Genomic DNA, 169190 nt, shown 5'->3' with positions numbered 1-169190 from the left:
GCACCGATCGATCCCGACAATCCTGATGCCAGCCTGCTTCTCGACACGGTCGATATCACGCGCCTCGGCTTTACCACGCTGTCATCGGTCACGGCCTCGACGGACCAGCTGGCGCGCCAGCGACAGGCGATTGCTGCAGAACTCATCGGCACGGCACAAGGACTGCTCGGCGAGGGCGAACGCTTCGATGCGGGCAGCGCGATCAGCCTCTTCGGATCGTCCAGCGCGGCGGCAGGCTTCAAGGGCCGCTGGGAAGCCGGAAGCGGCATCACCGTTCTCGGCGGCGCAGCGATCGTCAATCCCGACGACGACGACGTCTCGGTCGATACGCTGGCGTTGCTTGCGGGCGCGGTCCGTTACACGACGCCGCAGGCAACCTGGCGCGCCTTCGGCGAAGTCGGCCTCTGGGGCTCGCCGAACGTCACGACGGATCTGTCGCGCAGCTATCTCAACGTCGACAATATTGTTTCCGCTGGCGGTACGACCGATGGCTCGCTTTTCAGCTCCTACGGACGGATCGGTGCGGTATTCGCACCCGACCAAGCAAACGAGATCGTACTTTCGGCACGCTTCACCAAGGCATGGCTCGATCTCGACGGCTACAGCGAGACGGCAACGGACAGAAACCTCTTCGCGGCCACCGTCCACGGGGGAACGTCGAGCGAGAACATCGTCAGCGCCGAACTTGCCTGGAGCCACCAGACCGAAGGCCGGCTGGACTATACGCTCTCTGGTGCCGTCGGCCGCATCTTCGCCGACGACAAGGCCGTTCGTGCCTCCGTCGATTGGGTCGGCGATGTCTCGGGCCGCGCCCGCGACCAGACGTTCGCCTCCGCAGGCGGCCGCATCGGCGTTCGGCTGGACGACGTCTGGCGCCTGGACACCTCGGTCGCTGCCACCTTCCGCCAGTACGACGATCCCGAATGGAACGTCGGCGCGCAACTGAAGGCTGCGTTCTAGTCGGAACCTGCCCGGCGTTCATGGTCGCCGCGCGATCCGCCCGACAACGGTATGTGCCTGCTGCTTGCGGCCTTCAATTTTTGCGCGAAAGAGTTTGTCGCGGTTTCCGAGCGTTCAATTCCCGCCTTCAGGCACCAAAAGGGACGCTCTCTCGGGTTGAGCGCTTCCATTCGAAGAAAGCAACCAGTCGAACCCCTACTTCTTCTATCGTATTATTTACGCATTCTTATACTATTTTCGTCATTTAGAATACTCGATGCCAGCGGCAGGCTCAGTTCTCCCTTTGGCTGGTGTTGTTCTCCCGTGCGTTGCTCAGTCGTCTGTCTCACACCGTCCTCGGCAAGACATAAAATCAGCGAGCCCATGATGTCCTTCTTCAACAACCTCCAGATTCTTACAAAGATCGCCGCAACCCTCGGCATGCTGATCCTGATCAGCATGGGGGTCAGCTACTCCAGCTATGCGTCCCTCTCCAAGCTTGAGCAGACGGCGGCAATGACGGACCACACGTATAAGGTCATCAACGCCCTGAACGGCATCACCGCGAGCATGGTCGATCAGGAGACCGGCATACGCGGATATCTCGTGTCGGCCGATGAGGCATTCCTGGCGCCACAGAAGGCCGGTTGCTGCCTATGACGCGGCTCTAAAAAACGTCCGAACCTTGACATCGGACAACCCTGCGCAACGGAAGCGCCTGGACACGCTGGAAGCCTTCGTCGCAGACTGGCATGAGAAAGTCTCCAAGCCGGAACTTGCCCTCATGGCGAACGCCGCAACACGCGACCAGGCCCGGGCCATCGTCACGAGTGGCGTTGGCAAAGCCGCGATGGATGGCATCCGTGCAACCGTTAGCGAGATGATCAAGGTCGAAACCGGTCTGCTGGAGGTTCGCGCCGAGGCGGCCGCGGCTGCAGCCGCGTCCGGCCGCTTCAACAATATCGCCGGCGGTGCTGGCACGCTGCTGGTCTCCGTTCTCGCTTTGATCGTTCTGAACGTCGGTCTCGTTCGACCCGTGCGCGGCATGAACGATGCCATGCGCTATCTTGCGGCGGGACGAACCGACATCACGATTCCGGGCAGCGGACGCGCCGACGAAGTCGGCGAGATGTCCGGCGCCGTCGAGGTTTTCCGTCAGGCGGCCATCGTCAACCGTCAGCTGGAGCAGGACGCCGAAGCCGTCCGACGGCAGGCCGAAGCCGACCGCATTCGCCTGACGGCAGAAGCCGAGGCCGCTGCCCAGCAGCGTCTGAACGGCCACGTCGGGCCTCGCCAGCGGCCTGAAGCGCTTGGCTGCAGGCGACCTCACCTTCCAACTGAACGAGCCGTTTTCGCCCGATTTCGAGGCCCTGCGCCACGACCTTAACAATGCCGTGAGCCAGCTGGGTGAGACGCTTCGTTCCGTGGCGCAGGCTGCCGGTTCGATCGATGGCGGCTCGCAGGAGATCAGCCGCGGTGCCGACGACCTGTCCAAGCGCACGGAACAACAGGCCGCGTCGCTCGAAGAGACCGCAGCCGCCCTCGACCAGATCACGGCCAACGTCTCAAATTCCTCCAAGCGGGCCGACGAAGCACGCGCGGTCGCCGTGCAGGCCAATTCCAGCGCCAGCCAATCGGGCAAGGTGGTCGCCCAGGCGGTCGAAGCCATGGGCAAGATCGAAGCGTCCTCGAACGAAGTCTCCAACATCATCGGCGTCATCGATGAGATTGCCTTCCAGACCAACCTGTTGGCGCTCAACGCCGGTGTCGAGGCGGCGCGTGCCGGCGATGCGGGCAAGGGCTTTGCCGTTGTTGCCCAGGAGGTGCGGGAATTGGCGCAGCGCTCCGCCAAAGCGGCAAAGGAAATCAAGGAGCTCATTCGCAATTCATCCGTCGAAGTCCAGAACGGCGTTCAGCTGGTCAGCGAAACCGGCCTGGCCCTGCAGACGATCGAAGGCTACATCATCACGATCAATCAGCACATGGACTCGATCGCCACGTCCGCCCGGGAGCAGTCCGTCGGACTGAGCGAAGTCAACATCGCCGTCAACCAGATGGACCAGGTGACGCAGCAGAACGCTGCCATGGTCGAGGAAACCAGTGCCGCCGGCGTCACCCTGGCAAGTGAAAGCAGCAATCTCCGCCACCTCATCGGGCAGTTTGTTCTCGGTAACACCGGCGCACAATCGTCGGCACTGCGTCACGCGGCGGCGACCATGAAGGCGGCAAACACGCCGCGCTACGCCAACGCACAGCCGGCTGCGCGTCCCCGCAAGGCTGCCGGGGCATCGGCCGGAAACACAGCAGTCAACGATGGATGGAGGGAATTCTGATGCTACATGCGGCGAACTCGGCAATGCTGGAAATCATAGCCTTCCGGCTCCACGATCAGGAGTTCTGCGTCCGGACCGTCACCATCCGCGAGATTCGCGGATGGGCACCCGTGACGCCCATTCCCCAGGCTCCCTCGGAAGTCCTGGGTGTCATGAACCTTCGTGGCACGGTCATTCCCGTGATCAACCTCGCGCTCAAGCTCGGTATGTCCGGTGCCGAACCGACCGAGCGCAGTGCCATCGTCGTTACGGAAGTGCACGGCATGGTGATGGGGCTTCTCGTGGACCAGGTCTCGGATATCCTCATGGTCTCCGCGGACCTGCTTCAGCCGGTTCCCGACATCACGTCGTCCGGTGCGACGGCCTTCTCCGATGGCATCATCGTCCAGCCAAGCGGCATGATCTGCTTCCTGAACCTCGATCGTATGTTCAACAGAAGTGAAGCGGAATTGTTGCTCGCAGCGTAAGCGGCTTCACCAAAATATCGACCGACCATCTCACGGCCGGTCGATATCTTTTGGTTTCAGCCAACACAGTTCGATGATGGCCAGGCACCCGGCTGAAACACGGCTCCAACTGTCGAAAGTCTGCAACACCCGCAGCGTAAAGCCGAACTTCCGGAACGCTGTTGCCCGGTGGCCTAGCTGTGCCTTTTTTTTTAGTGTTATCAGCATCTTGGTATAGTCGGCCATTCTAAAGTCCGTCTCGGCTATTCGAAAACTGACTACCATCGCGTAAATCACTGAATTCATTGCAGCCTCGGAATCCCTCGCTTGCCATTCCAGATCGCCTCGAAAACGCCGGCAGCTGAAAGTTCCGTTATCGATGCCCGCAATCTCGTCAAGCGGTTCGACGGGATGACGGCGGTCGACAGGATGTCGCTGCGGCTGGCGCGCGGCGAGATGGTTGGGCTGATCGGGCCGAACGGGGCTGGCAAGACGACACTCTTCAACCTCATTGCGGGCACGCTGAAACCGACATCGGGCGAGATCCGGATCGGCGGGCGCGACGCATCGCAGGATCGGCCGGAACAGCGGATCGGCCTCGGTATCGGGCGGACGTTCCAGATCCCGAGACCTTTCCTCGAAATGACCGTGCTCGAAAACGTGCTCGCGGGCGCGCAGCGCCAGGACGGGGAGCGGCTGCTCGCCAATTTTCTGCGCGTCGCCCATGTGCGACGACAGGAGAAGGCGGCGGTCGAGAAGGCACGCGCGCTTCTCGCCTTCGTCACCCTGTCGGATCTCGAACACCAGCCGGCACGGGTTCTCTCCGGCGGACAGCGCAAGCTCTTGGAACTGGCGCGCATCCTGATGGCGGATCCGACCGCTATCCTGCTCGACGAGCCCGCGGCCGGCGTCAACCCGGCCCTGCTGGAGACCATCATCGAGCGCGTGCGGCGGCTGAACGCGGAGGGCACGTCCATCCTCCTGATCGAGCACAATATGGACATGGTCTCCCGTCTCTGCTCGCGGGTCGTCGCCATGGCGCTGGGCAGGCCGCTTGCCGAGGGTAGCCCGGCAGAGGTCGCGCGCGATCCCGCTGTCATCGAGGCCTATCTCGGAGCCATGGCATGAGCGCCGTCTCGGCTCCGCCGATGGGTCCGGCACTCGATATTCACGCGCTCGTCGCTGGATACGCGCCGCATCCTTGCAGATCGTCGCAATCGGCGTCGGCCTTTGCGCCATCCTTCTTCTTCGGCCCCGCGGCATTCTGGGCGAGCGCAGCGCGCTCGGCCGCCGCGAAAAACGCGGGCGCAGGCCCGGGAGACGTCCTGATGACCGAGCGCCCTGACCGCATTCGCCTCACACCCGATCTGGAGATCAGCCGCCTCGTCTGCGGCCTCTGGCAGGTCGCCGACATCGAAAAGAACGGCACGACGATCGATCCGGACATGGGTGCAGACGCCTTGCAGGCCTATGCTCGAAACGGTTTCGACACGTTCGATATGGCCGATCACTATGGTTCGGCCGAGGTGATCACCGGCCGTCTCCTGTCGCGTTACCCGAATGCACCGCGACCGGTCGCCTTCACGAAGTGGTGTCCCGAGCCCGGCCCGATGACGCGCGATATCGTGCGGCGCGGCGTCGAGGAACGTCTGACCCGGCTCGGGGTCGAGCGGATCGACCTTTTGCAGTTTCATTGGTGGACCTTCCAGCACCCCGCCTGGCTGGATGCCCTCAACGAGATGCAGCGGCTGAAGCAAGAAGGCCTCATCGGCGCGCTGGGCCTGACGAATTTCGACGCGGGGCATCTGGCGCTGGCGCTGTCCGACGGCATCGAGATCACGACCAATCAGGTCTCGTTCTCGCTGGTCGACCGCCGTGCCGCAGGCGCCTTGTCGGATCTCTGCCAGAAGCGCGGCGTCAAGCTGTTGGCCTATGGCTCGCTCTGCGGGGGCTTTCTCTCCGAAAAATGGCTGGGTGCGCCGGAACCGGAAACGATACCCGACTGGAGCCGCTCGAAATACAAGCGCTTCATCGACACGGCCGGCGGCTGGGCCGCGTTTCAGGGCATCCTCGAAGCCGCATCGCGGATCGCCCGGCGACATCATGTCTCTCTGTCGAACGTCGCCAGCCGCTGGGTTCTAGAACATCCAGCCGTTGCCGCCACGATCATCGGCGCGCGGCTTGGAGAAAACGAGCATCGCGGCGACAATCTGAACGTTTTCGGCTTCTCGCTCGACGCGCAGGACCATGCGGATCTTAACGAGGCTTTCGCCGCCACCCAGCCCATCCCCGGCGATTGCGGCGATGAATATCGCAAGCCGCCGTTCCTTACCGCCTCCGGCGATCTCAGCCATCATCTGAGTGCCATTCCCTCGATCTACACCGCCGAGCCGGTTCCGGGCCGGCCGGGACGCAGCCGTGTCTCCTCCGGCAGCATCTGGGAGCCGATCGCCGGCTACAGCCGCGCCGTCCGCGTGGGCAACCGCATCCACGTCTCCGGCACGACGGCCACGCATGCAGCCGACCGCTGCGTCGCGCCGGGGGATGCGGGAGCGCAGGCAACCTACATCCTCGACAAGATCGCCGCATCGATCGCCGCGCTCGGCGGATCGATGGAAGATGTGGTGCGGACCCGCGTCTATCTGCGCGACGCCAGCCAATGGGAGCCGGTTTCCCGCGCCCACGGCCGCGTCTTCGGCACCGTCCTGCCCGCCAACACGATGATGGAGGCGGGCAATCTGATCGGCGATTACGCGGTCGAGATTGAGGCGGAAGCCATCTGCGACGGAGCCGCAGGCGGTAGCATCAGTCTGTAGCCTCAGGCGCGCTTTCGACCGGGCAGCTTCGGCAGCAGGACAGTGAGCAGGCCAAGCAGCGGCAGGTAGGAGCAGAGCCGGTAGACGAACTCGATGCCGTAGCGATCGGCAAACAGGCCGAGGACGGCTGCGCCGATGCCTCCGAACCCGAAGGCGAAGCCGAAGAACATGCCGGCGATCAGCCCTACACGGCCCGGCACCAGTTCTTGCGCGAAGACCACGATGGCGGAAAACGCGGAGGAGAAGATGAAGCCGATGACGATGACAAGCGCCGAGGTCCAGAAGAGATTGGCGTAAGGCAGCATCAGCGCGAAGGGGATGACGCCGAGGATCGAGAACCAGATGACGACGCGGGCGCCAAACCGGTCGCCGATCGGTCCGCCGAAGAACACGCCGGCCGCGGACGCTCCGAGAAACAGGAACAACATGACCTGCGCATCCTGCACGCCGACGCCGAACTTCTCGATGGCAAAGAATGTGAAGTAGCTTGAAAGACTGGCGAGATAGGCGTTCTTCGTTGCCGTCAGCACGGTGAGGACGGCCAGGGTCCACAGCACCTGATTGCGCGGCAGCGGCAGGGCGCGGTCGAGCGTTGGACGGCCAGCCGTCGCGCGGCGATGGCGTAGATACCATGTGCTGACGAAGGATAGCACGATGAAGCCGACGACGGCGATGATCGAGAACCAGCCAAGCGTCTCCTGCCCGCGCGGGATGACGACGAACGCCGCGAGCAGCGGCCCAATGGCCGTGCCGGCATTGCCGCCGACCTGAAAGAAAGATTGCGCAAGACCGTGCCGCCCACCCGAGGCGAGGCGAGCCACGCGCGAGGCTTCCGGGTGGAAGACGGCGGAACCAACGCCGATGAGGCAGGCACCGATGACCAGCACCTCGAAACTATGGGCGAAGGCCAGCGTAAACAGCCCAGCGCAGGTGGCAAGCATCGCCGCCGGCAGGGAGAACGGCATCGGCCAACGGTCCGTCACCACGCCCACCAACGGCTGCAACAGCGATGCCGTCACCTGAAACGCGAAGGTCAGAAGGCCGATCTGGACGAAATCGAGCGCATAGTTCGCCTTGATCAGCGGGTAGAGGGAGGTCAGCAGCGACTGCATGATATCGTTGAGCATGTGGCAGAAGCTGGCTGCCGCTATGATCGAAAAGGCCATGGTGTCTGCCCGGACCCCACTTGGTGTGGTTACGCTCGCCATGATGGGTCTCCTCCCGGTTTGGGCCGTCCGTTTCGGCGCATAACGCGCCGTTCGCTTTTCCTACAGACCTTGACGCTGGCCTACCTTTGCGCTCTGGTCCACTTCTTTCGTGAGTGGGCCAAATGCGGTTTGTGGATTTTCCGACGATCGGTGAGAGCGGCGGTGCAAAATTAGACCACGGTAGCGGCGGGATTGTCCCGCTTCGGGCGGCGTAAAAGTCGGCCACCTATTTCTCTTCTGCAATGAGCGCAGGAGGGCCTGGGGATCTATACCGTGGAATTATATCTGAAGGTTCGACTGGCTTGCTCGGAAGGCATGAGCCGGCGTCAGGCTGCAAAGCATTTCAACATATCGCGCGACAGCGTTTCCAAGATGCTGTCCTATTCGACGCCACCTGGCTATCAGCGACAATCACCGATCCGGCGGCCCAAGCTGGATGCGTTTGTCTCGACGATCGATCACTGGCTGGACGAAGACAGACAAGTGCCGCGCAAGCAGCGCCATACGGCCAAGCGGGTGTTTGACCGGCTTCGAGACGAATGCGGGTTCACTGGCGGCTATACGATCATCAAGGATTACATGCGCGAGCGGGATCAGCGCCGCCAGGAAGTGTTCGTGCCGCTGTCGCATCCGCCCGGCCATGCGCAGGCCGATTTCGGTGAGGCGATGGTGGTCATCGGCGGTGTCGAGCAGAAGGCGCATTTCTTCGTGCTCGACCTTCCGCACAGCGACGGCTGCTACGTGCGGGCCTATCCGGCGGCAGTGGCCGAGGCCTGGGTCGATGGCCATGTCCATGCGTTCGCTTTCTTCGGCGCCGTGCCGCAATCGATCGTCTACGACAACGACCGTTGCCTGGTGGCGAAGATTTTGCCTGACGGCACCCGCAAGCGCGCGACGTTGTTCAGCGGCTTCCTGTCCCACTACCTTATCCGGGATCGCTATGGCCGTCCCGGCAAGGGCAACGACAAGGGGAACGTCGAGGGTCTCGTCGGCTATGCCCGGCGCAACTTCATGGTACCGATCCCGCAGTTTGCGACATGGGAGGCGTTCAACACCTTTCTGGAGGAGCAGTGCCGGAAGCGCCAGCGCGACAGGCTGCGCGGCGAGAGCGAGACGATCGGCGAGCGCTTGCGGCGCGATCTGGCTGCCATGCGCGCCTTGCCAGCCTCGCCATTTGATGCCTGCGACCAGGCAAGTGCCAAGGTGACGGCGCAGTCGCTGGTGCGCTACAAGACCAACGACTATTCCGTCCCGGTCGCCTATGGCCATCAGGATGTGTGGGTGCGCGGCTATGTCAACGAAGTGGTCATTGGTGGCCGTGGCGAGATCATCGCCCGCCATCCTCGGTGCTGGGAACGGGAAGACGTCGTCTTCGATCCTGTCCATTACCTGCCGCTGATCGAGCAGAAGATCAATTCGCTGGATCAGGCAGCGCCCCTCCAGGGCTGGGACTTGCCGCAAGAGTTCGCTACGCTGCGCCGGTTGATGGAAGGCCGCATGGCCAAACACGGCCGGCGTGAGTACGTGCAGGTCCTCCGCCTGCTGGAGAGCTTCGAACTCGCCGATCTGCATGCGGCGGTGAAGCAGGCGATCCAGCTTGGCGCCATTGGCTTTGACGCCGTCAAGCATCTGATCCTGTGCCGGGTGGAACGCCGGCCGCCCAGACTGGACCTGTCCATCTACCCGTATTTGCCGAGGGCGACGGTCGAGACGACATCGGCGAAGGCGTATATGCGTCTCCTGTCGTCGGATGCGGGAGAAGTCGCATGAACACCCAAGCACCCGAGATCCTTCTCACCCATTATCTCAAAACCCTGAAGCTGCCGAGTTTCCAGCGCGAGTACCAGAAGCTGGCCCGGCTGTGCGCCACCGAAGGCGTCGATCATGTCGGATACCTCACCCGGCTTGCCGAGCGGGAGATGATCGAACGGGACCGTCGCAAGGTCGAGCGTCGCATCAAGGCGGCCAGGTTCCCGGTCGTCAAAAGCCTCGACAGTTTCGACTTCGCCGCCATCCCAAAGCTGAACAGGATGCAGGTGCTGGAACTGGCGCGCTGCGAATGGATCGAGCGCAGGGAGAACGTTATCGCTCTCGGCCCCAGCGGCACGGGCAAGACCCATGTGGCGCTCGGCCTCGGCCTGGCCGCCTGCCAGAAGGGCCTGTCCGTTGGGTTCACGACAGCGGCCGCACTGGTCAGCGAGATGATGGAGGCGCGCGACGAGCGGCGTCTCATCCGGTTCCAGAAGCAGATGGCCGCCTACCAGCTGTTGATCATCGATGAACTGGGCTTCGTGCCGCTGTCAAAGACCGGCGCGGAATTGCTGTTCGAGCTGATCTCGCAACGATACGAGCGAGGCGCGACCCTGATCACCAGCAACCTTCCTTTTGACGAATGGACGGAAACCTTGGGGTCCGAGCGCCTGACCGGCGCTTTGCTCGACCGCATCACCCATCACGTCAGCATCCTCGAGATGAACGGCGACAGCTATCGTCTCGCCCAAAGCCGCGCCCGAAAGGCCGGCTGACGCCCTTCGAAAATCGCAACGCGCGCATGAGACCCCCGCTCGGGCCTAAGCCCTCCCGGCGGTCTCATGCGCGCGCCACAAGTGGCCGACTTTTGCGCCGCCGCGTGGCAGGATTTTACTCCGCCGTTGACAGCGGTGCCTTCAACGGCATTTCCAGCGTCGTCGGCGGTGTTGGCCGTACGGCTGCCACAGCTGCAACAACTGCGGCACCGGCTCTTTCCGACGTCACCAATCCGATGGCCGGCATCGAGCAGCAGATCCGCAATACGACGGGCAATGACCCGCAGGCTCTGCAGAACGCGGCTGTCTCCGCCATTCAGGCTGTCGTCACCGGCGACGAAGCCAGCGCCGAAGAGGCCCGCACCCGTGCTGCCGAAGCTCTGGCCCGCGCTCAGAACATCCCGGTCGATCAGGCTCGCACTCAGGTTCAGCAGTATGAGCAGACCTATCGCCAGAATATGGAAGCTGCCAAGCAGCAGGCCATTGACGCCGCTCAGACTGCTACGGCTGCTGTATCGACAGGCGCCATCCTCGGCTTCATTGCTCTGGTCCTCGGCGCCGTTGCAGCCTGGTTCGGCGGCGTTGCCGGCACGAAGCGCGATCTGGACGATGTCCGCGCCGTCTAAATCCGGCTAACGATATCCGAACCTCGACGCCGCCAGTCGCAAGACTGGCGGCTTTTTCGTATTCGCTAAGCGCCAAGTTCGACGGGAAAGCGCGAGACGAGCGTGCAAACGAGACCGACTGGGACATAGTCGAGCGTGACCTGGCCCTTGAAATCCGCAGCGAGAACCCGGGTTATCAGCCGGGAGCCAAATCCCGACCGCGTCGGCGGCACGACAGGTGGACCGTTCTTCTCTTCCCACCGCAACGCAAAGGCCTGAGCTTCGGAACCATTCGCATTTTGATCCCAGCTGATCACAATCTTCCCGCTCGGCAACGAGAGCGCGCCGTATTTCGCGGCATTTGTGGCCAGTTCATGTATGGCGAGGGCGAGCGAGAGCGTCTGTTTCGGGGACAGCGGAAGGTCGGGACCGGAAATATCGAACTGCGCGGCACCGGTCCGATGCGGCGCCAGTGCCGTTTCGATGACCTCACGGATGCTGCCCTTCTCCTGCGCTTCCCCCATCAGCAGGTCGTGCGCGTGAGCCAGTGTGTGCAGGCGGGCGTTGAACGTGTCGCGCTGCTCCAGAACCGCTTCGCCCTCCAGCGTCTGCGACGCGATGGCGCTGACCATGGCCAGGGTGTTCTTGATCCGGTGCTGAAGTTCGCCATTCAACAGGGCATATTGGCTTTCGGCATCCTTGATGGCCGTGATATCGCGGACGGTGCCGACGAGCCGCTTTGCATCCTTGCCGTCTACAAACCGTGCTCTGGCGTGAATCCAGCGCTCCGGCCTGTTCTCGCCGGACAGCACCCGGTATTCGACATCGAGATGCCCTTCCCCGAGAGGATTCATAGCCTGCTCGACGGATCGGCTCAGTGCTTGTCGGTCGTCGGGATGTACACGGCTGACAAAAGTCTCGAAGGATGGCTGCTGGTCGGCCGGCCGGCCCAGCAGAAACGACGCCCTCGCATCCTCTGTCGTCGAAACGATACGTCCGTTGACGAGAACGGCCTCCCAAACACCCATTTCCGCTGAATCGAGCGCCAGTTGCAGCTGGAGTTCTCTTCGTCGCAGCGCAATCTCAGCACGCTTCAGGTCGGTGACATCATGCCCTTCGATGAAAAGGCCGGTTACCTGGCCTTGAAGATCGCGAATGGGCTGAATGACGAAGTTGAGGAAGATATCCTCCTCACCTCCCCCCTCAACGCGCATCAAACGGATCAACTCGCCCCGACCCGTCATGGCCTCACCTGTGGCGTAGACACGATCGAGAAGCGTGATGACCTCTTGGCTCTCCAGTTCGGGCAGAACAGACTGAAAGGGACGACCAACCATCGCGCGCGGACCAATGAGGCGCGAAAACGCGCCGTTGACGATCTTGACGACGTGATGCGGCCCTTCCAGCGTACAAAGGAAACTCGGAGCACTCTCGAAAAGGCGGCGCATGCTGTCAGCCTCTCGTAAGGCCGCATTCTGAAGATTGACGGTGAGCTGTCTTGCCTCTTCCCGGGCGAGCTTCGTTTCCGTGATATCTCTGGAGATCGACAAAAGGTGGGTGGGTTTCCCCCCGGCGCCGGGAACCGGCAGGACCTGCACATCCCAATAGCGTGGATTGCCTTTGACGGTGACCGCCGATCCCGAAAACCGCGCGGCAACACCCTCCCTTGCTGACGCTATGGCGGCCTTCGCAATATCATTCCCCTCCCCGGTCCAGAAATCCGGCCAAGGGCAGCCCTTGATCCCGCTGAAATCGTCCACCTCCATGATCTGTTTCCCGCCATCGCTCATAAACTGGAGATTTCCGTCCAGATCGAAGATCTTGATGCAGTCTCCGGAGCCTGAGAACACAGCGGCAAGGAGATCTGCATTCCCAACGAGTACCGGGTCCGCGGCCGCGAGTTCACCATTCATGCGGAAGACGGCAGAAGATACAGTCGCAGGGCTCATCGATATCATGTCCATTATGTGGGAAGCTCGGAGAGCGAGGCGTTCAGGTCAACGCCATGTCGTTCTATGTTAGCTATTGCGAAATGGATACAGGGTAACGGCAGGATTCTCGCTTCTAAGAATCGAGTAGAACGGGACGTCGATTCTCACGTCGAAACATGAGGCAAAGAGGTTATGGGCAACGCAACCGTGCGCTCACCGCGCAATAGCGGCAGCACGAGAGCAGCGCCTGGACAGAGCATAGCACGAGACGTCAATCCGATCGTGCCCCTGCACGTGGCATAGCTTCAGCAGTCGCCGTGTCTCCCGGACAGAGCCGGGAATGGGTCAGCTTACCGTTGGCAGGCTGATGAGTGAATCATCAGCTCATTTTTCCGATTGTTCCAGTGTTATGTAGCGGGACCGCTGGACGGCCCACTCATCATTCTGTTCGAGGAGCAGCGCACCGACGAGACGAACGATGGCGCCGTCGTTTGGAAAGATGCCGACCACCTCGGTGCGCCGCTTGATCTCGCCGTTGAGGCGTTTGATTGGGTTGGTTGAATGAAGCTTTGTCCAGTGTGCCTTGGGAGGGTCATGTAGGCGAGCACGTCCTGCTCGACGCTGCTCATGACGGTGGCGAGCTTCGGCACCTTCGGCCTGATTTGGTCGGCAACATTACGCCATTGGGTGCTTGCCGCCTCTGGCGTGTCTTGACCGAGGGCCGCGGTGATGAAGGCGGAGACGACACGCCGTCCGCTCTTTCCGGCAATCAGGCATGGGATCTAGCTATTGAGCCGCTTCAGTCTCGATCGCCAAGCTTGCTCCGCTTCCGGATTCTTGCAGATCAACGGTACTTCGCCACGAAGGATGCAGCGAATGTTTTCTATCAGGGCAGGCGCTATTGCGGCGACCCCTTCGCCCGTGTGGCCGACGCTGTGCGGCGTCAGGATCACGTTGTCCAGCTTCCGTAGCGGGCTATCGATTGGCAGCGGCTCGGTCGAAAAGGCGTCGAGCGCCGCCCCTGCTATGCGCCTGTGTCGTAAGGCTACGAGCAGTGCTTCCTCGTCGATGATCGCGCCTCGAGCCGTGTTCACGAGGACTGCGTCGCGTTTCATTAGAGCAAATTCAGCGGCGCCGATCATATGGCGCGTCTCTTCTGTGAGACTGGCGAGCACGCTCACCACGTCGCTTTCGCGTAGGAGCGTCGGTAAGTCCGTCTTGGTGACTCCGGGAGGAAGGCTGCCTTGGGATGTTCTTGGGGAACTGGTGACGATGCGCGCGCCAAAGGGTTGGAGTCGTGCGGTGACCTCCTGAGCAATACGCCCAAAACTGAACCGCCCCGGCTTTGCCGGAGACCCCAACTCGTGAGAAGTAGGGTCTATGACAAGCAAAACGACGAACAAATTTTCTCCTGAAGTCCGCGCCCGCGCCGTTCGGATGGTAACGGAACATGAAGCTGAATACTCATCGCGCTGGGCGGCGGTATCATCGATAGCGGCCAAGATCGGCTGCTTGGCGCATACCCTCCATGAATGGGTGAAGAAGGCCGAGGTCGACAGCGGCAAGCGTGCAGGTTTGCCGAGTGACGTGGCGGAGAAGATGAAGGCACTGGAGCGGGAGAACCGCGAGCTTCGTCATGCGAACGAGATTTTACGCAAAGCCTCGGCGTATTTTGCCCAGGCCCCTTTCAGCGAATGCAAGCATTCGCTTGTCGGGCAAGGGGAGCTCGACCGCCCACTGAAGCGATGATTTCCTTCATCGACGAACACCGCTCGGTGCTCGGGGTCGAGCCGATCTGCAGGCTGCTGCCGATTGCCCCGTCCACCTATTATGAAGTCGTCGCCAAGCGCACGGACGTGGGTCGCCTATCAGCCCGCGAACGGAATGATATTGCCATGAAAGTCGAGATACGCCGGGTGTTCAACGAGAACTTCCAAGTCTATGGCGTGCGCAAAGTCTGGCGGCAGTTGCAGCGAGAAGGTTACGACATCGCCTGCTGCACCGTCGCTCGGCTTATGAGAATGATGGGGCTTCAAGGCGTCATTCGCGGCAAGCCAGTCAAAACCACCGTGTCGGACAAGTCCGCTCCATGCCCGCTCGACCGGGTGAACCGACAGTTCTTCGCTCCAGCGCCGAACATGCTGTGGTTATCAGATTTCACCTATGGTGCGCCTCGCCCCAATCGGGGAGGCATATGACTGGAATGCAAAGAGAAAGGAGGATGTGAAGACTTGCCTGCTCCCTGCTGCGAGGGGGCATGAGCCCAAGCGGCGGTGACCTGCCGTCAACTGGCAGGGTGACGTAGCCCGCAGGTAAAGGGGATTGAGGCGAAGCCGTTACGCCAAGATGGTTCCCGAGGCTGAAGTATTGGAAGGTTGAGGAACACGAACCGGTTAACCCGCATCTGAGGGCTGAAAGGTCGCCTTCGCCTACACGGCTTAACAGGCGAAATGCTGATGAAGCTGCCGGACACGTAAGTCGGCGGCATCCGAATACGGTCGTAGATGTATGTCGCCCGTATGGGGTCATGGGGAGAATGCAGCCAGACCATGACATCGGCATCGACTTGCGGAACGCAAGGGAAAAGACTGCGACCGGCAACCTCACCAATACGCTGACGTCCATCATATGAACGAGGGAAGGCATGATGGAATGACAACGAAGTATTGCGTCGCAAGGGAGTTGACCCTGATGTCCATCATGTTGGCGGAGTTCCCGTAGTAGTCCGGGATGGGGAAAGCCCATCACATGGCGAAGGGGAACAGTTCAAACTGCTTGAAGTGCAAACTATCTGACCAAGCGAGGTGAAGACCTTTGATAATCAGCGAAATGCAGCACAAGCTCGCAACATGGGCCGAGAGCGAGCCAAACCGACGGTTTGATCGTCTTCTTCGGTTGATTGCCAATCGGGAATGGCTTGCCGAGGCCGCTCGGATGGTTCTGGCGTCAAGCGGCGCACGAACGCCGGGTATCGACGGAATGGACAAGCAAAAACTGCAGGTCAAACTGGATCAGCATCTGGACGACCTGCGGGCAAGCCTGCTGGAGGAGACTTATTGCCCCCAGCCGGTCAAGCGCATCTATATCCCGAAACCCAACGGCAAGCTAAGACCACTGGGTATTCCGACCCTGACGGATCGCATTGTCCAACGCGCCATGCTGATGGCCATGGAGCCAATCTGGGAGAGCGATTTCCATCGTTTATCCTATGGCTTCCGGCCGGAACGGAGCGTGCATCATGCCGTCCGCACCGTGAGGATACAGCTTCAGGATGGTGCCGACACGACGAGGGGCCGCTGGATCATCGAAGGTGATCTGGCCAGCTACTTCGACACGGTCCATCACCGGCTGCTTCTGAAATGCGTGCGGCGAAGGGTGCTGGACGGACGGTTCGTTGATCTTCTCTATCGGTTCCTAAAGGCAGGCCACATCGACCGTGGCCTGTTTACGGCCTCAAGCGAGGGTGTCCCGCAAGGCGGCGTTCTGTCACCGCTCCTGTCCAACATCATGCTCCACGAGTTTGATGCCTGGTTGGAGGCGAAATATTTGAGCGACAAGGCTCGCAAGGACCGATGGGCATGGAACTTCGGCATCAAGCAGGGCCGCCCCATCACGGTTCGCGAGAACCGGCAATGGAAACCGGCCGTTGCCTATTGCCGATACGCTGACGACTTCGTCGTGATCGTAAAAGGAACCAGGGCTCAGGCAGAGGAAATCCGCGAGGAATGCCGGGCGTTTCTGGAAGGTGAGTTGAAGTTGGCGCTGAACATGGAAAAGACCCATGTGACACACGTCAATGACGGCTTCGTCTTCCTGGGACACCGGATCATTCGCAAGCGAGGGGCACACGGACGGATGTCCGTCGTCACGACGATACCCAAGGAAAAGGCCAAGGGGTTTGTTCGCAGACTTACCGAAACCCTTTCCGGCAATCATAGTGTCAGCACGGTCGACATGATCTCCAGCCTGAACCGCCAATTGGTGGGATGGGCGGCGTTCTACAAGTTCACCGACTTCACGGCGTACGTCTTCCGGCGCATCGACCATGTTGTGTTCTGGAAAATGGCGCATTGGCTGGGACACAAGTACCGATCCCGCATCAAACCCTTGATGCGGAAATGGGTCAGGGTCCCGGAACCGGGCAAGGCGAAAACCTGGCTCATGTTTGGTCGAAATGAACGCGGTAAACCCGTCGGAAAAGCGCTACACCGGCTTATCTCAAGCCCCAAGGCGCAATTCCGGTGGCGCAATCCGGAGGAAAACCCATACATCTTCCGGATCGAGAACCGCAGTACCGTCACGTCTCACTACCATGACGTTGCTATGGCCATGGGCCAAGCTTGAACGGAGAGCCGTATGCGCTGAAAGGTGCACGTACGGTTCGGGGAGGAGAAGCGCATCTGCGCCTCTTACTCCACTCGCGACCTGGCAAGGCTTCGTTTACGTGGCCTTTGTCATTGATGCCTTCGCCCGCCGTATCGTCGGTTGGCGGGCAAGCCGAACGGCCCATGCGGGCTTTGTGCTCGATGCCCTCGACCAGGCGCTTCATGATCGGCGGCCTGTCAAACGCGGCGGGCTGGTTCATCATTCCGACCGCGGCTCGCAATATGTGTCTATTCGCTATTCCGAACGGCTGGCGGAGGCGGGCATCGAGCCGTCTGTCAGAAGCGTTGGCGACAGTTACGACAATGCTCTCGCCGAAACGATCAACGGTCTTTACAAGGCCGAGGTCATCCATCGCCGGGGACCGTGGCGAAGCTTTGAAGCCGTGGAGTTCGCCACGCTCGAATGGGTCGACTGGTTCAACAACCGCCGCCTTCTGGAGCCCATCGGAAACATTCCGCCTGCCGAGGCTGAAGAACGATACTATGCCATGCTGGACGCACCAGCCATGGCCGCGTAACTTAAACCAAACGGTCTCCGGTCTAGCCGGGGCGGTTCAGACTGGCACACCGAAACCCTTCACGACACCGTTTGGCGAGGCAGCAAGCGCACCAAACATCAAGCCGAGGTGCTCAATCTTCTGGGAGGCCGCTTCTTCACCCCAGACGCCGTTCCGTTGGAACCCAATCGCTGTCAGCGTCGAAGTCTTGAAGCGGATGAGATCAGCCATTTCCATGGCAAGTCTCGGCGGTGCGTCGACAATGCCGGAGAGCAGATCAGGTTCATCAAGTTCTGCGGCAACGTTTTGATTGGTGCCGGCCGCCGATGGCAATGACCGAGAGGAAAGAAAACTGCTGCCATAGGTGACGCCGGGAAATCGGATGGCATATCGCTGCTTGCTGGCCGCCGCCTGATGGCGGCGATATTCCGTAGAGCCGGAAATGATCACCCGGCGCACCCAATCGAGGATCTCCTCGCGCTTGGTAAAGGGCAGGCTGTTGAAGTCTTCGGGCAGGTGCAGTGAAATCCGTCGACGCTCAGCTGGGCTGATGTCACCGAGATCGTGACCATACAGCGAGCGTGCCTGATGCGGCAGTTTCTCTTTGAAATATCCCTCTGAAAGTCGATAGCGTCGCTCGATGCGGCGGAGGATGTTGAAACTGGCAACAGATCGGCGCACGCGCTCTCCGTGGATCCAGGATAGCAACGTCTTGTTGTCGAAGGTCTCATTCAGATGAACAACGGCGCGGTAGAGCTGGCAATAGGTGTCGCCGAACCGACGCATATGGTAGACCAATGCGTCCTGAAAGCTCGCCGGATCTTCTGTCGCTTCAAATAGTGCTTCTGGGAAAGGGCTTATCGGTTTTGGTGCTGGGCCGGGCGATGTTGACGCAGACCGGACAAAGGTGCCAGCGATCGCCGCGCGTTGTGGCTATCGGGCGGAGCGTGCGGAAGCTGCCTTCTTGGCGGGCGTCATTTTACCCGTGCTAACTGTCGGCTTTGGTGGTCGTCGTTCTTCGGTAGCTGGTGATGCGCCGAGCCAGCGGATGATTGCATCCAAGCCTGGCCGGACCTGCTTTTTGAGTTCTGCCGTTAACTCGGCTTCGATCCCACAGGCCTGACCGATCATCTTCCAGTCGATATGGCCATTCAGAAGCGGGGGCGATTTGCGGTAGATGATCAAACTGGCAAGATAGGGCCGTATATTTTCGAACACTCGCCTGGATGCGACTGGAGCGATACGAAGCTCGCAGAATTGCGAAATTTTTCGCTGAAAATGTCGTGATGAAAGGTCGTGTTTGGTCATGCTTATTCGTTTTCGCTCGGCACCAGTGCCGAGGGCGAGCGGAAATAGGGGGCGCCCATTAACAAAATATGTTTAGGGCAAGAGGTTAGCTGTCGATCGCTGCTTCTTGAATGGAGAGATGCAGATTGTGGTGCTGAGCGATAGATGGGTTTGCAATAGCTCATTTCCAGCAATAGTTATGAGCTATAGAGAGGGATTCTATAACTCATGAAATGGAACTGGCAAAACACTGACTGGCCAAACTTCAGATACGACACCGCAAGCCTGATATCGTTGGAGCAGAAATTCTTGCAGTCCGCCGGCGAGGTTATCGGTGCTGTTCGACATTTCAACGATGACGACAGCAACCAACTTCGCATTGAGTTGCTGAGCGACGAAGCGGTCAAGACCTCAGAGATTGAGGGGGAATTTCTGGACCGCGTGAGTGTCCAGTCATCACTCCGCCGGCAGTTCGGGCTAAACACTGATGATAGACAGATCCGCCCCCAAGAGCGGGGGATCGCCGAGATGATGGCGGATGTTTATCGAAGTTGGCATAGGCCGCTGTGTCATGAGGGACTGTTCCACTGGCATTCAATGCTGATGGCCGGAAACCGATATATTGAAACGGTTGGTGCTTACCGCACGCATGAAGACGCCATGCAGATTGTATCGGGTCGATTGGACAAACCCACTATCCACTTCGAGGCTCCCCCATCTCGCCAGGTTGCCGCTGAGATGGAGACCTTCAGCACATGGTTCAATCAATCCGGGCCAGATGGTCAAACGTCGCTTCAAGCTTTGACGCGCGCCGCAGTAGGACACCTTTATTTTGAAAGCATACATCCATTTGAGGATGGCAACGGCCGAATTGGACGCGCGCTCGCCGAGAAATCCCTAGCGCAAAACATAGGGCAGCCAAGCCTCATTTCACTCGCCTTGACAATCGAGAAGCGCCGGAAGGCTTATTATTCAGAGCTTGAGCGGCACCAGCGCACGCTTGATATCACCGACTGGGTCATTTTCTTTTCAGAAACTATCCTGGATGCTCAACAGGCGACGCTTGAGCGCGTAGATTTCTTCATCCAGAAAGCAAAGTTCTATGATCGTTTTCGGGACAAACTGAACGAGCGGCAAGAAAAGGTAGTCGCGCGCATCTTCAAGGAAGGCACGGCTGGCTTCAAGGGAGGTCTAAGTGCCGAAAACTATATCTCGATCACAGATACATCCCGCGCTACAGCAACACGCGACCTTCAGCAACTCGTGGAGATCGGTGCACTGACGCGTACGGGTGAACGTCGACATACTCGGTACTCACTGTCATTGCAGAAATAATTCGCTACCACTCCAATGAACACCACCAAAGTCATTATCTAGGCGAACGGCTGTTCGAGTCCTTTCAGATATAGCGCGTCAATCAGGATGAGATGCTTGCGACAATCTGGATGAGATTCTTAGGTCGCGGTCGGGATGAAGTTATCATGCTGATTGCCGCTGGCAAGATCTTCGTCGTTTTCTGATTGCCGCTCCGCGACAGGCAAGGCTGAGGTCCTGATTGGCGCGAACGAGGCTGGTCGGCCGCGTTGCCGTTTCTCCTCAAGCGCCGCTCTGCGCCGGTAACTTTCGACATTCATCTCGAAGATCGTGGCGTGATGTACGAGCCGGTCGACCGCTGCGAGTGTCATCGCGGGATCGGGAAAGACCCGGTTCCATTCTCCAAAAGGTTGGTTTGCCGTGATCAGGATCGATCTATGCTCGTATCGTGCCGAGATCAGTTCGAAGAGCACGCTTGTTTCCGCCTGGTCCTTGGTGACGTAGGCGAGATCATCGAGGATGAGCAAGTCGTACTTGTTGAGTTTGTCGATGGCGGATTCGAGCTGCAGTTCCCGGCGGGCGACCTGGAGCTTCTGCACAAGATCGGTTGTCCGGGTGAACAGGACCCGCCATCCGTTCTCGATCAGCGCAAAGCCGATAGCGGCGGCGAGATGGCTTTTTCCTCCGCCGGGGGGACCGAACATGAGGATGTTAGCTCCTTTGGCGAGCCAAGTGTCGCCGGCGGTCATTGCCATAACCTGCGCCTTCGAGATCATGGGTACAGCGTCAAAGGCGAAGCTGTCCAAGGTCTTTCCGGGCGGCAGGTGCGCCTCGGCGAGATGCCTTTCAATTCGGCGATTGGCACGCTCTGCCAGCTCGTGCTCGGCAATCGCCGACAGGAAACGAGCGGCTGGCCATCCCTCCCGGTCCGCCTGCTCGGCAAATTGCGGCCACAGCGTTTTGATGGTCGGTAGCCGAAGTTCGTTGAGCATGATGGCGAGCCGTGCTTCATCAATGACGTGGGCGTTCTTCATGCGGCTTCTCCCGTCCCGATCAGGGCCTCATAACCGTTGAGCGATGCGAGCTGCACATGAACGGTCGGTAGCTTCGCTGGGTCCGGACCAAAGAGTGTTCGCATGGCGACCAGATCCGGTAGGTCACCGGCGTCGAGTGTCCTGGCCAATTCTTCGGCAAGTTCGCGCTCGCAACCGCGGTCATGGGCCAGCGCCAGGAGTTCGACGGTGATCTTGCAAGCCTGCTTGTCGGGAAGATGCTCGATGAGGGCTTCGAAGGCCTTGCGATATTCCTGACGCGGGAAGAGCTTGTCGCGATAAACGAGGCCGCGGAGCGCCATCGGCTTCTTGCGCAGGGAATGGATGACGTGGTGGTAGTTGACGACCTGATCGTGTCGCCCGTCGGGGTGGCCGCGTCCTCGGCGCAATGTCATCAGATGCGTACCGCCGACAAAGACATCCAGCCGATCGTCGAACAGGCGAACTCGTAACCTGTGGCCGATCAGGCGGGATGGCACGGTGTAGAAGACCTTGCGCAAGGTGAAGCCGCCCGTCCGGGACACCGTGACGACAATCTCCTCGAAGTCGGTGGTCCGGCGCTCGGGCAGCGCCTGCAGATGGGATCGTTCTGCATCGATGCGCTTGCCATGGGCAGCATTGCGACGGCTGACGATCTCGTCGACAAAGGCGCGGTAAGAACTGAGATCGTCGAATTCCTTGGTCCCCCGCATCAGCAGGGCATCATGAACGGCGTTCTTGAGATGCCCGTGGGAGCTTTCAATCGAACCATTCTCATGCGCGACGCCCCTGTTATTGCGCGTCGGGGTCATACGATAATGGGAGCAAAGCTGGTCGTAACGGTGCGTGAGATCAACCTTGGCATCGGCGTCGAGGTTGCGGAAGGCCGCCGATAGGCTGTCGCTTCGATGATAGAGCGGCGTGCCACCCACGGACCACAGGGCATTTTGAAGTCCTTCGGCCAAAGCCACAAAGCTCTCCCCGCCGAGAATGACATGGGCATGTTCGAAGCCGGACCAGACAAGCCGGAAGTGATAGAAAAGGTGATCAAGCGGCTGGCCGGCGATCGTCACATCAAGGCCGCTGGCGTCGGTAAAATCCGACAGGCCCAGCCGGCCTGGCTCGTGCGTCTGGCGGAAGATGACCTCCTGCGCTTCGCCATGAACAGCACGCCACGACCGGATGCGTCGCTCAAGCGTGCGGCGGATACCTTCAGAAAGGTCTGGATGTCGGCGCAGCATCTCGTTGTAGACAGCGACGGCACGGATGCCGGGCGCGGCCTTCAGGAGTGGGACGACTTCTGCCTCGAATATCGGCTCCAAAGGATCAGGGCGCCGGCGTTTACGCGGCGCTTTGCCCTGAGATGGAAGTTGCGTCTCTTTGTCGAGGCGGTATGCCGTGGCCCGGCTGATCGACGCTTTTGACGCGGCGACCTCTACGGAATGCGTTTGTCGGTACTTCATGAAGAGTCTCATCTGATGATCGGTTACATGGCGACCCGGCACAAACTGGTTCTCCAATCCAGAAAACCGCAAATGTACCGGACCGACCGCGATCATGAGACGCCCAAAATTTACGCCACGCCGGGGTATGACTACGATCGGGCTACGCCCTCCCTCCGTCACACCCCGGCGCGAGTCTCATCCTGATTGACGCTGAATCTCACCTAGATTGTCGCTATGCATTCAGAGTCGGTCCGGAAACTTTTTCAGTTTGCACATAGCCTTCGCAGCATCAGGCGGATGGATGCGAGTTTGAGGAAGGCGAGCGCATTTGTCGATAGGTTCTCGAGGTCTTTGGCCAGTCTCCGGCATCGCCCAAGCCACGCAAAGGTTCGCTCCACGACCCAACGGCGTGGCAATATCTCGAAGCCTTTTGCAGCATCGGATCGCTTGACGATTTCAGTGTTCAGACCTGGTCTGGCCTTCTTCTGTGCCTTGGCAAAGATCGGTCCCTGATAGCCGCCGTCGGCGAATAGCTTTGTCAAAAACGGATAGCGCCCGAATAATGTCCGCAGAACCAGAGCCCCGCCATCGCGGTCTTGAATGTCTGCCGGGTGGACCAGGGCGTTTAGCAGCAGACCTACCGTGTCGACAAGAATATGGCGCTTCTTGCCTTTGATCTTTTTCCCCGCATCATACCCGCACGGGTCGATGCAAGCCCCCCTTTTTCGGCGCCTTTGACGCTCTGGCTATCGATCACCGCAGCCGTAGGACTTGCTTCGCGGCCCATTGCTTCCCGGCATTTCACATAGAGCTCAGCATGGAGGCGGCCGAGCGTTCCGTCCCAGTTCCACAGGTCGAAATAGCCAAACAGCGTACTTCGGGGCGGCAAGTCTTTTGGTACCGCCCGCCACTGGCAACCTGTCGACAGGACATACATGAGGCCGTTCACCACCTCGCGCAAAACCACCGTGCGCTTGCCGCCGCCCCGCTTACCAGCCGGGATCAACGGCTCGACAAGAGCCCATTCTTCATCCGTCAGATCACTCGGATATCGTAATTTGCTGCGATCATATCGTCCGCGGTTTTCGATCGTCCACATCGAAGCCTCCTCTCGCGTTTCGAAAGGCCAAGGGAATCACAACGACGCCTGTGACGCAAACCCGCAAATGCAAATTTCGATAAATAATTCTAACGTTTCATAAAGTGCTCGGACCGACACTCAAGGCGAGGTTTCACGCTACGCATCTGAGGTCCCGTATGAACGGTAACCGATTCCATCATCGCGTACTGGTTTCCGACCGCGCCGTCGATGCCGAGAATTGTTTGATGCAGGTCTGAGTGCCCTATGATGCGCCAAGGCTTCGGATCGTTGACAAATGTTTGTCCTCCTGCCCAGCGGACGACGGCCAGCGGTTCGATCTAATTTGAAGATGTGCTGAACCGCAACTCTAAAACGACCATAATTTAGGAAAATTGTTCTAAACAAAATCTATAGACAATAGCCAGTTTCTCGCATTGACCGTTCCTGATGATATTTTGTAGGCCAACACCTACGTGCATCCGGAGCGGATCGATGATCAGGCAGATACGGTTTAACGCCTTTGACATGAATTGCGTAGGGCACCAGTCGCCGGGTCTCTGGAAACATCCACGGGATCGGTCCTGGAAGTACAAGGACCTCGATTACTGGCAGGATCTTGCGAGAACCCTGGAACGCGGCATCTTCGACGGGATCTTCATCGCGGATGTCATCGGCTATTACGATGTCTACAAGGGCTCGAACTACCATGCGATCGAGCAGGCGGCGCAGATCCCCGTCAACGATCCGATCCAGCTTGCCGCTCCGATCGCCCTTGCGACCGAGCATCTCGGCATCGGCATCACCGCTTCGACCTCCTTCGAGCATCCCTACACATTCGCACGTCGGCTGGCGACGGCCGACCACCATACGAAGGGACGGATCGGTTGGAACATCGTGACGTCCTATCTCGAAAGCGGCGCGAAGAATGTCGGCCAAGGCGGCCTGCGCAGCCATGAAAACCGCTACGAGGTCGCCGCCGAATATGTCGAGGTGCTCTACAAGCTGTTCGAGGGGAGCTGGGAGGAGGGCTCCGTGCAGCGCGATCCCGTCCGCGGGATCTTTACCGATCCGACCAAGGTTCACGAGATCGGCCACAAGGGCACGTTCTTCGACGTGCCGGGCTACCATCTGTCCGAGCCCTCGCCACAGCGCACGCCGGTTCTCTATCAGGCCGGGGCCTCCGGTCCGGGTAAGGCTTTTGCCGCAGCACATGCCGAATGCGTCTTCGTCGGCGCCCCCAGCAAGGCGCTGCTGAAGGCCTATGTCTCCGAAATCCGGCAAAAGGCGGCGGCCAGCGGCCGCGATCCGAAGAAGGTGCTGATCTACAATCTGACGACGCTCATCATCGACGAGACGGACGAAAAGGCCCAGAAGCGGTTCGAGGAATATCAGAGCTATACATCCTATGACGGCTCCCTCGTCTTAATGTCGGGATGGAGCGGCATCGATTTCGGGCAGTACGCATCGACGGACGCACTCAAGAAGGTCGAGACCAACGCCATCGTCTCGATGGTCGAGCACTTTGCCGGCAAGGATAAGACCTGGACGGTGGAAGAGCTTGCCAAATGGGGCGGTATCGGCGGCGTCGGTCCGGTTTTCGTCGGCTCGCCCGGCACGATCGCCGATATCCTTCAGGATTGGGCGGAGGAAACGGATGTCGACGGGTTCAATCTTGCCTATGCCGTGACACCGGAAAGCTTCGAGGCGGCGGTCGATCTGCTCGTGCCGGAACTGCAGAAGCGCGGCGTCTATCCCACGGCCTACAAGCCCGGCACCCTGCGAGAGAAACTTTTCGGCGACGGACCCTACCTACCGAAGAACCACCCTGCCGATGCCTATCGCGACATCGAAGCCGTCAAGCGCCGGGATGCCGAACGCGCATCGGCCTCTGCGCTGCGGTCGGTCGTCGCCTGATGAGCGATCTCCTCCAGCTTCGCGACGTTTCGCTGTCCTTCAAGGGCGTGAAGGCGGTGAATGCCTTGAGCTTCAGCGTCGCCACCGGCGAGATCTGCGCCCTGATCGGCCCCAACGGGGCGGGCAAGAGCTCGCTCCTGAACGTCATCAACGGCGTCTACCGAGCCGATACCGGCGATATCGTTTTTAACGGCGCACGCTTCGGGGCGATCCAACCGCAGAAGGCGGCCTTGCTGGGTATCGGGCGAACCTTCCAGCACAATGCGCTCTTCCACCGCCTGAACGTGTGGGAAAACGTGCTGGCCGGCCTCTCGCGGCAGGGCGCCGCGACGTTTCTTGAAAACATCTTCCGCTTCGGCCGGGATGGGGCGGAGCGACGCCGGTTCACTGACCGGGCAGACGAAATCATCGCCTTTCTGCATCTCGACCGACACGCCAACACGGTCGTCTCGACGCTCTCCTATGGCACGCAGAAGCGCGTCGACCTCGCCCGCGCGCTGGTGGCTGCCCCGAAACTCCTGCTGCTGGACGAGCCAATGGCCGGCATGAACCAGGAGGAAAAGCAGGAAATGAGCCGCGTCATCGCCCAGGTCAACCGGTCCTTCGGAACGACCATCGTGCTCATCGAACACGACGTCGGCATCGTGCTGAACCTCGCCTCGCATGTCGTCGTCCTCGATTACGGCCGCAAGGTCGCGGACGGTACACCGGACGAGGTGCGCAACAATCCCGATGTCATCGCCGCCTATCTCGGCACCGTTCATTAGAGATTTCCCATGTCCTTTTTTCTGGAAACCCTGATCACCGGCCTCTTCGCCGGGCTGATGTATGCGCTCGTCGCCATTGGGTTCGTGCTGATCTACAAGGCGTCGGGCGTCTTCAACTTTGCCCAGGGCGCAATGGTCTTTCTGGCGGCGCTCGCCTTCGTCACCCTCGTGGAGCACGGATTTCCGTTCTGGATCGCGTTCCTCGCGACGGCGGCGCTGATGGTCGTGGTGGCGATCCTGGTCGAGGCTCTCGTGCTCCGACCCCTGCGCAACCGGGATTCGCTAACCCTCTTCATGGCCACGCTGGGTCTCAGTTTCGTCATCGACGGCACAGCACAGTTCTTTCTCGGCACCGACGTGCACATGCTCGATCTCGGCATCGACGATATCGCCGAGGACTATGCCGGCATCCTGATCAGCCATTTCGACATTGTTGCCTCCCTGATCGTCGTCACCCTGGTCGCGGTCCTTGCCATTGTCTTCAGCAAGACCCGGATGGGCGTCTCGCTCAGGGCCGTGGCGGACGACACGCTCGCTGCCCAATCCATCGGCATCCGTCTCCCGGTGATCTGGCGCATCGTCTGGAGCGTCGCGGGCCTCGTCGCTCTGGTCGCCGGCCTTCTCTGGGGCGCGCGCCAGGGTGTGCAGTTTTCGCTCTCGCTGATCACGCTCAAGGCTCTCCCGGTGTTGATCATCGGCGGCTTCTCCTCGATCCCCGGTGCGATTGCCGGCGGGCTGATCGTCGGCGCAAGCGAGGCGCTCGCCGATATCTATCTCGGGCCGTTGGTCAACGGCAGCGTCTCCACCTGGTTTGCATACATCCTCGCCGTCGCCTTCCTCCTCATTCGGCCCGCCGGCCTGTTCGGCGACCGTGACATCGAAAGGGTCTGACCGTGACCGTGCTTCAGGATCGAACGTTGCCGTCCGGCCTCCGCTCGCGCCTCGACGCGCCCCTGCTGCCGATCGTCGCCGGGCTGCTCGTCACGTTCGCCGTCATCCCGGCCGTCGCGGAAGACTATTGGCTCAGCTCCATCATCATTCCGACACTGGTCATGGGGCTTGCCGGCATCGGGCTCAACCTGCTGCAGGGCTATGCCGGTCTCGTGTCCCTGGGCTCGGCGGCCTTCATGCTGATCGGCGCGTTCTCGGCCTATAATCTTATTTTGCGCGTACCCGGGCTGCCGCTACCCCTCGTGCTTTTGATCTCCGGGCTGATCGCGGCGTCGGCCGGCGTCGTCTTCGGGCTGCCGTCGCTGCGGATCAGGGGCTTCTACCTCGGCGCCTCGACGCTCGGCGCGCAGTTCTTCTTCGAGTGGCTGTTCAGCAATTTCACCTGGTTTTCCAACGACAGCCAGTCGCTGACCATCTCCGCGCCGCGGCTGGAAATCCTCGGCTACAGCCTGCAGTCGCCGCTTGGCCGGTACTTTCTCGCCGCCAGCGTCACGGTCCTGCTCATCGGCCTTGCCTTCCTCATCGTCCGCAGCCGGCTCGGGCGTGAATGGATGGCCATCCGGGATATGGAAACGGCAGCTTCCGTTCTCGGCATCCGGGTCGCCCGCCGCAAGCTGCAGGCTTACGCGATCAGTTCGTTCTTCCTCGGTATCACGGGTGTTCTCTGGGCCTTTGCCTATCTCGGCACGTCGGATGCGCACACCTTCAACCTCGACAAGTCCTTCCAGGTTCTCTTCATCGTGCTCATCGGCGGCGTGGCGACGATCTTCGGCAATTTCCTCGGAGCCGCGTTCATCGTGCTGACACCGATCCTGCTCGACCGCGTCGTGCTGGCGGTCGATCTCTCCTTCCTCGGCGATCAGGGCGCGCTGACCAACCTTCAGCGCATCATCTTTGGCGCCATCATCATCCTGCTCCTGATCAAGGAGCCGGATGGCCTCTCCGAGCTGCTGCGGCGTGCGCGACAGGCCATCCGGAACAGATACGCCGGATAACGACCCGAGCAGCGACGAGGCCTGCTCCATCCTCCCGAATTTCTCCCAACGCTTCATCAACGAACCCAAAGGACCGCCATGTCTCTTCTATCGAAAACTCTTGCACTCGCCACCAGTGCCCTCATCGCCGCTTCCACGCTCACGAGCGTCGCAAAGGCGGACGATGCGACGGGCCAGCAGCTCTTCCCGCTCTTCTCCTATCGCACCGGCCCCTACGCGCCTTCGGGCATTCCGCAATGGGCTGGGTATCGCGATTATTTCAACTACATCAACGAAAAGGGCGGCGTGAACGGCGTCAAGATCTTCGTCCAAGAGTGCGAGACGGCCTATACGCTCGAGCGCGCCTTCGAATGCTACGAGCGCTACAAGAACGGTTATGCCGGAGCACCGGTCGCCGTTCTTTTCACCACGTCCAGCGGCTTCGACGCCGCCATTTCCGACAAGGCGCGGCTCGACAAGCTGCCGATCATCTCGGTTGCCGGCGGACGGGGCGATGCGGTGGACGGGAGCGTCTTTCCCTACCAGTTTCCGCTTCTCTTCGATTACTGGACGGAAGCCTCCATCGTCGTCGAGCATATCGCCAATCAGGTCGGTGGCTATGACAAGCTCAAAGGTCTGAAGATCGCCACGCTCTATCACGACTCCGGCTATGGTCGCGAAACGATCCAGCCGATGGCCATCCTCTCGAAAAAATACGGGTCCGAGAATATCCAGATAGCGGTTCCGCATCCCGGCGAGCAGCAGCAGGCGCAGTGGCAGCAGATCAAGCGGGCCGGCGTGGACTGGGTGTTCTTCCGCGCCTGGGGCGTGATGTCGCCGGTTGGACTGAAGACCGCGGCGCGTGTCGGCTTCCCAGCGGATCGCATCATCGGTGACATCTGGACGGGATCCGAAGAGGATGCGCGGCCTGCAGGTGCCGCCGCCAAGAACTATCTCGCCGTGTCGGTTTTCCCGTCGGGCACGGATTTCGAGATCACCAAGGAACTGAAAAAGAACGTCATCGATGCCGGCAAGGGCGAACTGAAGGACGTCTCGAAATTCGGCTCGGTTTACTACAATGCCGGTCTCGTCCAGGCGATCATCTACACCGAGATCCTGCGCACCGGCCAGAAGAAGTTCGGAAACCGTCCCCTGACCAAGGAAGAGGGCCAGTGGGCCGCCGAGCATCTCGACATCACCGCTGAACGCATTGCCGAGCTTGGCGCGACAGGCCTGCTCAGCCCCCTAAAGATCACGCCGCAGGACCATGAAGGCGATCCGGCCGCCAAGATCGTGCAGTGGGACGGGCAGAAGTGGAACGCGGTGACCGACTGGCTGAAGGGCGATCGCCCCTTGTTCCGTGACGCGATCTACGCGCGCGCAGCCGCCTACGCCAAGGAAAAGGGCATCGAGCCGCGTCAGGCGCAGAACTGATCCCATACACGGACGGGCCAACATACGGAAACGATCATATGACCCTTCAGGACACCGGCTTTCTCGAGATCAGGAACATCGAGGCCCTCTACGGTTCTGCAATCCTCGCCGTTCGTGACGTCTCCCTGACCGTCGGGGAGGGCAAGATCGTCGCCCTCCTCGGCGCAAACGGCGCGGGGAAAACCACGACATTGAAAGCCGTCTCCAACTTGCTCGGGCCGGAACGCGGCCATGTCAGCAAGGGCACGATCCTCTGGCGCGGCACCCCGGTCGGCGCGCTCTCGGCCTCCAGGCTGGTGGCGCAGGGGGTCGTGCAGGTTCTCGAGGGCCGGCATTGCTTTGCACAGCTGACCGTCGAGGAGAACATTCTCTCCGGCGGCTACGTCCGCAAGCCCGGTCGGGCCGAACTCGCACGCAGCCTCGAGCAGGTCTATGCGTGGTTTCCGCGGCTGAAGGAGAAGCGCAAGGTCAAAGCCGGACTGACGTCCGGCGGCGAGCAGCAGATGGTGGCGATCGGCCGGGCTCTGATGACTAGGCCGCGCCTCGTCCTTCTCGATGAACCCTCCATGGGGCTGGCCCCGATCATCGTGCAAGAAATCTTCGAGATCATCCGGACGCTCAACACGGAGGCTGGCGTCAGCTTTCTCCTCGCCGAACAGAGCGCCAACCTGGCGCTTCGCTACGCCGACCACGCCTATATTCTGGAAAACGGTCGTGTGGCCCTGTCGGGAACGGCCGAAGAGCTGCGCCGCCGCGAGGACGTTCACGACTTCTATCTCGGAGGCGCCCCGGCCTCCAGAACGAACTGACCCTTTCAAGGAATACATCGATGTCACAGATTGATCTGGCCTGGGGTGCAGGCCCGAGCCCGCGTTACGAAGAGATTGCCGCCCGGTTCCGCCCGCTGTTTTCCGAGATCGCCAAGGGCGCGATCGCACGGGAGCTTTCGCGCACCCTGCCGGTCGATGAGATCCGGATGCTGAAGCAAGCGGGCTTCGGCGCGCTCCGCCTGCCGGAGGCCGAAGGCGGCTTCGGCGCCTCGATACCGGAACTCGCCAACCTCCTGATCGAGCTTTCGGAAGCGGACTCCAACATTACGCAGGCCCTGCGCGGTCATTTCGGCTTTGTCGAGGATGTCGTCGGCAAGCCACAGGGCGACAGCCGCAAGCGCTGGGTACAGCGCATCGCGGCCGGCGAGATCGCCGGTAATGCCTGGACGGAGATCGGCGACGCCAAGCAGGATGCCTTCTCGACGCGCGTGTCGAGGAAGGACGACGGACTGGTCATCAACGGCACGAAATACTACACCACCGGCTCGCTGTTTGCCGACTGGATCGACGTCGGCGCCACCGGCGTGGAGGGGGAGGGCGTCGTGCTTCAGGTGCGCCGGGACGACCCCGGAGTCAATGTCGTCGATGACTGGGACGGTTTTGGGCAGACACTGACCGCCAGCGGCACGACGACCTTTACGGATGTTGCCGTGGATCCCAAGGACATTGTGGCCGATCAGGAGAAATTCCGATACGGCGCCGCGTTCTACCAGATCGTGCACCTGGCGACGCTTGCCGGTATCGGCCGGGCCATCGCAAGCGAGACGGCGGCGGCCGTTGGCGCACGCAAGCGTCATTACTCGAACGCGGCCGGCCCGAGTTCCCGCGAGGACCCGCAGGTGCTGCAAGTGGTCGGCCGTACCCGCAGCCACGCCTATTGCACCAGCGCCATCGTGCTGCAGGTCGCGGCCGCGATCGAACGTGCATACCAGGCCCACTTCGCCGGTGATGCAGACGCCGAGGAACGCGCCAACGCCATTGCGGAACTGGAAACGTCGCAGGCCCTCAACGTCGTCACCAATCTCGTTCTCGAGGCATCGACGCTCCTCTTCGACACGCTCGGTGCCTCCGCGATCAAGAAGCCGGCCGGTCTCGACCGCCACTGGCGCAACGCCCGCACCCTGTCCTCGCACAACCCCCGCATCTACAAGGACCGCATTATCGGCGACTATGCCGTCAACGGCACGCCGCCGCCTTACCAGTGGCGGATTGGGAAGGCGCCCAGCTAAAGACTAAACAGACGTCGGTTCAAATCCTTTCAAGGCGGGGAAGCTTGAGAAGCTTGTGAACCGCCCCGGCTAGACCGGAGACCGTTTGGTTTAAGTTACGCGGCCATGGCTGGTGCGTCCAGCATGGCATAGTATCGTTCTTCAGCCTCGGCAGGCGGAATGTTTCCGATGGGCTCCAGAAGGCGGCGGTTGTTGAACCAGTCGACCCATTCGAGCGTGGCGAACTCCACGGCTTCAAAGCTTCGCCACGGTCCCCGGCGATGGATGACCTCGGCCTTGTAAAGACCGTTGATCGTTTCGGCGAGAGCATTGTCGTAACTGTCGCCAACGCTTCTGACAGACGGCTCGATGCCCGCCTCCGCCAGCCGTTCGGAATAGCGAATAGACACATATTGCGAGCCGCGGTCGGAATGATGAACCAGCCCGCCGCGTTTGACAGGCCGCCGATCATGAAGCGCCTGGTCGAGGGCATCGAGCACAAAGCCCGCATGGGCCGTTCGGCTTGCCCGCCAACCGACGATACGGCGGGCGAAGGCATCAATGACAAAGGCCACGTAAACGAAGCCTTGCCAGGTCGCGACATAGGTGAAATCTGATAACCACAGCATGTTCGGCGCTGGAGCGAAGAACTGTCGGTTCACCCGGTCGAGCGGGCATGGAGCGGACTTGTCCGACACGGTGGTTTTGACTGGCTTGCCGCGAATGACGCCTTGAAGCCCCATCATTCTCATAAGCCGAGCGACGGTGCAGCAGGCGATGTCGTAACCTTCTCGCTGCAACTGCCGCCAGACTTTGCGCACGCCATAGACTTGGAAGTTCTCGTTGAACACCCGGCGTATCTCGACTTTCATGGCAATATCATTCCGTTCGCGGGCTGATAGGCGACCCACGTCCGTGCGCTTGGCGACGACTTCATAATAGGTGGACGGGGCAATCGGCAGCAGCCTGCAGATCGGCTCGACCCCGAGCACCGAGCGGTGTTCGTCGATGAAGGAAATCATCGCTTCAGTGGGCGGTCGAGCTCCCCTTGCCCGACAAGCGAATGCTTGCATTCGCTGAAAGGGGCCTGGGCAAAATACGCCGAGGCTTTGCGTAAAATCTCGTTCGCATGACGAAGCTCGCGGTTCTCCCGCTCCAGTGCCTTCATCTTCTCCGCCACGTCACTCGGCAAACCTGCACGCTTGCCGCTGTCGACCTCGGCCTTCTTCACCCATTCATGGAGGGTATGCGCCAAGCAGCCGATCTTGGCCGCTATCGATGATACCGCCGCCCAGCGCGATGAGTATTCAGCTTCATGTTCCGTTACCATCCGAACGGCGCGGGCGCGGACTTCAGGAGAAAATTTGTTCGTCGTTTTGCTTGTCATAGACCCTACTTCTCACGAGTTGGGGTCTCCGGCAAAGCCGGGGCGGTTCACAGGGCCGCCAATCGGGCGTCATGTGGCTACCGACCGTCTTTGTCACACTTGCGATGGGCCCTGTTAGCTGCGCGCGAATTCCAGAAGCGGAGCGACGTCATGATTGTCCGCCGCTCGTAGTGCGGCGACGTAGCGTCCTCGCAATTCGCCAACATTGGCCAGACTGCCGCCGCCCCAGGTAAAAGGATCACCGCCAAGCCGCTCGATCAGCAGGTCGGCTGCGAGACGTGCCTGCCGTCCATTTCCGTTCGGAAACGGGTGGATGGCGACGAGGCGATGATGGAATCTGATTGCTATCTCATCCGGTGGAAAGGTCTTGTGTTCAATCCAGTAACGGATGTCGCTCAATAAGCTCGCGAGCTCCATTCCAATACGATAAGCCTGAACGCCGATGTTGCGCTCCGTCGCCCGGAACGTGCCGGCCCATTGCCAGACGTCACCGAAACTTCGCTTATGTAGTGTCCGCATGAAGTCTTCGCTGAGCATCCGTTCGAGTGGCAAGCGCCGCCGGCCCCGCGCCCAAACCGCACCCTCGACGATGTTTTCCTCTTCCGCTTCGTTGAGGTCGCGGCGGTGAGTGATCCAGGTCTGGAGCAAACCCTCTCGTTCCTGCGGCTCAAGAGACGTCGCGTCTTCAGGTTCCTGGAAAAGATCTGTCATACTTCATTCCAGAGATCGCGCTCAGAGAGCCTGTCGCGGATGTATGCCTGGATGCGAGATTCGAAATTCGCATTTTCAGTGCCCTGGGCTTCCAAACGCATAGTGTGCGCGACGCGCTGGAGTTCGCGTGTTGCGATCTTGCGCGCCCGCGCCTCGACAACGGCTTCAAGCGAGCTGTTTGGAACGAGGGCATAGACGAGCGTGCAATCCAATGCCTCGGCGGCGCGACGCAGGGTATTGAGTTGGATTGTCCCGGCTGCTTCCGACTTTTCGATTGATTCAACTGTTTGCGGCCGGACTCCAATGCGCGCGCCCAGCTGCGTACCCGTCATGCCGAGGGCATCGCGTAGCGCTCGTACCCATCCCTTCGGCGGAGCCCTAAACCGATCAATTGGTTGGAGCGCCTGAAGTCTTTCGTCAAGCCGTCCCCGTGCTCTTTTGCGAGTGTCACTTTTCATATCTCAGCCTACAAACTGATATTTTGTTTATTTTATCAGCTTAGGGGCTGATAATCAAGCGCGTTATATCAGACTGTAAGCTGCATACGGTTCTTGTGATAGCAGCCTGTAGTCTGATTTCTATCCATTGGTATCAGTCCTTAGCCTGATCCGTGATCTGGAGAAAGCCGGGTGTGGGGCGCTCCACGACTTTAGCTCCAGCGCGCATTTCGTTTTGTTCCGGCTGAACAGCCGAGGGCGTGTGGCGGAAAGAAGCAGGGCGGAGCTGCAGCTGTGGCTCTCGGCATCATGGAGGCCGGAGCGCTGAAATCGGACCTTGTCGAAGCTTGTGAAAATCTCCGCATGGGCACCGCGCTGTTCGCCAAAGTCTGGCGGATTGTCATGAATTGGTATGGCGACCCGACGGCGAAGGAGGTGCTGCCACAGGTATTCAATGATGCGATCATCGCCTGGCAGACAGGATACTTCGAGGGAACGGCGGTGTTTCGGATCGAGGATCCGGGGAAGGCGAAAACCGCTCAGCCGGAACAGGTCTATCGCGAGGAAGTAGACACTGGTCAAGACCCTTCTGAGAAGCAGCTCTATCGTGACGCGCAGGCAGTTTCTGAGGCATCGGATGCCAACAAAGCCGGAATCTGTGTTCCGGCGTGCAAAATTGACCCCATTAGCGGGGTAATCGGCGTCCAATTTTGACCCCCTTCGGATTTATCTGACCATCCGTCTTTTGACGGCGGATGGAGAGGGAGTTGAAGCGAGTGGATACGATTGCGCGCGTCCGGCGGGCCTTTCATGTTCAAGGTTGGTCGATGAAGAAGATCGCCCGTGAACTGCATGTTTCCCGCAACACGGTCCGCAAGATATTGCGCAGCGACGAGACCGACTTCTCCTACGAGCGCGAGCGGCAGCCTTTGCCGAAGACGGGCGTTTGGAAGGCGGAGATCGAGCGGTTTCTTTGTAAGCAGAGGTGGCTCGGGAAATCTGCACAGCGTGGATAAGTGGAATTTCTGCCTGACTTCGGCTTAGATGCCGGGAACAGGAGATACCATGACGAGACGATCGCGCCGGAACCACAGCCCGGCTTTCAAGGCGAAGGTGGCGCTCGCCGCCATCCGAGGCGAGCAGACGCTGGTGGAATTATCCCAGCAGTTCGACGTGCATGCCAACCAGATCAAACAGTGGAAAGACCAGCTCCTTGAGGGAGCGACAGGCGTTTTCGGCGATGAATCGAAGACGGAACCGGCGGGTCCAACCGTCGATGTCAAAACACTGCACGCCAAAATCGGGGAGTTGACGCTGGAGAACGATTTTTTAGCCGGAGCGCTCGGCAAGGCGGGATTGCTGGGCGGAAAAAAATGATCGACCGCCAGCATGAGCTACCCGTCGTGCGCCAGGCGAAGCTTCTCGGCTTCAGCCGGGGCAGTGTCTATTATTCGCCGCGTCCGGTGTCTGACGGCGATCTGGCTCTGATGCGCCGGCGGACGAATGCTGCGCATTCGCTCGGGGATTGACGAGTTGCATCTCGACTACCCATTTGCCGGAAGTCGGATGTTGCAAGGGCTCTTGAAGGGAGAAGGGCTGGAGACTGGGCGGCTGCACGTCGCCACGCTGATGAAGAAGATGGGCATCGAGGCGATCTATCGCCGCCCAAACACCTCAAAACCAGCGCCTGGGCACAAAATCTATCCCTACCTCCTGCGCAAGCTGGCGGTCACCCGGCCTAACCAGGTCTGGGCGATGGACCTGACCTACAGTGCGCCTCGCCCCAATCGGGGAGGCATATGACTGGAATGCAAAGAGAAAGGAGGATGTGAAGACTTGCCTGCTCCCTGCTGCGAGGGGGCATGAGCCCAAGCGGCGGTGACCTGCCGTCAACTGGCAGGGTGACGTAGCCCGCAGGTAAAGGGGATTGAGGCGAAGCCGTTACGCCAAGATGGTTCCCGAGGCTGAAGTATTGGAAGGTTGAGGAACACGAACCGGTTAACCCGCATCTGAGGGCTGAAAGGTCGCCTTCGCCTACACGGCTTAACAGGCGAAATGCTGATGAAGCTGCCGGACACGTAAGTCGGCGGCATCCGAATACGGTCGTAGATGTATGTCGCCCGTATGGGGTCATGGGGAGAATGCAGCCAGACCATGACATCGGCATCGACTTGCGGAACGCAAGGGAAAAGACTGCGACCGGCAACCTCACCAATACGCTGACGTCCATCATATGAACGAGGGAAGGCATGATGGAATGACAACGAAGTATTGCGTCGCAAGGGAGTTGACCCTGATGTCCATCATGTTGGCGGAGTTCCCGTAGTAGTCCGGGATGGGGAAAGCCCATCACATGGCGAAGGGGAACAGTTCAAACTGCTTGAAGTGCAAACTATCTGACCAAGCGAGGTGAAGACCTTTGATAATCAGCGAAATGCAGCACAAGCTCGCAACATGGGCCGAGAGCGAGCCAAACCGACGGTTTGATCGTCTTCTTCGGTTGATTGCCAATCGGGAATGGCTTGCCGAGGCCGCTCGGATGGTTCTGGCGTCAAGCGGCGCACGAACGCCGGGTATCGACGGAATGGACAAGCAAAAACTGCAGGTCAAACTGGATCAGCATCTGGACGACCTGCGGGCAAGCCTGCTGGAGGAGACTTATTGCCCCCAGCCGGTCAAGCGCATCTATATCCCGAAACCCAACGGCAAGCTAAGACCACTGGGTATTCCGACCCTGACGGATCGCATTGTCCAACGCGCCATGCTGATGGCCATGGAGCCAATCTGGGAGAGCGATTTCCATCGTTTATCCTATGGCTTCCGGCCGGAACGGAGCGTGCATCATGCCGTCCGCACCGTGAGGATACAGCTTCAGGATGGTGCCGACACGACGAGGGGCCGCTGGATCATCGAAGGTGATCTGGCCAGCTACTTCGACACGGTCCATCACCGGCTGCTTCTGAAATGCGTGCGGCGAAGGGTGCTGGACGGACGGTTCGTTGATCTTCTCTATCGGTTCCTAAAGGCAGGCCACATCGACCGTGGCCTGTTTACGGCCTCAAGCGAGGGTGTCCCGCAAGGCGGCGTTCTGTCACCGCTCCTGTCCAACATCATGCTCCACGAGTTTGATGCCTGGTTGGAGGCGAAATATTTGAGCGACAAGGCTCGCAAGGACCGATGGGCATGGAACTTCGGCATCAAGCAGGGCCGCCCCATCACGGTTCGCGAGAACCGGCAATGGAAACCGGCCGTTGCCTATTGCCGATACGCTGACGACTTCGTCGTGATCGTAAAAGGAACCAGGGCTCAGGCAGAGGAAATCCGCGAGGAATGCCGGGCGTTTCTGGAAGGTGAGTTGAAGTTGGCGCTGAACATGGAAAAGACCCATGTGACACACGTCAATGACGGCTTCGTCTTTCTGGGACACCGGATCATTCGCAAGCGAGGGGCACACGGACGGATGTCCGTCGTCACGACGATACCCAAGGAAAAGGCCAAGGGGTTTGTTCGCAGACTTACCGAAACCCTTTCCGGCAATCATAGTGTCAGCACGGTCGACATGATCTCCAGCCTGAACCGCCAATTGGTGGGATGGGCGGCGTTCTACAAGTTCACCGACTTCACGGCGTACGTCTTCCGGCGCATCGACCATGTTGTGTTCTGGAAAATGGCGCATTGGCTGGGACACAAGTACCGATCCCGCATCAAACCCTTGATGCGGAAATGGGTCAGGGTCCCGGAACCGGGCAAGGCGAAAACCTGGCTCATGTTTGGTCGAAATGAACGCGGTAAACCCGTCGGAAAAGCGCTACACCGGCTTATCTCAAGCCCCAAGGCGCAATTCCGGTGGCGCAATCCGGAGGAAAACCCATACATCTTCCGGATCGAGAACCGCAGTACCGTCACGTCTCACTACCATGACGTTGCTATGGCCATGGGCCAAGCTTGAACGGAGAGCCGTATGCGCTGAAAGGTGCACGTACGGTTCGGGGAGGAGAAGCGCATCTGCGCTTCTTACTCCACTCTGGACCGCAGAAGGCTGGCTGTATGTCGCCGCTGTTATTGACCTGTTCTCACGCCGTGTCGTCGGCTGGTCGATGAATGCCAACATGACGGCCCAGCTCGTCACAGATGCGCTGATCATGGCGATCTGGCGTCGACGAAAACCAGATGCGCTCCTGCATCATTCCGATCAGGGAAGCCAATATACAAGCGAGCAGTTCCAGCGCCTCATGGGCGATCATGGCATCACCTGCTCGATGAGCCGCTCTGGAAATGTCTGGGACAACGCAGCGATGGAGAGCTTCTTCTCGTCACTGAAAACGGAGAGAACAGCTCGCAAGGTCTACAGGAGCAGGAACGACGCCAGAGCAGATGTGTTCGATTACATCGAGCGCTTCTACAATCCGAAGCGCCGCCACTCGACACTGGGCTATCTCAGCCCAAATGATTTGGAAACCAAGGTCGGATTAGCTTAACCTCGTGTCCGAAAAATCGGCCGCAGGCCAGATCGGCATTCCGGATCGGGTTTGATCCTCGTCTCAGTCATCCTTCTCGCTTGCATCTGAAAGGTGACGCTCCTGAAGGGATCAGACCCCGATCATCGATATCTGCTGCCAAACCTGGAACGTCTTTGCAAACGACCCGCGGCCGTCAAATCGATAACCACTCGAACCTGCCCTAGGCCCAAAGCTCCGGTCCGTTGGTATCACACCACCGCACACACCGTTTTTGTCTCGAGATAATTCTCCAGCCCCGGCGCGCCGTTCTCATAGCCCCAGCCGGATTGCTTGTGGCCGCCCTTGGGCAGTTCTGGGGAGAAATAGGAGTGGCAGTTGATCCAGACCGTGCCGGCGCGAATGGCGGCCGACAGGCGGTGGGCGGTACTGAGGTCGGCGGTCCAGACGCTGGCGGCAAGGCCATAGGGGGTGTCGTTGGCGAAGGCGAGCGCCTCACCTGCCTCATCGAACGGTGTAACGGCGACAACGGGACCAAAAATTTCCTCGCGCATCAGGGCCATATCCGGACGCACGCCGGTGACGACGGTCGGCGCATAGAAGGTCTGCTGCTCGCCGTCCTGCACCCCGCCTGCGACGATCTCCGCTCCGTCGGACACACCGCCGCGAACATAGCGCGCGACCCGGTCGGCCTGCTTCCGGTTGACCAGCGGCCCGAGGTCGGTCTCGGGGTCGAGGCCGTGGCCAAGACGCAGCCTGCCTGCCTCCCGCGCCAGCCCTTGGACCAACCGGTCGTAGACCGCGCGGTGGGCATAGACGCGCGAGCCGGCGACACAGACCTGCCCGGCATTGGCGAAGATGCCGCGGGCGATGCCGGGAACGGCGAGGTCCATGTCGGCGTCAGCCAAGACGATGGCCGGCGATTTGCCGCCCAGTTCCAGCGTGAGCTTTTTCAGATTGCCGCGCGCGGCCCCCACGATCAGCTTGCCGACTTCGGTCGAGCCGGTGAAGGCCACCTTGTCGACGTCCGGATGGGCGGCGAGCGCTGCGCCCGCGACCTCCCCGGAACCGGTGACAATGTTGACGACGCCGGACGGCAGTCCGGCCTCGATCATCAGTTCGCCGAGGCGAAGAGCCGTGAGCGAGGTTTCCTCAGCCGGCTTCAGAACCACGGTGCAACCGGCGGCAAGGGCTGGCGCGAGCTTCATCGCCGCCATCAGCAGCGGCGAATTCCACGGCGTGATGGCGGCTATCACGCCGATCGGCTCGCGTGTCGTATAGGCGAAGATCTTCTTGCCCGGCGGCTGGTAGGCAACCGAGGTGGGAATGGTGGTGCCGAGGATTTTCGTGGCAAAGCCCGCGAAATAGCGGAACTGTTCGGCCGAGGCCGGGATTTCACCGAAACGGCCGGTCTTCAGCGATTTGCCTTGGTCGAGCGTTTCAAGCTCCGACAGCGCATCCGCATTCGCCTCGATCAGATCGGCGATGCGCCAGAGCAGTTTTGCGCGTGCCGACGGCGTCATGCCGCGCCAGGCGTCGCTTTCGAAGGCGGCTCTCGCGGCCGAGACGGCCGCGTCCACATCCGATGCATTCGCTTCGCTCAGTTCCGCCAGAGGCTCGCCGGTTGCAGGATCATAGGTCGGAAACGTCGCGCCGCTGGAGGCCTCAACCCAGGTACCGCCGATCAGCAGGCGTTTGCGGGGTGTCGACAGAAAGGCCTTGGCGCCCTCGCTTTCGGGTTTGAACGGGCGAAGAATAAGGGTCATGGGGGATCTCCGGTCTCGCTTGCTGCGCCGGGACGCAGGCGGTTGGCGGCGGAAAGCGCGCCGCGCAGGATGGAATGATAGCCGGTGCAGCGACAGAGATTGCCCTCCAGCGCCGACAGAATCTCCGGCTCTCCCGCCTGTCGGTGGCTGAGGAACAGCGCAGTCAGCGCCATCAGGAAACCGGGCGCGCAATAGCCGCACTGGAAAGCGTTCTCCTCGATGAGCGCCGCCTTGACGATCCGGGCGGTCTCGAAGGCGTCGAGCCCTTCCGGCGAGACGATGTCGGCCCCCTCTAGCTGCCAGGCCATGACGAGACAGGCATTGACGGCCTGACCGTTCATCATCACCGTGCAGGCGCCGCAGCGCCCGATGCCGCAGGCGACCTTGGTGGCCGTCTGAAGGTACTGATCGCGCAGGATCTCCGAGAGCCGCGTCTCGGCCGGCGTGGCGATGGACCGCATCTCGCCGTTGAGGCGGAAGGCGAAGGTGCTCATACGCGTGCTCCGATCGCGTCCAGAAGGCCTTCCGGACAGAAGGGGACCGTCAGCGGCGTCTTGCCGGCGGTCTTGCCCGCGACCTGGCCGATGGCCTTTCCGACGGCGTTTGCGATGGCCGGGGTGATCGCACCGATCCCGAGTTCGCCGGCACCGCGCGGGCCGAGGCCGTCGCCGTCATCCAGGCCTTCCAGCGCGAAGACCGACATGCTGCGCGCCGTATCGCGGATGCCGGGCAGCATATAACTGTCGAGATTGGCGGTCACGTGAGAGCCGTCCAGCATCCGCGCGTCCTCGACCAGGGTGAAGCCCAGCCCCTGGATCGCCCCGCCCTCCATCTGCCCGAGATAGGCTGCGACGTCGAGAACCGGGCCTGCGGCCGTGTGCTGGTGGATATCGAGGACGCGGACCGCGCCCGTGATCCGGCTCACCGCCACGCGCACGATGCAGGCGCCGAAGGCGAAGATGTAACGGGCGTTGCCGGCCGTGTACTCCGTCTTTGGAAAGTCGAAGGCGACCGTGACGGACGGCCGTGCGTCGGGGACGAGCGCCTCGGCCAGGTCGCGGAAGCGCATCAGCAGCCGGCCACTGTTGCTGTGCCGGTCGGCGATGCCACCGGGTGCCAGTTTCAGGCCATCGGCGCGCCGGTCGAGCAGGCGGGCGGCGGCATCCGTCAGCCGGGTGGAAAACGCCGGACCCGCCAACCGCGCCGCCCGCCAGACGACATAGCCGCCGCGCGAGGCGCTGGTCGAGCCGGAATCGGGGGCAAGCGCCGTGTCGCCGGTGACGGGCAGGATATCGTCGCGGCTGCAGCCGAGCTCGGCGGACACGGCCGCCTGAACGGAGGTAAGCAGCCCCTGCCCCATCTCGTCCAGCCCGTAGGCCGCCTCGATCAGCCCGTCGGCGCGCAAGCGCAGGCGCCCGCCGGCCGGATCGGGCACCAGCGAGCCGAGCCCATTGCCCTGATAGTTCAGCGCCATGCCCGTGCCGATTACCTCCTCGCCATCTCCGGGTCCGGGATCGTCCCAAAGCGGGCTGGCGGCGGCGGCCTCCAGCATATCTGCGAGGCGCTCCGACGGGGCAACCGTCTGGCCGAGAAAACCGGGTGAGCCTTGGGCGCGCAGGTTCCGCCGGCGGATCTCTACTGGCGTCAGGCTGCAGAGCTCCGCCAGCGCATCCATCTGGCATTCGATCGCATAGGTCATCTGGTTGGCGCCGAAGCCGCGAAAGGCGCCGCAGACACCGTTATTGGTATAGGCAAGCCGCCCGCGTGTCGAAACATGCGGGATCACATAGGGACCGGCCACATGCTCAAGCGCGGTTTCCAGCACGCCGGGACCGAGCGAGGCGTAGGCGCCGGCATCGGCCAGCAGATCCACCTCCTGCGCGATCAGGCGCCCGGAGGCGTCGCAGGCGGTGCGCATGCGGATGATCATCGGATGACGCTTGATGCCGGATATTACCGACTCGGCCCGCGAAAGCTGGAGGCGCACCGGCTTGCCGGATTTGATCGCCAGCAAGGCCAGCGCCGGCTGCACCGTCAGCTCGTCCTTACCGCCGAAAGCGCCGCCGGTCGGGCTGGTGACGACGCGGATCGTTTCCTCCGGACGCCCGAGAATGCGCGCTAGCTGCAGCCGGTCGCGCGCGCCGTGCTGGCCGCCAACGAAGACGGCGAGCGATCCGTCCGGCTCGACACGCGCAAAGCCGCCTTCCGTTTCCATGAAACCATGCATCTGGCGCGAGGTCTCGTAGCGCCGCTCGACGACATGCGCCGCCGCCCCGAACCCGGCCACGACGTCGCCGCGCGAAAAATGCAGGATCCGCTGCAGGTTGCCGCCCGCATGGATCGCCGGGGCTGCGTCCGACAGCGCCTCTTCGGGGTCGGTCACGATGGGCAAGTCTTCGTAGTCCACCCGGATCAGCGCGAGCGCCGCCTCCGCCGTCGCCGCATCGACGGCCGCGACGGCGGCCACGGGATCGCCGACATAGCGCACCCTGTCGAAGCAGAAGGCAGGCTGGTCCTGTACCACGATGCCGAACGCATTCTCGCCGCGAATGTCGTGGTGCGTGACGACCGCCGCGACGCCGGGCAGCGCCTCGGCCGCGCTGGTATCGATCGACAGGATGCGCGCATGCGGGCGACCGGCCCTGAGAATCCGCCCGACCAGCATGCCTGGCTCCCGCCGGTCCGTGAGGTATGACAGGGTCCCAGACACCTTGGGTTCCATATCGGGCCGGACGTGCCAGCGGTGCGCCTGATCCTTTCGGGTCAGGCGGATTTCCGTTGACGTGCGCGGCGTCCCCAGTCCTGCCAATCTCTCGGGCACCAGACCCTCGTCCGGGCGGGACCGTCCGGCATCCCGCAAGCCCTGCACCAGCGCATTGGCCGCAACCATCCGCCTGTACCGCCCCGACCGGAACGCATCGTCCGGCGCATCGATCGCGGCGATCAGCGCGGAGCGCAGCGCCGGCCAGTCGATCCCGGCGGCATCCTGTCCTGTGAGCCGCCGCTCGATCTCATACAGCCTGCGCGGCACGACGATGCCGCCGCCGACCGCGAGGCGCGCCGCGACGACGGTGCCGTCATGGCAATCGAAACGTCCCGCGATACCGATGACGCTGGGCGTGAAGGCAGCGCGCAGGCCGATCTTGCGCTGCGTCCAGTGGCTCTGTGGATCCGGCACCGGCAGATGTACTGCCTCCAGCACCTCGGCCGGATCGGCCGGGCGGCGAAGCCAGCCGGACAGGGGCTCGCGCAAGCGCCCGTCTCTGCCCGTTACCTCAAGCGTCGCGTCCAGCGCCAGTAGCGCCGGCAGGAGGCAGCCGGTGCGGGCGACAATGTTGCCGCCGACCGTGGCAAGGTTGCGCACCGCAGGCCCGGCCACCGTGCGGGCGGCGGCTTGCAGCATCGGCAGGTGATGCGCCACGCGCTCGCTGGAGCAAAGAAGGCCGAGCGGCGACAACGCCCCGATCCGCAGGCCTGCCGCATCCCCCGTGATCCCCTTGAGGCCGGGAATGCGGCCGAGGTCGATCAGCCGTGCCGGTTTGGGCAGGCCGCGCGCCCACTCCAGTTGCAGCGCCGTGCCGCCGGCAACGAGACGCGCGTCGCCATGAAGCAGGTCGAGCGCGTCCTGAACGCTGGCCGGGTGCAGGACCTCGAGGGGACGGGAGTGCGGGCGATCGGCCATCGTCACCCTGCCCCGGCAACGGTGCCGAAGCGCAGGCCCTTTTCCTTCAGCCAGCGGCGATAAGCGATGGAGGAGGAATCGGCGCGGGTCGGAATTTCCCGCCGGGGCTCCATCGGCAGGAGCAGCGGGCGCTGGTTCTCTACGATGATGCGGTCCTGCAGGAAAATCACCTGCTCGAAATGCAGAAGCGAGGTCTGGGTGGAAGCGGTATCCACCAGATACATGACCGGCTGTGCCCGGCAGAGATCCTCCTCGATCGGCTGGATAAACAACGCGATGGCGTCGAGCCGGTCGGGGGCCGTGGGACAGACGCGGTAGAGCATGACCACGAAGGGCATCGGCACCCGGTAGGTTAGCTGCACGAAGCCACCCTCGCTCTCGGTGGCGGCGATGCGCGGCTGGAAGAAGGTGCAGTTGGTCGCCCACACCTCGTCCACGTCGCGGCGGATCTCGCTGAGGTAGCTCGGCACCTCCGTGTTCGGCTCGGCGCCCAGAATATCGGCATGGACGAAGGGGAAATGCGCCATGTCGAGAAAGTTCTCCACCACCCGCAAGCCGGAGGCACGCATTGTCACCCAGCCGCAGGGCACGAACCGGCGATCGGTCTCCAGCGCCTCCGAAATATCGAAAATGTCCCGACGCGGCGTGCCGAGCGTCGTCCACACGCAACCGTATTTCTCCCGCACCGGCAGCGGCGGGCCGGCAGGCGCCTCGCGGACGGTGACGCCATCGGCGCCGCGCGACACAATGATGTCCTGCCCGAGCAGACGGGTGAAAACGGGCGCGGTCCCCATGTCGGCCGCTGTTTCGACCGCATACCATTCATCGAGCGCTGCACTGTCGGTCGTCTTTGCCACCTGTCTCGCTCCATTGCCCTTTGCCGGTGTTCGGAATGCTCCGCAACCGGCGGCCGGTCCCGTCATTGCCCCGCTTTCGTCCACTGCGCCGTGCCTTCGCTGTTCTCCGCGAGCCAGGCTGCACGGCGGGCGAAATGGGGTGGAGCGAGGCGGTGGATGTCGGCGATGATGTGGTCGAGGTCGGCGGTTTTCAGCACACCGTCCTCAGCCAGGATCCTGCCGTCCACCATGGTCAGGCGGACATCGCCGCCGCGCACGGCGTGGACCAGATTGTGCTGCAGGTTGAAATAGGGACCGTCGGAAAAGACCGGCGTCATGCGCGGCGTGTCGGTGCGCACGGCGATCAGGTCGGCGCGCTTGCCGGCTTCCAGCGATCCGATCTCGTGGTCAAGCCCAATGGCCCGCGCGCCAGTGATCGTCGCCATGCGCAGCACGTCCCAGCTGTCCATCGCGGCGGCGTCGAGGTCTTTCAGCTTGCCGAGGAGGGAGGTCACCTTCATCTCCTCGAACATATCGAAATTGTTGTTCTCCTTCTCGCCGTCCGTGCCGATGCCGACCGGCACGCCCGCGGCGAGCATATCGGCCACCAGCGCGATGCCGCTTGCCAGCTTCATATTGCTCACCGGATTGTGGGCGACGGAGACGGCATGGTTCGAGATCAGGTCGATTTCGGACGCATCGAGCCAGACGCCGTGGGCGATCATGGTGCGCGGCGCCTCGAAGAAGCCGAGCTCCTTCAGGGCGAACATCGGGCGCTTGCCATAACGCCTGTCGAATTCCGCAAGCTCGATCTGTGCCTCGCTGCAATGGGTGTGGAAACCGGTATCGTAGCGTTTCGCAAGGTCGATGGCGCGCTGCTGGCCGGCTTCGTCCGCATAGAACAGATGCTCCAGCCCGACCCAGACATTGACGCGGCCGCCGGCCTTGCGGTGCCATGTCTGAAGCATAGCCTCATTCATATCGAGCGTGTCGAAATAGTCGTAATCCGGGTGTTCGCCGACATAGGGAACCGCCACCAGCCGGTTACCGACGATCTCCGCCGCACGCGCACTTCCCTCCATGAAGCGCCACATGTCGACCACTGTCGTCGTGCCGCCGAGCACGGATTCCGCGTAGCAGAGAAAGGAAGCCGCCTCGGCTTCCTCCGGGCGCAGCATGCGGTGCATGGGGTTGATGTGCAGGGTCAGCCAGTCCCAGACCGGCAGATGTTCGGCGGTCCCGCGGAGAAATCCGGAATGGGCGTGCGCATTGACGAGGCCGGGCATCAGCAGGCAGTTCGTCATCCTCTTGACCGGCACCTGGGCGTTGACGGCTGTCAACGTATCCACCGGCCCTACGGCCAGGATGCGGCCGTCCTCGATCAACACGGCGCCACCCGCAATCACTCTGTTTGCGGCGTCCATGGTCAGGAGCGTGTCGCCGGCGATGATCTGCTTGTCCGTTGCCATTCTCTGTCCCGTTCCGGTTGAGGGTCTGTCAGTCATGGGTCTCACGCCGCTCGCAGCAGAAAGTCGGCCGCGCGTTCGCCGATCATCGTGACCGGTGCATGGGTGTTGCAGGTGGGAATGATCGGGATCACCGAGGCATCCGCGATGGTCAGGCCCTCGACGCCCCGCACCCGCAGGCGGCCGTCCGTCACCGCCATCTCGCCCGCGCCCATGGCGCAGGTGCCGCAGACGTGGAAGAAGGTCGAGCAGGCATTGCGGATATAAGCGACGATCTCGCGGCGAGAGAGCCTTGGGATCGGCGCGAGATGGCCACCGAACCAGTCGGCATAGGCGCGGGTCTGCACGAGGTCCAACACGGTTTCCACCGAGATGACCAGCGCATCGAGATCGGCCTGTTCAGCCAGGTAATTCGGCTGGATCTCCATCCGAGCGCCGGGCTCGGCACCGAGCAACCGCAGATGACCGATGCTTTTGGAACGCATCAGGCCGCAGCCGATGGAGAAGACCTCGCCGGAGAGGTCGTGAAGCTCACGAATGCGCGCCTCCGCACCGTTGCCCTGGATCGGAAAGGCATGAAGGTCCGCCTGCGGCAGGGCGGCCGACGATTTCCAGTTGATCATGGTCCCGCCGCCATTGCCGACGACCGGCCCCAGCGGTTGCCTCGCCCGGAACACGCAGGACTGGACCAGCGGATGATCCTGCAAATTGCGCCCGACGCCGGGCAGCGCGGCGAGGACATCCACGCCGAGCCGGGAGAGCTCCGCCGGATCGCCGATGCCCGATTGCATGAGGAGGCGCGGCGTGTCGATGGCGCCGAGTGCGAGTACGACCTGCTTGGTGGCGCGCGTCTCGCACAGGCGCCCTTCGACCAGATGATGAACGCCGACGCAGCGGCCGTGCGCGAAGCCGAGACGGACCGCGAGCGACCCGGTCAGCACCGTCAGGCGCGGGTGCGCAAGGATCGGCCGGAGATAGCCCGTCGCCGAACTCCAGCGCTTGCCGCCCGAAATATTGAAATTGGCGATCGCCGCCCCTTCGTTATCAGGCCCGTTCGGATCGTCGATGACCGGAATGCCGAGCTCCGCCGCGCCGCCCAGCATAGCGCCGGCGACCGGATGAACGGGCGCGCCGCGCTCGATGCGCAGGGGGCCTCCAGCGCCTCGCAGCGCTGTCTCGCCGTCCTCCCAGTCCTCCGCGCGCTTGAAGAAGGGCAGCACCTCGGCAAAGGACCAACCCTCGCATCCGGCCTCTTCCCACGCGTCGTAGTCCATCGGATGGCCGCGATACCACATCATGGCATTGATCGCCGACGAGCCACCCAGCACCTTGCCGCGCGGAATGCCGATCGTCCGCCCGTTCACCCGGTCCGTCGGCGCGTAATCGTAACCCCAGTCGTAGGTGCCACGCCCCAGCGGCGCCCAGGCGGCGGGATCGTCCAGCGCCGCGACATCGAAACCGGCCTGCCCGGCCTCGATCAGGAGCACGGTCGCATCCGACCCCTCGACCAGCCGGCGCGCCACGGCACAGCCGCCCGAACCCGAGCCGACGACGATATAGTCGTAAGCGGGAGCAAGCGTGCGGACGAGCATGATGGTCGGGTGCGCCATGGTCTAGTTGTGCTCGCTCGGCCCCATGATGACCACGCTTTCGCTGGCCTCCACATGGCGCACGAAGATATACTTGTCCTCACGCCCGTCGCTATGCTTGCGCCGGATGTCCGGCTGCACGCTGCCGGCCACCTTGGCGACGACCAGATAGGGCACGTCGGAAGACAGGCCGGCCTGGCAATGGGCGTCGAATTCTTCCACCGTTCGGGCGGTAAACGCATTGTCCACGCCGCAGCCGCGCGCGATGGCGGCGATGTCGACGCGGCCGAAGGCCGTGTGAGTCGGAGGGCCGCCGATCGACTGGTAGCACTCGTTGTCCCAGACGACGACGAACAGGTTCTTCGGCTGCTCGTTGCCGAGGGTCGCCAGAATGCCGAGGTTGAACATCATGCCACCATCGGTATCGAGCGAGACCACCCGCCGGTGCGGCAGGCCGGCGGCGAGCCCGAAGGCCTGCGGCGTGACGCAGCCGAGCTGCTGCTGGAACAGGCTCGCCGTGCGCATGTGCGGGGCGGCATTGTACCACTCGTCGACGCTGCCGCCGAGCGACAGGATTACCAATTCGTCCTTCAGCCGGGCGGCAAGCGCCGTCATGCAGTCGAAACGCTTCATCGCACGATCTCCCCGCCAAGCGCGATCGCCGAATGGTAGTAACCGGCATAGGACCAATGATAGGCATCGACGATCGCCCGCTCGATGGCGTCTTCCTCGCGCACCACGCGGAAGGGAATGCGCAGCGCGTCAAGCACCGGCTCCATGGTGATGCCGTGGGGGATCGCCCACCAGTTGTTCTCGCCCAACTCGCCGCGATAGCTCATGAGCATGACGACCGGAATGCCGGCTCCCAGACCCATGCGGGCGAGCGGTTCGACGGCGGCGCGCAGGCCGGAATTTTCCATCACCAGCGCGGCGCGCTTGCCCGACAGGAATACGCCGCCGCAGATGGCCGCGCCCTCGCCCTCGTTGGTGACGCGGATGGTGCGGATGTCGGGGTCGGCGTCAAGCGCCGGGTAGAGTTCCTTGAACAGCGAGTCCGGCAGATAGCAGACGATGCTGACGCCCGCCTTCTTCAACCCACGGATCACCGCATCGACGGCCGATTGCTTCATGATGCATCCTTTCGAGAGGAGTAGGGTGGCAAGAACGCGGTGTTCCGAATAGTCCTTGATTTCGTTACGAAGCGGTGCGCTCAACGCAACATCTCACCCAGCTTCCCCGGTGGCGTCGCGCAGGCGGTCGAGATGTCCTCCGAGCACGCGGCCGAGCGCAGAGGAGGCCGGCGACATTTCCTTTTCGGTGCGCGAAAGCAGCATGAGCTTGCGCAGCGACAGCTTCGGATCGCGCAGCGGCACGAAGCCCAGGGTGCTCTCGGCAATATCCTGCTCGATGCCGACGCGGGTCTGGAGCACGAGCCCGAGATCGCGCTTGGCAAGGTCCGTCATCAGCGCAATGGAATTGGTGCGGGCGCGCTGGTTCAACTCGGCAAAGGTGCGCCCGAAGGCCTCCTCCACCCAGGCGCCGAGCGTCAGGCTCGCATCCGACAGGATCACACGCTCGCCGGCGAGGTCGGACATGCGCAGGTCGGCCTTTCCGGCCAGCCGGTGGTTGGGCCGGGTGACCACGCCGAGCGGCAGCGACACCATGCCGATACGGCGCACATTGCGCGGCACCCGGATATCGAAGACGAGGCCGAGATCGCATTCGCCTTCGGCCACGGCATTGGCCACCTGCTGAGAACTCATCACCCGCACATCGACGGCGATGCCGGGATGCGATCGCCAGAAGGCCTCGAGCGCCTCCGGCATCAGCCCGCGCGACACGCTTTCGATAATCGCCACCGACACCGTACCCCGATGCAGGCCATGCAGTTCGTTGATCTCGTTGCAGGCGCGGTCGAGCTCGGAAAAGCTCTGGCGGGCGTGGTAGAGCATCAACTCGCCGGCGCTCGTCAACTTCAGCCGCTGGCGCACCCGCTCGAACAGCGGCAGGCCGAGTTCCTCTTCCAGCTGCTTGATGATGCGGCTGACCGAGGAGGGCGCGACATTGAGCATCTGGGCGGCTTGCCGCATCGAGCCCAGCCGTGCCACCAGCTGGAAATAATGGATACGGATGGCGACGAGGCCGAGCCGGTAGGGGTCCATTAGACCGGCTCGAACAGAGGCTGCAGCGCCATCTGCGGCACCAGTACATTGCCCTTGTCGGTGATGCGGATTTCCGGAATGACCGACAAGGGAATGAGGTTGAAACCCATATAGGGAATGGTGCAGCCGGCCTTTTCCCATTCTATTTTCAGACGTTTCACCTCTTCCGCCACCGCATGGACACGCTTATCGGAGAGAAGCCCCGCGACCGGCAGTTCCACCATGGCGGTCACCACCCCGTCCATGACGACGCAGACCCCGCCCTGCACAGCCGCAATCGCGTCCAGCGCCACCTGCATGTCGGCCTCGCTGGCACCGGCGACGATGATGTTGTGGCTGTCATGGCCGACCGAGGAGGCGACCGCACCACGCTTGAGGCTGAAATTGCTGAGCAGGCCATGACCGACATTCCCGTCCGATTTGCCGTGCCGCTCCACCACGGTGACGAAGCAGAGGCCATGGCGGTCGAAATGGGACTGCCAGTCGTTGGCGGGTTCGAGTTCGACGGGGACATGGCCGAGCATGATGCCGGGCAGTTCCGTGCGGATCGTGTGGGCGATCACCGTCTCGGTCGGCAGATCGGGCGTGAGCTTCAGGCCCTTGGGCAGTTTCACGGTGCTATAGGCGGCGTCCGGATAGCGGTAGGGGCGCGACAGGGTCTCCTCCAGCACGGGGGTGATCGACCGCTGGTCGACCACCAGTTCGCCGCCATACCAGGTGCTGATCGGGGCGAGATCGTCGCTCAGAAGCACGAGGTCGGCGCGGCGCCCGCCGCCCATGCCGCCGATCTCGCCGTCCATGCCGAAGCGGGTGGCGCCATGCAGCGAGCCCATCGACCAGGCCTGTTCGGGCGTCATGCCGGCCTTCACCGCTTCGCGCACCACCCAGTCGAGCCCGAAGTACAGGAGGTCGTCGGCATCACGGTCGTCGGTGCAGACGGCGACGCGTTTGTGGGACGCGCCAAGCTCGGTGATAGCGCGGATCGCATGCGGCAGGGAGTGCCAGGCGGTGGTCGGCGGGCCGCCGCGCAGGAACAGCCATAACCCGGCCTCCAGCAAGTCGTCGGCGATCTCCCGGTCGATGGCTTCGTGGGTGTCGGTGACACCGGAGGCGGCATAGGCGGCGACGAATTCGCGGCCATAGACATGGCCGGAGACCGGCCGGCCGCGCGAGAGCGCCGCCGCCAGGATGGCATGGGCGCGCTCGTCGCCCATGGCGACGGGCACGAAATCCATCTTCTCGCCGAGGGCCACAGCTTCCGGCCATGCATCGAACAGCGCGGCGATCTTGCCCGGCGTCAGGTCGCCGCCGGCGGTTTCAAGCTCGGGCGAAGTGGCGGGAACCGTGCTCGGAACGGTGAGGAAGATCGACAAGGGCGCATGGCGCGCATCCTCCAGCATCGCCTCCACACCCGCCACGTCCATGACATTACCGATCTCGTGGCTGTCGCAGAAGATCGTCGTCGTGCCGTTGAGAAGCGCCGCCTCGGCATAGGCGCAGGCCGTGACCATGCTGGATTCGATATGGATATGCGGATCGACCAGCCCCGGCGCGAGAATGCCGCCCCGCGCATCGTAACGCCTCGCCGCGCCTTTGTGACTTCCCGCGGGTTTGATGGCGGCGATGCGTCCACCCGAGATCCAGATCTCCCGCTCGGGCAGGATCCGCTCGGAATACGTGGAGAGCACCCGCGCATCCCCGATGACGAGATCGGGATCGCGGCGCCCGGACGCGACATCGGCAAGTCTGCGCGTCATTGTGGAGAGTGGCTGGACAGAAAAGCGGGTGAGAGGCTGCATGGCGATCTCCGGGAACGGGTTGAGATGAGCGTGACGGGTTGGTCTGTCTGTCTTTTCTCCCGCAGAACCGGCCGATCCTCACGATCGTCCAGCCCTAATGATAATCCGGGATGCCCGGCATCGTGATGAAGCCGTCGAGCGCGCGGACGCGGCGTATCCAGCGGCGCAAGGCGGGGAACGCGTCATGATCGATGCCGTAGTCGCGGCTGAGGGCAAAAGAGGGAAAGAGGGCGATGTCGGCAAGGGTGGCCCCATCGCCACAGAACCAGTCCTGCCCGTCGAAATGCCGCATCGTCATGTGGTCGTCCATGGTACGGAATGCCGCGCGTGCACGTCGACGCAAGGCGTCCGCATCGCCGGGAGTTGCGAACATCGCGTTCAGCCGCGCCTGGAACGCCGGTGCGAGCGCGGTTTCGGAAAAGCCGAGCCAAGTAACGACGGCGCCGAATTCGGCCGGCGCCTCCGGCAGAAAGCGGCTCGCCGGGTCGTAGGCCTTGGCAAGATACATCAGGATCGCTGCCGTGCCGTGCAGAACAAGCCCGTCGTGTTTGAGAACCGGCAGCGTGCCCTGCGGATTGAGCGCCAGCATGGTCGGCTTCACATGCTCCTGCCCGGGAAACATATCGACTGCGACCGGATCGACGTCGCGCCGGAGCAACGACAGCAGCAGGCGGACGCGATAGCTCGCCTCGTCCAGTTCGTAATGGTAGAGCGTCGGCTGCGCCATCAGGCCACCTCGCTCGTGGTTTCCAGCCGGAAGCGCAACGCTTCCGCCCAGCGCGCATGATGCTTCTGCCGCGCGACCGGATGGGGCTCCGCGCCGAGGAGGACGACATGGGCGCATGTGCGTTCAGAAATGACCGCCTGCACAGCCACCAACAGCGTGTCTCCATCCACTGTGATTACCGCCGCGGGACCTTCGAGCCCCAATACCGCCAAGACAGCGGACGCTGCACAGTCGATCGAGATGCTACGCACCGGGGCGAAGCCTTTATCCGCCCCAAAATCCGGCAGAAGCGCATCCGCAGAGGCGGTCGCCCAGACGATGCCGTATGTTTCCGCGACCCGGTAGAGCGGTACCTTGATGGTCTGCGGCACGTCGAGCTTCGGATGGGCCGGGATATAGCGACACTGTCCGGCCGCGTCGTACTGCCAGCCGTGGTAAAGACAGGCGATGTGGTCGCCGCGCACGAAGCCGAACGACAGGCGCATGCCGCGATGCGGGCAGCGATCCTCCCAGACATGCGCCGTGCCGCCGGTGTCGCGCCAGACGACGATCTCGCTGCCGAAGACGACGGTGCCCGCCGAGGTTCCCGCCTCGATCGACGACGACAGGGCGACCGGCACCCACCCCTCTTCCAGTTTCATGTGCCGCTCCCGTTCATGCGCTCAACTCCGTTCGACATCGAGGACGATGCAATCTTCAGGCCCGAGGCTGCAGGCCATTTCGAAGGCATCGACGAGGTCGTCCTGACCCCGGACGCGGAAGGTGGCCGCATCCGCATCGCAGGCGCCGACATCGATCTCGATATCCAGCCGCCGGGCGCGGTGCAGCGCGAATTCGGTGAAACTTCCGCACACCATCCGCCCGCGAAACGTAAACCGCGCCGCAGTGCTCACCTCCGACATCGGCGTCCCATCCCTTGCAAAACCAATCCTCGAAGCCCCAAATTTCACCAGACTGCATAAAAAGATTGCACGTCTTTCTTTTGGGCATTCTAGGCATTTTTCGCCGCAGTATTCAAGTCGCCCGCACCGATCCGGTGTTGCCTTTTACACATCGGCCTTGCTGTGAAAAACTCGTTGATACCGAACAACCCTGCCTCTTGAGGCTGGGTTTCCCAACGCCGAAAGGCTTTGCGGCACGACAGGACTGGGGAAACTTGCGTCAGGTCCGTGCCTTCTCCTCGAATTTCCTATGTTGGCCGGCGCATTGCAGATGCGGGATCCGCAGGGAAGCGCCAACTGGCACGCGAGTTGCTTCAGAACAAGGCTGGGCGCGACGTCGCTCAAGAGAACGACCTGAAGGGGATGCCATGATCGACCTGCGTACACTTTCCCGCCGCGGCTTCTTGAATATGAGCGCGGTCGGAGCAGCCTCGCTGATGCTGCCGGCCGGCTTTGCCCGCCAGGCGTTAGCGGCGACCGCGCTTCCGGCTATTGCCGAAGAAGACGCCGTGATCGGCTTCGGTCATGTCGGTCCCATTTCCGACGAGGGCTGGACCTGGTCGCACCATCAGGGTCTGCTGGCCGTCAAGGAAGCCTATCCGAAGCTCAAGAAGATCCTCGAAGTCGAGAACATTCCCTATTCCGCCGATGCGACGCGCACCTATCGGCAGTTCGTCTCGGAAGGCGCCAACCTGATCTTCGACACGTCGTCGAACGGCGACTTCCTGCACGAGGTCGTCAAACGCGCCACGGACGTGGCGTTCCTGGAATGCAACGGCCACATCACCATGGACAATCTGGGCTGGTACTACCTTGCCCACTGGTATCCAACCTATGTGCTGGGCGTGGCCGCCGGCCACCTGTCGAAGACGGGCAAGCTCGGCTACGTCGCATCCTTCCCGGTGGCGTCCGTCTACGCCTCCACAAACGCCTTCCTGATGGGTGCGCGCACCGTCAATCCTCAGGCGACACTCCAGACCATCGTCATCAATTCCTGGTTCGATCCGCAGGCCGCGACCCAAGCCGGCACGGCGCTGATCGACAATGGTTGCGACTTCCTGTTCGGCATCATGGACGAGGCCGGCTACCTGCAGGTCGCCGAAAAGCGCGGCGTCTGGGCTGCGATGTGGAACACCGACATCCGCCGCTACGGCCCCAATTCCTACGTCTCCTCTGTCATCATCGACTTCAAGAAGTTCTATGTCGATCAGGTCGGCAAGCGCCTGGCCGGCACTTGGACGCCGAGCGAGACGCTGCTGGCCATGGGTGCCGGCGTCGACCGCGACACGTGGGGCGAGAAGGTGCCTACCGATGTCGGCAAGGCCGCCGACGCCGTGCGCGACAAGATCATCGGGGGCTGGTCGCCGTTCGAGGGCGAGATCAAGGATGCCACCGGCACGGTCCGCGTCGCTGCCGGGCAGAAGATGACCGAACTGGAACTGTACAATTGGGACTGGTCCGTCGAGGGCGTTTCGGGGCTGACCTCTTAAAGATCCGCACCATGTGAAGACGATCCCGCCCCATGCTTCTCGACAAGCGGTCCGGAAGGGGCGGGTCCTATAACCGGCCTCGCCCGCCTTGCCGAAGCCAAAGCGCTCCCGCGTCCACCATCACAGCCCACAAGGTTCCCGGCCCTGTCGACATCCCCTCACGCACCTCGTTTCCAACCCGCTCCCGGCACGCCGCCTCTCGTGCAGTTGAGGGGGATCGCCAAGTATTTTCCGGGCGTCGTCGCCAACGAGAATGTCCATCTGGAGGTCATGCCAGGCGAGATCCACGCACTGCTCGGCGAGAACGGCGCCGGCAAGTCGACGCTGATGAACATCCTCACCGGCATCTACCAGCCGGATGCCGGCGAGATCATCATCGACGGCTATGCGAAGCAGTTTTCGACGCCGATGCAGGCGATCGCGGCCGGCATCGGCATGGTCCACCAGCATTTCAAGCTGGTTCAGGCCTTCACGGTGGCCGAAAACATCCATCTCGGCTGGTCGGACACGCCGCGCCGGGCCTCCGCCCATGTCCTGGAAGCGCGCACGCAGGCGCTCGCTGCCCGGTTCAACCTGGCGACCCGCCCCGGCGCACGGGTAAGTGACCTTTCGACCGGCGAGCAGCAGCGCGTGGAAATCCTGCGGGTGCTGGCCCGCGATGCCCGTGTGCTGATCCTCGACGAACCGACGGCGGTACTGACGCCGGCCGAAGCACGCGAACTTTTCAAGGCGCTGCGGGTGTTCGCCGCGGCCGGCAATGCCGTGATCTTCATCAGCCACAAGCTGGACGAGGTTCTGGAGATCTCGGACCGCGTCTCGATCCTGCGCGGCGGCCGCAAGATCGCCACCGAAAACACGGCCGACTGCACGCCCCGCCTGCTGGCGCGGCGCATGGTCGGGCGCGATATCGTCCTTGCCGACATGCGCCAGCGGGCGCCGGGCGCCCGCCCGGTGTCGGCAACTCCGGTGGTGAGCCTCGAAAACGTGTCCGCCATCGGCGACGGCGGCCATCTGGCGCTGAGCGACATTTCGCTTGAGATCCGCGCCGGCGAGATCGTGGGCATCGCGGGTGTTGCCGGCAACGGGCAGCGCGAGCTGAGCCAGGTGCTGACCGGGATCCGTCCTGCCAGCGCCGGGCGCATCCTGATCGAGGGCCGCGAGGTTGCGGCGAGCGATCCCGCAGCCTTTGCCGAAGGCGGGATCGGCCACATTCCCGAAGACAGACTGCACAGCGGCCTTGCGCCCGCGCTCAGCATCACCGTCAACGCCGTGATGCGGGAATACAGGCGACCGCCGGTATCGCAGGGCGGCACCTATCGACCGGCCGCGGCCATGGTGCTCGCCCGCGAGATTGCGGCTGCCGCCGAGGTCGCCATTCCGGATTTCGGCATGCCCGTGCGAAACCTTTCAGGCGGAAACCAGCAGCGGCTCGTAGCGCGGCGCGAGATCCGCATCGCCAGCAAGGTGCTCGTCGCAGCCTATCCGAGCCGCGGCCTCGACGTCGGCGCGATCAACACCATGCTGCGTTACATCGTCGAGCTGCGCGATGCCGGCGCCGGCATCGTCCTCATTTCCGAAGAGTTGGAAGAGCTGCTCAACCTGTCGGACCGCATTGCCGTTCTCTACGAGGGAAAGATCATGGGCATCCTCGACAACGACAGGACCGATATCGACGAGATCGGCCTGATGATGGGCGGCCGCATGCGCATCCCCGGAGCTGCCTGACATGGCCACCTTCCGCTTCCAGCGCATCCCCTCCGCCTCGTCCGGCGTCGCCTTTGCGGCGCGTGCTGCCGCCATCCTGCTGGCCCTCGCCGTCGCAGGTCTCATCCTGGCGGCGACCGGGGCCGATCCGCTCGACCTCGGCTGGCAAGTGATCTCCGCGAGCTTCAGTTCTAGTTTCGGCCTGGAGGATCTGGCGCTGCTCGTCACGCCGCTGATCCTGACCGGCCTGTCGGTCGCCGTCGCCCAACAGATCGGCGCCTGGAATATCGGCGCCGAAGGCCAGTTCTATGCCGGCGCCTTCGGGGCGGCGGTGGTCGGCCTGTTCGTGCCCGGCCCGCCGGCTTTCACCCTTCCCGCCATGTTCGCGGCGGGGCTGCTGGGCGGCGCGCTGTGGATCCTGATCCCGACGCTGGCCCGCGCCTATGCCAATGTCAACGAACTGATCACCACGCTGCTCCTCAACTTCGTCGCCATCCTCCTCGTCTTCTACGTCTCCACCAGCGTCTGGCGCGACCGCACCGCCAATTCCGCGACGCCGCGCATGTCCGCTGAAATCCCCGAATTCTGGGGCTCGGTTCACTGGGGCCTGCCCATCGCGGTTCTGGTCGCCGTCGCGGTCGGCCTGTGTCTCGCCTTTTCGCGCTGGGGCTACGAGGTGCGCCTCGTCGGCTCCAACCCGTCGGCGGCAAAATATGCGGGGATCCCGGTGCGCCGACACTTGATCGTCGTCATGCTGCTGTCGGGCGCGATCGCCGGCCTTGCCGGCATGCTGGAGGTGGCGGGAACGGTTCACCGGTTGCAGGGCGGCATTTCCAACAATTACGGCTATCTCGGCATCATGGTCGCCGTGCTCGCACGCTCCTCCGCCATCGGCGTCGTCTTTTCCGCCGCGCTGATGGCCTTCATCCTCAACTCCGGCATCATCCTGCAGACCCAGGGGCTGACGACCTCGGCGGTGCTGGCGATCACCGGGCTCATCCTGTTTCTCACCGCCATCGGTGACGAACTCGCCCATTACCGCATCACGCGCGACACGGCGTGAAGGAGCAGACGATGGATCTTCTCACCGGCCTCTTCACCACGGCATTCCTCGCAGGCGGCGTTCTGGCGCTGGCAGCTCTCGGCGAGGTGCTGGCCGAGCGGGTCGGCGTCGTCAATCTGGGTGTCGAGGGTCTGATGGCGATGGGCGCGCTGACCGCGATCGCCACTGTCGCCGCCGTGCCTTCACCCAGCATCGGCTTTATGGCAGCGCTGGCCGTCGGCGCGCTGTTCGGCATGGTGTTTGCCTTTGCGACCGTTATCCTGCGCGCGAACCAGGTGCTATGCGGGCTCGCCCTGACGTTGATGGGCAGCGGTCTCGCCTCCACTATCGGCCGCGCCTATTCCGGCATGCCGGCCCGCGCCGTCTTTCCGGGCGTCGAGGTGCCGATCTTCAGCACCCTCCCCGTTCTCGGCAAGGCGTTCTTCTCGCAGAACATCCTCGTCTACCTGATCTACATCATCCTGCCGGTCGGGCTGTCCATCCTGATGTTCCGGACCCGCCACGGGCTGAACCTGCGCGCCGTCGGCGAGAACCCGGCAGCGGCCGATGCGGCGGGCATTCCCGTGACGCTGATCCGCTTTGCCTATGTCACCGCCGGCTCGGCGCTTGCGGCGGGCGCCGGAGCTTATCTGACCCTGACCTTCGTACCCTCCTGGTCGGACGGCGTGGTGGCCGGTCGCGGCTGGATCGCCGTGGCGCTGGTGATCTTTGCGGGTTACCGGCCGATCCCGGCCGTGCTGTCGGGCCTCCTGTTCGGCTTCATCACCGCGCTCGGCTTCGTCGGGCAGGCGCGGGGCTGGCCGGTGGCGCCTGCCTTCCTCTCCATGCTGCCCTATCTCGGCACCGTGGCCTTCATCATCGTGCCGGTGCTCGCCTTTCAGCGTATGCGCCGCATCATGGCCGCCCCCGCCGCCCTCGGCCTGCCCTATTATCGCGATGTCCGGTGACTGGAGACTGGAGACTGGAGACTGCCGATGTCCACGCCACCCGTGAAAGACATCGTCCATGTCGCGACCTTTAGCGGCGCTGTTCGCACGCCGGCCGTTCAGGCTATAGTGTCCGAGTATCGACAGACGAACGGCCGGGCATCAGACCGTGATGAACCGGATCCACGACCAATAGGAGGCGTCGCATGAACACCTGTTCGGACAAGGCCGCGCTCGATCAATGGTATCCGCTGGCGACCGAGGCGGACCTGCCCTGCGGCACGACCACGAGCCGGCTTCTCGGCACGGACCTCGCGGTCACGCGCACAGGCGATGGCACCATCACCGTCATGGCGGAGGGCCGCAACGATCCGCTGCCGACAATCCGCCGCTTCGGCCTGCTCTGGGCGACGCCCGGCACCCCGGCCGGCGGACTGTTCTCGCTGCCCGAGGCCGACGAGGCGGACCGGCGCGTGGTCAATTGCGGCACCGTGGCGGTGCACGCCTCCGGCTTGCGCATCGTGGAGAATTTCCTCGATATGGCGCATTTTCCCTTCGTCCACACGGATATTCTCGGCGCCGAACCGCACACGGAGGTGCTGCATTACAATGCCGAGATCCGGCGCGACGTGGACGAGGTCTGGGCGACCAACTGCCAGTTCTTTCAGCCGCAGGCAGCGCTGTCTGCCACATCCGGCATCATGACCGACTATATCTACCGGGTCATGACTCCGTTTGCGACGCTGCTTTACAAGACCTGCCCGAATGCCGCCAACCGCTGGGACGTGATCTGCCTGTTCGTCCAGCCGCTCGATCCCGATCGCTGCATCGCCCATCCGGTGATGTTCCTGATCGACGACGTCTCGACCACCGCGGAGCTTGTGCAGTTCCAGCAACTGATCTTCCTGCAGGACCGGATCATCCTCGAGAACCAGCGTCCTCTCCTTTTGCCGATGGAGCCCCGCGCGGAGATCCCGACGCGCGCCGACGCCTCGTCCATCGCCTATCGCCGCTGGCTGAAGGAGAAGGGCATCACCTACGGTACGACGACGATGGCGGCGTGACCGCGCCGCAGACCGGACAGCATCTGCGCCCAGTCACGCTGCTTGCCTCCGGACACCGTGAACATCGGACACCACGGGCAGCCACCGCTATCCGACGTCACGGCCGGTGACTTCGGTTCCGAGATCGCCCTGCTCGAGAGGGGTGTGCCGTGACGGAGATAATGTCATGGGATCTGGCTTGCGTATTGCGCGCTCTGTCGCGGCTGCAGACACTCGAAGCAGCATTTTCCCCATGGCTATCACGATTTCAGCTTGGCACCGGACCGGTGGTTTCTCCCAGGAGAAGCCCTTCTCACGAAAGACCGTCGAAATGCGCAAGAATGTCCGCTTCGGAGACGACGTCGGCGTATTTTGCGTTCATGTCGAAGAGGTTGGCCTCGTGGGGTGCGGGGTGGCGGTCGCCGCAGGCATCGCGGACCACGGTCGTGATGAACCCGTGCGACATGGCATCGACGCAGGATGCACGCACGCAGCCGCTGGTTGTCAGTCCCGTGAGCACCACGTTATCGACGCCCATGGACGTCAGAAGCGGCGCGAGCGAGGTGCCGAAGAAGGCGCTTGGATACTGCTTGGTGACGATGAATTCGTCGCTTTCGGGCATGAGCCCGTTCGGCCAGCGGCCGAGCGGGTTTCCGGCGGTGAAGCAGGCCAGCGGCTTGGCTTTCTGGAAAAACCGGCCGCCATCGGCACCGCTCGGATGAAGAACGACACCGGTCAGAATGACGGGAATGCCTTTCGACCGGGCGCGTTCGCGAATGCGTAGCGCGCTTGCCAATGCAGCATCGACCCCGGCATAGAGCGGGCTGTCCGGTTCGAAATAGGCCTGGACGAAATCGACCAGGACCAAGGCCGGCTTGCGTCCGAAGCCGATCCTGTTGTCATAGGCTTTCCGGTAGTTATCGAGCAGATCGTCGGCGGACATCTTGGTTGCTCCGTGCGTTACCATCCCTTCGTCAAAGGGCATTATACGAACACTTCCAGTCGAGGAGGCAACGCCCCGTGATGGTCGGTCGCCGCCTGAAAAGCGACGCCGGCGCGCAGGCAGAGACCGTCATCCAACGGCCGCCCGACGAGCTGGATACCCGTGGGAAGGCCGTGTTTCCCAACACCGGAGGGCAGCATCAGCGCCGGAAAGCCGGTGAGATCGAACAGCATCGTGTTGCGGGAGATAATCTCCTGAAAAGGAATGGGCCGGCCATCGACATCCACCGACATCGTGTCGAGCCGCCCCGCCTCGCCGCCCAGACCCGGCGTGATCATAAGGTCCACGCCGGCCATCGCCGCCAAAACCGTCTCCTGCGCTTCAAGCCGCATCTGCAGCGCGCGTCCGTAGTCCGAAGCGCGAATCTCCATACCCTGCCGCAGCCGGTGCACGAGGCCCGCATCGAACAGCGCGGTGTGATCGATCCGCTCCTCGTGGTAGGTCGCAAGCTCCGACAGCAGGATCGTCCACCCGGCTTTGTGCAAGGGCTCGACGTCGATCTGCGGCATCGGCACCAGTTGGCAGCCGAGCGTCTCGAAGACGGTCAGCGCCGCCCGCCAGTTGAAAAGAACATCGGACGACACCTGATCCGTGAACCAGCCACAGGGAACGCCGATCCGCAGGCCGGCGACATCGGCCGCGCCATGACGGAGGCCTTCGCACTCTGCGTTCAGACCGGCGTCGAACAGGGCGGTCATGACGGGAAAGCTCGCGGCGATGTCCGCAGCGCTTCTCGCCATGGGGCCGACATGATCGAGCGTCCAGGAGAGTGGCGCGACGCCTGCGCGCGACACGCGCTCGCGGCTCGGTTTCAGGCCCGTCGTGCCGCACCAGCAGGAGGGAACGCGGATCGAGCCACCCGTATCTGTGCCAAGTGCCAGCGGCAGGAGCCGCGCGGCAAGGGCGGCACCGGAGCCGGTCGAGGATCCGCCTGTCCAGCGGGTCGCGTCCCAGGGGTTGGCAACTGGGCCATAGCGCGGATTGAAAGGAGAGCCGGTGGCAAATTCGGTCGTTGCCGTCATGACGAAGGGGATGGCGCCGGCGGCGCGAAGTGCTGCGACCACCGGGGCATCGTCCCGGGCAATCCTGTCGCCGGTGAACATCGAGCCGGACGTAACAAGGGTCCCCGCGACGTCGATGATATCCTTGATGCCGAACGGGATGCCTTCGAGCAGTCGCGCGGTTCCCGTCTGCCAGCGCCGGGTGCTCACCGCTGCGGCCTCGTCCGCTCCCGGCACGCGGGCGAGGATCGCGTCCCGCCCGGATGCATCCTCGTTGATCGCGATCCGGAGGGCGGACAGGACGTCGGACGGGGTTATCGTGCCCGCGGCATAGGCGTGCAGGAGGTCCCCGACGCCTGCATGACGGACGGAAATCAAATCTCGCACGGCACAGCCTTCGAGAGACCGCTCGGTTTCGTCCGGCAGGATGGAGCGATCCTGTCCCGACAGCGGCGCGACAGCAGGCACTGTCCGAAAGGGCGCGTCGGCACGCGTCGGATCCCGCATACCTGCGGGATCGAGCGTCGCCGGCGGTGGTATCTGTTGGTGCGCGGCCATGCCGCTCATTCGGCAGCGATGGCCGCTGCGATGGCCGTGGCGCCCGCGCGGGTCTGCATCAGGGGCTGGATACGCTCGCCGAACTGGTCGAGACCGACGAGGAAATCGTCGAAGGTCAACATGATGCCCTTGGTGCCGGGCACATCGCCGGCTTCGTCGAGCATCTGCGCCACGCTGGCATAGGAGCCGACGAGGGTGCCCATGTTGAAGTTGACGGCGCCTTCGGGAAGATTGATGTGCTTTGCCGTCGAGTTCGGGTCCGCCGTCTGGTCGCGTCCGCCTTGGTCCGCCATCCAGGCAAGGGCGTCCACATCGGCACCGGCGCGATATTTCTCCCACTTCGCCTTGGCGAGCTCGTCCGTTTCATCGGCGATCACCATGAACAGCACGTAGGCGCCTACGTCGCGGCCGGTCTTTGCCGCCGCTTCGACCAGTGTCGTGTTGTTGGGCGCATAGGCTTTCGGCGTGTTGATCCCCGCACCCATGACGAAGTTGTAATCGGCATATTCAGCGGCAAATGCCATGCCGCGCGGGCTCTGGCCTGCCGCGACGATCTCGATCTTGCCCTGCGGCGACGGCTTCATCCGGCAGTCGTTCATGGTGAAATGCTTGCCGGAGAAGGTGCATTCGCCGGTCTCCCAGAGGTCCTTCATGATGTGGACGTATTCGCTGGCGTAGTCGTAGCGATAGCCGAAATAGGCATCGCCCGGCCACATGCCCATCTGGTCGTATTCGGCCATCTGCCAGCCGGAGACGATGTTGATGCCGAAGCGGCCCGGCGCGACGCTGTCGATGGTGCTCGCCATGCGGGCGACGAGCGCGGGCGGCAAGGTGAGAACGGCCGTCGAGGCGAAGAGCTTGATCTTGCTGGTGACCGCGGCAAGGCTGGCCATGAGCGTGAAGGATTCGAGGTTGTAGTCCCAGAACTCGGCCTTGCCGCCGAAGCCGCGCAGCTTGATCATCGACAGGGCGAAATCGAGCCCATAGGCCTCCGCCTTCTGCACCACCTGCTTGTTGAGCTCGAAGCTCGGCATGTATTGCGGCGATTCCGTCGAAATCAGCCAGCCATTGTTTCCAATTGGAATGAAGACGCCAATGTCCATGGAGATACTCCTTTGCAGGATCGAGAGAGGCAGAAGACGCACAGTATGTACGAACTAATGCAAAATTCATGAGACCTGTCCAGCGTAAAATTGCTGTATATTTATGCGTGAATATTATTTAGGCAATTGCATTCCACTTCTGCCGCGGCGCTGGTCAATACCGTCGCTTTCGCGCGCGGTGAGGCGGCCACTGGAGAGAATGGCGAAAGTTTACTCATGGAATGCAGGGTGCCGGACGCACCTGGGCAGCGGCAACCGTGCGTGCGCTGTGACCGATCAGCTTCCGGCGCGTAGCGTCGTCGAATAGGTAAACCGGTCGGCAGGCAGAATCTGGAAGGCGTACTCGATCAGGCGGCGGCCAGCACTGAAATAGCGGCGCGTCACCTGAAGGGCGAGATCGCCGGCCTTGCTGTCGATCTGCGCCGCGATCTCAGCCGTCAGGATAAGCGGCTTGATGTCCTGCTGTATTTCCTGGATCTTCTCGCCGGTATAATCTTCGATCAGATGGAAGATCGCGGACTTTGCGACGGCGAGGTCGCGCACGGCAGGCGCCAGACGCGCATCTATATAGACCTCGTTCCACGAATACGGCTTTTGCCGGGTCGCCGGGTAGCGTACCCCGCTCATATGCAGGAACTTGCGGCCGGGCCGGCAACCGAGCTCCACAGCCAGCCGTCCCTGCGCCGATATTTCTTCCTTATGGGTGATGACGAATTCCGTCTGGCTGGCGATCTCGAACAGTTCGGACCGCGAATGCGCGATGAAGCGCTTCCCGTCGAAGTTGGACCCCGCCTCGACGCGCGTACCGACACCCTTGCGGGCCGATAGCTGTCCGCTCGCGCGCAATGTGCCGATGGCCTGCCGGACGGTCTGGCGGCTTACGCCAAGGGCAGCAGCCAACTCATTTTCCGTCGGCAGGAGCGAGCCGACCGGAAATTCGCCCCGCCGGATGCGCGCTTCGAGATGGTGCGCAACCTGCATGTAGAGCGGCGCCGTGACGAGTTCGGGCCTCCAGTCTTCGGCATCGACCACAACCCCCGTCGGTTCGCCCTCACCCAGTGTCGCCATCGGCGCTTTGCCCATCCGTCTCGCTCGCCTCCCACTCAGCGTCTTCTTCACCCGTTTTCACCATGGGAGGCAAACGAAATCCAGCATAGCGAAAAAGGCAACGTCCGCGTTGCCGAGGCAGGGGAAATCAATTAGTACGCACATATACAAATTCCATGTGTCACCATTCTCGTTGAAAGTCCCTCCATGTCCGACATGCTGGCAGAAGCGGCCGCGCCGCAGCGCGCCTCGTCCCTCCTTCAAACGCTCACCGTCGCCACTCTCGTGCAGATCGTCGCCACGGCCAGCGTGCTTGCCTTGACCGCAATCGCGCCGGTCGTTGCGCTGGATCTCGGCATCGGCGCGCATTGGATCGGCTACCAGATCAGCCTCATCTACGCCTCCGGCATGATTTCGTCCGCCGTCGCCGGCACGCTGGTCCAGCGCTTCGGGCCGGTGCGGATCGAACAGGCAGCGCTTGGCTGCTTCATCTTCGGCTGCATCGGCATCGCCACCGCCATGATCGGGCTGATCGTGATCGGCTCGCTGTTGATCGGCATCGGCTACGGGCTCAACAATCCCGCAGCGTCCGAAATGCTGAGCCGCGTCACCCCGCCTGCACGCCGCAACATCGTCTTCTCGCTGAAGCAGAGCGGCGTCCCACTTGGCGGCATTCTGGCCAGCTTCCTCTTCCCCTATCTCTCGGCCAGGCTCGGCTGGCATGCAGCGCTCCTGGTCGGCGCAGCACTTCCGTTTCTCGTCTCCCTGCTGATGATGGCGACGCATGCGGCGGAACCCGTCGCATCCCGCAAGCCCACCTCGTTTCGCAGCGGTTTCCTGGACGAGCAGACGATCATCTGGAGAAACCCGAAATTGCGCGCGCTGAGCGCGCTTGGCTTTGCCTACTCCGCCATGCAGCTGTCGGTATCCGCCTTTGCCGTGGTCACGCTCGTTCACGATGCCGGATGGTCCGTGCTCGCCGCCGGCTCGGTGGCGGCCGCCATGCAGTTTGCCGGTGCGTTCGGCCGCATCTTCTGGGGCGTCGTAGCCGACCGGATCGGCGGCGGCTTTCTCACCCTGGCGCTGCTCGGGCTTCTGGGCGGGCTTGGATATGCCGGCCTTTTCTGGCTGCAGGACATGCCGACCATCGCCCAGATCGCGCTGTTCGTCGCCATGGGTGGCGTGACCATCGGGTGGAACGGCGTGCTTCTGGCCGAAGTCGCGCGCAACGCGCCGGATGCCCGGGTCGGCGCGATTACCGGCGGCGTCCTCGTCTATACCTTTATCGGCGTCATCGTAGGTCCATCAAGCTTTGCCATGCTCTACGCCCTCATCGGCCACTACGGCGCCAGCTTCCTTGCGTTTTCGCTGTTCGGCTTCGGAGGCATGCTGGTCGCCTGGCAGGCCCACCGCGCATGCAACTGATAAAATAGGCATGAAATGTACAGACAAACCGACCTTCGCTATGGTGCAAAGGCCCGTTTCCGGCGTTGCATGTCTATACCGTCCGACCCGCCTCCTGACCAAGGAAAGAGCGCCCTGCCTATCAATACATTATAATTGCACAGTTTATATGCAGGAAACTTTTTTAGGCAAATACGGTTGACGGTCGATCGAATAAGTACGTACATTATCCCCACGACTTTCGTTCAGGCAGACCATGGGGCTCGCGCTGAAGAGCCGGAAAAGGGGATATATGCAGAAGCTTCTCACCGGCGCCTTTCTGGCCGCTTGCACCTATGGAATGAGCGCTCCGGCCATGGCAGATCCGATGGCGGATGCAAAGGCAATCATCGCCGAGCATGAGAAGATGCCTGCCTTCGAAGCGCCGGGCGAAGCCTTCGATGCGAAGGCTTGCATGAAGGACAAGAGGGTCTTGTCGATCCCGATTTCGATGACCATTCCGTTCAATGTCGAACTGCAGAAAGCGATGGCCTCGGCGGCGGCCGAGGTCGGCTTCACCTACACGACCTGGGACAACCAGCTGAAGGTCGATCAGTGGATCCAGGGCGTTTCGCAGGCGATCAGCCAGAAATACGATGCGCTCGACATTGCCGGCGGCCTCAATCCCGAAGTGCTCGGCCCGCAACTCTCCGAAGCCCGCTCGTCCGGCCTCAAGATCAGCACCACGCATCTCTACGACGTCACGCAGGAGCAATTCGCCGGCGTGGACTATTCCGCCAAGGTCGATTTTTCCGGCGCCGGCAAGCTGCTGGCAGCTTGGGCCTATGTGAAGACTGTGGGCAAGCCGAACGTGCTGATCGTCGGCTCGTCCGATGTCCTGCCCTCCATTCCCTTCGTCAAGGCGATCCAGAGCGAGCTTAAGGCGCTCTGCCCGGACTGCACGCAGAAGCATCTCGATGTGCCTGTGTCCGAATGGGCGACGAAGATCCAGCCCGGCGTGCAATCGGCACTGATCTCCGATCCCGGCATCAATTTCGTCCTGCCGATCTACGACTCCATGTCACAGTTCGTCTTCCCCGCCCTGCGCATCACCGGGTCGGAGGGCGCTGTCAAGATCGCGAGCTTCAACGGCACGCCCTTCGTGCTCGACATGCTGCGCGAGGGCCAGGTGGACATGGACATCGGCGAAAGCCTCGGCTGGGCCGGCTACGCCGCCATCGACAACATCATGCGCATGATCTGCGGGCTGCCCACCGCCACCAAGCTCAACGTGCCCCTGCTCGTCTTCGACGAGAAAAACGTGAAGACCGCCGGCATCCCCGCCAATTTCAACGACGGCTATGGCGATGCCTATCTCGGCGGTTTCCGAAAGCTGTGGAAGCTGAACTGAGAAAGCCCGCCCGGACCGCAAACCTCAGGACGTCGCCCATGCCTGCACCCGACATGCCCGCACCTGACGCAACGACGGGTAAAGACGTCCTTCGCATGTCGGACATCCGCATGCGCTTCGGCAGCCATTACGCGCTCGACGGCGTGACGCTGTCGATCCGCCGCGGCGAGGTATTCGGCCTCCTCGGACAGAATGGCTCCGGCAAGTCGACGCTAATCAAGGTGCTTGCCGGTTTCCACCAGCCGGAGGCCGGCAGCGAAATCGTGTTGTGGGGCGAGACGATGCCGCTGCCGCTCGATCCGATGGCCATCAAGAAGCGCGGCGTCGCCTTCGTCCACCAGCATCTCAGCCTCGTGCCGTCGCTGACTGTGGTGGAGAATATGCGGGTGACGGCGCTTGGCCAGAAGACGCCCTGGCGCGTTTCCTGGACGAAGGAAGCCGCCCGCGTCGGCGCGCTCTTTGCCGAGTTCGGCCTTACCATCGATCCGTTCGCGACTGTCGCCAGCTTGCCGCCGGTGGAACGGGCTTTCGTCGCGATCGTGCGGGCCTTCGATGACCTTCGCGCCTCCGATGCCGGCTATGGCGGTGAAGGCATTCTCGTGCTCGATGAACCCACACCCTTCCTGCCGGCACAGGATGTCGAACGCCTCTTCGCCCTGATCCGCTCGATCGTGCGGACCGGGGCCTCCGTCGTCATCGTCACCCATGATATCGATGAGGTCCGGGATATCACCGATCGCGTCGCCATCCTGCGCGACGGCAAGCTGGTCGCCATCCTCGACACGCAGACGACCGGCCGGCAGGCCATCCTCGACACGATCGTCGGATTGCGGGTCGATGCCTTCGAGAAGACCCGAAAGACGAGCGTCGGTGCCCCGGCCGTCATCGTACGCGACCTGACAGACGGCCGTCGCCCCGGCTTCGATGTGGACATCCGCCCGGGCGAGACCTTGGGTATCACGGGCCTGATCGGCTCGGGCTTCGCCGCCGTTCCCTACATGCTCTATGGCGCCCGTCGTGGCGCGGGCCGAATCCGGATCGGCGGCCAGGAGATCGATCTCGCGCGCATGACGCCGCAACGCGCCCAGTCCCTCGGCATCGCCTTCCTGCCCGGCGACAGGCTGGGGGCCGCCGGCATCGGATCGCTGCCCATCACCGACAACATCACCCTGCCGGTGCTGGCCGATCACCTCTCGGCGCTCGGTCTCGACAGGGGCGGCATGCGCCGGCAGGCGGCCACGCTCTCGCGCGATTACGACGTGCGGCCGGCACGGCCCGATCTCAATCTCGGCTCGCTGTCGGGCGGCAACCAGCAGAAGGTTCTGCTGGCCAAATGGCTGCAGACGAAGCCGACGCTGCTGATGCTGGACGAACCCACGCAGGGCGTGGACTTCGGCGCCCGCCAGCAGATCTTCGAGGCGCTGCACCGCGCGAGCGAACAGGGCACGGCCGTTCTCTGCGCCTCCACCGACAACGAGCAGCTCGAGCAGATCTGCGACCGCATCATCGTCTTTGCCCGTGGGCGGCCGGTCGCAGAGCTTACCGGCGCAGACATCACCCGGAAATCCATCGCCGAAGCCTGCTTCCATGGCGAGACAACCGCAGCGGAGGCCGCGCAATGACGACCATCGACCTCTCCACGCCTGAGACGTCCACCAAAGCCGGCCCTGCGAAGCCGCCGCGCCGCCCGCTCGACTGGAAGACCGAGACCGAGCGTTTCGCGCTGCTCGGCGCCTGGATGCTGCTCATCGCCATCTTCGGCATTCTGATGCCGGATTCCTTTCTTAGCTGGCGCAATTTCTCCACGATGTTCGGCTCGCAGGCGGTCCTCGTCGTCCTCACGCTGGCGCTGCTGGTTCCGCTCACCTCCGGCGATTTCGATCTCTCCGGTTGTGTCAACGGCGGAGTAAAATCCTGCCACGCGGCGGCGCAAAAGTCGGCCACTTGTGGCGCGCGCATGAGACCGCCGGGAGGGCTTAGGCCCGAGCGGGGGTCTCATGCGCGCGTTGCGATTTTCGAAGGGCGTCAGCCGGCCTTTCGGGCGCGGCTTTGGGCGAGACGATAGCTGTCGCCGTTCATCTCGAGGATGCTGACGTGATGGGTGATGCGGTCGAGCAAAGCGCCGGTCAGGCGCTCGGACCCCAAGGTTTCCGTCCATTCGTCAAAAGGAAGGTTGCTGGTGATCAGGGTCGCGCCTCGCTCGTATCGTTGCGAGATCAGCTCGAACAGCAATTCCGCGCCGGTCTTTGACAGCGGCACGAAGCCCAGTTCATCGATGATCAACAGCTGGTAGGCGGCCATCTGCTTCTGGAACCGGATGAGACGCCGCTCGTCGCGCGCCTCCATCATCTCGCTGACCAGTGCGGCCGCTGTCGTGAACCCAACGGACAGGCCCTTCTGGCAGGCGGCCAGGCCGAGGCCGAGCGCCACATGGGTCTTGCCCGTGCCGCTGGGGCCGAGAGCGATAACGTTCTCCCTGCGCTCGATCCATTCGCAGCGCGCCAGTTCCAGCACCTGCATCCTGTTCAGCTTTGGGATGGCGGCGAAGTCGAAACTGTCGAGGCTTTTGACGACCGGGAACCTGGCCGCCTTGATGCGACGCTCGACCTTGCGACGGTCCCGTTCGATCATCTCCCGCTCGGCAAGCCGGGTGAGGTATCCGACATGATCGACGCCTTCGGTGGCGCACAGCCGGGCCAGCTTCTGGTACTCGCGCTGGAAACTCGGCAGCTTCAGGGTTTTGAGATAATGGGTGAGAAGGATCTCGGGTGCTTGGGTGTTCATGCGACTTCTCCCGCATCCGACGACAGGAGACGCATATACGCCTTCGCCGATGTCGTCTCGACCGTCGCCCTCGGCAAATACGGGTAGATGGACAGGTCCAGTCTGGGCGGCCGGCGTTCCACCCGGCACAGGATCAGATGCTTGACGGCGTCAAAGCCAATGGCGCCAAGCTGGATCGCCTGCTTCACCGCCGCATGCAGATCGGCGAGTTCGAAGCTCTCCAGCAGGCGGAGGACCTGCACGTACTCACGCCGGCCGTGTTTGGCCATGCGGCCTTCCATCAACCGGCGCAGCGTAGCGAACTCTTGCGGCAAGTCCCAGCCCTGGAGGGGCGCTGCCTGATCCAGCGAATTGATCTTCTGCTCGATCAGCGGCAGGTAATGGACAGGATCGAAGACGACGTCTTCCCGTTCCCAGCACCGAGGATGGCGGGCGATGATCTCGCCACGGCCACCAATGACCACTTCGTTGACATAGCCGCGCACCCACACATCCTGATGGCCATAGGCGACCGGGACGGAATAGTCGTTGGTCTTGTAGCGCACCAGCGACTGCGCCGTCACCTTGGCACTTGCCTGGTCGCAGGCATCAAATGGCGAGGCTGGCAAGGCGCGCATGGCAGCCAGATCGCGCCGCAAGCGCTCGCCGATCGTCTCGCTCTCGCCGCGCAGCCTGTCGCGCTGGCGCTTCCGGCACTGCTCCTCCAGAAAGGTGTTGAACGCCTCCCATGTCGCAAACTGCGGGATCGGTACCATGAAGTTGCGCCGGGCATAGCCGACGAGACCCTCGACGTTCCCCTTGTCGTTGCCCTTGCCGGGACGGCCATAGCGATCCCGGATAAGGTAGTGGGACAGGAAGCCGCTGAACAACGTCGCGCGCTTGCGGGTGCCGTCAGGCAAAATCTTCGCCACCAGGCAACGGTCGTTGTCGTAGACGATCGATTGCGGCACGGCGCCGAAGAAAGCGAACGCATGGACATGGCCATCGACCCAGGCCTCGGCCACTGCCGCCGGATAGGCCCGCACGTAGCAGCCGTCGCTGTGCGGAAGGTCGAGCACGAAGAAATGCGCCTTCTGCTCGACACCGCCGATGACCACCATCGCCTCACCGAAATCGGCCTGCGCATGGCCGGGCGGATGCGACAGCGGCACGAACACTTCCTGGCGGCGCTGATCCCGCTCGCGCATGTAATCCTTGATGATCGTATAGCCGCCAGTGAACCCGCATTCGTCTCGAAGCCGGTCAAACACCCGCTTGGCCGTATGGCGCTGCTTGCGCGGCACTTGTCTGTCTTCGTCCAGCCAGTGATCGATCGTCGAGACAAACGCATCCAGCTTGGGCCGCCGGATCGGTGATTGTCGCTGATAGCCAGGTGGCGTCGAATAGGACAGCATCTTGGAAACGCTGTCGCGCGATATGTTGAAATGCTTTGCAGCCTGACGCCGGCTCATGCCTTCCGAGCAAGCCAGTCGAACCTTCAGATATAATTCCACGGTATAGATCCCCAGGCCCTCCTGCGCTCATTGCAGAAGAGAAATAGGTGGCCGACTTTTACGCCGCCCGAAGCGGGACAATCCCGCCGCTACCGTGGTCTAATTTTGCACCGCCGCTCTCAGCAAGAATTCTCGAACCCGCTTCGATGAGGAGCACATGCAGATGTTCATGCGCGATCACGGTGACAAGGTTATCAGTGTCACCCAGTTCCCGAGCACAGGCGAGCCCTCCGAAACCTCCTCCCACGATCACAATCTTGGTGTCACAGCGATCCCTGCTGCATGTTTGCCGCAAGCTCCGAAACGCAACCGCTCCCGGGCTTTGCTGGCCCGGAAAGGGGCAATGCGCAGCGGCATTGCCCCTTTCCGTTGATCTTAGCCAATCTGTTCGCTCTGCGCGCCACTGTCCGGTCGCGCCGGCCCCAACACCGGCTCTTCGCCGAGCGGCCGATTCTGGAAAACAGTGAACTGGCCTTTTCCGTCGAGAGAGGGACCTTCGTTCCAGCGTGCCGGCGCTGGCGCCGACCCATCGGCTGCGGTGGCGAAGAAATCGTAATTATGCCGCTCGTCTTCCTTCTCCTGCGGAAAACTGTTCGGAATCGGCAAAACACCCTCGTGTCCGCCAAGCTCCTCGATGACGGCAAGCCACTGTTGCTGGTGCATCGTGTCCCGAGCAATCATGAAATGAAGCATGTCCTTCATGCCGTCATCATGGGCGGCATTGTACAGTCGGGTAGCAAGGACACGGCCGGTGCTTTCAGCAGCGACATTGCAGTACATGTCGGCAGCAAGGTTGCCGCTGGCATAGATATGCGACATGTCGAAAGGCACGCCGTCGGAATTGGCCGGATAGGCTGACAGGCCCGTCGACAAGATGTGACGATGCAGCATTCCTTCGACGACATGACGCGGGTTTTCTCCGCCCATCACGGCACCGACGATTCCGTCAGCGGCTCCGGCTTCTGCCAGACTTGCCGGCGCCGTTTCAAGATTGAGAGCAACCGCTGTCGCCAGCATCTCGATATGCCCGATCTCTTCCGTTGCCGTATGAAGAAGCATATCGCGATACTTCGTCGTGGGACCGCGCGCGCCCCAGGCCTGGAAGAAGTATTGCATGCACACCCTGATTTCCCCTTCAACGCCGCCGATTGCTTGCTGCAGCATGCGAGCGAAGATGGGATCGGGCGACGTGACCTTCACGGGATATTGCAGGCGCTTGTCAAAACTAAACATGGTTTCTCCTCTGTTCCTGGATTGAAACGTTGATACCGGTTGCACAAGGCCGCCGAACAGGATCGCGACGCGAAAGTTCCCGCCTGCTTCGCAGCGGTTGCCAGTTCGGAACCAATCGACCGCCAGCCGGTTAGCAGCCCGTCAAAAAAAGGAGAGCAGCATGGCAGAAAGCGAGACCCGCGAAATTTTCGTTACCGGTCTGAGAAACGCACATGCGATGGAAAATCAGGCACTGTCGATTTTGAAGCCGCAGCTGAAGCGGATCGAAAACTATCCCGACGTCGCTGCGAAGCTGGAGCAGCACATCCGGGAAACAGAAGGCCAGATCGTTCGTCTTGAGGAGGTTCTGACAGGCCTGAACGAGGATCACTCGACGCTCAAGGATATGGCGCTTTCTTTCACCGGCGCGATGGCGGCGATGGGCCATACGGTAGCGGGCGATGAAATCCTGAAGAACGCCTTCGCCAACTACGCTTTCGAAAACTTCGAGATCGCCGCCTATTCATCGCTGATCACAGTGGCCGAGGCTGGTGGTTTCAATGCCGCCCTGCGCGGACTGCAGGCAAATCTTGCCGAAGAACAAGCGATGGCGCAGTGGCTCGACGCCAACCTCGCAGCCGTCACGACACGGTTCCTAAGCCTGCGCGAAGCAGGCGCGACGGCAAAGGTCTAAAAGGGCAGGAACGCCGTTTATCGAAGAACCAGCAGGAGGATAAAGATGAAAACAACGTCACATGATACCGGCGCACCCGGCACAACCGATCAAGCTCCGCGATGGGAAGGCCCGGACGAAACACGGCCACGCGGCTATCTTCCGGCGAAAGACAATCCTCATCGCGACAGAGACGCTGTCGGAGAGAATAACGCGGATCCGTCGCAACAACGTGACCGACGCCGGCAAAACAAAAGGCAAATGAACTAGGGATTAAGCATACGGACAGACGCCTCAGCATTTCGGGACTGCGGGCCGCTTTGCTTGCCTACAAATAAAAATGGCGGCACTGACGCCGCAGCGAAAAGCTATTGACCGGTGCATTCAATCAAAGGCTCCACCATCGGTCGCATCGGCGTCCGCCCGGTCCCCCTTTTGTTGATTATGGGATGGCCCGCCCTTCCGAGAACATCGAGTATGATGTCTCTTTTGAAGAGAAAGGAGCCGAGCCATGCAGATTTCCATATTGGGTGTCGACATTGGGAAGAACAGCTTCAGTGTCGTTGGTGTTGACGGCCAGGGTGCCGTGATTTTGCGTCGAACAATGCGGCGACAGACATTGATTGATTTTGTCGAGAAGCTGCCACGCTGCGTCATCGCGATGGAAGCATGCTGCGGCGCACATCATCTTGGTCGGCTCTTTGCCGCTGCTGGTCATGAAGTGCGGCTTATGTCGCCGGAATATGTCAGGCCTTACGTAAAAGCACAGAAGAATGATGATCGAGATGCAGAGGGAATTGCCGAGGCGGCGTCTCGCCCGACGATGCGGTTCGTGGACCTGAAGAGCCAAGAGCAACTTGATATCCAGACGCTGCATCGGGTTCGATCACGCCTGGTTGCTGAGCGCACGACCTTGATCAATCAGCTCCGCGCAATTCTTCTGGAACGAGGTGTGGTGTTCCCTGCCGGGCGCGTGAAGTTCGAAAGTGCTCTTGATGACCTTATTGCCGGAGGCAACGACGTATTGTCGCCGCGCATCCGAAGCCTGATCCTGGAATTGCGAGACGAATGGCGAAGGCTCGACCAGAAGATTGAGACGTTGAACACGGAGTTCGTAGCGCTCGCCAAGCAGAACAGCGCAATGCGTCGTCTGACTTCAATACCTGGGATCGGTGTCTTGAATGCGACCGCGCTCGTTGCAGCGATCGGAGATGCCAGCAGCTTCCAGCACGCCCGAGATCTTGGAGCATGGTTGGGACTTGTGCCTCGTCAGTTCACGACCGGTGGCAAGGCGCGGCTGCTTGGCATAACCAAGCGCGGCAATACATATCTGCGAACCCTGCTCGTTCATGGTGCTCGAGCGGCGATGCACACGCTCAGTCAGAGCGACACGCCGATCGGCCAATGGCTCAGAGCGATGTTGTCCAGAGGCGTGGCGCGTAATGTGGTCATCGTGGCCTTGGCGAACAAACTGGCGCGTATCGCGTGGGCGGTGTTGCGCAAAGGTCTGCCATACGAGCGGTCCTATGGCGTCGCGGTAAATTAGGTAATTGGCTGCTCTGATGCGCAGCCTACGATGTTTGCGAGTGGAATGGAGATGGCCTGACAGTTGATCGGCGTTCAGATAGCCCAGCAGTGGAAATGGTTCTTGGAAACCGTGTTGATTATCGTGGCGCTGAACGTGCGGATATCCATCTTGGCCACGGTATGACCGTGAGACCGAATACGTTGAAGCAGACTGGTCAGGTATCAAAAAATCACTTGCAAGCAGGGCGGGCCATACGTTTCCACTGAGAGCTGACCGGCATTTTGAATAGCCGCTAGATTTGTAGACGCCTTCGCCCCTAAATTTGAGGCAGGAGGCCTATATGGGTAAAGGCAATGTCACAAAAGAGGTAAGCGCGAATTTCTCCGCACCTTCTGTAATTGAGTGAGCTTTGGCATGAGGTGTCCACTTAAAAAAGGTGGACACCAAGTATGGGTGAAGGTCAAAAACTTGCTGTGCGGCTGGTTGGTCGGAATGGAAGACGGCGCTTCGATCAAGGTTCGAAAGATCGCCTTGTTGCGGCCTGCCTTGAACCCGGCGCATCAGTATCGAAACTGGCGCGAGAACACGGGGTCAACGCGAACCTCGTTTGGAAATGGATCAGGAAACATACCCCGGCACATCCATTATCGCCGTCTTCGACATCTGCGTTTATTCCAGTTCAGATTGCCGCCCCGAGCAGCGAGTTCGACATTGAGATGCCTGCCACGGATCGCGAAGAGCGATTGCCGACGACGGAGAGGAGCGACCCGCTGACCTCTCCAGCGAAGGTGAGTGTATCATTGCCGAATGGTGTGAGATTGACGCTGGAGTGCCGCGATCTCAACGCATTGACGGCAATCATCGGAGCTCTGGGTCATGTTTAAGCTTGGCGCTGATCTTCAAGTCTATCTGCATCGCGAACCGATCGACTTCCGGGCCGGCATCAACAGCCTTGCGGTCCTGGTCCAGGAGACGATGGCGCTGGACCCGTTTGCTCCTGCAGTGTTTGCCTTCTGCAACCGCCGGCGTGACCGGGTGAAGCTGCTATTCTTCGATCGCTCGGGCTTCGTGCTCATCCTGAAGCGGTTGACCGAAGACAAGTTCCGATGGCCGCGCCGAGAGGTGACGGTGGTCACACTGACGACCGAGCAACTGCACTGGATCCTCGACGGGATCGATATCGATGCGATGATCCGCCATCCCGTGCGGCAGTATCAGATCGCCGGCTAAAGGTGGCGAATTGAGCTATTGACGCGGCAGCACGGCTCAGATTCAAAACTGGGATGACCCGAACCGGCGAACTGAGCGTTGCAGAGCTGATGGCGCATTTGGCGGCCAACGCCGCCGAAATTGCTGCGCTCAAAGCCGAGAAGGAGGCCCTCTCGCAGCGGGTCGTCAAGCTTGAAGAAGAACTGGCGCTTGCAAGGCTCCATCGTTTTGCCCCCCGCAGCGAAAAGCACATTGATCGCATCTTCAACGAGGCCGAAGAGGCCGCGGACGAGGATGATCCTGATTATGGCGACGCGGCCGCCGATCTCCCGGATACAGGCTTGCCGGTGGTCCAAAGCACAACGGGAAAGAAGCGTGGCAGAAGGCCTCTACCGGAAGATTTGCCACGCGAGCGTGTCGAATATGACCTTGCCGACGATCAGAAAGCTTGCCCTTGCTGCGACAGTCAAATGCATCGCATGGGCGAGGCCGTCACCGAGCAGCTCCATATCGAGGTCAAGGCAAAAGTCCTGCAGAACGTGCGGTTCAAGTATGCCTGCCGCCATTGCGACCGCACCGGGATCAATACGCCTGTCGTGATCGCTCCGATGCCGACGCAGCCCCTGCCGGGCAGCATCGCCACCGCCTCGACACTGGCTTTCGCGCTCGTCCACAAATACGTCGATGGCACGCCGCTCTACCGCGTGGCTCAGACATTCGAGCGTGCCGGCGTTCCGATCAGCCGAGGCGCTCTCGCTCACTGGGTGATCGGCTCGAGCGAGAAGCATCTTCACCGCATCTATGATGCGCTGAGATTGCGGCTCAGGTCGCAGCCTCTCATTCACGGTGATGAGACGACCGTTCAGGTCCTCAAGGAAAAGAATAAGGAAGCCACCAGCACATCGTATATGTGGGCTTATCGCAGCGGCGAGGACAGTGACGAGCCGATCGTGCTTCTCGACTACCAGCCCGGCCGCGGTCAGATTCACCCACAAACCTTCCTTGGCAAATACCGCGGCATACTCATGACGGATGGCTACACAGCCTGGCGCACCTTCGATGATGCCACCCATGTCGGATGCATGGCTCATTCCCGGCGGCGCTTTGTCGAGGCACTCAAAACCAGAAAGAATGGAGGCGGACCGCCGGAACAGGCACTCCGGTTCTTCGAGCAGCTCTACCGGATCGAAAAACAGGCGCGAGACAAAAAGCCCGACGCCGATGAAACGCAGGCCGATTGCATTCGCCGTTTCCGGCAACAGCACAGCTTGCCGGTCCTGAACGCTCTAAAGGCATGGCTTGACAACATCGCGCCGAAGATTATGCCTGATACAAAGCTCGGCGATGCAGTGTCCTACACCCTCAACCAATGGGATTATCTGACGCGCTATATCACCGACGGCAGGATGCCGATCGATAACAACATTCTGGAGCGTGACATCAGGGTCTTTGCGACAGGAAGAAAATCGTGGCTGTTCAGCGACACCGCTGACGGAGCCAAGGCCAGCGCAGTGGTCTACAGTTTGATGCTGACTTGCCGCGCATGTGGCGTCGACCCACTCACCTGGCTGCGCTATGTGCTCACTGAGTTGCCGCAGCGGGACGAAGCGGCCGAAATCGACGACCTGCTGCCGTTCAACTACGCCACGACCACTGCGGCGTAATAGAGCTGGATATCAAAATCGGTGTGACGGCGGTTCAGCGCTGCCGCAGCCGTCAAGGTGCATCGAAAATTGCGCTTACCAAAAGAGTTCAAACGTGACGCGGTGCGTCAGATCACTGAGCGGGGCTATCCGGTAGCGGAGGTCTCGCAGCGGCTGGGGGGTCAGCCCACATTCGCCCTACGAGTGGAAGAGGAAGTTCGGCACATCGAACGTCAATGCCAGCGATGAGGCCGAGGAGATCAGACGGCTGAAGAAGAAACTGGCTCGGGTCACCTTAAGCGTTTTGCATCTATCCGGCCTCATATCCTGCGGCCTTGAAGAAGTTCCGGCATTTCGCGATGGTAAAGAGATCGCAGATGTCGCCGAGGGCTTTGGCTATGGCATCGAAACTTCGGGCAGCCCGTTTGCGCAGCAGGGTTTTGAGTTTTGAGAAGGCCATTTCAATAGGGTTGAGGTCTGGGGAATAAGCCGGCAGGAACAGCAACCACGCGCGGCGAGCCTTGACCAGTCTTCCGCTCTCGAACTTTTGTGGAGGCGACATTGTCGAGGATCACCACGTCGCCGGGCGACAAGGTCGGGGCGAGCTGGGTTTCGATCCAGGCCTCAAAGATGCGACCGTTCATCGGGGCATCGACGATCCAGGGCGCTGTAAGGCCGTGATAGCACAGGCCGGCGATGAAGGTCTGGGTCTTCCACGAGCCGAACGGCGCATGAGTTCGATATCTTTGGCCCCTTGCAGACCATCCCGTTCGCTTTGTCAGCTTCGTGTTGGCCAAGTTTCGTCAATAGAAATGAGCCGGGCCAATGATGTGTTGAAGAACCGCTTGCGCCGGTTGATCCATAGGTCACGCGCTTGGGCGATCTCCGGGCGGAGTTGTTCGGCGGCCTTGAGACTTTTTTTTATGACTGAGCCCGAGCCGATGCAGCAGGCGGCAGATCGTTGAGCGATCGACCAAGACGCCGCGCCCAAGCAACTCAACGCCCAATTCATCCAGCGTCACATCGCCATTCTCGGCCACCCGCGCATGGATCCAGTCCGTATGACCCATAAGCTTGCCGCCGCCCAAATGTCCCTGCCGAGCCGGCTTCAGCGCGCCGGAGGCCCGCTTCAGGATCACCATGTTGTTCACACATCTCGGCGAAACTCGGAAATGTCGGGCGGCTTCCCGATGACTGTTGCCTTCCTCGACAAACGCAACAACACGCGCACGCAATACAATCGGATGCGGCTTGCCCATGGCAATTCTCCCTTCCACAGGCAAATGGAATCACACATCAGCCATTTGGGAAATCTGAATCAGGAAAGTCGCAACCTGCTTGTCTTATGACTTTTCGCTGAAACCAGTGATTCTGGTTTCATCACCGGCGGCTCGACCCCGCCGGTGATGAAAGGGGATGGATCGCGCACATGCAGACCGTTCGACGGGTCGAGCTAAAGTTTGATCGCCCCTTTCTTTTCCATGTGGCCTGAACGGATACCGGGGTTTCAAAGACCCGGATGACAAGCATAGGACAGGAGAAAATGAGCCAGACCGTAGCATGTTTCGCCGGTATCGACATCTCCAAAGAGACGCTCGATCTAGCCTTTTCGAATGACAAAAGTGTCGTTCATGTTGCAAACACCAAGACCGGATGCGCAAGCTGGCGGCGCTTCTGGTTGAGCAGGAACCGCAGCGAGCCGTCTTCGAGGCGACGGGGCCCTATCATCGGGAGTTGGAGACGGCTCTGGCTTCGGCCGGCCTCCTCTATGCCAAGGCCAATCCGCGCAAGGTGCGCCGCTTTGCCGATGTCGTCGGCATCCATGCCAAGACCGACAGGGTGGACGCAAAGCTGCTCGCCCGTTTCGCCGCCATGGTGGAGATCGCGCCGACGACGCAGAAAAGCGCATCGCTTCAGGCTCTTGGCGAACTGATGAACGCCCGCAAAAGCCTCGTTGCCGATCGCACCGCCATCAAGAACCGATCCCACGTTCAGACTGCAAAGCTGCTCATTCGCCAGAACGAGGCACGCCTGAAGCTGATCGAAAGCCAGATCAAGGCGATCGATCAGGAGGCCATGAAGCTGATTGGCGCGGATGCCGCCTTCACCGCACGCTTCAAAATCCTCGTTTCCATTCCGGGTATTTCCAGCCTCACCGCCTGCGTCATGCTGACCGAGATGCCGGAAATCGGCACGCTGGACCAAAGGCAGGTCGCCTTCCTTGCAGGGCTCGCTCCGCATGCAAGAGAATCGGGGAAATGGAAGGGCAAGCGCTTCATCTGCGGCGGACGCGGGACTCTGCGCCAGGCCCTCTACATGCCAGCGCTCGTTGCATCCCGGTTCAATGCCGACTTCAAGGAAAAATACCAAGCCCTTATTGCAGTCAGAAAACCACCAAAACTCGCCCTCACCGTCATCATGCGAAAACTCATCATCCTTGCAAACGCATTCATCAGGGATGCGAGGGTTTGGAACGAAAAATACGCTTGATCAAAACGGATACTTTAGGGATACAGGCTTTCCTTGCCGGGGGATGTCACCTGATTTTTCGGCGCTGCGTCAGAAGCGCCTGTGCAGCAGTCGCAACGATCGTCGCCTCCTTGGCGAGGCGTGCCTCACGGAGCCGCAGCGTTTTTGCTTCGCGTGTCTGCACGATGGAATCGAGCTCTTCGACGGCTTTTGAATGACCGAAGAACGGTGCCTGCGTCAGGCCAAACGCGATCTCCGCCTGCTGCCTCGATTTGGAGTATGTTTCCGACATGGATGATCCTGTAGTTGATAGGTCGGCCAAAGAAAAAGGCCAGGCTTTGTGCCCGGCCTTTCGGATAAATCGGTTTCGTCAGTGCCAGTACATCCGTGGTCAAGGACGGAACCGTTTATGATCAAGCGGCCTGGAGATTGCAGGCCGACATCTTGCCCGACTTGTTGTCGCGCTCGAGTTCGTAGCCGATCTTCTGGCCTTCAACGATTTCGCGCATTCCGGCGCGCTCGACAGCCGAGATGTGAACGAAGGCATCTTCGCCGCCGTTGTCAGGCTGAATGAAGCCGAAGCCCTTGGTGGAATTGAACCATTTAACTGTGCCTGTGGTCATGATGAACCCTTTCAAAGCAATGTTGATCGACCACGTCGCCCAGGCGACGCGGATAGTGACAGCGATGTTTTTGAAATGAAGGTTCGTTCGAAGCGCGGTGCCAATCGCGCGATAACCAAAGCTCAGCAAGCAAAATATCGATAAACCATTCATAGAGGCTTCCGAGATGGAAGTCAACTTCCGGTTTTCTCGTTCGAACGTATGATACTGTTTACCGTCCTTTTGGTCGCCGACGTTGGACTGATGTCATGGTCTTCCTGATCTTTTCCGTCGTCGATGAGATCCTAAGGGCTCTCTGGTTCGTCTTCGAGATATCCTCGGCCGCCGATCAGCCCTTGCGTCAACAATCGAAGCCGATCGGGTCGATGCGCGCTACTCAAGGAGCACGCGTCATCTTCACCCGTCTGATAAGACGACCCCTGTTATTGCGGCAGGTCCTTAAGAATGAGCAGCCGGTTCCCCGGCGCGAGAGCGATAATTTTCTCCTGTTCGAGAGCCAGCAAGACCGTCAGAATGTCTTCCTGGGAGTAGCCGGCGGCGTTTAAGGGCATCCCCATATCTATCAGGTTGATCGTCACCTCGGGCTTGGCCTTCAATGCGCGCAGTCGCTCCAGCGTCGCGGCTTCGATGTCTTCAAATCTGCTCATCGCACCACTATAACGGTTCTGCACTGTGTTTCGGCGTGAAATATTTCCCGCCGATGGAGAATTCAGCGCAATGGGTTTTACGCCGAACACGTTGGGACAACCCGCCGTCTCCATGCTTCGGGCGACGCATTGCGAATGGCACGCGGCATGGAGACGCTTGCTTCATTGATGATCCGGTTCCATCAGCGGGACGCGCAACGAGAGCAGCCCGCCTGCCGGTATCACCGCGGTCATATCTCGGTGACGTGAACGTCCGTCATCAGACGCCGGGTGGTTTCCAGATCCTGGCCGAGCGGCCGATCGTCTGCGTAGAGAGGGATGATGCGGCGCAGGTGGCGGTGGAGGCGGTCGGTACCGGGAGCGCGGCTGTGCGGCGTGATGTCCCCGCTCTCCAGCGTGGCTGCGATGAGGTCGTGGGCCTGAACGGCGGCGGCGTATTCGATGGCGAGGATCTGTTCGGCATTATCGAGGATGGCGAGGAGCTTGTTTGCGGCAGCGGTCGGGTGCGCCAGAAAGTCCTCCTGATTGCCGGAGGTGAGACCGCCGTCGAGGCTCGCGGGTGTGGCGAGGCGGCGGCTCTCAGTGGCAAGGGCTGCGGCCGTATATTGCGCGATCATGAAGCCGGAACCGGCGCCAGGGTCGGTGGCGAGGAAGGGCGGCAGGCTGCTGACGAGCGGGTTGACGAGGCGGTCGATCCGGCGCTCGGAGATGGCGGACAGCTGCGCCAGCGCAACCGCGAGGCTATCGAGCGCCTGTGAGAGCGCGGGCGCCACGGCGTGGGCCTGCGAGAACACGAGGGGCGCGTCCGGCGTGCCGGCAACGGCCGGGTTGTCCGTGACCGAAGCGAGTTCCCGATCGACGACGGCGGCGGTGACGTCGAACACATCACGGGCCGCACCATGGACATGAGGCACGGCGCGCAGGCTGAGCGCATCCTGTGTGCGCTTTCCCTTGGCAGCCTCGATCAACCCGCTTCCGGCCAGGAGCCGACGAAGGGTTTCACCCACGGCGACGAGACCCGGCGACGGGCGGAGTGCCAGCACCTTTTCGTCAAAGGCGGTCATCTGCGCGCCCAGTGCTTCCAGCGTCAGGGCGGCGATGGCATCGGCCCAGTCGAGAAGGCCTGCCGCGCGGGACAGCGTCAGGGCGCCGAGCCCTGTCGAGCAGGCCGTGCCGTTGACGAGGCTGAGCCCCTCCTTGGCTTCCAGCACCAAGGGTGCGAGGCCAAGTGCGGCCAGCGCTGCGACACCGCTCATGCAAATGCCGTTCACCTGCGCCCTGCCCTCGCCGATGAGGACGAGGGCGATATGGGCATTGTGCGTGAGATAGCCAGCCGAGCCGCGGGCGGGAATGTCGGGAATGCAGTTCTTTTCGAGAAACGTGCAGAGCGTTGCCACGACGTCCCTGCGGACGCCGGAATGCCCATGCGCCATGTTGGCGACCTGCGCCGCCATGATGGCGCGTACGGATTTCGCATCGAGCAGCGGGCCGACGCCGCAGGCATGGCTGAGAACGATATTGCGCGACAAACGGCTCTGCGATGGGCGATCGACCACCGTATCGGCCAGCGCGCCGACACCGGTGGTAATGCCATAGGCGCGCACACCGCTTTCCACCAGCGCGCCGACGATGCGATGCGCCGTCTCGATCCGTGCAATGGCATCTTTTGACAGGATCAGCGGCGCGCCGTCCGCGACACGCGCGACCGCTCGCCAGTCGAGCCGCGTTTCCAGCACCACGTCGTCCAGGCACACCGCGTCCATGGTCAGCCCCCGAAATTTCCGATGAACTGGCGGAAAGCCGGCGAGGCACCGTCGGCAAAAACGGTGTCGGGTGCGCCGTCGCAATCGATCTCGCCGGATTTCATGAAGATCACCCGGTTCGACACGGTGCGGGCAAAGCTCATCTCGTGCGTGACGACCAGCATGGTCATGCCTTCCTCGGCGAGTGCGCGCATGACACGCAAGACCTCACCGACCAGTTCCGGGTCGAGTGCGGAGGTCGGCTCGTCGAACAGCATCACCTTGGGCTTCATGGCCAGCGACCGGGCAATCGCCGCGCGCTGCTGCTGCCCGCCGGACAAGTGCGCCGGATAGGCGTGGCGCTTGCCGGCGATGCCGACCTTTTCGAGAAGCGCTTCGGCCTCGGCGACGCATTCGGCTCGGGGCCGTTTCAGCACGTGTACCGGTCCCTCGATGATGTTCTCCAGAATGGTCATATGGGACCAGAGATTGAACGACTGGAACACCATGCCGAGTTCGGAGCGCATGCGATCGACCTGCCGTCTGTCTGCCGGCACCGTGCGTCCACCACGCTGCGTCATGCCGATCGTTTCGCCATCGACCACGATCTCGCCGGAATCGGCGATCTCCAGCATGTTGATGCAGCGCAGGAAGGTGGACTTGCCCGATCCGCTGGCACCAAGCAGCGAAATCACGTCGCCGTCATGCGCGTCGAGCGACATGCCGCGCAGCACCTGGTGGGTGCCGAAGCTCTTGGTGATATTGCGGACGGAAAGGCGGGGGGCGCCGGATAAATGGGGAGCACTGGCCATGAGCGTTCCGATCGGGCTGGAAGGGTCTGTTGTCATTGCTGGGCAGCCGGAAAGAGAGGTGCTGCGCGACGGTGCGGGCTAAGGCGGTATTCGAGAAATGCCATGAGCTGCAGGATGAGGAAATTGAGAATGAGGTAGATGGCCGCCGCACAGAGGAAGACCTCCATGGTGCGGTAGGTCTGCGCGATCAGCCGCTGGGCGACGCCCGTCACCTCCCAAACCGTGACGAGGCTGGCAAGCGCCGTCGATTTCACCATCATCATGACCTCAGTCGAATAGGCGGGCAAGGCATTGCGAAAGGCGATCGGCGCGAGAATGCGGCGCGTCAGCAGAAAGCCGGACATGCCGACCGCGCGTGCCGCCTCGATTTCGCGCGCGGGGATCGAGCGCAGGCCGAACCGGAAGATCTCGGCCGTATAGCCCGCAGTGCAGAGCGACAGGGACAGGACGGCGCAGACGAACGGCTCGCGCAGGGCCGGCCAGAGAAAGCTGTAGCGGATGAAGCCGAACTGCCCGAGGCCGTAGAAGACGAGGAACATCTGGATGAGCAGCGGCGAGCCGCGAAAGATGAAGATGTAGCCCTTGGCAAAGCCGCGCGCGATCGGATTGCCGCCAACGCGCATCCACACGACGAGGAGCGCCAGCAGGCCGCCGAAGATGACCGAGAGCGAGAACAGTGCCAGCGTCATCGGCAGAGCCGCCACCAGCGTCAGCATCGTCGAGGCCATGAAGTCGAGGTCCATGCGTGTCTCCCTCAGGCCTGGCCGATGCCGGCGGGCATGCTACGATTGGCGCGGCGTTCCGCCCCGTTGAACACCCGGTCGGAGATGCTGGTGAGAACGAGGTAGAGGCAGCCGCCGACGATGAAGAACAGAAAGTGCTGTCGCGTAGAGCCGGCCGCGATCTGGCTGGTGCGCATGAGGTCGGCGAGCCCGGTCACGGAGACGAGCGCCGAATCCTTCAGGCTTAGCTGCCAGACATTGCCGATACCCGGAATGGCGAAGCGCAATACCTGGGGCGCGATGATGCGGCGGAAGCGCAAGGACCGGTGCATGCCGATTGCCTGCGCTGCTTCCAGCTCGCCCTTCGGGATGGCAAGGAAGGCGCCGCGATAAACCTCGGCCTGATAAGCGCCCGAGATGATGCCGACGGCCAGCGAACCCGCCACGAAGGAGGGCATACCGAGGAATCCTTGATAGCCGAAGGCAGAGCCGGCAGCGGTTACGAGACTGGAGCCGCCGAAATAGACGAGATAGATGATGAGCAGCTCCGGTACGCCGCGAAACACGGTGGTGTAGGCGCTGCCGAAGGCGCGCGCGATGCGGCTGCCGGAGAGTTTTGCCCAGGCGATCAACGTGCCGAAGACCATGCCGATGAACAGCGCCGCCGCCGTCACGCAGAGCGTCATCAGCGTGGCGACCAGGAGAAGCCCGCCCCAGCCCGTAGGGCCGAAGCCGATGGTTTGCAGGATTGTCATGCCCGGAATGCCCTCTTTCCCGCTGCCGGACGCGCCTGTCATAGCGCATCAAGGTGTCGCTGCATCATCCGTCCTACGCCGCAGGACCGGCCCTGAAGGCCGACCTGCGGCGCGAGATGTCGCGTCAGGGCGTGACGTCGGTCTTGAACCACTTCATCGACAGCGTCTTGATGGTGCCGTCGTCGAGCGCTGCCTGAATGGCCTTGTTGAACATGTCGCGCAGGTCCGTATCGGCCTGGCGCAGGCCGAGACCCTCGCCGCTGCCGAAGATAGTGCCGCCGATTTCCGGGCCGGTAAAGCCGAGCGTGCCATTGGCTTTCTCGAAGGCGGAGATCAGGTAGACCGCATCGTCGAAGACGAGGTCGATGCGGCCGCTTTCGAGGTCGAGATCACGTTCGGCGCCGGTTTTGTACTCACGCACCGTGGCGACGCTGCCGAAGTTGTCATAGATGAACTTGGAATAGACCGTTGCAGCCTGAATGCCGATGGTCTTGCCAGCAAACACTTCCTTCAGCGCATCGATCTCTTTGGCGTTGGCGCCGGGATCGAGCTTGATGACAGTGCCGGTGCCGGCGGCGTTCGCCAGCGGGCTGTCTTTCGCGGTCGCGAAGGCCGCATGGGTATGGGCGTAGGGAATGGTGAAATCGATGATCTTCTTGCGCTCTTCGGTGATCGACAGCGCATCCATGATGACGTCGTACTTGCCGGCCGTCAGCGCTGGGATCATGCCGTCCCAGTCGGACGCGACCAGCGTGCACTCGACCTTCATATGGTCGCAAAGATACTTGGCGAGTTCAGGCTCGAACCCACCGAGCGTGCCGTCGGGATTGGTCAGGTTCCACGGCGCATAGGCACCTTCGAGCGTGATGGTGACGGTCTTCCAGTCCTTGGCAGCGGCGACCGGTGCGGTCAGCGCGACGGTGGACAGGGCTGCGAGCGCAACGGCGCCCACACTCAGAATTTTGGCGATGTTCATGGTCCGGTTCCTCTCGGAGTTTCATGCATTCCCTGAGCCGATCTGCGCCGGCTTACCGCGTCCCGGAATAGACCGGAAAACCACGTTGTATATGGTACCATATGCCTTTTGATGTGCTATGCAAGACGGAACGCTTCATTCGAAGCAAATTTTTCTGTGCCCAGGAATTAAGCAGATGAAACGCAAGGACGGCAAGCCCTCGGCTATAAGCTGGGACGGAACGGAGAGCGACGGGGCGCCGCTGTATGCCGGGGTCAAGCAAATGATCCTCGGCCGCATCCAGAGCGGCGAGTGGCCGCCCCGCCACCGTGTGCCATCGGAAAACGAACTGGTCTCCGAGCTCGGCGTCAGCAAGATGACCGCTAACCGGGCGCTGCGGGAGCTGGCGAGCGAGGGCGAACTCGTGCGCATCCAGGGCGTCGGCTCGTTCGTCGCCGAGCGCAAGGGGTATTCCGAGCTCTTCGAAGTGCGCAACATTGCCGACGAGATCAAGTCTCGCGGGCATCTTCACGCCTCCGACGTCATCGTTCTTGCCCGCGAGCATGCCTCCCCGGACGTCGCCGACGGGCTCGACCTTCCGATCGGCTCGCCTGTCTTCCACTCGCTCATCGTCCACAGCGAGAACGGCGTGCCTGTGCAGATCGAGGATCGCTTCGTCAATCCCGACATGGCTCCGGACTATCTGGAACAGGATTTCACGCTGGAAACACCGAATTCCTACCTCACGGCGACAGCTCCGCTCAGCGGCTCCGAGCATGTGGTGGAAGCGGCCATGCCGCAGCCCTGGGAGTGCAAGCTCCTCGTCATTCTGCCATCGGAGCCCTGCCTCACCATCCGCCGCCGCACCTGGTCCTTCCAGAAGACCGTCTCGCTCGCCCGCCTCGTCTACCCCGCCAGTCGCTATCGACTGGAATCGCGCAGCGGGAAGATCGGGATGGATAGTAAAGATGTATAGGGAAGTGATGGGGTGATAGAATGTGGAACCATTGTGCTCGTATGCGGATTACGCGGATAGCGAACAGCCAGTAGCGAGAAACATCACGGCACCGATGTCGTGGAAGGAGGCGGCATTTCCGATACGGCCCGAAGAAGGATTCGCGTTATCGATCTGGAGACCGGCGGGAATGGGCCGGACGACGTCTGCGAGATCGGTTGGCAGGATGTGGTGCTCGGGGACGATGGGAACTGGAACGTCAACGAGGACCGCGGTGCACGGCTGGTCAATCCCGGACGTCCCATGTCGCCGGATGCGATCGCCGTTCATCATATCCTCGATGCCCATGTGGCGCACGCACCCTTCTGGAAGGCGGCAGCACCCGGCGTGCTCCGGCCGGAGGGCCGCATCGATGCCTTGGCGGCACATCGTGCGTCGTTCGAGCAGCGCTATTGTACGCCGAGGCTGACAGGCGGCCTCCCCTGGATCTGCACGTGGAAATGCGCGTTGCGGATCTGGCCAGACCTTTCGCGCTTTTCGAACCAGATGCTCCGCTATCAGCGGATGCCGGAGGGGCTGGTGCACGAGATCGGCCTGCCGGCGCACCGCGCCATGCCGGATGCCTATGTCACAGCGCATCATTTGCGCGATATGCTGAACATCGTCCCGATCGAGCACCTGCTCGCTTGGAGTGCCCTTCCCGGCCTGCTCCCGCGCGTCCCGGCAGGCCCGGAACGAGGACGGAGTTGGGATCGGTTGAACGATGAGGTGCTGGGCGAGTTTGCCCGCAGCCGCGATGTGGACATCCGCTTTACCGCAAAGACCGAACTCGAGAGGCGCCGGCAAGACCGGGGGGAGCCAGTACCCGAGCCGGCCAACGAACCGGCACAGAAGACCCTGATTTGAGCAGTCGACCATCGGACCACATCTGAAACTTTTTCCTTGAAGACACCTTCCTTACGCACGCTCCGATCGCGTTCCTTTTCCCTTGCGGCGGAACGCGCCTGGGGGTTGCCCAAGGACGGTCTTGCAGGCGCGCGAGAAGTGGCTCGCGCTGGAGAAGCCGGTGGCAAAGGCGACGGCGGAGATGGAAAGCGGGCTCTGCTCCAGCAGGCGCCGCGCATGATCCAAGCGGATCAGGCGATAGGTTTCAAGGAAGCCGCGGCCGAGTTCCTGTGCGAACAAGCGATCGAGGTGGCGTGGGCTGACGCCGCAGAGTCGCGCGAGCGTTGCCCGGTCGAGCGGCTGCTCGATAGCGGCCTCCATCTTTTCGAGCACGGTCAGGAGTGCTGCATGATGCGTACCGAACCGCTCGGCGGCGGAGCCGCGCTGCGCCGCCGTCGGTTCGGCGACGGCCGTGTGCAGGTACCAGTCGCTGACGCGGCGGGCGAAGTCGGCGCCCATCCGCTCCGAGATCATCCGGTGCATCATATCGAGCGGCGCAACGCCGCCGCCGCAAGTGATGCGGTCGCCCGTGATGACGTAGCGCGCCTGCCGCGGCTGGAGATGCGGAAAGGTCTCGCGGAAGATTGCCGCATGCTCCCAATGAAGCGTAAAATCCCGGTTTTCCAGAAGCCCGGCCGCGGCGAGGATATAGGCGCCGCTGGAGATGCCGCCGATCCGGATGCCTTGTCGGGCGAACCGGCGCAGCGCGGCGTGTAGCCCGCCGGGGTCGCCCCAGTCGGCGACATCCCCCCCGGCGCAGACGAAGATCGTGTGGCAGCCGGCGCCGCGCTCGGCAAGATCCGCGCAGTCCACCTGCACGCCCGAGGAACTGCGCGCCGGCCTGCCACCCGGCGACAACGTCACAGGCTCGTAAAGCGGCAAACCCGCCAGCATGTTCGCCGCCCGCAGGGGCTCGGTCGCGGACGCATAAGACATCAGCGCAAAATTCGGCATCAACACGAAGCCCATGCGCTGCAGCGCGCGCGTATCGGAAAGCAACATGGCCCGATTCTACATCAATCCGTCCTATTCATGCAATCGACGGATCGCGGATTCGTTTATCCTGATGTCACGATTTCCCGGCACGACGGCACACCCATGCGCTACTCCGCCCTCTCCCTTCTCATGAACGGTCTTCGCGGCAACAGAGACTGGACGCCGGCATGGCGGCAGCCGGAGCCGAAGGCGCGTTACGACGTGATCATCGTCGGCGGGGGCGGTCACGGGCTGGCGACGGCCTATTACCTTGCAAAGATCTTCGGCATCACCAATGTCGCGGTGCTCGAAAAAGGTTACGTCGGCTCCGGCAATGTCGGCCGCAACACGACGATCATCCGCTCCAACTATCTGCTGCCCGGCAACAATCCGTTCTACGAGCTGTCCATGAAGCTCTGGGAAGGGCTGGAGCAGGATTTCAACTTCAACGCCATGGTGTCGCAGCGCGGCGTGCTCAACCTCTTTCATTCCGATGCCCAGCGCGATGCCTATACGCGGCGCGGCAATGCCATGTTGCTGCATGGCGTCGATGCGCAGCTGCTCGACCGGGCGGCGGTGCGGCAGATGCTGCCCTTTCTCGATTACGACAATGCGCGGTTTCCCATTCAGGGCGGCCTCTTGCAGAAGCGCGGCGGCACAGTGCGCCACGATGCGGTCGCTTGGGGTTATGCGCGCGGTGCCGACCAGCGTGGCGTCGATATCATCCAGAATTGCGAGGTCACCGGCATCCGCCGCGAGAACGGTCTCGTCACCGGCGTCGAGACCAGCCGGGGCTTCATCGGCTGCGGCAAGCTCGGGCTGGCAGCCGCCGGCAATTCCTCACGCGTTGCCGAAATGGCGGGCCTCAAGCTGCCGATCGAGAGCCACGTGTTGCAGGCCTTCGTGTCCGAAGGCCTCAAACCCTTCATCGACGGCGTCGTGACCTTCGGGGCCGGGCATTTCTACGTGTCGCAGTCCGACAAGGGCGGCCTCGTCTTCGGCGGCGATATCGACGGCTACAATTCCTATGCGCAGCGCGGAAACCTTGCGACCGTCGAGCATGTCGCGGAAGCCGGCAAGGCGATGATCCCCGCGCTCTCGCGCGTCCGGGTGCTGCGCTCCTGGGGCGGCATCATGGACATGTCGATGGACGGATCGCCGATCATCGACCGCACGCATCTCGAAAATCTCTACCTCAATGCCGGCTGGTGCTATGGCGGGTTCAAGGCGACGCCAGCCTCCGGCTTCTGCTTTGCCCATCTTCTGGCAAAGGGCGTCTCGCACGAGACCACGCGGCAGATGCGGCTCGACCGGTTCGAGCGCGGATACATGATCGACGAAAAAGGGCAGGGCGCGCAGCCGAACTTGCACTGATACTCATGAGGAAGCACCTGATATGGCCAGTCTCGTCCCCTGCCCGCATTGCGGCGCCCGACCGAAAGAAGAGTTCACCATTCGCGGTGAGGCGCTTGCGCGACCGGATGCAGATGCCGATCCTGGGGCGTGGATGGATTACGTCTACCTGCGCGACAACCCGCATGGCCGCTACGACGAACACTGGCACCACACGGCGGGCTGCCGCCGCTGGCTGGTGGTGACGCGCGATACCGCGACCCACGAGATCGCCGCAAGCCGCGATGCCGCACTCGGTGCAGCCGGAGAGGCACGACCATGACGCCCTATCGCCTTCCGGCCGGCGGGCTCATCGACCGGCGCGCACCGATCTCCTTCACCTTCGACGGAACGCCGCTGACGGGCTTTGCCGGCGACAGCCTTGCCTCCGCCCTGCTCGCCAATGGTCGCCTGCTCGTCGGCCGCAGCTTCAAATACCACCGGCCGCGCGGAATTCTCACGGCCGGTGCCGCCGAGCCGAATGCACTGATGACCATCGGACAGGGCGGTCGAACCGAAGCCAATAGCCGTGCCACGATGCAGGAACTTTATGCAGGGCTGGAGGCGCGCAGCCAGAGCCGCTGGCCGTCGCTTGCCTTCGATATCGGCGCGCTGAACGGCCTCCTCTCGCCGTTTCTCGGCGCAGGTTTCTACTACAAGACCTTCATGTGGCCGGCCCCCTTCTGGGAAAAGCTCTATGAGCCCTTCATCCGCAAGGCGGCGGGCCTCGGCACGGCGAGCCGTGCGGCAGACCCGGATAGCTACGAGAAATGCTGGGCGCATTGCGATCTCCTCGTCATAGGCTCCGGCCCGGCAGGTCTCGCGGCCGCGCTGACGGCTGGGCGTGCAGGCGCGCGGGTCATTCTTGTCGAAGAGCATGCGGCGGCCGGCGGCACGCTCCTGTCCGAGACGGCGCGGATCGCCGGAACGCCTGCGCCGGATTTCGTCGCGCAGACGATGGCCGAGCTGGAATCGCTTGCGAATGTAACGATCCTTCTGCGCACCACCGCATTCGGCTGGTACGACGGCAATGTCTTCGGAGCCCTCGAGCGTGTGCAGAAGCATGTGCGTGCGCCCGTTGCCGCGCGGCCTGTGGAGCGGCTGTGGCGCATCGTGGCGAAAAAAGCGCTGCTGGCGGCCGGCGCAGAGGAACGGCCGCTCGTCTTCGGCGGCAACGATCTTCCCGGCGTCATGACGGCCGGCGCCATGCGCACCTATCTCAACCGCTACGGCATTGCGCCCGGCCGGCAGGTCGCGATCTTCACCACCAACGACAGCGGCTATGCGCTGGCGGCCGATCTCGAAGCGCACGGCATCGTACCCGGGATCGTCGTCGACAGCAGGGCGGACGCCGCGTTTCCCTATAGGGGCAAAGCGCGCATCGTCACGGGCGCCGTTGTCTCGGATGCCGCGGGTGGGAAGGCGATTTCCTCCATCACGGTGCGTCGAAACGGCCAGACGGAGACCGTGAGGGCGGATGCGTTGGCCATGGCCGGCGGCTTCAGCCCGATCATCCATCTCGCCTGCCATCGCGGGGCCAAGCCACTGTGGTCGGATGCGCAATCGGCCTTTCTCGCGCCCGGCGATCTCGTCGGTCTGGACCTTGCCGGTGCCGTCGCCACGACCGCCGGCATCGCCGCCTGCCTCGAGGATGGCGCGCGCAAGGCCGTGGCGCTTCTGAATGCGATGTCCTTCGATGCGACCCCGGCACGTTTCGGTGCCGTCGAGGGCGATATCGTCTCGCCGCCTGCCCGGCCGCTCTGGACCGTACCCGGCGTCAAGGGCAAGGCCTTCGTCGATTTCCAGAACGACGTGCACCGTGGGGATCTCGACCTCGCCGTGCGGGAAGGCTACGGCCATGTGGAACTGGCCAAGCGTTACACGACCAACGGCATGGCGACCGATCAGGGCAAGCTCTCCAACGTCAACGCCATCGGCCTTCTCGCCGAAGCGCGCGGCCTGTCCCCGGCCGATGTCGGCACCACGACCTTCCGGCCGTTCTACACGCCGGTCTCCTTCGGCGCGCTGGCCGGCCCCTATCACGGTCACGATTTCCAGCCGGTGCGCCGCTCGCCGCTGCACGACTGGGCGCGCCGGCTCGGCGCCACCTTCGTTGAGACCGGTCTCTGGTATCGTTCGTCCTTCTTCCCGCGCGCCGGCGAAGCCACATGGCGCGAGAGTGTGGATCGCGAAGTGCTGAACGTGCGCGCCCATGCCGGGCTCTGCGACGTGTCGATGCTCGGCAAGATCGAGATCTGCGGGCGCGATGCCGCGGAATTCCTCAACCGGGTCTATTCGAACGCCTTCCTGAAACTGCCGGTGGGCAAGGCGCGCTACGGCCTGATGCTGCGCGAGGACGGCATGATCTACGACGACGGCACGACGAGCCGCCTGTCGGAAAACCATTACGTCATGACCACCACGACGGCATACGCGGCCGGCGTGATGAACCATCTCGAATTCTGCGCGCAGGTCCTGTGGCCGGATCTCGATCTGCGGCTCGCCTCCTCCACCGACCAGTGGGCGCAGATGGCGATCGCGGGGCCGAAGGCGCGGCGCATCCTGCAGGCGATCGTGGACGAGGATCTGTCCAACGAGGCCTTCCCGTTCCTTGCCGCCCGCGAGGTCTCGCTTTTCGGCGGCGCGCTGCACGGACGCCTCTTCCGCATCTCGTTTTCCGGCGAACTGGCTTATGAACTGGCCGTGCCAGCCGGCTACGGCGAGAGCGTCGCGGAGGCGCTGATGGAGGCGGGCGTGCCGCACGGCATCCAGCCCTATGGCGTGGAGGCGCTCGGCGTGCTGCGCATCGAGAAGGGGCATGTCACCCACAATGAAATCAACGGCACGGCGACGGCCGCCGATCTCGGCTTCGGCAAGATGGTCTCTGCCGGCAAGCCCGATTTCATCGGCAAGGCCATGGTCGGGCGTCCGGGCCTCGTGGATCCCGAGCGCGCCCAGCTCGTGGGCGTCCTGCCGCTCGACCCGAAGACATCCTTTCGCACCGGATCGCATATTCTCGCCTTCAACGCCAAAGCCACGCTCGAAAACGACCAGGGCTATGTCACATCGAGCGCCTATTCACCCCATGTCGGATCGACCATCGGTCTTGCGCTCGTCAAGCGTGGCGCAACGCGCCACGGCGAGACGGTGACGATCTGGAACGGTATCCGCAATGAATTCACGCCCGGCCGCCTGTGCGATCCGGTCTTCATCGATCCGGGACACGAGAAGCTTCATGTCTGATTTTCACATCACGCCCTACATCACGACATCGGCGGCACTCAAAGGCTGCACGCGCCTCGTCAGCCGAGCGATCCGGCTGGAAGCGCTACCGGAGGGGCATGTGATCCAGGTGCTGGGCAAGCCCGGCGATACCCTTTCCATGGCGCGGCTCAAGGCCATCTCGGATGGCGCGCCGCACGCCGTGCGCGCCGCCGGCCTCGGACAATGGTTCATCGTCGGCGACCGCGCAAAGACGCATGCCGAGCTTGCCGATCTCTTTGCGAGCCTTCAGCCGGAGGCCTTCGGCGTGGACCAGAGCGCCGGCCGGGTCCGTATCCTTGCCGCCGGCCCGATGGTCGAGCGGATGCTGGCCAAGGGTACGGCCGTCGATCTCTCGCTGTCGAACGTCCCCGTGGGACACGCCACGACGGCGCTCATCGGCCATATCGCCGCTCACATCACCCGCACGGGGAACGACACGTTCGAGATCATGGTTCTGCGCGGCTTTGCCCAGAGCCTGTGGGACGATCTCGCCCGTATGAGCGCGGAGTTTCTCGACAGCTGAAAGGTCTTCGGGCGTCGTCGGCGTCAGCCCATGCGCTCGGATGCGTAGCCGCCGGGGCTGGCGGGAAAGACGACGGTGCGGTTGCCATTAAGGAAGACGCGGTGGTGGATGTGCGCGTGGATGGCGCGCGACAGCACCTGTGCCTCCACATCCCGGCCGATGGACACATAGTCGGCCGCGCTCTGCGCATGCGTGATGCGGGCGACGTCCTGCTCGATGATCGGGCCTTCGTCGAGTTCGGCCGTCACATAATGCGCGGTCGCGCCGATCAGCTTCACGCCGCGGCCATAGGCCTGCTTGTAGGGGTTGGCACCCTTGAAGCTCGGCAGGAAGGAGTGGTGGATATTGATGATCCGGCCCGACATGCGCGCGCACATGGCATCCGACAGAACCTGCATGTAACGGGCGAGCACGACGAGGTCGGCACCGGACTGCTCGATGAGCGCGAGGATGCGGGCTTCCGCTTCCGGCTTGTTGGCCTTGGTCACGGGGATGTGGTGGAACGGAATGTCGTGATTGACCACCACCTTCTGGTAGTCGAAATGGTTGGAGACCACGGCGACGATCTCGATCGGCAGAGCGCCGATCTTCCAGCGGTAGAGAATGTCGTTGAGGCAGTGGCCGAAGCGCGAGACCATCAGCACGACCTTCATCGGCGCTGCCGGATCGTGGAACGGGTAGTCCATGGCGAAAGGCTGCGCGACGGCGGCAAAATCCGCCTCGATCGCGGCCAGCGACAGGCCATCCTCCGAGTGAAACCCGATGCGCATGAAGAAGCGACCGGTCTCCAGATCGTCGAACTGGGCGCTGTCGACGATGTTGCAGTGCTTGTCGGCGAGATAGGTCGAGATGGCGGCGACGATGCCGCGCCGCGAGGCGCAGGTGACGGTGAGAACGAACGGGTTCAAGACGCGTCCTTTCGCTTGATGTGCGACGATGACGTGGGAACCGGACCTGCGGGCCGTCGGGAGAGCGTCCGATGCCTAGACATCGAGCGTCGTCTCCCGTTCCCAGGCCGTGAAATGGCTGCAATAGCGCGTCCACTCATCATGTTTCAGCTTGAGATAGGCCGCGGAAAAATCCCTGCCCATCGCCGCCTGAAGCGCGTCGTCCTTCTCGTAGTCGCGCAGGGCGTCGAGCAGGTTCAGCGGCAGCCGCGGCGCGTTCGTCACCGTGTAGCCCTCGCGATACATGTCGATATCGTGGTGCGGGCCGGGATCGGCCTTCGAACGCATGCCCGACATGCCGGCCGCAAGGATGATCGCCTGCAGCAGGTAGGGATTGACCGCGCCGTCCGGCAGGCGGAGTTCGAAGCGGCCGGGGCCGGGAACGCGCACCATGTGCGTGCGGTTGTTGCCGGTCCAGGTCACCGTGTTCGGCGCCCAGGTGGCGCCCGAAACGGTGCGCGGCGCGTTGATGCGCTTGTAGGAATTGACGGTCGGGTTGGTGATGGCCGCAAGCGCCGAGGCATGTTTCATAATGCCGCCGAGGAAGGTCTTGCCGGTCGCGGAAAGCCCGAACGGCATATCCTTGTCGGCAAAGACATTGGTCTTGCCCGCGAGATCCCAGACCGAGATATGCGCGTGGCAGCCATTGCCGGTCAACCCCTTGAACGGCTTCGGCATGAAGGTGGCGCGCAGCCCGTGCTTCTCGGCAATGGATTTGACCATGAACTTGAAGAACGAGTGCTTGTCGGCGGTGGCCAGCACATCGTCATATTCCCAGTTCATCTCGAACTGGCCGTTCGCATCCTCATGATCGTTCTGGTAGGGCTTCCAGCCGAGCGCCAGCATCGCATCGCAGATCTCCGCGATCACGTCGAACCGGCGCATCACCGCCTGCTGGTCGTAGCAGGGCTTTTCCGCCGTGTCGTAAGCGTCCGAGATGACCGAGCCGTCGGCGGAAGTGAGGAAGAACTCGGGCTCGACGCCGGTCTTGACCCTGAGCCCCATCTCGGCGGCTTCCGCCACCAGCCGCTTCAACAGCACACGCGGTGCCTGCTCCAGCGGCTTGTCGTCCATCCGACAATCAGCCGCCACCCAGGCCACGTCCTTCTTCCACGGTAGCTGGATCACCGAGGATGCATCCGGCAGGGCAAAGAGATCGGGATGGGCCGGCGACAGGTCGAGCCAGGTCGCAAAGCCCGCAAAGCCGGCGCCGTCCGCCTGCATGTCGGCAATGGCCTGCGCCGGCACCAGCTTGGCGCGCTGCGCACCGAAAAGATCGGTGTAACTGATCATGAAATAGCGGATGCCGTGCTCGGCGGCATAGGTCGAGAGGTCCAGTGTCACGTCGTTCCCCTTATGGATTATCAGACACCTCGTGGAGACAGGCCGCATCCTCCCAAAGACGGCCGGTCGCGAACAGGCAATGGTCAAACGCCTCCTGTGCTCAGAAGCCTCCCTTGCCCGGATACCAGCTGGTGCCGGCAAGCGGGATCTGCGCCATGGCGGCGGCCTCCATCGTCAGCGCGCAGAGGTCTTCGGGCTCCAGATTGTGCAGGTGGTTCTTGCCGCAGGCGCGCGCGATGGTCTGCGCCTCCAGCGTCATGACCTTGAGGTAGTTGGCAAGCCGGCGCCCGGCCGCGACCGGGTCGAGACGGGCGGCGAGTTCGGGGTCCTGCGTGGTGATGCCGGCGGGGTCGCGGCCCTCGTGCCAGTCGTCATAGGCGCCGGCCGTCGTGCCGAGCTTTTGGTACTCGTCTTCCCATTTCGGGTCGTTGTCGCCGAGCGCCACCAACGCGGCGGTGCCGATGGCCACCGCATCGGCGCCGAGCGCCAGCGCCTTGGCCACATCCGCGCCGGAGCGGATGCCGCCCGACACGACCAGCTGCACGCTGCGATGAAGCCCGAGATCCTGCAATGCCTGGACGGCAGGGCGGATGCAGGCGAGGATCGGCATGCCGACATTCTCGATGAAGACGTCCTGCGTTGCCGCCGTGCCGCCCTGCATGCCGTCGAGCACCACCACATCGGCGCCGGCTTTCACGGCGAGCGCGGTGTCGTAATACGGCCTGGAGCCGCCGACCTTGACGTAGATCGGCTTTTCCCAGTCGGTGATCTCGCGCAGTTCGAGGATCTTGATCTCCAGATCGTCCGGGCCGGTCCAGTCGGGGTGGCGGCAGGCCGAGCGTTGATCGATGCCCTTGGGCAGGTTGCGCATCTGGGCGACGCGGTCGGAGATCTTCTGGCCGAGCAGCATGCCGCCGCCGCCGGGCTTGGCACCCTGCCCGATGACGATCTCGATCGCGTCGGCGCGGCGCAGATCCTTCGGGTTCATGCCGTAGCGCGACGGGAGATACTGGTAGACCAGCATCTCGCTATGTCCGCGCTCCTCGTCGGTCATGCCGCCGTCACCGGTCGTGGTCGAGGTGCCGGCCAGCGTCGCGCCGCGTCCGAGCGCTTCCTTGGCATTGCCGGAAAGGGCGCCGAACGACATGCCGGCGATGGTGATCGGCGTCTTCAGCCGGATGGGCTTCTTTGCGAAACGCGTGCCGAGCACGACGGAGGTGTCGCACTTCTCCCGGTAGCCTTCCAGCGGATAGCGAGAGATCGAGGCGCCGAGAAACAGCAGATCATCGAAATGCGGAAGCTTGCGCTTCGTGCCCGCCCCGCGAATGTCGTAGATGCCGGTGGCGGCCGCGCGGCGGATCTCGGCCAGCGTCGCATCGTCGAAGGTCGCCGACTTGCGCGGCGGAGTGTAAGGGTTGTGATAGCTCATGGATGATCCCTCGGGCCTTCAATACGCGTCGGCATTGTCGATGTTGAACGTGTAGAGCGTCCGCGCCGAACCGTAGCGCCTGAACTCCTCCGGCTTCGCATCGGTGGCGCCGGCACGGTCGAGCAGCCCGCGCAACGTCTCCAGATGCTCAGGCCGCATCGGCTTCTCGATGCAGTCGGTGCCGAGGCTCTTCACGGTACCCCGCACGAAGAGCTTTGCCTCGTAGAGGCTGTCGCCCAGCGCGTCGCCCGCATCGCCCAGCACGACGAGATGGCCGGACTGGCCCATGAAGGCCGACATGTGACCGATGCTGCCATGGACGACGATGTCGATGCCCTTCATGGAAATGCCGCAGCGCGAGGCCGCATTGCCCTTGATGACGAGAAGGCCACCCTGCCCGGTCGCGCCGGCATACTGGCTGGCATCGCCCTCGATGATGACGGTGCCGGACATCATGTTTTCGGCCACGCCCGGTCCCGCCGAACCGTGGACGGTGACCGCTCCCCCGTCGTTCATGCCGGCGCAGTAATAGCCGACGGACCCGCGCACCTCGACGGTGACGGGCGCATCGATCCCAACGGCAACCGCATGCGCACCGCGCGGATTGACGACGTCGAACGCCGTATCGTTGGCACCTTTCGAAAGGGCATGTAGAGCGCTGTTAAGTTCGCGCAGCGGCGTAGTGGACAGGTCGAAAACGGGCATCGTGTTCCTCTATGGCGGGGACGCCGGGCGGAAAACCGGTTCCCACTTTTCCTGGCGTCCCGGGGGGTCTCAGGCAGCCTTGTCGTGATCCCAGAAATAGACGGTAGCCGGCTCCGGCTCCCACACGCGGGCGGTCTCGATGCCCGGCAGGTTGACCAGCGCCCGGTATTCCGAGCCGAAGGCGACGTACTGGTCGGTCTCGGCCATCACGGCCGGCTTGCAGGCGATGGGGTCGCGCACGACGCCGAAGCCGGATTTCGTGCCGACGACGAAGGTGAAGAAGCCGTCGAGATCATCGAGCGCGCCGGTCAGTGCTTCGCCCAGATCCTTGCCCTTGGCCATTTCGGCGGTGAGATAGGCCGCCGCAACCTCCGAGTCGTTCTGCGTCTCGAAGGCCATGCCCTCGCGGATGAGCGTGCGGCGCAGATTGTTGTGGTTGGACAGCGAGCCGTTATGGACGAGGCACTGGTCGGCGCCCGTGGAAAATGGATGCGCGCCGAGCGTCGTTACCGCGGACTCCGTTGCCATGCGCGTATGGCCGATGCCGTGCGTTCCGCCCATCGCGCGGACATCGAAACGATCGACCACATCCCGAGGCAGGCCCGTTTCCTTGTAGATCTCGACGCTTTCGCCGGTTCCCATGATACGGATCTGCGGACGAGCTTGGCCAAGGAATGCACGGACATCGGCAATGCCAGCCGTCGTCTCGACGACCGCATGCGTATCCTTGAGCGTGACGCGGGCGGGAATGTTTGCAGCCCCGAGCGCTTCGGAAAGGCCCGCGAAATCGACGTCCGGCTGGTCCGACTGCACCGTCAGCTTCCAGGTGCCCGCCGAGGGTGCGTTATAGATCGCGATGCCGGCAGAGTCCGGGCCTCGATCCGTCATCGTGATCAGCATATCCGATAACAGACGGCCGAGTTCCGGCCGCAGCGTCTCGTCTTTCAGAAACAATCCCACAATGCCGCACATCGCCACCATCCTGTTCTTTGATGGTCAATGGCTAACATGCGTATTGACAGATATCAATCTCTAGGAAACTTTTTTTCTTTTAAGGCAATCACTGCCCGTCGCCGCCGGTGCGCTTTGTCGGGTAGGAGATGATCGAGAGGTAGCGTGCGGGCAGCGTCGTCAACACGCTCGGACCATGCGGCGCGTCGGCGTCGAAGAACAGGCTGTCGCCCGCTTCCATGTCGAAGGTCCGGTCGCCATGGCGATAGGTCACCGCGCCCTCCAGCATATAGAGAAATTCCATTCCCTCGTGCTGGAAGGTGGGAAACACATCCGACTCGGTCGTCAGCGTGATCAGATAGGGCTCCACCGTCACGCCGCTCGAATTGTTGTCGATATGGCCGAGCAGGCTGTACTGATGCCCGGCCCGCGTGCCGCGCCGCTCCATGTTGACGCCCTCGCCAGCCTTGACGAAGATCGCGTTGCGCGGCTCCTCGAAACCGCGGAAAAACGCGGTCAAGGGTACGCCGAGCGCCTTCGACAGCGATTGAAGCGTGGTCAATGAGGGAGAGATGTTGCCGTTCTCGATCTTCGACAGCATGCCGACCGACAGACCCGTCGCGCCTGCAAGATCCGATACGGTAATCCCGAGGCGCTTGCGATAGGCGCGCACCTCATGGCCGATCGCCATTTCGAGATTGTTCTCCTTGGGCTCACGAACCGCATGCGGGTCTTGGGCGAGGATGACAGGTTTGGCTGGTTCCGACACATCGTCTCCCGTTAGTTGAAGAGGGGGCCGGCCCGCAAGGCCGGTGCTGGAACAGGCTCTGCTGCGACAGGGGCTGTGGCCCCGAAGAGGGAACGGCTCACCATTATGACGCGCAGGCTGGCCTGCGGCAATCTCTATTCGGCTTGGAAAGGGGGCCAGGATGCGCCCCTGATCTGGGACCGTGTTCTGGAGGAAGGTGCAGCCATGGGCATCATCCCGTGCCGCTTCACTACGCTCGATATGCTGCGGGTGGAAAGCTACCTGCTGTTCTACCCCTTCGACAATTCGCAGAATTATCCCTTTGCCGACGAAGGTCGGGCGACACGCTCTGGGAGCTCGGCCTCGACTTCACCGTCAGCCCCGGCAAGACGGGCTTTCGCGGCGCAGAGGAATATGCACGCCTCAGGGACGCGAGCGCTTCCGGATCTTCGGCCAGTTTTGGACGGAACGGTGCCGGCCGACGAGGGCGGTATGGTCTACCAGGACAGCCGGCAGGTGGTGTTGCCACCTGCGGCATGGTCTCGCCGCTCACCGGAACATCAATGGCGATCGCCCGGCTCGCGGTGGATTGCACCGTGCCCGGCACGAAGTTCGTGGTGATGAATGCGAGCGGCGCAATTGCCGCCGCTGCCCACGCTCTGCCCTTCGATGATCCGAAGAAGCTGAAGCGCACCGCCAAGGGCTGAGCCACATATCCGCCGGCGCCCGCAGGCTTGCGGGCTGCCGGTTTCATGTCGTCAGGGAGATCGAAAATGAAGAAACGTGTTGCCATCATCGGTGCCGGTCCAAGCGGACTGGCCGTTCTCAAAGCCTTCGAGACGGCCAGACGCGCGGGCGTCGATGTGCCGGAGGTCGTCTGCTTCGAAATGCAGAGCAATTGGGGCTGCCTCTGGAACTATACCTGGCGCACCGGGCTCGACGAATTCTGTGAACCCGTCCACGGCTCCATGTACCGCTATCTCTGGTCGAACGGCCCGAATGAGTGCCTGGAGTTTGCCGATTACTCCTTCAAGGAGCATTTCGGCCGGGTCATCCCCTCCTATCCGCCGCGCGCCGTGCTGCATCACTACATCGCCGGCAGGGTCGAGAAGAGCGGCGTTCGCGCCTATATCCGGTTCCTGACGCCGGTGCGCAATGTCGTCTGGTCCGAGGGGACGCAGACCTTCTCGGTGACCGTCAAGGATCTTCAGAAGGACGAGCACTATACCGAAAAGTTCGATGACATTGTCGTCGCCAGCGGCCATTTCTCGGTGCCGAACATGCCGTCCTTCCCCGGCATCGAGGGCTTTCTCGGCCGGGTGATGCATGCGCACGATTTCCGCGCGGCCGATGAATTCGCCGGCAAGAACGTCCTGCTCTTCGGCTCTTCCTATTCGGCCGAGGACATCGGCACCCAGTGCCACAAATACGGCGCGGCGTCCGTCACCTTCAGCTACCGTACGAAACCGATGGGATTCGACTGGCCGGATACGTTCGAGGAGAAGCCGCTGATTGCTCGCTTCGTCGGCAAGACCGCCTATTTCATCGACGGCACGAGCAAGACGGTCGACGCCGTCGTACTGTGCACCGGCTACCAGCATTCTTTCCCCTTCCTGCCGGACGATCTACGCCTGAAGACTAACAACTGGCTCTACCCGCTCGGCCTCTATAAGGGCATCGTCTGGGAACAAAACCCGCAGCTCTTCTACATCGGCATGCAGGACGAGTATTATACCTTCAACATGCTCGACGCGCAGGCCTGGTTTGCCCGCGACGTTATCACCGGCCGGATCGCGCTGCGGGACGCAGTAACGCGGGATGCGCTCGACGACTCGCTCGAAGCCTTTCTCGGCGTGAAGGAAGCCGCGGAATAACGGACACCGGAGCCGGCAAAGACCGGGGCCATGGAGGACCATGACACGGATCTGGACAAGCGACGCGGCGCAATCCGGCACGCCCGTGCCGGCGCTCCGGCCGACATCCGCCATCGTGCGCGGCGGCGAGGCGCGCCTCTTCGCCCTGCGTCCGGGTGACGCTGCGCAACATCGAAGGCGCGCAGCCGATCGAGGTCCACGGATTCGGGCCGCCGGGAAGCCTGCAGGGCCTTGCCGCCAGCGCGTCGTCCAAGCCTTTCATGTCCTCGTCCTCCTACAGGATCCCGCCCCGCTGTCGCGCAGATCCTGGAGACGGAAAAGAAGGATCCGCAGTATCGGCGACACTCTTCGACGCGGAGACGCCCGCAGCCGCTGCCGTGACGCTGAAGCCCGAGCTGATAGTCTCTGCCTCGTGGCAGTGCCCGGCCAACCCATGGCGCCCGACGCGCAGGACACGCCGACCGACATTCTGGTCGATATCCTGCCGCTCGTGGAGCACAACGGCGAAGTTCCCCCGCCGCTGGCTCCCGAGGTCGTGACGGACCTGCGCATCCATGCAGCGACGGCCTCGGCTTTTCGGGTTAAGGCAGGGCAATATATCCAGATCATCGATGTCGACGGGCGCCAGTCCGTGGATTTCCTGGCCTTCGATGCGGCGATCTGGCGGAAGGCGCGGTATCGACCCCACCATCACGCGCACCCTCATGAGCTCCAGCTTCTCAGGCCCCGGCCTGACTTCCAAATATTTCGACGCGCGCATGCGGCCTCTGGTCGAGGTGGTGCAGGATACGGTCGGCCGGCACGATACGTTCCTGCTGGCCTGCACGGACAAAGACTATGAAGACATGGGCTACCCCGGCCATTCCAACTACATGGAAAACTTCAACCCGGTTCTCGCCCCCTATAGCATCGCCGAGCGTAAGGGCTGACCGGCGATCAACTTCTTCTACAATACCTTCGTCGATGCGCATGACCGGATCTCAATGGACGAGCCCAAGTCGCGGCCGGGCGATTACGTCCTCTTGCGGGCGCTGACCGATCTCGTCTGCGCCACGTCCTCCTGTGCCGACGATATCGACCCGGCAAATGGCTGGATGCCCACCGATATCCATGTCCGCGTCTATGACGCCGACTGCCCCCTCGCCCTGCCGAGAGCCTGTCACACAGCCGAGAACGGGCGCTGAAGTGCGTCCTCTTCAAACAGGCGCCCGCCGCCCGGTTGCAGCTGCTCGTACCCTTTCGATCTCCGGGCGACATGCTCCGCAGTAAGGTGGTGCCGGATGGCGCCGGAAAGCGCAATGAAACTCGTCTGCCAAGACCGAACAGGACGCTCGTGGACGATGCCCTCGTAGACGACCTCGCGCCGGTTCAGCCGATACTGCACATCCGGGTATAGATCGGAAAGGCGGCCGTCGACCAGATTCTGGCGCGGAAGGCCGATGGAGGCGGCGCCTTGCCGGTCGGCGAGCGTGGCAAGCCGCGTCAGACTTTCCCCAAGCTCCGGCGAAATGTCCTCGTCGGCGTCCAGCTGAAACATCCACGGGGCTCCGCAGAGGGCTTGCAGCGCATTTCGCTGGTTGGCGAAATGGCCGTCCAGCGGGTGTGAGAAGACGCTGACGAAGCCGTCGTCGCCTTCCTGTCGGGGCACGGATGGTTCTCCGGCGCGATCGATCAGAACGATGACCGCATCCGCCCAGGACCGGTAGAGCGCTGCCATCGCCAGCACGGCACTCGCCTCCCGCTCGCTGCACATGATACCGACTGAGACCGGTGTCGGCAGGAGCGTCGGCAAGGGTTTGAGATGGGCCTCCGCCGAGAACGTGCCATGCGGATAACAAAGTTCATGAGCCTGCATCGTATTTGCCGGCATGGCGGCGAGGGCGAACCGGGTTGCAATCGTGCGCATCGTATAGATGTCGCAACCGAATGGATCACCGGGATGACTCATCGTCGGCTTCCGGGCGCAGAGATCGCGAAAGAGCGTGTCGGATTGCGTGGGATCGAGCATGATGGCGGGTTCATCCAGCAATAGGCCGCAGTGGGAACAGACATATGAAAATGCACGGACGACATTGCCGCTCTGCAAGGTGCGCGACGTCGGCGCGATGCCACGCGCTCGGCAGAGCGGACAGCGGGCGGTTAAGACGTCTGGCATGCGGTGTTTCCTGTCTGATCCTGCGTCAGCGTTTCGCCAAGGGGTGCAGGACGAGCCTGCCGGCATTATGAGCGGCCTCGAACCACGAGCGTTCCGCGCTCCAGGCATGCCCGACCCAACCATCGAAGCCGAAACCGAAGATGTCGAACGATGAGGAGGCGAGGTCCGCGGCCTCCAGTGTCCTGAAACTATAGAGAAAGCCGGAACTGAGAGCAGAGGTGGACAGGCCGCCATGTGCCAGCAGCGCCGCGCGCGCCCTGCTCTCCGTCGCCGCATCGATCCACCCGATGTCCTTGCCGAGCGGGTCGAGACGCACGCAAAGGCCCTCGGCATGGCACCCGTCTTCCGGCTTTTCCGACGGTGGAAAGACGAGCGTGACGCGCTCGGCATCCCGCACGGCCTTTCGCTGCGCAAATGCAGGATCGGCAAGCCATTCCGCCGGCTGTCCGCCCCGGCTGACCAGCACGAGTTCGGAAGTCTTTGTGCCGCTCATAGACCCGAGCCCGGCCGTATTGTTAAACCTCACGACGCGATCATAGCCGTCGATATCCAGACTTCGACCATCGAACTCCGGCGCGTTGCCGATGATTGCCGTTCGCCTCATGACGCCTTCGCCGATCCGATGCCACGATCGCCGGCGATAGCCTGCTTGTAAATCTCAAGCGTCTGGCGGCCGAGCGTGGCACGCGTGAAGGTTCCCGCTGCCTCAAGCGCTTTCTCACGGAGGCGCATGCGAAGAGCGGCAGACGCCAGTATCTCGCGCAGGCATTCCGCAATGGCTCCGCCCTCCGTCGCCGAGGCAAGAACGCCAGAGCCGGTCTGACCGACAAATTCGCGCGCGCTCGGGTCTTCGGTTGATGCGAGAATGGGGCGGCCGAAGGCGATCGCCTCCTGATAGACGAGGCCGAAACTTTCGTATCGCGATGGCGCTGAAACGATATGGGCGGCTTCGTAAAGATCGAACAGCACCGCGTCGGGCTGTCGCCCGAGCGCATGGATGCGCCGGTGTGCGCTGGCTGGCAATGTCTCCGGCAGGTCGCTCTCGGGTACACCCATCAGGTCCACCTGAAAATCTGGCACTAGGCCCGCATCGGCGTCTCCGGCGACGCGGGCAATGGCATCCATGAATTCGTGAAAACCCTTCCGTGCTTCGGCCCTGCCGACGAAGAGAATGCGGAGCGGTTCCTCATGAGGCGGATACTCCGCCTCGCCTGCCCGCGTCAGCAGCGTTTGTGACAAGGACAGGCCGATGGTCGCGTGCGGGCGGCGTGCGTCCAGACGGTAAAGTTTGGCGATCCGCCGCCCGTGATCGGATGTGTTTGATATCAGCGCCGCACTGCCGTTCGCCTGCCGGCGCTCCAGCATATCCGCGACCCAGGCATCCAATTGGTCTCGGGGAGTAAGCCGGCTTTCCCGCGACCAGGAGGCAGGCGTCGAGTTGCGCGTAACCAGCGGGAGATCCCGGCGCCCGGCCAGCAGCACGGCCGGCGCATACCAGTTGGTCGCCTCTACCACGTCGAACGGCGTCGTGGCATGCGCGGTAAGCACCGCTTCGCGAAACCGCCAAGGTGCCGCGAGATGGCCGATGCCGGCATAGGTGCGTAGACGCCCAAGCTTCGAACGCTCCGGGACAGCGCAGCCGATGATCCGCACGCCGTCGCTCATGCTTGCATCGCTCCTGTCGCCGGAAAACACTGTGACGTCAGAGCCTTGCGCCAGAAGGCTCTCCGCGATCTCGCGGGCGGCGGTGGACAGTCCGCTTGGGGATGGTGGGTAATCCCAGGCGATCAGGGCCGTGCGCATCATCGCTGGAGCAGCCTTCGATAGATCCCCAGATAGTCCTGCGCCATGCGCCGGGCGGTGAAACGCTCTTCGAAGCGTTCACGGATCGCGCGCCGATCAAGCCGATCGATCTGCCCGATAGCCGCCACCGCCTCTTCTTCGCTCTCCACGATGAAGCCGGTCACGCCATGCTCCACGACCTCGGGAACGGAGCCCCGGTTCCAGGCGATGACAGGCGTGCCACACGCCATCGCCTCGATCATCACGAGCCCGAACGGCTCCGGCCAGTCGATGGGAAAGAGCAGCGCGCTTGCGCCACGCAGAAGGACATTCTTTGCCGTATCATCGACCGGGCCGATATACTCGGCCGTCGGTGAAAGGATGGGTCTGACATAGGTATCGAAGTAGAGCGGGTTGCCGACATCGACGGTTCCGGCCAGACGGATGGGCCGGCCTGCCGCCTGTGCCACCCGGATCGCGACATCCGGACGCTTCTGATCGGTCATGCGCCCGATGAAGGCGAGATATGGCTCTGGCGTGTCGTTCGGTCTAAAGCGCGCGGGATCGACGCCATGCAGCACGATGCCCGCGCGGTTCGATATCGGCAGCGCCTGTTCCTGCGCGCGTGAGATTGCCGCAACGGGCAGGTCCGGAAAGGCGGAGAAGAACAACTCACGGTCGAGTTCATCAACGCGCCAATGGATGGTGGTCAGGGACGTCTTGCGTTTTTCGCCCAGCGTGACGGCATGGAAGAACTCGCCGTGGAAATGCACGATATCGAAGGTGGACAGCGCGTGGCGCACCTCTTCCATCCGAACCGTTTCCAGCACGGACGGAATCGATGGCGGCATGGAACCATGTTTCTTTTCAAGGAATTGCAGGCTCGGCAGAGCGCCGATCCGAGGCACTGGGCAGGTGCTGTCGGAGGGTGCAAACAGCGTCACGGCGCAGCCGAGCGCTTGCAACTCGACAGAGAGGTCGTGGATCACCCGCTCCGTCCCGCCATGGTTGAGGGGCGGCACGGGAAAAATACCCGGTGCAACCTGTGCAACTTTTATAGGCTCACTCAGTTCACGGTCGCGGTTTGGCATTTATAGTCCTGACTGCACGGGAGATCATGTATGTTCGTTCTTCACGTCGCACTTCAAGGGTGCCTTCGCGGAAACAATGTCGAATATGGACTGACGACGGATACAGGCGGGCACATCCGCTACTTGCTGGATCTGGTCGAAGCCTGCAGAAGCACCGGCCAAGCCGAGCGCATCGTCATCGCCACGCGGGCCTTCGAAGGGTTCGGAGAAGATTACATCAAGCCGGTCGAGATCGTCGATGATACGACCAGTATCATCCGCTTTCCCACGGCCCATCCGGTTTACCTCGCAAAAGAAGATTTGCACACGGAACTCAAGACCTTTGCCGATGGCCTGATCGCGCACATCGTAGCGGGCGACACCCGGCCGGACATCCTTCACGCTCATTACGCTGATGCCGCGGTGGTGGCGACCCGAGTCGAGGAAGCGCTCGGCATTCCCTTCGTCTTCACGGGCCACTCGCTCGGTAAGGTCAAGCAGAAGGCCCTGCCCTCCTGCCTGTCTGACCGTGGGTTTGCCGAGCGGATCGCGGCGGAAGAACTGGCGCTGGCCAGAGCCTCCCTCGTCATCGCATCCTCCCGCGACGAGGCGGAGCTGCAATACAAGGCATACGATACCTATGATCCCGGCAAGATCCGCGTGCTGCCGCCGGGCAGCGACCTCAAGGCCTTTCGCGGCGCGGCATCCTCGGCCGTTGTCGAACGGGAGATGGCGCGGTTTCTGGTGGAGCCGGAAAAGCCGGTTATCCTCGCCATCGCGCGACCGGTCGCCAAAAAGAACCTTGCGGGCCTGATCGAGGCCTATGGCAAGTCGGAAGCCTTGCAGGCCGCGGCCAATCTCGTGATCGTCGCGGGCTCGCGCGATGATATCGATGCGCTTGAGGCGGATATGGCGGCAAACCTCCGCGAGCTCCTGCGCCTCATCGACCGCTACGATCTCTACGGCAAGGTCGCCTATCCCAAGAGCCATCGCGGCGAGGATATTCCGGCCTATTATGCCTACGCCCGGGATCGGCGCGGCGTCTTCGTCAACCCGGCCTTCAACGAGCCTTTCGGCTTGACGCTCCTGGAGGCCGCCGCCGTCGGCCTGCCGCTGGTCGCGACCGACAGCGGTGGCCCGAACGACATCATCGAGACCTGCAGCAATGGCCTGCTGGTCGATCCGCGCGACGCCAATGGCATTGCCGATGCCCTGTTGCAGATCTTTCGCAGTGCCGAGATGTGGGACCGTTTCTCCGCCTCCGGCGACAGGGCCGTGAAGACCTATGACTGGGAACGGCACGTCACCCGCTATCACGGGCTCGTGCGCGATCTCGTCCGACCGCCAAAAATGCACGTCCAGCGATCCATTCAGCTCCTGATCAGCGACATCGACAACACGCTTGTCGGCTCCGTTCCGCATCTTCACGCCTTTGGCAACTGGCGTCGCATGCAGGAGAACCTCGCCTTCGGCGTTGCGACAGGCCGCTCCTTTCACAGCGCCATGGCCGTTCTCGAACAGCAGGACGTGCCCCGTCCTGAGGTGATGATCACCTCCGTCGGGTCGGAGATCTATACCCTGTCGGAAAATGGCGTTTCCTATGAGCAGGACGAGGGCTGGCTGAAGGCGATTGCCGGCAACTGGCAGCGCTCGGCTGTCGAGCGGGTTCTGCGCGGCGTGTCCGGTTTGACGCCGCAGGCCCCGCTCGAGCAACGGGACTTCAAGCTCAGCTATTTCAGCGACGGCACCCATGCGACCGTCGAGCGCGTTCGATCAGCGCTTCAAAATGCAGGCTTGCTCGCCTCCGTCATCCACAGCCACAAGCGCTATCTGGATATCCTGCCGATCAAGGCGTCCAAGGGCACGGCGGTCGATCATGTTCGCCGCCGCTACGGCCTGGTGGAAAATGCCGTTTTCGTCGCGGGCGACAGCGGCAACGATATCGAAATGTTGCAGGCCATTCCGCAATCGATCATCGTCGCCAACTACTCCGACAATCTCGGCAAGCTTCCGGCGCTGAAGCATTCCTACATCGCTTCAAACACCCACGCCGCCGGCATTATCGAAGGGGTTCTCCACTTCCGCAACAAGGCCAAAGCTGCAGGTCGGCCGGCATGAGGGCAGAGGTCCCTACAAGCGTTCTGACGATCGTCCGCGGTCGGGCGAACCATCTGAGGGCGCTGATAACGGGCCTTTCGCAACAAAGTACGCCGCCGTGCGAACTCGTGATCGCGTGGATGCAAGCCGAAGCGGCCGACGCGTTACCGGCTCTGCCCTGCCCTGTGCGTCATGTTTTCGTCGGTGGTGACGACATTCCGCTGGCTGCTGCCCGCAACCGTGCGGCCGAAGCTGCGTCGGGCGGGCACCTCATCTTTCTCGATGTGGATTGCATCCCTTCGCCAACGACGGTCGCGTCCTACGCCCAGGCGCTCGCGCAGCGCGATGGCGTCATGCTCGGTGAAGTCCATTACTTGCCGGGCGGTCTGCCTGTCTTCACGGGGGATTTCGCGGCGCTCGAAGAACACGGCGTCGCCCACCCCTCCAAGCCGGCATTTCCCGATCTCGGTGTTATCGAAGAGCCGGATTCCGGACAGCTCTGGGGCTTATCTTTTGCATTGCGCAAGGCGACGTGGCTTTCCATCGGCGGTATGGACGAGCGCTTTTATGGCTATGGCGGCGAGGAGACGGACCTTGCACGCCGGGCCTCGCAGGCCGGCATACCGACCTACCGCGTCGGCGGTGCGCGCGCCTACCACCAGCATCACGCCGTCCATATTCCACCGCTCCAGCACTTCGACCATATCCTGCGCAACGCCCGCCTTTACCACGCCAAGCACGGCGTCTGGTGCATGGACTACTGGCTTGGGCAGTTTGCGGAGCGCGGGCTGATCGCGTGGACGAGAGAGGCGGATGACATTCGCCTGCTTCGCCGCCCGGACGTCCGCGAAACCGAGGCCGCACGACAGCCTGACCACGTTCTCTTTTCCTGACGGGACCAAAATCCATGAAAAAACCGATCGCTTTCTTCGTCCATCATCAGGGCCGTGGCCATGCCAATCGCACGATGGCGATGGCCGAGCATTTCAGCAAGGATCGCCCTGTTTCCGTGCTCACCGCAGGACCCCAGCATCTCGCCAAGGCAGATCCGCGCATTGAGGTCATCACCTTGCCGAACATGATCGGCGAAACCGTGCCGACGCCGCGTCTTTTCGCCGAGCCCACGCCGTCCGTCATGCATTGCGTACCGCTCGGTCTGCCCTCCATGCGCCGCACGATGCGCACCATCGTCGATCATCTCGATGATCGCGACGTCGGGCTGTTCGTGGTCGATGTCTCAGCCGAGATCGGCATGCTCGGCCGCATCGTCAGCACCCCGACGGTGCAGATCCGCATGCACGGCGACCGCAGCGATATCGGCCATATCGGCTCCTACGAGGCCTGCGTCGGTATGATCGCACCGTTCGATGCGCGCCTGGAGCAGAACGATTATCCGCAGGCTCTCCGTGCCAAAACCATCTACACCGGCGGGCTCTGCACGACGCGGGACGCGGTTATGACACGGCAGGCAGCGCGAGCAAAGCTCGGCCTTGCCGAGGACCGCAAGGTCATTCTGGTGCTGACAGGGGGCGGCGGTAGCGGAACGCCGCTCGCCCCTCTGACCATTGCCGCGCGCGCCGTGCCGGATGCTCTCTGGCTGGTCGCCGGACCCGTCCACCGCGAAGGCCATGAGACCGATTTCGCCAATCTCCAGGAACTTGGCTGGGTCGAGAACGTCACCGACCATATCGCCGCTGCCGACGTCGTCGTCGCCTCGGCCGGCGACAACACCGTTCACGAGATCGCCCGTGCAGGTTCCAAGTTCGTCGTTATGCCGGAGTGGCGCTATTTCGCCGAACAGCATCGCAAGGCCGAAGCGCTCGTCGCCCTCGGCGCCGCCGTCACCGCGCCCGCCTGGCCGGGCGATTATCGTGGCTGGCAGCAGCTTCTGGATGCGGCCGACGCGATCGACCCGGCCATCCTGCGCTCCCTGCATGATCCGGATGCCGCACGAAAGGCTGCAAACTGGCTGGAAACGTTGTGCGACGACCTTTGGCAGGGTGCCGTCGTCAATGAAGCACCGCAGTTGAAGGTGGTGTAACCCGTATGGTCACGCTCACGACCGTTCTGAAAAGCGGCAGGCGCTACGACACGTCCTGGGTCGAGCGTCTGAACGGCGGCGCGCGCCGGTCGATTCCCGGTCTCGACCGCGTGGTCTGCCTCTCGGATCTCGATCTCGACGTCGCGGGCGTCGATGTCGTGCCTCTACTTCACGGCTGGCCGGCATGGTGGTCGAAATTCGAGGCGTTCCGCACCGATCTCGCCGACGATCTTACGATCCTCTGCGATCTCGATACGGTCTTCACCGGAGATGCCGGGGCTCTCATTAACGACAGCACGGCCGCGATGGAGGACTATTTCCTGAAAGGTCGCCTATCTACCGCGCTTATGCGCTGGCAAGGTCGCGAATTCGATCATCTCTACGAGACGTTCAAGGGCGAACCGGAACGCTGGATGCAGCCCGGCTCCTGCGGCACGGTGCCCAATTCCGTCCACGGCGATCAGGTGGTGGTCGATCATTTGCTGCGCCGCGCCGGTCGCCTGCCGGCCTTCATCCAGAACCTTCACCCCGATCTGCTCAACTTCTACGATCCGACCCATGCGAACCAGGGTCCCATCATCGTCTTCATCGGCGAGTCCAAGCCGGATACCGCCATTCAGGCCGTTCAGGATGCGTGGTATGGGACGCGACAGATGCAGATCACCTGAGTTGACTGGCCCTTGTCGCAACAAGAAGGCCGCCAACCCGAGGGTGACAGCCTGTGTCATCATCCCGTGAGGCGATAAGCAATCAATGCGACGATGGGGTATCCCAGCAATCTCGCCGCATCCTAGTGGGAATACACTGCGGCTTTAGCGTCCCACGATTGCTCACTCGGCCGCGCAGCTTGCCGACATCAGGCAGCGCGCTTCAATCCCAGGAGAGCGATGCTCTCCCCGACATCATCAGCCCTTGTAGCCGTGCGTGTTGAGGATCCGGCGCGTCTCGTGCGAGCGCGTGAGGACGATAGCGTCCCAGATCTTCTGGCCGAATGCGATACGGTTGCGGGGGGCTTCAGTCTTCATGGTCTTTGTCCTGATAAATCCTGACCGCAATCTACGGCACCAAGCAGCCAACCGGTAGACGGGATTTCGCATGGCTGCCGTGCAGCTGTGCATGGCTGTCGAACCGAGGAGCGAACTGTTCCGCTGGCGCGCCCGATAGTCTAGGTTCGAACGTCAAACCCGGATCCCGCGATGCAGCTTCCCATCAAAGCTATATTGGTCTTCCACGCCGCCGCGCGTGCCGGCAGCATCGCGCGGGCGGCCGAAGAGCTGAGCGTGACGCCCTCGGCCGTCAGCCAACAGATTCAGGTGCTCGAAGTCCAGCTCGGCGTGGCCCTCCTGACGAAGGCCGGCCGCGGTATTGCACTGACGGAGGCCGGCGAGCGCTATTTTTCGATGATATCGGGGCAGATGGAGAGCATAGAGCAGGCAACCGCAACTCTTCGCGGCTTCCGCTCGGTGACCACGCTGACGGTCCGCGCGACGCCGACGCTCTCCAACAAATGGCTCCTGCCGCGGCTGGGGCATTTTCTCGAACGTCATCCGGATCTCGAACTCCGCCTCGACGGCACGAACGAGCCGACGGACTTCAATCAGGAGCTGGTCGATATCGAGCTGCGTCATGGCGACGGGCGATGGCCGGGCCTTTATGTGGAGAGCATTGCCGAGGAGCAGTTCTATCCTGTGTGCTCGCCGGACTACGCCGCCGCAAACAGCCTCCGGCCGGAGGAGGTTCTGGGGCATCGATTGATCCACTCGGTGAAGTCGCAGGCGCAATGGAACAGCTGGTTTCCGCTGGCGGGCGTCACGCCGGAGGATCGCTGGCGGCGCGTTCTCTTCGACCGCAGTCATATGGCGATCGATGCCGCGGTTCGTGGCATGGGTATCGCGCTCGAAAGCACCCTGATGATGGATGAGGAACTGCAACGCGGCCGCCTCATCTGCCCCGTCATCGCACCGCCGGAAGTCCGCATCTGCACTCAGTGGATCGTCTGCCCGCGCGACCACCTCCGGCAGAAGAAGGTTCGCCTGTTCCTCGAATGGCTGCGCACCGAACGCGACCTCTGGCAGACTACCTACCCCTCAGGCGCGATGCCGCGCTGAGAGGGCCTTGTCCAACAACCAGACACGAGCCTTGTCCGTCAGGGCCTCCGGCGACAGGGCGATACTCAGTCGCAGGGCATCCTCGTCCGCCTGTGGCGTCTCCAGTGTTTCCAGCTGGCTTGCCAGCAGCGAAGCGGTTGCGAAGTGATCGCGACGGGCCTGCAAGCGCTGAAGAATCAGTGCGGCCGTTCCCTCCAAAGATATGAAGCGAGCGCTTCCGAGACGTGCGCGCAGAAGGTCGCGATAGGTCCGTTTCAGCGCCGAACAGGCGATGATCACGGGAAGGTCGTCGGGCGTTAGCGCCCGGTCGCAGACGGCGTCAAGCCAGGGCATCCGCTGTTCGTCGGTAAGCGGTATGCCCTGGCGCATCTGCGCGACGGCTTCGGGCACATGCAGCTCGTCGGCCTCGACGAAGCGGCAGCCGAGCCAAGCGGCGATCCGCCTGCCGATCTCGGACTTGCCCGTGCCCGCCGTCCCCATGACGATAACGAAGCCGGCGGGAGAGGACGATGCCGTCATCTCAGTACATGCCCAGCAGTCGGATGGGGCCGAGCGTGAGGATGGGGAAGAGGACGAGCGCGAAGATGGCGAGCGTCAGCACCGCCATCGGCGCCAGAGATCCTCTGATCACATCCTCGACCTTCATGTTGGCGACCTGCGCGGCGGCAAAGAGGCAGACGCCGACCGGGGGCGTGACGAGGCCGAGCGTGAGCGTCATCACGGTGACGATGAGAAAGTGGATCGGGTCGATGCCGATCGCCTGCACCGGTGGCATCAGCACGGGAATAAGGATGAACATGGCCGGAATGGCTTCCATGAAGATGCCGATGATCAGGAGGAAGACGAAGATGACCAGCATGCCGGACAGCGGACCCAGGTTCATGGCCTGTAAGAGCTCGGCAACCTTGTCCGGCAAACCGTCATAGGTGAAGACCCAGGCGGCGATCTGCGAGGTCGCGGCGATAAACAGGATGGTGCCGGAAATGCGTGCCGTGGAGATGAGAATTTCCGGGAGTTCGCGAACCGGCAGCGTGCGGTAGACGAGAACCCCGAGCACCCCGACATAGACGACGGCGATGGCTGCCGCTTCGGTCGGCGTAAAAAGGCCGCTGGCGATGCCGATGATGAGAATGAGCGGCGTCAACATGGGAAGGATGGCGCTGATGCCCGTGACCATGACCATGCGGAGATTGAACGGTGATGGCGGATTGTAGCCGTAATAGACCGAGTAGAAATGGTTGAACACCATGAAGGCCAGCGCGATGAACAGGCCGGGAACCAGTCCCGCGACCAGCAGCGTGCCGATCGAGACATTGGCAATCGAGCCGGCGATGACGACGAGGATCGAGGGCGGGATGATGGAGGACAGCGTCGCAGTGCAAAGCGTCATGCCGACTGCATAGCCCTTGGGAAAGCCGTGCCGTTCCATCGCCTTGATCTCGATGGCGCCCACCGAGGCGATATCGGCGACCGAGGAGCCGGAGACACCGGAAAAGATGACAGACGAGATGACGTTGACATGGCCAAGACCGCCCGGCAGCCAGCCAACCATGGCTTCGGCGAAGTCGAAGATGCGCTCGGCCACCCGGCCGCGCTCCATCACGGTTCCTACCAGAATGAACAGCGGTACGGCCACCAGCAGGAACGAGTTCATCGAGGAGAACATCGTCTGCGACAGAAGATCGAGCGGCATGGAGGTAAAAAGCGTGAGTGTCGCGACGCTGGCGAGCGCGAGCGCCACCGCGAGCGGAATGCCGAGCATGCTCAGGCCGAAGAAGGCGACAAGAAGAAAGACCGACATGGCATCAATATCCTGACGTGATGGACACGTCGGCATGGGCGATTTCGCCGGCCGGAAGTCCGAGTTCGGGAAGGGCGATGAGGTCGCGCCGATTTCGCAGCGAGTCAATAATGGCGAGGATGGCGATGACCGCTGACACCGGCATCACCATACCGATCAGCCACATGGGGATCGGCACCGTCGCGGCGGTCTCGTTCATCATGATCTGCTGGCGCATCAGCGTGAAGCCCGTCCAGCCCATGAGGCCGAAGAAGAAGACCGACGATCCGACATAGATCGGAACGGCCAGCTTCTGGAAGAAGCGCCGGCCCATCACGAGAAAGACGACGACGCGAGCGCTTTCCACCGTGCGGAAACCAGCCGCGAGCCCGAGGAACACCATCCAGATGAACAGGAAGCGCGTCGCCTCCTCCGTCCAGGGGAGCGGATGGCCCGCAAGGCGGCCGATGACCTGCAGCAGGACGACGATGAGAATGCCGGCACAGGCGATACCGGCCGCGACATCGGCCACAAGGCGAACGAATGTACCCAACAACGAACTAAGGGGAGCGCGCATGCGAAAGCCCTTCCGAATGGAGTGCGGTGCGACGAAAAAGGACCGGCACCATGCCATTGCGGCATGGTGCCGTCATGACCTCAGTTCGTGGTGACGAAGGCGCGCGTGCGGTCGAAGAAAGCTTTGTCCTTGACGAGCGCTGCGAACTTTTCCTCGAGGCCGGCGGCGACATCGACGAAGGCCTTGCGCTGCGTTTCCGTCAGTTCACTGACCTCCATCCCGTTGGCCTTGAGCGTCGCGATGGATTTCTCGATGTCGGCCGCATCGTTCGACGCCTTCCAGGTTTCGGTCTCCTTGGCGGCTTCGGACAGCGCCGTCTTGAAGGCATCGCTTAGGCCCTCGTAGCGGGCGGGATTCATGCCCAGTACCCAGGCATCAGCGATGTGATTGCTGATCGTCGCATAGGTCTGCACTTCGTAGAGCTTAGCGCTCACCGGCACGTTGATCGGGTTTTCCTGCCCGTCGACCACCTTCAGCTGCAGCGCGTTGTAGACCTCGGCGAAAGCCATCGGCGTCGGGGCTGCCCCCATCGCGCCGAAGAATTCGACCCAGAGCGGATTGTTCGGCACGCGCAGCTTCAGGCCCTTGAGGTCGGCCGGAGAGGTGATGGGAAGCTTCGAATTGGTGATCTGGCGCAGCGGCCGCGACCAAAGATCGACGCCCTTGATGCCGATCTTGCTGAGGTCGGCCTCCAGTTCCTGACCGTTCTCGCTGTCGAGATAGGCCCGCAGCTGGTCGATGTCGCGGAACTGGTAGGGAATGGCGATCGCCGTGAACTTCGGATTGAAGGTCGCGTAAAGCGAGGTCGAGTTCAACAGCATGTCGAGCGAGCCACCGGCCAGCTGCTTGACGCCCGCTGCGGGATCGCCGCCATAGAGCGTGCCGTTCGGGAAGACCTTGATCGTCAGCTCGCCATTGGTTTTGGTCGACACGATCTCGGCAAATTTTTTGGCGGCGAGCGTGATCTCGGACGTATCCGGATCGGGCGTCGACAAGGTTAAGGTCTCCGCATGCGCGATGGACGCGGTGAGCATTGTTGCGGCGGCCAGCAGGCTGCGGATCGTAAAGTGTCTCATTTCATTCCTCCCAGAAGTGACGTTGGATTTTGTCAGGCGGTACTTTCCCCGCCCGAATTCATGCGTTGCAGTTCGAGAATGACGGCGCTGTGATCGAGATCACCGTCGCCATGATCCACCATGGCCTGGAACAGACGATCAACCTCCTCGCTGATCGGCAGTCTGAGGCCGCGATGTCGGGCAAAGCCGAGCGCCGTCGATGTATCCTTCACCTGATACTTCGCCGGCCCGCCGGGCTCGAAATTGCGCTCCACCATGCGCAAACCGTGCTGTCGGAAGACGGTGGAATCCGCAAAGCCTCCGAGGAGAGCCTCGCGTACCTTTGCTGGATCGGCACCGCCGCGCTCGGCAAGGGTCAGCGCCTCCGCTACGGCACAGATGGTCGATGCGACGATCAGCTGATTGGCGAGTTTCGTCAGCGCGCCGCTGCCGGCAGGGCCCACATGGGTCACGCGACCGAGAGGGGCAAAAACCGGTGCGAGACGTTCGACCACCTCGGCCCGTCCGCCCGCCATGATCGCAAGCGTGCCGTCCTTGGCGCCCTTTTCGCCACCCGATACCGGGGCGTCGAGGCAGTCGATCTCGCGTTTTGCCGCAACCTCGCCCAGCGCGACCGCCGTCTCGACCGGAATGGAACTCATGACGAGGAGGACCGAACCCGGACGCATGGCGGCGATCACGCCGCCCTCACCACCAAGCACCGCTTCGCAGACCGGGCCGGAGCTCAGCATGCAGAGAACCACATCTGCGTGCCGGGCGGCATCCTGCGCGTTGGTGGCAATTTCGACGCCTTGTCCTATCAGGCCCTGCGCCTTGTCGGGCGTCCGGTTCCAGGCGGTGACCGCATAGCCTGCTTCCGCCAACCGCCCCGCCATGGGGCCGCCCATGATGCCGGTTCCGATGACGGCGATGTTGCTGATAGCGGCGTCCGTCGTTGTCATGTTCCTGTCCTTCCCCGTTCAGGGATCTTGCGGCGTCTGGGAACGGACCGGCCGCTCCCAGACGATAGGTGGTGGAAAGGCCTTGCGGAAGCGTTACAGATGCGTGTCGGGAGCGTTCGCGGACATTTCCAGCCCTCACTCGGCAGCGAGCTTTGAGGGACGGAAGCTCTGTTCCATCTCCTGGCGCAGGCGCACGACATCGAGGTCGTTGACGATCTCGACATCGTCGAAGGACACGATCTGGTCCTTCTTGATCGGGCGCTTCAGCTTGACGTTATGGGCAAGACCGATGGGAAGGGCCTTGAGGTCGAGGCTGCGGGCGGCGGGGATCGCATTGGCCCAGACGGCATAGCCGCCTTCGCCGTCCAGCATCTCGCCCGGCTGCATGTCCTTCTTCGCCGTCGCCACCGCGTCGCCACGGAATTCCTTGGAGCACCCCGTCGGCTCGTTGCGCAAGACGGCGGAGAGAACGCTGACCGACGTTTCCAGACCGATGATGTGGAAGGGGCGCCACATCGAGGCGTACCAGCCGGAAGGATCGGTCAGGAGGCCGTATTGCTTGAAGCAGGCACGCGCATATTCGTTGTGCGCCTTGAAGGTGACGAACACGCCGTAGCGGATGTTGTTGAAGACCTCGCGGCCGTCCGGTTCCTGGCTGGCGGCGATATCCACGAGGCCCGAGCGCGCCATGCGGCCACCATCGGATGTGGGGCGGAAGACGCGTGCCAGATCATGGAGGCCGGCCGGCGGGAAAGCGAGGCCGTCATCCGGGCAATCGAGACCGGTGCCGTTGGCGACCGCTGCCATTTCGATAGCCGCCTTGGTGCCGTCGGTGAAGGAATTGTAAAGCTTGGGATTGAGGTTGTCGGCCGCGACCTGTTCCTCGGTCCAGCCGAAGAGGCCCCAGACCGTGTCCGGCGTCGAGTAGCGATAGCGCGGCTCGAAGTTCATGCCCTTGCCGGCGGACGTGATCTCGAAGCCACTGGCGCGCGCCCAGTCGACCAGTTCGCAGATCAGCGCCGGCTGGTCGCCATAGGCCATGGAATAGATCAGCCCCTTGGCCCGCGCCTTCTCGGCAAGGATCGGCCCGACCATGACATCGGCTTCAACATTGACCATGACGACATGCTTGTTGTGTTCGATGGCGCCGAGCGCGTGGCGCGTTCCGGCGATCGGATGGCCGGTCGCCTCGATGATGCATTCGATCTCGCCGCATTCGTAGAGCGCCTTGACGTCGTCGGTGACGAAGGTCGTGCCGGCCTCGATCGCATCGCCGCAGCTGGTGGCCGCATAGCGCTCCTTGGCCCAGCCGACGCGCGCCATGGATTCCTTCGCCTTGCCGACATCCAGATCGACGACGCCGACGAGGTGCAGGCCCTGAATGCGCTGCGCCTGGGCCATGACCATCGACCCGAACTTGCCGGCGCCGATCAGCCCGACGCGCACCGGACGGCCCTTGTCGGCACGAAGTTGAAGCAGTGAGTAGAGATTCATGTCAATATCCTCGGCTGGTGACAACGCGGTTGAAGAGAGACCGGCCGGAGACAGGGTCGGCAACGGACATTCCGCTGCCGTTCGGGCATGGCTGCCCGCCCGTCAAAACGGCGTCGATTGCGTGTTCGTCTCCTCCCGAAGAGCGCGGTCCTCTGTCCGCACCCCTCTCAGCCGCCTCCCACAGCGGCTTCCGACACGACATTACGAGGGAAGAGAAATTAGCTCCATTTAGAATAATCGGAGGAATGATTAGAATATCTACATTGTCAGGGGCCGTAGATCGCCCTCGAGATCAGCACGCCCCCATTTTCGCACAACACAAAATGCATGAGCGCGGGGCTTCCACCCCGCGCTCATGCAAATAGCCAAATCTGTTCGTGATCGCCTGAAACTCAAGGGACGCGTTTGCGCGCGTGCCCTTCACGGCTGCCTTCAGGCGGCGAACTGGTTCATCGTGTTGTGCGAGCCGCCGGCCTTTAGGGCAGCGTCGCCTGCGAAATATTCCTTGTGGTCGTCGCCGAGGTCGGAGCCGGCCATGTTCTGGTGCTTGACGCAGGCGATGCCTTCGCGGATCTCCTTCCTCTGGACGCCCTTGACGTAGCCGAGCATGCCGGCGTCGCCGAAGTACTCCTTCGCCAGATTGTCCGTCGACAGGGCCGCCGTGTGGTAGGTCGGCAGCGTGATCAGGTGGTGGAAGATGCCGGCGCGCTTGGCAGCATCGCGCTGGAACGTCCGGATCCACGCATCCGCCTCCTCGCCGAGCGGCGTCGCGTCGTAATCGACGCTCATCAGACGGGCGCGGTCATAGGCCGATACGTCCTTGCCCTCCTTCGTCCAGGCGTCGAAGACCTGCTGGCGGAAGTTCAGCGTCCAGTTGAACGACGGCGAGTTGTTGTAGACCAGCTTGGCATTCGGAATGACCTCGCGAACGCGATCAACCATGCCGGCGATCTGCTCGATATGCGGCTTTTCCGTTTCGATCCACAACAGGTCTGCGCCGTTCTGGAGCGAGGTGATGCAATCGAGAACGCAACGGTCCGCGCCGGTGCCTTCCCGGAACTGGTAGAGGTTGGACGGCAGGCGCTTCGGGCGCATCAACTTGCCGCCACGGTTGATGATGACATCGCCATTGAGAGAGCTGATATCGGCAACTTCCTCGCAATCGAGGTAGGAATTGTAAAGGTCGCCGATATCGCCGGCTTCCGTGCTGACGGCGATCTGCTTGGTCAGGCCGGCGCCGAGCGAGTCGGTGCGGGCGACGATGATGCCGTTGTCGATGCCCAGTTCGAGGAACGCATAGCGGCAGGCGCGGATCTTCGCGATGAAGTCCTCGTGGGGAACCGTGACCTTGCCGTCCTGGTGGCCGCACTGCTTCTCGTCGGAAACCTGGTTCTCGATCTGAAGGGCGCAGGCGCCGGCCTCGATCATCTTCTTCGCCAGAAGATAGGTCGCCTCGGCATTGCCGAAACCGGCATCGATATCGGCGATGACGGGAACGACATGCGTCTGGTAGTTCTCGATGGCCTGCTGCAACTGGCGCTCCCGGGCGATGTCACCGGCCTCACGCGCCGCGTCGATATCGCGGAACAGCACGCCGAGCTCGCGGGCATCGGCCTGACGCAGGAAGGTGTAGAGTTCCTCGATCAGCGCGGGAACGCTGGTCTTCTCGTGCATGGACTGGTCGGGCAGCGGGCCGAACTCGGAGCGCAAAGCCGCGACCATCCAGCCGGACAGGTAGAGATAACGGCCCTTCGTCGTGCCGAAATGCTTCTTAATCGAGATCATCTTCTGCTGGGCGATAAAGCCGTGCCAGCAGCCGAGCGACTGGGTATAGTCGGCCGGATCGGCGTCATAGGCCGTCATGTCGCGGCGTATGATGTCGGCGGTGTAGCGCGCGATGTCGAGACCCGTCCTGAAGCGGTTCTGCAACCGCATGCGGCTGACGGCCTCGGGGGTGACGCCGCTCCAGCTCGTATTGGCCGCGATCAGGTCTTCGATCTTCCGGTAGTCTGTCTTGTAAGCCATCAGAACACTCCTCAGTTTTGATGAACCCTTGATAGGCCGGGTTTTGCAGGCGCGTCAGAGGCTTCGGTGTGCACTTGTCAAACCTTACAAATTTTGCTTGTAATGTTGTAAGGATGGAGAAGTGTCATGTCGGACAAGCAGGGTGTCTATGTCGGCGCGCGCCTCAGACGGCTGCGGCGCAATCTTGGCCTGACCCAGTCGGACATGGCCGCGGACCTTGAGATCTCGGCGTCCTACATCGCCCTGATGGAGCGCAATCACCGCCCGGTGACGGCGGAAGTCCTGCTGCGGCTGGCGCGGTCCTACAAGATCGATATGGCGGATCTCGCCGGTGACGGCGGGGCCGATCACGCGGCACGGCTGCAGACCGTGATGAAAGACCCGATCTTCGCCGATATCGACCTTTCCACCACCGAGATCTCGGAGGTGGCAAACGGCTTTCCGGGCTTCAGCGAAGCCTTGTTGCGGCTTTACACCGCCTATCGCGAGGAGCAGCTCGCCCTTGCCGAGCGCCTGCCCGATCAGGGCACGCAAAGGCTGGGGACGGTCGATCCGGTGGCCGCCACGCGCCGCTTCCTCGCCGCCCGGCGAAACAGCTTTCCCACGCTTGACACCGTGGCCGAGAGACTGGCCGCGACCGTCAGGGACAAGGGCGGCATCGCCCAGTACCTGCTGGAACGGCATGGCCTGCGCATCCGCCGCCTTCCTTCCTCCATCATGTCGGACTCGCTGCGTCGGCACGACCTGCATCACAAGCAAATCCTGCTAGATGAATCCCTGGACATGGCGAGCCAGCAGTTTCAACTCGCCCAGCAGCTCGCCTATCTCGAATTCGGCAAGGAGATTGCGGACGCCGTTCAGGAGGGGAATTTCCAGACGGAAACGAGCGCCCGGCTCGCACGCCGGTCGCTTGCCAGCTATGGCGCGGCCGCGCTGCTGATGCCCTACAGCGCCTTTGCCAAGGCTGTAGAAACGCGGCGATATGATCTGGCGGCGCTGTCGCGACAATTCACCACCAGTTTCGAGCAGACGGCGCACCGCCTGACGACGCTGCAAAAGCCGGGGCAGGAACGCGTGCCCTTCTTCTTCATCCGCCTGGACGCCGCGGGCAACGTTTCCAAGCGGCTCGACGGCGCGCATTTTCCCTTTTCAGCGTCGGGCGGCGGCTGTCCGCTCTGGAACGTCCATCAGGTCTTCCGCATGCCGGGCGAGATCGTCACGCAATGGCTGGAGTTTCCCGACGGGCAGCGTTTCTTCTCCATCGCCCGCACGGTCAGCGCCGGCGGCGGCGCCTATGGCGTCACGCGGGTCGATCGCGCCGTCGCGCTCGTCTGCGATGCGCAGCACGCCGACCGCCTGATCTATGTCCGCCCCGACAGCGACCGCACCCCGACCCTCGTCGGCATCGCTTGCCGTCTCTGCCAGCGCGCCACCTGCACCTCGCGCGCCGAACCCCCGATCGGCCGGCAGATCCTCATCGACGATTTCCGTCGGACGGCGGCACCGTTTGGTTTCGCGGATACGTGAGGAGAGGGCTGGAGCTTCCGTCCGGGTGCGCTGCTCTTTGCACCGGCCCTCGTAGAAAGCTTGCCCGACGGAATAGCACCCGTCACCGAACGGGCGGCTTAGCGATCCACATGAAATAGCAGACCGACATGGGAATGCTTCAGCGCCAGGAGGGGGTCATTGACGACACTTCTGAATGGCAGCCAGGTCGGCTTCACTCCGAGCTTCGCTTCGATCGTGTCTATCATCGTCATCGAAAGAACTTCAGCGAAGTTAGCGAAACCCAGATGGTTGTAACTCTTGATCTCAACGCCATTCACTGCGGACCTATAGAGATTGAAAACGAAGTTGTCGAAAGTGTGCCATGTCAGGCTCAGGAGAAAGCCTTCAAAATCCCCATGAACCTCAGCCATGTAATCAAAAAATGCAGTTACATCGGAAACGGGATAAAATGGCGGACTCGAAAACCACGTATAAACCTCGGACGTCCCGTCATTTTTCAATTTCCCCTGATCTTCCACAGCGAGCAAGCCGAGAGAGGCATAGCTGATTTTTCTGTAGATACTCTCTTCAGGTCCCAGTGTCGTTCCGATGACGATATTGGATCTATACGCCGATGCCGTATGGTCGAAAATATCCGAGAAACTCGCCGTATGACTGAACATCACATCGACATCGATCAGGATAGTCTCATCAATGTGGTTACGCGCCGCCCAATGGAGCGACACGAACTTCTTGAGGTTCACGATAGCGCCATTCGCGTTTTGACGCATTGCTTGAGCAGCTCTCTCGCTGCCGATTGCAAGTCTGCAATATTCGTCCACATCAATCAGCTCGACCCACTTTGCACGAACGACGCTCAGGAGGTTGGCCGATATGAGGCGAAGCTCGTTTGCGTCGGAGCAGGCGAGAACGATTCTCGGCTGATCTTCGCCAGACGCAAACGTATCGGAGGCGAGATAGCTGTTTATGAGAGATACGATCCAGTTCATTTTCGGAGAATGGACTGGAATGATAATGGCTCTACGCATGTCGTCTCCGCTTCGTCGCACGTGCTGTCTCAGATGGTTAACGGAAGGCTTGTGAATTGGCGAGCGGGGATTTGCCGATGACCTGAACCCACAAGGCTCTTGCGAGGATGGCACGTTTGCGAAAGCGGCGGCTCCTGACGCCGACTGTCATCGATCTTTCGTCAAACGGTTGTCCGCCTGTCATCTCGAGGCCGCATACGCGCCTCGGAACAGGAGCGCATCATGTCGTCGCACGCCATCGATCTTCGCAACATCAGAAAACGGTTCGGGCCGGACGAGGTCCTCAAGGGCATCGATCTTTCCATCCGACCCGGCGAATTTCTGTCGCTGGTCGGCATGTCGGGTTGCGGCAAGTCCACTCTGCTGAGAATCATTGCGGGCCTTGAAAGTCCGGATCAGGGGGCGGTCGCCATCGGCGGCGGCGAGGTGACGAATGTCGATCCAAGCGATCGCAACCTGGCCATGGTGTTCCAGTCCTACGCGCTCTATCCGCATATGAGCGTGCGGGAAAATATAGCCACGCCGCTGCGCATGCGCCGCCTACCCCTGTCGGCGCGGCTGCCAGTGGTCGGCGGCCTGTTCGGCACGTCGAAGATCCGGAACGCCATCACGGAGGATGTCGAACGTGCAGCGGGCATGCTGCAGATCGGCCACCTCATCGATCGCAAACCGTCGCAGCTTTCGGGCGGTCAGCGGCAGCGCGTGGCGCTCGCCCGCGCCCTCGTGCGCTCGCCCGCAGCCTTCCTCATGGACGAACCGCTGTCGAACCTCGATGCCAAGCTGCGCGCCCATATGCGCCAGGAACTCGTCTCGCTGCATCGCCGCCTCGGCGCCACCTTCGTCTACGTCACCCACGACCAGATCGAGGCGCTGACCATGTCGGATCGTATCGCGCTGATGTCGGAAGGACGCATCGAGCAGCTGGGAACGCCGGACGACCTCTATCGCCAGCCGGCGACACTGACCGTCGCGCGCTTCATCGGCTCGCCGTCGATCAACCTGCTGCCGGTCGATGTCGATACGGCCGGTGAGATTTCCGCCTTCGGGCAGGCGCTCGGCCTGCGCACCGCGGGCGAGACCGGCCCGGCCACGCTCGGCCTGCGGTCGGAAGACCTCTTTCTTGCCGGCGAAGGCCGTTCCTTGAACGAAGGCCGTTCTTCGAATGACGGTCTAACCGTCACGGTTCTGCGGAGCGAGACCCATGGCGCCGATCGCTACCTGACCTGCCAGCTTCTTGCCGATCCCACGGTGCTTCTCACCGTGCGCCAGAGCGCAACGGCAAAGCCGGGAGTCGTATCGGAGGGCAACGTCCATCTCGGCTTCCATGCAGAGCGTGCGCATCTCTTCGGCGCGGACGACCTGCGCCGGCCGCTCACCGTGCGCGAGCGGGTGCTGGCATGACGGCGGTTCCGACCGATATGTCGCTGCCGGTCCAACCCGGCGTCGCCTCGTCCAGCAGCGGCGAACGGCGCATGATGCGCAACGGCCTGATGTTTTCGGCCCCGGCCGTGTTCCTGCTTCTGGCGATCTATATCCTGCCCATGCTGCTGCTCGCCATCTTCTCCGTCACGGACTATCAGCTCGGCGCCCTGTCGATCCGTTTCGTCGGGGTGGAGAACTTCACCAAGGCGTTCCGCGATACGGTCTTCCTGCGCGCGCTGTCCAACACGGTGCTTTATGCTGCTCTCGTCATTCCCTTCGGCGTGTTCCTCGCGCTGGGCGTCGCGCTCCTCGTCCACGGCACGAAGCGCAGCCGGGCCTTCTGGGAGGTCGCCTATTTCCTGCCGGTCACGGCGACGCTGGTCGCCATGGCCACCGTCTGGCAGTTCCTGCTTCACCCGTCGCTCGGGCCTGTCAACGCCGCCATCACCTGGCTCGGCTTCGAGCCGGTCAGCTTTCTGTCGAACCCGTCGCTGCTCATCCCGACCATGGCGCTCATCGGCATCTGGCAGGTGCTCGGCTTCAACATGGTGCTCTTCCTGGCCGGCCTCACCGCCATTTCGAAGGACCTTTACGAAGCGGCACGGCTCGATGGTGCCAAGAGTTCGCTCGACCGTTTCCTCACCGTGACATGGCCGATGCTCGGGCCGACGACGATGTTCGTCATCGTGACCACCTCGATATCCGCCTTCAAGGTGTTCGAGACGGTGGCCGTGCTGACAAAGGGCCGGTCCGGTTCCGAGACGCTGCTGTTCGATCTCTATCTCGAAGGCTTCGAATATTCGAACACCGGCTATGCCGCGGCCCTCACCCTGATCTTTCTTGCCATCGTGCTCGTGCTGTCCATCGGGCAGACCCTGCATCTCGACCGGAAGGTGCATTATTGATGACCGCTCTGCGCAGGCTCGCCCCGCATGCCGTTCTGGCGCTCGGCGCCGGGTTCATGCTGCTGCCGTTCTACTGGATGGTGCTGACCTCCATCCGCTCGCCGGCCGAGATCTTCGACGTCTCTCTCTGGCCGATCCCCAGGACGTTCGACGCCGTCGAGAATTATGCCCGCGCCGCCGGTCAGGTGCCGATGGCCCGGTTCATGCTGAACGGCGTCATCGTCTGCCTCGGCATTCTCGTCGTGCAGGTGCTGACGGCCGTGCCGGCAGCCTATGCGCTGGCCAAGCTGCGCTTTCCCGGCCGCCGCCTGCTGATGTCGCTGGTCATCGCGGCCCTCTGCGTGCCTATCCAGGCGCTGGCGCTGCCGCTCTTCGTGGGGTTGGCCAAGGCCGAGTTGCTCAACAGCTATTTCGCGATGATGGCGCCGTTCTTCCTGTCGGTCTTCGCCATCTTCCTCTTCCACCAGTCCTTCCGCAGCTATCCGAACGAGATCATCGAGGCCGCACGGCTCGACGGCTTTTCGGAACTGGAGATCTGCTGGCGGCTCGTCCTGCGCGGCTCGCTGCCGTCGCTCGCCGCCTTCACGGTCTTCTCCCTCGTCGCGCACTGGAACGATCTCTACTGGCCGATGATCGTCGTGTCCGACACCAACCTCGCGCCGCCGCCGCTCGGCATGCTGTTCTTCTCCGATGTGGAGACCGGCGCCAACTACGGCGCGCTGATGGCTGGCGCCACGCTCATCACCGCCCCCATGCTGGTCTGCTTCCTCCTCGTCCGGCGGCATTTCATCGCGGGCATCACCATGACCGGCGTCAAGTGACGCCGCCCGAGCCACCCCTCCCGACCCAACCCAACCTCCCAAACCTCCCGCTACCGCACGTCCTATGGAGACTTCGATGACCCTGACCCGACGCACCGCCCTCCGCGGCCTCGTCTTCGGCCTTGCCATGGCCGGCCTCAGCCCGGCCGCTTCCGCCAGCGACGAGATCACGCTGAACGTCCTCTACAACCTGCCCGGCTTCACGAAATTCCATCAGCCGCTGGCCGATGCGTTCATGAAGAACAACCCGACGATCAAGATCAATTTCCTCGCGCCCGCCGCAGGCTACAATGAAGGCCAGCAGCAGGTGCTGCGCGCGGCCGTCACCGGCAATCTTCCCGACGTTTATTTCTCCGGCTACAATCTGACGGGCGAGCTGGTGCACACGCTGGCGCCGCGCAACCAGATCACGGATCTCGGTCCCTTCATCGAGGCCGAAGGCGGCGCGGCCTTCCTCGAGAAGAACTACAGCCCGAAGATGTCGGCGCTCGGCCAGGTCGACGGCAAGCAGTACGGCCTGCCGGTCAACGCCTCCTCGCCGATCATGTATGTGAATGCCGAGCTGGTGCGCAAAGCCGGTGGCGACCCGGACAACATGCCGAAGACCTTCGAGGAGGTCATTGCGCTGGCTGCCAAGATCCACGCGCTCGACCCGAAGATCGCCGGCATGGGCTACGACATCAATGGCTGGCCGGACGACTGGCTCTGGCAGTCGCTGATCTTCCAGCAGGGCGGACACTTGGTCGATCCCGCCACCAAGACCGTTGCCTTCGACAACGAGACCGGTCTCAATGCGCTGAAGCTCGCACGCCGCTTCGTCACCGACGGCGGCCAGACGCTGCTCGACTGGGACCAGTCGCGCCAGCAGTTCGGCGCGGGCCTCACCGGCTTCATCTTCTCGACGCCCGCCCATGTGCAGACGATCGAGGGGCTGGTCGGCGACCGCTTCGAGCTGAAGACCGCGACCTTCCCGCTCGACAATGCGGAAAAGGGCGGCGTGCCGACGGGCGGCAACTCCGCCGTCATCCTGACGCAGGACAAGGCCCGGCAGGATGCCGCCTGGAAGTACCTGAAGTGGATCACCGGCCCCGAGGCGCAGAACCTCATCGTGCGCATCACCGGCTATCTGCCGACCAACAAGCTCGCGACCGGCCCGGACTATCTCGCCCCCTATTATGCCGAGCATCCGAACGTCAAGACGGCCTCGCTGCAGGCCGAACGCTCGCTGCCCTGGGCCGGTTATCCGGGCGGGGACTCGGTGCGGATCTGGCGCACCCAGCGTGATGTCATCGGCACCGTCATGCGCGGCGAGATCACGCCGGAAGAGGGCCTGAAACAGATCGTCGCCCAGACCAACGGCCTGATGAACTGATCCGGCACGCTGCCATTCCGACACGCCGACGGCTGCGGAGCCTCGTCTCCGCAGCCGTTCTTCTTCCCGACAAGGCGCTTTTCCGATGAGAATCATCCAGTTGACCGACACGCATCTGCTGCCCCCGGGCGGGTCCATCCATGGCGTCGATCCCGAAGCCCATCTGCGCGCGGCCGTCGCCGATATTCTGGACAGACAGGCGGATGCCGATCTTCTCGTCGTCACCGGCGATCTCTGCAACGACGGCGATCCCGAGGCCTATGCGCTGCTGCGCGACATCCTTGAGCCCGTCGCCTGCGACATCCGCCTGCTGCTCGGCAATCACGATGCGCGCCCGGCCTTCGCCGCCGCCTTTCCGGAGCAACCGCGCGACGGGAACGGTTTCATCCAGTCGTTCATCGACACGCCGTTCGGCCGCCTGCTCTTTCTCGACAGTCACGGGGCCGGCATCATCGGCGGCATCTACGACGAAGCCCGGCTCGCCTGGCTGGATGACGCGCTTGCCAACGCCGGCGAAAAGCCGGTCACCGTCTTCGTCCATCATCCGCCGGTCCATTCAGGGATCGCGCATTTCGAGAACATCGAGATGCATGACGACGGCCGTCTGCTGCAACGGCTCGCGGCCCACCCCGCCGGCATCCGCCACATCGTCTTCGGGCATATCCACGTGCCGCTGTCCGGTACGAGCGCAACCGGCATCGCCTATAGTTCGGGCCAGGCGTGCTCCCACAAGTTCATCACCGATATCGACGCGCCCGATCCGTTCTGGACCGCCGGCAATCCCTGCTACCGCATCATTCATATCGACGATAACGGCTTCCGCGCCTATGCGGCCGAGGTCGGCGAAACGCGGACGGCACGCGCCGGTGCCTGCGAAGGGCCGTGACGTCGGTGCTTTCCTGAAGGGCGAGACCGGCAACAGACCGAACCCGGCTCGATATCTTCATCAAACTGTCATTCTACGCAAACCAAACGTTCAGTCTCCCCTGCGATGGTCGCGAAAGTTGTCGATCTGGAGACCGCCGGTGAGTGCCCTTCTCGAAACGTTTTCGCCCCTTCATCTTGGACGTGACCAGATCGTCACCCTTTCCAAGCTTGTCATCGAGACTGCCTTGCAGCCGATCGTCGAGGCGACGACGGGGACATGCTTCGGCTACGAGTCCCTGATGCGGGGTTTCGATCGTCTCGGTTTTACCTCGCCGCTGGCGCTTCTCGACCGCGCCCATGAGAATGGAGAGCTTCTGGCGCTGGAGCACATGGTCATCAGCCGGGCGCTCGCCGCCTTCGCCGCCCTGCCGGGCTTCCAGCAGCGCACCCTCTTCATCAATTTCGATACGCGGCTGATCGGCGCGCATGACGAGGCGATCCTCAACCGGCTCGATGGACATCTCAAGCGCGTCGGCATTCCGCCCTCCAGCGTCTGCTTCGAGCTGTCCGAGCGGCACGACAACGAGACGATCGCCGAGTTCGACACTTTGCTCGACCGGTTGCGGCAGCGCGGCTTCAAGCTGGCGATCGACGATTTCGGCGCCGGTTTTAGCGGCCTGAAGCTCCTGTCCCGCGCGGCCGTCGATTACGTCAAGATCGACCGGCATTTCGTGTCGCAGATCGAAAGCCTGCCACGAAACCGGCAGCTGGTGCGGCATATCGTGACGGTGGCGCATAAGCTCGGCGCGCGCGTCATCGCCGAGGGTGTGGAGACGGAAGCGGAGTTCCATGTTTGCCGCGATCTTGGCTGCGATCTGCTGCAGGGCTATTTCGTGGCGATGCCGACCGTCTGCCATGCGGATCTGAAAGCGAGCTATCCGCACCTTGCCCAGGCCGACGACACCAAGCGACGAACGGCGTCGGCCGACAGCGTGCTCATCCGTCGGCAGGTGGAACACCTGCCGACCGTGCAGGAAAGCGCAAATCTCGACACGATCTTCGAGTTGTTCCGGACCTCACCGCAGCAGGCCTTCTTTCCCGTCCTGAACGCGAACGACGAGCCGCGCGGCGTCATCCACGAATATCATCTCAAGGAGATGATCTACCACCCCTTCGGGCGCGACCTGCTGCAAAACAAAGTCTACCAGCGACGCATCGCCAGTTTTGTCACACCGGCACCAGTTGCCGACGTCAACATGCCGGCCCATGAAATGCTCGACATCTTCGCCGGGGCGAATGGCAGTGATTGCCTGATCCTGACGGAGAACATGCGCTATGCCGGCGTCCTGTCCTCCGCCTCCCTTCTGCGCATCATCAGCGAGAAGCAGCTGAAATTCGCACGCGACCAGAACCCCTTAAGCGGCCTGCCCGGCAACCGTGCCATCCGCGATCATGTGCACGAGGCCATGCTCGACGGCGACCGGACGCGCTTCTTCTGCTACTGCGATTTCGACAACTTCAAGCCGTTCAACGACAGTTACGGCTTTCACCGTGGCGACGCCGCCATAACCCTGTTCTCCGCACTTCTGCGCCGCCACTTTATCGGCGACGGCGATTTCGTCGGGCATGTCGGCGGTGATGATTTCTTCGTCGGCCTATCGGACCTGCCGCGGGCCGCGGTGGAGGACATGCTGACGCGGATGCTCTGCGCCTTCAAGACCGGGGTGGAGGAGCTTTATTCGGAGGACGATCGCAATCGGGGCTTCATCCGGGGCTACGGTCGCTCGGGCGTCGAGCAGGCCTATCCGCTCATGCGCTGCAGCGTCGGGGTGCTCACGCTGGAGAAGGGCACGATCCTGACCGACGTCAACGCCGTCACGACCCGTGTCGCAGAGTTGAAGAGCTGCGCCAAGGCGAGCCGCACGGGGCTGGTGATGGACGGCCTGGTCTCGAGTGCGGACCCTAAACCTCAGCCACGCACCGCGGCGAAAACCGTGCTTGCATCGCTGACGATCGAGACGTGATCATAGGCTGCCTTTCCGGCAGCGGTGGCGTCGGCGCGCAGGATGGCGGTGACGATCCGGTCGTGTTCCTCATAGGATTTCGAAAGCCGGCCTGAAAGGCGGAACTGCGCGTGGCGGAACGGGGCGAGCCTTGCGCGCGTCTGCGTCGCCAGTTCCAAGAGGTGATCGTTATGGGCGCCGCGATAGAGCCGGTTGTGGAATTCGGTGTTGTAGGTGGCATAGTCCTCAGGGACACCGGCGCTGACGAGCTGCATCGAAGCGCGGTGCTCGCGTTCGAGCGAATGGCGCTCATCCGCGTCCATCCGTGTTGCAGAAAGCCGGGCGCAGATACCTTCGAGTTCGGCCATCGCCTCGAACATCGCGTGAAGATGGGCCTCCTCGACATTCTTGACGATCGCACTGCGATTCGGCTCCCGGCCGACCAGCCCCATGGCGCCGAGTTCGCGCAGGGCCTCGCGCACCGGTGTCCGTGACACCTCGAAGCGGGCCGCCAGCGACAATTCGTCCAGCCGCTCGCCGGGCACCATGATGCCGCTGACGATCATGTCGGCGATCGCGCGCACCATCTGCTCGACGGTCGTTCCGGTGCGGGTGACGGTCTTCCGTTTTGCGTGAGTCACATTCGTCTCAATGTCAGTCTCATCACTGCATACAGATTACGGGCATCTCAGAGCATGTCAATCATCTGTTTAAGATGATGAAAAGATGGGGTTTAATAGATACTCTGTCAACGACATCGGCAGCTTTGGTGCATCTGGCAGCGCTTAAAACGAAGCAATGATGGAAAAACAGGCAATTTTAATTCAAATTGCATGCACTTTTATCATTCCAGTCTGAAATACATCATGGCACCCAGTCTTTCCAATACCTTAGGAAGTGGCACGGTCATTGCATACACTTTGATGTCCAACAGCCATTGGCCCAGCGCCGCACGGGGAACATGATGATGACCAACCGCCTTTCCATGAACCGCCGACAGTTTCTCCAAACCTCCGCCGTCGGCCTTGCGGCAAGCGCCGTGCCGGGCCTGATGGGGTCAACCGCTTTTGCGCAGGAGGCGCTGACCGTCGGCTTCATCTATGTCGGCCCCAAGGATGATTACGGCTACAATCAGGCGCATGCCGAAGGTGCCGCCGTTATCAAGGCCATGCCGGGCATCACGCTTGTCGAAGAGGAGAACGTACCCGAGACCGTCGATGTCCAGAAGACGATGGAATCGATGATCAATCTCGACGGCGCCTCGCTCATCTTCCCGACGTCCTTCGGCTATTTCGACCCCCATATGCTGGCCATGGCCGCCAAATATCCCGACACGCAGTTCCGCCACTGCGGCGGCCTGTGGCAGGAGGGTAAGCATCCAGCCAATACCGGGTCGTACTTCGGCTACATCCATCAGGGCCAGTATTTGAACGGCATCGCGGCCGGACACGCGTCGAAAAGCAAGAAGATCGGCTTCGTGGCGGCCAAGCCGATCCCGCAGGTGCTGCAAAACGTCAACGCCTTCCTGCTCGGCGCCCGCTCGGTCGATCCCGCGATCACCTGCCAGGTCATCTTCACCGGCGAATGGTCGCTCGCCATCAAGGAAGCGGAAGCCACCAATGCGCTGGTCGATCAGGGCGTCGATGTCATTACCTGCCATGTCGACAGCCCGAAGGTGGTGGTCGAGACGGCGGCCGGTCGCGGCGCCTTCGTTTGCGGCTACCATGCCAACCAGAGCCCGCTTGCGCCCGAGAAGTACCTGACCGGCGCCGAATGGGCGTGGGGCAAGGTCTACACCGATTTCATCACCAAGGCCCAGGCCGGCGAGAAGCTCGGAAACTTCGTGCGCGGCGGCCTGAAGGACGGTTTCGTCAAGATGAGCCCGCTCGGCCCCGGCGTGCCGGAGGCAGGCCGCAAGGCCTTCGAGGCGGCGCATGCCGAAGCGCTGACCGGCAAGCTCTCCGTGTTCAAGGGGCCGCTGAAGGACAACAAGGGCAATGCTGTCATCCCCGCCGACAAGGCCTATGCCGAGGACGCGATCGATCTGGAAAGCATGGCCTATCTCGTCGAGGGCGTGGTCGGCTCCACCTCCTGAGATCCGCGGTACTCGGCTAACCGTTGCATGAGGGGAGACGCGTCATGTCCGTCGAAGTGAACAATCCCGCGCTGTCGCTGGAACCCGGCGGGGCTGCATCTCTCCGCCCGGCTCTCGAGTGGCTGGCGCGGCGGGCGGAGCCCGTCGTCATCGGCCTTGCGGCGATCATCACCGGTCTGGCGCTATTCTCGATCTTCATCCTCGCGATCGGCAAGTCGCCGGTCGCCCTTTTCCAGATCATGTATACCGGTGGCTTCGGCAGCTGGTTCTCCATCCAGAACAGCTTGTCGCGGGCGGCTCCCCTCCTCCTCACGGCCCTTTGTGTGGCGCTGCCGGCACGCCTCGGCCTCGTCATCATCGGCGGCGAGGGCGCGCTGGTGCTCGGCGGCGTTGCCGCGGCGGCGATCGCCACGCCGCTGACCGGCCTTCTCCCGCCCTATCCCACCCTCATCGGGATGGCGCTCGCCGCAATGGTCGTCGGGGCTTCATGGATCGGTGCCGTCGGCTTCCTCCGCCATTATCGCGGGGTCAACGAGACGATCTCGTCGCTGCTGCTCTCCTATATCGCCATTGCGCTGATGAACCAGCTGGTGGAAGGGCCGCTGCGCGATCCCGCCAGCCTCAACAAGCCGTCCACCATGACCCTGCCGGCAGACTATCGGATCGGCGCGATCCCCGGCATGGATGTCCATTGGGGCCTCGTCATCGCCATCCTCGCCTGCATCCTCTCCTATGTCCTGATCGAGGCGACGCGCTTCGGCTTTGCCGCGCGCATGGCGGGGGGAAATGTCCGCGCGGCGCAGATCCAGGGCCTGCCGGTCGGCCGGCTCATCGTCGGCTTCACCGCCATCGCCGGCAGCTTTGCGGGGCTCGCCGGCATGCTGGAGGTCGCCGCCGTGCAGGGCAGCGCAAACGCGTCGCTCGCCGCCGGCTACGGCTATACCGGCATTCTCGTTGCTTTCCTTGCCCGCCACAATCCGCTGGCCATCGTCCCCATCGCCATTCTGCTCGGCGGGCTGGAGGCCTCCGGCGGGCTGATCCAGCGGCGGATGGGGCTGCCGGACGCCACCGTCGTCGCGCTGCAAGGCACGCTCTTCATCGTCATCCTCTTCTGCGAGACCTTCTACGGCCGCTTCAAGGTCTTCAATCCTGATCTTTGGAAAGGAAGCCGCACATGAGCGAGACGGATATCGGGCTCTGGGGCGTCCCCCTCGCCATCATCGCCGGTGCCATCCGCGTCTCCACCCCCTTCATCTTCGTGTCGCTCGGCGAGGCCATCACCGAGCGGTCGGGCCGCATCAATCTCGGGCTCGAAGGCACGCTCGTCTTCGGCGCGATGACCGCCTATGCCGTCGCGGTGCTGACAGGCTCACCCTGGCTCGGCGTGCTCGCCGCCATGGCCGCGGGTTCCGTCTTTGGGCTCATCCACGGCTTCATCTGCCGCTTTCCCCGGGTCAACGACATCGCCATCGGCATCGCCATGATGCAGTTCGGGCTGGGCTTTGCCTTCTTCCTCGGCAAGCCCTTCATCCAGCCCTCGGCGCCGAAGCTGCCGTCCATTCCGCTCGGCAACTGGTCATCCTACCCGCAGGTGCAGGCGGCACTGAATATCAACGTGCTGTTCTTCATCGGCTTTCTCCTCGCGCTCTTTCTCTATTGGGCCTTCCGCAACACGCGCCCCGGCCTCATCCTGCGCGTCGTCGGCGACTCGACCGATGCCGCCCGCGCAATGGGCATCGACCCGGATCGCGTCCGCCTCCTCGCAACGGCGCTCGGGGGGGCGCTTGCGGCCGTCGGCGGCGCCTATCTCTCGCTCTACTATCCCGGCTCGTGGAACGAGGGCATCTCCTCGGGCCAGGGTCTCATGGCGGTCGCGCTCGTCATTTTCGCCCGCTGGAACCCGATCAACTGCTTCCTCGCCGCCCTCCTCTTCGGCGGCACCGGCGCGCTCGGGCCGGCGCTCCAGTCGGTGGGCGTCACGCAAGGCTACTACCTCTTCTATGCGGCGCCCTATGTGCTGACGCTCGCCATCCTCATTGCCACATCCTCGCCCAACCGCGCGCTATCCGGCGCACCGGGCGAGCTCTCCCTGACGAAATAAAGGAATTCGCGCATGAACGGTCTGGGCGGTCTCAACATATCGCAACACGGCGTCGGCATCGGTCTCGTGCAGCTGCAACTGCCGCTGACAGTTACGAAAGCGGACCTTGCGCGACAGACGCAGGTGATCGTCGATCTCGTCGCCAAGGCGCGGCGCAACCAGCCCGGCATGGATCTCGTCGTCTTCCCGGAATATGCCCTGCACGGCCTGTCCATGGACATCAACCCCGAGATCATGTGCGACCTCGACGGACCCGAGGTCGCAGCCTTCAAGGCGGCCTGCAAGGAAAACGCGATCTGGGGCTGCTTCTCGATCATGGAGCGGAACTCGGGTGGTATGCCGTATAATTCCGGCATCGTGATCGACGATCAGGGCGACCTGAAGCTCTATTACCGCAAGATGCACCCCTGGGTTCCCGTCGAGCCGTGGGAGCCGGGCGATCTCGGCATCCCCGTCATCGACGGGCCGAAGGGGGCGAAGCTCGCGCTCATCATCTGCCATGACGGCATGTTCCCGGAGATGGCGCGCGAATGCGCCTACAAGGGCGCCGAGATCATGATCCGCACCGCCGGCTATACCGCGCCGATCCGGGAGTCCTGGCGCTTTACCAACCAGTCGAACGCCTTCTGCAATCTCATGGTCACGGCCAGCGTCTGCATGTGCGGCACAGACGGCACATTCGACAGCATGGGCGAAGGCATGATCTGCAATTTCGACGGCACGATCATCGCGCACGGCACATCGGGCCGGGTCAACGAGATCATCACGGCGGAGGTGCGGCCGGATCTGGTGCGCGAGGCGCGGCTTGGCTGGGGCGTGGAAAACAACATCTACCAGCTCGGCCATCGCGGCTATGTCGCGGTTGCGGGCGGGGCGGGCGATGCGCCCTACAGCTACATGCACGACCTGATCGCCGGCACCTACCGGCTGCCCTGGGAAGACGCGGTCAAGGTGACCGACGGCACCCCTTGCGGCTTCGACAAGCCCACCCGGAAATACGGCGAAAGCACCAGACAAGCTGCGGAATAGGAGAGAAGATCATGGATGCGATGACCGAAACCGCTGGACACTACATCACCGCCGATCCCTATCCCTGGCCCTATAACGGCAAGCTGCGGCCCGACAACACCGCGCTTGTCATCATCGACATGCAGACGGATTTCTGCGGCAAGGGCGGCTATGTCGATCATATGGGCTACGATCTCGCGCTGGTTCAGGCGCCGATTGCGCCCATAGGCGCGGTGCTCACAGCGATGCGCGCCAAGGGCTACCACATCATCCACACCCGCGAGGGCCATCGCCCGGATCTTGCCGACCTGCCGGCCAACAAGCGCTGGCGGTCGCAGCGCATCGGGGCCGGTATCGGCGATGCCGGTCCCTGCGGCCGCATCCTCACGCGGGGCGAGCCCGGCTGGGATATCATTCCCGAGCTCTACCCGATCGCCGGCGAGACGATCATCGACAAGCCGGGCAAGGGCTCGTTCTGCGCCACGGATCTGGAGCTGATCCTCAACCAGAAGCGCATCGAGAACCTCATTCTTACAGGCATCACCACCGATGTCTGCGTCTCCACCACCATGCGCGAGGCGAACGATCGCGGCTTCGAATGCGTCATGCTGGAAGACTGCTGCGGCGCGACCGACTATGGCAACCACCTCGCCGCGATCAAGATGGTGAAGATGCAGGGCGGCGTCTTCGGCGCGGTCTCGAATTCGCAAGCGCTGATCGAGGCCCTGCCCTGATGGCCTCCCCGAACCGTGGCGTGCCGCGCGCGCATGTCTGGCGGGTTCCGGCAAGCGGCCCGGCCGATGTGTCGGGCGTGGAAGCGCTGTTCGCGGCGGGGCTGAAGCCGGAAACGGTCGTTGCCATTCTCGGCAAGACGGAGGGCAATGGCTGCGTCAACGATTTTACCCGCGGCTACGCCACCGCAAGCTTCGATGCACTGTTTGCGAAGCTCAACGTCGAGGCTCCCTGCCTCGTCATGTCGGGCGGCACGGAGGGCGCGCTGTCGCCGCACTGGACAGTTTTCGCCCGCGAAACAAAGACGGATACCACCGATACCTCGGGCGAGGCCGCACTCGCCATCGGCGCAGCGCGTACGCCGCATCTCCCCTTCCACCATCTCGGCCGGCGGGAACAGGTGCTTCTCGTCGCGCAAGGCGTGATGGCCGCAATGGCGGATGCCGGGATCGAAGACCCTAAGGATGTGCATTTCGTCCAGATCAAATGCCCGCTGCTGACGCTTGCCCGCGTCCGTGAGGCGGATGCTGCGGGTGAGACGGTGGCCACCCGAGACACGCTGAAATCCATGGGGCTTTCGCGCGGCGCATCCGCCCTCGGCGTCGCTGTGGCGCTCGGCGAAATCGACGCGAGCGACATCACCGACGATGTCGTCGGCGCCCGCATCGACCTCTTCTCCCGCTGCGCCTCCACGTCGGCAGGCGTCGAGCTGACCGATCACGAGATCATCGTGCTCGGCATGAGCAACACCTGGTGCGGTCCGTTCGCCATCGATCACGCCGTCATGGCGAGCGCCATCGACACGGCCCCGGTACGGGCGGCAAGAGCCCGCCTGCCGGAAACGGCACGGCTCACGGCCGTTCTCGCCAAGGCGGAACCTGACCCCTCCGGCACGGTCGGCGGACGACGGCACACCATGCTGGACGATTCCGACATTGCCGGCACCCGCCACGCCCGCGCCTTCGTCGGCGGCGTGCTGGCCGGCGTCTTCGGCATGACCGACCTCTACGTCTCCGGCGGCGCGGAACATCAGGGGCCGTCGGGCGGCGGGCCGGTTGCGATCATCGTGGAACGCGAGACCATCGGGAAAAAGGAGAGCTAGTATGCCTGTCATTCGCGATACCCCCGTTCTGCCGACCAGCACGGCCGCTGGCATCGAGACCATCGGCATGACGATGCGCTTCGGCAGCTTTACGGCGCTGGACGACGTGTCGATCCGGGTTCCCGCCGGCTCCTTCCATGCGCTGCTCGGCGAAAACGGCGCCGGCAAGTCGACGCTGGTGAAATGCATCATGGGCTTCTACCACGCGACCTCGGGTTCGCTGGTGGTCGATGGCCGCGAGGTCTCGATCGCCTCGCCCCGCGATGCCGCCGCCTTCGGGCTCGGCATGGTCTACCAGCATTTCACCCTCGTCCCCTCGCTGACCGGCGCCGAAAACCTCGTCATCAGCCGCTCGGACGTGCCGGCCGTGATCAACTGGGGACAGGAGCGCAAGGACCTTGCGCGCTTCATGGAACGCATGCCGTTCCGGATCCCGCTCGACCGGCCGGTGCGCGAGCTGGCCGCCGGCGAGAAGCAGAAGCTCGAGATCGTCAAGCAGCTCTATCTCGGCCGCTCCTTCCTGATCCTCGACGAACCGACGTCCGTGCTGACGCCGGCGGAGGCCGACGAGATGCTGGGTCTCGTGCGTGGGCTCACGGACAGCGGCGGGCTGACCGTGCTGATGATCTCCCACAAGTTCCACGAGATCACCAAGTTTGCCGATGCCGTCTCCATCCTGCGCCGCGGCAAGCTGGTCGGTGCCGGCGCGATCGGCGATCTCTCCACCGCCGACATGGCAGCCCTGATGATCGGCGATGTGAAGCTCGCCGAACTCGACAGCCGCGCGCCCGTCGATGACACGGCGGATACGGTGCTGAAGCTCTCCGGGGTGAAGGCGTCGGATCGCTCCGGGCTGAAGACCATCGAGATCGACGACCTCACGGTGCGCGCCGGCGAGATCGTCGGCATCGCCGGCATTTCCGGCAACGGGCAGAAGGAGGTGACCGAGATCCTGGCCGGCCAGCGCCCGACCTCTACCGGCACCATCGAGGTCAATGGCGCGGCCTATGGCGCGACCCGTGCGGAAACGCGCAAAAACAACGTCCGCTTCATCCCGGAAGAACCGTTGCAGAACGCCTGCGCGCCGCGGATGACGGTGAGCGAGAACCTGTCCTTCCGGACCTTCGACCTGAAGCCGGACGGTGGGCGAGCGATCTGGCTCTCCAAGGCGGGCATGAAGGTACGCGCGACAACGCTCATCTCCGACTTCAAGGTGAAGACGGCGTCCGCCTCGTCTCCCATCGCCGCGCTGTCCGGCGGCAATGTGCAGCGCGCCGTGCTGGCGCGGGAACTCACGGGCGATGTCGATCTGCTGATCGTCTCCAACCCCTGTTTCGGGCTCGATTTCTCGGCGGTCGCCGAAATCCGGGCACGCATCATGAAGGCGCGCAATGCCGGCACGGCGGTGCTGCTATTGTCGGAAGATCTGGACGAGCTTCTCGAACTCTCCGACCGCATCGTCGTCATCTCCGAAGGGAAGCTGGTCTACGAGACGGCGGCGCGCGGCGCCGATATCAGGGTGATCGGGGCGCATATGGCGGGGCATCACTGATGGCGGATATCACGGCAGAACCCTTCGCCTTCCCGGCGCGCTTTGGCGAGATGGCGCTCGTCGTCATCGACATGCAGCGCGATTTCGCCGAGCCCGGCGGCTTCGGCGCCAGCCTCGGCAACGACGTCTCCCGCATCGGCCGGATCGTGCCGGACGTGAAGCGGCTGATCGAGGGCTTTCGCGCGGCCTGCCTGCCCGTCATTCACACGATGGAGTGCCACCGGCCCGACCTGTCCGACCTGCCGCCCGCCAAGCGGGACCGTGGAAACCCGGCCCTCCGGATCGGCGACGCAGGTCCGATGGGGCGCGTTCTCATCGCTGGAGAGCCCGGCACCGCCATCCTGCCCGAACTTGCGCCTGCCGACGGCGAGATCGTGATCGAGAAGCCGGGCAAAGGCGCCTTCTACGCGACCCCGCTCGGCGAGATCCTTAAAGAAAAGGGCATCACCCAGCTGGTTTTTGCCGGTGTCACCACGGAGGTCTGCGTGCAGACGACCATGCGGGAGGCCAATGATCGCGGCTATGAATGCCTGCTCTGCGAGGAGGCGACCGAGAGCTATTTCCCCGAATTCAAGGCCGCCGCCCTCGCCATGATCCGCGCCCAGGACGCCATCGTCGGCTGGACGGCGCATATCGACGATATTCTGAAAGGACTGCCCCATGCCTGAAACCACACGCGACTTCTTGATGTCGGGCGGTTGGAAAGACCTGCCGTTCGAGGCCTTCCGGAAAGGTGTGACGATCCACTGGATCAAGCGTTTCGAAGGCGATCAGCCGGGCGTGGCGCTCCTCAAATACGAGCCCGGCGCATCCGTGCCGCGCCACCGGCATGAGGGGCTCGAAACCATCCTCGTTCTCGATGGCGTGCAGTCGGACGAGACGGGCGACTACGCGGACGGCAGCTATATTGTGAACGCCATGGGAACCGAGCACTCCGTCTGGAGCAAGCCCGGATGCGTGGTGCTGATCCAGTGGGACCGGCCCGTGACGATCCTCGAGGATGACATGGCATGACCGGACGTCCCTCCTCCGATCTTCTGGCCTCCCCCGATCTCCCGGCCTTCGACATCGCCTCCCTGTCGGGTTTCTATCGCAATGGCGGCAGCGTCAGCACCATCGTGGAGCGGGTCTTCGCCCGCATCGCGGAGGTGGATGACCCCGGCATCTTCCTGCACCTTGCGGACCGGCAGGATGTGCTGGCAGAGGCGGAGCGCCTCGGCGCCCACGATCCCGCAAAGCCGCTGTTCGGCATTCCCTTCTCGGTGAAAGACAATATCGACGTCGCGGGCATGCCGACCACAGCCGCGTGCCCGGATTATGCGTACATGCCGGAGAAAGACGCGGAGGTCGTGCGCCTCTTGCGGGAAGCCGGCGCGCTCGTCATCGGCAAGACCAATCTTGACCAGTTCGCCACCGGCCTCGTCGGCGTGCGCTCGCCCTATCCGATCCCGAAAAACGCCATCGATCCGGCGCTGGTGCCCGGTGGGTCTTCCTCGGGTTCGGCGGTGGCAACCGCGCAAGGCATCGTCGCCTTCGCGCTCGGCACGGACACGGCGGGCTCCGGCCGCATTCCCGCCGGGCTCAACAATATCGTCGGGCTGAAGCCAAGTCTCGGCGCACTCTCAACCACGGGCGTCATTCCCGCCTGCCGCACGCTCGATTGCGTCTCCATCTTCGCGCTGACGGTCGAAGATGCCTGGACCGTGTTCTCCGTCGCGGCCCGGCCGGACCCTGCGGACGCCTATTCCCGTGCTTTGCCGAAGGGATCTCGTGTCGCCCCGCCCGTGCTGACCATCGGCGTTCCCGCCGGCGCCGACCTCCAATTCTTCGGCGATGCAGCGATGGAGGCGGCCTATGCGCAAGCGCTGGCAACGCTGCGAGAGCTCGGCCACCGCCTGGTCGAAATTCCCTTCGGCCCCTTTTACGACGTGGCCAACCTGCTCTACGAAGGCGCCTGGGTCGCCGAACGCTATGCCGCGGTGAAGAACTTCTTCGACACGCGGGAAGATGCGTTTCACGCCGTCACGCGCAAGATCTACGGCGGCGCCAAGGCACTGTCGGCGGCCGATGCCTTCGACGGGCTCTATGCGCTTCAGGCGCTGAAGAAGAGGCTTGCGCCGGTCATCGCCTCGGTGGATCTCTTCTGCGTGCCGACGGCCCCGCGCCATTACACGGTCGCCGAGCTCGAAGCCGAGCCGATCCGGGAGAATTCCCGGCTCGGAACCTATACGAACTTCGTCAACCTGCTCAACATGTGCGGCATCGCAGTGCCCACCGGTACCCGGCAGGACGGCCTGCCCGCCAGCGTCACCCTGCTTGCGCCGGCAGGCAAGGATGGCCTCGTCGCAACGCTCGCGCAAACGCTTCACGCCGTGAGCGGCCTGACGCTCGGCGCCACCGGCTGGCCTCAACCTGCAAACGTCGCGCCTGAACCGGACACGTCCGCGGAAGGCCTGATCGACCTCGTCGTGGTCGGCGCGCATCTCTCCGGCATGCCGCTCAACCACCAGCTCGATGATCTGAAAGCGCAATTCTCCCGCACCGCGTGGACCTCCTCGGATTACCGGCTCTACGCCCTTGCCGGCACGGTGCCACCGAAGCCGGGCATGATCCGGGTTGCGGATGGAGAAGGAACGCAGATCGAGGTCGAGATCTGGCGTCTGACACCGTCGGCCTTCGGCAGCTTCGTCGCCGCCATTCCCGCGCCGCTCGGCATCGGCACGATTGCCCTTTCCGATGGCACGTCGGCCAAGGGCTTTCTTTGCGAGCCGGTCGCGATCGCGGCCGGCGCTGCGGATATCAGCGCCTTTGGGGGATGGCGCGCCTATTGCGCGAAGGCGTGACATTCCCTGCGGAGCCCACCATTTGAGCCCAAGGACGTTGATTATGGGATGGCCCGCCCTTCCGAGAACATCGAGTATGATGTCTCTTTTGAAGAGAAAGGAGCCGAGCCATGCAGATTTCCATATTGGGTGTCGACATTGGGAAGAACAGCTTCAGTGTCGTTGGTGTTGACGGCCAGGGTGCCGTGATTTTGCGTCGAACAATGCGGCGACAGACATTGATTGATTTTGTCGAGAAGCTGCCACGCTGCGTCATCGCGATGGAAGCATGCTGCGGCGCACATCATCTTGGTCGGCTCTTTGCCGCTGCTGGTCATGAAGTGCGGCTTATGTCGCCGGAATATGTCAGGCCTTACGTAAAAGCACAGAAGAATGATGATCGAGATGCAGAGGGAATTGCCGAGGCGGCGTCTCGCCCGACGATGCGGTTCGTGGACCTGAAGAGCCAAGAGCAACTTGATATCCAGACGCTGCATCGGGTTCGATCACGCCTGGTTGCTGAGCGCACGACCTTGATCAATCAGCTCCGCGCAATTCTTCTGGAACGAGGTGTGGTGTTCCCTGCCGGGCGCGTGAAGTTCGAAAGTGCTCTTGATGACCTTATTGCCGGAGGCAACGACGTATTGTCGCCGCGCATCCGAAGCCTGATCCTGGGATTGCGAGACGAATGGCGAAGGCTCGACCAGAAGATTGAGACGTTGAACACGGAGTTCGTAGCGCTCGCCAAGCAGAACAGCGCAATGCGTCGTCTGACTTCAATACCTGGGATCGGTGTCTTGAATGCGACCGCGCTCGTTGCAGCGATCGGAGATGCCGGCAGCTTCCAGCACGCCCGAGATCTTGGAGCATGGTTGGGACTTGTGCCTCGTCAGTTCACGACCGGTGGCAAGGCGCGGCTGCTTGGCATAACCAAGCGCGGCAATACATATCTGCGAACCCTGCTCGTTCATGGTGCTCGAGCGGCGATGCACACGCTCAGTCAGAGCGACACGCCGATCGGCCAATGGCTCAGAGCGATGTTGTCCAGAGGCGTGGCGCGTAATGTCGTCATCGTGGCCTTGGCGAACAAACTGGCGCGTATCGCGTGGGCGGTGTTGCGCAAAGGTCTGCCATACGAGCGGTCCTATGGCGTCGCGGTAAATTAGGTAATTGGCTGCTCTGATGCGCAGCCTACGATGTTTGCGAGTGGAATGGAGATGGCCTGACAGTTGATCGGCGTTCAGATAGCCCAGCAGTGGAAATGGTTCTTGGAAACCGTGTTGATTATCGTGGCGCTGAACGTGCGGATATCCATCTTGGCCACGGTATGACCGTGAGACCGAATACGTTGAAGCAGACTGTTCAGGTATCAAAAAATCACTTGCAAGCAGGGCGGGCCATACGTTTCCATTGGTTTTCCCTTGATGTGTCTCACCGGAATTCAGGCTCGATAGACGTGGGACATTACTGCGGGCCACGTAGGTTTTGCGGCGCTCGAAACCCGCATCGATGATGCGCTTGGATTGGGCGGCTTTGGTGTAGTTCTGCGCCATCTTGGAATCAGACCAGCCAAAGATCGCCATCAACTGATGTTCGGTAGCATCTGCCTCGGCGAAGATCGTCGCAGACGTCTTTCTGAGGCCGTGCGCCGAGCGTTTCGGCAAATCCGTGTGGTTGCACCACTGGCGTAATTTGTTGCAGAAGCCATTAGCGGCGAACGCCTTGCCCTATTCGCTGATAAGGAATATCGGCTGATCATCCGTTACTTGATCCAGGGCCTCGCGAAGTTCGCCTGTAACCGGCAGCCTGATCGACGGCGCATATTTTTCCGATCCCTTCTGCGAAATGAATTCGATGCGGTCTCCGACCAGGTTTCGCCAGCCGAGCTTGACGAGGTCTGAGCGTCTGATGCCCAAATCCCTCTATTTTCACGCCGGATGGTGAGGGCCTTGTAGACTTCAAAATCCACGTCGCTAGTAGCCATCATTATCTCCTTTCCTCGCTTCAAGTAAAAGTAGGAATTTCGAGAAAAAAAATGACCGCTGCCCTTTGCCTCGCGGCTCTGCAGCGAGGTCTGGTTTTAACAGGTTTCACCGCGAGCCGGTCGCGCGCGCTGCGAGCGGGGCTACAACTCAATATTTCAGCGGAAGTGCTTGGCGCTGTTGAGTTCTATGCTCAGGGCCACGAGTTTGGCACGGTCTGCGATCAGAGCCGCTACGTGATTTAACGTCAAAGAATCTGCGGCAAGTGGGGACATAATTTCTGATAATCGGGGAATCGCGTCCCCTGTGGCATCGGTTAGTTCCCTCACACGACGGCGTACTAAGAATAAGCCGACACCTGTCTCCTTCGAGAAGGCCTGCCAACTATCAGCGTCCATATCGGCGAGCGTTGCTCGCTTGCCGATCCGCATAGCCATTTTCGGTGAAAGATCTGGATAGGTCACCGTGGAAAGCAGGTCGTACAACGGAGCCATTCTCGGCCCCTGGTCGTCATATAGAATTGAGAAGTTTTTGCTGTGGGCGTCTGCGTTTCCGACAATGAGGTTGAAAATCACAGCATCTAAGAGCTTGGCGATGTCCGTGCTCGGCCGCTCAGAGACCCGACGCAACAGCTCAAAGCAATCCTTAAAGGTCGGCCCGCCCTCGCTGGCATACTTCGTTTCGGGTGGTACACCAAGTGCTTGGCAGAAGTCCTCCTGGTGAATGCGGCGAACCAGACCTTCGGCATCGCAATAGCGATCATAACGCTCGACCAAAAGGAATGAGCGCCCATTCGCCGATCTGGGTTCGACAGGCGCAACATCCAGGCCGATCTCTGCTGCGAGCCTCATCACGAAGGCTTCATTCTCGGTTGTCCCTGAAAAGCGCGCGATTGGCGGCTTCAGAGTCGGTCCGGAAACTTTTTCAGTTTGCACATAGCCTTCGCAGCATCAGGCGGATGGATGCGAGTTTGAGGAAGGCGAGCGCATTTGTCGATAGGTTCTCGAGGTCTTTGGCCAGTCTCCGGCATCGCCCAAGCCACGCAAAGGTTCGCTCCACGACCCAACGGCGTGGCAATATCTCGAAGCCTTTTGCAGCATCGGATCGCTTGACGATTTCAGTGTTCAGACCTGGTCTGGCCTTCTTCTGTGCCTTGGCAAAGATCGGTCCCTGATAGCCGCCGTCGGCGAATAGCTTTGTCAAAAACGGATAGCGCCCGAATAATGTCCGCAGAACCAGAGCCCCGCCATCGCGGTCTTGAATGTCTGCCGGGTGGACCAGGGCGTTTAGCAGCAGACCTACCGTGTCGACAAGAATATGGCGCTTCTTGCCTTTGATCTTTTTCCCCGCATCATACCCGCACGGGTCGATGCAAGCCCCCCTTTTTCGGCGCCTTTGACGCTCTGGCTATCGATCACCGCAGCCGTAGGACTTGCTTCGCGGCCCATTGCTTCCCGGCATTTCACATAGAGCTCAGCATGGAGGCGGCCGAGCGTCCCGTCCCAGTTCCACAGGTCGAAATAGCCAAACAGCGTACTTCGGGGCGGCAAGTCTTTTGGCACCGCCCGCCACTGGCAACCTGTCGACAGGACATACATGAGGCCGTTCACCACCTCGCGCAAAACCACCGTGCGCTTGCCGCCGCCCCGCTTACCAGCCGGGATCAACGGCTCGACAAGAGCCCATTCTTCATCCGTCAGATCACTCGGATATCGTAATTTGCTGCGATCATATCGTCCGCGGTTTTCGATCGTCCACATCGAAGCCTCCTCTCGCGTTTCGAAAGGCCAAGGGAATCACAACGACGCCTGTGACGCAAACCCGCAAATGCAAATTTCGATAAATAATTCTAACGTTTCATAAAGTGCTCGGACCGACACTCAGAATATGCGTTGTTGCCTGTCCAGGCATTGGAAGCGCTAGCTGGCCGTCTATCAGAATAAGCGGTACCTTGGATTGCGCGCCAGCGAGCGAAAGCCTCAGGCCTCCTTGCCCGGCCAATAACGGCCGTGTCGGAAGTGTGTCCAGTATCCGAACAATTCCGGCATCGTCCAGAAATGCCGGTTGCTGGCCCGTGATCGGCCCTGCTTCTGTCGGCTCCTCATCTTCCGGCAAAAGCTGAAGCGCGCCAGCGACGTCCCCGCCCAAGCGATCGAGAAGTGCGAAGTCGTTCGCAGGTGAGACTCCCAACGCCTGGGCCGCGACCAGACGCTGGCTTTCCTCGGGCAATAGGCCACCGAAGAATGGTCTGCATTCACGATGGGAGAAGCGCTCCTGGCGCTTTGGAAGGGAGGCGGAACGCGGAAGCGCCTTTTCATCCTCATGCCAATCTTCGGTGTAAGCAAAGCCAATGTCGCCATGTCTATCTTGGGTGAATTGCCCAACGAAGCGACCATCCCACCACACATTGAGAACCCTTACCGTCACTTTCGACGTTCCCCAGGGGCCAAAATGTCAATCGAACAACCCAGTGTTTGCAGAACCTGCAAGACTTTTCCAATCTGTGCTGTCGGCTTGCCTGCTTCGAGATCGACAATGAACCGGAGGCCGACGCCCGAAACGCCGGCAAGCTCGTCCTGCCGCAAGTTTTGCTCCTTGCGTGTGCTGCGGACTAGGGCGCCGATGTCGGCTGGACTTTTAACTTGTTTTGCCATATTTATTTCCCGAGCGGGAAAATAGCAGCATATCTGCGGTCTTGTCGAGTTAAATTTCCCGATCGGGAATTTTAAGAAAGCCGTATCTCATACCGGCGAAAATTTTCCCGACCGGGAATATTGCCGTGCGCCGAGATCGAGGCCGAGCGAGGAGCGGCAGTCATTTCAGCCTTAGCAAGTTCATCACGGCTCCTGATGATTACTTTCTAGCTCGGAACTCGGCAGGCTCTGCGGGAACAGGAGACATCACCGAAAATATCGCATCTTCAAAGGAAGGAGCGCCGCACCGATGGCGGCGGCGTCTCCACGTGTCTCGCTAAGCACAAGGCGCGCCTCCTTCGGCCCGACGCCATAGCGGTGCACCCGCTGCGAGGGAAGGTGCACCCGTTCGATCATCATCCGTCCGAGCTCCGTCGGCAACTGTCCGCCGAAGACGATCGCCTGCGGGTCGAGAACGGCAACGAGCGTTGCGACCAGCCGGTCGACCTGCGGCATGGTCTCCGCCAACCAGTCCTCGACGCCCGGCCATGCGGGGTCGAAATCCCGGCGCAGCGTATCGACGCTGTCGATGCCGATGCCGTTTTCCTGCAGCCGCGCCAGAAGATATTGCAGCGCCGGCCGCCGTTCGGATTCGCCTGGCATAAACATGCCGCTGAACTCGCCGGCATTGCCGTGGAAGCCGTGGAACGGCTTGCCGTCGAGGATCAACCCGCCGCCGAAGCCGTAGTTGAACGAGAGAAACGCAAACGTCCGGCACCAGAGGCCGACGCCGCGCATGCTCTCGCCGATCGCGCCCGTCGTCGCATTGTTCTCCAGCCAGACGGGCAAACCGAAGGTATGCTCAAGCTCTGGTCGGAGATCTCGGAGAGACCAGTCGGAGAGCGGCTCCGGCGCGTTAAAGGCGCGTTCCTCCGACACGAAGAAGCCCGGCATGGAAAAGCCGAGGCCCGCGATCGTGTCCCTGGAGATATGATTCTCTGCCAGCAACGCATCGAGCCTCACGGCAATGGTGCGCAGCGTCTCCTCCCGATCGCGGGGCTGAAGGTCCAGCCGCTCTTCCACGACGATACCGCAGGCAAGGTCGGTGATGCTGAGAATGACCGAGTCCGTGTTGACGGACAGGCCGACCGCGCTGGCCCCGTCGCGCGCAAGCTCGATGGTCGGACTCGGCTGACCGCGCGTGCCGCCGACAGGCGCGCCGGTGCGCAGCAGCCCCCGCGCAACCAGCCCCTCGACCAGCCGGTGGACCGATTGCTGCGTGAGGTTGGTGTGGCTGGTGATCGTCGAGCGCGCCATCGCACCATAACGGCGGATGATATTGAGGATCATGCGCTCGTTGTCGCTGGCAAGCGGCACCCGCGACAGGGCGTCCCGTTCCGCTGCCATGTCTCGTTCTCCCGGCCGTGTTCGCTTTGACGTCATGGCGTTGGATATCGCGCGCGACCCTGCCCGGCAACGATGTCGGGCCGATGATCCCACATTTTACAAAACCGTCATAAATATTACACTTAAGGTGTAGTAATAAGTCTCCATCGGAAACGCGCATGTCGCCAAAGGGCATGTCTCTCATTCCCACATCCCCATCGGATCCCGAGGAGCACCTATGTTCAGGACCATTCTTGCCGCCGCCGTTCTCGCGCTGACCGCCACCACTGCCCCGTGCCTTGCGGCCGAGACCAACATGAAGAACCTGAGCTTCGATCTTTCGTCGGTCATGCGCGACAATTTCTACGAGATCGTCGTGCCCGCTGCCAAAGCGGAAGGTACTGTGACGATGTACAATTTCGCCGGCAGCTTCGGCGACACCTGGAAGGAGCTGATCCGCCGCTTCGAGGCCAAGTACGGCATCAAGGTCAGCTATTCCGACGTCAAGGGCGACCAGGCGAACCAGCAGCTCATCGCCGTGCAGGCCGCCGGCCAGGATTCGCCCGTCGATGTCTATTTCGCCGGTGGCGGCGGCTACCCGCTGCTGTCGTCCAAGGGCGTCGTCGGCAAGATCGCGCTGACCAAGATCCTGCCCAATATGGATCATTACGATCCGGTGCTGAGCGAGACCATCTTCGGCAAGCCACACGGCGGCAGTTTTCCGCTCGTCCATCTCAACCAGACGGCCATCGGCTATGACAGCGCGGTCGTGACAGCCGCGGAGATTCCGAAAAGCTTCACCGACCTGCTCGCCTGGGCGGAAAAGAACCCCAAGCGCCTCGGCGTCACCTCGCCCGCCAAGGGCGGCTCGGGCAGCGGGTTCCTCTATTCGCTGGCGCTCGACCTGCTGACGGGCGATTGCAAGGCGCAACTGACCGACACGAACCAGACGCTGGACGAAGCCGAGGAATGGGCCATGGGCTCGGAATGCCTCGATCCGGTCTGGGACTATTATCGCCGCCTGCTGGCGGTTGCCGAACTCACCAACGGCAATGCCGATACGCTCAACCTCATCAACAATCGCCAGCTGTCCATGGGCACCGTCTGGGAAGACCAGGTGATGACCTTCCTCGGCACCAAGCAGGTGCCGGAAACGATCCGCCTGACGCTGCTCGAAACGGGCCAGGTCGGCTCGGGCGATGCCATGTTCGTGCCGGCCAACGCCCGGCACGTGGCCGCCGCCCTCCTCCTGATCGATATGGCCATGAGCAAGGAATTCCAGCTCTGGAAGCTCGAGACGAAGGCCTCGCGTTCGCCGCGCACGGATGTGACCAGCGATCAGGTGCCGGCGGAAACACAGGTCCACATGCTGCCGTCCAGCGTCTATCCGCGCCTCAGCGTCACCGCCTTCTGGGACATGGCGACGGCGCTCTCCGAGGCGCTGGATGAGAAGGTGCTCAACTAGTAGCAGGCTCACCGGACCTCAAGCCGGCGGCTCTCCCGCTGCCGCCCGGGGTCCGGGCCAAAGCACAGACAGTACTCCTCCGATCCATCGGGAAACGGCCATGACCATGCTTGCAATCACCGATATCACCAAGGATTACGGTGCGAGCCGCGCCCTTCATCCTGTCTCGCTCTCCGTCGAGAAGGGCGAGTTCGTGACCATTCTCGGCCCGTCCGGCTGCGGAAAATCCTCGCTTCTGCGGATCGTCATGGGCATCAGCCAGCAGAGCGGCGGCGAGATCCGCCTCGCCGGCCAGCGCATCGACATGCTGCCGCCCGAACGGCGCGACATTGCCATGGTGTTCCAGTCCTACGCCCTGTTTCCGCACATGACGGTCGAGCAGAACCTGCGCTTCGGCCTGCGCATGAAGAACGTGCCAAAGGCCGAGCAGCAGAGGCGGATCGCTCACGCGCTCGACATCTGCACCCTCACGGGCCTGACGGCCCGCATGCCGCGCCAGCTGTCCGGCGGGCAGCAGCAGCGCGTGGCGCTCGCCCGCGCCATCGTCATGCAGCCGAACCTGCTGCTCTTCGACGAGCCGCTCTCCAATCTCGATGCGAAGCTGCGCGATACGCTGCGCCACGAACTCGTCGCGCTGCACAGGCGTATCGGCACGACCAGCCTCTATGTCACGCATGATCAGGCGGAGGCGATGGCCATGTCGGACCGGATCGTGGTGATGAATGCCGGCCGCGTGGTCGAGATCGGCACGCCGCTGGAGCTTTACCGCTCGCCGAAACAGGCCTTCACGGCCGGCTTCCTCGGCCAGACCAATCTTCTCGCCGTCACCGCCTCCGGCCGGCAGGGGCAACTGCCCTGGGGCCAGCTGGTCGATCTCGCCACGGAGACCGTGGGTCCGGCACAGGTGTCCGTGCGGCCGGAAAGCATCGGCATCCGCGCCTGCGATCACGTCTCGAGCGCACCGGCGACGGTTGCCGGCGTGTCCTTCATGGGCGCAAGCGCGCTCTATACGGTCGCCGTCGGCGAGACCCTCCTGAAGGTCAGCCAGGCGGGCGGCGATGCGCTGATCGAGCCCGGCCGCACCGTGGCGCTGACGTTCCCCGATCGCCTCACCGTGCTTGAGGACCGGGCACTCGCGGACCGCGTGCCCAGCCGGGAGGCCGCGTAATGCCCACATATCTCCGTGACCGACGCTTTCTCCTGCCGCTGCTTCTCGCGCCGGGCGTCGGCTATCTTCTCCTGTTCTTCGGTGGCCCGCTCGCCTCCGCCTTCATCGGCAGCCTGCGCATGGAGGATGGAACGTTCACGCTCGCTTGGTACGTGCGCATTTTTACGCGCCCGTCCATGCTACGAGGGCTCGGCACCTCCCTCTACTACGGAGTTGCGCCGGTCGTCGTGTCGCTTCTCGTCTCGGTGCCGCTGTCGCTCGCCATCCGCCGGCACTTCGTCGGGCGCAAGCTCTTCAGCGGTCTCTACAAACTGCCGCTCGCGGTGCCCGGCATCATCGTCGGTCTGATGATCATCGTCCTCTTCGAGCGCGGCGGTTTCATCGACCGGGCGGTGGCGCCTCTCGGGCTCGGCCTGCCGAAACTCGTGCGCGACGACTGGGGCGTCGGCGTCATTCTCGCCAGCGTCTGGAAGCAGATCCCCTTCATGACGCTGATCATCACCAGCGCCTTTGCCGCCATCCCCGAGGATATCCGCTTTGCCGGCCGCACGCTCGGGGCGTCGCGGCTTGCCACATTCTTTCTTGTGGAGGTGCCGCTCGCCATGCCCGGCATCACGGCGGCCGTGCTCCTGACCTTCATCGGCTCCATGGGCTCCTATGCCATTCCCGATATCGTCGGACCGCCGACGGCGCGCCCGCTTTCGGTGCTGATGGTCAACGAATTCAATCAGGGCCGGTTTCCCCAGGTTTTCGCCATGGGCATGGTGCTGAGCGCCTTCGCCGTGGCGGTCCTCGTCGCCTATTACACCCTGACATCGCGCATCGGCGATGCGCATGGACACGGAGATGCAAAATGACCGTCCTTGCCGAAAACACCTTTTCGCCTGCCACCCGCAAACGGCGGTTCACACGCGAAGACCGGCTTCCCGTCGCGGTCGGCCTCTATGTCTTCCTGTTCTTGGCAATCGCCCTGCCGCTCGGGCTGATGTTCCTGTGGAGCATCGCCGATGGCTGGCCGCCGCCGCATGTGCTCCCGCAAAGCTACACGACGGAACGCTGGGCCGGCGTGCTCGGCGATAGCGGCCTGTTGCGCGCCGCTATCAACAGCATCGTCATCGCCTTTATCGTCACCTTCGCCACGGCCCTCATTGCCCTGCCCACGGCCTGGGCCATGGCGCGGTTTCCCTTCCGGCTGAAGCGGGCGGTGGAGATCTTCATCCTCGCGCCGATCATCATTCCTGGCATCGTGGTGGCTGTGGGCATCGGCCAGGTGTTTCTGGCGCTCGGCCTTGCCTATTCGGTCACCGGCGTCTTCCTCGTCCAGATCGTCGGCACCCTACCGCTGATGATCCGGCTGATGACGGCCGCCCTTGAGACCATCCCCGACGACCTCCTCCATGCCGCCCGCTCACTCGGGGCCGGCACGTTCGGCATCACAAGGCATATCGTGCTGCCGCTCGCCGTGCCCGGGCTTCTGGCCGGCGGGCTCATGTCCTTCGTCGGCAGCTTCGAGGAGTTCGATAAATCCTTCATCGTCGGCGCACCTGTGGTCGAGACGCTGCCGATCAAGCTCTACATGTATCTCGATCCCTATTCGATGCAGCTGCCGCTCGCCTCCATCGTCTCCTTCCTCCTGCTCCTGCCCGCCCTCGTCATCTTCGTCATCGCCGGCCGCGTGCTGCGCGACGACCTGATGGCGGCCGGCATGGGCAAGATCTGATGTCCGCACACCCCAACCCGAACCGAAAGCAAGACCTTATGCCCACCTCCCAAAGCCACCTCGCCGCCGCCCCGTCGTACACGCCCGACGTCCTCGTCATGGCCTCGCGCGACAATCCCGCCATCCTCACCATCGCCCATCGCGGTTTCTGGAAGACCACGGCGGAAAATTCGATCGCCTCCATCGAGGCGGCCATCGCGGCACGCGTCGAGATGGTCGAGATCGACACGCAGGCGACCGTCGACGGGCACCTCGTCGTCATCCACGACAAGACGCTCGACCGCACGACGACCGGCACAGGCGTGGTCGCCGATCTTCCCTTCGACACCGTTCGCAACGCCCGCCTGAAGGTCGGCGCCGGTGGCCAGCGTGCGGAAGCGACGCAGGAGCACGTGCCGACGCTTGAGGAAATCCTCGAGGCCGCGCGCGGCCGCATCGCCGTCAACATCGACACGAAGTTCGAGCGCGACCTGCCCGCCGTCGTGGAGACGGTCCTGCGGCTTGGCGTCGAGGCTCAGGTTCTGGTCAAGACCGATATCGACATTGATGCGACGCGTCTTCCGATTCTGGATGCCGACTGGTTCCGCCGCATCCCGCACATGCCAATGTTCCGCGTCCGGAAAGACCGCTTTTCCGAGGATCTTCGCCGCATCGCGGCCCTCCGCGCGCCGATGATCGAGGTCAAGTTCGACGATATCGATGACATCGCGGCCGCCCGCGAAGAACTCGCCCGGCAGAACATCCGCGTCTGGATCAACACGCTCGATGTCTCCCATTGCCTCGACTACAACGACAGCCGCGCGCTTCACGACCCGCATGCGGTCTGGAGCCGGCTCAGGCAAGCAGGTGTCGGCGCGATCCAGACGGATGAGATCGAGGCATTTCGCGCCTGGGCCACGCAGAACGAGGGAGATGCGGCATGACGCACACGCAAGACCGCCTGTCGAAGGCAACCGCGATCGTCGAAGAGGCCATGCACGAAGCGCTCGCCTTCTTTGCTGCGCGCGACGCGATCGCCACACGGGAAAAGGGGTTTCAGGATTTCGTGTCGGAGGCTGATACCAGCATCGAGACCCTGATCCGCCAGCGTCTCGACGCGGCGTTCCCGGGCGAGACGGTCGTCGGCGAGGAACTCGGCGGCGTCGGCGGCGATGCCTACTGGATCATCGATCCGATCGACGGCACCTCGAACTTCCTGCGGGGCTCGCCACTCTGGGGCATCTCGCTCGGCCACGTTACCGATGGCCGGCCGGACCTCGGTGTCGTCGCCCTTCCTGTCTTCGGAGAGGTCTACAGTGCGGCCGAGGGCACCGGCCTCCTGCGCAACGGCGTGACCCTTGCCCGCAGTGCTCCGCTGGGCGATGTCCGTGTCGTCTCGCTTGGCGACAGCGCACACGACGACATCGCCGAGATCGGCGCGCTGCACACCGGTCTTCGGCAAGCGGGCTGGGTGGTCGAGGCGCTGCACACCACCTCGGTGTCGTTGGTCTTCGCCGCACGGGGCATTTTCGACGGGCACCTCCAGAAGATCACCACCATGTGGGACATCGCAGGCGGCGCCGTCCTTGCCCGCGAGGCCGGCCTCAATGTTCGCATCGGCACCCGAGGTGACAGCGACATCCCCTGGATTGCCGCCGGTACGGCTCCTCTGCTGGACGCAACGGCGGCTTTCTGGCCGGAGATCATCAAGGGCTGACAGTGGGCGAGAGAACGACGTCCGCAGCGGCTCGGGCGCCTGCAAGAGACATAAAACGCAAGCATTTCCGGCAACCCCACTTTTGTCGGAAAATGCTTGTGTTCACACACTTTAGCAATTTATTTATCCAACATTAACCACCTCTATGCAAACGTCGGTTGTTAAGATTGGCCCGGTTACGCGCCGGACCCTGATCCGAATGATACGGATCTCCGTGGTCGACCAATCATTTCTCATCAACGACATCCGTGTCGGGTTTCCTCCGCATCTGTGAGGACACGTCGGCTCGATCGCCACGCTTGGGCTGCTTTGAGCTGCAGTCGTCGCGTGGATTTAGGGTCTGCGGGCTCAACGCTAGGGACAGGGCTATGACGGATCAGGCATTGCCAATCACAGCTTCGCGCGCGCGTACATGCGCTGGACAGGAGGCGCAGGTGCGCGCAGTCGTATGAGCCTGCAGCTTACCCGAAGCGACGTTTCCAGCACGTGGAACGGGCAAGACGAGATGTCCGTGCTGACGTTCAATCTCAATGGCGAAACCTTCGCCATTGAGGCCATGACGGTGCAGGAGATCCTGGACCTCCTGCCCGAAACGCGTGTGCCCGGCTCCAAGGCCTTTCTCGGCGGCGTCATCAATTTCCGCGGCAAGGTCATTCCGCTGGCCGACATTCGCCTCGCCTTCGGTATGGAGGCGGGCGAAACGACCATCGACAGCCGCATCATCGTCGTCCAGCTCGACATCGACGGCGAGCTCTGCCTCGTCGGCATCCGTACCGACAAGGTCTACGAGGTGACCACCCTTGCCCAGGCATCCAGCGAACCGCCGCCAAGCGTCGGCATGCGCTGGCGGGCGGATTTCATCGACTGCCTCGTCAAGCGAAACGGCCAGTTCATCATCGTGCCACACCTCAAGAAGATCTTTGCCTCCCACTAAGATCGCATTCCCTCCTCCGTCTATCGGCAACATCGGATCGAAATCATGACCTTCACGCTGAAAATGAAGCTCGCCACCGCCTTTACCTTTCTCATCGTTCTGATGGTGGGTACGGCAGGCTATGCCCTGTACAGCCTTTCGAATCTCAATCAGTCGATGAGTGACGTTCTCGCCGGCCCGGTCACGCGGCTCGAGTTCGCGCAGAGCCTCAACATCTCGCAGCTTGAAGGCATCCGTCAGCAGAAGAACATGCTGACGACCAACACGCCGACCGAGCTTGCAGCCGCCAACACCAAGAGCACGAAGGCTTTCGCCCATATGAACGAGACGCTGGGCAAGGCACTGGCGATCGCCAGCGCGGAAGGTCGTCCGAAGTGGATGGCGATCAAGGAGCTCGGTGCGAAATCTGAGGACGTCAACCGCCGCATCTATGCCATGATGGAAGCCGGTTCCGCGGATCAGGCGCTTCGTCTGTCGATCACGGAAGGCCGCGAGCTTGCCAATGTGATCGACGCCTCAGTGGCCGAACTCGTGGAACTGTCCAAGACGCAGCTTGCCGATGCCGATCAGGCGGCAGACGCTCTTTATGAGACGACCCGGACCGTCATGATCGCCCTAGCCGCGGTCGCGTCGCTGATCGCAATCGGTGCTGCCGTCTGGATCTCCATCACCATCAGCCGCGGTCTGGCCCGCGCATCTACGGCTGTTCGTAGCGTGGCGGAAGGCGATCTGACGCAGCTTGCCGTCGTCGGTTCGAAGGACGAGATTGGCGAGATGCTCTCCCACGTCAACGCCATGGTCGAACGCCTTCGCGGCGTCGTCGGCGATGCGCTGTCGGCCTCCGACAACGTCTCCTCGGGCAGCCAGGAACTGTCCTCGAGCTCGGAACAGCTGAGCCAGGGCGCGACCGAGCAGGCCTCGTCCGCCGAGGAAGCCTCCGCCTCGATGGAGGAGATGGCCGCCAACATCAAGCAGAACGCCGACAATGCCGCCCAGACCGAGAAGATCGCCCGCCAGTCGTCGAAAGACGCCGAAGCCAGCGGTGCCGCCGTCGCCCGCGCCGTCGTCGCCATGCGCACCATTGCCGAGAAGATCTCCATCGTTCAGGAAATCGCCCGCCAGACCGATCTGCTGGCGCTGAACGCCGCCGTGGAAGCGGCTCGTGCCGGCGAACATGGCAAGGGCTTTGCCGTCGTTGCCTCCGAAGTGCGCAAGCTGGCCGAACGCAGCCAGGCGGCGGCCGCCGAAATCAGCGGTCTCTCCGGCGAGACGGTGCAGGTGGCGACCGAAGCCGGCGACATGCTCGGACGCCTCGTGCCCGACATCCGCAAGACGGCCGAACTGATCGCCGAGATCTCCGCTGCCTGCCGCGAGCAGGACATCGGGGCCTCGCAGATCAACGAGGCGATCCAGCAGCTCGACAAGGTGACGCAGCAGAATGCCGGTGCCTCCGAGCAGATGTCGGCGACATCCGAAGAGCTGGCCGCCCAGGCCGAGGAGCTTCAGGCCTCCATCGCCTTTTTCCGGGTGGACAACGTCTCTCACAAGCCGGCCCCGGTCGCCGCCGCTCCCCAGCGGGCTGCGCATCATGCGGCACCGTCTCGCCCGTCAGCCGCCCCGCGCAAGCCGGCCGCCGCCGCCCCCCGCCAGAGCGTTTCTGCCCAGCAGGCCCGCGTGAAGGGTTTTGCGCTGGATATGTCGATGGGCGGCCCCGACGCTGACGACGCCGACTTCAAGCAGAGCGCCTGATATGGACCATATGCCGGCGGAGTCCCAGTTCGTCACCTTCAGCCTCGGGGAAGAGCTGTTTGCCGTTCCCGTCACCGTGGTCCGGGAGATCCTGGACCACGAGGACCCGTTCAAGATCCCGCACGGGCCCGACTACCTGATGGGCCTGCGCGACGTGCGCGGTCAGGGCGTACCGATCATCGACCTGCGCCTGCGGCTGGGCATGACGCCCACCGTGCGCACGCCGCACACCCGCATTCTGGTGCTCGACATTCCCCTGGGCGAGAAGGATCTCGCGCTGGGGCTGGTGGCCGACAAGGTGTTCGAGGTGACGCCCTTCCGGCGCGACAGCATCGAGTAAGCACCCGACATCGGCGTGCGCTGGCGCTCGGACTACATCCGCGGCGTGGTGCGCCGCGAAACCGGCTTCGTCGTCATCATCGACCTTGCCCGGCTATTTTCGGACAGTGGACCGGCGCTTGCAGGAACCACCCTGCCGGAGCGCAGCGTCGCATAAACGCGGGCGCAGCTCTTGAGCGCTGCTTGACCAATGACGGTAGGCAGGGTGTCTTGTCGAGAGGACGGCATAATCAACTGGGCGAGCGGCCCGAGTGTCGTTGGCCGCTCAAAAAAGCGCTGGAAGGGAGCGATTTGCTCGGGCGAAACCTGCAGGCAATACAATGGGACGGAGCTGCGGGCGTACTCATGTCGGTCGAGCCGGTCATGGCCATTGACGTTATTCTATAGATCTGAACCGCTGGATGCCATTTTCGGCCATGGCGAGGACCATGGATTATGCAGGAGCTTGACGTGGGATCGAAGAGCAAAGGCTGTTTGACTTGTCCTGGGTTCGAGAGGGCAGTTTTGCGAAACTTTTAAACGCAAGAAGATTGTTCGCCTTCAACGTGATCGACCAGTATCCCGCGCAAATTAGGTCATGGGAATTCGGCCCGCTGTGGCAAATTCAGATAAGGCTCGTTGAGATGATCTCCGCTCTTCTTCTGTTAGCGTGCGGCATGACAGATTGGAGTACGGCGCTCTAAGCATTTATGAATGCCGTTTTTCAATAATGGGACATAAGAAGCGACGACAGATGTGCCTGCCATACGTCATCAAACCGATTGGCCCCGGCGACCGCGAGAGTATCGAGGCAATGGCGGAACGGTTTGCTGTAGGCCAGCACGCGCCTACCTTCCACCTTTTGATCTCAGATGCCTGTGGAATGCTGCATCTCGTGAGACTGAACATGCAGGACAGGCGCACAGGATCGCTGGCGCTTCCGATGTGTTTCTGGCGATCAACGCTAGTGCAATGACGCATTCATAAGATTCACATTTGCGTTTAGATGTGCGAATCTGGGTTTATGTCCCAGACCGTTTGTATTCTTCTGAACCCTGCCGACCGCCTTCAGCTTGAAGTGATCGTGTCGGATCGCAATCGTCCGCTCAAACACGTTCAGCGGGCCAGGATCATTCTGTTTTCGGCGGAACGTCTGACCGTGCAGGATGTTGCCCGGCGTGTCGGGGTCAGTCGGCCCTGCGTCTGGCGCTGGCAGCAGCGGTTTGGCGAAGAGGGTCCCGAAGGCCTGATCCGCGACAAGACACGGCCGCCCGGCAAGGCTCCCTTGGCACCAGCGTTACGGCGCGCGTGCTGGCGCTGACCTGCTCGGAGCCACCCGGTTCGATCACACAATGGACCGGGCGTGCTGTCGCCGGCATCATTGGTATCTCGTTGCGGTCTGTCCAGCGCATATGGGAGGCTCATCGTCTCCAGCCCCATCGCCTGCGCACATTCAAGAAATCCAGCGACCCCGCCTTCGCCGAGAAGGTGGAGGACATTGTCGGCCTCTATATGAGCCCGCCGGCCCATGCGATTGTCGTCTCCATCGATGAGAAGAGCCAGATTCAGGCACTCGATCGCACACAGCCGGGACTGCCGCTCAAACCCGGAAAATGCGCCACCATGACCCACGATTACAAGCGCAATGGCACCACCACCCTGTTCGCCGCCCTCAATGTCCTCGATGGAACCGTGCTGGGGCGATGCATGTCCCGCCATCGCCACCAGGAATTCATCCGCTTTCTCAATGCGGTGGATAAAGCCGTGCCGGCAGGAAAGGTCGTCCATGCCATTCTCGACAATTACGCGACCCACAAGCATCCCAAGGTGCTCGAATGGCTGGCCGATCATCCCCGATGGACCTTCCATTTCACCCCGACATCCGCATCGTGGCTCAATGCGGTCGAGAACTTCTTTTCAGCTCTCACCAGAAGAGCACTGCGAAGGGGCGTGTTCAAATCCGTGCCTGATCTGCAAAAAACAATCCGCGATTATATCAAGCGACAGAACGCCGATCCCAGACCCTTCGTCTGGACAAAATCCGCCAACGACATTTTCGCAAAGATCGACGAACTGCCTGTACCGTCTGTATGAGTCGGTGCACTAGACTGAAAACGAGAGGTCGTTATCTTCGGTCATGTCGCGCCGGCGGGTCAACAGCGGGTCTTGACGGAAACGCTCGCTCGGTTTCAGCTTCTCAGTTTCCGTCGTTTGGGTCTTTGAGGGCGTTGCGACGTGCGGTGTCTATTTCATGCAAAGTCTGCGCTTAACCGCCATCCATCACGGTTGTGTAGATTTCATCGGATCTCGTTGCCACCAACTGCTCGCAGCAGTTTTCCAAAAGTGCCAAAGCTTTGCGGAGCTGATCGATCCTTTCCACCCGCGACAGCAGAGTGTCGCGTTCCGCTTCGGTCTTGGCGAGCCGTGCGGATAGGGAATACCGACGCCCGATCAAATTGACTCTCGGGATTCCGTTTTCAGGCAAACCATGATTAAACATCGCGGAAGGAGATTTCGCCATGGGAATGCCCGTCAATATCCGTCAGCACTACACGGCTGATGATTTGCGTCAGCTTTGCATCGGTCACCGCAAATGGGCCCATGAGTTTTGATCATTGAGCACTGTATCAGTTCAGCGTGGAAACCGACAGGCAGCCTGTAAACACAGATGTCCAAGTTTGGAGTTGCGTCAGCGCTAGTTTTATGAAGAAGTGGCTTTCAGAACTATGTGGGCACTTCTGAAAATCTCAGCAGCGGAATTTAAGTCTTTTGAAATCAATGTCTTGCTAACGAGAATTAGAAAAAACAGGGCCTTAAGGGTCTGTCCATGAACATAAATGGAACGTCTTATGATAAAGACTACAACGGGGCCGAGTGTTATGGCGAAGGAACCAGTGCAACAACATCCGTTGGAGAATACGACAGCCTTCGTTGTAGATTTTGAGAAAGAAAGTGTATCAAATAATGCAGACGATCCTTTTGTGTTCGAATATGCCCTGTTAGAAAATTATTTTGACACTAAATTTTATCTTCAGCAGACTCTTGATAAGTCGGCCCAAGATGATCCGATCGCACATTACATGCGTGAGGGCTGGAAACTCGGAATCGACCCCCATCCGGACTTTTCTAGCAAGTTCTATCTTCGTCGAAGCCCAGATGTACGCGAAGCCGGCATTGTGCCCTTTCTGCATTACATCCAATGGGGGCGATATGAAGGTCGATTGCCGAAGGCCGACTTTCGCGACGTTTCAAAGAATTCTGGACACTCGCTGGACGTCATCGAGTTGACACGTAGAAGCTTCGATTTCGAAATGTACATGGCTGAGGATGAACGAATACATCGATGTAATGTAGACCCTGTCTTGCACTACCTGTCTTTTGGCTGGAGAGAAGGTCGTAATCCAGCTAAAAATTTTTCGACGCAGTATTATTTGGAACGTAATCCCGATGTCCGTAAGGCGGGCATAAATCCTTTTGTACATTACCTGACGTGGGGTAGAGCCGAAGGTCGTAGGGGGCATACGGACGACGGCAGTGCCCGCTATTCGCGTTGGGCAGATACCGAAACACATAAAGTCTTCGAGTCTCATTTTGATGTTGATTATTATCGCTCGCAAAAAAATGAACTGACGACCAACGACGCAAATCCGTTCAAGCATTACCGAAGTGTCGGTTGGTTGGAAGACCTAGATCCAAACTCGCAATTCTCGACCGCTTTTTATAAAAAAGTGCATCGGAAAGTGGACTTCACAAATCGAGATCCATTTTCCGACTACTTGTTGAATGGGGCTACCCAAGGATCAGTACCGCGCCCTGTAGATCCCGTTCTCAATGCAACCGATGGCAATGTACGAGTATTACTGTCGAAAAATATTATTGCAGAATCATTTGACGCTGGTTTTTATCGGGATTCGTCACCTGATCTCCAAGGCGCCGACATTGATTACCTTGAACATTTTCTTCTGTTCGGTTGGCGGGAAAACCGCGACCCTGCACCATGGTTTTCAACATCCTATTATCGACAGTCTTATCCGCGCGCCGAGGCATACGAAATCGATCCCCTCACGCATTACCTTATTTGGGGACGTTCCCAAGGCTTCAAGACGCATCCTAACCTTCCTCCCGCGGTCAGGCCAAAAGCCTTGCGTGATATCTCTTGTGTAACCGATAAAATGCTACATGATGCTAATCATGTTAAATCTGGAACGATTGCAGATCCAGTTCTCAGCTATAACTCCAATCACATGGACGTACACTGGGTAATCCCAAATTACGGCATTGGCGGCGGCGGTCATATGACAATTTTCCGCATGGTGCACTGGCTTGAGTATCTCGGCCATCGGTGCACGATTTGGATTAACACTAAAGACCCACTCAATCTCGACAGTCGTTATGACGACATTCTAAAATATTATCAGTTCGTCAAAGCGGAGTTACGGGTTATTACACCTGAGTTTGTAGAGACACAAGGCGACGCTCTTATTGCGACGTCCTGGGATACGGCCGCTTTGGTAAGCACAGCTAAAGGTTTCAAAGATCGATTTTACTTCGTTCAAGACTATGAGCCCATGTTTTATGCCCGCGGGAGCCGAGGCGTTCTTGCAGAAGAGACTTATAATTTAGATCTAGCATGCATTTGCGCAAGTCCCTGGCTGCGTCGCATGCTAGAGACCCAGCACGGCCGATGGGCGCGAGACTTCTACTTATCTTACGATCCAGACTTCTACTATGCTGCTGCAACGGCTGATCGCAAGAACAAAGTTCCGCGTATTGCAGTATACAGTCGAATTGGTACAGAAAGGCGTTGCGTTGAGCTAGCATTGCTGGCACTCGAACACCTCGCACGACAGGGCATTGATTTTCACGTTGACATCTTCGGCACCGACCGTTCTTTTGAAGACCTTATATTTTCATCGACGTTCCACGGCGTACTCTCAGCTGATGAGCTCGGATCTATCTATCGTAGCTGCGATCTGGGCTTATGTTTCTCGGCGACTAACTATTCATTGGTGCCGCAGGAAATGATGGCTTGCGGCTTGCCAGTTATTGAAATGGACGTCGAGAGTACTCGTCACTCGATCTCCAGGGATGCTGCCTACTTTACCTCTCCTCTCCCGGAAAAAATCGCAGAATCAATTTGTTATCTTTTGACCAATCCGCGTGAGCGTTTGGAACTTGCTCGACGTGGTCAAGCATGGGCAGAATCGACGTCTTGGGAATCTGCGGCTAGGGTTGTAGAATCGGCCCTTCGTGAACGACTGTCAGAAGGTCCATGGGAAGATCGGAGGCCGGTATCTCCCGCCTTAATTAAAAAGGAACCCGTCAAAGCATCAGTGATCATTCCTACCCTTAATGGGGGGCAGAGGTTTGAAGAGATAATTCAGCGACTAGAGGGACAAAAAGCGCAATGGCCCTTTGAGTTGATTGTAGTCGATAGCGGTTCTACTGATAACACCTTGATCGCTGCCAAGAAGTTGCCTTTCGCGAAAACCATTGAAATCCCGAAAAAGGATTTCCAACATGGACGCACTCGGAATCTTGGGGTAGCAAATTCGAGTGGCGAATATGTGGTGTTTCTTACCCAGGATGCCGTGCCTTTAGATTGTTTTTGGCTTTACAACTTCGTGTCGACGATGGAAAAATTCCCGGACGCGCGTGGCGGTTTCGGAAAACATTTGGCGCATCGGACCGCCAGTGTTTCGACCAAAATGGAGATGCGTAATCATTTTGCAGGCTTCGACCGTTTCCCGCTATTGATGTCTAAATATACTGATTTGGATAAGTGGAACTCGGGTGATCTAGGATGGCGACAAATCCTACATTTTTACAGTGACAACAACTCCTGCATGCGTCGGGACGCATGGAACGAGCTACCGTACCCGGAAATCATTTATGGGGAGGATCAGCTATGGGCACAGCAAGCGATTTTACGCGGTTGGAGCAAGGTCTACTGCCCAAATGCAATCGTCCAGCACTCACATGAATATAACTATGAAGAGACCTTGGAGCGGGCAGATATAGAGGCTTGGTTTTACAGAAAGTACTTCGGCTACAACATAAGCGTGCCGAATATTGATCAGGAAATATCTGCACGTGATGCTCAAGCGGAGCGTCTTGGCATAAAGTATGGTCTTAGCCGTGAAGAGATCGACGGGCAAAAGCGTAACGGCGCAGCCCAGCTTATGGGCTGGCAGCTTGGCCGTCAGAGAGGTGAGATGGAGCGATACAAAATAGACAAACATGCCGGCTTTGAACTTGAATTTGAGATTGATCACGTCTTGCGGGAAGATGCCGCGTCAGCGAGTCGATGATTGTATTAATGGGCGGTTATAAATCAGAAGATATTATATAGATCCCTTAGGGCAAAAATAGTATTTTCAGAAAATGATCGACAGGGAGGTGGGTGTGCCAAATAGAAAACTTCCGCGCATACTTTTTAATACGGTTCCATTCGGAGCTTTGGACGGTGATGACAATTCTGATTGGTTAGAGTATCGGCTCTCAACCGGGGGGCTGGCCTCACTGATGTCGGTTGATCGCGACTCTGGTGGAAATACAGGTAACTTTTTTCATTGGGAAGCGCCGTCTAAAATTATTGATTGTAATGCTGCTGAGTCGAAGCATATGCGTCTCTGGCCGACAATTTCGGCGAGCCAAAGGAAAGATGAGCTAAAGAAACATATAGAATTGAATTATGATGCAATCGTTATTTCAGAAGCAAACTTTATTCAGAAGGAAACGAATTTTAGAGTTGTTACTGATTTTCTATCTAGTTTATGTGGTGTGGATTTTTATCTCTTTGGAGCTGGCGTGCAAGACGCGGCACCCCAGTCGTTTGCCGATTTGACTCAAGGAACCGGAGATTTCCTTCGCTTGATGGACAAAAAAGCATCCTTGTTTGGGACACGCGGCCCTCAAACCTCGGAGGCTTTAAACAACCTAGGGCTGCATAATCACGACGAAATTGGTTGCCCGAGTCTTTACGCTTTCCCGCGGCAAGTCATGGCTATCACTTCGCCCACTACGATAAAAAAGATAGCGACCGCGGGGCACATCACAAAGCAGTCTTTGCTTGATGGATTGCAGAGAGCTAAAGCTGTCGAAGATATTGCAAACAAATTTGACTCAGCCTATGTTTTCCAAGCAGAACTGCCTGGCTACAATATGCATGAATCTTTGAGTGGAGAAATTTTCGCCCCTGATTTTACCTTCGGTCTATATGATAAAATTAGCAATACAATCGATAAACATTATATAAATCGATATTTATCTTCGTTGTCGGGGAGAGAGTTCAGATTTTCAAAGTATTATTACTTTAGAGATACGATTAGCTGGCGAAAAGCAATGGAATCGTATGATCTCTACATTGGTGATCGCTTTCACGGCGGTGTTGCATGTATGCAGGTAGGGAAGCCAGCCGTTTTCCTCACTGAAGACCTTAGAGCTGCAGAATTGGCGTCATTTATAGGTGCGCCGACAATAAACGCAAGCAGTTTCGACGCTGTAAACATTCCGGATATAATATCAGACAAATTCTCCGACCAGAGGCTGTCATATTTTCGTGAAAAATATATGGACAGATTCAATAACTTTAAAAGTGCATTAAGGCGCGCAGGTTTAGAACTCAAGTGACGCTTTATTGACCCCATTAAAAAAGTCCTTTCTTAAGAGTCGGACTCGAAAAGCCTTCAACAATATCGATACCTTGCAAGCCGCCGGGTGATCGTGAGCGATGGGGTGGACGCTCCCACTCAACGGCATCTTTGTGCCAGAATGGTTGTGTTTGAACCATTAGAAGGGAGAGCGTCCATGGAAACGGTTAGCATAATCGGCCTGGATTTGGCGAAGAGCATAATTCAAGTTCACGCGGCGAGCGCTGATGGCTCGGTGCTTCTTCGGCGGAAGATCTCGAGCAAGAAGTTGCTTGCCTTCCTGTCGGAGGTTGATCCTTGCACAGTGGCGATGGAAGCATGTGCCGGAAGCCACCATTGGGGTCGTGAGATTGCCAAGCTTGGGCATCGAGTGAAGTTGATCGCGCCAATTTACGTCAAACCGTTCGTTAAGCGTCAGAAGAACGATGCGGCCGATGCGGAAGCCATCTGCGAGGCGGCAATGCGACCGACTATGCGTTTCGTCGCAGTCAAAAGCGAGGAGAAGCAGGCTGCGGCGACAGTATTCAAGGTGCGTGACCTTCTCGTGCGACGTATCCATCCGAGCAGGGCCGCATGATTTTGGGTGCCGCGCGTGGTAACGTCGGTTCATGGAGATCGATGAGGACAAAATCGATGATGCCGTTCTGGCGCTGCTATGGCTGACGCTGCATAACGAGCGTTGGGCCTGGAAGGGTTTCGACTGGGCAACGACGGATCGGCTTCACAAGAAGGGCTTGATCGGCGATCCAGTCAACAAGTTGAAGTCATTGATCCTGACCGATTAAGGCTTGGCGCGTTCGGAAGCGTTGTTCCAGGAGCTGTTTACGCGGCCGCCGCAATAACCGTCTCTTTGTGGGCCTTCCATTGCCAGGGCAGCAGTTCGTGCAGGCGGGAGACGGGAAGATCGGCGATGCGGGCGAACACATCGGCGAGCCACGCCTTTGGGTCGACGTCGTTGAGACGGCAGGTCGTGATGACGCAGAGCATGATGGCGGCACGATCGGCCCCACGCTGGGAGCCGGCGAAGGTCCAGTTTCGACGCCCGAGTGCAATTCCTCTCAGAGCGCGTTCGGCCGCATTGTTCGTGAGACAAATCCGGCCATCGTCGAGGAAACGCGCAAAGCCATCCCAGCGCTTCAGCATGTAATCGATCGGCTCGATCACCTCGGACGATTTGCTGAGCGTGGCGCGCTCCCGTTTCAGCCACGCGTGCATGTCATCGAACAGCGGTTTGCTGTTTTCCTGCCGCGCGGCCAATCGTTCTGCGGCGCTCAATCCATTGATCTGGCGCTCGATCTCAAACAGCGCGTCGTACCGTTGGACGGCCTCCAGGGCGATCGGCGAGATCGGCTTGCCTTTGCGTTTGCGGTCGCGGGCACTTTTCTGGATGTCGGCCAACTCAAAGAATTTGCGCCGCGCGTGCGCATGGCAAAAGGCGAAGGTGATCGGTACGGCTTTCTTTTCGGCGACACTGAGCGGTTCGAAGCCATTGTAGCAATCACTCTGCAGAATGCCGCCATACCCGGCCAGGTGCTTCTGCGGATGCTCGCCGCGCCGGTCGCTCGACGCATAGTATATGGCCGCCGGTGCAGCCGCGCCGCCGTAGGGCCGGTCATCGCACACGTAGGTCCATATTCGCCCGGTCGTGCATTTGTCTTTGGCCTGAATGGGAATAGTGGTGTCGTCGCCAAAAAGGCGCTCGGCCGCGAAGACATGCGCCTCGATCAGATCAAAGATCGGCAGCAGCGCGGCTGTCCCATACCCGACCTGGTCGGCCAACGTCGAGGTCGAAAGCTCGATGCCCTCGCATTTGAACCGGGTGCTCTGCCGGTTGAGCGGACTATGCATGCCGAACTTATCGAACAAGATCGTCGCCAGCAGATGAGGACCGATGAAGCCACGCGGCGTGGCATGGAACGGCGCCGGCGGCTGGCTGATCGCCTCGCAGTCCCGGCAGGTAAATTTTTCCCGTACGGTTTCGATCACAATAAACCGGCGCGGGATCTCCTCCAGCGTTTCGGTCATATCCTCGCCCAGCTTGGAAAGCCGGGATCCGCCACAGCATGCACAAGTGCTGGGAGGATCGATGACCACACGCTTGCGTTCTACATCCTCCGGCCAAGGCTTTCGCACCGGCCGCTTGCGTGTGAACGAACGTACGCTCGCGGTCTTGGCGGCAGCAGCCTGCGCTGCAACCTCGTCCTCTGTCGCGGCCATCACCAGCTCCTCGAGCTGCAATTCCATCTGGTCAAGCAATCGCGCGGTGCGTTCGGAACGCTTTCCGCGAAGCTCCCGCCTCAGCTTTTCGATCGCCAGCTCCAGTTTGGCGATCAACGCCTCGCTGTCGGACAGCATCGCCTGGGCATTGGCGGCTTGCGCCACCGCAATGTCCCGCTCGGCGACGACAGTATCGCGCTCGGCAACAACGCCATCATGTTCAGCCTGCAATATTTCACGCTTGGAAAGCAGCGCCAGATAGGCGCTCGCAAGGTCCGCAGGAAGATCCAAAGGCTTCGAAGTCATGAAGCCATTCGATCAGATTAACTCAATATTTTCAATGTAATAATGCTATCCGACCCGTGTCGGTCGCCAGGTTTCCTGCGGATTGCGCCAGTCGATCCCGGACAACAAATAGGACAATTGCGCCGGTGAGATCGCTACCGCCCCGCCCTCCATATTCGGCCAGATAAACCGGCCCTTCTCCAACCGCCGGGTAAAAAGACAGGCACCCAGACCATCATGCCAGATGATCTTCAGAATATCCGATCTGCGCCCCCTGAAGACGAAGAGATGCCCTGACAACGGATCGTGCTTCAGAACCTCCTGAACCCGAAGCGCCAGCGACGGAAAGCCACAGCGCATGTCCGTGAACCCAGTCGAAAGCCAGACCTTGACGCCTGTTCCCATCGGAAAAAGGTTCACCGCAGCGCCTCCAGTCCGCGCAGGATCCGAAGCAGCGCCTCAACGTCGACATCGCGGTCCACGATCACGCGACGACCGTTCGCGCTGACAACATCCATCCGGCCGACGGTGGGCAATGACCCTGCTGCTGGCTCTACCTCTGGGACAA

The 169190-nt window shown here is 61.9% G+C and carries 142 protein-coding genes, 23 pseudogenes and 2 other annotated features; of the genes and pseudogenes, 91 read left to right on the top strand and 74 right to left on the bottom strand.

The annotated features are described in order from the left end of the window. From GA0004734_RS26175 to GA0004734_RS22895, 4 genes and pseudogenes are all read left to right on the top strand, one after another. A partial coding sequence (locus GA0004734_RS26175) for a hypothetical protein (protein ID WP_175386642.1) occupies positions 1-960 on the top strand: 960 nt, incomplete at its 5' end. A 51-nt stretch (positions 961-1011) separates the two neighbouring features. Then, positions 1012-1801, top strand: a pseudogene (locus GA0004734_RS26790) (CHASE3 domain-containing protein); the annotation flags it as partial. A gap of 192 nt (positions 1802-1993) precedes the next feature. Beyond that, a pseudogene (locus tag GA0004734_RS22900) lies at positions 1994-3272 on the top strand (methyl-accepting chemotaxis protein); the annotation flags it as partial. Between the two features lie 23 nt (positions 3273-3295). Next, complete coding sequence (locus GA0004734_RS22895; protein ID WP_245292530.1) at positions 3296-3739, top strand: chemotaxis protein CheW; 444 nt, start codon at positions 3296-3298, stop codon at positions 3737-3739. Between the two features lie 30 nt (positions 3740-3769). On the opposite strand, the gene GA0004734_RS22890 is transcribed toward GA0004734_RS22895, so the two are convergent. Beyond that, positions 3770-3964, bottom strand: coding sequence for a hypothetical protein (locus GA0004734_RS22890; protein ID WP_139056327.1), 195 nt, complete (start codon positions 3962-3964; stop codon positions 3770-3772). Positions 3965-4045: 81 nt separating this feature from the next. Here GA0004734_RS22890 and GA0004734_RS22885 point away from each other — a divergent pair, with 81 nt between their 5' ends. The 3 genes and pseudogenes from GA0004734_RS22885 (at position 4046) to GA0004734_RS22875 (ending at position 6534) form a co-directional block, all read left to right on the top strand. After that, positions 4046-4846, top strand: coding sequence for an ABC transporter ATP-binding protein (locus GA0004734_RS22885; RefSeq protein WP_245292529.1), 801 nt, complete (start codon positions 4046-4048; stop codon positions 4844-4846). 61 nt (positions 4847-4907) lie between these two features. Continuing rightward, a pseudogene (locus tag GA0004734_RS26565) lies at positions 4908-5063 on the top strand (branched-chain amino acid ABC transporter permease); the annotation flags it as partial. Next, complete coding sequence (locus tag GA0004734_RS22875) at positions 5047-6534, top strand: aldo/keto reductase (RefSeq protein WP_092936424.1); 1488 nt, start codon at positions 5047-5049, stop codon at positions 6532-6534. The pseudogene GA0004734_RS26565 and the gene GA0004734_RS22875, both read left to right, overlap by 17 nt. A 2-nt stretch (positions 6535-6536) precedes the next feature. On the opposite strand, the gene GA0004734_RS22870 is transcribed toward GA0004734_RS22875, so the two are convergent. Beyond that, positions 6537-7742, bottom strand: coding sequence for an MFS transporter (locus tag GA0004734_RS22870; protein ID WP_175386531.1), 1206 nt, complete (start codon positions 7740-7742; stop codon positions 6537-6539). A gap of 273 nt (positions 7743-8015) precedes the next feature. Between GA0004734_RS22870 and istA (GA0004734_RS22865) the strand changes: the two genes are divergently transcribed. The 3 genes and pseudogenes from istA (GA0004734_RS22865) to GA0004734_RS22855 all read left to right on the top strand — a co-directional run. Next, the gene (istA, locus tag GA0004734_RS22865; RefSeq protein ID WP_139056207.1) at positions 8016-9512 is read left to right on the top strand and encodes an IS21 family transposase; all 1497 of its coding nucleotides are present in this window, start codon (positions 8016-8018) and stop codon (positions 9510-9512) included. Next, positions 9509-10267 carry an IS21-like element helper ATPase IstB gene (gene istB / locus GA0004734_RS22860; RefSeq protein ID WP_092930036.1) on the top strand — a complete coding sequence of 253 codons (759 nt, stop codon included), beginning with the start codon at positions 9509-9511 and terminating at the stop codon, positions 10265-10267. The genes istA (GA0004734_RS22865) and istB (GA0004734_RS22860) overlap by 4 nt, the downstream gene beginning before the upstream one ends. A 134-nt stretch (positions 10268-10401) precedes the next feature. After that, a pseudogene (locus GA0004734_RS22855) lies at positions 10402-10893 on the top strand (PhnA-like protein); the annotation flags it as partial. Positions 10894-10958: 65 nt separating this feature from the next. Here GA0004734_RS22855 and GA0004734_RS22850 read toward each other — a convergent pair. From GA0004734_RS22850 to GA0004734_RS22840, 3 genes and pseudogenes are all read right to left on the bottom strand, one after another. After that, positions 10959-12821, bottom strand: coding sequence for a PAS domain-containing protein (locus tag GA0004734_RS22850; protein WP_175386637.1), 1863 nt, complete (start codon positions 12819-12821; stop codon positions 10959-10961). Positions 12822-13187: 366 nt separating this feature from the next. Continuing rightward, a pseudogene (locus tag GA0004734_RS22845) lies at positions 13188-13570 on the bottom strand (transposase); the annotation flags it as partial. A gap of 15 nt (positions 13571-13585) precedes the next feature. Then, a complete protein-coding gene (locus GA0004734_RS22840) occupies positions 13586-14164 on the bottom strand; it encodes an NAD(P)-dependent oxidoreductase (RefSeq protein ID WP_245292608.1) in 579 nt (192 codons plus the stop codon). A 19-nt stretch (positions 14165-14183) separates the two neighbouring features. On the opposite strand from GA0004734_RS22840, the pseudogene GA0004734_RS22835 reads away from it, so the two are divergent. From GA0004734_RS22835 to GA0004734_RS22820, 3 genes and pseudogenes are all read left to right on the top strand, one after another. Continuing rightward, positions 14184-14968, top strand: a pseudogene (locus GA0004734_RS22835) (IS3 family transposase); the annotation flags it as partial. Continuing rightward, positions 14509-14623: a sequence feature (AL1L pseudoknot), on the top strand. (Overlaps the previous pseudogene by 115 nt.) A 649-nt stretch (positions 14969-15617) precedes the next feature. Continuing rightward, positions 15618-17147, top strand: a complete 1530-nt coding sequence (gene ltrA / locus GA0004734_RS22825) for a group II intron reverse transcriptase/maturase (RefSeq protein WP_175386632.1) — start codon at positions 15618-15620, stop codon at positions 17145-17147. A 67-nt stretch (positions 17148-17214) separates the two neighbouring features. Further along, a pseudogene (locus GA0004734_RS22820) lies at positions 17215-17706 on the top strand (IS3 family transposase); the annotation flags it as partial. A gap of 39 nt (positions 17707-17745) precedes the next feature. On the opposite strand, the pseudogene GA0004734_RS22815 reads toward GA0004734_RS22820, so the two are convergent. Both GA0004734_RS22815 and GA0004734_RS26560 read right to left on the bottom strand, forming a co-directional pair. Continuing rightward, positions 17746-18603 (bottom strand): annotated as a pseudogene (locus GA0004734_RS22815) (hypothetical protein); the annotation flags it as partial. Between the two features lie 15 nt (positions 18604-18618). Next, entirely contained in the window at positions 18619-18993 is a 375-nt protein-coding gene (locus GA0004734_RS26560) for a hypothetical protein (protein WP_245292589.1), read from the bottom strand. Positions 18994-19200: 207 nt separating this feature from the next. Here GA0004734_RS26560 and GA0004734_RS22810 point away from each other — a divergent pair, with 207 nt between their 5' ends. Then, positions 19201-20307, top strand: a complete 1107-nt coding sequence (locus GA0004734_RS22810; RefSeq protein WP_092938096.1) for a Fic family protein — start codon at positions 19201-19203, stop codon at positions 20305-20307. Positions 20308-20426: 119 nt separating this feature from the next. Here GA0004734_RS22810 and istB (GA0004734_RS22805) read toward each other — a convergent pair whose 3' ends face one another. From istB (GA0004734_RS22805) to GA0004734_RS22795, 3 genes are all read right to left on the bottom strand, one after another. Further along, positions 20427-21320, bottom strand: a complete 894-nt coding sequence (gene istB, locus GA0004734_RS22805; RefSeq protein WP_092938094.1) for an IS21-like element ISRel5 family helper ATPase IstB — start codon at positions 21318-21320, stop codon at positions 20427-20429. Beyond that, entirely contained in the window at positions 21317-22792 is a 1476-nt protein-coding gene (istA, locus tag GA0004734_RS22800) for an IS21 family transposase (protein WP_175386635.1), read from the bottom strand. The genes istB (GA0004734_RS22805) and istA (GA0004734_RS22800) overlap by 4 nt, the downstream gene beginning before the upstream one ends. A 233-nt stretch (positions 22793-23025) precedes the next feature. Continuing rightward, positions 23026-23861, bottom strand: a protein-coding gene (locus GA0004734_RS22795; RefSeq protein WP_092937920.1) for an IS5 family transposase whose coding sequence is annotated in 2 segments (ribosomal slippage) — positions 23026-23477 and positions 23477-23861 — 837 coding nt in all. Because the reading frame shifts where the segments join, the coding sequence is not laid out codon by codon here. A 474-nt stretch (positions 23862-24335) separates the two neighbouring features. Between GA0004734_RS22795 and GA0004734_RS22790 the strand changes: the two genes are divergently transcribed. The 7 genes from GA0004734_RS22790 (at position 24336) to GA0004734_RS22760 (ending at position 31942) form a co-directional block, all read left to right on the top strand. Then, complete coding sequence (locus GA0004734_RS22790; protein WP_092938092.1) at positions 24336-25757, top strand: LLM class flavin-dependent oxidoreductase; 1422 nt, start codon at positions 24336-24338, stop codon at positions 25755-25757. Then, positions 25757-26524: an ABC transporter ATP-binding protein gene (locus tag GA0004734_RS22785; protein WP_092938090.1), complete on the top strand. Its 768-nt coding sequence runs from the start codon at positions 25757-25759 to the stop codon at positions 26522-26524. Before GA0004734_RS22790 ends, GA0004734_RS22785 begins: the two co-directional genes overlap by 1 nt. Before the next feature lie 9 nt (positions 26525-26533). Next, positions 26534-27415, top strand: coding sequence for a branched-chain amino acid ABC transporter permease (locus GA0004734_RS22780; protein ID WP_092938088.1), 882 nt, complete (start codon positions 26534-26536; stop codon positions 27413-27415). A 2-nt stretch (positions 27416-27417) separates the two neighbouring features. Continuing rightward, positions 27418-28470 carry a branched-chain amino acid ABC transporter permease gene (locus GA0004734_RS22775; protein ID WP_210173769.1) on the top strand — a complete coding sequence of 351 codons (1053 nt, stop codon included), beginning with the start codon at positions 27418-27420 and terminating at the stop codon, positions 28468-28470. A gap of 78 nt (positions 28471-28548) precedes the next feature. Next, positions 28549-29883, top strand: coding sequence for an ABC transporter substrate-binding protein (locus tag GA0004734_RS22770; RefSeq protein WP_092938084.1), 1335 nt, complete (start codon positions 28549-28551; stop codon positions 29881-29883). Between the two features lie 38 nt (positions 29884-29921). Continuing rightward, complete coding sequence (locus GA0004734_RS22765; RefSeq protein WP_092938082.1) at positions 29922-30692, top strand: ABC transporter ATP-binding protein; 771 nt, start codon at positions 29922-29924, stop codon at positions 30690-30692. 20 nt (positions 30693-30712) lie between these two features. Next, a complete protein-coding gene (locus GA0004734_RS22760; protein ID WP_092938080.1) occupies positions 30713-31942 on the top strand; it encodes an acyl-CoA dehydrogenase family protein in 1230 nt (409 codons plus the stop codon). Between the two features lie 95 nt (positions 31943-32037). On the opposite strand, the pseudogene GA0004734_RS22755 reads toward GA0004734_RS22760, so the two are convergent. From GA0004734_RS22755 to GA0004734_RS22745, 3 genes and pseudogenes are all read right to left on the bottom strand, one after another. After that, a pseudogene (locus tag GA0004734_RS22755) lies at positions 32038-33308 on the bottom strand (IS3 family transposase). Continuing rightward, positions 32869-32983: a sequence feature (AL1L pseudoknot), on the bottom strand. It overlaps the preceding pseudogene by 115 nt. A gap of 114 nt (positions 33309-33422) precedes the next feature. Beyond that, positions 33423-34019 (bottom strand): mobile mystery protein B, encoded by a 597-nt coding sequence (locus GA0004734_RS22750; protein WP_092938078.1) that lies wholly within the window; start codon positions 34017-34019, stop codon positions 33423-33425. Next, positions 34016-34477, bottom strand: a complete 462-nt coding sequence (locus GA0004734_RS22745; RefSeq protein WP_092938076.1) for a mobile mystery protein A — start codon at positions 34475-34477, stop codon at positions 34016-34018. The genes GA0004734_RS22750 and GA0004734_RS22745 overlap by 4 nt, the downstream gene beginning before the upstream one ends. A 273-nt stretch (positions 34478-34750) precedes the next feature. Between GA0004734_RS22745 and GA0004734_RS22740 the strand changes: the two genes are divergently transcribed. The 5 genes and pseudogenes from GA0004734_RS22740 to GA0004734_RS22715 all read left to right on the top strand — a co-directional run. Continuing rightward, positions 34751-35170 (top strand): hypothetical protein, encoded by a 420-nt coding sequence (locus GA0004734_RS22740; RefSeq protein WP_348626111.1) that lies wholly within the window; start codon positions 34751-34753, stop codon positions 35168-35170. 53 nt (positions 35171-35223) lie between these two features. Next, positions 35224-35430 (top strand): annotated as a pseudogene (locus GA0004734_RS22735) (helix-turn-helix domain-containing protein); the annotation flags it as partial. A gap of 91 nt (positions 35431-35521) precedes the next feature. Beyond that, positions 35522-36226, top strand: a pseudogene (locus GA0004734_RS22730) (IS3 family transposase); the annotation flags it as partial. A gap of 649 nt (positions 36227-36875) precedes the next feature. Beyond that, positions 36876-38405 carry a group II intron reverse transcriptase/maturase gene (gene ltrA / locus GA0004734_RS22720; protein ID WP_175386632.1) on the top strand — a complete coding sequence of 510 codons (1530 nt, stop codon included), beginning with the start codon at positions 36876-36878 and terminating at the stop codon, positions 38403-38405. A 73-nt stretch (positions 38406-38478) separates the two neighbouring features. Then, a pseudogene (locus GA0004734_RS22715) lies at positions 38479-38934 on the top strand (IS3 family transposase); the annotation flags it as partial. A gap of 230 nt (positions 38935-39164) precedes the next feature. Here GA0004734_RS22715 and GA0004734_RS22710 read toward each other — a convergent pair. From GA0004734_RS22710 to GA0004734_RS22650, 13 genes are all read right to left on the bottom strand, one after another. Next, on the bottom strand, positions 39165-40679 hold the full coding sequence (locus GA0004734_RS22710) for an aldehyde dehydrogenase family protein (RefSeq protein ID WP_092938070.1): 1515 nt from the start codon (positions 40677-40679) through the stop codon (positions 39165-39167). Then, positions 40676-41173, bottom strand: a complete 498-nt coding sequence (locus GA0004734_RS22705; RefSeq protein WP_092938068.1) for a (2Fe-2S)-binding protein — start codon at positions 41171-41173, stop codon at positions 40676-40678. The genes GA0004734_RS22710 and GA0004734_RS22705 overlap by 4 nt, the downstream gene beginning before the upstream one ends. Continuing rightward, entirely contained in the window at positions 41170-44361 is a 3192-nt protein-coding gene (locus GA0004734_RS22700; protein WP_092938338.1) for a molybdopterin cofactor-binding domain-containing protein, read from the bottom strand. Before GA0004734_RS22700 ends, GA0004734_RS22705 begins: the two co-directional genes overlap by 4 nt. Positions 44362-44363: 2 nt before the next feature. Then, on the bottom strand, positions 44364-45155 hold the full coding sequence (locus GA0004734_RS22695; RefSeq protein ID WP_092938336.1) for a (2Fe-2S)-binding protein: 792 nt from the start codon (positions 45153-45155) through the stop codon (positions 44364-44366). A 125-nt stretch (positions 45156-45280) separates the two neighbouring features. Then, on the bottom strand, positions 45281-46666 hold the full coding sequence (locus GA0004734_RS22690) for an amidohydrolase family protein (RefSeq protein WP_092938066.1): 1386 nt from the start codon (positions 46664-46666) through the stop codon (positions 45281-45283). A 41-nt stretch (positions 46667-46707) separates the two neighbouring features. Beyond that, positions 46708-48273 (bottom strand): GMC family oxidoreductase, encoded by a 1566-nt coding sequence (locus GA0004734_RS22685; protein ID WP_245292588.1) that lies wholly within the window; start codon positions 48271-48273, stop codon positions 46708-46710. Positions 48274-48276: 3 nt separating this feature from the next. Further along, a complete protein-coding gene (locus tag GA0004734_RS22680; protein WP_092938064.1) occupies positions 48277-48885 on the bottom strand; it encodes a thiamine pyrophosphate-dependent enzyme in 609 nt (202 codons plus the stop codon). Continuing rightward, positions 48882-49382, bottom strand: a complete 501-nt coding sequence (locus GA0004734_RS22675; protein ID WP_092938332.1) for a thiamine pyrophosphate-binding protein — start codon at positions 49380-49382, stop codon at positions 48882-48884. Before GA0004734_RS22675 ends, GA0004734_RS22680 begins: the two co-directional genes overlap by 4 nt. 93 nt (positions 49383-49475) lie before the next feature. Further along, entirely contained in the window at positions 49476-50414 is a 939-nt protein-coding gene (locus tag GA0004734_RS22670) for a LysR family transcriptional regulator (RefSeq protein ID WP_092938062.1), read from the bottom strand. Then, positions 50414-52213, bottom strand: a complete 1800-nt coding sequence (locus GA0004734_RS22665; RefSeq protein ID WP_092938060.1) for an adenine deaminase C-terminal domain-containing protein — start codon at positions 52211-52213, stop codon at positions 50414-50416. The genes GA0004734_RS22670 and GA0004734_RS22665 overlap by 1 nt, the downstream gene beginning before the upstream one ends. Before the next feature lie 94 nt (positions 52214-52307). After that, a complete protein-coding gene (locus GA0004734_RS22660; protein WP_092938058.1) occupies positions 52308-52940 on the bottom strand; it encodes a glutathione S-transferase family protein in 633 nt (210 codons plus the stop codon). After that, positions 52940-53581, bottom strand: coding sequence for a Rieske (2Fe-2S) protein (locus GA0004734_RS22655; RefSeq protein WP_092938056.1), 642 nt, complete (start codon positions 53579-53581; stop codon positions 52940-52942). Before GA0004734_RS22655 ends, GA0004734_RS22660 begins: the two co-directional genes overlap by 1 nt. A 21-nt stretch (positions 53582-53602) precedes the next feature. After that, a complete protein-coding gene (locus tag GA0004734_RS22650; protein ID WP_245292587.1) occupies positions 53603-53842 on the bottom strand; it encodes a hypothetical protein in 240 nt (79 codons plus the stop codon). Between the two features lie 407 nt (positions 53843-54249). Here GA0004734_RS22650 and GA0004734_RS22645 point away from each other — a divergent pair, with 407 nt between their 5' ends. From GA0004734_RS22645 to GA0004734_RS22625, 5 genes are all read left to right on the top strand, one after another. Beyond that, entirely contained in the window at positions 54250-55371 is a 1122-nt protein-coding gene (locus tag GA0004734_RS22645; protein ID WP_092938054.1) for a BMP family ABC transporter substrate-binding protein, read from the top strand. A 201-nt stretch (positions 55372-55572) separates the two neighbouring features. Next, positions 55573-57096, top strand: coding sequence for an ABC transporter ATP-binding protein (locus GA0004734_RS22640; RefSeq protein ID WP_175386630.1), 1524 nt, complete (start codon positions 55573-55575; stop codon positions 57094-57096). A gap of 1 nt (position 57097) precedes the next feature. Next, positions 57098-58138, top strand: a complete 1041-nt coding sequence (locus tag GA0004734_RS22635; protein WP_092938050.1) for an ABC transporter permease — start codon at positions 57098-57100, stop codon at positions 58136-58138. A gap of 11 nt (positions 58139-58149) precedes the next feature. Further along, the gene (locus GA0004734_RS22630; RefSeq protein ID WP_092938048.1) at positions 58150-59085 is read left to right on the top strand and encodes an ABC transporter permease; all 936 of its coding nucleotides are present in this window, start codon (positions 58150-58152) and stop codon (positions 59083-59085) included. A gap of 185 nt (positions 59086-59270) precedes the next feature. Beyond that, positions 59271-60128, top strand: a complete 858-nt coding sequence (locus GA0004734_RS22625) for an aromatic ring-hydroxylating oxygenase subunit alpha (protein WP_092938046.1) — start codon at positions 59271-59273, stop codon at positions 60126-60128. A gap of 292 nt (positions 60129-60420) precedes the next feature. Here the strand turns inward: GA0004734_RS22625 and GA0004734_RS22620 are convergent, their stop codons facing one another. From GA0004734_RS22620 to GA0004734_RS22605, 4 genes are all read right to left on the bottom strand, one after another. Next, complete coding sequence (locus tag GA0004734_RS22620; protein ID WP_092938328.1) at positions 60421-61050, bottom strand: isochorismatase family protein; 630 nt, start codon at positions 61048-61050, stop codon at positions 60421-60423. Positions 61051-61091: 41 nt separating this feature from the next. Then, complete coding sequence (locus GA0004734_RS22615) at positions 61092-62669, bottom strand: amidase (RefSeq protein ID WP_175386628.1); 1578 nt, start codon at positions 62667-62669, stop codon at positions 61092-61094. A 5-nt stretch (positions 62670-62674) separates the two neighbouring features. Beyond that, positions 62675-63772 carry a pyrimidine utilization protein A gene (gene rutA, locus GA0004734_RS22610; protein WP_092938042.1) on the bottom strand — a complete coding sequence of 366 codons (1098 nt, stop codon included), beginning with the start codon at positions 63770-63772 and terminating at the stop codon, positions 62675-62677. Positions 63773-64048: 276 nt separating this feature from the next. Continuing rightward, a complete protein-coding gene (locus tag GA0004734_RS22605) occupies positions 64049-64855 on the bottom strand; it encodes a GntR family transcriptional regulator (RefSeq protein WP_092938040.1) in 807 nt (268 codons plus the stop codon). Between the two features lie 171 nt (positions 64856-65026). Between GA0004734_RS22605 and GA0004734_RS22600 the strand changes: the two genes are divergently transcribed. The 4 genes from GA0004734_RS22600 to GA0004734_RS26165 all read left to right on the top strand — a co-directional run bounded on the left by GA0004734_RS22600 (position 65027) and on the right by GA0004734_RS26165 (position 69678). After that, positions 65027-66244, top strand: a complete 1218-nt coding sequence (locus GA0004734_RS22600) for an MFS transporter (protein ID WP_092938038.1) — start codon at positions 65027-65029, stop codon at positions 66242-66244. A gap of 271 nt (positions 66245-66515) precedes the next feature. Then, positions 66516-67613 carry a sugar ABC transporter substrate-binding protein gene (locus tag GA0004734_RS22595; protein ID WP_175386626.1) on the top strand — a complete coding sequence of 366 codons (1098 nt, stop codon included), beginning with the start codon at positions 66516-66518 and terminating at the stop codon, positions 67611-67613. 38 nt (positions 67614-67651) lie between these two features. Further along, entirely contained in the window at positions 67652-69235 is a 1584-nt protein-coding gene (locus GA0004734_RS22590) for a sugar ABC transporter ATP-binding protein (protein WP_092938034.1), read from the top strand. Continuing rightward, positions 69232-69678, top strand: a complete 447-nt coding sequence (locus tag GA0004734_RS26165; protein WP_175386624.1) for a hypothetical protein — start codon at positions 69232-69234, stop codon at positions 69676-69678. The genes GA0004734_RS22590 and GA0004734_RS26165 overlap by 4 nt, the downstream gene beginning before the upstream one ends. On the opposite strand, the gene istB (GA0004734_RS22580) is transcribed toward GA0004734_RS26165, so the two are convergent. Beyond that, positions 69639-70397, bottom strand: a complete 759-nt coding sequence (istB, locus tag GA0004734_RS22580) for an IS21-like element helper ATPase IstB (protein ID WP_092930036.1) — start codon at positions 70395-70397, stop codon at positions 69639-69641. The two genes, GA0004734_RS26165 and istB (GA0004734_RS22580), sit on opposite strands and share 40 nt — an antisense overlap. After that, a complete protein-coding gene (istA, locus tag GA0004734_RS22575) occupies positions 70394-71890 on the bottom strand; it encodes an IS21 family transposase (protein WP_139056207.1) in 1497 nt (498 codons plus the stop codon). Before istA (GA0004734_RS22575) ends, istB (GA0004734_RS22580) begins: the two co-directional genes overlap by 4 nt. Before the next feature lie 157 nt (positions 71891-72047). On the opposite strand from istA (GA0004734_RS22575), the gene GA0004734_RS26160 reads away from it, so the two are divergent. After that, a complete protein-coding gene (locus tag GA0004734_RS26160; protein WP_092938032.1) occupies positions 72048-72263 on the top strand; it encodes a hypothetical protein in 216 nt (71 codons plus the stop codon). Positions 72264-72265: 2 nt separating this feature from the next. On the opposite strand, the gene GA0004734_RS22565 is transcribed toward GA0004734_RS26160, so the two are convergent. Then, the gene (locus GA0004734_RS22565; protein WP_092938030.1) at positions 72266-73123 is read right to left on the bottom strand and encodes a manganese catalase family protein; all 858 of its coding nucleotides are present in this window, start codon (positions 73121-73123) and stop codon (positions 72266-72268) included. Between the two features lie 160 nt (positions 73124-73283). Here GA0004734_RS22565 and GA0004734_RS22560 point away from each other — a divergent pair, with 160 nt between their 5' ends. The 7 genes and pseudogenes from GA0004734_RS22560 to GA0004734_RS22530 all read left to right on the top strand — a co-directional run. Beyond that, entirely contained in the window at positions 73284-73796 is a 513-nt protein-coding gene (locus tag GA0004734_RS22560) for a ferritin-like domain-containing protein (RefSeq protein ID WP_092938028.1), read from the top strand. A 45-nt stretch (positions 73797-73841) separates the two neighbouring features. Then, positions 73842-74040, top strand: a pseudogene (locus GA0004734_RS26555) (hypothetical protein). Between the two features lie 246 nt (positions 74041-74286). After that, the gene (locus GA0004734_RS22550) at positions 74287-75321 is read left to right on the top strand and encodes an IS110 family transposase (RefSeq protein WP_092938026.1); all 1035 of its coding nucleotides are present in this window, start codon (positions 74287-74289) and stop codon (positions 75319-75321) included. 431 nt (positions 75322-75752) lie between these two features. Next, the gene (locus GA0004734_RS22545) at positions 75753-76187 is read left to right on the top strand and encodes an IS66-like element accessory protein TnpA (RefSeq protein WP_092932084.1); all 435 of its coding nucleotides are present in this window, start codon (positions 75753-75755) and stop codon (positions 76185-76187) included. Next, positions 76180-76533: an IS66 family insertion sequence element accessory protein TnpB gene (gene tnpB, locus GA0004734_RS22540; protein WP_060716621.1), complete on the top strand. Its 354-nt coding sequence runs from the start codon at positions 76180-76182 to the stop codon at positions 76531-76533. Before GA0004734_RS22545 ends, tnpB (GA0004734_RS22540) begins: the two co-directional genes overlap by 8 nt. A 53-nt stretch (positions 76534-76586) precedes the next feature. Beyond that, positions 76587-78176, top strand: a complete 1590-nt coding sequence (locus tag GA0004734_RS22535; protein ID WP_092932082.1) for an IS66 family transposase — start codon at positions 76587-76589, stop codon at positions 78174-78176. Between the two features lie 69 nt (positions 78177-78245). After that, a pseudogene (locus tag GA0004734_RS22530) lies at positions 78246-78369 on the top strand (transposase); the annotation flags it as partial. 96 nt (positions 78370-78465) lie between these two features. Here the strand turns inward: GA0004734_RS22530 and GA0004734_RS26750 are convergent. From GA0004734_RS26750 to GA0004734_RS26545, 3 genes are all read right to left on the bottom strand, one after another. Beyond that, positions 78466-78717 carry a transposase gene (locus tag GA0004734_RS26750; protein ID WP_092938326.1) on the bottom strand — a complete coding sequence of 84 codons (252 nt, stop codon included), beginning with the start codon at positions 78715-78717 and terminating at the stop codon, positions 78466-78468. Then, the gene (locus GA0004734_RS26550) at positions 78617-78952 is read right to left on the bottom strand and encodes a transposase (protein ID WP_092938024.1); all 336 of its coding nucleotides are present in this window, start codon (positions 78950-78952) and stop codon (positions 78617-78619) included. Before GA0004734_RS26550 ends, GA0004734_RS26750 begins: the two co-directional genes overlap by 101 nt. A gap of 69 nt (positions 78953-79021) precedes the next feature. Next, positions 79022-79414, bottom strand: coding sequence for a helix-turn-helix domain-containing protein (locus tag GA0004734_RS26545; RefSeq protein ID WP_092938022.1), 393 nt, complete (start codon positions 79412-79414; stop codon positions 79022-79024). Between the two features lie 394 nt (positions 79415-79808). On the opposite strand from GA0004734_RS26545, the gene GA0004734_RS22510 reads away from it, so the two are divergent. After that, positions 79809-80645, top strand: a complete 837-nt coding sequence (locus tag GA0004734_RS22510) for a transposase (RefSeq protein ID WP_092938020.1) — start codon at positions 79809-79811, stop codon at positions 80643-80645. Between the two features lie 46 nt (positions 80646-80691). Here GA0004734_RS22510 and GA0004734_RS22505 read toward each other — a convergent pair whose 3' ends face one another. The 8 genes from GA0004734_RS22505 to GA0004734_RS22470 form a co-directional block, all read right to left on the bottom strand. After that, a complete protein-coding gene (locus GA0004734_RS22505) occupies positions 80692-80916 on the bottom strand; it encodes a hypothetical protein (RefSeq protein ID WP_092938018.1) in 225 nt (74 codons plus the stop codon). A 121-nt stretch (positions 80917-81037) separates the two neighbouring features. Continuing rightward, on the bottom strand, positions 81038-81247 hold the full coding sequence (locus GA0004734_RS22500; RefSeq protein WP_067652995.1) for a cold-shock protein: 210 nt from the start codon (positions 81245-81247) through the stop codon (positions 81038-81040). A 422-nt stretch (positions 81248-81669) separates the two neighbouring features. Continuing rightward, positions 81670-82008: a hypothetical protein gene (locus GA0004734_RS22495; protein ID WP_245292586.1), complete on the bottom strand. Its 339-nt coding sequence runs from the start codon at positions 82006-82008 to the stop codon at positions 81670-81672. Positions 82009-82124: 116 nt separating this feature from the next. Continuing rightward, on the bottom strand, positions 82125-83657 hold the full coding sequence (gene hutH / locus GA0004734_RS22490; RefSeq protein WP_092938014.1) for an HAL/PAL/TAL family ammonia-lyase: 1533 nt from the start codon (positions 83655-83657) through the stop codon (positions 82125-82127). Positions 83658-83659: 2 nt separating this feature from the next. After that, positions 83660-84448 (bottom strand): ABC transporter ATP-binding protein, encoded by a 789-nt coding sequence (locus GA0004734_RS22485; RefSeq protein WP_092938012.1) that lies wholly within the window; start codon positions 84446-84448, stop codon positions 83660-83662. A 32-nt stretch (positions 84449-84480) separates the two neighbouring features. Continuing rightward, positions 84481-85191, bottom strand: coding sequence for an ABC transporter permease (locus GA0004734_RS22480; protein WP_092938010.1), 711 nt, complete (start codon positions 85189-85191; stop codon positions 84481-84483). An 11-nt stretch (positions 85192-85202) separates the two neighbouring features. After that, a complete protein-coding gene (locus GA0004734_RS22475) occupies positions 85203-85925 on the bottom strand; it encodes an ABC transporter permease (protein ID WP_092938324.1) in 723 nt (240 codons plus the stop codon). A 124-nt stretch (positions 85926-86049) separates the two neighbouring features. Next, positions 86050-86901 carry a transporter substrate-binding domain-containing protein gene (locus tag GA0004734_RS22470; protein ID WP_092938009.1) on the bottom strand — a complete coding sequence of 284 codons (852 nt, stop codon included), beginning with the start codon at positions 86899-86901 and terminating at the stop codon, positions 86050-86052. Between the two features lie 175 nt (positions 86902-87076). Between GA0004734_RS22470 and hutC the strand changes: the two genes are divergently transcribed. Together hutC and GA0004734_RS22460 are read left to right on the top strand one after the other, a co-directional pair. Beyond that, entirely contained in the window at positions 87077-87856 is a 780-nt protein-coding gene (gene hutC / locus GA0004734_RS22465) for a histidine utilization repressor (RefSeq protein ID WP_092938007.1), read from the top strand. Positions 87857-87955: 99 nt separating this feature from the next. Next, positions 87956-88741, top strand: a complete 786-nt coding sequence (locus tag GA0004734_RS22460; protein WP_245292585.1) for a DNA polymerase III subunit epsilon — start codon at positions 87956-87958, stop codon at positions 88739-88741. A 51-nt stretch (positions 88742-88792) separates the two neighbouring features. On the opposite strand, the gene GA0004734_RS22455 is transcribed toward GA0004734_RS22460, so the two are convergent. Further along, on the bottom strand, positions 88793-89782 hold the full coding sequence (locus tag GA0004734_RS22455; RefSeq protein ID WP_092938005.1) for a GlxA family transcriptional regulator: 990 nt from the start codon (positions 89780-89782) through the stop codon (positions 88793-88795). Positions 89783-89878: 96 nt separating this feature from the next. Between GA0004734_RS22455 and GA0004734_RS22450 the strand changes: the two genes are divergently transcribed. The 4 genes from GA0004734_RS22450 to GA0004734_RS22435 are packed head-to-tail and all read left to right on the top strand — an operon-like array spanning position 89879 to position 94934. After that, on the top strand, positions 89879-91129 hold the full coding sequence (locus GA0004734_RS22450) for a sarcosine oxidase subunit beta family protein (protein ID WP_092938320.1): 1251 nt from the start codon (positions 89879-89881) through the stop codon (positions 91127-91129). Between the two features lie 22 nt (positions 91130-91151). Beyond that, positions 91152-91430 (top strand): sarcosine oxidase subunit delta, encoded by a 279-nt coding sequence (locus GA0004734_RS22445; protein WP_092938003.1) that lies wholly within the window; start codon positions 91152-91154, stop codon positions 91428-91430. Beyond that, on the top strand, positions 91427-94390 hold the full coding sequence (locus GA0004734_RS22440) for a sarcosine oxidase subunit alpha family protein (RefSeq protein ID WP_092938001.1): 2964 nt from the start codon (positions 91427-91429) through the stop codon (positions 94388-94390). Before GA0004734_RS22445 ends, GA0004734_RS22440 begins: the two co-directional genes overlap by 4 nt. Continuing rightward, positions 94383-94934 carry a sarcosine oxidase subunit gamma family protein gene (locus GA0004734_RS22435; protein WP_092937999.1) on the top strand — a complete coding sequence of 184 codons (552 nt, stop codon included), beginning with the start codon at positions 94383-94385 and terminating at the stop codon, positions 94932-94934. The genes GA0004734_RS22440 and GA0004734_RS22435 overlap by 8 nt, the downstream gene beginning before the upstream one ends. A gap of 23 nt (positions 94935-94957) precedes the next feature. On the opposite strand, the gene purU is transcribed toward GA0004734_RS22435, so the two are convergent. The 6 genes from purU to GA0004734_RS22405 form a co-directional block, all read right to left on the bottom strand. Beyond that, positions 94958-95842 (bottom strand): formyltetrahydrofolate deformylase, encoded by an 885-nt coding sequence (gene purU, locus GA0004734_RS22430; RefSeq protein WP_092937997.1) that lies wholly within the window; start codon positions 95840-95842, stop codon positions 94958-94960. 75 nt (positions 95843-95917) lie between these two features. After that, positions 95918-97225 carry a type III glutamate--ammonia ligase gene (gene glnT / locus GA0004734_RS22425; protein ID WP_092937995.1) on the bottom strand — a complete coding sequence of 436 codons (1308 nt, stop codon included), beginning with the start codon at positions 97223-97225 and terminating at the stop codon, positions 95918-95920. Between the two features lie 100 nt (positions 97226-97325). Beyond that, positions 97326-98654: an FMN-binding glutamate synthase family protein gene (locus tag GA0004734_RS22420; protein WP_092937993.1), complete on the bottom strand. Its 1329-nt coding sequence runs from the start codon at positions 98652-98654 to the stop codon at positions 97326-97328. Between the two features lie 18 nt (positions 98655-98672). Next, complete coding sequence (locus GA0004734_RS22415) at positions 98673-99359, bottom strand: GltB/FmdC/FwdC-like GXGXG domain-containing protein (protein ID WP_092937991.1); 687 nt, start codon at positions 99357-99359, stop codon at positions 98673-98675. A gap of 69 nt (positions 99360-99428) precedes the next feature. Further along, complete coding sequence (locus GA0004734_RS22410) at positions 99429-100331, bottom strand: class II glutamine amidotransferase (protein ID WP_092937988.1); 903 nt, start codon at positions 100329-100331, stop codon at positions 99429-99431. 88 nt (positions 100332-100419) lie between these two features. Further along, entirely contained in the window at positions 100420-101001 is a 582-nt protein-coding gene (locus tag GA0004734_RS22405; RefSeq protein ID WP_092938318.1) for a helix-turn-helix domain-containing protein, read from the bottom strand. Between the two features lie 231 nt (positions 101002-101232). Here GA0004734_RS22405 and GA0004734_RS22400 point away from each other — a divergent pair. The 4 genes and pseudogenes from GA0004734_RS22400 to GA0004734_RS26745 form a co-directional block, all read left to right on the top strand. Continuing rightward, positions 101233-101765 (top strand): annotated as a pseudogene (locus GA0004734_RS22400) (glycine cleavage T C-terminal barrel domain-containing protein); the annotation flags it as partial. A gap of 66 nt (positions 101766-101831) precedes the next feature. After that, positions 101832-102857, top strand: a pseudogene (locus tag GA0004734_RS22395) (NAD(P)/FAD-dependent oxidoreductase); the annotation flags it as partial. 115 nt (positions 102858-102972) lie between these two features. Next, the gene (locus tag GA0004734_RS26785; RefSeq protein WP_348626110.1) at positions 102973-103773 is read left to right on the top strand and encodes a DUF1989 domain-containing protein; all 801 of its coding nucleotides are present in this window, start codon (positions 102973-102975) and stop codon (positions 103771-103773) included. Further along, a pseudogene (locus tag GA0004734_RS26745) lies at positions 103664-104116 on the top strand (DUF1989 domain-containing protein). The gene GA0004734_RS26785 and the pseudogene GA0004734_RS26745 overlap by 110 nt, the downstream one beginning before the upstream one ends. Here GA0004734_RS26745 and GA0004734_RS22385 read toward each other — a convergent pair. The 4 genes from GA0004734_RS22385 to GA0004734_RS22370 are packed head-to-tail and all read right to left on the bottom strand — an operon-like array spanning position 104092 to position 107891. Continuing rightward, the gene (locus GA0004734_RS22385; RefSeq protein ID WP_092937984.1) at positions 104092-105087 is read right to left on the bottom strand and encodes a hypothetical protein; all 996 of its coding nucleotides are present in this window, start codon (positions 105085-105087) and stop codon (positions 104092-104094) included. The pseudogene GA0004734_RS26745 and the gene GA0004734_RS22385 overlap by 25 nt on opposite strands. A gap of 25 nt (positions 105088-105112) precedes the next feature. After that, positions 105113-105691, bottom strand: coding sequence for a hypothetical protein (locus GA0004734_RS22380; RefSeq protein ID WP_092937982.1), 579 nt, complete (start codon positions 105689-105691; stop codon positions 105113-105115). Next, positions 105688-106893 (bottom strand): glycosyltransferase family 4 protein, encoded by a 1206-nt coding sequence (locus GA0004734_RS22375; RefSeq protein ID WP_348626109.1) that lies wholly within the window; start codon positions 106891-106893, stop codon positions 105688-105690. Before GA0004734_RS22375 ends, GA0004734_RS22380 begins: the two co-directional genes overlap by 4 nt. After that, positions 106890-107891, bottom strand: coding sequence for a glycosyltransferase family 4 protein (locus GA0004734_RS22370; protein WP_245292584.1), 1002 nt, complete (start codon positions 107889-107891; stop codon positions 106890-106892). The genes GA0004734_RS22375 and GA0004734_RS22370 overlap by 4 nt, the downstream gene beginning before the upstream one ends. A 99-nt stretch (positions 107892-107990) precedes the next feature. On the opposite strand from GA0004734_RS22370, the gene GA0004734_RS22365 reads away from it, so the two are divergent. From GA0004734_RS22365 to GA0004734_RS22345, 5 genes are all read left to right on the top strand, one after another. Then, positions 107991-110057 carry an HAD-IIB family hydrolase gene (locus tag GA0004734_RS22365; protein WP_092937978.1) on the top strand — a complete coding sequence of 689 codons (2067 nt, stop codon included), beginning with the start codon at positions 107991-107993 and terminating at the stop codon, positions 110055-110057. Then, positions 110054-110929, top strand: a complete 876-nt coding sequence (locus GA0004734_RS22360; protein ID WP_092937976.1) for a glycosyltransferase family 2 protein — start codon at positions 110054-110056, stop codon at positions 110927-110929. Before GA0004734_RS22365 ends, GA0004734_RS22360 begins: the two co-directional genes overlap by 4 nt. A gap of 14 nt (positions 110930-110943) precedes the next feature. Beyond that, positions 110944-112077 carry a glycosyltransferase gene (locus tag GA0004734_RS22355; protein WP_092937974.1) on the top strand — a complete coding sequence of 378 codons (1134 nt, stop codon included), beginning with the start codon at positions 110944-110946 and terminating at the stop codon, positions 112075-112077. Between the two features lie 5 nt (positions 112078-112082). Continuing rightward, positions 112083-112745: a hypothetical protein gene (locus GA0004734_RS22350; RefSeq protein WP_092937972.1), complete on the top strand. Its 663-nt coding sequence runs from the start codon at positions 112083-112085 to the stop codon at positions 112743-112745. Positions 112746-113273: 528 nt separating this feature from the next. Then, positions 113274-114185, top strand: a complete 912-nt coding sequence (locus GA0004734_RS22345) for a LysR substrate-binding domain-containing protein (RefSeq protein WP_092937970.1) — start codon at positions 113274-113276, stop codon at positions 114183-114185. On the opposite strand, the gene GA0004734_RS22340 is transcribed toward GA0004734_RS22345, so the two are convergent. From GA0004734_RS22340 to GA0004734_RS22310, 7 genes are all read right to left on the bottom strand, one after another. Then, positions 114165-114704, bottom strand: a complete 540-nt coding sequence (locus GA0004734_RS22340) for a gluconokinase (RefSeq protein ID WP_092937968.1) — start codon at positions 114702-114704, stop codon at positions 114165-114167. The two genes, GA0004734_RS22345 and GA0004734_RS22340, sit on opposite strands and share 21 nt — an antisense overlap. A 1-nt stretch (position 114705) precedes the next feature. Then, complete coding sequence (locus tag GA0004734_RS22335) at positions 114706-115986, bottom strand: TRAP transporter large permease (RefSeq protein ID WP_092937966.1); 1281 nt, start codon at positions 115984-115986, stop codon at positions 114706-114708. A gap of 4 nt (positions 115987-115990) precedes the next feature. Further along, positions 115991-116542, bottom strand: a complete 552-nt coding sequence (locus GA0004734_RS22330) for a TRAP transporter small permease (protein ID WP_092937964.1) — start codon at positions 116540-116542, stop codon at positions 115991-115993. An 80-nt stretch (positions 116543-116622) separates the two neighbouring features. Continuing rightward, positions 116623-117618, bottom strand: coding sequence for a DctP family TRAP transporter solute-binding subunit (locus tag GA0004734_RS22325; RefSeq protein ID WP_092937962.1), 996 nt, complete (start codon positions 117616-117618; stop codon positions 116623-116625). Positions 117619-117650: 32 nt separating this feature from the next. Beyond that, complete coding sequence (locus tag GA0004734_RS22320) at positions 117651-118559, bottom strand: NAD(P)-dependent oxidoreductase (protein ID WP_092937960.1); 909 nt, start codon at positions 118557-118559, stop codon at positions 117651-117653. A 135-nt stretch (positions 118560-118694) separates the two neighbouring features. Continuing rightward, on the bottom strand, positions 118695-120053 hold the full coding sequence (locus GA0004734_RS22315; RefSeq protein ID WP_139056325.1) for an NAD(P)H-dependent oxidoreductase: 1359 nt from the start codon (positions 120051-120053) through the stop codon (positions 118695-118697). A gap of 432 nt (positions 120054-120485) precedes the next feature. Beyond that, positions 120486-122078 (bottom strand): isocitrate lyase, encoded by a 1593-nt coding sequence (locus GA0004734_RS22310; protein WP_092937956.1) that lies wholly within the window; start codon positions 122076-122078, stop codon positions 120486-120488. A 126-nt stretch (positions 122079-122204) separates the two neighbouring features. Here GA0004734_RS22310 and GA0004734_RS22305 point away from each other — a divergent pair, with 126 nt between their 5' ends. Further along, a complete protein-coding gene (locus GA0004734_RS22305) occupies positions 122205-123605 on the top strand; it encodes a helix-turn-helix domain-containing protein (RefSeq protein WP_092937954.1) in 1401 nt (466 codons plus the stop codon). Positions 123606-123703: 98 nt separating this feature from the next. Here GA0004734_RS22305 and GA0004734_RS22300 read toward each other — a convergent pair whose 3' ends face one another. Beyond that, positions 123704-124615 carry a hypothetical protein gene (locus GA0004734_RS22300; RefSeq protein ID WP_092937952.1) on the bottom strand — a complete coding sequence of 304 codons (912 nt, stop codon included), beginning with the start codon at positions 124613-124615 and terminating at the stop codon, positions 123704-123706. Positions 124616-124837: 222 nt separating this feature from the next. On the opposite strand from GA0004734_RS22300, the gene GA0004734_RS22295 reads away from it, so the two are divergent. The 6 genes from GA0004734_RS22295 to GA0004734_RS22270 all read left to right on the top strand — a co-directional run bounded on the left by GA0004734_RS22295 (position 124838) and on the right by GA0004734_RS22270 (position 132026). Continuing rightward, on the top strand, positions 124838-126016 hold the full coding sequence (locus tag GA0004734_RS22295; RefSeq protein ID WP_092937950.1) for an ABC transporter ATP-binding protein: 1179 nt from the start codon (positions 124838-124840) through the stop codon (positions 126014-126016). Between the two features lie 17 nt (positions 126017-126033). Beyond that, the gene (locus tag GA0004734_RS22290) at positions 126034-126942 is read left to right on the top strand and encodes a carbohydrate ABC transporter permease (protein WP_348626117.1); all 909 of its coding nucleotides are present in this window, start codon (positions 126034-126036) and stop codon (positions 126940-126942) included. Further along, a complete protein-coding gene (locus GA0004734_RS22285) occupies positions 126942-127763 on the top strand; it encodes a carbohydrate ABC transporter permease (RefSeq protein ID WP_092937946.1) in 822 nt (273 codons plus the stop codon). The genes GA0004734_RS22290 and GA0004734_RS22285 overlap by 1 nt, the downstream gene beginning before the upstream one ends. A gap of 76 nt (positions 127764-127839) precedes the next feature. Further along, a complete protein-coding gene (locus GA0004734_RS22280; protein ID WP_092937944.1) occupies positions 127840-129135 on the top strand; it encodes an ABC transporter substrate-binding protein in 1296 nt (431 codons plus the stop codon). An 85-nt stretch (positions 129136-129220) separates the two neighbouring features. Next, positions 129221-130021, top strand: coding sequence for a phosphodiesterase (locus GA0004734_RS22275; protein WP_092937942.1), 801 nt, complete (start codon positions 129221-129223; stop codon positions 130019-130021). 139 nt (positions 130022-130160) lie between these two features. After that, positions 130161-132026 carry a bifunctional diguanylate cyclase/phosphodiesterase gene (locus tag GA0004734_RS22270; protein ID WP_245292583.1) on the top strand — a complete coding sequence of 622 codons (1866 nt, stop codon included), beginning with the start codon at positions 130161-130163 and terminating at the stop codon, positions 132024-132026. On the opposite strand, the gene GA0004734_RS22265 is transcribed toward GA0004734_RS22270, so the two are convergent. After that, positions 131972-132646: a GntR family transcriptional regulator gene (locus GA0004734_RS22265; RefSeq protein ID WP_175386622.1), complete on the bottom strand. Its 675-nt coding sequence runs from the start codon at positions 132644-132646 to the stop codon at positions 131972-131974. The genes GA0004734_RS22270 and GA0004734_RS22265 overlap by 55 nt on opposite strands. A gap of 326 nt (positions 132647-132972) precedes the next feature. Between GA0004734_RS22265 and GA0004734_RS22260 the strand changes: the two genes are divergently transcribed. The 11 genes from GA0004734_RS22260 to GA0004734_RS22210 all read left to right on the top strand — a co-directional run bounded on the left by GA0004734_RS22260 (position 132973) and on the right by GA0004734_RS22210 (position 144583). After that, on the top strand, positions 132973-134100 hold the full coding sequence (locus GA0004734_RS22260) for a BMP family ABC transporter substrate-binding protein (RefSeq protein ID WP_092938312.1): 1128 nt from the start codon (positions 132973-132975) through the stop codon (positions 134098-134100). Between the two features lie 44 nt (positions 134101-134144). Beyond that, positions 134145-135278, top strand: coding sequence for an ABC transporter permease (locus GA0004734_RS22255; RefSeq protein ID WP_092937938.1), 1134 nt, complete (start codon positions 134145-134147; stop codon positions 135276-135278). Further along, entirely contained in the window at positions 135275-136201 is a 927-nt protein-coding gene (locus GA0004734_RS22250; RefSeq protein WP_092937936.1) for an ABC transporter permease, read from the top strand. Before GA0004734_RS22255 ends, GA0004734_RS22250 begins: the two co-directional genes overlap by 4 nt. A 12-nt stretch (positions 136202-136213) precedes the next feature. Next, a complete protein-coding gene (locus GA0004734_RS22245; RefSeq protein WP_092937934.1) occupies positions 136214-137230 on the top strand; it encodes a formamidase in 1017 nt (338 codons plus the stop codon). Between the two features lie 11 nt (positions 137231-137241). Beyond that, a complete protein-coding gene (locus GA0004734_RS22240; RefSeq protein WP_092937932.1) occupies positions 137242-137943 on the top strand; it encodes a biuret amidohydrolase in 702 nt (233 codons plus the stop codon). 20 nt (positions 137944-137963) lie between these two features. Beyond that, positions 137964-139043 (top strand): cyanuric acid amidohydrolase, encoded by a 1080-nt coding sequence (locus tag GA0004734_RS22235; protein ID WP_092938310.1) that lies wholly within the window; start codon positions 137964-137966, stop codon positions 139041-139043. A gap of 1 nt (position 139044) precedes the next feature. Further along, positions 139045-140595 carry an ABC transporter ATP-binding protein gene (locus GA0004734_RS22230; protein ID WP_092937930.1) on the top strand — a complete coding sequence of 517 codons (1551 nt, stop codon included), beginning with the start codon at positions 139045-139047 and terminating at the stop codon, positions 140593-140595. Beyond that, positions 140595-141263, top strand: a complete 669-nt coding sequence (locus GA0004734_RS22225; RefSeq protein ID WP_092937928.1) for a cysteine hydrolase family protein — start codon at positions 140595-140597, stop codon at positions 141261-141263. The genes GA0004734_RS22230 and GA0004734_RS22225 overlap by 1 nt, the downstream gene beginning before the upstream one ends. Then, positions 141256-141609, top strand: coding sequence for a cupin domain-containing protein (locus tag GA0004734_RS22220; protein ID WP_092937926.1), 354 nt, complete (start codon positions 141256-141258; stop codon positions 141607-141609). Before GA0004734_RS22225 ends, GA0004734_RS22220 begins: the two co-directional genes overlap by 8 nt. Next, positions 141606-143438 (top strand): allophanate hydrolase, encoded by a 1833-nt coding sequence (atzF, locus tag GA0004734_RS22215; protein WP_092937924.1) that lies wholly within the window; start codon positions 141606-141608, stop codon positions 143436-143438. Before GA0004734_RS22220 ends, atzF begins: the two co-directional genes overlap by 4 nt. A gap of 110 nt (positions 143439-143548) precedes the next feature. Next, positions 143549-144583: an IS110 family transposase gene (locus GA0004734_RS22210; RefSeq protein WP_092937922.1), complete on the top strand. Its 1035-nt coding sequence runs from the start codon at positions 143549-143551 to the stop codon at positions 144581-144583. Positions 144584-145000: 417 nt separating this feature from the next. Here the strand turns inward: GA0004734_RS22210 and GA0004734_RS26780 are convergent. From GA0004734_RS26780 to GA0004734_RS22180, 6 genes and pseudogenes are all read right to left on the bottom strand, one after another. Next, positions 145001-145081: pseudogene (locus GA0004734_RS26780) on the bottom strand (hypothetical protein); the annotation flags it as partial. A gap of 476 nt (positions 145082-145557) precedes the next feature. Further along, a pseudogene (locus tag GA0004734_RS22200) lies at positions 145558-146304 on the bottom strand (HipA domain-containing protein); the annotation flags it as partial. 19 nt (positions 146305-146323) lie between these two features. Next, positions 146324-147159 (bottom strand): IS5 family transposase gene (locus GA0004734_RS22195; protein WP_092937920.1). Its coding sequence is split into 2 segments (ribosomal slippage): positions 146324-146775 and positions 146775-147159, totalling 837 coding nucleotides; the frame shifts between segments, so codons are not numbered across the junction. A 97-nt stretch (positions 147160-147256) separates the two neighbouring features. Further along, positions 147257-147826, bottom strand: a complete 570-nt coding sequence (locus tag GA0004734_RS22190) for a HipA N-terminal domain-containing protein (RefSeq protein WP_348626108.1) — start codon at positions 147824-147826, stop codon at positions 147257-147259. Beyond that, entirely contained in the window at positions 147823-148053 is a 231-nt protein-coding gene (locus GA0004734_RS22185; protein ID WP_092937918.1) for a helix-turn-helix transcriptional regulator, read from the bottom strand. The genes GA0004734_RS22190 and GA0004734_RS22185 overlap by 4 nt, the downstream gene beginning before the upstream one ends. Before the next feature lie 246 nt (positions 148054-148299). Then, positions 148300-149439 carry an ROK family transcriptional regulator gene (locus GA0004734_RS22180; RefSeq protein WP_092937916.1) on the bottom strand — a complete coding sequence of 380 codons (1140 nt, stop codon included), beginning with the start codon at positions 149437-149439 and terminating at the stop codon, positions 148300-148302. A 217-nt stretch (positions 149440-149656) separates the two neighbouring features. Between GA0004734_RS22180 and GA0004734_RS22175 the strand changes: the two genes are divergently transcribed. The 10 genes and pseudogenes from GA0004734_RS22175 (at position 149657) to GA0004734_RS22130 (ending at position 160562) form a co-directional block, all read left to right on the top strand. Continuing rightward, positions 149657-150883 (top strand): extracellular solute-binding protein, encoded by a 1227-nt coding sequence (locus tag GA0004734_RS22175; protein WP_092937914.1) that lies wholly within the window; start codon positions 149657-149659, stop codon positions 150881-150883. 100 nt (positions 150884-150983) lie between these two features. Continuing rightward, positions 150984-152051: an ABC transporter ATP-binding protein gene (locus tag GA0004734_RS22170; RefSeq protein ID WP_092937912.1), complete on the top strand. Its 1068-nt coding sequence runs from the start codon at positions 150984-150986 to the stop codon at positions 152049-152051. Beyond that, a complete protein-coding gene (locus tag GA0004734_RS22165; protein ID WP_092937910.1) occupies positions 152051-152908 on the top strand; it encodes an ABC transporter permease in 858 nt (285 codons plus the stop codon). The genes GA0004734_RS22170 and GA0004734_RS22165 overlap by 1 nt, the downstream gene beginning before the upstream one ends. Next, positions 152905-153771: an ABC transporter permease gene (locus tag GA0004734_RS22160; protein WP_092937908.1), complete on the top strand. Its 867-nt coding sequence runs from the start codon at positions 152905-152907 to the stop codon at positions 153769-153771. Before GA0004734_RS22165 ends, GA0004734_RS22160 begins: the two co-directional genes overlap by 4 nt. 38 nt (positions 153772-153809) lie before the next feature. Continuing rightward, on the top strand, positions 153810-154694 hold the full coding sequence (locus GA0004734_RS22155) for a glycerophosphodiester phosphodiesterase family protein (RefSeq protein ID WP_245292582.1): 885 nt from the start codon (positions 153810-153812) through the stop codon (positions 154692-154694). Then, on the top strand, positions 154691-155467 hold the full coding sequence (locus GA0004734_RS22150) for an inositol monophosphatase family protein (RefSeq protein ID WP_092937906.1): 777 nt from the start codon (positions 154691-154693) through the stop codon (positions 155465-155467). The genes GA0004734_RS22155 and GA0004734_RS22150 overlap by 4 nt, the downstream gene beginning before the upstream one ends. Positions 155468-155915: 448 nt before the next feature. Next, complete coding sequence (locus tag GA0004734_RS22145) at positions 155916-156401, top strand: chemotaxis protein CheW (protein WP_092937904.1); 486 nt, start codon at positions 155916-155918, stop codon at positions 156399-156401. Between the two features lie 45 nt (positions 156402-156446). Then, positions 156447-158150 (top strand): methyl-accepting chemotaxis protein, encoded by a 1704-nt coding sequence (locus tag GA0004734_RS22140; protein ID WP_092937902.1) that lies wholly within the window; start codon positions 156447-156449, stop codon positions 158148-158150. 1 nt (position 158151) lies between these two features. Beyond that, a pseudogene (locus tag GA0004734_RS22135) lies at positions 158152-158646 on the top strand (chemotaxis protein CheW). An 846-nt stretch (positions 158647-159492) separates the two neighbouring features. Continuing rightward, a pseudogene (locus GA0004734_RS22130) lies at positions 159493-160562 on the top strand (IS630 family transposase). Positions 160563-160734: 172 nt separating this feature from the next. Here GA0004734_RS22130 and GA0004734_RS22125 read toward each other — a convergent pair. Beyond that, positions 160735-160989 (bottom strand): hypothetical protein, encoded by a 255-nt coding sequence (locus GA0004734_RS22125; RefSeq protein ID WP_139056324.1) that lies wholly within the window; start codon positions 160987-160989, stop codon positions 160735-160737. Between the two features lie 328 nt (positions 160990-161317). Between GA0004734_RS22125 and GA0004734_RS22120 the strand changes: the two genes are divergently transcribed. The 4 genes and pseudogenes from GA0004734_RS22120 (at position 161318) to GA0004734_RS22105 (ending at position 166905) form a co-directional block, all read left to right on the top strand. After that, positions 161318-164779 (top strand): rhamnosyltransferase WsaF family glycosyltransferase, encoded by a 3462-nt coding sequence (locus GA0004734_RS22120; protein WP_175386620.1) that lies wholly within the window; start codon positions 161318-161320, stop codon positions 164777-164779. Positions 164780-164852: 73 nt separating this feature from the next. After that, positions 164853-166100 (top strand): polysaccharide pyruvyl transferase family protein, encoded by a 1248-nt coding sequence (locus tag GA0004734_RS22115; protein WP_092937894.1) that lies wholly within the window; start codon positions 164853-164855, stop codon positions 166098-166100. A gap of 177 nt (positions 166101-166277) precedes the next feature. Next, positions 166278-166673, top strand: a pseudogene (locus GA0004734_RS22110) (transposase); the annotation flags it as partial. A gap of 55 nt (positions 166674-166728) precedes the next feature. Beyond that, complete coding sequence (locus tag GA0004734_RS22105; RefSeq protein WP_092937892.1) at positions 166729-166905, top strand: DUF6429 family protein; 177 nt, start codon at positions 166729-166731, stop codon at positions 166903-166905. A gap of 37 nt (positions 166906-166942) precedes the next feature. Here the strand turns inward: GA0004734_RS22105 and GA0004734_RS22100 are convergent, their stop codons facing one another. The 3 genes and pseudogenes from GA0004734_RS22100 to GA0004734_RS26535 form a co-directional block, all read right to left on the bottom strand. After that, entirely contained in the window at positions 166943-168643 is a 1701-nt protein-coding gene (locus GA0004734_RS22100; RefSeq protein ID WP_092937890.1) for an IS66 family transposase, read from the bottom strand. Positions 168644-168688: 45 nt separating this feature from the next. Then, positions 168689-169027 carry an IS66 family insertion sequence element accessory protein TnpB gene (tnpB, locus tag GA0004734_RS22095; RefSeq protein WP_092935686.1) on the bottom strand — a complete coding sequence of 113 codons (339 nt, stop codon included), beginning with the start codon at positions 169025-169027 and terminating at the stop codon, positions 168689-168691. A gap of 11 nt (positions 169028-169038) precedes the next feature. Continuing rightward, positions 169039-169146: pseudogene (locus GA0004734_RS26535) on the bottom strand (IS66 family insertion sequence element accessory protein TnpB); the annotation flags it as partial. Between the last annotated feature and the right edge of the window lie 44 nt (positions 169147-169190).

This window comes from Rhizobium sp. 9140, assembly GCF_900067135.1.
GTDB lineage: Bacteria > Pseudomonadota > Alphaproteobacteria > Rhizobiales > Rhizobiaceae > Ferranicluibacter.
Note: the sequence above shows the minus strand (reverse complement) of the source record. Positions and strands in the feature narration are given on the sequence as shown.

Bases quoted from the DNA above. Each gene is read 5' to 3' on its own strand.
- GA0004734_RS22125 (WP_139056324.1), bottom strand. From the start codon at position 160,989: ATGGCGAAATCTCCTTCCGCGATGTTTAATCATGGTTTGCCTGAAAAC.
- GA0004734_RS22500 (WP_067652995.1), bottom strand. From the start codon at position 81,247: ATGACCACAGGCACAGTTAAATGGTTCAATTCCACCAAGGGCTTCGGC.
- GA0004734_RS22705 (WP_092938068.1), bottom strand. From the start codon at position 41,173: ATGAGCACCTTCGCCTTCCGCCTCAACGGCGAGATGCGGTCCATCGCC.
- GA0004734_RS22635 (WP_092938050.1), top strand. From the start codon at position 57,098: ATGGCCACCTTCCGCTTCCAGCGCATCCCCTCCGCCTCGTCCGGCGTC.
- GA0004734_RS22260 (WP_092938312.1), top strand. From the start codon at position 132,973: ATGACCAACCGCCTTTCCATGAACCGCCGACAGTTTCTCCAAACCTCC.
- atzF (WP_092937924.1), top strand. From the start codon at position 141,606: ATGACCGGACGTCCCTCCTCCGATCTTCTGGCCTCCCCCGATCTCCCG.
- GA0004734_RS22330 (WP_092937964.1), bottom strand. From the start codon at position 116,542: ATGCGCGCTCCCCTTAGTTCGTTGTTGGGTACATTCGTTCGCCTTGTG.
- GA0004734_RS22350 (WP_092937972.1), top strand. From the start codon at position 112,083: ATGGTCACGCTCACGACCGTTCTGAAAAGCGGCAGGCGCTACGACACG.
- GA0004734_RS22160 (WP_092937908.1), top strand. From the start codon at position 152,905: ATGACCGTCCTTGCCGAAAACACCTTTTCGCCTGCCACCCGCAAACGG.
- GA0004734_RS22305 (WP_092937954.1), top strand. From the start codon at position 122,205: ATGTCGGACAAGCAGGGTGTCTATGTCGGCGCGCGCCTCAGACGGCTG.
- GA0004734_RS22535 (WP_092932082.1), top strand. From the start codon at position 76,587: ATGACCCGAACCGGCGAACTGAGCGTTGCAGAGCTGATGGCGCATTTG.
- GA0004734_RS22750 (WP_092938078.1), bottom strand. From the start codon at position 34,019: ATGACAGATCTTTTCCAGGAACCTGAAGACGCGACGTCTCTTGAGCCG.
- tnpB (WP_060716621.1), top strand. From the start codon at position 76,180: ATGTTTAAGCTTGGCGCTGATCTTCAAGTCTATCTGCATCGCGAACCG.
- GA0004734_RS22450 (WP_092938320.1), top strand. From the start codon at position 89,879: ATGCGCTACTCCGCCCTCTCCCTTCTCATGAACGGTCTTCGCGGCAAC.
- GA0004734_RS26560 (WP_245292589.1), bottom strand. From the start codon at position 18,993: ATGACCAAACACGACCTTTCATCACGACATTTTCAGCGAAAAATTTCG.
- GA0004734_RS22545 (WP_092932084.1), top strand. From the start codon at position 75,753: ATGGGTGAAGGTCAAAAACTTGCTGTGCGGCTGGTTGGTCGGAATGGA.
- GA0004734_RS22345 (WP_092937970.1), top strand. From the start codon at position 113,274: ATGCAGCTTCCCATCAAAGCTATATTGGTCTTCCACGCCGCCGCGCGT.
- GA0004734_RS22650 (WP_245292587.1), bottom strand. From the start codon at position 53,842: ATGTCGGAGGTGAGCACTGCGGCGCGGTTTACGTTTCGCGGGCGGATG.
- GA0004734_RS22560 (WP_092938028.1), top strand. From the start codon at position 73,284: ATGGCAGAAAGCGAGACCCGCGAAATTTTCGTTACCGGTCTGAGAAAC.
- GA0004734_RS22295 (WP_092937950.1), top strand. From the start codon at position 124,838: ATGTCGTCGCACGCCATCGATCTTCGCAACATCAGAAAACGGTTCGGG.
- GA0004734_RS22790 (WP_092938092.1), top strand. From the start codon at position 24,336: ATGATCAGGCAGATACGGTTTAACGCCTTTGACATGAATTGCGTAGGG.
- GA0004734_RS22470 (WP_092938009.1), bottom strand. From the start codon at position 86,901: ATGAACATCGCCAAAATTCTGAGTGTGGGCGCCGTTGCGCTCGCAGCC.
- GA0004734_RS22495 (WP_245292586.1), bottom strand. From the start codon at position 82,008: ATGGAGACGGCGGGTTGTCCCAACGTGTTCGGCGTAAAACCCATTGCG.
- GA0004734_RS22100 (WP_092937890.1), bottom strand. From the start codon at position 168,643: ATGACTTCGAAGCCTTTGGATCTTCCTGCGGACCTTGCGAGCGCCTAT.
- GA0004734_RS22155 (WP_245292582.1), top strand. From the start codon at position 153,810: ATGCCCACCTCCCAAAGCCACCTCGCCGCCGCCCCGTCGTACACGCCC.
- GA0004734_RS22410 (WP_092937988.1), bottom strand. From the start codon at position 100,331: ATGTGCGGCATTGTGGGATTGTTTCTGAAAGACGAGACGCTGCGGCCG.
- GA0004734_RS22250 (WP_092937936.1), top strand. From the start codon at position 135,275: ATGAGCGAGACGGATATCGGGCTCTGGGGCGTCCCCCTCGCCATCATC.
- GA0004734_RS22225 (WP_092937928.1), top strand. From the start codon at position 140,595: ATGGCGGATATCACGGCAGAACCCTTCGCCTTCCCGGCGCGCTTTGGC.
- GA0004734_RS22550 (WP_092938026.1), top strand. From the start codon at position 74,287: ATGCAGATTTCCATATTGGGTGTCGACATTGGGAAGAACAGCTTCAGT.
- GA0004734_RS22765 (WP_092938082.1), top strand. From the start codon at position 29,922: ATGACCCTTCAGGACACCGGCTTTCTCGAGATCAGGAACATCGAGGCC.
- GA0004734_RS22680 (WP_092938064.1), bottom strand. From the start codon at position 48,885: ATGAAGCGTTTCGACTGCATGACGGCGCTTGCCGCCCGGCTGAAGGAC.
- GA0004734_RS22240 (WP_092937932.1), top strand. From the start codon at position 137,242: ATGGATGCGATGACCGAAACCGCTGGACACTACATCACCGCCGATCCC.
- GA0004734_RS22690 (WP_092938066.1), bottom strand. From the start codon at position 46,666: ATGGCAACGGACAAGCAGATCATCGCCGGCGACACGCTCCTGACCATG.
- GA0004734_RS22590 (WP_092938034.1), top strand. From the start codon at position 67,652: ATGCCTGCACCCGACATGCCCGCACCTGACGCAACGACGGGTAAAGAC.
- GA0004734_RS22180 (WP_092937916.1), bottom strand. From the start codon at position 149,439: ATGGCAGCGGAACGGGACGCCCTGTCGCGGGTGCCGCTTGCCAGCGAC.
- GA0004734_RS22615 (WP_175386628.1), bottom strand. From the start codon at position 62,669: ATGGCCGCGCACCAACAGATACCACCGCCGGCGACGCTCGATCCCGCA.
- GA0004734_RS22285 (WP_092937946.1), top strand. From the start codon at position 126,942: ATGACCGCTCTGCGCAGGCTCGCCCCGCATGCCGTTCTGGCGCTCGGC.
- GA0004734_RS22415 (WP_092937991.1), bottom strand. From the start codon at position 99,359: ATGCCCGTTTTCGACCTGTCCACTACGCCGCTGCGCGAACTTAACAGC.
- GA0004734_RS22230 (WP_092937930.1), top strand. From the start codon at position 139,045: ATGCCTGTCATTCGCGATACCCCCGTTCTGCCGACCAGCACGGCCGCT.
- GA0004734_RS22770 (WP_092938084.1), top strand. From the start codon at position 28,549: ATGTCTCTTCTATCGAAAACTCTTGCACTCGCCACCAGTGCCCTCATC.
- GA0004734_RS22150 (WP_092937906.1), top strand. From the start codon at position 154,691: ATGACGCACACGCAAGACCGCCTGTCGAAGGCAACCGCGATCGTCGAA.
- GA0004734_RS22700 (WP_092938338.1), bottom strand. From the start codon at position 44,361: ATGGCCGATCGCCCGCACTCCCGTCCCCTCGAGGTCCTGCACCCGGCC.
- GA0004734_RS22145 (WP_092937904.1), top strand. From the start codon at position 155,916: ATGAGCCTGCAGCTTACCCGAAGCGACGTTTCCAGCACGTGGAACGGG.
- GA0004734_RS22175 (WP_092937914.1), top strand. From the start codon at position 149,657: ATGTTCAGGACCATTCTTGCCGCCGCCGTTCTCGCGCTGACCGCCACC.
- GA0004734_RS22780 (WP_092938088.1), top strand. From the start codon at position 26,534: ATGTCCTTTTTTCTGGAAACCCTGATCACCGGCCTCTTCGCCGGGCTG.
- GA0004734_RS22645 (WP_092938054.1), top strand. From the start codon at position 54,250: ATGATCGACCTGCGTACACTTTCCCGCCGCGGCTTCTTGAATATGAGC.
- GA0004734_RS22665 (WP_092938060.1), bottom strand. From the start codon at position 52,213: ATGCAGCCTCTCACCCGCTTTTCTGTCCAGCCACTCTCCACAATGACG.
- GA0004734_RS22210 (WP_092937922.1), top strand. From the start codon at position 143,549: ATGCAGATTTCCATATTGGGTGTCGACATTGGGAAGAACAGCTTCAGT.
- hutH (WP_092938014.1), bottom strand. From the start codon at position 83,657: ATGGACGCGGTGTGCCTGGACGACGTGGTGCTGGAAACGCGGCTCGAC.
- GA0004734_RS22275 (WP_092937942.1), top strand. From the start codon at position 129,221: ATGAGAATCATCCAGTTGACCGACACGCATCTGCTGCCCCCGGGCGGG.
- GA0004734_RS22340 (WP_092937968.1), bottom strand. From the start codon at position 114,704: ATGACGGCATCGTCCTCTCCCGCCGGCTTCGTTATCGTCATGGGGACG.
- GA0004734_RS22810 (WP_092938096.1), top strand. From the start codon at position 19,201: ATGAAATGGAACTGGCAAAACACTGACTGGCCAAACTTCAGATACGAC.
- GA0004734_RS22710 (WP_092938070.1), bottom strand. From the start codon at position 40,679: ATGACCCTTATTCTTCGCCCGTTCAAACCCGAAAGCGAGGGCGCCAAG.
- GA0004734_RS22380 (WP_092937982.1), bottom strand. From the start codon at position 105,691: ATGAGGCGAACGGCAATCATCGGCAACGCGCCGGAGTTCGATGGTCGA.
- GA0004734_RS22385 (WP_092937984.1), bottom strand. From the start codon at position 105,087: ATGCCAGACGTCTTAACCGCCCGCTGTCCGCTCTGCCGAGCGCGTGGC.
- GA0004734_RS22890 (WP_139056327.1), bottom strand. From the start codon at position 3,964: ATGGCCGACTATACCAAGATGCTGATAACACTAAAAAAAAAGGCACAG.
- GA0004734_RS22675 (WP_092938332.1), bottom strand. From the start codon at position 49,382: ATGAAGCAATCGGCCGTCGATGCGGTGATCCGTGGGTTGAAGAAGGCG.
- GA0004734_RS22355 (WP_092937974.1), top strand. From the start codon at position 110,944: ATGAAAAAACCGATCGCTTTCTTCGTCCATCATCAGGGCCGTGGCCAT.
- GA0004734_RS22850 (WP_175386637.1), bottom strand. From the start codon at position 12,821: ATGAGCCCTGCGACTGTATCTTCTGCCGTCTTCCGCATGAATGGTGAA.
- GA0004734_RS26750 (WP_092938326.1), bottom strand. From the start codon at position 78,717: ATGTCGCCTCCACAAAAGTTCGAGAGCGGAAGACTGGTCAAGGCTCGC.
- GA0004734_RS22310 (WP_092937956.1), bottom strand. From the start codon at position 122,078: ATGGCTTACAAGACAGACTACCGGAAGATCGAAGACCTGATCGCGGCC.
- GA0004734_RS22360 (WP_092937976.1), top strand. From the start codon at position 110,054: ATGAGGGCAGAGGTCCCTACAAGCGTTCTGACGATCGTCCGCGGTCGG.
- GA0004734_RS22115 (WP_092937894.1), top strand. From the start codon at position 164,853: ATGATCGACAGGGAGGTGGGTGTGCCAAATAGAAAACTTCCGCGCATA.
- tnpB (WP_092935686.1), bottom strand. From the start codon at position 169,027: ATGGGAACAGGCGTCAAGGTCTGGCTTTCGACTGGGTTCACGGACATG.
- GA0004734_RS22290 (WP_348626117.1), top strand. From the start codon at position 126,034: ATGTCGCTGCCGGTCCAACCCGGCGTCGCCTCGTCCAGCAGCGGCGAA.
- GA0004734_RS22325 (WP_092937962.1), bottom strand. From the start codon at position 117,618: ATGAGACACTTTACGATCCGCAGCCTGCTGGCCGCCGCAACAATGCTC.
- GA0004734_RS22435 (WP_092937999.1), top strand. From the start codon at position 94,383: ATGTCTGATTTTCACATCACGCCCTACATCACGACATCGGCGGCACTC.
- GA0004734_RS22420 (WP_092937993.1), bottom strand. From the start codon at position 98,654: ATGAGCTATCACAACCCTTACACTCCGCCGCGCAAGTCGGCGACCTTC.
- GA0004734_RS22480 (WP_092938010.1), bottom strand. From the start codon at position 85,191: ATGGACCTCGACTTCATGGCCTCGACGATGCTGACGCTGGTGGCGGCT.
- GA0004734_RS22670 (WP_092938062.1), bottom strand. From the start codon at position 50,414: ATGGACCCCTACCGGCTCGGCCTCGTCGCCATCCGTATCCATTATTTC.
- GA0004734_RS22620 (WP_092938328.1), bottom strand. From the start codon at position 61,050: ATGTCCGCCGACGATCTGCTCGATAACTACCGGAAAGCCTATGACAAC.
- GA0004734_RS22445 (WP_092938003.1), top strand. From the start codon at position 91,152: ATGGCCAGTCTCGTCCCCTGCCCGCATTGCGGCGCCCGACCGAAAGAA.
- GA0004734_RS26165 (WP_175386624.1), top strand. From the start codon at position 69,232: ATGACGACCATCGACCTCTCCACGCCTGAGACGTCCACCAAAGCCGGC.
- GA0004734_RS22625 (WP_092938046.1), top strand. From the start codon at position 59,271: ATGAACACCTGTTCGGACAAGGCCGCGCTCGATCAATGGTATCCGCTG.
- GA0004734_RS22255 (WP_092937938.1), top strand. From the start codon at position 134,145: ATGTCCGTCGAAGTGAACAATCCCGCGCTGTCGCTGGAACCCGGCGGG.
- GA0004734_RS22185 (WP_092937918.1), bottom strand. From the start codon at position 148,053: ATGGCAAAACAAGTTAAAAGTCCAGCCGACATCGGCGCCCTAGTCCGC.
- istB (WP_092930036.1), top strand. From the start codon at position 9,509: ATGAACACCCAAGCACCCGAGATCCTTCTCACCCATTATCTCAAAACC.
- GA0004734_RS22510 (WP_092938020.1), top strand. From the start codon at position 79,809: ATGCGCAAGCTGGCGGCGCTTCTGGTTGAGCAGGAACCGCAGCGAGCC.
- istB (WP_092930036.1), bottom strand. From the start codon at position 70,397: ATGAACACCCAAGCACCCGAGATCCTTCTCACCCATTATCTCAAAACC.
- GA0004734_RS26160 (WP_092938032.1), top strand. From the start codon at position 72,048: ATGCAGATGTTCATGCGCGATCACGGTGACAAGGTTATCAGTGTCACC.
- GA0004734_RS22785 (WP_092938090.1), top strand. From the start codon at position 25,757: ATGAGCGATCTCCTCCAGCTTCGCGACGTTTCGCTGTCCTTCAAGGGC.
- GA0004734_RS22455 (WP_092938005.1), bottom strand. From the start codon at position 89,782: ATGTTGCTTTCCGATACGCGCGCGCTGCAGCGCATGGGCTTCGTGTTG.
- rutA (WP_092938042.1), bottom strand. From the start codon at position 63,772: ATGGACATTGGCGTCTTCATTCCAATTGGAAACAATGGCTGGCTGATT.
- GA0004734_RS22685 (WP_245292588.1), bottom strand. From the start codon at position 48,273: ATGGCGCACCCGACCATCATGCTCGTCCGCACGCTTGCTCCCGCTTAC.
- GA0004734_RS22605 (WP_092938040.1), bottom strand. From the start codon at position 64,855: ATGGGCAAAGCGCCGATGGCGACACTGGGTGAGGGCGAACCGACGGGG.
- GA0004734_RS22405 (WP_092938318.1), bottom strand. From the start codon at position 101,001: ATGGCGATCGGCCATGAGGTGCGCGCCTATCGCAAGCGCCTCGGGATT.
- GA0004734_RS22365 (WP_092937978.1), top strand. From the start codon at position 107,991: ATGTTCGTTCTTCACGTCGCACTTCAAGGGTGCCTTCGCGGAAACAAT.
- GA0004734_RS22485 (WP_092938012.1), bottom strand. From the start codon at position 84,448: ATGGCCAGTGCTCCCCATTTATCCGGCGCCCCCCGCCTTTCCGTCCGC.
- hutC (WP_092938007.1), top strand. From the start codon at position 87,077: ATGAAACGCAAGGACGGCAAGCCCTCGGCTATAAGCTGGGACGGAACG.
- GA0004734_RS22895 (WP_245292530.1), top strand. From the start codon at position 3,296: ATGCTGGAAATCATAGCCTTCCGGCTCCACGATCAGGAGTTCTGCGTC.
- GA0004734_RS22170 (WP_092937912.1), top strand. From the start codon at position 150,984: ATGACCATGCTTGCAATCACCGATATCACCAAGGATTACGGTGCGAGC.
- GA0004734_RS22745 (WP_092938076.1), bottom strand. From the start codon at position 34,477: ATGAAAAGTGACACTCGCAAAAGAGCACGGGGACGGCTTGACGAAAGA.
- GA0004734_RS22870 (WP_175386531.1), bottom strand. From the start codon at position 7,742: ATGGCGAGCGTAACCACACCAAGTGGGGTCCGGGCAGACACCATGGCC.
- GA0004734_RS22630 (WP_092938048.1), top strand. From the start codon at position 58,150: ATGGATCTTCTCACCGGCCTCTTCACCACGGCATTCCTCGCAGGCGGC.
- GA0004734_RS22165 (WP_092937910.1), top strand. From the start codon at position 152,051: ATGCCCACATATCTCCGTGACCGACGCTTTCTCCTGCCGCTGCTTCTC.
- GA0004734_RS22320 (WP_092937960.1), bottom strand. From the start codon at position 118,559: ATGACAACGACGGACGCCGCTATCAGCAACATCGCCGTCATCGGAACC.
- istA (WP_175386635.1), bottom strand. From the start codon at position 22,792: ATGAGACTCTTCATGAAGTACCGACAAACGCATTCCGTAGAGGTCGCC.
- GA0004734_RS22300 (WP_092937952.1), bottom strand. From the start codon at position 124,615: ATGCGTAGAGCCATTATCATTCCAGTCCATTCTCCGAAAATGAACTGG.
- GA0004734_RS22595 (WP_175386626.1), top strand. From the start codon at position 66,516: ATGCAGAAGCTTCTCACCGGCGCCTTTCTGGCCGCTTGCACCTATGGA.
- GA0004734_RS22375 (WP_348626109.1), bottom strand. From the start codon at position 106,893: ATGATGCGCACGGCCCTGATCGCCTGGGATTACCCACCATCCCCAAGC.
- istB (WP_092938094.1), bottom strand. From the start codon at position 21,320: ATGAAGAACGCCCACGTCATTGATGAAGCACGGCTCGCCATCATGCTC.
- GA0004734_RS22660 (WP_092938058.1), bottom strand. From the start codon at position 52,940: ATGGCGCAGCCGACGCTCTACCATTACGAACTGGACGAGGCGAGCTAT.
- GA0004734_RS22695 (WP_092938336.1), bottom strand. From the start codon at position 45,155: ATGGGGACCGCGCCCGTTTTCACCCGTCTGCTCGGGCAGGACATCATT.
- GA0004734_RS22760 (WP_092938080.1), top strand. From the start codon at position 30,713: ATGTCACAGATTGATCTGGCCTGGGGTGCAGGCCCGAGCCCGCGTTAC.
- GA0004734_RS22565 (WP_092938030.1), bottom strand. From the start codon at position 73,123: ATGTTTAGTTTTGACAAGCGCCTGCAATATCCCGTGAAGGTCACGTCG.
- GA0004734_RS22875 (WP_092936424.1), top strand. From the start codon at position 5,047: ATGACCGAGCGCCCTGACCGCATTCGCCTCACACCCGATCTGGAGATC.
- GA0004734_RS22140 (WP_092937902.1), top strand. From the start codon at position 156,447: ATGACCTTCACGCTGAAAATGAAGCTCGCCACCGCCTTTACCTTTCTC.
- GA0004734_RS22105 (WP_092937892.1), top strand. From the start codon at position 166,729: ATGGAGATCGATGAGGACAAAATCGATGATGCCGTTCTGGCGCTGCTA.
- GA0004734_RS22475 (WP_092938324.1), bottom strand. From the start codon at position 85,925: ATGACAATCCTGCAAACCATCGGCTTCGGCCCTACGGGCTGGGGCGGG.
- GA0004734_RS22440 (WP_092938001.1), top strand. From the start codon at position 91,427: ATGACGCCCTATCGCCTTCCGGCCGGCGGGCTCATCGACCGGCGCGCA.
- GA0004734_RS22655 (WP_092938056.1), bottom strand. From the start codon at position 53,581: ATGAAACTGGAAGAGGGGTGGGTGCCGGTCGCCCTGTCGTCGTCGATC.
- GA0004734_RS22120 (WP_175386620.1), top strand. From the start codon at position 161,318: ATGATAAAGACTACAACGGGGCCGAGTGTTATGGCGAAGGAACCAGTG.
- GA0004734_RS22220 (WP_092937926.1), top strand. From the start codon at position 141,256: ATGCCTGAAACCACACGCGACTTCTTGATGTCGGGCGGTTGGAAAGAC.
- GA0004734_RS22245 (WP_092937934.1), top strand. From the start codon at position 136,214: ATGAACGGTCTGGGCGGTCTCAACATATCGCAACACGGCGTCGGCATC.
- GA0004734_RS22280 (WP_092937944.1), top strand. From the start codon at position 127,840: ATGACCCTGACCCGACGCACCGCCCTCCGCGGCCTCGTCTTCGGCCTT.
- GA0004734_RS26785 (WP_348626110.1), top strand. From the start codon at position 102,973: ATGACACGGATCTGGACAAGCGACGCGGCGCAATCCGGCACGCCCGTG.
- GA0004734_RS22315 (WP_139056325.1), bottom strand. From the start codon at position 120,053: ATGAATCTCTACTCACTGCTTCAACTTCGTGCCGACAAGGGCCGTCCG.
- GA0004734_RS22505 (WP_092938018.1), bottom strand. From the start codon at position 80,916: ATGTCGGAAACATACTCCAAATCGAGGCAGCAGGCGGAGATCGCGTTT.
- GA0004734_RS22600 (WP_092938038.1), top strand. From the start codon at position 65,027: ATGTCCGACATGCTGGCAGAAGCGGCCGCGCCGCAGCGCGCCTCGTCC.
- GA0004734_RS26545 (WP_092938022.1), bottom strand. From the start codon at position 79,414: ATGGGCAAGCCGCATCCGATTGTATTGCGTGCGCGTGTTGTTGCGTTT.
- GA0004734_RS22335 (WP_092937966.1), bottom strand. From the start codon at position 115,986: ATGTCGGTCTTTCTTCTTGTCGCCTTCTTCGGCCTGAGCATGCTCGGC.